Below are 196,596 nucleotides of genomic sequence, written 5' to 3'. Positions count from 1 at the left end.
TAGCGGAGGGGTTCCACACGTACCCATCCCGAACACGACCGTTAAGCCCTCCAGCGCCGATGGTACTTGGACCGCAGGGTCCTGGGAGAGTAGGACGTCGCCAAGCATAAGAACCACATGATTTGTGGTTTTTTTTGCCTGATTAACATAGACGCTAATAGCGCTCATTAGCTTAGTTAGTTGAGCGTTCGACTGTTTTAGTTATTACAGGTTCGAGTTTTTACGGCCCGTTGGTCAAGTGGTTAAGACACCTCCCTTTCACGGAGGTAACAGGGGTTCGAGTCCCCTACGGGTCACCAACTTAATATTTTTTAATGACGCGGGGTGGAGCAGCTCGGTAGCTCGTCGGGCTCATAACCCGAAGGCCGCAGGTTCAAATCCTGCCCCCGCAACCAATTATTAATTGAAGTTAATCTTACATATGGCTCGGTAGCTCAGTCGGTAGAGCAAAGGACTGAAAATCCTTGTGTCGGCGGTTCGATTCCGTTCCGAGCCACCATCTTTATTGTATGAATATGTTTCATTGGTGCGCCGTTGTAGCTCAACTGGTAGAGCAACTGACTTGTAATCAGTAGGTTGGGGGTTCAAGTCCTCTCGACGGCACCTTATTAATATTCCTTGGCATTTGTGTACGGGCCATTAGCTCAGCTGGTAGAGCACCTGACTCTTAATCAGGGTGTCGAAGGTTCAAGCCCTTCATGACCCATTATTTCAATCAGTTTTTTTATTGTTTCGAATGTAAAGACCCTTAACTAGGGTCTTTTTTTAATATATAAGAATTTGTATGTTTTCTGGGGGAGTGTCTACTCTAACCTTTATGATAATTAAAAGTCTATCTATTTTTGCAGAGAGTGTCGATGTTATAGTGACGAACAATGCTTCGAGATAAAGGTAGTGAAGGTGAGACTAGAATAGATGCAAAAACTACATCTAAATAGAAGGAAAAGTAGGGAACGGGGGAATTAGCTATCAAAAGTACAGTTAAAAATGGCGATAACGGTGAAAAGTGAGGATTCCAGTAATCTAGATGTACTCCATGCAACTAAACTTAGCTTTAGAGGAATTGGGTTGAATTTAGATGTATTTAATGTACCTATTTGTGAATGGTGAAGGCGATGACAAGAACTGCAAACGAGTTTGGATAGTTGTTAACAGTAGATATTCACTAGAGGGAAACACCAACACCTAAACGCTGGGCTTCCCTTAAATAGTAAGTAGCTATGGCTACATCAAAGGCGGCGAGTCCCATAGGATTAAAGAAGACCGTATCATTCCGATCAACATCAGCGAAGCTATTCCTACATACTATATCCGACAGGTTGAACGTTGCATCTTGTGTCAACCCATGTTCCCGGTGAAGCTGCTCGATATCTGTATTCTCTCGGCATACCTCATCCCAATCATCTACAAGAATAGCTCGAATGTCTTTGACGCTGTTGGATAAATAATCTCGAAGAGAAACGTTAAGCAGTAGCGTTCCAGTCGGAGGTGATTCGTCAATATAGCGTTGTGCAGACACCGTACAGGTGGTGAATATATCCGAATGACGGTAGACTTCTTGCCAATTGTCCGTTATTTTGGTTATAGGATGATATACAGGATCGATAGTTGTCAGGTCGATACCCTTGATGTCGTAAAGTGAGATCTGAGAAAGATTATTTTCGAGTTCACTTGCGCACATCGATGCATGGAGACGTCCAATAGGACCCCAGCCTACAATGCCCAATCTTATAAATTTGAGCTTATGAACAGAAGTATAATGCTTGAGAACGAGTCCGCTAACGGCTGCTGTTCGCAAACCGCTGAGCAGGCCACTTTCGATGAAAGCTAGCGGTTTTCCATTGCTGGGATCATTCAGGATCATAGTACTGTGAGCACGAGGTAGACCTTTTCGTATATTATCAGGATAGCTTGCAATCCATTTGATTCCGCACATCTCGGTCTTACCTCCAACGAAGGCGGGCATGGCAATAATTCGTTGTGATGGGTCACGAAATCGTAAGTAAGGCTTTAATGGTTGTTCATATTCTCCTCTATCTATTGTGGAAACAGTACTCTCGATAACCTCAATAAGCTTAGTCCAATCTATGCCGATGGTCTTAATATGATCGTCATTTAAATATTTCATGACTGATGATCCCGAGGATCGATATATCTTATTCCTAATTCGCGTTCCACCCAGGCATCGTCATAAATGGTATCCGTATAACGATCACCTCGGTCAGGTAGAATGGCAACACATATGGAACCTTCAGGAATCGATGCTACCATTCTCTGAATTGCAGCGATGACCCCTCCTGACGAGGCGCCAGCCATGATGGATTCATGATGAATAAGATTGCGACAACCTAGAACGCATTCCATGTCGGTCACATGAATGACGATGTCTGCGACATCTGGATGATAGAGGGCTGGGACGATGCCTGCGCCAAGTCCAGGGAATTGCCTCGAACCTTTCTTCCCTCCAAATATAACGCTACCTTTTGCATCAACAGCTACAATCTTCGTGTGTAAGTTATTTTTACGGATATATTCCATACAGCCCCGAATCGTACCGCATGAGCTAACCCCGCAGAATAGATAGTCTACTTTGCCTAGCATGTTCGCAATTTCTGGCATCGTCGTAAGTTCGTGCGCAAGATAGTTGTCCGGGTTCCCATATTGATTAGTCCAATAGCTATTCGGGATATGATGAAGAAGTTCGTTAACCCGCCGTATACGTGCTGGTAGAAACTCCCCTGTTAATTCATCCTTTTCAGTAACGAGATTAATTTCCCCACCGAAGCTACGAATGATCGCTTTGTGCGCTTGCGTTGTTCGAGGATCTACGACACAGATAAATCTCAGACCCAAATAACGACAAATAAGAGCAAGACTTATACCAAGGTTGCCTGAACTTGATTCGATAACTACAGAGTTCTCACGGAGATCGCCACGTCTTATCGCTTCACGAATCATATTCAGAGCCGATCTGTCTTTAATGCTTCCCCCCGGATTCATCATTTCAAGCTTGCCGAATACGTTGAAGGGTACTTGTTCGAACAACCTCCGAAGTGGGATTAATGGTGTACATCCAATGGTACTAAATAATCCTTCATCAATGTTCATCACAATACGTCCTCCTGATTGTGAATTCTTTTTAATTTAATTGTATTTCTGTGCTGGGAATCGTCGAAGAGGCCTTGAATCACTCGGATTTCCTGCAACAGTCCATTTTGGATCATGATTCGGATCTCGGGAATCTGCTGTAAAATTTCCTGCTGGATCGCTTCAAGCACGAACATATCCAAAGAACCTGAGTTGTTAATGATTTGTACGGTTAGTTCATTATTCGTCGAAGTGACCCGAATACATGCATCATGAACATGTCGATATACGGCAACTTCAATGTCATACAGACTGATCTTCTCTCCATGTTTAAGTTCATTGCCAATTCTGCGAGTGATACTTTGAAAGCTCTGTCTCATCTGTCCGTTAACCATCTCGGATTGGAAATCGCGCACAACATCATATGTGACGAATCGGAGTGCGGGAAATAGTTCTCTGACCGTAGAAGTGAGCACGAGCACGGATTCATTCTCTGCTAATACGTCTGTAACCTGCCCCACCCCTTGAGCAGTTAGACCTTCAGCGATAATTCCTTCAACGATGATATAACGATCGACGGTATGGTCGTAACGAGCAATAGTTCCAATCTCAATGGATCCGTAGGTATCTGTTATATCATTTGGATATAGCTCCATTCGGTCTGCTACTTGCTGTTGCCAGGTAGGAGATGCTACTTCACCAACAAGAATAATCTTGCGAATGCCATATGCTGTTGGATCATTAGATGACAATAGGATACGCTCAAGAATGGAAGGCATAGTGTATAGCACGTCGGGTCTAAAGACAGTAAGTCTCTCTAAATGTTGTTGAATTGGAAGCTGAAAAGATACTGTTTCGACTTCCAATCCAAGCTGAGCGAATAGTACTTTGGCAGTGGCTGCCGCATGTCCTGTGCCCATGTCGATTAATACTCTAGTGGCCGAATAACCGTTTAGAATAGTGTCCATAACGCGGGCTTTAATCCGAATATAATCATCTTCATCATGATTCGAATAATATATATTTTTTCTAAGCTTACTGCTGGTTCCTGAAGTTCGATAGCAATGATGGTTCATGTATTGTTCCAAAGGAGAGTCTGGAATGTAGTAATATTTCTCTAGTACAGTGGATGTCATAAGAGGAAGGTCTTCTAGACTGTGCGCAGTTGTATAACGGTTATGAGGGGATCCTAGAGACTTATACCACGGAAATCGATTGACAGTACGCTGAATATATTGTTCTAATTCCTGAGTAATAAGCATTATTTATCCTCCGCTAGTCTTGATGCTTTACCTTATGTAGATTAGCCTATGCAGGTTCGTATGAATGCAAATAAATATGGAGCGTATTCTTCACTTATGTAATCTGATATCCATAAGTTAGTAGTAAGGAATGTTTATTATGAAGGGGAGTCTCCTCATGAATGGAACAAGCAAATATGTGTCTAGTAAGCTGATTAAGACAAGAGTCCTGCTGCAAAACCCTGAATTGACTCCTTATATTCCTCAAACTATGGGATTAACGATCAGTAGGCTTTCTCAAATGCTGAAATGGTACCAAATGGTATATATCAAGCCCGTCTGTGGTTCGCGTGGTATTGGGGTCATCAGAATTGAACAGAGTGGATCTACGTATCGTTATCAAGATGGCATTCGAGAATCTTCCTTCCGTACATTTCAACAAATGTATATATCCATTCAACGTCGAATAGGGAACGAGCCCTATCTTGTACAACGAGGTATTAAGATGCTGAAGTATCGTAAGAGACCCTTTGATTTTCGAGTTATGATACAAAGGAATCAGAAGGGGAAGTGGAATTGTACAGGTATAGCTGTACGACTTGCTCATCCCAGGAGAGTGGTCACTAATGGAAGCCAAGGTGGAACAATCTATGCCGCAGATGAATTGCTGTCGAAAGTAACGGAACCAAAGAAGGCGAAACAACTGATCAATGAAATGACTAGTATTGGGTTGATGACTGCCAAACAATTCAATGATTCTTATCCCGCAATGAATGAGATTGGATTAGATATAGCCATTGACCATCATTTGAAAATCTGGATCCTAGAGGTGAATACGAAACCTGATCCGTGCCCGTTCACTAAGCTATCTGACTCAGCGATGATAGAGTCTATTGTTAGATACGCTAAAGCTTATGGCAGGGTGTATGATTTAAACTGCACGAAGGCTAGAAGGGCTATGTCTATTACTAAAAGATAAATATAAGAATGAGCAAAGTTTAGATAGAATGAGTTTCAAGCTGAAAGACAGCAACTTTGCATATGTTGCTGTTTTTCCACTTGTTAATTGATGATTGATTTTTGAGAGCGCATAATGCCATTGTTAATAAATACACTTACATATTAATTGTAATGTTAACGTAATGCGCGTTTATAAGAATAATAGCTTCTTTTTAGCACCTATATTTTCGACATTAGGGGAGGAGAACTGAAAAGTATGAGTAATCGATATAATCGGACAAAGCCAACAACATTAATCATGTGTACATGATCCCTCCATTATAAAAGTGGATGACATGTTCTACGTATTTGGTTCACATCTAGCAGCGGCTAAGACGAAGGATTTAATGAACTGGGAACTCGTTGATTCTGGAGTTAAGAATACGAATATAATGATTCCGAATGTGAAGGATGAGTTGAAAGAAGTATTAGCTTGGGCAGAGTCGGATACCCTATGGGCGACGGACGTTATCCAGCTAGCGGATGGTAAGTTTTATATGTACTACAATGCATGCAAAGGGGATTCTCCGAGATCAGCCATGGGGGTGGCAGTAGCTGATCAAGTGGAAGGACCATATAAAGATCAAGGAATCATTCTGAAATCCGGCATGTGGGGTGAACCTAGTGAGGATGGAACTATCTATCAGTTTTCGCCGAGAGGACTCCCACTTCTACAAGTGGCGAGGTGAATCGGCGACCTCCTGAATAATCCGACAAGATGTTCTTCCCTTCCTAAATCTTAAAAGGTATAATAGGAATAGAACGTATATTCGCATTACGCGACTGGAAGGGGGTGAAGTTTTGTCAGATTCAAATACAATGTACAGAACCCATCAAGTGTGGATTAAGCCAAGCCATCGCTTATTTTCGTACCTCGATCAAGCATGTGAAGATGCCAAGCACCTGTATAATACGACCAACTTTTACATCCGGCAGATCGTTACCGCCTTTGGGAAGAATGAGCCGCTTCAGCCGTTGCAACAGCAAGTTATGGACACACTGGCATCACATATTGACGTCATGAACGAACGACGAAGTGAAAAGAACCGTTCTCATCCGTTCAAGCTACCGTCGCAAGAAACTCCCTTTGTTCATTACAACTTCTTGGACGCTTTGTTCAAGGTGATGAATCAAATCGACTATCGGGCGCTCCCGACGCAGTGCAGTCAGGGAATCATGAAAGTAGTGTTCCACAATTGGAAAGCCTTCTTTGCCAGCATCAAGGACTACCGCCAACATCCTGAGAAGTACAACGGCAAGCCCCATATTCCGGGGTACGCTCGGAACAGAGTGAAGGAAGTCATATTTTCCAATCAAGATTGTGTGATCAAAGAACGGAAATTTCTCAAGTTTCCGAAGACCAAGATGCAACTGAATATAGGCAAGCTGGGCTGTACCGACGGACAACTGATGCAAGTACGTGTCGTCCCAAGACATGGACAATACGTGATCGAATTGATCTTTGCTTGTCCGCTCGAACAGAAGGAAGCGATACAAGAACACATGCTGGCGATTGATCTTGGCGTAGTCAATCTTGCAACCATCGTCACGACGACTGGAGCGAAACCGATCATCGTGAAGGGCAAGATTGTTAAATCGATCAATCAGTATTACAACAAGATGAAAGCGCACTATACCGGTATTCTTCGCCAGGGCAAGGAACCTCTCGAAGGAGCGTATACGTCCAAACGATTAGAACGGCTCCATCTGAAGCGCCACCGTAGGATTAAAGACTTGTTCCACAAAGCAAGTCATCGTATCGTCAAATTGGCAGTGGAGCAAAACATCGGTACGATCGTCATAGGGCATAACGATGGATGGAAGCAAGCGCCCGGGATAGGACGGAAAAACAATCAGTCCTTCACTCATATTCCCCACCAGATGCTCATCCGGATGATGAAGTATAAGGCAGCAGAACAGGGAATCGTCGTTATCTTGACCGAAGAAGCGTATACCTCGAAAGCCAGCTTCCTGGATCAAGACCCATTGCCGAGTTATGGTGAAGAGGGGACATGGATCTTCTCAGGCAAACGGATGTACCGCGGTCTGTATAAGAATACGAAGGGCTTGATTCATGCCGATGTTAACGGCGCAGCCAATATTATGCGAAAAGTATTCCCAAACGTATCCGCCAAAGGAGCGAATGGGATAGAGGGGTTGGATGGTAACCAGACCATCAACGTGTCAACTCCACTGGTGTTAAGCATCCTGAAATAAGTTGGATGATACATCAGAAACCCCCACTTCAGCCGAAGCGACAGCGTTGGTAAGTGGCGGAGTATTCATGAGGGTGTCTTTTCAAGTGAATGGGACTCGGCTGCGGAGAAGCAAGTTCTAACATTTAGCGCAATGTCCAAAACTGGAGTGACCGTCTGGGGAAGCCAGATGTTGGATTGAAGTGTAAAATGAAACCTGATGTATTGACTTCCGTATTAGTAGACATACTAATATGTTAGGAGGGGACTGCGAATGAAATGCCCAGTATGTCATGATGTAAGGATGAGAGAAGTAGATAAGAATGGTGTCCATATAGATGTTTGTCCAGATTGTAAAGGCGTCTGGTTGGACCGTGGAGAATTAGACAAACTCATGTCGGGTGTACGTGAAGTGCGCCAAGAATACAATGAATGGCACCGTGATGATAATAATGAAAGATATGAAGACCATAGAAGAGATGATAGTAGAAACTCTTCAGATGATAGAAATTATAAACACAAAAAGAAGAAAAACTCAGTTCTTGATATGTTAAGTGATTTATTCTAACATATACTCGTAGAACGACGAGACCCTCAATCCTTGCGATTGAGGGTCTTATTGTATAATGATCACTTTTTGGGTAGAATATGCGCTAGAATGTACGTAATAAAGCAAAAGGAATCACTTAAGCGCACACAAGAGTGACAGATCATGGTATAATGAATATATCAGTCCAGTGTAGATCATCGATTGAGGAATAAGAAAGGTTGATGATAGAATATGCAAGAATTTGAAGATTGGAATCAAAAAGTGAAAAAAACATTTAATGCCACCAGTAATGAAGCGGTGTTAACTGTTACCGAAGCAGGGAACCGTTTAGGTCTCACGAAGGATCAAATGAAAGTATATGTAGAGAAGAACAAACTAAATAAAGTTCCGATTATGAGAAGTACCCATAGATATCTATTGCTCAAAAGTGAAATTGAGCAAATATTAGAGAAGGCTTAACAAGCACACTCCTGAATAGTAGGACAGGCTAAGACACCGGCTGAGGTGTCTTTTGTCTTTTTTATCACAATGGAGAAACTTTTGATTGAGTTATAACGTCTTAGATATTAAGATGAAATGTAATTAAGGGAGGTTTACTTGTATGAAGAAGTTTATGTCAGTCATTGTCTCCAGTATTCTGGTAATATCAGTATTGTTTCAGACGCAAGTGCAAGCAGCTACTCCAATTGGTGTGTTTATTAATGGGGTTAAGCTAACTACGGATCAGGATCCTATTCTGGTATCCGGTCGTGCGCTATTACCTTTGCGGGCAATCTTTGAAGCACTTGACGCGAATGTAGATTGGAATCAGAAGACGAAGGTCGTAACAGCGACTAGAGATGGCAAGACGATTGTCTTAAAATTAGGTTCCAAGACGGCGACGATCAATAATACAACGGTAAATTTGGATGTACCTGCTCAGATTATAAAAGGAAGAGTATTGGTTCCAGTTCGTTTTGTTAGTGAAGCACTCGGTGAAGTGGTAGATTGGAATTCTTCAACAAAAAAAGTAACAATTACAACAACTACGAAGGTCAATCCTGTATCCTATATCAATGCGAAAGTTATCGGTCATTCGGGAGATGGTCGTGACTTGCAGGTAAGTTTTCCTAAGGCAACGATGGAATCTAGTGTGAGTGAATATCGTGTTTTTGTCATCAAATCGGGATTGTCATCAACTTTTAATGTTGCAACAGCCTTAGTGAATAGAAATTATACTTCGGTCCCAGTTCAAGGTAAAGATCTAACGGTAACGTTATCCTCCCAAGCTAAAGATGTGAGTGGAGAATTGATTAGAGTCAATCAATCTTACGTTGTGTATGTGTTGACTGTGGGTAAGGGATCCATTCCAAGTGTGCTTTCTAATGCATCCTCAACAGTGAATATTTCTAATAGTTCCTCGGTGGCAGCCGTAACTAATATGGTAGCTAGTGATGTGAGTAACTATGGCGATGGACGCGATATGTTGGTCAGTTTCAATAAAGTGGCCGATGAATCGAAATTAGGTTCATACCGCATATTTGTAGTTAAATCGAATAATGCTAGCAGCTTTAACGTTACTAAAGCTAATGCAGTATCAAGCTCTAACTATACGACAATCACTAAGAAAGGAACTAATATAAGTCAAGTTCTAGCATCCAATGCAAGAGATGTTGATGGTGTAACGATTAGGAATGGCGTTAGCTATCGAGTATTTGTCTTATCCGTTGGAACGGGGAGTTCTGTAGGGAATAATGCGTTGTCATCTTATTCATCAACGATTACTTTAGCTGTTAATACGGATGTAAATGCTGTTACGAATATTGGTGTAACAGACGTCAGCGATTATGGTGACGGCCGTGATTTACGGGTTACGTTTAATCGAGTAAATAATGAATCTAATATTAGTCATTATCGTATTATGGTTGTGAAGTCGGGCAATGCGGGTAACTTCAATCTATCATCAGCCAATGCGGTATCCAGCTCTAATTATACGTATGTTTCCAAAACGGGTAGCAGCATAAGCCAAGTTCTATCATCTAGTGCAAGAGATGTAGATGGTACAACAATTAGGAATGGTACGAATTATCGCGTATTCGTCTTGTCCGTAGGCACAGGCAATTATGCCAATACGAATGCGTTATCTTCTTATTCGAATGAATTGACATTGTGGAATAATAATAATAATGTTGGTCAAGTAACCAACATTAGTGCAACGGATGTAAGTGATTATGGAAATGGTAGTGACTTACGCGTGACATTTGATCGGGCCTATGATGAATCGAATATTAGCCATTATCGTATTATGGTTGTGAAATCGGGTAATGCGGGTAACTTTAATCTGTCATCAGCCAATGCGGTATCCAGCTCTAATTACACATATGTTTCAAAAATGGGATACAATATCAACCAAGTACTTCGATCCGATGCAAGAGACGTTAATGGTGACCTCATTAAAAGTGGTGTAAACTATCGCATATTCGTCTTGTCTGTAGGTAATGGAAGTTATGCAGGTACGAATGCACTAGCATCTTCTTCGTATAACGTTTCCCTCTCGGGTACTTCAGGGACAGTAGCAGCGGTGACTAGTGTTCGTGCAGTACGGGATGGTTCAAGTTGGACAGTCAACTTTAATAAGCCATCGAATGAAAATGGTATTCATCAGTACGAAGTGATGATTGTCCCGTCCTCTCAACCTTTTGATTTAGTTGCTGCGAACTATTATAGTAGCAGTGTCAGTAACGCCGTTTATAGAGAGATAAGTACGGGTGGGCTTCGCAACGTAACCATTAGTATAAATATGGATTCTACGGATGTTAATCATCTTTCTTTGTCAGGTTCAAGCTATAATGTATATATACTTTCCAAAGCAAATGGAGCCAGTATCAGTGAGTTAGTAGGTCCTAGGCTGATTACATTTCCATAACTAATATCATAAGAGTATCACACCAAACGAGCCTTGGATCATATTCCAAGGCTTGTTTTTTGATCTAGCGAAGTAACATCCATTTGAGATGATATATAACAAATGTAAACCATCTTAATATAGATCGTACGTGGAGCAGTTACAGAAAGTATCGCTAGCATCAAACAGACCTTTATGTCATAACACGTCGAGTGGTAATAGGCACCTCAACAATGAATGCTGCTCCTTGGCCGAGTTTGCTATCAACACGGATGATTCCGCCATGAGCCTCGACAATGGACTTTGTAATGGATAGTCCTAGACCTGCTCCACCATATTTACGGGTTCGGGATGAGTCACTACGATAGAAGCGCTCGAATACATGTGCAAGATGATCCTCATGAATACCGGGGCCGTTGTCTTTGATTGCAAGTTGCGCCTTGTTGCCTACAGTGACAAGAGTGATCATAATATTCCCGGTGTGCGGATCAGTATGCTGAACAGCATTTTGGAATAAATTCAAGATAACCTGTTTTATTTTGTCCGAATCGTATATCCCTTGAACTTCGTCTGTTAAATGGATGTTAATACTACGGTCGCCTGCGAGAATCTCCAGTTGTGGCTCCATTTCTTGAATGAGTTCATCCAAGGCTATCACTGTTAACTGTAGCTGAGGCGAGCGATCCATCTTAGCTAATAACAACAGATCCTCAACTAATTTATTCACTCGTCTGGACTCTCCATGCATGCTAGTCAAAGCACCCTTAAGCTGTTCAGGATTTGCTGCAGCACCACGGAGTAGCACTTCCAAGAAGCCGTGAATTGAAGTCAGAGGTGTTCTCAGTTCATGTGAAGCATCTGCAATGAAACGTCTCATTTGTTCGCGTGCCTCTTTCTCTGCTTCGAATGAAACCTCCAATCGTTCTAGCATTCCATTAAAAGAAATCGACAATCGTTCAACTTCCTCTTGACCTTGGTGAACGGGAAATCGCTCAGCCAAATTGCCCACATCGGTTAGTTCAACCGCTTTGACGATATTGGATAAAGGAACCAGCGTACGAAGAAGAACAGGCAAATAAAGGGCAGCTCCAGCCACTAAGGCAATGGCTGACAAGCTGATAAATATAAGTAACTGCTGTATCACCTGTTCTTGTAAGGGTGCGGTATTCGTACCCATTTGAAGAATGCCGTATGAATCATTGGGCGGTCCCATAGATCTGAATACAACTAATTGTTCAATACCGTTCTGATCTTGGACAATCTGGTAAGTAATGTCCTTATTAGGGTTGGATACCTTTAGGATGGATTCATATTGTTCTGTTGAAAGAATAGGTGAGATGTTGTTATTATTATTTCCGGAAACGTCAGTATAGACCCCAGTAGAACTTATCCAAGCCAGTGATATATCTGGCATGAAGAGGAAGGCATCCCCATCTGGACGATCAATGAGGCGGGCATTGTTAGGATTATTACGATTTGGGAAATCCCCAAAACCCACCTGCATAAAAAATTCGCGTGGCATCGACTGCATTTGTGCTTCCATCGTTTCTGCTTGTTTCCGATAGATGAAATTCTTCATCACAATAAACTGTAACAATCCCACCAGTAGCAGGAGGATGGCCATAATGAGTAAAGAACGGGTTAGAAGCTGAAACCGAAGAGATTGAGGAGCGAGTATACGTTTCAATCGGGCAACCCATACCCTTATCATGGTAGATCAATCCGGTATCCGGAACCTCTAAAGGTACGGATGAGCCGATGCTCCTTATCATTCAACTTTTCACGTAGAGAGCGAATATACACTTCAACAATGTTGTCCTCTCCTCCAAAGTCATAACTCCATACAGAGTCTAAAATTTTAGCTTTACTGAGTACGATGCCATGATTAATGACCATAAACTTTAGTAGCTCATATTCTGTGGGTGACAGCTCCAACACCCTTTGTTCATAAATAACTTCTTTTCTTCGATCATCAATTTGGAAAGGACCTAGAATAACTTCCCCTAATAAGCTCGGAAATTGATTGCGCAGGCGTGCTTGAATACGGGCTAATAACTCATCGAAGCTGAATGGCTTCACCATGTAATCATCCGCTCCAAGAGTGAGTCCCTTGACCCGATCATCTATTTCGTCTTTAGCTGTTAACATAATTATAGCTACAGTAAATCCAACTTGCTTAATCATTCGACAAGCTTCGAATCCGTCAATGCCAGGCATCATAACATCAAGAATAACAACATGGGGTTGGAAATCATGTGCCAAAGTGACAGCGCTCATCCCGTCTGGAGCTGTTCTCACTTCATAGCCTTCATTAACTAAACCAATTTCTAGGAATTGTAATATATGAGGTTCATCATCAACAAGCATGATTCGTATACCTTTAACTGTATTCATCCATTCACCTTCCCTGTGGCAGATCCATCTGCTCATCTTATTATCCACTTTCATGCTGAAATTACGCTGAATGGATACTGAAATCTAGCTTAATCATAGCATGAGGCTGCATCTTTCAGATAATGATCCATTGATTGTCATGATGATTTCAAGTGTGCCAGGTACATTGAAAGTAATGGTAACTTCATGTTTATGGACGAGTATCATAATGCAATATGTATTATTGCATTATGATACTTTTATCCCAATTAAAATCATATAATTACATTATAAATCGATGATGATCTATGACTTATCTCATAGATCAATGTATCGTTGTTAACCGAAGTACATGTTGCTATAATCTTCAATACATATGAAGCGGAATGTTATACAGAGATGTCGATATTTTCACAAAAGTGTTTTCTCTGAAACATTGCAATGCTATCCTACAGAATTAGTGAATAATAAGACTAAATCAGGAGGTTAGAGGATGTTCAAAAAGATACTAAGTTTATGTCTAGTTGCCACGTTGGTTATTCCTTTTGTAGGAGTTGGCAACAACGACGCAGATGCGTCTAACAAGGGGAATTCAAGCAATGATAATTCGAAGAAAGCCTTCACGAATGTCGAGTCCTATGAATGGGGGAGAGCAAAGGTAGTGGGGGGAGGTTTTATACCAGGAATTATTTATAATCAAAAGGAGAAGGACCTCGTATACGCTCGGACAGATATGGGTGGTGCTTATCGCTGGAACGCTACTACTAAATCCTGGACCCAATTAATGAACTTCGTAAGTTTTGATGAGTGGAATATGTTGGGTGTTGAGAGTATGGCGACGGATCCAGTGGATACGAATCGTCTATACATTGCTTCAGGTACATATACTAACGATTGGACCACTATGAACGGCGTTCTATTACGCTCGACAGATAAAGGCGATACTTTCGAAAGAACAGAGTTACCTTTTAAACTGGGTGGTAATATGCCTGGCCGTTCGATGGGTGAGCGACTTGCGATTGATCCGAACAATAATAAAATTATATATTTAGGTACACGTAGTGGAAATGGCCTATGGAAAAGTACGGACTACGGTAAAACATGGAATCAGGTTAGGAGCTTCCCTTCAGTCGGAAACGTGAAGGATTATTACAATGATGAGCTTGGCGTAGTCTGGGTTACATTTGACCCTACCACGGGGTCCCGTGGAAAGACGACACAAACCATTTATGTAGGTGTTGCAGATACGAACCAAAGTATTTATAGAAGTAGAGATGGTGGTCAGACGTGGGAAGCCGTTCCTGGTCAACCAAGGCAAGGATACTTACCGCACCACGGTGTATTATCTTCAAAAGGTCAGCTATTCGTTAGTTACACGGAAGAAGTAGGCCCGTATAACGGAGGAAAAGGATCCCTATGGAAATTCAACTCAATATCGGGTGTGTGGACGAATATTAGTCCTACAGGAAATACTGATAATGCGTATGGTGGATTAGCCGTTGATGCACGGAATCCGGAAACTATTATGGTTGCCACAATGAATAAATGGTGGCCGGACGAGATTATTTATCGCAGTACAGATGGCGGTACTACATGGAAGTCGCTTTGGACACTGGATTACTCGAAGGATCCAGTCCGCGATAATCAATATACCTTAGATTACTCTTTGGCACCCTGGCTTGATTGGGGGGAGAAGAAAAGTCTCCCTGAACAAAATCCGAAATTAGGATGGATGATCGGTGACCTTGAGATTGATCCTTTCAACTCCGATCGTGTTTTGTATGGAACGGGAGCGACATTATTTGGATCAAGTAATATGACAGCGCTAGATAAAGGACAGAAGGTTAACATTTCGGTGCAGGCAAATGGGATTGAAGAAACGGCCATTCTAGGCTTAATTAGTCCACCAACAGGAGCCTCTCTCCTTAGTTCTATGGGAGATATCGGCGGATTCCGCCATGCAGATTTAACCAAGGCACCGTCGATGATTACGAATCCAACTATTGGTACGAGTACGGATCTAGATTATGCAGAATACAATCCTAACATTGTTGTACGTGTTGGGAATGCAGATGGTAGAGCTGCGAGAATGGGTGTATCCACAGATAATGGGGTCACTTGGAGGCCAGCGAACAACGCATGGGCACCGCTAGAAGGAGATACAACTCAAGGAGGGCATGTGGCAGTTGGATCTGACGGTAGGACTATCGTATGGAGCCCATCTAGTTCCTCCAATACATTATCAAGACCTGTAAGCTATTCGACGGATCTGGGTGCAACATGGAAGACCTCAAGGGGAATCCCTGACAAGTCTAGAGTGTCTTCTGACCGTGTGGATCCTAATAAGTTTTACGGATTCTCCAATGGTACATTTTATATCAGCACAGATGGTGGAGTAACATTTAACGCATCTCGGGCTAAAGGTCTGCCAACAACGTTAACTAGTAATTTTAAAGCTATGCATGGTGTTGAAGGAGATATCTGGATCGGAGCAGCTGCAGATAACTCACATCCTGAGAATACCTTTGGTCTTTGGCATTCTACTGACTCTGGCAAGACGTTTACGAAATTGAGAAACGTTCAAGAGGCGGCCACTATCGGATTTGGTAAATCTGCACCAGGTAAGAAATATATGTCTCTGTATTCATATGCTAAGATTAACAATAAATATGGTGTGTATCGTTCGGATGATGTGGGCGTGACATGGATAAGAATTAATGACGATAAGAACCAGTTTGGTGCTGCTAACTCAACGATTACCGGAGATCAAAGAGTATATGGTCGTGTATATGTAGGGACGAATGGTCTCGGAGTTGTTATTGGGGAATTTCAGAGTCAGAAGGATACAAACGGCCCTGTAATAAATATTACGAGTAGTAACAAAGCGGTAAATAATAAAAACTATGTTCTTTCCGGTACCATTAATGAGCAAGTGAAGAACGCCATTATTACTATCAAATACAATGACAAGGCATTTATATTAAAGGTTAATAATGGAAAGTTTAATGAGAAGTTTACGCTTGTTAAAGATAGGAATACGTTTGTCATTGAAGCTACGGACCTTGAAGGAAATACAACAACGAAGACGTTTATCGTAGAGTATAATTCTAAACAGGATAGCAAGCCAGATAAGGACCATAGAAACAATAAAGATCATAAAGGCAATAAGGATCACGGTGGTCACAAAGATAAGCATAAATAATATATAAGGTAGACACTAAAGACCCCTATGAGCGCTAAAACGCCAACTAGGGGTCTTTAGTGTGAATTTAGGAAGGTGTTTGAGCCTTCACCTTCTTTATAATCTCGCTAATTTGTTGTTCGAGGGACAATACTTTTTGTTTATGTTCTATGACCTTCTGAGCATGTGTGTTTAAGGCTTCAAGGGATTTCAAAGTGGGGTTTACACTCCCAATCTTAATCGTTTGCTTGAAGGTTGTAGTTTCAGTAGTAAATTTCTTTTGAGAAGTGCTGGCTGCATTTTTGGCTGCTTTGATCTGTACTTTGAGCGGAGCGATACCGTCAAGCATTCCACGAAGTTTCTTTTTTGTTGCCGCAGTATTACTTTTGGCTTTTGTGAGTAGACTTTCTTTGTTTCGTATATCTGAGCGTGCTAACTGAACGGCTATCTTCATGTTTTCACTTTGGGATAGAAGAAGTTTGTAGAGGCCTTTATTACTTAGCTTCTTTGCCGCAGCCTTCTGTAAATTGAGGGACTCCTGCATACTAAATAGCGGTTTATATCGATCTCTTGTTTGTGTAAGTTGTGTTTGCAATGTAGCGAGTTTATTGGAATCAATAAGTTGTATTTGCTTCTTTAATAAGATTAATGCTTCTTCATTCGTGTAGTGGAGATCTTTGATCTTCTTGTCCCAATCCTGACCCTGCTGTTGTAGCTTTAGAACATTGGAATAACGATTGTTCATCATTGTGGCGGTTGTTGAATTAGTGGCTGCAGTCATTTTATCGAAATTGGTTTTTGCGGAAGGTGTTAATTCGAAAGGTGCAGCCAATACCGACGTGGGAAGAAGGGTAACCAAGATAAGGGTAAGGAATAATACGGCTAGTCTCTTAATCATATTCATCGTTATAACCTCCTGAAATAAATGGATAAACAAAAAGCACCTGCAAGAAGGGCGTGAATAGGCCATTCTTACAGGTGCTTCCTGTTTCCGAATTAAAAATACGAACTAATTCCCATAAATATACATGATATCTAATGAGGAGTCAACCCAACTTTTCAGCTTATTTCGAGAATTTGCTAGGCGTCAGTAGCTAGAATTTCTGAGAAATAAAGCGACATATGGGGTATAGGGTTACGATTATATAATTGTTTAATACTGGATTTTCATTTATAATGATAAACAATCAAACAGCCATTTGAATGTTGAGGTGCAGTGATGAATAATAAATGGAACAAAATGATCTATAAACTTGGAGCCCCAGTGTACGATAGGTTTTTTAACTCAGGACTTTTTTTGAATGCGAGAAGAAGGGTGTTTCAGGATCTATCCTTACGCAATGGACAGCAAGTTCTATTTGTTGGAGTGGGAACGGGAGCCGACTTGTGTTTTTTTACTGAGCACGACATTCAAATAACAGCGATTGATATATCATCTTCTATGCTTTCTCAAGTCAAGGGGAAAATAAATGATCAAATGCATGTCAACCTTTATGAAATGGATGCTCAGCAGTTACAATTCCCTGATCAATCATTTGATCTCGTCGTCGCCAATCTCATTCTTTCCGTTGTACCTGATGCGAACCAATGCATGAAAGAAATAATACGTGTGACCAAGGAACAAGGGAGTATTCTTATTTTTGATAAATTTGCACCTAGAGATAAGCGACTTTCCTTTGGGAAAAAATTAGTTCGTCCACTGATTTCTTTATTAGGAACTGATATTGGACGGAATTTTGAAACGATCATTGAACCATTCAACAAACACATAAATATTATGGAAGATTGCTCCGTATTATTTAATGGGATGTACCGAAAGATCAGCATGGAAAGAGTGAGATAATGAAGTGGGGGTTACTTCTTAAGCAACGTACATCATAAAATTAAGAAGCTATCCGTCTGTGGAAGAGCAGACATTCCCTCTCATATGAACAATATAGCGCCGCATGATCGAAGAATCTCCGATCATGCGGCGCTATATTTCATCTATACTAACGGTTATGAGCCACTATCTTGCCCCAATGTTTGTACCATTTGGAGTACCCGCTCCTTTTAAATCACTACCGCTAACGAGACTTAGGAAATTGCCAAGGTTCGGAGAACCATCTGCATTCCGCGTGACTGTAGGAGTTAGGCTGACAAAGTCTGCTGAGCTTGCGAGAAGCCCCTTGGCGTTTACACTCTTGTTGTTTTTCCACCATACATTGGTGTTCTGCACATCAGTCCCACTAGTCTTGTCGCTCGAAGAACCCGCGAAGGATAAGTTGTTGGTAAATAAATGGGTTCCAAGGTCAAAGGCAAAGTTGCTTTGGCCGTTACTCCAGGAACTGTTATTAGTCATTTGAATCGAACCAGGATTGCTATTGTAAGTGAATCCGTGTTTTTTGTTCTGGTATGCGATGCTGTTCTCTACAATATGATTAACCGCAATTTTCTCTCCGCCAAGCTTAAATCCGTTACCGTCACTATTTGACGTTGAAGTTCCGTTAGAAGTCTGCCCATTATGATGAGCAATACTATTTCGGATAGTGACAATCCCAATGGCGCCGGTCTCGGTCTTGGAGTATAAATCCCAACCATCGTCAACGTTATAAGCGGCGATACAACCGTCGAATACGTTACCTGGTCCTACAGTTAGTTTGGCTGCGAAACCATCTGCATCCTCCCCATTATCGGGATCGTAATTATTATGAGAATAAGAGTTGAGAACGAGGTTATTAGTTGGCCACTCACTGTATCCGGCTGTGGAAGCATACCGTCCGATTTGCACTCCTGTATCCCGATTATGATGTGTCTCTACATTCTCGATTCTATTGTTGTTACCACCAACGAATATACCATTGTCTCCAGCGCCCATTACCTCGAGCCCTTTAACCGTCCAATAATGTCCGAACAGCTGTAGTCCTCTATTCGTTGAAGCAAAGGCTTGTGAAGAGAAATCAAGAACGGGTACTTCGCTTCCGTAGGCAACAAGCTTTTTATTGGCATTGGAGGTCCCGTTGTTACCTCTTTCTATCGTAACCGTGGATGATAAGTTATATGTTCCTCCACGCATATATATCGTTTTTCCTGCTGCAATTTGGGCAATAGCAGAATTCAATGTGGTTGGACTTGAGATGGTGCCGGGGTTACTTGCTGAGCCATTGGGTGCAACATACAGATCACCCTCTGCCGGTTGAGGATTTGGATCAGGGTCTGGCTCAGGATTAGGATCTACGGGTGGAGTTATTCCTCCGTCTGTTACCATGACATTATCGAATTTTGCAACTGTCTTGGCAGATACGAATCCTATAGCACCAGAGGATAGGCTTGAGTCGGTTGCCGTCAATTGGAGTTGATCATTTACATACATATGAATAGTATCTCCTACCAATTCGAGCTTCACGTTATACCACACACCGGTAGATAACGTATATGCCTTGGAGATAAGGGTTGATGATGACCCCCCTACCTTTTTACGGATTTCGAGTTGACCGCCACTTTTATTATAAAGGGATGCTGCGTAATAATTGTTACCATCCTTATAACGTCCTGCTACATAGGTACGATTAGTGCCGTTGAAATTATCTATCTTAACATCTGCTTCTACAGTGAAGTCGCTCCAAGATTGGCTTCCTACTGATGTCCGTCCTTCACTTGTACTTGATTGAGAATAGACATAAGAGCCACTATCTTGTATAACTGACCAACTGCCAGTCGTTGGAGCCCAGTCATTAGCATCACCGTCGTTGAAGTTATCGCTAAAAGATGTAGCGGCGGCTATAGTACCTAACGTGAATAAAGGAATAGTAAGGGATAGGCAAAGAGTTAAAAGGGTCGTTTTCAGCCAAACTTTATAGTTTTTCTTGGGGGTATTCGGTTTCATAATGATCTCCTCCTTATTGTTCGGACTGATCTTCATTATGCTTAGAGCATGGTTGTGATTTCCCGATCTGAATGAAACTCATTCACCTCCTTGATGACATGTCATTCCACCAGTTGGCTTGTACGAGAACAAATCATGATGAGAGATGGATGTTAAGGTAATCTTAGTGAAATAAAGGAATTACAACAATAATCATTTTTACATATATTAAATTTTAATGTATTTAAAATCCAATAAATGAGTAAAAGGGGTCAAACTTAATCAAATGAACTTTTCAAAACTTCAAAAAGTGAACAGAGAAATTAGAATGATATATAATAGTAGATACGAAGATTGAAAACTGAGGTGGATAACAATATGTTAGAGAATATTGATGGGTACGTGATAGATCTAGATGGAACAGTATACAAAGGCAAACAGGCTATTGATGGAGCATTGGATACGATTGCTTATTTGAAATCTAAGGGCAAAAGAATAGTGTTCTTAAGTAATCGTGGCAATATATCGAGAAAGATGTGCCATGATAAATTGCTAGGAATGGGAATTAAGGTTCAAGAGGAAGAGATTCTGTTAACATCTACTGTGACAGCGAACTACTTAAGAAACCATGATGAAGGTTGTCAGGCATGGGTTCTAGGAGAACAAGGACTACGAGATGAATTGGAGTTGGCTGGAATTAAGCTAGCAGAGAAGCCGGAATCAGCAGATTGGCTAGTGATTACATTACATGAGACCGTTACGTATAAGGAATTGAATGAGGCCTTTCGAGCTGTACGTCATGGGGCGCGGATTATCGCGACGAATGCGGATAAGACATTTCCAGGTGATGAAGGAGATTCAATTGATGTAGCGGGAATGATCGGAGCGATAGAGGCTTCGACAGATCAGAAGGTAGAGGTTGTTATTGGCAAGCCTTCAACTCTAATGGCTGAAGCGGCACTTGAGGCGATTGGGCTACCCGCTGAACGCTGTATGATGATTGGAGATAGCCTAGTATCTGATATAGGGCTCGGCAAGAATGCCGGAATGATGACTGCACTCGTATTAACAGGTTCCGTGAATAGAGCAGAAGCAGAAGCCAGCAGTGTGACGCCGGATATGATCTGGAATTCACTAGGCGATGTGATAGATATTTTAGAAAATGAGTCTACTAGTCCAAATATATGAGGGGGTCACCTATAAATGACACAACAGCAGTTATCCGATTATTGTATACGAAACGAACGAGAGACTGAAATAGCCTTACTTGCAGATCGACTAGCTATCAAATTCGCAGAACGTGCATCCAAACATGATAAGGAAGGCTCATTTCCCTTTGATAATTTCACAGATTTACGTGATGCGGGGTATTTAAAACTAACGGTACCGAAGAAATATGGTGGGGAGGAACTCTCTCTCTATGAAATGTTGTTAGCGCAAGAAAGAATTGCTCGTGGGGATGGATCAACTGCTTTAGCTGTTGGTTGGCATATGGCGCTTATACTGAGCCTTCGCTATACGAATCGTTGGTCTGAACAACTGTTCGCACGTTTCAGTGGAGAAGTGGTTCAAGATGGTGCTGTTATTAATCATTTTGCTAGTGAACAGGCGACGGGAAGTCCTACTCGAGGAGGTAAGCCCCAGACTACAGCAGTGAAGGTAGCTGGGGGTTGGTCCATTAGTGGACGCAAAACGTTCAGTACGCTCAGCCCGATTGTTGAACACTTTACGATCACAGCAGGAATTGAAGGTAGCGATGAGGTAGGCGAGTTTTTTGTTAGGAAGGGACCCGGATTTAGCTTGGAAGAGACTTGGGATACACTAGGCATGCGTGCTACAGGAAGTCATGACGTTATTCTAGATCATGTATTCGTCCCTGATGAAGAAGTGATCAGCTTGTCCGTGAAAGAGAAGAAACGACAAATGAAGGAGGATGGCGAGGGATCGCTTCTGCATATTCCAGCCTGTTATATCGGTATTGCTTATGCAGCTCGTCATTTCGCAGTGAACTTTGCCAATAACTATAAGCCGAATAGTCTACCAGGACCGATTGCAGAGCTACCACGTATTCAGCAACAGATTGGGGAGATGGAGGCTGATCTCATTACGGCACGTACACTACTATATTCTGTAGCTGATCGTTGGGATCGAGACCCAGGGGGACGTGTAGCGCTTAAGCCAGATTTGGGTCTCGCTAAATATATCGTAACCAACCATGCGATTCGTATCGTAGATAAAGCGATGCGAATTGTTGGAGCAAGTAGCCTTTCAAGGAATCTACCACTGGAAAGAATGTATCGTGATGTTCGTGCTGGACTACATAACCCACCGATGGATGATATTGTCTTACAGGTCTTGGGTAAGCGAGCACTTCAAGAATAACCTTGAAAGGGGTTTCAATATGAAGAAGCTATGGCTTGTGTATATGTTACTTATCGGAGTCTTCATAGTCTATGTATTGAATTATAAGCAGCAGACTCAATCAGTTGATCCATGGGATTCAGTTGGTCTACGCGGTAATATAGAGGATACGTACGTTATGGTCACATTTCAGATTGGCATTGATTATTGGAAGAGTGTGCTTAAAGGCTTCGAAGATCGGGCAGAAGAGTTGAATGTTTCTGTCGAATATCGTGGTTCAACACAACATGACGCGAATGAACAAGTAACAGTACTGGAACAGGTCATTGCGAAGAAACCAGCGGGCATTGCTATCTCAGCTGTGAACTCCGAGTTGCTTACAGCTACGATCAACACAGCAGTTGAAAGTGGAATACCGGTTGTATTGTTTGATTCTGGAGCTCCGGGCAGTAAGGCATATTCCTTTCTGGGAACGAATAATTACAATGCAGGGATCGAAGCTGCACGTACGATGGCGGAAATGACTGGAGCTAGTGGAGAAGTCGCCATTGTTACAACGCCCGATCAGCATAACCATCAGGAACGAACAGATGGATTCTGTGATACGATCACAAATGATTATCCTAATATGAAGGTTGTTGCTGTGAAAGATGGCCGCGGTAACCAAATCTCATCGAGACAGGCAGTTGAGGAAATATTATTCCAATATCCGAATCTAACGGGTATCTTTGCTACAGAATCAAATGGTGGCATCGGTGTAGCTGAAGCGGTAGAAGCACATAAAGGAAGCGGAACTCCGCCCCGGATTATTAGCTTTGATACGGATAAGGGTACCCTTGACCTTGTAAAGGATGGCACGATCTCTGCGACGATGGCGCAAGGGACATGGAATATGGGGTACTGGTCATTGATGGAGCTATATCAGCTTCACCGCGATCTTACTGCTGATGCTTCCGTATATATGAATAATAAGCCTGTGCCTGTTCCTGATTCGATGGATACTGGGATTGATGTGGTGACAAAGGCTAATGTTGACAATTATTATGCCAAGTAAGTGCTGCTTCACAGGAGGAGAACAATGAGGGGTAGCCGCAGATTGACGATGGATAAGTTGAAACTGAATAATATACCCATACGATATAAGTTGATCATACATTTTCTATTGATTAGTATTCTGCCTGCCATCGGCTTAGGGCTTCTGATCGGTTGGACGGTTGATCGGATTGTAGAAAATCAGAGTAATGAGAATACAATGCAGTTGATTGGGAAAGTGAATATAGCTTTGGAGAATGATGTAGAGAATCTGCAAAAGATTACTTATCTCATTTCGTTTGACCCGGGTGTGCAGACCTTTTTGAAGGGCCAGATGGGTGGGACTTCTGTAGAGCGTAGCGCCACAGTGAATGGTGAATCTACCGAATATAATATCCGTAAGTTTCTGCAAGGTTTTACGACACTTAGCTCCGAAATTGCTGGAATTATGGTTGTAAACAGTGACGGAGAATTCATTAGTAATGAGATGTATACCCGTGCAGATACTCTTCTAACGGATGAAGATTGGTATAAGGAAGCCGTGGATAACAAAGGGATATTCAAAATTATCGGTCAACCCTATGGACGTGCTGTCATGTCTCATGTGGATTACAAGGAGAGTGAGGTCGTCTCGGCTGTCCGAGCGATTATTGATCCAGAGACTCATGTTGTCGAAGGTGTTGTTCTAGTGGATTTGAAGCTTCGAGTTATTGCCGAGACGGCTCGTGATGTTACGCTTGGGAAGACAGGATATCTAACGGTGGTCGATAGTAGCGGAGATATAATCTACGCACCTTTGCATCCATTTATGAAGAATATTCCAACAGAACTATTCACTGAGACTTCAGGAATCACCTCGGAAAAGGTTGACGGACGTCATTTGCAGCTGATATACAGGTCTTCCCCGTTTACGACTTGGACGACTGTGGGCGTATTTCCGATGGAGGAATCTGCTTATAGTGTTCGAGAGATTACCTTTAATGTTGTCGTTTTTGTGTTCGTAGTCTGTATGTTGGGTATGACAGCCTCATTTTATTTGGCAACTTCCATATCTCGTCCTATAGCGCAGTTGATGTCCTTTATGAATAAAGCGCAATCTGGCGATTTAACGATACGTTACTGGGGTAAACGTTCAGATGAGATCGGGATGCTGGGTAGAAGTTTTAATACGATGCTGGCTCAGATTAGTCGACTGCTGTCTTTGACAGAACTTCAGGAGCGGCAGAAACGTGAGGCGGAATTACGTAGTTTGCAGGCGCAGATCAAGCCGCATTTTCTATACAATACACTAGACACCATTCATTGGATGGCTCGTAACAAGGGTGCAGAAGATATCGCTGAAGTTGTCCAATCTTTATCTCGACTCTTCCGTCTGGGTCTGAGCAAAGGAAGTGACATTATTCCACTGGCTGATGAACTCGAGCATATTGTCAGCTACTTAAGAATTCAGCATGTTCGCTACAGTAGTAAGCTGACCTATAGCATTGATGTCGATAATGAGCTTGAGGAGCTACATGTATTGAAGCTACTGTTACAGCCGATCGTGGAAAATGCTATTTATCATGGTATTAAGGAACGTCGGGGTCCGGGACATATCGTAATTGAAGTAGCGGAACGAGAAGGCGACCTGTACTTGACGGTACGTGATAATGGAGCAGGTATGTCGCCGGAGCGGCTTACGATGCTTAGACACAGTCTTGATATTGGAGGTATAGACAATCAGTCTAATGAACTGGACAAACCTAAATCGAATAGTTCCAGTAGTGGATACGGGATTGTTAACGTTCAGGCGAGGATACGTCTTAACTATGGTAAAGAATATGGGATAAGTATCGAGAGTGAACTAGGATTGGGGACAACTGTTATTGTTCGCTATCCCATCGTCCGGGATGGTTACAATATATATAAGAATGGTTAGAGAGCTTGGTCATACGGAGGAGCAATGATATGAATAACTGGAAGGTCATGATTGCAGATGATGAGTCTATTATCCGTGAGGGGATTAAGCAATCTGTTGATTGGGAGGGGCTTGGGCTGCAGATTGTTGCAGAAGCCGAGGATGGTGAGGAGGCGTTGGAACAAGCGCTTCTACATTCCGTGCATATCGCACTAGTTGATCTTAATATGCCCATTATGCATGGAATTGAGATGATGAAGAGATTAAGAGAGCAGCTCCCCTGCTGCAAAATTGTAGTCATTACAGGCCATGATGAGTTCACGTATGCGCAGGAATCTATTCGATTGCAGGTGAATGACTATATTCTGAAGCCTGCCGATCCGAAGCAGTTGATGCAGGTCATGCGCAGACTTCGGGATGAACTAAATCAAGAGAAGCAGCAGAGCCAGCATCTGGTGCAGGCATCTAAGCAAATCTTGAAGAACTTTCCGCTGTTACGCGAACGTTTTTGCCAGGAATGGCTTGATGGCAACCTGAGTCAGCAGGAAATTAAGGAACAGCTCCAATTTTTGAAATTACCACAAGTTCGACCTGAGCTATTAGGCATTATCCGCTGGAGATGGGAAGTGCAGAACTCTGGGATGAAGGAGAATGAACGGCAGTTGTTTCTGTTTGCAATTGAGAATATCACGATGGAGTTGTTGAACGACTATTCCCATGTTATTTTCCGTGATTCAACGGGTCTTATCATTATTCTTCTGTGGGAGGGTGCCGCCGAGGCGATGTTAGCACGGGTAGAACAGGAAGTGCGCACTAATCTGAAAATTGCCGTAGAAGTCGGTATAGAATCTGTAAATGAAGACCTTACGGAGTTGTCCACGACTTATCGTAGATGTAGAATCACCTTATCCAAAGAAGTACCGCTAACCCCGGTCGTTCGAAGAGCTAAGCAATATATGCTGGAGAATTACAGCGAATACGGCTTGACGTTAGAATCTATGGCGGGCATGTTGCAAGCATCTCCGGTCTATCTTAGTAGGCTGTTCAAGCAGGAACTGGGTACTTCCTTTGGTGCTTACCTGACACAGATCCGAATTCGGAAAGCGGCACAGATGTTGAATTCTACGGATATGAGTGTGCATGAGGTAGCGGGGCGGACAGGCTACGAGACACAGCATTATTTCAGTACTGCCTTTAAGAAACAAACCGGAGTATCTCCCCTACAATTCCGTAAAGGTGTGATTCCGGAAGAAGATTCTTCATCTTAGAAGGGTCTTTTTTCTTTGCCTATTTATGAAAGCGTAAACATAGGTTCGTTTTTTATAAAAAGAGTAGTTTTATTGTAAATACGGGTCGATCTTCACCTTGCTATACTCAAACTGTCAGATGAAGCAGATATTTCGTAATGACAACAGAATATAACAATCGTTCAGGGGGAATGCAGGGATGAAGAAATATTCATGGATCATGTTGATGATGGCGTTCGTACTTATGATATCCGCTTGTGGTAATGGAAGTGGTTCAAGTGGCAGTTCTAAAGAAACTAACGGTAAGATCGGTATTTCCATGCCCACGAAATCTTCAGAGCGCTGGGTAAATGACGGAAATAACATGGTGAAAGAGTTCGAGAAGTTGGGATATGCAACAGATCTGCAATACGCTGAAGATGTCGTCGAGAATCAAATCTCACAAATTGAGAACATGATCACGAAAGGTGTAAACGCGATTGTTATCGCTTCAGTTGATGGTGAGTCACTGACTAATGTGCTGCAAAAGGCGCATGATGCCAACGTCAAGGTCATTGCGTATGATCGCTTAATCAAGAAAAGTGAATATGTAGATTATTACGCTACTTTCGATAACTTCAAAGTTGGCGTACTTGAAGGTTCATATATTGAAGAGAATCTTGGACTCAAAGAAGGTAAGGGACCTTTCAACATTGAGTTGTTCGGGGGCTCACCGGACGATAACAATGCTTACTTCTTCTTTGATGGAGCGATGTCCATTCTGCAGCCCTATATTGATTCCGGTAAGCTTGTTGTTCGTAGTAAACAGACGACGATGGCTCAGGTAGCTACACTCCGTTGGGATGGAGCAGCAGCTCAAGCGCGTATGGATAACTTGTTAAGTGCGAACTACGCTTCCGATAATTTAGATGCTGTACTGTCTCCTTATGACGGCATAAGTATTGGTGTACTCTCTTCACTTAAAGGGATTGGTTACGGTACAGGAGCTAAGAAGCTTCCGATAGTAACGGGTCAAGATGCTGAGCTAGCTTCCGTTAAATCAATTCTTGCTGGAGAACAGACACAAACGGTATTTAAAGATACACGTGAATTGGCTAAGAAAGCGGTTGAGATGACTGAAAGTGTTCTCAAAGGTACAGAGGCAGAAGTAAATGATACAACAACGTATGATAACGGTGTGAAGATTGTACCCTCCTACTTGCTTGATCCGATCTCTGTTGATGCAAGTAATATAGAAGAGGTTCTTGTAAATGGTGGCTACTATACGAAAGAGCAACTGGGCAACTAATCGACTTTTGGTAGATATACGAATGATATGTAAGTGGTGGTGGCAGCCTTCAGAGGCTGCTTCCCTCTACCCGTATGACAGTCACAAGGAAAGCTAGGTGAGAAGCATTGACGGATTACATTCTGGAGATGAAGGGAATAACCAAATCGTTTCCCGGTGTCAAAGCACTTGGAGATGTTAACTTGAAGGTAAAGGAAGGCGAAATTCACGCTTTATGTGGAGAGAATGGCGCTGGCAAGTCTACGCTGATGAAAGTACTCAGTGGTGTGTATCCTCATGGCACCTATGAGGGAGATATTTTATTCAAAGGACAGGTTTGCAAGTTCAAAGATACTAAGGATAGCGAGAATCTGGGGATTGTTATCATCCATCAGGAACTAGCGTTGATTCCGTATTTGTCGATTTCGGAGAACATCTTCCTAGGCAACGAACAGGCCAAGCATGGGGTAATCAACTGGAACGAAACGACGGTGAAGACGATAGGTCTGCTAGAAACCGTCGGCCTTAAGGAATCGCCATTTACTAAGGTAAACTCGATCGGTGTCGGTAAACAGCAATTGGTAGAGATCGCTAAGGCACTCTCCAAGGAAGTGAAGCTGCTCATCCTCGACGAACCCACTGCGGCGCTTAATGAGGATGATAGTGAGAATCTATTGGAGCTGATTCATCAGCTCAAGAAACAAGGGATCACCTCCATTATCATTTCGCATAAATTGAACGAAATCGAGAAGATAGCGGATTCTGTAACGATATTGCGTGATGGGTTGACGATTCAGACACTGGATATGAAGAAGGACCAAGTTACTGAAGATGTCATTATTAAGGGTATGGTCGGTCGAGATATGACGCATCGTTATCCAGAGCGTACGCCAGACATTGGGGAGACGATATTTGAAGTCCGTAGCTGGGAAGTATACCATTCGACACAATCGGGCCGTAAGATGCTTGATAACATTAATATGCATATCCGCAAGGGTGAAGTCGTCGGAATTGCGGGTCTGATGGGAGCGGGACGAACGGAGTTTGCTATGAGTGTATTCGGCAGATCTTACGGTAAACGTATTAGTGGTCAAGTATTCATCCACGGTAAGGAAGTTCATCTGACAGATATTAATAAGGCTATGGAGAATGGGTTGGCCTATGTTACTGAAGACCGGAAGCACTATGGACTCATCCTAATTGACGATATTAAACGTAACATTTCACTCAGTAATCTGAAGAAGATATCACGGCGTGGCGTCATTAACGAGAACGAAGAGGTACTTATTGCAGAAGAATACCGTAAGAAGTTGAACATCAAGACACCGAACATTCTGCAAAAGACAGGTAATCTTAGTGGGGGTAATCAGCAGAAGGTCGTACTCAGTAAATGGATTGATACAAAACCGGATATTCTTATTCTAGATGAACCTACCCGAGGAATTGACGTAGGTGCCAAATACGAAATTTACTCTATCATTAATCAATTGGCGTCTGAAGGTAAAGGCATACTGGTTATCTCCTCCGAGCTACCGGAAATTCTCGGGATGTGCGACAGGATCTACATTATGAATGAAGGTCGAATTAGCGGAGAAGTGGCACGCCAGGATGCGACACAAGAGACATTAATGAAGTACATGACACGAAGCAGGGGGTAATATCGCATGGAAGCCATTAGTAAACTTTTCAAGAAAAACATTCGCCAATACGGCATGATTATTGCACTTGTCTTTATATCTATTTTCTTTCAGATCATGACAGATGGTATATTGCTTAAGCCGCTTAACGTCACGAACTTGATTCTTCAGAACAGTTACATTCTAGTATTGGCCATAGGGATGGTATTGGTCATTATTACGGGACATATTGATCTTTCTGTCGGATCGGTAGCCGCTTTTATTGGTGCACTATCAGCTATTATGATGGTAAATATGCAGATGAACCCAGTTCTTGCAGTCATTCTATCTCTGTTGATGGGTGCACTTGTGGGTGCGTGGCAAGGTTTCTGGGTAGCTTATGTCAAAATACCAGCGTTCATCGTGACTTTGGCAGGGATGCTATTGTTCCGTGGGCTAACGATGATCGTACTGAACGGGCAGTCGATTGCCCCTTTTCCGAAGTCATTCCAAAAGATCAGCTCCGGATTCGTTCCCGATTTCTTTCATGGAAGTACAATCAATCTGCTTACTATCGTTGTTGGAGTTATTCTGTCGATTCTGGTTATATATCAGGAGTATAAGAATCGTAAAGTTCAGACAAGGTACGCTTTCGATCAAGCATCTGTGTGGTTATCCATTGCTAAGGTTGGAGTTCTTGTCATATTGATAAATTTATTCACCTACGTACTGGCTCAATATAATGGAATTCCAAATATTCTCGTAATCTTGTTAGTACTCATCATTATTTACTCCTTCGTCATGAATCGGATGACAATGGGTCGCCGAATTTATGCTTTGGGTGGTAATGAGAAGGCGGCAAACCTATCTGGTGTCAAAACCAAACGTGTAACATTCTGGGTATTCGTTAATATGGGTGTCATGGCTGCGTTATCTGGATTGTTATTTGCAGCACGTCTGAATTCGGCAACCCCCAAAGCGGGTGTGAACTTCGAACTCGACGCCATCGCTGCGTGCTTCATCGGTGGGGCTTCCGCTTCAGGAGGAATTGGTACTGTTGTCGGCGCCATCATCGGCGGCCTTGTTATGGGTGTCATGAATAATGGAATGTCTTTGGTTGGTCTTGGGGTGGACTGGCAGCAAGGAATTAAGGGTCTAGTGTTGTTGTTCGCTGTAGGATTCGATATTTATAATAAGTCGAAAACGTCATAATCGATCATGTATTCTATAGTTGAAATAAAGTAAACGGTAGTAAAGGCTCTTCCCAGTGATGATCATGGGAGGAGCCTTTCTTAGTATGGTGGCACATCTCGTCTAACGTTATAGGGCGAGGGTGATTAATATAATTTTTTTTAAGTAAATGCTCGAATTTCTAATGTTTTTGTCTTCATTTGCCGATAGTTAAAGTAACTAATAAGATTTTAAAAAGAGAACTGGAGGGAATTAACATTGTATATTAGATTCAAAAAAACCTTAATCATGTCATTAATCCTAATTATAAGCTTGGCTAGTGCGGGGACATCTTGGGCAGCTACAACGCCGAACTTGATTGGACTTGAAGTTTCCAAGAATGAAGTATTTCTTGAAATTGGTGGGAAAGAGACACTAACTACAACGGCTATTTACGATGATGGTACGAAGAAGAATGTCATCATCACGAACTGGGTTAGTAACGATGATACCGTTGCAACGATATCTAATGGTACGGTGACGGCTAAAAAGGAAGGTACTACCACCATAATTGGAAAGTACGGTGTGGAGGAAACTGACAGCATTGAAGTGACTGTCAGCAAAAAAGTGAAATCTCTAACGAAGAGCGTACAAAGTCTTGAGCTTCGTAAGGATGATAGTAAACAAATTGAACTAGAGGCGACTTATGTTGACTATGTTGGATCCGAGGTCGTTACGGATAAAGCGATTTGGTCCTCTAGTAATAATGATATTGCAACTGTTGTAAATGGTAACGTTAAGGCTCAAAGCGCAGGAATAGCTACGATCACAGCTTCCTTTGGAAACCAGACTGTTACATTAGAAGTAACGGTGGAGAACGTGAAACGACTAGACCTGGATGTAGAGCAGGTATCTTTGTTGCTCACAGATCCAAAGGATTCAAAGACCGTTACATTAACAGCTACGTATCCTGATGGGTCCCAAAGAGATGTGGCTGAAGATGCGAAATGGACAACAAGCAACAAGACCGTCGCAGATGTGATTAAAGGTAAGATTACTGCTTATGGAGCAGGAACGGCAACAATCACAGCTAGTTATGGCGCAGAGACAATAAGCCTTGAGGTTGAAGTTGACAAGACTCGTAAATTGGAAGTTGATACACAGAATGTATATCTGAGTCTTGTTACTGGGGGGATTGCTTCACAACAGCTTACTTTAACAGCTGTATATCCGGATAGTCCAGATCTTGATGTTACTAATCTAGCGACATGGACTACTAGCAATGCGTCCGTTGCTTATGTTAACAAAGGGAAAGTTTACGCTGAGGGTGTTGGGTCAGCGACGATTACTGGGAAATATGGGGATAAGAGTGTGACGGTACAGGTTGATGTTGACGTTCCACGTCATCTTGACCTTGAGGATAAAGTAGGAATGAGCGTTGGAGAGACTAAGACGCTAGAACTACATGCTGCTTACGCTGATATAACTGGTAAGACGGATGTAGCGGACAAGGCTGTATGGAGTTCGAGTGATGCGGCTGTCGTATTTGTATCCAACGGTAAGCTTACAGCGTATAAAAAAGGTGAAGCGACAGTTAGTGCCACTTATGGCGGAATCACAGTTACGACGAAGGTCAGCGTTGATATTCCTGTTTCAATATCGTTAGATGCTAAAACGATTGATATTAAGAAAGACAGTCCTTATCAAGCTAGCCTTATCGCTGTGTATGATACGAAGGATCCTCTTAAAAATATTGTTCTAACAAGTGAAGCAGAATGGAGCACGAGTGATGAGAAAATTGCTGAAGTAGATAGCGACGGACTGATTACTGGTGTTGCAACAGGAACGGCTACGATTACAGCACTGTATGAACAGACGAAGTACATCATGAAAGTAAACGTAGGCTTGGTCAAAGACCTTGAGGCAGATACTCATCTTATCGTATTGAGTGCTGGTGAGAGTAAGAATATCGAGCTTACGGCGAAGGATTCATCCGGTAATGATGAAGTATTTACAGGAGCAGATGTGACTTGGAAGTCAAGTAGTACTTCTGTAGCTGCTGTGAAAGATGGTAAAGTAACAGGTTATACAAAGGGTAAAGCTACAATTACAGCTGAATATGGTGGTCAGAAAGTGACTGTTTCAGTAGAAGTAGATATGGTTCAAAGTATCGAAGCGTCACATCAATCTGTATCATTAAAAACAGTTAGTGCTAGTTCTAAAGTACAACAAGTCAACATTATCGTGACATTCAGTGATGGTTCAACCAAGGATGTAACGGATTTGGCAGAATGGAAAACGGGCAATTATAAAATGGCGACAGTGAACAAAGGGAAAGTAACTGCCGTAGCATATGGCAAAACAAAGGTTACAGCTAAATATGCAGGTAAATCTATAAGTATTCCAGTGGAAGTCGACATGTTGAAGTATTTACAGACAGATAAAGTGAGTCTAAAAATGACAGTTGGACAGCAGGCTGATATCATTGCGACAGCAACCTTTACTGACGGAATCGATGTTAATGTATCTAAAGAAGCGTTATGGACTTCATCGAAGATTTTAGCGGTAACTGTTAAAGATGGCAAAATCAAAGCTAATGGAAAAGGTAAGGCAACGATCACCGTTAAATACGGCGGTAAGAGCACAAAGGTAGTTATCACTGTAGAATAGTTTTAAATAAACAGTAAAAGAGTGGGTCCTCTGTACAATACGGAGGACCCACTCTTTTTTTGAAATATAAGAAAGTATAAGTTCCCCTTGCTACACTATCTCTTATTCCACATTCTCCACTTCGAATACCGGTATGAACGTTAACTCATCCTGAATATAGATATCCACATACTTACGGAATATACCTATTACGGTAATGGAACCTCCATAAAAGTCATAATTTCCAGTAAGCTTTACGTAGCTATCGTCCATGATCGCATAGGCTTCACCATATCCAGGTTCGATAATCGTCGTACTGAATTTCACCTTTTCATGCATATATGAAACGAGCCCGTCCACTGATATATCAATGTAATCTTGCTGAACGCCAATGAAGGAATAGGTATCTCCAGAGCGTTGGTATATAGCTACTTGGCTAGCACCATCTACTGTATTTGGATTATCAACAAGAAGCTGTCCATTGCTATCCACTTCATAACCATCTGCATCGATCTGGAACAATGTAACCATTTCATTTGTCTGTATTTCAATGGCGGTAAATAACGCATTCCTTAAAGTGGATTCCCCTTGAATAAGAATGACTGGGAAATCCTTCGTACTGAGCGAGTCTTCGATGAAGATGTCCTGGATATTCCCCTCATGTTGGAAGTTGCTATTTGATAATACCTGAACAGTATCATCCTTATTCAATCTTGCGAAGTAAATGGTATGTTGTTCATCCAGCGCAAGTACATATGCTAAAGCGCCAAAACGTTTGCTTCCGCTACTTATAGAGGTGAATATGCGTGTTGGGTCGCTACTCTGTAGGATGCGGATCGGATCATGGATATTCCATGCTAGTTGTGCATCTTTTATCTCAAGAGCAGTATCTTTGTAGTCGGCAAGACCTTCGTATATGGCAATGGCTTTCTCAAATTCATTCTTGGATACGTTGCGTTTGGCCTCTTTCATCCATGTACTCATTTGTTTCGTAATGTATGGCTCCACGGAAGATTTAAAGTTAGCGGCTTGGACGAAGATGTTATAGCTCTTTGCATGAGTTGCAAATATAGCATAACTTTCATTTGCAAGATCATTCTCTAAGAATGTCCTCACTAAAGCGTCAGATTGATCCGTAATCCAGTCTGCTTGAATTTGATGGGCATCATAGAGCTTCAACATAGCTAATGATTCATCTAAAAGAGTCTGGTATTCACCACTTGCGGCTATTTGGGCCATTTTACGATGATCATAACCTTTGAATTTATCGTAAAGTTGCGTCTTCTTCTGATCTGAATCACCAAAGAACGCATCAGGGATGGTCAAGAGATTCCATTTGAAGGATTCATTACTATACTTCTTGGTATCAAGATTGTGCTCCAGTTGTTGATAGAAGACGGTCTTGAAATGTTGGAAATAGGCTGAGAAATCATTAGAAACGTCATATTTAGCAGAAAGTTGGCGATAATAGGGTTGATAAATGTTGCCTTCCTTCATATATATTCCCCGAAATGCTTCTAAGTCTTTATATACCGTCATCAGTATCTCGAAATCTTCATCATCGCTAGCACGTTTAGCATTCTTATCAATCTCGCTCAGTTTAGAATTAATTTCACTGATCGGGGCTAGCTCAACCAAACGCGAAGAAATATCTGCTTCCTTATACTTAATCGACTTGTTCTGGTGTGCTTTATGATACCAATCCTCCGCGGCGATGAGATCTTTAAGTGCGTACAGTCGATCTGCCTCGGTGACTGCAGATATCTTCTGCTGAATGTAATGAAATTTCATACCAATGAGAACCATCATACCTATACAACAACATATTAATAGTTTTTGCAGGGTTAACGCCCGTATCTTCGTCATAGTCTTATAGCCTCTTTAACTGTATTATTGGAAGTCAGGATCCCATTCATATAACTCACTTCGGATACTCGCCACCTCAGTCGCTAAATGGCCCCATGGGTGGTCAGGATATTGGCGAATCAACCGGTATAAGCGTAAGAACCGGTCTTTGGAAAGTCTACGAGCATAACGTTGAACGAATTCAGGGTAAGTCTCAACATATTTCTTCAATCGAACGGCTGCTCCAACGACATTCGTTAGAATTTCCAGGCCATGCTCCATTTTAAGTATATATGGCTCGTAGGCAAGAATATACCGGATTGAGCGGTTTTTGATCAGCTCTCTTTTTATTTTGGCAATTTCACCGATATAGGCGGCTAGATCGCTATCGAATTCATCTATCAGTAAAGGTTCAACCGCTAAATCCATATCTTTTCGAAGGATGAAAGATTGAAGTAATACAACTTGCTGTAGACGGATTTTATCGTTGTGAACGAGGGTACTGATCTCCCGTAACAGTTCATAAGTCAGTAGTTCATCATCTTTCAACGCGGCAACGGCTGTCTTACGATTGCTCTTCAAATCTTCAAGAATGTGAAGCTGCTCTCGTTCGAATAATTTGTCTAGTGCGAAAGGGACTTCACTAGGAAGCATCTTCCTCTGTATGACCCACAGCAGAGCGAGCAATAGAATAACAGCTCCAGCACATAGGATCATTTGTCCAAAGTTCTGACTGAAAAAGATGCCAATCAAACCAATGAGGAGCGCAATCAGTAGTTCATTTCGCATCGTCTTTTTCACATTGGATGCAGCCTTTTGAGTAACGGATATCAGTTTAGCTTTGCCACACACACTACATTGTTCTTCCCATAGTGCAGTGAAATGATGGCAATGGGTGCATATTCTCAACTTTTCATAGGCGTAACGCGTTTGTATATAGGGTCTTAAAGTAACAGGTCTCTTCTTAGTCATGATGCTCCCCCTTATGATTGATTAGGGAAAGTAGCCTTTGGTCGATTTCGTCGTAAGAAGGCGTGTAATTACGGTGTTTAAAGTAAATAACTGATTTAGTAGCAACATAAAGAATCAAAACACTTAAACAAACGTATACAATCATATTGGATTCCTTTCATATGTGGATCTGAGGCATTTAGCCTATATTGATTGAACTTTGGTGGGTTTAATTATATCATAATGTCATGGTAATGATAGGAAGTACTCTGTCAAGAAGCATGATATTATGGTAACAGATAACTTTTTTAGCGAAACTTAAGGGTTTCTTAACAGCTATTTAAGATTTATCACCTAGAGTTAAAATAGATGAGAAGTCAGTTCTCACAATGATCTCATAATAAAGGGGTATAACTATGTTTCGTAAAAAACAACTCTCACTCCGTATAATGATTGTCTTATCGTTATTACTGCTTCCGTATTCAGTTAGTATACAGGAAGCTTCAGCGGCCCAATCGTCTTCACAGATTGACGCTATGCTCGTTGTAGACGCAAGTAACTCGATGAAGAAGAGTGACCCAGATAAAATAGGTAATGAAGCTATGAAGATGTTTATTGATATGCTATCCGTTCAAGGAGATAAGGTTGGAATTATTTCGTATACGAATAAAATACAACGAGAGAAGGCATTGCTCGAGATTAAGTCAGCCGCTGATAAGGAAGATTTGAAGCAGTTCATTGACGAGTTAGATCGAGGTCCTTACACCGACGTCGCTGTAGGTATTAAGGAGGCCGTAAAAGTATTGCTGCAGGGGGCAGATCCCACTCATGAACCGATGATTGTACTACTGGCTGATGGTAATAACGATTTCGATAAGGCTAAGAGTCGAACGGAGCAACAGTCTGCACAGGAATTAGAACAAGCGATTGCTGATGCGAATAAGAATGGCATTCCAGTATATACGATTGGGCTTAACGCCGATGGCAAGCTGAACAAGGAAGCTTTAGCTGACATATCCAACAAAACCGGTGGTAAGCCATTCTCTACCAATACGGCTGATGATCTACCGCAAATATTAAGTGAAATATTTGCGAGTCATTTGAAATTAAAGATTGTCCCCGTACAGTCTATGACAGGGAATGGAAGCTTTCAAGATGTCATAATTAATGTGCCGAATAATAATGTATTAGAAGCTAATATTTCTATCATGTCAGCTCTACCGGTAGAGGTCAAAATAACGGATCCTACAGGAGCAAGCAAGACGATTCCAGCGAATGATATTTTATATTCTAAGTCCAAAAGCTACTCTTTATTGAAGTTACTAACCCCAATGAATGGCGATTGGAAGCTTCAAGTGAAAGGTGTGGCCAAGGATAAGATCGATATTAATCTAGTATTCAACTACGATGTTGAGCTTGGGATGGATCCTCTTGCAAGCACTACGTATAAGAAGGGTGATAAGATCGATATCATCTCTTATTTAACAAGTAATGGGCAAAAGTTACAAAATAGCACACTTTATCAGAATATGAATGCTAAGCTAGTTGTTAAGGACATCGATAGTGGAGATACGAAAGAGATTGAGATGTCTAATACAGGTGATGGCTTTGAGGGGACGTATCAGGTAGCGGATCAGCATGATTATGAAATGATGGTTATCGCAGAGGATAAGAGCCTTTATCGCGAAACGCCTGTTGTGAAGATTAGTGCCAAGCCTAGTGGAGCCACTCCAAATAAACCAGCAGCAACACCAACACCGGAAGCGGGCAAAGATGAGAAGCCATTTCCGATCCTAGCGGTCGTGGGTGGTGTCATAGCACTCGCTGCAATCCTTGCCGCAGCTTACTTTATTCTAGCTGCTGTGAAGAAGGCCAACCGTGGATTTGTTGGACAAATGGTTATTGAAATTCGTGATGAGAATACTGGAGAGAAGACGTATCCACAATATAAGAAATTGAATGGATTTAAAGGGAAAGTGAATCTGCATCAGTTGCTACAGCTTGCACCTGAACTGAAGGAAACGGATAAGATCATCTTCGAACCGAGTAAGAATGACTGGTTGTTGTTGAAGAATGGTTCAACCGTGAACATCGAGAAGTCAGGTCGTGTAATGGATGCTAGCAAAGGACTAGACATTAAAGACGGCGATCGAATCAGCCTTTCCTTACAGAGCGTAGATAAGACCATCATGATTGAGTATCTGGTGTAAATATAAGAATCAAAATGTTTAATAAAGCTACAAACAGGCTTCTAGTATGATCGCTACGATGCCGGATTGTCCTTACAATCGCTGTTGCCCTCAGATTTCCTGATTGTATACCGCCTACAGCGGAAGAAATCAGAGGGCAAAGGCGACCGCTAACGCTTTTTCAGGACAATTCCGTCATCTTCGCTACTTCTGCGTAGTCCATTGTTTTCCGCACGTATTAAGGATTTTGAGTTTAGATATAGGTGTTTGTATGGTATTAAATCAAGCCAATGCTTATGAAGTAACTGTACTTCGTAAAGCTTTTAGGGGGAAATTCAATGAAACCAGTAGTTAGAGAACATATTCAGCAATTGGATGTTTCGTTAGGTGGAGGGATTGTCAGCGATAAGATTCGGGTAGATACGATTGATAATCCCATCCTTATTATTGGCCTTGGGGGTACCGGTATTGATGCATTACTGCGCCTGAAATATCAAATTAATCGCAGATTCAAGTTGCCGGAAGATCCATCCTCGAAGCGGAAGCGCGATAAGCCAGACAATGTAGAGTTTCTAGCTTTTGAGACGAATGAACAGGATCGTGGTAAGAAGTATAAAGGAATCGGGCTTGATCCGATTAATGAGTTCGTGCTCCTCTCCAATGCGGAGATCGGTGGGTTGTTGCAGAATCGCAGTGTGCTTGAACCGTATATTACCGATTGGTTATCCCCTGAGATGAGTATTACGGATGGTATGAACGGCGCTGCAGGTGTTCGTCAAGCGGGTAGATTACTATTATTCACCAAGATCAATCAAGTCGTGCAAGCGATCGATAAGAAGATCAAGACACTATCTGTCGGCACGAATAAGAAGCTTATGGTGTTCATGCTTACGGGATTATCAGGGGGTACGGGAAGTGGATGCTTCTTGGATATCGCCTATATCGTACGAGGCATTATTGAACGCGATCATGGTTCAGCAGGGATTGATCGTGTGAATACACTCGGTTATTTGTTTACTCCAGATATCAACTTATCCAATAAGAGCTTGAGTGAACACACCCGTGAATATATTAAAAAGAATGGGTATGCCGCACTCAAAGAACTTGATTATTGGATGAATGTGGACAGTCGCGGTGAACGATTTCAGCAGCGTTACGGGAATATTCTGACGGTTAATTCGCCACTACCGCCGTTCAATCTATGTCATCTGATCTCAGCAACGAATACCGAAGGTAAGCTGCTTGAGAATGCTTATGACTACTGTATGAATGTGACGGCTGAGAACATTACGAACTTTATGGCAAGTGAAGAGAAAGCATCAGGTGAAGAATTCGCCATTCATGACTATATCAGTAATATTCGTACGAACATTGCCCAGATGAATAAAATGTACCCAGCGAACTATGAATATAATATTATTGGTGCATCATCCGCCGTGTTACCGATTGAAGAGATGACGACGTACTTGGCATTTCGGTTATTTGGCAAGATGGATAAGATGTTCGAGAAGGCACCAAGTCAGGACGATGTAGAGACATTCGCTCGTAAGCTGGGTATTGATCTGGAAACGATGATGAAGACTTTTGAATCTCGTGTGCCTGAGCCGCTTCCAGGGTTTGAGAACAGTGAGCGTCTGAGCTACAGCAATGTTGTGAAGAATCAGGTTATCAATATGGATACGGAGCTGGAACAGAATTTCTTGGCTCGTGCTCGAGAAGAGTATATTAAGGCTAAGAAGCAGTTGCCAGGAGAGATCGTAGGACAGTTCACCGATCAGATCCGTCGTATTTTCTTACATCCGGAACAAGGGCCATTCTATGTGTCACGGTTGATTTATACGGAGAAAGGCTTCAGTCTACTCAAAATGTTGCTTTCGTATATTGAGACACTACGTGAGAACCTACATCGCATTCCGAGGGATATTGAGGCAGCAAGCGAGCAAGCCAACGAGAGACTTGGGGATGCCAAGAGTGCATTCGTCTCCAGAGATAAGAAGAAGAATATTTATATCGAAGCTAAAATTAATGAATACTGGCTTAAAGCGGATATAGAGCGTACAGAGCAGATGATTGAGTTCTATGAAGATCTATACGAATTGTTGAATAGCGAGAATACTCGCATTTATAACGTATATACAGAAATATTGAACGCATTGAATGCTATTTTTGCTAAGAATGGGGAAATTCTGATTCATGGTGATGAGCACGCGGATCATAAGGGGAACAAGACGTATTATTGGAACCTTGTGAGTGTGCCAGACATTGCTAAGGTCATTGGTAAAATGATGGAGAGTAAAGATGTGGATGATCTTATTCGTGACTTCACGCTGGAGCTTCTAAATCGTTCAAATCAATGGATTAGAGAGCAAGAAGTGGATATCGTTAGCTCTATTTCGGATTTCTTAGGGGATAAATTTGGTGATTTGATTACACAATCGATGGAAGACTTCTTAGTTATGAAATTCGGTAATGATGAGTCTATTGAAAAGCTTGTTGAGCGCAATATTGCAAGTAAGCTGGATGAGGAAGCGGTGCCTGTATTCCATTTGAGTAATAGCTCAGGTAACTTGTATTTCCCTTCATGGGGATTTGTATCCGTTCCTGTTGGGGCTCCGAGCATTCTTAAAGGAATCCGTAATTATCAGAATAATTCCGTGGGGAGATCTCATTTCACGGTCAAAGAGAGTCAAGTGAAGAATCGGATTTTCTGGTTGAACACGAAGAACGGGGTACCCTTATTCGTATATACACCTCTCAAAGTGTATGAGGAAAGCTATGAACGAACGATTCTGGATAAAGAGGGCATTGGGCGCCACTTGGTGCAGACGGAAAGTGAGAACTGGACGTACCTCCCTTCGCCAATTCCAGAGAAGTCCTGGGGAGATACTTATATGAATACGCGTGTTCAGTCCTATAACGCTCGTGTGCGGGCTGAATTTGTGAAGGCACTCACGCTGAAGGTTATCGTGGAGAAGGACATCAATCAGAACACAAGCAATCGATTTGCTGTGGTGATGACGAAGCCGTTCGATTTGTCAGAATACCTTCGCGGATACGATATGCAGTTAGATTCAGCTAAACCGAATCTTGGGGAAGTGAAGCGTGTATTGAACGAGTTGAGACATCTGCTCGCACATGGTCTTGAGAAGGTATCTAGTAAAGATATCTTTGGTAGTATTTCTGAAGATATGGCGAATGAGAACTTGATTCGTTCACCTGAACTGATTCAACGTGTTCGGGAGGAATTAGCTAAGTATGACATGATTAGTGCAAAGGCTACTGAACTGGAACAATTGATGAGCCAACACCAGGACGACGAGAAATGGATCGATCAATTCATTGAAGCTCTATACACGAACACGATCACGAAGAAAGGTGCGCTCTATGTCTATGACCGTGACCCAGAGGAAGAAGCATGGGAGCCTTTTGCTAATCTGATGAAGAGTCAGAAGTATGTTGAATCGGAAGTGTTCGAACATTTCCGTAGATTGGATGAGAAGAGCAAGAGCACATTGCTACGTAAAGCAACTCGTCGTGGTACGGACCTGACCGCATCCGAAGATATCTCATTACTGATAACGAAATTAGATGAGCTGTATGAACTGTTTCTTAACGGCCGTGATCAATTGGAATATGAGAAGATTGAACTGGCGAATGGAGAAGAAATGTATCAATTCTACAAGCAGATGCTGTCTAAATTAAACGATATTCGTAGAAAGTTGAAATAATCATGAAGGAAATGCTAGAGAAATTCGCTACGGAGTATGCGATCGCCGAAGAGAAGATGAACGGAAAAGATGATGATCAGAGCAGTATTCATTATCCAGCGGTGTTTGTATTCATTGGGGATAAGGTGTCCGAGGCGATTGAACCGATCATGGAAATTCATGATAAGAAATGGGATAACAGCGCAGGTGTTATGTACATCCATATCGCATCCCAAGCCCGAGCCAGCTCGGGCTCGGAATCGAGCACAGGAGCTAACGTCGAGCACAAGACTATTCATCCTCGACTTCTACGGTACGAACTACCTGGTCCTGCAGAATCAACATCAAGTGGTACCACAAGCTTGCGTAAAGATTTGTATACAAGCTTCTACGAGAATGAGCAGCATTTAATTGAGCTGAATCGTACTCTGAGAAAGGTAAGCCATAACATATCGGATTTCGGTCGAATATATTCTTCATTCGATCGGATCCATCTTTCTTTCATTACGCGGGTCGATGACCCGCTTAATGTGTTCTTACCAGAATTATCACTCTTATCTAAATCCATCTTCAGTCAGTCTTTCAAGTCTGTGCAGATGGATTTATACGGGTTGATTAGTGAGAAGGAGGTTGAATCCTTCGGATATAGTCATTCTGTAGGTGTAGCTTTTCTTCGTGAGCTTGAGTATATGCAGCAGAGTGATTATACTTTCTCGGCGAATCTTCATGTAACAGAGGATGGCTTATCTATTCCTGTGACACATTCACCGGCTCCACTATTTGAGCTTGTGTATTTACTTTCTGACAAGAATGAACGAGGGATTTCATCATTCGATGATATGCAGGATAACTACGAGATTATTTGTCACGTCAATCTGTTGAAGAACCGTAAGCAGAAGGATGCGGAGCATCAATCGAGTAACCATAACTACAACAATATGTCTTTTAAAAGTAATATTAAATCGGATTCAGGTCGGGAAGGCTTCGTATCTGCGGGCTTCTCGAAAGTAAAACGCCCCAATGAGTCGATTGCATTAACGGTACTGTACCACTTTTATAATCAGATGGTTATCCGTATGAAGAATGGCGTACAGTGGAATAGCAAAGAGAAGCTAGCTTTCTTCGGTATCGATACACAGGCTATATCCAATCGGGTGAAATCAACGATGCCGGATGAGGATAAGCTGGATGAGATGACAGGCATTATGATGCATAAGATGAGTTATCATTCATTGAAACGGTTATCACTTCGGGAAGCAGAGCATGCGCTTTATGGTGAGGGATGCGAGACTTATTTCCGAGATAATTACGTTAAGGAAATTCAAGCACGCTTAGATCATATTCAGATAGGCGATGAGATATCTCAAGCGGTTAAGAAGCAAATGCTTGCTAACCCGCAGATTGGATTCTACCAAATAGCAGCGTGGAGCGATGAGTTAGGCCAATCAGGAAGTTTGCTAGAAGATATACGTGGCACGATTCGGGAAACGGCGAGGGAACTAGAATCAGCTAAATCCGAGCTTGAGCAATGTTACCAAAGTATTGTGGATGAACAATCCTTCTCGCGTCTGCCTATGATGGATAAGCATAATTTACGCAGTTTTATTCGATATTTGGTAGATACAGTGTATCGGAGAAAACGTCATATTTTGCAGCTTGAATCAGAACTGATGCTTCATCAGCGGGTTGAGGATGAATTGAGTCGAATACATCAGCATTATAAACGACAAGTGGAGCAGATGGATCGGTTAGAGGGAACTCTACGTGTAGCGGCATTGGATAGTATTCGGACAGCAGACGATTATATTGGACAGAATATTCTAGAATATTATGAAATAGTGACTGAAGACGTTGTGCGTGATATTGAGGCGAAGCGGGGTACGGCAGTCTTTTTCGAAGATCGTTATTTAGGTGATGTGACAGAGCTCTTAGAGGCTGGAATGGATCAATTGGTAGCGAAACTTATTCATATCTGTCGCAATAACATACTCACAGCAGAGCCATTTGCACAGACGTTTGAAGAAGAAATACTACATCGTGCAAATGTGACTATCGATTATAGTAATAAACAAGTATTATCTAAGGATGATTTGTTCAAGAAGTTGTATCACACATTGGAAGATCATGCGGCAATCAATGTACGATTGTTGGATTATACGCAGGAGCATCGTTACGAGGAGAAGTACTTCTTCGGGGATTCAAATAGTGAATTTATTCGCTATTCCCTCAGTGCTGATGAGACATCACGGATCTACAAATTGGGTTATGTTCATGAGAATCGGAGCAGCGGTGTGGAGAAGTTGAACTTAATGGGTGGTTTCCACATCGAAGATTTAATGTATTATCGCAATGGTAAAATGTACTATGAAGCCTATCTGAAGAATGGGTACGAGTTCCATGGTCTAGATCCTAGCGTGCTTCCAGAACTTCAATAAGTTAGAGAGCAAAAGATGACTTTTTGAAAATATAAGGGAGTATAGGTTTCACTTGATACTCTAATCCTTATATTTCCGCTGAAACGGGTTCCGTCCTTGAAAAAGGACGGCGAAGCCGTTTCTACTTGACTACCTCTATATGTGATGTGAATTCCCATTGTGGAAAGGGTGCTTGTAAAGATGCAACGAAAGATAAGTATGCTTATGCTATTATTTAGCCTGATCGGTGGCGCAGTTGGTTTTGTAGCCGGAGAAATTATATTGGGCAACTTAGAGGGAGAACTACCGAGGATTGTCGTTGTAGGTTTATATTGTGGGATACTAGCCTTCTTTATCGGTCTGTTCTGCCTTATTGCGGAGATGATTAATCCTCGCTTGAGTGGACCCTCTTGGAGACAACGGTATGTAGGTTCTTCATGGAAGTTGCTTGTGCCTGCTACGTTAATTATGCTATTCACATTGGGCCTACTACTTGAATTCGTATACGGACTGAATATAGGACGCGTGAAGCCAGTTAAAGATATCGTGCTCGTGATCGACAATTCGGGTAGTATGCTCGAGACGGATCCGAATGATGGACGCTACGAAGCTGCTAAGAGCCTGATTGGCATCATGGATAATGATAAGCGCGTAGCCGTAATTGAATTCACTCATGAAGCTAGACTGATTCAACCTTTTGTCTCGGTGAAAGACGCCGCGGTGAAACAAGAGGTGTATGCTAAGATAGATCAACTTACGGCCACCGATGGTGGAACAGAAATTGCTTTGGCACTCCAGGAAGCGATGGAACATATTAAGGATCAGACGGAAGCTAAACGAGGGACGATGGTTATTCTACTATCCGACGGATTCAGTGAGATGGATATGAATACGGCGTTAGCTGATTATGAACAGCAAGAGATTGTTATTAATACGGTCGGTATGAGTGTGAGCAATTCACAGGGCTCTGTATTGCTACAGCAGATTGCGAATCGAACGAATGGACAGTATACCGACGTAGATAATGTAGATGATCTTTCTTTCGTATTCCGACATATCTATGACAGAATCGGTGATCGCACACTGCTGACAGAGCGAACAGGTCCGACGCAAGATAGCAGTTATTATATGGCGTTACGCATTATTTCATTTATTCTGATAGGAACAGCGATAGGATTATCACTTGGCCTCATATTCGATAACCGCCATCTTGCCAAGAGTTTCGGCATTGGAGGTAGTGTTGGAGGATTGATCGCGGGGTTCGTGCTGGAATTAGGATTGTCAGGACAATCGCCGGAAGATAGTATGATCCGACTGTTGGCTTGTCTTATCTTGGCAGGTGTTATGGCACTCTTCACATGGATCGTGCCGATTAAGGAGAATGGCCTATTGCAAGAAGGTAGACAAAGACCAGGGCATGCAGGTGTCATCGCAGATGGTTCTAATAATCGGAACAAGAACAGTAGTAAGGGATTCTAGTCTTACGGAGGTGAGTAAGAGTTGCAATATTATCATGCGGACTCATCGACTCCAGTCATTCGTGAGTTGGTGCATCAAGTAGATGAAGATCATTGTACCCTACGTTGGATGTGGCCAGAGGGTATTCAAGCGGTCTACATACACCGAGCAGCATCAGATCAAGAGGTACTCGAGCAGCCAGCAATAAATAGCCTGAAGCTTTACACGCGAGATGAGTATAAAGCTAACAATGGGTATCATGAACGAACTCAGGGTATTGGTGGATGGGAGTATACGGTGTTTGCTTGTTGGCTACATAACGATGAGTCGGTTCTCATTCTCCAAGAGGATGGACAGAACCGCAAGGTAGTCAGCACGGGCAGAGCACGGATCATATACTCCATTAAGCAGAAACAACGTTTATTTCAAAAATATAAAACAATCCAAATGAGGGTAACAACAGAAGTCCCCATTTCCAAAGACGTTATATGCTACGTTAAGAAACAGGGAAGCTACCCATCTAACAAATCAGATGGTACCGTCTATCCATTCGTACAGCATTTCAACCCAGGTAGAAACGTCCTGCCAGAGATAGAGGTAGGCAAGAACGACTTCATCCGACTATTCTTTACCGACGGCCCCAAATACGGCCAACTGTACGAGCTAATGCCGGAGTAAGCTGATCGCCCCGGGGGGATCTGATTTTTTAACTTTTAAGAACGTATATAATTCCGAAGTAGTAGTAGCGTATCTCATCTCAAATGTGAGCCATCCCACCGTCTGCTCTCGTAGTTGCAGAAACTGCAGTTAATTAGTGGGTAAAGGCGTGATAGAGTGAAATAGCTGCAGAAGCTACATCTAAAAATGGGGAAACGGCGAAAAGTAGAGGTTTGAGAGTAATTAGATGTATGTTCTGCATTTAAAATAGCCAATGGATGGATAGGCAGGAATTTAGATGTGCTTTTTACAACTAAACAAGGAATACCGCCTTGGATAGCAAGCATAGGATCTCTTCCGCTTCCCCAGCCATTTACCGTAGGAACCTTTTTGTAAAAGGACGGCGTAGCCGTTTCTGTTTAGATATTGACGACGTAGGTTTTGAGAAAGAGTGTTTGCAGAGAATAATGGCTAGAGTAGGAACGATAGCGGATCACCCTACACCTAGATTATGCTTACGAGACGAGTTAACTGTCTAAGTGCTAGCTGAAGGTAATGGATGAACCTAGCGAAGGGGACAGAATTGTACTGTAGAAGCGTCAGCGTTCGCCTACAAGTTTTCCGTAGGAAAACTACTTCGAAAGCATATGCTTTGACATCAGATTTCTACCTCTGAAAGGGGTATATATTCAGGAAATCTGATGTCAACAGCGATCGGAAGAACAATCTGTCACCGTAGCGGTCACCCTAGGCTAATAGATAGAACTGTAATATTTAAGGAGGATACTATGGCCATTTTCGATATGTTCAAAAAGAAACCACAGGCAGCACCCAAGCCTTTATTCTATGATATTGTATGTCCGTTTTGTTTCGAGAAATTCACGCCTGCTGAGGTCGTGTTTCGAGCGGCCCACCATCGTGATGATGATGAGAACTACGCATTGGGTGAAGATGATGAGCTGAATAGATACCGTGAGCGTTTCGGACTAGATTCCGTTGATGATATAGAAGCCATTATCCATCCTCATGATATACCAGAAGAACATCAGATCTATTCAGACAATGTGCTCATCGGACTGAATGATCGCTATGGTGTACTTACCCGTAGAAGACTGTGCCCGAAATGTCATAATGAGTTGCCGGTTACTTCAGGTAAAGTGCCGAGCAATATTATTTCGATCGTTGGTGCATCTCAAGTAGGGAAGTCTGTGTATATGACATCTCTCATCCATACGCTACAAAATACGACAGCGGACAATTTCGATGCCGCTTGTATGCCGCTGAATGCGGAGATTAGTCGAAAGTTCCGCACATTATACGAAGAACCGCTATTTGAACGGGGAGATTTGCTAGCTTCGACACAGAAGGAGAAAATGCAAGAACCGTTTATTTTTCAATTTGTATTTAAAGATGAATCGAAACCTCCACTTACACTCGTGTTCTTTGATGTAGCGGGTGAAGGTATGGTGGATCAGGATTATCTAGGCCTTCATGGTCAGCATATTAAGAATTCATCAGGTATTCTATTCATGGTTGATCCACTGCAGATTCGCTCGATTCGTGAGAAGATTCGTATTAAATTTGGCGATTCCGAAGGTGGATGGGTGTCACAATATGATGAACCACGCGATGTTGTCTTGACAATGTTCGGTGATTTTATTGCTTATGAAGAGAAGGGCAAAACAGATATTCCGACAGCGGTAGTTCTGACAAAGAGTGATATGCTCCATTCGTTGAAGGATGAAGATGGCGAGTATATTAAGTCGAATAGTAATGTTTTTAACAATATGGTGCATCGTAATACGCTTAACTTGACGGAATTCGAGAACATCGACGGGGAAATTCGCCGCTTTATTGAGAAGGTGGATCGACCGTTCAAGGGAACGATGGATGTGTATTTCTCGAATACAGCTTATTTCGCGGTGTCAGCACTGGGCAGCAATCCGGTTAATCAGAAACTTCAAGGTGTCGCTAGTCCGATTCGGGTGGATGAACCGTTCATTTGGTTACTTTATCAATTAATGTACATTGAGGGGAGAGAGGAATAGTGGAGAACACAACTCCCCAACTTATTCAACAACAGCTATACACACGCGAACGGCGCGGGATTTTTCGATCAACGGAAGGGTTTGATACGATCGCAAGATCGAAGGGGCTAGATCACTCTTTTATCAAAAAAACGCTCCATCCCTTCTGTTTCTACGATGCCCCAGCTGAATTGTCCGCACGTGGGGAGAAGGATACGGCGATGTATCCCGAAGCGCTGCATCTCTATCATACGGATAACGATCAGACGATTATTGGACGTAGTGTATATCAATCGGCAGATTTCACGGGCCTTCGTAGTGCCTTTTTTACACATAATTATGTCATACCTAGCGAACGCTCAGAAGAGGTTGTTGCGAATTATGCTTCATGGCTTCATGCAGATTTCGTCGCTACTTATGACATTGAACAGGGTTTGGATCTACCAGAACTAAATTCGTTACCTGTGGGTGTTGAGGGCAATTCTAGTAGAACGGCTACGGCTACTTTCCTAGCAAGTCAGAATATGGATGAGAAGATGTTCAAGCAACTGTTATTTGCCGTGATGACGGCAGTGACGAGCAAGAAAAAGGTGTATATTTCTCTAGATGTACCTGCTGAACAGATATCAATAGTTGCTAAGAAACTAATTGAAGTGCTGTATGGTAGTTTGCCGTATGCTTTTCGCAAATTGCTTGGATTCTTGACGTATTCGAAAGAGCCTCAGAGTAAAAAAGGGATTCATGTCATGTTCGTAGAGAGAGGTAGTCTGCGCCCAGGGGATCGGAATATTGAGAAGGACTTTACCTTTGATCTAGTAGCCAAGCGGGTTACGAATGTAGATGTGGATCTCTCGAAACAGTCCTATTTCGATTTCGCATGGAGTAATCTGGATCGTCCAGAGCGTGCAGAGGACTTCTACCAGTTCGCTGAAGTGATGTTAGCGGATATGGATCATATACGGAAGACGTCTATTTCAAGCTACCATGAGCTGGCGGTATTTTTTCAGATAGAGGAAGGCAATGATGCCCTGTTTGAAGACAGTAAAAGCACGCTACTACGTGGTTTGTTGGATTACTTATCACTGCCAGGTGCGATGTTGAGCAAAGTACGGTTGAATGATATTTTTCTCGCTCGGTTTGACCAGGAATTCGATCTCATTAAGCAAGGACAGGTGCCGGATCTAGCGATCGTGGAAGCTTTCAAGGACTACTATCGTATTTGTGGTAAGAACAATGAGGGTAAAATCGTTAAATATCTTATGGTTGCTATTAGTCATGCTTCATCTAAGAAGCGTAAAGAGGTTGTTACTTCTTTTTATAAGGTGATCGAGAGTAGTCCTGAGCTTAGTAAAGCATTCTTCGATATGGTATTGAGTAGTGGCCTCTCTAAAGCATTGTTCGAACCGTATATTCTGGAGAAGTTCACTCTAGCGCCGAAAGCCAAGGACGTTATGCAATTGGTTGGGATATGGGGTAAGCATCATCCTATCGTGACTCGAGATGTGTATTTCGTTGAACAGGCGAAGTCGCAGTTGTTCGCGAAGCTCCGTAAGGAGTCAGAACCTGTAACTGCTGTGAATGCACTATTGGAGCAACAGCGTAAGCTTGAGAAGGATTGGGAGAAGCAAGGACAAGATACGGTAATAGCTGACTTTACATTAATGGACCAGCTCGCTTATGCGGCGAATCTATTTTTGTTAACAGAACTAGACTTGGATAGATTAGCGCAAGATCAGCTTTTGAAAATTAAATTTCTGAAAGAACGAAGTGAAGTGAAGACGTGGGCAGCTAAGTTCGACACTCGAATTCGCTCACAGGCAGCGGTGATGTTGGCTCTGTATGCTTGGTTTAATGAGGATCAACCGGATCAGAGTCTATTCGATGGTTTGAGCCCGATGGAGCTAGATCGTGTACAGCAGTTGGGTTGTCAGTGGTTGCAGGATCAGCTGGTGCCAGAGCAATTTGGTAGATTGGCGTTAGCTTTCTATCAAGGTGGACAAGCTGGTGTCAATTATTCGGGGCTACTGAATTTCATACGAAGACATGGTAAGGAGCAGGAAGTTGTCTATCAATTCATTCAATGGTCTGCATCTCAGCGAATGTTCGTGGGAGAGCGGGGGCTTATTCCGGCGTATGCTACAGCGATCGTTTCTTATTTTAAAAATATGGATCGAGACGCATTTAAGAAGAAAGATTTGGTGAAGAAATACTTGGCATCACCGAGTCCGAAACTTAAACCCGTCTATGCGAAAGTGGAGATAGAGTTATCTACGCCATTCGTTAAATTTCTGCGTCGTAATCGTAGACAATTGGCCATCCTTTCGATGTTTGTGGGAGTGCTGCTCATTGTTCTGATTGGCGGATTCTATGGGCTCAAAGCTACGGGTATCTTTGATAAGAAACCAGAGTTTGTCCAAACGCCAACACCACCAGCAACGGTGGACCCTGCGCTCGAGGTTACTCCGGATGTAGTCGTATATGCGGAACAAGCGGAAGCTGTAGATGGTGAAGCTGCAGAAGCACAGCTAGTCTTTCTGTTTAAAGATGCTGGTACTTGTGAAGCTTTTGATGCGAGTAGTATGACGCTGGAATTAGCAGATGGAACAGACCCCAAGACCCTGTCTGAGTTGAAACCTGATGTGAAGTGTGAAGCTGTGGTTGAGCCAGATGCTAATGCTGATGCTGAGAATAAGGATAAGACGAATACTAGCGATGTGCCTTCTGCAGGAACGGATACGGCTAGCAAGGATGCTAGTGGAAGTAAGGATTCTGAGAATATGAGTGGGGATTCCGGGGAAGCAAGCAAGGATTCTGGCATTGTAGGTAAGGATTCTGAGAATGCGGGTAAGCCTGAGGATGATACACTTGATGGTAAGACGACACCTGAAGATCAAGGCAAAGAACCTGGAACAGCAGGGAAAGGCGAGGGTGTTGCAGGAGCGGATGCTGGAGCTGGAACGGGGAATGCAACTGGAAATGCAGCAGGGGCAGGAACTGAACCGGGAGATGCAGGGGAACCTGGAGCAGGATTAGGCACTGAGGAGCAGAAGCCTAGCCCTCCTATAAACCTGGCGGATTACAAGAGCTCTGTTACTGTGAAACTACCTAAAATTACTACAGAAATGTTGGTTGGTAGCATCATTAAGGTCGGTACAGAGACTTTTGAATTGAGCGAGAAACCTAAGTTGTAGAGATGGGAGTGGGAATATGGAGAAGGCAACATTCGCTGGAGGATGCTTTTGGTGTATGGTGACACCTTTTGAGGAATTACCGGGGATTCATGGCATTGTATCGGGTTATGCCGGAGGAACAACGGAAAATCCGACTTATGAAGAGATCAAAACCGGAACGACAGGTCACTATGAAGCGGTACAGATTACATTTGACCCGACTATATTTCCATATGAAAAGTTGCTTGAACTATACTGGCCACAAATCGATCCGACGGATGCGAGTGGACAGTTTCAAGACAGAGGCCCACAGTATCGGACGGCGATCTTCTATCATAATGAAGCGCAACAAGCTGCCGCACTGATCTCTAAGGAGCAAGTAGCTGGAAGTGGTAGATTTACTGGACCAATCGTGACGGAGATTATTCCTGCTGTAACGTTCTATGAAGCAGAGGAGTATCATCAAGACTATCATCATAAGAATCCGAAGCATTATAAGGAAGACCGGGAGCAATCAGGGAGAGATCCTTTTATTGCGAAGCATTGGGGCAATTAGGGTTGTTAATTGGATAGGCACGTATAGGATGACAGATTACTCTAATGAGTAGTCTGTCTTTTTTTGTCTAATTTTAAAGAATGAAGTTGTATAGTTTGGAGGATAATGGAATGTCACTAGCGAATATATACCCTCAAGATCAATATGTTAAGAAGGATAGGGCAGAGAATGGAGATGATAGTGTAAACACCTTGTATCCTTTCAAAGACTATAAAGAATAAGGGGAAATTCAAACATGAAACACATTGAAATACTTGAAATTAAAAAGAAAAGTATCTTTAAGGCTACGATCTATCTTATGATTATTCCATTATCTATTATGGTTGTTTTAGGTATAATTGTGACCATAATTGGAATTCTTGCAAGCCAAACCGAATTACTCTTTCTGGGTGTTCCGTATATTATAATGCCAATTGTCTTGTTGTTCTTGTATGGATTATTAAGTATGTTAGTTGCTCTTGTGTATAACAAACTCGCAAAAAAATTCGGTGGTTTAGAACTTAAAATAATTGAAAAGAGCAATGAACGTGAATTCTTAAAGGATTCAAATAGTATAATCGATGAAACTGGTAATTTTTATCGTTAATCAATCGCCCAACTCTTTGTTCGCATCATCCGATTCATATATTTATCCCTTGGTTACCAATTAGGGGGAATATTTCAGTAGCTTATGGAAGAACCAGAAGACAGATTGCTCTAATGAGCGGTCTGTCTTTTTTTGAAATATAAGAAGGTATAAGTTTCACTTAATACTCTATCCTTATATATCTCGCAGAGACAGATACCGTCCTTAAAGGACGGCAAAACCGTTTCTTCTTGTCTGAATTTGTCGGTGTGTATTCTATATTTTGGGAGGAGTATGCAATGGTGAAAGCGAATGTATACTTATCAAGTCAATTTATTATGCTAGATTGTGCTGAGAATGGCGATGTGATTGTAAAGACTGAGAGATTGCTTGAAGTTGAAGGGGTATAGTATCAAGACTCAGCAGGCTTATATGGATCATGCTGAACGCTACTTACGAACGCTCTCGATTCCGTTAAGAGAAGCTGAATTTGAGCATACGCGTGCATATTTGTTGAAACTGTATAAAGAGTCACGGTCATCTTCTTATGTTAATCAAGCGGTAAGCGCTCTACGTTTCTGGCATGTTACAGTACTTGGTCGGAGTGATTTGAGACAATGGATTAGGCCAAAGCGACAAAAAAAGCTTCCCGTAGTTCTTTCTGCAGGTGAGGTGGCTAGGATACTAAAGTCCGTGCAACATGTTAAACACCGTACTATACTAGCATTGATCTATTCCTCTGGTATACGAATAGGTGAAGCTGTACGTTTAACCAAGCAGGATATCGACCCTGAGCGAAAAACAATTCATATACGCCAGGGAAAGGGAGGGAAGGATCGATTCACCGTCCTCTCCACTGCAGCGTATACCCTGTTACAGAATTATTTGGAGAAACAACCTATAGATAAGTACTTGTTCCCTGGGGGAAAAGGTCTCGATCATCACCTCACAGAGAGGTCTGTGCAACATGTGTTTGAGAGGGCTATACGTAAAGCAGGAATAACTAAGCCAGCCACAGTACACACGCTTCGGCACTCCTTTGCGACACACTTATTGGAGAACGGTACGGATCTTCGCTACAATCAAGAACTACTAGGGCACGAAAGCTCTAAGACCACCGAGATCTACACTCATGTCAGCATCAAAGATATCCGTCGTATTCAGAGCCCATTGGATCGGATGACTGACCTCGAGCAATAGCTTCGTCTATCACCCTCGAGAGGGGTTATAAACGAACTCGTCTATCCAGCCATATAGAGGGGGATAAACGAGTTCGTAGATTAGTAGTTATAGGAAATCAGCGCAAAACCATAAACACATAGGAAATTTTGGAGTTTCCCACTGTAAAACTGAAAGGGTTGATGCAAGATGTTCACGAATTTACAAACAGAGCGGTTAATACTTCGTCCTTTTAATATGGTTGATGCCCCACGAGTTCAAGAGTTGGCGGGAGATATAGAAGTGGCGAGAACCACCCTTAGTATACCTCACCCTTATCCTATTGAAGCGGCAGAACATTGGATTGCCAATCACAGTAAGAATATGGAAAGCGGAATTGCATTTCCGTTAGCAGTTGTACTAAAAGATAATAATATACTAATTGGAACAATGACGTTAAGAATGGATAAGCAACATAATAAAGGTGAATTAGCTTACTGGGTTGGCCGAGATTATTGGGCTAATGGATATGCGACAGAAGCTGCCGAGGCAATTATGAATTTTGGATTTATGGAATTAGAATTAAATAGAATTTGGGCGATGGCAATGTCAAGCAACCCTGCTTCATCAAGGGTTATGCAAAAAGTTGGAATGAAGCAGGAAGGAGTTTTAATACAGCATATTGTTAAGTCTGGAGTATATGAGGATCTTGATGTGTATGGGATTGTAAAGACTGATTATAAGAAATGATTATTTGGGAGTAATTCGAAGAAGGCGCTGACATCCTATAAACCAGCTAATCAAAGTCAACCCTATCATTAATAATATTTTCATAGGAATAAGATAGACATACTTAAACAAACCTACCCACTAGAGTAAGTTTTTATGGGATTTAATTTCCAATTATAGTTTTAACGACAGTTAAATGCCTGACCAGACTTCCACATGCCAAAAATAATGCGTAAAAGCTTGTGAGAAGTAGCAACAATTGCGACTTTTTCCGGTTTGCCTTCGGTACGTTTTTGCTGATAGAATTGAAAGAGAATCGAATTTCTTGGGCCATGAATTTGCTTTGAAATGGCGGCAACGGTAGCCTGATAAAGAGCAGTTCGTAGGTAAGAAGAGCCCCGTTTAGATATTCGATTCTTCTTGGATTTGAAGGTTCCCGATTCGTGAACAGCTGAGTCAAGCCCTGCAAAAGCTGTAAGTTGTTTAACGGTTGGGAACCTTTTTATATCTCCAATTTCAGCGATGAGCATGGCAGCTGTTAAGGGACCCACTCCTGGAATCGTTCGGAGTAGATGATAGGTTTCTATAGACTCAGCCATCGACTGCATGGTTACCAAGAGATCTTTCATACAGTCCTGATAGGTCTTAAGCAGTTGAATATAGTGCATAAGAACAATCTTCTGGGCCTGAATGGCATGGAGATCAGGAAGACTGTTGCTAGCAATGACAAGCAGTTGTGCTAGTTTAGATTCATTCCACGTCCGACCTCGGCGATTGGAGAGGAGTAACTCAATCACCTCCTCATGATCTGCCTCTAAGAGTTCTCGGGGAGTCGGATAGCGAGATAAAAGTTCAAGAGAAGTACGGTTAGAGACTTTGTGAAACGCCTTGTCATACCCTGGAAAGATAAGATCAAGAACGGCACGAAAATGAAGCTGTGTCTCGCCATAGAGGCCTGTCCAATGCTGGTATTGTCGACAAATGACACGAAGCTGTTGAACAGAATCGCTTAGTTCTACATGAGGTTCAGGAGACTGGAGGTAGAAGACATGAGCAATACGAATGGCATCGATCGGGTCGGTCTTGACCTTCCGTACCGCCTTTTGCTTCAGCTGATGAGTAAGTAATGGATTGAGAACAATGACAGAATATCCATGCGAAGAAAAGAAAGATACGAGAGGTTTGGAATAATTCCCGGTAGCTTCTAAAACAACATTGGGTTCGTGGCCTGTAGCTTCCTTCATCTTCAGCAAGATCGATAGGAGATGATTGAGATCGTCATGAGTATGAGAGAATGGAAAAGGTTTGTACATACAGTCATGGTAAGAAAGAAAAGCAACAGCAACACTCTTACCCTTAGCGACATCGATACTTAGAACAGGTATATTCATATAACCTCCTTAGTTTCACTGGGGCCAGCACTTTTGCCCTCCACAGGTTGGCACGGTGATACGGGCTCTAGGGCCCAACCAGCTGAATCGGGGTATGAACAAAAGGTGAGGGCGTAAAACACTTTATACGACGGGATCTAAGTCCCAACAAAACATGCGTTTTTCAGCCCAGTGTTTCCTCCAGTATAAAGAAAAAGTCCATCCCCGAGCCAGTCGGGTATGAACTGAGAATACCAACACCATATTCCCACTTCGTCGCCTCCGGCTCCTCGGTCTGCCCGAAGCAGAAGAAGCGGAATCAAGCAAGGAAGCCCATTCAGGCAGACACATCCTTTTCCCTAACCGCATTGCGGCCAGGGTTACCCGGAGTCTAAGATAATAGCTATCTAAGACTCCGGGTAACCCTTTAAGGGAAAAGGACGTCGGGAATACACAAACATTATCATAAATCAGCTCGAAAAAATTATGAATGTGGTGATCAGATGAAAAAGATATGGATAATAAGTTGTATCATTCTTATTGCTGTTGTTTATCTTATTTATGATTATCAACGTCCAGAGCCTATGCAACTGATCTATAATAGTACGATCTATTCAAGCGAATCCAAGTTTGAGAAACAGACAGTTGTCTCAATTAAAGGAAATCTTCATAAGAACCTATTTGGAAAAAATGTCTTAATTGGAGAAATGATTGTAGATGAAAATTTAAAATATGAAGTGAAGTTAAGAGAAGAGGAAAGGAAATACTTCGAATTACTTACTGCTAAAGGAAAAAACTATATAGAATTAAAATCGATTGGAACAATAATGACATCAGTCAAATTTGATAAAATATGGGTAAGTCTAGATGATATTAATGAAAGATATAACATTACGGAAGGATATATATCTGGACCTGCAAAGAATATGAAAGAAGCGAATGATATTGCTAGTAGAGTTGTGGAAGGAACTCCATAAGAGCAGATGTTTGTAATTCAAGGAAGTCGCTGACATCCGATAACATTACATTCCTACATCGTCGCTGGCGCTCCTTGGTCGCCAAGAGGGATAGCGGAGAAGTATATTCAGGCGACACATTGCTTTCCCTAAGATAAGAGCTATCTAAGGGAAAGCAACGTCAGGAATGCGCGAACGTTATAAGAAATCGGCGAGAACAACATTTCATACTTTAATAGAAAGGGCTGATTTAGTGTTTAAAGCCAACATCATCTCTGAAAACACTTTAAATTTTGTTTCACTACATGATTGTGTGATCGAAGAAGTTTCAATAGAAAATCAGAACTTAATTATGAGCTTTGAACATATAGACGTTTTATCAGATCATCCAATGAACAATACAGGGTTCAGTATGTATACAGGAAAGGCGAAAGTTAGATTTATTGACTATGAAATTATCGAATCTATTTTATATGATACATCTGGAGTAAAAGGAAAGAGGCAGATAATTGTAGAGGAAGATGCACACGAGATAAAACTACACATATCTGAATTATTATTATATTTTGAAGTACTCAAGAATGAAGAGTTACAGGTGACAGAATATTTTTTTATCCAGAGATTCGATGGGTCAACTTCTCTAAAGTACAATGCTGAATTTGGTTACTGTATTATTAAATATAAGAAATTAGTAATTGAATGGAATGAACTTATTGAAAAGGCTTGGTTTGAAGATAGATGATTTTGAATGTAATTCATTGAAGTCGCCGACATCTCATAACAATGCATTTCTGCTGCGTCGCTGATGCTCCTTGGTCGCTAAGAGGATTCTCGGAGAAGTGAATTCAGGCGACACATCCAACCGACTAAGTGGCAGAGCCACCCGGACTTATGGTCCTTAAGTCGTCTAGACGTCAGAAATGCGCAACGTTACCTGAAATAACTGCAGGATGTAAAAATATATAGTACTATTGAGCACTCCTAACAAACTCCGGAGGTGTTAAGGAATGGCATTACTATTCTGGTCATTGATAATATGTTCGGTTATAACCTCTTTGCTCGGAGTAATATTTAAACGTAGTAGTTTATTATACATCTCTGCTTGTTTAATAGTCCCTCTATCACTATATCTATCAGCCACACCGAGGTTTTCGATTTGGGGAATAGTTTTTCCACTATTTTATATTGGATCGGCTGTTTCAATCACGAAAGAGTTAAGATTGCTATCAGTGATAATGCTAATTCCAGTTTACTTCCTCATAGGCTGGTTGGGATACTTTGTAATAAATCAATAAACTATAAATAATATAAAGAAGAATAATTATGAATGACTAACACTTACTAAGGACATTAACATAATAAAGAGCGATAAGGCATTTGAAATAGATTTTTCGGGTTAAATCGAAGTAGGCATTAACATCAGGTAACACCCTTTTCTGCCGCCTCGCCTACGTCCTGACATAAGGGAAAACAGAGTTGAAATCAGCATAGAGGCATTTCGAAGAAGTTATAGAAATACATAAAGAAGATTAAATCAAATCCAAGTGACATCAAAGAGATGATAGAGAACAACGATATCAAAGAGATTAAAGATATCAAGAACTTGAAAAACATCAAATGTTATAAAGGATTTGAAAGCTAGATCGGAGAAGGCAGTTACTTCAGGTAACAATGTTTTTCAGCATCGTCGCTGACGCTCCATGGTCGCCAAGAAGAATTTCGGAGAAGTGCAATCACGCGACACATCCAACCAGCTAAGTGGCAGAGCCACCCGGTCAAGATTGATCGATTCGCTTGTTCATTCAGACAGCTTAAGCCGTTTGGTCGTCAGAAATACGCAACGTTATGCGAAATTACTGTAATATTTTCAAACCAAATCAAAAGAAATTTATCTTCCAAAAGAGGAGAACGAAAATTGATTTCTATACGGGAATACAATTCAAGTGACTTAGAATCTTTAACTGAATTAATGACTGATTTAGGTTATCCGACTGATATTAATAGTATGAAGATTAGAATGAAATCGATAGAAACAAATTCACTATACTATACATTTGTAGCAACTCAAGAAGATCAAGTAGTGGGGATGATAGGAGCACGCTTAGTGTATTATTACGAAGGAGATGGAGTACAACACAGGTTTCGGCATTAGTTACTAGGGGGAAGTATCAAGGCCAAGGAATTGGGAAGGAATTAATAAGATTTATTGAAAGTTGGTCAAAGGAGAAGGGATCAAACAGTCTCTTCCTAACAAGCGGTATTAAACCAGAGCGAATGGAAGCACACGAGTTTTACAATAAAATGGGATTTGATATTAATGGATATAGATTTGTAAAGAGATTTGAAGAATAATATTCGAAAGTATTTCGAAGAAGACAGTAACATCGCATAACAATGTTTTTCAGCATCGTCGCTGTCGCTCCTCGGTCGTCAGGAGGGTTTTCGAAGAAGTGAAATCAGGCGACACATCCAACCGGCTAAGTGGCAGAGCCACCCGGACCTACAGTCCTTAAGCCGCTTGGACATCAGAAATACGCAACGTTATGCGCAATTACTGCACTATTGTCGAAAGAGATTTCATCGATGAATGAGGTATAACTAGAGCAATTGATTTTTTAATGACTTTTCTAATCTATTGTGGAGCTGATGAAATGAGACGGTTAAGATATCAGGTGGCAAGTAGTCTGGATGGTTATATAGCAGGACCCCAAGATGAGTTTGATTGGATTCCACCAGAACCTTCATTTGATTTTGATGCGCTTCATGCGCAGTTCGACATAATCCTAATGGGCCGTCGAACTTACGAAATTTTACATGATGTAGGTGAAAACTTTCCAGGGAAACAAGTGATCGTGGCATCGCAATCACTTCGTCAAGAAGATCATCCTAACGTTGAGATTGTGAGCGAAGGGTTAGAAATTCGAGTACGCGAGCTTCTTTCACAACATGGACGAGATATCTGGCTCTTTGGAGGAGGAAATCTATTCTACCAACTTATTACTTGGAACCTAGTAGATACGTTTGAACCAGCTTTTATTCCGATTCTTTTGGGAGGTGGGATTCCATTGCTTGCTTCTCACGGGGTACGTCGAAACTTGGCATTTATTAGGCAGCAAGCCTATCCCAGCGGAATGGTACTCATGGAGTATGAGGTGAAAAAGACTGAGAATGGGAATAGTTGAGGCGACACAGATTTATTTGTGCGAAAGAGAGCAAAATATCCGATGCTTGGATGTAATTTGGTATAATTTTTTAGGTTAATCGAAGAGGGCAGTAACAGCGCATAACACCAAATTCACGCTACGGGCATTCGCCCTTGGTTGGAAGAAGATATGAAGCGAAGAAGTATTTCACCAACAAATTCCTTTTCCTAAGATAAGAGCTATCTAAGGGGGAAGGACGTCGTAAACACGGATACGTTATCGGAAATCAGCGTAAAAAATTAAATCAATTAAAAACTTACAGAACCAAGTAAGGATAATTCTATGGATAAGGAAAATAAATCTCTCTTTAATCGTGAATCTTAAAGAAAAGAATTAAATGGCTTCAAGAACTTCGGTTTTCTAGACCATAACGGCACGAAGCAGGTAATTATGGATAATGTATAATTATATAATTTGGTTCGTTATTGTTTCAACGTGCGAACTTAAGATTTTTTATATTAGTTCAATAATATTTTAGAAGACTTACAAAAGGGAGAACTACAATGAAGAAAATACTAAGTAGAACAGGTTCATCTATAGCATGTGTCATCCTGTTAATCGTGATAATTACTACTATTGTTTGTTGGAATGAACTTGGAACTTTGTTTAAGGCAGGGAATTATGATAATGAGGATAATATGGTGGAAACCATAATGGCCAAATCAGCGACTCCTGGATTGGCTATGGTATTATCAGAGCAGGGCGAGACAAAATATAAGTTTTACGGATATGCAGATGTTAATAATAAGATGGTAACTGAAGAATCATTGTTTGAATTGGGTTCGACTACAAAGGCGTTTACGGCTTTGGCCATAATTTTGTTAGCAGATGAGGGATATTTATCTTACTCAGATTATATTTCAGATTATATTCCTTGGTTTGAGCCAACCTTTAAGGGTGAGAAGGCTAATATTAGTATTAATCAGTTGTTAGCTCATACAAGTGGAATTCCACCGTGGAGTATTCGGTTAATTCCTGAAGGTACTACGGAGGATATGCTTGAAAAAACGATACATAATGTGTCAGAAATTCCATTAGATACGTATCCTGGGACAGCATACAATTATGCTACCGTTAATTATGATGTTTTAGCGATGATTATTGAAAAAGTTACAGGCAAACGTTATCAGGATTATGTAACTGAAAATATACTGGTTCCATTAAAAATGTCAGACAGTTATTTTTCAACAGGTCAGGAGAAGGAATCTGATAAACTTACCAAAGGATATCGTGTGTTTTTTGGAAGAAGCTTAGAATATGATGCCCCTAGATATTATGGTAATATCGCAGCAGGATATTTGGTAACAAATTTAAAGGATGTAGAACGTTGGATTAATGCCCAAATGGGGATAGGCGATATACCAGATAATCTATTGAATGCTATACAACAATCCCATCAAGTCGACATCAAAACGGCTGGATATGAAGATGAAAATCAATACTATTCATTCGGATGGAGTATTGATACGAAAAATGGAGTTGTTAGTCATAGTGGAGCTAATCCTAATTATTCCTCACAGGCAATTATTAATTTAGAAAAGCAGCAGGCCGTTTTTGTTCTGGCTAATATGAATTCAACTGCACCATCGCTAATTGCTAATAATATATATGAAAGTATGAATGGCAATCCTATGAAAAAGTTTAGTTATGATGACGTTTCTGTATTAATTGATTTGATATTTTCATTCTTAGTAATAGTAGCAGTTGTTAACATATGTCTTAAGGTAATTAAACTAGTTAGAGGAATAAATCTAAACATTAAAGATGAAAAGACAAGAGTCAGGAAGTTAATTGGAAGTAGTGGCAGACTTATCTTAAGCATTATGCTCATGGCATTGGTATTCATATGGCCTTATTTAATCAACAATAATTATTATATGATTTGGGTTTGGATGTCGTATTCAATATTTATTTTGATGGGTCTTGCTGCTATCAATTGCATTTTATCGATTATAATTAATATTAAAAAAATAGGAATAATTAGAAGCAGTTTATAAAAACAATTAGAGGCGTGAAGTGAAAAAATCACATACAATTGTTTGTCTAAGTTAGGTACTAGGATGAATGCGATAAGAAGGCACTGACATCCGATAACCTTATTGGTATATTGAGTTATATTCTAGTGTTAAAATAATTGATGCCGAAATTGATTTTCAAGAATTTGAAGCAGATGGAGATTATGACGGCATTTCTATATTAGACGAGAGTCTCAAGTACAGTCCTGGAATGAATGTTCTTGAAGCGGGATATATATTTTTTGGAAGTTGCTCACACGGAAGTGGAGATCCAGTATTTCTCAATTTAAAGATTGAAGACGAACAGGATCCACCTGCACCACCTACCGCATCGCGGCCGGTCACTACGTGACCTTAAGGTGGTGAGGCGTCGTGAACACGGAAACGTTATACGAAAGAACCGAAGATAGGATAAGATCATCTAATAATATACAAATACAAAACTGTAGATCTTTTCGAAAGAAGGTAAATATCTTTAATGAAAAATGGCAGAATAGTTAGCTTAATATGTTTAGTTATTTTCACTTTTTTTACTTCTGGTTGTACTAGAGCCGATGAAAATATCGGAACGAACAATTTAAGTGCAAGTTCAGGATTTGCAAGAGATTTCGAAGTAAAGACATCAGATAACCCAATTGATAAGGCATTTAATAAGGATTTTGAAACGGCCTCCTCTACTCCTGAGCTTAACTATTTAGCTAATGCATATCTAGATGCGTGGAAAACATAATGGGATAATACTCTTATAGAATTAATGAAACAATATCAATTTCAAGAAGACAAGAATTCAATAAAAGAATATAAAAGAAGTTATGAAGAATTTATTGAACAAGCGTCAGAACTTGAGTGGATAGATTGGTCGGATACTACAGTAGAGCCAGGTAAGGATCGTACATTGAGAACAGGGGCTATTAGCGCTTCATTAATGGAGGAAGCAGTATTATTTAAAAAACAGGCACTTTATTTGATTGACAAGTATTTCTCTGAAATTAGTGATTATGGTGAGTACACTTATCTATATAAAGGCAAAGGTGCAGAGTTTGATAAAGCTAAATGAAATTTGAAATGAAAAGACCTATCTTGAAAGTTACTCAATGAAGTCGGTTCCATCTGATAACAGCGTATTCACGCTGCGGCCCCTGACGGGTTCTTGGTCTGCCCGAGGATTTTCGAAGAAGGTGGAGTCAAGCAGATAACCCTGCACTGGCTAAGTCCGTCGGACCCAGGGCTAGGCCCCTTAAGCCAGTGAGGGTTCGTGAATACAACGACGTTAGTCGAAAGATTCGTAAAATTCATTATGAAGGAGGAAATACAAATCATGAGAAAGCTTAAATGGATGTCTATATATTCAATAATATCTATTGGTGTCATTCAATTGATCTCATTCGGGATTAGTTATTATTATAATTATTCTTTTATAGATACTTTATTTATGGTCGGAATATTCGTATTACTGAGTGGGATTTATTTTTCAATGCAGGGCGGATCCCTTTTTAGAAATAAATTCGTACCAGGCTATACCGATTTGGGTACACATATTGTTAGTGTTCTTGAAGCAGAGCGAGAAATTCAAGAAATAAGAACTCAAGGAACAATAGAATATGTAATTGAAAACAGAATGATGAGATTTAGAACCAAACCAGTATCAATGATTATCTCAGGGGTTATTACTATGTTTATCATTTATCTAATTTCATGATTAAAGTACATTAACGAATGTGACGGTATTTCAGGAGGGCGAATCCATCGTCTAACAACCCGTTCCCCCTCGGTCACTTAAGCTGCGTGAACGTTGGTAATGCCCAAACGTTAGTACGCCAAGAAGTTTGGCGCATCTTACAAGGTGAAAGTCCTTGTGGGGCAAGGTCTAACCAACTACCCCTATCGAGTGTTGCGCTGACAGAGGTAACTGCTAAGTGAAGTGTACACAGAGAACCATGTAGGCCATAAGGAGATGTACCTCCTGAAGCATATTCAGCCTCGTCAATGCAGTTTGGGAAACCAAACAAAGAACAGACGACAACGTGTTTAACGTCACGGAAGTCCAAGCAAAGGAACCGTAAAAAGAAGACTCGCAATGCGAATCTACTTAGAATGAAAGGTAAGGTTCTGGAGGGTCTGTCGGGGTCAAAGCACGTGGCATGCATGGAGAGATGAGCCAGGAACTTGGGAGGTCCCTAATCGCTCCTACTCCAATGAGTAGGTAGGCTGGACAATCGAAAAAGAGGAAAGCTGATGGCGATTAGGGAGTAGGATCCATTCATAGTACTCCGAGATCGGGAGAGCCAATCACATGGGGAAGGGATGGACAAGAATATGAAGCTTGTAAAGGAAACCTATGCCGGACATGTAGGACTGGAACACCATAGTCAAACCTCACTGCAAGGAATAGCAAGGAAAGCAAGAAGAAATCAGACAAACCGATTTGGAAACGTCTATGGATTTCTAATGCTGACGTACAAAAGCGAGTGTTCTTGAAGAGCCCGGTGCGGTAATTCAGCACGCCGGGATCTGTGCGGGGGACGTCAGGTAACTGGCGTTTCTACCGTGACTAAGAAATCAGCGCAAAAGCAAATAATCAAAAGCGATTTTTTCTTAGTAAATTAAACAAACAGGCAGGGTATCTATAAATAAAGGTAATCACAGAAATAAGTAAGTATGGAAGGTTTACGGATGGCACACCAATAAAGCTATGATGTGAAAAGAAAGGAAGAGGCTTATGATTACCATATATGATTGGTTTGGCTATCCATTGCCGAATAAGGAACGTTTCAGGTTGATAAGAGAAGCCGGATTCGATGGCGTTTTATTATGGTGGAGTGATGAATTTGGTCGTGATTGCTTCGGTAGGAACGATTACCGCAACGGGCCGCAAATGGCGCAGGAAGCTGGTCTGTTTATCGAAAATATCCACGCGCCCGTCCAATACGAAAATAACCTCTGGGATGACAATCTGGATGGTGAAGCCGCAGCGGATTGCTATTTACAATGTATTGCAGATTGCACTGAATATGAAATTCCGACAATGGTGATGCACCTCCCCCACGAAGATCACTCCTATAACGCCTTGGGACTGGATCGAATCAAGAGAATCACTGAAAAAGCTGAACGGCTTGGTGTCAATGTCGCACTAGAGAATGTAAAGAACCTTCCCAATCTGGCATATGTGATGGAACAAGTGGATTCCCTGCGTATCGGACTCTGTTATGACTGCGGGCACAACTACCACTTTTATCCAAACGAAGATTTATTGTCCATGTACGGTTCTAGGCTGATGGCACTGCATTTCCATGATAATAACGGCAGTCATGCCCAGCACGGGTTGCCCTTTGACGGTACGACGGATTGGTCTGCAACCATGAGGAAAATTGCGGAAACGGGTTATTCGGGCGCGACTGCAATAGAGGCCATGAGTTGGGAATACAAGGAATTACCTGCGGAAACATTTTTACATAAGGCGTTTGAGCGAGCAAAAAGGCTGGAAGCATTAAAACTCTATAATCCATGAAAACGAAAAAAATCTGCAACAATCTTTGATCATCACTCGAGTTTTTGAGTAATTGGAGGGGCATATTTCCGTGTTGTCACTCTTGTTGCGACTAACGGGAAACGATAGTTGAATTATGGATGCATTTCGAAGAAGGTGCTGACATCTTATAAACAATGCATTTCTGCTTCGTCGCTGTCGCTCCTCGATCGCTAAGAGGAATTCCGGAGAAGTGGAATCAGGCGACACATTCAACTGGCTAAGTCTGACGACCGGGACCTACGGTCCTTAAGCCGCTTGAACGTCGTGAACACGGAAACGTTATGTGCAATTACTTGCAAGACTTATAGGGAGGGTTATTTCAAGAAGATGATATCATTTCTTTTATCGATTTTATTGTATCCATCTCCAAAAGTTGTATTTACTAATGATGAGATAGAACAATATGAGGAATTGGCTAAATCGGTTCATGAAGGGAATTTAATAGATTATCAATTACAATATTCAAAGTTCCGCTTTCTACAGTACTTATTAATAAAAGGGAATTTTGTGTTTCATGGTTCTAATAATCATAATATAAGATGCTTTGAACCTCGTGAACAAACGCTATACAATAATGAGAAAACAAACGCTGTATTTGCAACAACGGATCCGATATGGTCGATTTTCTATGCGGTTTTTAATCGTAGCAGGTCGATAGGGAGCTTCCGCAATGGATGTATTGTTAACCGGCATAATAAGTATCATTTTTATTCAATAAACGAATCTACAATACTGAATAAACCTTGGACAGAAGGTATGTTATATATACTGCCTAAAGATAAATTTTATAGATCAGGTCAAGGGAAAACACATTTTGATGAATGGATCTGTCATGAAGCAGTAAGTTCGATAAGTAAGATGAGCGTATCATTGGAGGATTTTTATTATAAGGATAAAGTGGCAATTCATAAAGACAAAGAATCATTGTTAAGAACTTGGATGTTTTATAAAGTAAGAACATTGTTGGCAAATTCGAAGACGGCAAGTAAAAGTACATAACATTACAATTCTGCGTCGTCGCTGGCGCTCCTTGGTCGCTAACGAAGCAGTTTATTCAAGCGACACATTCAACCGGCTAAGTCTGACGACCCGGTGCTACGCACCTTAAGCCGCTTGAACGTCAGAAATGTGGGTACGTTATATGAAATATGGCACGTTTGTAAATTAGGATTCATTATGAGGTGCTGAATGAAAACCATCGGCCTAGTAAGACATTTTAGGGTCATACATTCAAGACCGCAGAAGACTTGGATGACTTCAATAGAGTTTGATGATTGGGTCTATGCTTATGATAAGCAGGATATTCAATATGGATTGTTGTTAATTGATAATCTGGAATGGGATGTATGTATTTCAAGTGATTTATTACGTGCAGTGAAAACTGCAGAAGCATTATATGGTAATGAAATAATCTATACAGACCAATTGAGGGAAATTAGAATTAATTCAGTATTTATAAAGAAAGTAAAATTACCTTATGTTATTTGGTTGATTTTAGGAAGAGTCGCATGGTGGTTCTCTCACGCCTCTCAAATAGAGGGTAGGCAAGAAACTATAAAAAGAATTATGAAGTATGTAGATTATATAGTAGAACATGAAGCCAGCAATTTATTAATCGTTAGTCACGGGGCTTTAATGTGGTATTTAAGAAAAGAATTAAGAAATAGAGGATTCAAGGGAGAAAAATTTATAAAACCTAGAAACGGAAAGCTATATATATTTAATAGAGATTGACTGTTAATTCAAAGGAGCGCCATACTCCATATAACATTGCATTACCACAGCGGTCGCTACTCTCCATTGGTCACCAAGAGGAAGTATCGTAGAAGTTGATTCAGGTGACACATCCAAGCTGCTAAGTCTATCGACCCGTTTCCTTCGGTCACTTAAGCCGCTTGAACGTCAGGAATGCCAAACGTTATCGGAAATCAATGCAAAAAAACCTTATTCAACTAGCTGGTAGATTAGTTTAAGAAAAGTGAGAGTAAATACCCGACTTTATTGGGCAGGAAATGTCGGGCAAAAAAATTCCCTTTTTGTTAGTCTAGAAGTCGGAAGGAGTTACAAACTGTGGATTGGCAAAAGAGAATGAATAACGCGTTGGATTATATTGAAGATCACCTTGATGGCGAGATAGATTATAAAAAGATAGCACAAGCAGCTCTTTTTTCTGAATATCACTTTTCAAGGATGTTTTCAGCTATCACTGGAATTTCAATCTCAGAATACGTACGACGCAGGCGATTAACACTTGCTGCATTTGAACTGCAAAAGAGTGATATTCGTATTCTTGATCTAGCTTTAAAATATGGATATGATTCCGCCGATTCATTTTCACGTACTTTTCAAAAGACGCTTGGATTAAAACCGTCAGAAGCTCGTAATAAAGGAAAGCAACTAATAGCCTATCCAAGAATTACCTTCCAAATTTCTATTAAAGGGGACATTGAAGTGGAGTACAGAATCGAGAATATTGATTTCGAGTTAAGAATTGTAGGGAAAGGTAACCTAGTGAAGACAAGTAGAGCATATAAAACAATACCAACACTTTGGAACACTGCCCAAAAAGATGGATTTATTCAAAATCTAATTGATATGTCTTGGGAGAATCCAAAATGTACGCTTGAAAGTTTATTGGGTGTTTGTGGTAAAGAAGCTGCAATAACAGATGAAAAATTTACTTACTTTATGGGTGTGCGTTATGACGGAGAAGTTCCAAATGATATGGAGTGCATAACCATTACTCACAACACTTGGGCTGTCATTCCAAATATAGTCGAAGCCTGGAAATGCCTGTATTCAGAGTGGCTTCCTACATCTGGATACGAGCTTGCTGATTTCCCTTGTATCGAATGTTATTACCCACCAAAACATAAACCTAAACACGAACTTTGGGTTCCAGTTGTGTCTAAATAATCAAGTTTGTGAACGAATATTCTTAAGCGAGCGGAGACGATAGTTGAATCGGAGAAGGCCCCAACATCACATAACACTTTGGATTGATTGCGCAGTTGCCCGAAAAAAGGACCTTCAATAGCACTGGATGAAGGCCTTCAAAATCGTGATCATATGAGCAGAAAGGTTACTCGGCAATTGCGCAAATCCATGTTGAACGATGCCGCAAATATTCGCTAGCCTATGGGTTTTGTTATTTACTACCTTCTCTTAATGTAGCACAATATAAGAGAATTCACTTTCGAATTTCTAAGGTCAGCGTGTTCATTTACGGATATATAATTACCTCCCCCCTCCCCAGATCAGGCATCGTAGTGAAAAGGTTGCTATTAATCGCGCTTACCCACCGCCCGGAGTCAACGTTAATATCTGACACCAAGTTCCTCCACAGGATGGACAAAGCGAAATGTCCACACCGGTTAATTAGAAGATAAGTTCCTTCGCCGTCAACTTTACTTTGGGTTTAATCGGCGTACGAGTCAGGTATAAACACTTTAGTAGTTTGGTTTTTCGATTAGCGTTGCTGAGAAAACCATAATGCCTAATCTTCTGAAACCCACAAGGTAGCACATGCATCATGAATCTTCGCATAAATTCCATGTCATCCAGAGTCATAGGCTTCACTTTGCCATCAGCTTTGTAGTCTCGGAAATGGAAGGTTAAGGTCTGGTCGTCCATCGCCATCAGCCGATTGTTGTAAATCGCCGTCTTGTGCGTATATCGACTTAAATATCTGACGACGTGGAAAGAACTCTTGAAAGGCTTTTTGCAATAGACGACCCAATCGGGTTCATAGAGCGCATGAAAGTGCATCCAGAAGCTGAAAGTCCACCACCCGGCACAATGCAGTGAACATGGGGATGAAAAGACAAATTTTGTCCCCATATATGCAACACCATAGTTACTCTGATTTGCGCACCTAGAAACTTAGGATCCAAGGCCAGCTTGGAAAGCGTTTGGGAAGCAGCTTTAAAAAGAATACTGTTCATCAGCTTGGGGTTTGCTAGAAATAAGGGATTCAATATGTGAGGAACCGTGAAAACGGTGTGAAAATAAGGAACAGGTAGGAGTTCAGAAGTTCGATCAAGAACCCAGTGCTCTTTTTTTAAATTGCCATATTTGGGACAATTGCGATTACGACAGGAATTGTAGGACACCTTCAAATCCTCGCAGGAATTGCATTGGTCTACATGTCCGCCTAAAGCCGCGGTTCTGCAGGACTGAATAGCATGAGTTGCCTTGATGCCTTCGAGATGAACTGGATGGAAATCAAGAAAAGGCTTGGTAAAATGCGTAAATATCTGTTGCAGTTCAATCATCGTGATCACCTCCAAGAGGCAGATCCAGAGGGCTTTTTAACCCGAGGACTTGAGCATGGGTCAGATGTAGATACAAGGAAGTCGTTTGAATATCTACATGTCCAAGAAGTTCCTTGATTTGCAGAATACTCGCACCGCCATTTAATAGATGAGTTGCAAAGCAGTGACGCAAGGTGTGTACCGATACATTTTTAGTTATCCCAGACGCATACAGAAAAGACCTCTAGCGCATCCTCTGTAAACAGTTGCAACGCTATACATATACAAATGTAGCGAAAAAACTTTAGCCAAGCCCACAACTAGTCCGCATAGCTGCTTTTAACCTCTTGAAACCCGCCATCGTGCGGTGTTATATCGAAGGCATCATCTCCTTTACCGTTTAGCCCTTCACGTTTTAATGGAATAATTGAATAAAGTCACAGTATAACTTCTTCAGTTATCACCAATGATGCTTCTCACCTCAGCAAGTATCATTAGTGATTTTGATGTATACAAACTGTACTATTCCACAAATTCGTACTTTTCAGTAAAAACCCGTATTTGATTTCGACCAGCTCTTTTGGCAGCATAAAGTGCTTCATCAGCTTTTTGAAGAAGTTGATAGACTGTTTCCTCCATAGCTCCTGTCGTTACGGATACTCCAAAACTGCAGGTAACGGATAGAAATCGTTCATTTTCAACTAGAGGCTTCTGTTCAATGCAAGATCTAAGGTGATTAGCGAAGTTTTCCCCTTCCGCTAGTGTATAACCAGTTAAAGCGAGTACAAATTCTTCACCACCATATCTAGCAAATAGCATATTTACTCCCAGCTCATCCTTACATATTTGAGCCATATGTACTAGCATTTGATCTCCGGTTTGATGCCCGTAAGTGTCGTTCACTTTTTTAAAAAAATCAATATCAAATAGAATAATCATAAAAGATGACAATTCAGCTTTTGCCTTCATTAAGCTTTGCTCACTTTGCTGGAAAAAGGCACGACGATTGTATATTTGCGTAAGCTCATCATAATAGGCTTGATGCTCTAACTTTTGTTGTAATATATGTAGCTCTGTTATATCCGTAAATATAATTAGTAAGCCAAACCTATTATTTGATTGTTGAAGCCTAGAAATACGTAGTTGATAAATATAATTAGCTTGATGAATCGTAACATTCAATTTATCTGATATCGTATCTAATTGAACAGGAAATGATTGATCCGTTAGCATATACCAAAATTGATCAAATGGCTGCCCTATCGTTGATCGATCCAGATCACTAAACATATTTTTACAAGCTTGATTATATTCGATTAATTGATAGGTACCATTAAGCACAATAACACCATCATTCATATTATTAAAGATCGTTTCCTTCGCAATTGGCATAAGTGATAACATTTGAGAGGAAGTAATAGACCAGAGGTACAAAACAGAAGAAAACCAAATAACCATTGGTACAGGATCGATACCATCGGGTGTCACTCCTATGAATAATAAAAAGGCAGTCACTACTGGAAGCACCTGACCGCAGATGAGGGCAAATAATTGAGGCCGATATACACTATCTGTTTCCTTCCAGCGTGAAAGCAGCAATAAGAACGCAGCTAACATACAGCCAAAAATGTAAATATTATGTACAATGAACCATACCCCATATTCAATCGCACTATATGGAGCCCCAAGCACCGAATGGATATCATATATTCTATAGAATATATGATGGGATTCATTTGTTACATTGATGAGTAAAGTAAGACAAGGCATTATAAGTAACGCGATTATTCTTTTTCTCGTTAAATTATAATCCAAATATTGCATGACAAACAATAATCCTAACGGAGGGAAAAATGGCAACCCTGCATACTGTACAATATTCCAAAATCTAAGTTGTTCTAACGAAGTCGATGTTAAGCTAAAGGCATAACCAAAGCAATAAATCATTGAAGTAAATGTATTCCACATGAACAATTTAGCGACACTTGAATAATGATGTCTCCTCCAATAAGTATAGAAAAGTATAGACAAATTCAGAACACCTGAAGTACATACTAATGTTATATATGCCGCTATATTCGAATTCAATAGTTATACCCTCTTTCATATATGTGAATATATATTAACATGGTTAACTTAAATTGTTAACATTCCTTGAATCATGGACAGGATTCGGTCTACATCACTAGAGTGACTATTCAAAAGGCTCGGGTTTGCAAGGTGTTTGCAAGAGCATTCCTATACATATAGAAGCCAAAATTATCTAGCCAAGGGTGCTTGCAGAATGCGGAAACACGGCATGGTGGCATATTTCGAGAGTTAAAAGCAGCTATGAGGATTATGAAAGAATAGAAAGTCAGATAAAATCAGATGAAGAACATGTAATGAAAGTACAAAAACGTTTTGATCAAATTGGTAAAGACCGATTGAAACAGGTACTTAAGGAAGACATTAAACAAGAATTTGTAAAAACTACAGTACCAAGAGAAAGAACGATATTAGATTAATTTATCTGTTGGTTTCGCTACGAAGTCGGTAACATCCGATAACACTTTGGATTGGTTGCGCAGTTGCCCGGAAAAAGGATCTTCATATGCACTATATGAAGGCCTTCAAAATCGTGATCATATGAGCAGAAAGGTTACTCGGCAATTGCGCAAATCCATGTTGAACGATGCCGCAAATATTCGCTAGCCTATGGGTTTTGTTATTTACTTCCTTCTCTTAATGTAGCACAATATAAGAGAATTCACTTTCGAATTTCTAAGGTCAGCGTGTTCATTTACGGATAAATACATACCTTCCCCCTCCCCAGATCAGGCATCGTAGTGAAAAGGTTGCTATTCATCGCGCTTACCCACCGCCCGGAGTCAACGTCAATATCTGACACCAAGTTCCTTCGCCGTCAACTTTACTTTGGGTTTAATCGGCGTACGAGTCAGGTATAAACACTTTAGTAGTTTGGTTTTTCGATTAGCGTTGCTGAGAAAACCATAATGCCTAATCTTCTGAAACCCACAAGGTAGCACATGCATCATGAATCTTCGCATAAATTCCATGTCATCCAGAGTCATAGGCTTCACTTTGCCATCATCTTTGTAATCTCGGAAATGGAAGGTTAAGGTCTGGTCGTCCATCGCCATCAGCCGATTGTTGTAAATCGCCGTCTTGTGCGTATTTCGACTTAAATATTTGACGACGTGAAAACGGTGTGAAAATAAGGAACAGGTAGGAGTTCAGAAGTTCGATCAAGAACCCAGTGCTCTTTTTTAAAATTGCTACATTTGGGACAATTGCGATTACGACAGGAATTGTAGGACACCTTCAAATCCTCGCAGGAATTGCATTGGTCTACATGTCCGCCTAAAGCCGCGGTTCTGCAGGACTGAATAGCATGAGTTGCCTTGATGCCTTCGAGATGAACTGGATGGGAATCAAGAAAAGGTTTGTAAAATGCGTAAATATCTGTTGCAGTTCAATCATCGTGATCACCTCTAAGAGGCAGATCCAGAGGGCTTTTTAACCCGAGGACTTGAGCATGGGTCAGATGTAGATACAAGGAAGTCGTTTGAATATCTACATGTCCAAGAAGTTCCTTGATTTGCAGAATACTCGCACCGCCATTTAATAGATGAGTTGCAAAGCAGTGACGCAAGGTGTGTACCGATACATTTTTAGTATCCCAGACGCATGGAGTGAATCTTTAAAAATAGATTGGATTGTCCGAACGGAAATGGGCTTCGTATCTGGGACACCCGGAAAGAGCCAATGGTTAGGCCGATAGGCCTTCCAGTATTGCCGAAGTAGCAGGAGATTGTGGTCGGATAAAATGGAATAACGATCTTTGCCCCTTTAGATTGGCGAACTAGAAGGCGCATATTGGTACTATGGATGTCTGTTATTTGTAGGTGAGCGACTTCGCTCACACGAAGTCCTGCTGAGTAAACCGTTGTAAGAATAGCCTTGTGCTTGAGATTGCGAGTTGCTTCGAGGATTTGGCATACTTCCTGAAAGCTCAGTATCGTGGGGAGAAAGGACTTCTTCTTGACTCTCGGAATATGTAGCATGTTCCATTCGTGAAAAAGGACGGACTGGTAATAAAACTTAATGGCACCATAGGCGGAATTCACGTAAGAGGAACTCAGTTTCCTTATTGCGATCGCATGATGAAGAAAAGCTCGAACCTCATCGTATCCGTTTTAGTTCAACATCACACTTTTGCCTCGTTGCTGGCGCTCCTTGGTTGCCAAAATGGATATCAGAGAAGACTACAACACCAAGAGGGCATTTATGAGGCGGAAGTCTCTCAACGATCCTATCAGAAGCGACGTGAATCCTTTACACCTGTGGGGAAATGGACAATTGAACTAGCCAAGCAAGTCGAGGAAAGGCTAAGACAGACGTGGTCCCAATACGCTTGGCGTTTTTTATGTACTCTCAATTAAATCTTAAAGTTGTTCGATTTCCCAATGCGAATTATTTCGAACCCCTCATTCTTGCGATACCACGTTCGGACTTGTTTAAGAAAGCCAATGTATGCTCCTTAAACACGGATTGAGGCAAGTTATGAATCGCTTCGATTGCTTGAGCGAGTGGTAATTTTTTTCGGAACAAAAGTGTATTGATTCGTTTTATGGTTGTGATATCATCCTTAGTCATGCCGTTTCGTTTCAATCCAACAAGGTTAATGCCATATATGTTGGCACGATAACCACTGGCGATCGAGTAGGGTACAATGTCTAGATTGATAAAAGATGCAGCTCCAATCATTGAAAATCCACCAAGCTTACAGAACTGGTGAATAATAGCGGAACCACCGATGGTAACATTATCTTCAATTTCAACATGACCTGCAATTTGTACATTACCTGAAATGGTAGATTGGTTACCTATTACTACATCATGCCCGATGTGGACAATGCTCATAATCCAATTGTCGTCTCCAATTCGTGTCATACTGCCACCTTTTACTGTTCCTTTGCCAATTGTTGTGTATTCTCTTACGATGTTGTTGTTCCCGATGGTAAGATACGTCTCTTGCCCTTTGTGGGTTCGATCTATCGGCATAGAACCAATGACGGCCCCTTGGAAAATATGGTTTTTTTCGCCGATTGTTGTGTGGGAGCCAATTAGAACATGACTTTCAATTTTGCATCCGCCCCCGATTCTGACGTTTTCCTCAATGATACTAAATGGACCGATAGTGACATTTTCTCCGATTATAGCTGTTGGATGAATGATGGCAGTAGAATGAATCATATTTATTCCTCCTCATTTAAAAGTGTGTTTTTGTAATGTCTTCTAATTTCTTATTGAATTCCTTCAGTATTTTCGGAAGTCTCGCAAGCGTTGCATACTCCTTCAGTTGTTCTTTATGAGGACGTGCAAAAGTGCCAGATACAAATGATTTTTCCGGCAAGTCCTTGGCTACGCCTGTTTTTGCCAAAACGACGGAATGATCGCCAATGGAGACATTGTTCGAGATAGTGCATCCGCCTGCCAAAAGGACGTGGTTTCCAATTGTTGATGAACCTGCAATCGCACATGTGGACACTACGATGCAGTGTTCGCCGATTTGTACGTTGTGCCCGATTAGGACCATATTGCCAATTTTCGTTCCCTTTTTGATTATGGTAGAATCGATCGTACCGCGATCGATTGTTGTATTGGGACCAATTTCAACGTCATCCCAAATGACGACGTTCCCTATATGAGGAAATTTCACATGTTTTTCTCCATCCCATTCATAACCGAATCCATCGGAACCGATGACGGAACAAGATTGGATGATGACGTTGTCACCAATTAACGTGTCCTTTAAAATGGTTACATTGGGGTGGATTAAACAATTTTTACCGATAGTAACATTTTCGCCAATAAACGAATTTGAACCGATGATGCTGTTATCGCCAATAGAAACGCCTTCTTTCACGACGGCGCCATCATCTATCTGCGTACAGCTACCGACTTTCAATGACAAATCAATCGTACTTGACGAGATTTTACCATTGCCTTTCCTTTCGTCTTGAAATGTCATTATCAAATGAATGAAAGCAAGTCTGGGATTCTTAACTTTGATGACTGGAATGCTATATTCACGAGTGTCTTCGGGGACAATCAATGCGGAAGCTTTGCAAGTAGCCAGTTGACCCATATTCTTTTCTGTTACGTAGGCAATTTGACCATCCTTGGCGTTCAACAAAGAGGCGATACTATGTATGACCACGTCTTCATCACCAACTAAAAATCCATTCAATTTCTGAGCGATTTCTTTTAAGTTGTATTCCATGTTTAATCTCCCTTTAGTTATGATTAATAAATATTGTTCAAAATCTCCTGTGCCAAAAGATTATTTAGGTGATGGGAAGTTCGTTCGCCTTCAATTTTCGCTAAAAAAGGTGGAAGCAAAGCCAAGTCCCCCATAACGTCTAAAAGCTTATGACGTGCGAATTCATCTGGGTAACGTAAACTAGGTGTGATCTTTCCTCTACCAATTAGCACGGCGTTTTCCAGAGATGCACCTTTAATCAGTCCTTTGCTTTTGAGGTAGTCAATCTCTTTTTCGTAACCAAATGTACGTGCGGCTGCAATATTGTTTAGAAAATCATGAGTGCCAACATTAAAAATAGCTTCCTGATCCGTAAGGAATGAAAGGTTGTGTTCGTTTTTGAAACCGATTGAATAGGATATCCCATCAAAGGGAGATGCTTCTAGAAACGACAACCCTACTTCAACTCTAATGGTCTTTTTCAAGCGAAGAAATTTTTTTTCAACTTGTTGTTCTGAAAGGCCAACTTCACTTATTTTCGATGTAATAACGAAAGCGCTTCCATCAAAAACCGGTATTTCTTCACCGTTGACGTCAATGATGACATTGTCGACGTCCATACCTCGAAGGGCAGACATTACATGTTCGACCATAGAAACTGAATAGTCATTATGATTTTTAAGCTGAGTGCAACGTTCAGTGTTTGAAACGTTCTCAACCGTGGCTTTAATTACTTCAAAAGGTGTTACATCTGTTCTCCTGAATACGATGCCACTGTTCGGTGGTGCGGGATGAAAAGTCATACATGTTGTAATCCCTCTGTGGAGCGTGATGCCCTCCAGTTCAAAATCACTTGCAATTGTTCGTTGATTTACCATATAAACACCCTTTCATTCATTTTTTATATTATAAACTAGTTTCGTATTTTTTTGTAAAAAAAGTACTCTAAGGAAATTCCTTTCAAAGAATGGCATGGTTTTTGTATTTAATTTTTCCAGTTTTTATATACAACATGATATGCAAGGAATCATTTGATGCTGTTCTCTCAATAGGTACCTTATTTATGATTGAAGATAGAGAATCGGCATTTAAAGAGATTATTCGAGTCACACGAAAAGAAGGTTATATAGGCATAGGGGATTATGTGTACTCAAAATCCTATACCAATTGAATTGGAACAGTATGAATTTTTTGGAAGATACAAGAAATGGCTTCGGAGTGTTAAATGGAACTCCAATTTGTTTCAACAACACGGGCTGACAATAGAAGAAAACTATTATTTTGAGATATCCCTAGTAGGCTTAATGTTAGCAGCCTTTTGAACTAACGGGTTACGATAGTTTAACAGTATAAGGAGAGTTCATAGATAACTCGAAGAAGGCGCTGACATCACATAACACTTTGGATTGGTTGCGCAGTTGCCCGAAAAAGGGACCTTCATAAGCACGGCATGAAGGTCCTCAAAATGGTGAGCATATGAGCAGGAAGGCTACGCGGCAATTGCGCAAATCCATGTTGAACGATGCCGCGAATATTTGCTAGCCTATGGGTTTTGTTATTTACTTCCTTCTCTTAATGTAGCACAATAATAAGAGATTGCACTTTTAAACTTCTAAGGTCAACCCGTTCATTCACGGATGAATACATACCTTCCCCCTCCCCAGATCAGGCATCGTAGAAAAAAGCATGCTATTCATCGCGCTTATCCACACCGGTTAATTTGAAAATGAGTTCCTTCGCCATCAGCCGATTGTTGTAAATCGCCATTTTGTGTGTATATCGACTTAAATATTTGACGACGTGAAAGGAATTCTTGAAAGGTTTTTTAGAATAGACGACCCAATCCGGTTCATAGAGTGCATCTACGAGCGCGAGAAAAGAGGATTCTTCTGCGTAGGGCAGAGTAGTAGATTCAAGTGACAACTTCCTACGGAAGTTCGTGAATACCTGAACATTAGCTGAAATTGATGAAAACTATTACAAAAAAATCCAAGGAGTTGTGCATATGGATATAGAAATTAAAAATAGATTAATAGAAAGCTATAATGCTAATGCAGAATTAAGAGATAAGTTTGAGATTCAAAGTTGGAAGCTCAATGAATTAAACCGATTTATCTCCTATTTTAGTAACATAGTTGGTTTAAAACTCCTTGATATTGGTGCGGGTTCCGGTCAACATAGCCAGTATTTAAAGTCAAATGGTTTCGATGTGCTTAGTATTGATATGAGTCCAGAAATGATCAAATTATGTCTCAACAGAGGGTTAAAGGCTCAAGTGATGGATTTTTACTCGTTGAAGTTAGAAGAGGCTTCATTTGATGCAATTTGGTCAATGAACGCATTACTTCATGTGCCTAAGAGTAGGTTGGATATTGTTTTAAATAATATTAAGACTGTATTGAAGCCAGGTGGATTTTTTTACTTAGGTCTATATGGTGGTTATGATAGCGAAGGGATTTGGGAGGAAGATCCATATAAACCTAACCGTTTTTTCTCATTTTACAAAAATGAAGATATAGAAGTGAAAGTTAAAGACTATTTTGATGTAATGAATTTTGAAGTGGTTCCAATGGTTGGTATGAACACAGACTTTCAATCATTCGTTTTGAGAAAGAGATAAATTCTAATAGTTAATTCAAAAAAGTCATCAACATCAGCTAACAATGTGTTTACGTTTCAGGGGACAAGCCCCCTAGATCCCGGAAGTTAAAACGAGGAAGTAATTGCTGGGATACATCCACACCACCTAACCACATCCCGGCCGCTCATTCCGTTCGCTTAAGTTGGTGGGACGTCGTGAACACGGAAACGTTATGGCCGGACTTCAATAAGGAATTATTAGTTTCAGCGATTATGGAATATCAAGAAAGAAAGAATAGAAGGTAATGACATCTGATAAACACAGTGTTCCTACTGCGGGCATGCACCCTTGAACGGTAATCAGGCGACATATTCAACCAGCTAAGTTTGACAACCAGGTGCTGTGCACCTTAATCCGCTAGAACGTCAGGAATGCGCAACGTTATATGAAAGATCGGAAGTGTCCTAAAAAAGTCAAATGAAGGAGGGGGAAGTATGGCGTTAATAGGAATTATAAGACATGGGGTAACAGATTGGAATGATGAATATAGAGCGCAGGGACAAGCTGATATCCCATTAAATGATGAGGGTAGAAGACAAGCTGAATTACTATCTAAGAGAATGAAGAACGAGGACTGGGATTATATTTATTCAAGTGACTTATCAAGAGCACTTGAAACAGCTGAAATCGTAGGAAGGATTAAGAATATTGAAGTGAAAATTGATCAAAGATTAAGAGAAATGAACTGCGGTCTTATTGAGGGTACAACTGAAAATGATAGAGTTAGCAAGTGGGGGTACGGATGGACCAAACTTGATCTTGGTATAGAATCGAATGATGAGATAATCACAAGAGGAATGAAATGCCTCATAGAAATTTCTGAAAGACATTTCGACAAAAAAGTATTGATAGTGAGTCATGGAGCACTAATTGGACTGACCTTGAAGAAACTTATTCCCCACATCGATACAGAAGAACACCTCTATAATACATCTATAACAATTTTAAATAAAAAACAAAGTAGATGGGATTGTGAACTATATAACTGTATTAATCACTTAAGCCGTTAGAACGTCAGGAATGTGCAATATTAGATGAAACCTGCGTAAGAAATTGTTAAAGAACAAGATTTAAACAGTACATATATTTGTGTTTTGGTAACTTGACCACTTCGAGAAATTCTGGGGGGAAGAATGTGAAACAACAATTGATTACTGATTTAGATGAGTTTCTTACATTTATTAAATCGTTAGACAACCTACAGGATGGAATTTGGTTTTCGCCCCTAAGTGAAGGGAAATGGAGGATTCATGATATTGTTACACATATCATGAAATGGGACGACTATTTTAATAATGTTACCTTTCCGATCCTAGCCCAGAGCGAACTTTCTGAATTAAGGGAGCATCATGATTATTTAGGATACAATGAACAATCCATTCAATATGGAAAAGGAAGAACCAAAAAGGAAATCATTGAAGAAACAATACAAAATCGACACATCATGAGTTCTAATCTAAATAAGTTAGAAGATAATAACTTTTCTGCTATTTACCCGGGAGACCGGGGATTCACTTTAACATCTTATATTACAGAATTTTTTACATCACATGACAAATACCATATGAAACAAATTCAAGATTTTATAGTAACACAATAATTCGAAAAAACTTTAAAGGAATAATCGTAAGGAGCGAACTATATGATCGATATTTCTAAAGTTGCAATAACTGAACCACTGAAGATCATTATTGGAGCCTCGTCACAATCATATCCGGGATGGGTTCAGACACAAGAAAATGAGTTAAATTTACTTATTAGAGATGACTGGAAGAGAAACTTCGGTATCAGGACAATAGATATTATTTTATGTGAGCACGTTTGGGAACATTTAACCTATGATGAAGGAATAGAAGCTGCAAGGATTTGTTTTGAATTTTTGAATTCTGGAGGATATGTTCGTTGTGCTGTACCCGATGCATTTTTTCGTAATGAATGGTACCAGAATATAGTTAAGGTTGGAGGACCTGGACCATTAGAACATCCTGCTGCTAGTCATAAGATTGTACATAATTATAATACTTTACGGAGAATGTTCGAAGAAGCGGGGTTTGAAGTTAAATTATTGGAGTATTGTGATGAAGAAGGGGAGTTTCATTATAATGATTGGAACCCTGAAGGCGGATACATATATAGGTCATTTCGATTTGATCATAGAAATAAAGGAGAAGAATTGGGTTTCGTTTCTCTAATCATAGATGCAGTTAAGATTGTTTTGTAGGTAAATACCAGAAGACGGATGACATCATACAATAATACATTTTTGCTTCGTCGCGGGTGCTCCTTGTCCGCCAAAGGAATTAATGGAGGTCAAGAATGATTGTATCTTTTTTTTACCTATCGCATGAGAGATTTTCAATGGTATAGTATTGTTAAAATATAGAAAAAGGTGGCGATGACAATGAAAAGTACATATAACATTTTTGTTGGGCATGTATTTGAAGGGGATAACGCATCAATAGCCCTATAAACTGCGTGTTTCACCCTCAATAGTGAGAGGGGTATCATGTTGAAAACTAATCCATTTTTAGAAATTGAAAATCCAAAGCCATTAGGTGCAGGTTCTTATGAAATGGCATTACCTTTAGTAAATGCATTAAAGATAACTGCTGGAATGCGTGTATTAGAGGTGGGTGCTGGAACTGGTCAAGTAGCAGCGACATTGGCCAAATTTTGGGGAGTGTCGGTAATCACTTTGGAACCTTGGGAAAGCTTAAAAGATATACAAGAATATTCATCAGAACAAGGAGTAGAAAATCAGGTTCTTCCACTTAATATTAATGCGAAATGCATGCCATTTGCAGACGAATCATTTGATGCTGTTCTCTCAATAGGTTCCTTTTTTATGATTGAAGAAAGAGAATTGGCATTGAAAGAGATTATTCGAGTCACACGAAAAAAAGGGTATATAGGCATAGCGGAACCTATGTGTACTCAAAATCCTATACCAATTGAATTGGAACAGTATGAAATTTTCGAAAGTTACAAGAAGTGGCTTCGTAGTGTTAAATGGAACTCCAATTTGTTTCAACAACACGGACTGACAATAGAAGAAAACTATTACTTTGAGGATAGTTACCAGTGGATGATTGATAACTTTCGTTATTATGATGGAGAAAAGGACTTTATACTACAAGATGAAGGACGTTGGTTGTCTTTAGGATTGGTAGTAGGTAGGAAATAATAAGATATCCCAAGTAGGCTGCTAGCATAATGTTAGCAGCCTATGAACTAACGGGTTACGATAATTATAGTTTATTCGAGCCAGGCTCTTGGCTGCATAAACCAGTGAAAACGGTAATCGATCTTTTAGAAGAATAGAAATGGAAAAGTAGTTTGTGTTGATTTATTAGAGTCCGCTATAGATAAATTACATGATTATAGTCAAAAGTCTGGGGTCGAACAATTTATTGTGACAAGGCTATCAGACATGGAACAATTCAATATCGAACAATTGGAATATGACATTGACAGGAATGGAAAATCCGTAAAATTAACAACTGATTGTATAACTTTTGTAGCCAAAAATATTATATAAGCTAAAGGAAGATACCAATGACATATACTATGTACCATTACTTTGAGACTAATGTTGGACCGTTCAGAAATCTCTCAAAGCTTTTGATGGATGATGCAATAGAAATATCCAAACAAATAAGAGAAGTGGGAGAAATATTTGCAAGTCAAAGAGCGGATGACTATTTAATTGTGAGGAGAGATCTTGAACACCTTGCACGGGAAGCATTCATTAGTAAGGGGGGAAAGCCCATAAATAAATTTCCTCATTATATGACTTTAGGATCCTGTGATTGGCTTGCTACATGGTATAAAGACCCCGGGGAAATAACAATTGATTGGAATGATTTTTCTCAAGAAGTAATTAGTTTTACATATGGGGACTTGTTTCCCACAATGAGGTATCAAGATGAGAAGTCTTATCGTAAACAAGTGTATACAAAGAATGAAATAGTAGAAATAATCAAAGAGTTCGGTATGCCTCAAGTATGGAATAAGAATGGTGACAAGGGACCAGAAAGATATATTGAAGTGCAAATATGGGATGAAGAGGTGATAAAGAGGTTTTGTAAGTTGGACTGAGAGTCGAAGGCATCTTATAACAATGCATTTATGCCCTGTCGCTGCTTCTGAATTAACGGTAATAAACAATGAAAATGTTGTATTCATATTGCATGGAGAACATATGATTTGTAATATTCGATAAATAAAGGGGTGTGCAAATGGACTCTTCAGACAATTGAACAGCTATCAGAAGAAGATATTTCATGGTCTCCGAACTTGGAGAGTAACAGTATTGCGAATCTTGTTGCACATATTCGAGGTTGTGCTCACTCACGAATCGAAACGATCCTTTTTAATATTCCTGATACAAGGGGCAGGGATAAGGAATTTGAACGTGGGCTTATAATGACCAGAGATCAAGCTTATAACATGACAAAGGAAACATTCGATATAATCATTCAATATCTATAGCACCTCAACTCAAATCCGAAATTGTTATTATCTCAACCTTTTATCAATCGTCCACCTCTTTCATATAGTCAAGTAAATAATGAGACAACTGCTCTTAACCTAATGATAGCGATGGTTAGAGAAATTCATTATCACACAGGGCAAATAATATATGCAGCAAAAATAAGGAAGGGACAGATTGAATGGCAGTACGATTAATATTAACGTGCTTGATTATTCTAAGGTTGAAGTCCGTCGTGAGGCTTTTGAACGTTACAGGAAATCAGCGAACATCATAGAAACCCTCTAAAGACAAACATATATTCATAGATGCTTTTCAGCTAATAAAAATACTCCTGATTCATCGCAGCCACTCTTCGGTCGCAATGAGAGGGATCGACTAAGGAGCGATTGAATTGTTGCATATGATTAGTTTAATCATCCCGATTGGTGTGTTATTGCCGAATCTATTATTCTTCGGAATACCACCTAGAAATTCACCTGCTAATATTGAGGTTAAAGAAAGTCTGATTTTAAAGATAGCTGAAGGGCTTGGGAGAGTTGGGGTATTGGTATTACCCATATTTTCCTCAATACACAATGATCAAAGTTATGAAGTTTTATCATTCATTGGAATGATCATTTTTCTACTGTTATATTATATTGGATGGATACGATATTTTGTAAGGGATAGGGAATATAGATTACTTTTCTCACCAATGATTGGAATTCCAGTACCTTTAGCTATTACTCCGATCCTATATTTTCTTAGTGCTTCGATAGTTTTACATTCACCTTTATTATTTCTTAGTAGTTTGATATTTGCCATTGGACATATTCCGAATAGCCTAATCACATACCATCACATTAATAATGACAATATTTAAAGGATAAAGGAGGTCCATATGTATGAAGTCTAATACCTCGGACCGCATTAAAATGCCGTCAGGATTTTGGGCAGGATTAAATCAATTAGGGATTTCCGCCCACGACGTAGCTCGTAAAGCACTACTGCCGCTCACGATTATTACTGAACCAGTAATCACCACCGCCCAATATTTCGCGATATGGCAGGCTTATTCTGATCTCATGGGTGACACTGCCCAAGGAATGATCAAGCTTGCGACCGCTTTTGAAACATCGAAGTATCCACCGACCGTCTTAGCGACTTACCACGCTCGTGACTACCGCGACGCTCTAAACCGAATGGCTCGGTACAAACAACAGTGCCCCCCCGAAAGCTTACGTATCACGGAGGAGGGCGAGCACTGTACAATCGAACTAGAATGGCAGTGTACCGAACAATCGGGTCCTTCGATACTAGTTGGGATTACGCTGGCTTTTCTATTGGAGCTTGGGCGCCGGGGGACAGGTCAACCTTTGGTGGCGCAGTCCGTCGAATTTACTCACTCAATGGGCGATGTACAGGTCCTTGAAGCTTACTTCGGCTGCCGTATCCAGATGGGCGCAACATGTAACCGATTGACGCTACATCGAAGGGATCTAGACCGCCCCTTTGTCTCGTACAATGAAGAGTTGCTGGAGATCCTGACTCCCGTTCTGGACCGATCATTGGATGACCAGCAGCCTAGCCGCTCAATTACCGAGATGACCAAATGGATCATGAAACGTAGTCTCACGGGAGGACGTCCCGACATTCAGGCTGTCGCGAAGGAGTTGGGTATGAGCGATCGTACCCTGCAGCGCCGGCTTACTGACGATAACACGAGCTTCAGACATCTGTTGACACAAGCTAGACATGAGCAGGCCCGTAAGTACTTGGCAGATCCCACACTCGATATTAAAGAAGTGGCTTTCTTAATTGGATATGAAGACCAGAACTCGTTCTACCGCGCCTTCCGCCTGTGGGAAGGTGATACTCCTTCCAATTGGCGTGCTGAACATTTAGATACAATCTCGATGTACTGATTTTTTTCATTTGGCGTGTTAAACAAGAACCTTGGCACAGTATGCTAGTTACTGAACAATCCAGATAAGGTAATATAATCACTAGTTCAAGCACAAGACTGTTCTTGAGATGACCAATAATCAGCTTGCGTGAAGAACAAACGAATGAAAGAGGCGATTATTAAACTTATGGATATGGGATTGAACAATAAAACAGCTTTAGTGACAGGATCAACGAAAGGTATCGGTAAAGCAATTGCCATTGAACTTGCCAAAGAAGGTGTCAATGTACTGATTAATGGACGGAATTATGAAGAGGTAGAACGAACTGTAGAACAAATGAAGTTAGATTTCCCGGCTACCTCTCCTCAGAATGCTACAGCCGATATTGTGGATATAGAGCAAAGAGAAGCTTTATTTGCTAAGTATCCCAATATTGATATTTTAGTTAACAACATGGGCATTTATGAAATTATGCAATATGAGGACGTTGACGATGAAGTATGGGAAAAATACTTCCGTACCAATGTTCTTGCTGCAAATGGATTATGTAAATTTTATTTACCTAAAATGTTGAAAAATGATTATGGTCGCATTATTTTTATTGCGAGTGAAGAAGCAATGATGCCTTCAGGACAAATGCCTCAGTATGCAATGACAAAATCAATGCTATTATCATTGTCAAAAAGCTTATCTAAGTTAACAATGGGAACAGAAGTGACAGTCAATACGATCATGCCAGGACCAACACTCTCAGAAAATGTGCATCAAATCATTGACAGTATATACCCTAATGAGGATATGACTTTCTCAGAAAAAGAGAAAACATTTATGACAACAAACCTACCTCAATCTGAAATACAGCGATTTATCAAGCCAAGCGAAATAGGTAGACTAGCTACATTTATATGTAGTCCTTATGCATCCGCATTTAAAGGTTCTCCAATCCGTATGGATGGGGGAATGGTACCAACTATTTATTAAATATCACGCCTGTCGGTTTTGAAATAGGTTTATAAACGTGGTAGACTTTTCCATAAGATTGTCTCTTTCTAATCGTTTTGTGTGGTGCATACGATTTTACAGAAAGGGCGATCTTTTATTAATTTGGCTCTGTTAAAGAATAATGTTGATATTTGATACTTTTACGAAATCTTGCTCTCTTATATAAGAACAAACATTCGGGGGGATGTAATGGTGAGCAAAGCGTTTAATAATTTATTAAAGCATATCCACAAGCTATCTCATACGGAAAAAGAACGAGTGTTTCAATGGGTTAAACGCTATGTTGAACCTACATCCTCTGTTGGCGGTCGCTCTTAATCAATGAAATGAGAGAAACTCGCTTTAAAGAAGGCGTTGCATGTCCTCATTGTACCTCCGAACAGGTTGTTGGTTTCGGGAAAAATAAAGGTCGTCAGCGTTATCGTTGAAATTGATGAAACCTATTTTCTATACTCTGAAAAAGGAAAACGTGGTGGAAAACCCAAACATAGAGGTATTAGCCACGAACAGGTATGTGTTCTTGTAGCCAGAGACCGAACAAAAGTAACGGTTTCTAAAGTTGGCTGTATGGGGCGTGTTGTAAAAACAAAAGTGGATAAGTTGATTGGCTCAAAACTAACTTCTCAAAATGTTTTTATTCGTAGATAGCCATAGTAATGAAACTATTAAACTAATTAAGGAGGGGATTATTATAAAAAAATATATTCCGATTGTGTTGCTTTGTTTCACTTTAATATTATCGGCTTGTACCCAACGTGCAGAAGACACACAAGAATATTCAGGAATTATTGTTGATGGTAAAGTTATGAGCTATGAGTATACCGTAACCAAAGAGGAAAAATCATTCTCTTGGAAGGTAGGTTACAAAGGAGATATAACCACTATCGAAGAAAGTATCGACAATAAAGATGAATTACAAAATTTTATGATGGCTGTAAGCGATAGTAAATTGATACTTTCAAAACTAATCATATCGTTATCATACTTTATAATTGTTGCAGTAATTTCGTTTTTCCTTTATAAGAAGAACAGAAAAATACTTAAAGATGGTGCAATTGTAGTTGTATTAGCAAGTATTATTGCATTATATATTGCTATTGATGCATCTTTTGATTTAAGTATTGCACTACAAGATATTAAACTTCACTATCTAAGGCTAACTAATTGAGATAATGGGGAAATCCCATAAAATAGAGTTTCCTTTAAATTATTTTCCCTATTATCAACATTTAATTTTAACAGAGCCTTTAATTTAATAGCACCATATTTTAATATGAAGGATGATTTATTTTTTGAAGATTGGATAAAGATCGGAAAAGATAATCCATAAAGGAAGTGACCATATTGAGTTACATACAACAATTAAGAGGATTAGTAGGTACGCGTCCTATCATTATGGCAGGAGCATGCGTCATTCTTTTAGATGGTGAAGGTCGATTATTATTACAACTAAGAACGGATAATGGTTTATGGGGATTACCCGGGGGTTCAATGGAACCTGGGGAAGAAATGAAAGAAGTTGCAAGCCGAGAACTTTTTGAAGAGACAGGTTTAGAAGCTGCAAGATTAGAGTTATTTGATATATTTTCAGGACCAGACCTTTATTATCAGTATCCACATGGAGATGAAGTATATAACGTCGTTGCAGCTTATATATGTAAAGAATACAGTGGAACTATTCAAGGCGATGGAGATGAAGTACGAGATATACAGTTCTTTCATTTAAATGACATACCTAATGAAATAAGTCCACCTGACCTACCTGTAATTACAAGATATTTAAAGGGCGTAAGGTCATAAGGGGAAAGGGGAAATTACTGAATCCTCGGCTCGATAAATATGGTGTGAAGGAATGATCATTTGGATATACTAATTGATTACGCTGGTATTGTGTCAGTGGTTCTTAGTAATATAATATACCCAGCACTACTTATTCTAGGTCTTATATTATGTGTTAAGAAATCCTTTCGGAGTGGGATGGTTTTCTTTCTTTTATTACTAGTTAAATTCGGTCTTCAAATAATATTTGGCATCTTTATAAGACAAAGGATGGAAGATTTTGATCCTTCTGCGGGACTAAGTTTTGGAGATTACTTTGCAGCGTATACACAAATTACAAATTTAGTACTTAACATTATCAATGTTACAGCGTTCCTGATATTACTTCATTATCTATATAAAAAAAGTGCTAAAAGCTAAGCAGAATTTCTGCTAACTCCCAGCACTTTTCGTTCCCTCTCAATAGTCATTCGAATGATCAGTCATTTCAGGTTTCATCCTAAAAAAGTGCAATGATTCTATCAAGTATGCCAGTAATATCAAGAAATACGATGAAAATGACTAAAGGAATAACGAACCTCATAATAAAAAACCAAATATTAAATGCAGAAGCGCCCAACCGAGAATGCTGTAATAGCTCCTCACGCAAAGTGCTTTTCTTAATTTTAAGGGGTACGAAAATAGAGATTAAAAACACGCCTAGTGGCATTAAAATATTACTAACTAAATAATCGGCTGAATCAAACAGGTTCTTCGTGAAGATTAAAATATCAGCAAAAACACTATAGGATAATGCAGAGGGAATGCCTACGACGAGAATTAGAATACCAATAATAAAGGCAACCTTTTGTCGGTTCTCCGGTTTTCCTTTCACAACAGATGCGACAATGATTTCTAACATAGAAAAAGCCGAAGTTAATGTAGCAAACAGAAATAATGCTAAAAAACCGAATAAAAAAACTTCTCCCAAAACAATTTGATCAAACACAGCAGGCAATACAACAAACAACAACCCAGGTCCTTCATCGGGTTCTAAGCCTAGTGAAAATACTGCTGGGAAGATGGCTAGTCCTGCTAGTAAAGCAATTAATAAATTCATTGTAACGATTGAAATAGCCGGTTGAATTAAGCTTTCTTTTTTTGAAAGATATGAACTATAAGTAACCATGACGGACACCCCGACACTTAAGGAGAAAAAGGCTTGACCCATCGCGAACAGAACACTTTGAGATGTGATATTGGAGAAGTCAGGTGATAGAAAGAACTTCACACCTTCCATAGCGTTGTCGAGTGTAAGTGAGCGAATGATGAGAACGATAAACAGTACAAATAAAGCGGGCATCAAAATTTTACTTACTTTTTCAATGCCGTTCTGAATGCCTTTGGCTACAACTAAGACGGTCATGGTCAAAAATACAAATTGAGCTCCAACAACCAAGATAGGATTTCCAATCGTCATATTAAAGACAGATCCATAATCGGCACCCGGACTAATAATTTCTCCAAACAAACCTTTAACAAAATATATAACGATCCAACCACCAATAACACTATAAAAAGACAATAGAAGAAAACAGGTAAATACCCCTAACTTTCCAATCCAATGCCACTGACTATTCGGAGCTAAACTACGATAAGCACTAATGGCTTCCTTTTGCGTGCTTCTCCCAATAATAAACTCTGCTAATAACAATGGAAAACCCATAAATAAAGAAAATAAAATAAATAGAAGAAAGAATGCCCCTCCCCCACTGATACCCGTAACGTAAGGAAGCTTCCATATGGCACCTACTCCTATTGCCGAACCTGCTGCTGATAAAATAAAACCAATCTTCGATGACCATTGCTCTTTTTCTTGCATACTAATCAACCCTATCTTCTGTATTTAAAACGAAGTGAAAGACAAAAACAGCCACGTCTCTATCTTTAACGATAGGGACGTGGCTGTTCACGCGGTACCACCCTAATAGGAAACAAATCTTGTTTCCTACTTGTTAAATAATGATTTAATCCGATTTGTACTCTTTTCTAAGAATGTAATTAACCGAAATCTTTGTAACGAAATTATAGTATGATAGCACCATGAGGTCAAGTCTGATATTCTCCTAAAGGGGTGGCTTAAGTGGATATGAAGATCGAGGAATGGATTATAGAAGTGGATATGTTAAGTATGCAAAAGGCTATGGAATCAGGCTCTATAAGCTCGGAAGATATCGTGCGTGAATATCTAGACAGAATACATAAGTATGACACAGACATTCACTCGATATTAGAAATCAATCCGGATGCGATTCAAATTGCTAGGGAGTTAGATCAAGAACGTAAGGAAATAGGAAGTCGCGGGAAGTTACATGGTATTCCTATTATATTGAAAGACAATATCGATACAGGAGATAAGCTGCATACCAGTGCTGGTTCAGTGGCTTTAGCTGGATCATTTGCAGCGGCGGATTCATTCGTAGCGTCGAAGCTGCGTTTGGCAGGTGCGGTTATCCTTGGAAAAGCGAATATGTCCGAATGGTCGAATTTCATGTCCAGTACGATGCCAGCGGGGTACAGCTCACGAGGAGGACTCGTGCTCAATCCATATGGACCAGGCGAGATATTCATTAGTGGCTCTAGTTCTGGATCTGCGGCAGCCGTAGCGTCGAATTTGGCAGCGGCAGCGATTGGTACGGAAACAGCGGGATCTATTGTGGGTCCAGCATGTCAAAGTTTCCTGGTAGGTATCAAACCGACGGTGGGACTCGTTAGCCGAGCTGGCGTTATTCCTATTTCCGTGAGCCAAGACACGCCGGGGCCTATAGCTAGGACTGTTACGGATGCGGCTATTATTTTAGGTGCATTAACTGGCATGGACGACAAAGATAAGGCTACACTTTTGAGTAAGGAACGTTCCTTTAGTGATTACACCCCATTCCTAGATGCTGACTTTTTACAACAAGCAAGAATCGGCATTCCGAGACATTATTATAAGCACTTAGACGAAGAAAGACTGACCATTATGGAAGCAGCGATCTCAACATTGAAAAATGCAGGCGCCACGATAGTAGATGATGTCAGTCTTCACGTAGAACATAATAATTGGAATAATGACGTTATCTGCTATGAATTTAAACAAGGTCTCAATCAATATTTATCGCAATTGTCCGATTCCGTACCGATTCATTCTTTGCAACAATTAATTGCATATAATGAGAACCATGCAGAAGTTGCTTTGAAATATGGGCAAGACACGCTGATAAGATCAGAAGCTATAACATTGACTGAACCAGAATATCGTCAGAAGAAACAAGAATATGATGCGCTAGCACTTAGTCAGGGAATAGATTATGTGTTAGAACAGCATAGTTTAGACGTATTAATGTTACCAGGAGATGTGGATGGGATGTATATAGCCGCACGATTGGGCTACCCTCTGATTACTGTTCCAGCAGGATATTCGTCAACAGGGGTTATTGATTCAGATGGTGACTCGACAAAAGGACCTTTTGGCGTTGTCTTCTCAGGCACAGCATTTAGTGAACCTACGTTAATACGAATAGCATATGGCTTCGAGCAAGCGACGAATCATCGTTTCCCACCTGAACTTGTTTAGATTTAATTAAGTATAAAATGGACGAATACAACGATATTGGAGCAGGTCGCAAAGCTTAGCGAGATGGAACTTAAGGAACTACATGGCATTGGTCCCAACGCAATGAAACAGCTTCGTCTTGCGTTAGAGGATAAGGCCTAACGTTCTCTAATAAATAAACAGAAAGGAGATAATTATGGGAATCCAAATTATTAATCTTGCGGATCAGATGGAATACTATGAAACGGTATGTCAGTGGCTTTGGAAGCAATGGGCTAGTGACAAACCGATTGAATATGTGAGATACGGCGTATTACATAATTCTCAGATAGATCGTGTGCCAATGACATTTGTAGCCTTAGAAGGAGAAGAAGCTGTAGGGACAGTATCCTTTTGGATGAATGATCTATCTTGTAGACAGGATCTTTATCCTTGGTTGGCATGCTTGTATGTCGCTGAAGAGCAGAGAGGTAAGGGCATAGCGAGAGAACTGCAGAATCGTGTAATAGAAGAAGCGAAGGAATTAGGATATAACCATTTGTACTTAATTACGACGCATGACAATTACTATGAAAGATTCGGATGGAATTTCATAGAGAGAGCATCGAAGCCCAATGGCGATTTCACCAAAATATATAGTAAAGATTTAAACTTATCGTAATGTTATTTCCCGATAGTAATACATTAAGAGGGTTGGTGTATTGAGATGAAGTCAATACCAAATAAATTTATTGCCTCTATTATAAGTGGATTCATATTTGTACTTGTATTTACTTATGTGGATTACACGCCTATTGAATTACAGAATTCAAATACGCATTATTACTCCTTCATTAGTTTGTTGCTTAATGGATTATTAGTTATCATTCCGTTGTTTATCGTATTGGGGATTCTAGTTAGTTCGATTATCGACAGGATCATAATAATGACAGGCTATTTTTTTAAGGGGAATCGTTATTTATCGAATGTGTTGATGTATTTATTAATGGGGTTATCCGTTGGCGTTATAATAACGATCAGTTTTACATCCATACTTAATGGGAAGTTTCTATTGCTTGCTATAGGGTCAACAGTACTTGGCTCATTGTTGTTCTACAATGCTTTAATCTTGACGGATCACTTATTATCAAAAGTATGGAAGAAACTATATGAGATAGTAGAACAATGATGACTCCAATAACACATAACAATACACTCCTGGGTAACTAATTCGGTTACTGGATTTCAGTGAACGTTTTACGGTTTTTCCTGATTGTGTTACTGTATAACTGACAAAAGGAGTGATCGTATGGAAACCATCTTTATCATTGAGGATGATGCTAAGCTTGCAGGTCTGCTGAGTGCTTACCTCTCCAAATATGAATATCATACAGTTATCGTTGATGACTTCAATAACGTGCTGGAGGCCTTTAAGGAAAGTGCTGCCGACCTCGTGTTGCTGGATATCAATCTGCCCAAATATGACGGCTTTTACTGGTGCCGTCAGATTCGCCAATCTTCGCTTTGTCCGATTCTGTTCATCTCCGCCAGAGATAGCGGGATGGATCAGGTGATGGCGCTGGAGAACGGGGGGGATGATTATATTACGAAACCTTTTCACTATGAGGTCGTATTGGCCAAAATTCGCAGCCATTTGCGAAGGGCATATGGTTCATACGCACAAATCCAGGAGGAGCGTACACTGCATTCGGGTGCTCTAACCCTATTTCCTGAACGTTATATAATCCAATATGCCGGAGAATCAATGGAGCTGACACAGAAGGAGGCCATCCTGATGGAAGCGCTACTGCTAAAGGAGGGGCGTGTTGTCACCCGGGAGAAACTGCTAGATCTCATGTGGGAAGACCAGCATTTCATTGATGATAATACACTGAACGTCTATATTACGCGTGTCCGCAAAAAGCTCAAGGATCTTGGCGTAGGAGATGTTGTAGAAACGGTAAGGGGTGCTGGCTATCGTCTGAGTGTCTCTAGTGAAGCGCCATGAGATTGTTCTGGAAGGACCAACTTCCGCTGCTGCTCTTCTATACGCTTCAAATGATCCTTGTTCCTATTCTATATTGGATCTCAGGTGAGAATAGACCCCCCACGATCATGTGGTATGGTGTACTTCTGAGTGGCGTTATTCTTCTTTTATACCTCGGTTATCGTTATGTTCAACATCGTAAATTATATACGCTATTAAGTTTTCCTCGCAACATATCTGTGGATCATTTGACACCTCTAGGGGATGTTACACTTCCCGAAGCGGTTAATGAATTACTCCAGAATATTGATCGGCAGTATCAGGAGAAGCTGAATGTGCATGTTCGGCAAATGGACCAGCATATGGTGTTCATCAACCGCTGGGTACATCAAATGAAGACGCCGATCTCCGTCTTACAGCTCACACTGCAAGATCTGGAAGATGAAACCGCCAGTAGTGTTCAGGAAGAGCTGGACAAGCTGCGCAAAGGACTGGAAATGGTTATCTATACATCCCGTCTGGACCGATTCGAGGATGACTTCCATGTAGAATCATTATTCCTCCGCAAGACAGTCAGCGAAGCGGTATCCGAGAACCGCAGATTATTTATCCGCCGAGGCGTATCCGTGAATATTCAGGTTGATGCCGGATTACGTGTCTACAGCGATGCCAAATGGCTGATGTTCATGTTGACGCAAATCTTAACTAATGCTGTAAACTACACGGATGGCTCCGGCAAAGCGGTGACGATCTCTGCACAACGCCTCGGTGACGATACTATTCTGGAGATTTCAGATCAGGGTATCGGCATCTCTCCCGAAGACCTTAAGCGAGTCTTCAACCCCTATTTCACCGGCGAACGTGGACGGCAATATCATGAGTCCACCGGAATGGGACTTTATCTGGTTAAAGAAATTTGCACCAGACTAGGATATGCCGTCGAGTTAGAATCTCAGCATGAAGCAGGAACTACGGTTCGGATTATTGTTAACGGCAATGCCCATAGGCAGTAAACCGAACATAACCTTAAGTGATTTGTAAGATAACCTTAAGGTAAATACATAGCAGTGAAATGCCTTATCCTATACATTAGAAACAGGACAAAGACATCTTGAAATTAAAGAGATGACTCATGGGTGACTCATGTTTTCCTTAGGAAAGGAATGTATTTCAATGAACGTATTAGAAGTCAAAGCACTGAATAAAGTATATCCGGGTAAAGTGCATACCCAAGCCCTTACTGATATTCATCTCAGCGTCGAAAGTGGTGAATTTGTCGGCATTATGGGACCGTCGGGCAGCGGTAAAACAACGCTACTCAACATGGTATCAACTATCGACCACCCCTCTTCTGGAGAGGTGAATATCAATGGTAGTAATCCTTATAAGATGAATAAGAAAGAACTCGCTCATTTCCGCCGCAGACAACTCGGATTCGTCTTTCAGGATTTTAATCTGCTGGAGACATTAACCGTAGCTGAGAATATTGTGCTCCCACTCACCCTAGACAACCGTAAGTTGAGCGAGATGGAATCCCTGCTACAGATGGTTGCTGGACAACTTAACATTACGGATATCCTGAAGAAACGAACCTATGAAATATCCGGTGGACAACGGCAGCGGACCGCTATTGCGCGGGCGATCATTACTTCACCTGCGATGATTCTAGCTGATGAGCCGACCGGTTCCTTGGACTCTAATTCCTCACGGATCGTCATGGAATCGTTGGAGAACATCAACCGCACGCAAGGCACCACACTCATGCTCGTTACCCATGATCCACAGGCAGCGAGTTACTGCAACCGGATCATCTTCATCAAGGACGGCAAGTTGGCCGCCGAAATTCACCGTGGCGATAACCGCCAGGCCTTTTTCCAGAAGATTATCGACACACTTTCGTTTTGGGGAGGGAATAGTCATGAGCTTTCCTCAATTCGCGTTTAATAATGTACGGCGTAACGCCCGGGCTTATATTGCTTATTTTCTGAGCAGCGCTTTTATGGTCATGGTCTTTTTCGCTTATTCCGTATTCATTTATCATCCCGAGATTGCAAATAATGATATGGGACCCATGGCGGCCTTGAGTATGCAAGTCGCAGCCTACATTGTGTATGTGTTCGCCTTCTTCTTCGTGCTGTATTCCATCGGATCGTTCTTGAAATCACGAAATCAGGAGTTTGGGATTCTATCCATTCTGGGTGCTCGACCGAACCAGATTAACAAGCTCATTTTCTTTGAAAATATGCTAATCGGCATGGCGGCCATCCTAACAGGAATCGCAGGTGGCATGCTTCTCTCCAAATTGTTCCTGCTCTTCAGCACCAAGACGATCGGAATTGAGGATCTGCCCTTCTACTGGCCAACCAAAGCGATGCTGGTCACTTCCCTTTCATTCGTCTCCTTGTTTCTGGTCATCTCCATCTTTACTTTGTTGTTTATCCGCAAGAACAAAGTGCTGGATCTGCTGCAAGGAAACATAAAACCGAAAAAACAGCCGAAGGCATCCATCTTTCTTTCACTGCTTGGTGGAGTATTACTGGCTATCGGATTTTATGCTCTGCGGATGGAATTAAGCCCCGTTACTATTGTTCTGGCAGCCGTTACGGGAATTGCCGGAACCTATTTTTTCTACTCACAACTGTCCGTTTTATTCATACGTCTGCTTCAGCGAAGCCGGAGATCCACATGGCGCGGGACACGGCTGCTCTGGATATCGGAAATGAGCTACAAACTGCGGGACAACTCGCGGATGTTATTCCTGATTACCGTAGTGACTGCTTTGGCCAGTATGGGGGCAGCTGTTGTGTTGTCCATTAACCAGGCCGGAAAAGAACTGTACACCGGGGAACCCTTTTCCATCACACAATCGTATTTCCGGACCACATCGACCGAACCTGACCGAAGAAAAATTCACCAAGAACTAAGAGCAGCAGGTGTAGAGTATACGGAGACGAGAATCGATAGGTTATCTTCCTCAGTCCTTAATGAGGAAGGCAGCAAGAACATCCTGCTTCTGATCGGAATTTCTCAGTATAATGAACTTGTGTCTTTAATCGACCTTCCGGCCTTAACAAAACTCGGTTCAAATGAATCGGTTCTCTTGGCTTCACCAGAAGTTGAAAAGGATGATTATATTGTTAACCGTATGGTTACTTTGGTTGAACAGCCCGCCGTATCTCTTTATGTCAAGGAGAGTGTAACAACAGAATCTATTGAGTTCATAAGTTCAATAATTCCTGTGCTGATTGTGCCAGAAAAGTGGATGGAGACGGTAAGAGTAGCCCAATCAGCTGAAGCGGGGAAGGAAATCAGACCTTATATCGATTATTACTATAAGGTTCCTGCATGGGATATAGGTTCACTGCCTACCCTAAGCAGTCAGGAAAATATCGTAGGCACCAGGCTGAGCAAATGGAATGTCAATATGGAGGGGAAAAGTGAAGAAGTGTTCCATCTAACTTCACGCGCCGCTAGTTATTGGCTTCTCAAACAAAGTACAGCCATGCTAAGCTTCGTTAGTATTTTTATCGCTTTGATTTTTTCGGTTGCATCGGCTAGTTTTTTGTACTTCAAGCTGCATAGTGAGTTGGCTGCGGACATTCGTATGTACCGTGCATTATCCAAGATAGGGCTAAGCACACGTGAAATGTCAGCATCAGCGACCAAACAAATTGCCATACTCTTCTATATTCCAATTGTTGTAGCCGCCGTTCAGAGTCTAGTTGTCATCACCCCTATCCTCTCGGAGATGGGAATCATGAATGTGCTCCAACCGGTACTGATCACATTTGCTGCGTATCTAATTCTGCAAAGCGTCTTTTTCATCATTGTGAAATCACGATATATACGCAGTCTTAAGAAAATGATGGTTTGAAGAACACTTACCGTAACTTTTCCTTCTATATTAAACGACTAGATCATGTTTGGGAAAATTAAACAAAAAATGAGTGGAGGTTTTAATTTTGAAGAGTAATTTATTAAAGAAGGGATTAATCGTTAGTTTGAGTTTTATACTATTGGTTATTTCAGCAGGTTTTAGCCTAGACAAAAAAGTTTCCGCAAATCCAGATAACCAGGTAGATACGAAACGAACTTTAAAGGTGATGTATCAAAATAAACATTATTTTGATGAGGATTTGTTCAAACAGAAATTTCCCAATACAGAAATCAAGGAAGTTATATGGGATGGGAAATCAGATTTAAACGATTTTATTGCCAAGCAGTCACCTGACGTTATCATGTTGAACACCCTTGAATATAAGCAGTTGTCCAAGGAGAATCAGTTAACAGAATTGGGGCAATTAATTAAGCGTGACAATTATGATACTGCATCAATATACCCTGGATTGTTGGATGCAATGAAAGTGGATGGAAAGCTTAACGGATTAAGTCCAATCTTCGAAACACAATCGATTTTCTACAATGTCGACTTGTTTAAAAAACATAATGTTCCATTGCCGCAAGACGGAATGACTTGGGAAGAAATATTGAAATTAGCTGCCAAGTTTCCAACCAAAGGAAGTAAGGACACTCGTATTTGGGGACTTCAATATCATCTTGATAAATACTCCTATTTAATAAATGATATAGCAGATTCTCAGGGATTAACTCGATATAATCCCAATACACTAAAGGTAACTATTAATACAGCTGATTGGAAAAAGGTGTATAGTATGGCTACCGCCGCAATAAAATCGAATACCATAGAAGGATCGAATGTAGGTGGCTTAGGCTTTAGCGAGGATCCTTTCATTATGGGACGAACGGCTATGAAGGTAACTACCTCTAGTATTGATTATTTAAGGACTGTAACTGCAGATAAAGCGCATGTAGCGAATTATAAACCTTTTACCGTTAAGATTGCAGCGGGTCCTGCAGATCCTAAGGATCGAAAAATGACACGAAGTATCATTCTTTTTTCAATCATGGCGATTCCAGCTAGTTCAGCTAATAAAGATCTTGCTTGGGATTTCCTCAAATTTTATAACGGAGTGGATTACGCTAAATCCAGATCTGAACTACCTTTAAATTATTCCCTAACTCGTATGGATTATAGTAAAGAGTACAAAGGTCTTAGTTTGGAGGCTTTCTATAAATTAAAACCAAACTTGGAATCATCGCGATATCTCACTCCCAAAGGGATTCCATTTGATCATTCGCAGTATCAAAAAGTTGTACAGAGTGAAGTTAAACAAGTAATAAGCAACAAAAAGACATTAGACAAAGCGCTAGTTTCCATTCAAACACAAGTTCAAAAGAGCCTTGATGATGCTGTGAAAAAGCAAAAAGAAAAGAAATAACTCAGGAGCCTTAGCTTGCTGATAACGCACTTATACGCATATAAGGACCCATCCTAGATAGCTTCTATCTGAGAATGGGTCCTTTGTTGTCGACGATTCTCCCGTTTACTACAGACATATCCGCTGAGAAAGCTAATAATGAAATCATTCGTTTGTCGATATGGCCGCCTCGATAATCTCTTTCGCCTTCGCGTCCGACTTCATCTGCTACTATTTTATAATAGTAACTAAATGGATCTGTATTCGTTATATGTTATAAGTGGTGAAAAGAAAAAGATATCAAATCATTTGATGGGAGGGTAACGATGATAATCATGATTAATGGGGCATTTGGTGCAGGGAAAACTACCACTGCCCAGCTAATTCAAACACATATTCCAAATAGTATGATCTTTGATCCTGAAGAGATTGGCTATATGCTAAGGAAGCTTATCCCTGAAGAGGTTAGATTACACGATGAAAGAACAGATGATTTTCAGGATATAGAATTATGGAGAACTCTATATTAAAGGGATTCCACAACATGGATAAGGAGATTTATCACTTCTGTCTAGTGGCTTCAGAAGAAACGATCTACCAAAGAATAGCTTCTCGAGGGGATGAAGAAGGGGGATGGACCTACCAACAAACAAAAAAATGTATAACTACTCTAACAAGTGAAATGTATAAAGAACATATTATTACAGATCGACTAAGTACAGAAGAAATAATAAATAAAATATTGTTAAGGATTGGACTGATGAAGTGAAGAGAACAACGTTAGTCTGGCAAAAAATTTACTTGCAGCAGATTATGATGTCGTCATAGACTATGTTACTTTTCCCAAGGAAGTAGAATGGTTCTCGAATGAAATGGGAGACTGTGATATTAACATTGTTTATGTTGTATTGATGGTCGATGTTGAAACGCTTATACATAGAGATCAATTAAGACCTATTGAAAATCAGATGGGAGAAAGAAGCATTATTTTATTGCAAGAATTTAAAGAAGCTTTAATTAATCCAGAACATGTATTAGAAACAAACCGATATGCTACAGAGCAACTTGAAGAAATCATACAGGAAATTAAGAATAATCATAAGTATTTGGTGAGTTAACAGGATGGGCTAAAGAAGTTAAAGTGATCTAACTTCCATATCATTGAAATCAATTATTAATCTTTTTAAGGACAAGAAGTCAGTGCCTATGATCCCATCAAAGCCATAGGGATGCTTTGTCATTCCAAGCTAGTTTTGGATCGGAAATAACCGACATTTCTTCGATATTTCTTTTATTGTTTCGTGAGGTGGCTACAATTGCTTCAATAACTACCCAACGTGCAGGGTATTGTTCACGAACTTCAGACCATTTCATAATTCATTCCTCCTTGGTAAGGATTATAATTTAATCGTACATGTAAGTGAAAATACAAGCAATTTGAAAACATCTCACATAAATCTGACTTACTGTATAACACCGATTTGCTCTATAGATGTATGGAATTAGTAGATGAAGAAGAAACAGATATATCAGAAATATTGTATTAATAAAGAGGAGAGATAACTTTGAAAAGGCTTACTGCATTATTCCTTTTTGCTATTCTGTTAGTCGGATGTTCACCTAGTGACAACATGAATACGAATGAGCTCGATAAAGAAAGTGAAATAAAGATAAGCTTTTTAAATTTTGACAATGAAGAATACTCAATTATGAAAGCAACGGGTGCAAAGAATAACATGATTTTTCAGATTGATCTTGGTGATAGAGCAGTTAAAAGTATTCATTACTGGGTAGATCATTATGTGGATGGGATTCTTAAAGATCCAGTATTAAATGTAGAATCATCAGTACGAGCAGATGAGAAGGATTATAAGATTTATTTGTCTACTTTAGATATAGATACAAAGAATGCAGAAGTATGGACAATGGCATTAAGGCATAATAGGAATATCACTAGCGGGCAAACTGTTCTGGATAAAATTGATTATGACAACACACTGACTCATCCGTTAGATCCCATATCAGCGCAAATAAATCAAGTAGTCGAATTGGGTATGATCATTAGGAATAATGGAAATGGTATGGTCTCAAGTGATGACGTAAAACAAACAATTAAAGAAAATAAAGAAGTGTATGTATTAAACTGTCGGATTGACTTAGAATAATTATCCAAAGTATTTGTCCATGGGGAATCAGCGTAAAACGGAATATTTACAAATCAGACAGGATGAGCAATAATAAGATCAACGAAATGTTTCATTAATAATCATCTAGATTCTCCTTAATCAAACGAAATGTTTCGTAAAAAGTATATAAGGAATGTTGTTTGACTTAAGGAGGACGAAACTATGGTGAAACAGAAGACGAACGGCTGGACGTATGTAGGGGATAAGGGGTCTTTTATACTGGAAAACCCGGATCGAAATAGCTATTTATATTTTCCCCTTGTTAATGAAGCGGGTATGATGTCGACGATTACGCCTTCTCTGCACGGACAGGTAACGAGTGGGCAGAACACGTTCTTAATGGCTCCATTATCGGTAGAAGATTTACATAATTCCAAAGCTTCTCGAAACTTCTGGGTGCATATCAAGGGTAAAGGGGTCTGGTCAGCTGCGGGTAATTCTCCCCAACAGAAAGCGGAGCGCTTCTCAGAAGGTGAGGAACGAACGACACTTGAAGCTGGTTTTCTATGGCAAAAGGTTACCCGGGAGAATACTGCTGTGGGCATCAAAGCAGAAGTAACAAACTTCGTACCTGTTACGGAGGACAAAGTCGAGTTGATGCGGGTCACATTAACCAATATTAGTGAAGAGCCGCTATATCTTACACCTACAGCTGTTATACCGTTATATGCGCGCTCTGCTGATGATCTTCGCGATCACCGTCATGTGACATCGTTGCTACATCGTATTTATACAACCGATCACGGCATTGAAGTGCAACCGGCACTCTCTTTTGATGAGAGAGGCCATCGGATTAATACAACAACGTACGGTGTATTAGGTGCTGATGACAGGGGTAATATGCCTGCAGGATATTTTCCTATAACAGAAACATTTATCGGTGAAGGTGGTAGCTTGGAGTGGCCTGAAGCGGTCGTTCTGAATACCTCGCCTGAAGCGGTTGCGGGAGAGTCGTTCGAAGGATATGAATCCGTTGGCGCACTGAGGTTTGTAGATGAAATTCTCCAATCGGGAGAATCCAAGAGCTACGTGATCGCTCTCGTCATCAAAGAAGGGCGGATCGACACGGATTGTTATGCGTCGACATACCTGTCGGAGGACCATTTTGATTATCTACTAGATCAGAATGAAGCGTACTGGCGGAGTAAGTTGGATATATTGGCTTTCGGTTCAGCTGATCCAGAATTTGACCAGTGGATGTCTTGGGTTACGATACAACCGATATTAAGACGTATGTACGGAAATTCCTTTCTCCCTTATCATGACTACGGCCGAGGAGGTCGTGGCTGGCGTGATCTGTGGCAAGATTGCTTGGCGTTAATGGTGATGGAACCTCAAGAAGTTCGGCAGTTGTTGTTCAATAACTATGCCGGCGTGCGGATCGACGGGAGCAATGCGACGATTATTGGTTCGAAGCAAGGCGAATTCATCGCTGATCGCAATAATATTCCGCGATTGTGGATGGATCATGGCGCCTGGCCATTTCTAACTACAATCTTGTATATCCATCAAAGCGGAGACTTGGAGTTTCTGCTTCAGGAGCAAGTGTACTTTAAAGATAGTTTCGTAAGACGTTGTAAGGAAAGAGACAGTTCCTGGGATCCGATAACGGGAAGCCTTCTCCGAACGGAAGGAGGAGCAACGTATAAAGGGAGTATTTTAGAGCATATTATTTTGCAAAATATCGTACCGTTCTTCAACGTCGGTGCACACAATAACTGCCGACTGGAAGGCGCAGATTGGAACGATGGGCTGGACATGGGAGCAAGTAAAGGCGAAAGCGTAGCATTCACAGCCTTTTATGCAAGCAATTTGATGGAAATTGCTCAGCTACTCCTAACGCTTAAAGAACGGAATATTGTGTCGACTCTCGAGGTAGCTGAGGAAATGCTCATACTATTCGACACCTTGAAGAACCCACTGAACTATGAAGTTCCATTGGAAAAGCTTGCACTTCTCGATGATTACGACAAGCGCATAAGCACAACGGTTAGTGGCAGGAAATTCGCCATAGATATTGAGCTCATTGCACGCGATTTGATGCGAAAGGCACGGTGGATGATCGGTCATTTGCACAAGAATGAATGGATTAGCAGTACAGAGGGCTACGAATGGTTTAACGGTTATTATAATAATGATGGCGAGCAGGTCGAAGGCGATCACCCGAATGGCGTACGAATGACTCTGACCGGACAGGTATTCGCCATTATGGGCGGCATCGCAACAGATGAACAGATCACCAAGATCACTGCCGCAGTAGATCATTATCTAAAGGACGCCAACATCGGGTACAGACTAAACTCTAATTTTGGTGGAATTCAGCAGAATCTAGGTCGTGCTTTTGGATTTGCGTTTGGGCACAAAGAGAATGGTGCCATGTTTAGCCATATGACGGTGATGTATGCGAACGCTCTCTACAAACGCGGGTTTGTCGATGCGGGCCGGACCGTGCTGGATTCGATCTACAGTCTAAGCAGTGATTTCGATGCTAGTCGGATGTATCCGGGCATACCAGAATATATCAATGAGAAGGGCAGAGGAATGTATCCTTATTTAACAGGCTCTGCTAGCTGGTTGCTCTTGACCTTACTAAGCGAAGTATATGGCGTGAGAGGCGAGTTCGGAGATCTCCGACTTGAGCCAAAGCTTATGAAGGATCAGTTTAGTTCAGTGGATGAGGCATCGGTTAAGACGTCTTTTGCGGATAAAATGCTGAATATTGTTTATATGAATCCTGATCTTTTGGACTATGGCGATTATGTAATTGGAACGTTAGCTATCGATGGAGAATCTATTCCGATTCGCCCTATTGATGGCGGATGCTTGATTCCAAGAGATAGAATTGTGGCGTTGTCTGATCAGGGTATTCATACGATTGATGTAGTATTGGCCTCGAAGTCCAAGCTTTCTTGAGTAGGCCATCATCTGCACTAGTGAAAGGGTGAGTCCCATCGGATACATTATTGAGAATGATGGCAATCATACGTTTTGTACAGTAGAAAGACTACAACATCGGCAGGGTAGCGGCGGTGTGGGGGACGGCTCATGTTGTATCGCCCGAAGTATTCGCTACCATCGACTTGGAGCCTGGAGAATCTCAAACTTGGCAGCGAACATTTGATTTTTTCATACGCTAAGCTGGAAAATAATGATTGCCAAAAGGGGAGATATTCGATATCTCCTTTTTTTCAACATAATAGAAGTATAAGTTTTTGTTTTTGGGAGACCTATAGATCTATTCCACCTTTTCGTTAATCAACAGATGTACAAAGTACATCTAAATCCGACCAATTTCCTCTAACACTAATTTTAGCTGCATAGAGTACATCTAGATTACTCAAATTCCCACTTTACATCGTTATCGCCACTTTTAACTGTAGATTTGCATCTATTCTCCGCTTCCATACTTTTCACGCTATTTTAAGTGCATTTTTTGCAGCTATTCCGCTGGGTGGAGGTAGCGCACAGCAGAATAGCCTATGTAGATAGATCCACGGGAATGGAATAAGAGCCTAAACGACACTTAAATTAGTAGACTAGGCTGGCTAGCGAGAAATTAGATACCTATTTAACAACTAAAGTGGGGAAAAGAGCAATAGTGGCGGATTTAGAGGACAAATTTGCAACCAACTGTATGACCCCTCGCTAGCACAATGGAAATATACGATAAAGAGAAACTCCATAACCAAGGTCGCCGTCGGCGTCTTTCTTGCGAAACTTTCGTAAATGTGAAGGGTTACGATAACATTAACTTGGCTCATGAATCAGGTATGATATTAAGCTTCCAATTAAATTATGGTATAATATTGTCGTTATAAACATGGACTGCCTCCTATGAGGACAACAAAATATGAGGGGGTTAGCACATGAAAATCACTATAAAGACAATCGCCGAAAAAGCAGGAGTATCTATTTCTACTGTTTCGAAAATTTTAAATAATTACGAAGATGTCAGTGAACAGACGAAAGAGCGCGTCATGAAAATCATACATGAAACAGGTTATATAATGAAGCAATCGACAAATACACTCTCGCCTTCGTCTAGTAGAACGAATTTGATTGGTGTGTTGCTTGCAGGCAAGCTGAATGTCGAATTGAATGATCACTTTTTCATCGATATTATCAACTCATTTAAGAAAAGAATGGGATTTCTTGGTTATGACTTACTTCTCTTTTCTAATGAAGAATTCCATAATACAGGCAAGGATTACCTAGAGCGCTGTAGATATTATCAAGTCGATGGTTGTTTAATCATCTCTGGAGATGATCTTGAACCAAGTATTTCGGAACTTGATCAAAGCGATATTCCCTGCATAGGTGTTGATATTAAATTATCCGGGCAATTGTCCGGTTATATCATGTCGGATAACAGTAAGATTTCACAAAAAGTTGTTGAGCATTTCTACCTACAAGGTTATAGAGAAATTGCATATATTGGTGGAGGTAAGGGTGGATACGTTTCCCAGATTCGTAAAGAGTCATTCGTGAATGCTCTTTCCAACTATGGATTAGCAAAGGTCGATGATTGGATCGTGAACAGCGCAGACTTTTTTGAAAATAGTGGCTACAAAGCCATGAAGAAGATAATTCATTCTGGTCAGATGCCTAGAGCCGTGTTTGCTGCTTCAGATCAATTGGCTTTCGGTGCGATTAAGGTACTTAAGGAAAACAATTATCGGGTGCCCGAAGATGTTGCTGTAATCGGTTGTGATGACATCGAGGCCTGTAAATACATGGATCCTCCGCTTACGACAACCAAGCAGGATAAAGAAAAGATCGGCCGACTTGCGGCAATGATGCTTTACGATCTGATCCATAACCAATTGTCGTCGTCTTCTGTTCTAGTGGATCCTGAACTTGTCGTGAGGCAAAGCTGTGGAGGGATAAGCAAATGGTAGAAGCACCAGTTATAAGCGAATCGGGTTTGTTGTATACTCCTAATCTAACAGTTCATGAAGCTATGGAGCTCGATGATATCGAAGGCCTGATTATTCCAGGAGGACCGATTCGCAACCAACAGAATGAATTAACGGAACTGATTATGAAACTTGATCAAGAAAAGAAGATGTTAGCTGCAATTTGTAACGGGCCACAATATCTGGGCAGATCCGGTGTTTTACATACAAGAAAATTCACAACTTCTTGCTCAAACGAAAGAATTGATAAATTAGGTGTAGAAGATCCATTCCCACGCGAGAATTATATGGATAAGCGGGTTGTTAGGGATGATCATGTAATTACAGCTAAAGGACGAGCGTTTGTTGATTTTTCTTTTGAAATATTCGATTATCTAGATCTTTATCAAGGCGAATTTCAAGAGAGAGAGCAACTGTATAAAGATATAATGGACAAACGAACTTGATCCTGTAGTGAGATGTTCGTTTTGGTGTAGTGGCGGGGTACATAGATAAAATTCAATATAAATGCGATGAGTCCCAATATTGCGACAAGGACAAATGCTGCTGGCCATTCAAAGTACTGTCCCACCAAATTTCCGAGGGGAACGCCCAACACATTTGAGATCGCAAAACCGCAGTCATAACGATCGGTGCCCCGATGGCATAAGCGATTGCGAAACCTGAAACGAGGCTACCGGCTAAGGCTAGTTGGAAATGTTAAAGCGCGTTCTTTCGTTGGATGCATGATGTTTCTCCTAGTCATTATGTGTAGCTAATAAGGTCTATTTCTTGGAAATCACTCACTTCTTTGAGCCAACGTGTAGCAACATAGTTCTGATGCACAGGGTGATCGTTGTAAGTATCATAAGCTTCCTGATTTTCAAAAGTCATAGAGAATGCGTAGTCATATTCATTCTTAGAACTAACTTGACGGAACACTTCGAATTGCTGTACACCAGGAATTGCGGATAGTTCTTGCGTACTTAATGTAAGAAAATCTTCCGCAGCAGGTGTATCTTTCCCTCCGTGTAAACTAAAAGTAACCATATGCTTAATACGACTCATTTTATCATTCTCCTTTTTCTTTGATATATATCATTATAGCGTACTTTTGTTGAAAAAATGAAGTAGTGGGAAAAGCTCCGAAGATACAAATGTGATATGACATAGTTAAAATAGGAGGAAATTGAATATGAGAGGAGAATATAATAACTGCAATCCGATATTGTCTATCAAGAAAGTTGTGATTATATTTGTCTATTAATCTTATCAAGTATTTCTGTGTTCCTTTAATCTCATTGTTTATTATTGTGTCCTCTGTATTGCTCGACAAGCCAAAGAATATAACCTTCATGGTTATCGCGGCTATGATGTTAATCCTTAGTTTAACTTTGGACCATAAGTATCCTAGGCTTAAACTCATCCAGTTTATCTTCTTAGGAGCATTCCACTATTTCAGTCAATTAAATTGGTGCCTATCATTGTATTACATTACGATTATCAACTTAGTTGGACATAAGATACGAATTCGGGATACAGCCCCAATTGGACTATTATTGATCATTCAATACTCTATCATACGCCTCACCTATGTCCCCATTTCGCTCTACAATGTGATAGTTTTTGGTTTTGACGCCGTCTCTTCCATAGTTATAATTCTCTTATTCCATATCACCTTACGTATTGAATCTGAGAGGAAGGAATTGTCTAAGAGACATGAGTATCTCACCAACTATGACCCTTTAACGGGTTTTTATAATTATTTTGGATACATCACAAAGGTTCAGCATACCATCGATTCGAACAGAGAGTTCCTCTTTGTGTTATTTGATATTAACAATTTTAAGTCTCTGAAAGCCGAGGGAAGTTCTACTGCGAATGATATCTTAGTCAGCTTCTCACTTTCCCTGAAGGAACATTTCCCGAATCATTTGGCAGCATGTCGATATGCGGGAGATCGGTTTTCACTCTTACTGCCATTCATAGAGGAAATTGACGAACTGCAAATATTCGAGAAATTAGGCCCTCAGGTAACGTTCAGTATTACTCATTCTTCTAAGGAAAGAAACACCATCGAGGAATTGATCCAAGTAGGTGAGGAGCGTATCTTTCAAATGAGAAGAGATTATTGGGTTAAACGGCAGGAAGAACAATTGCGTTCAGACAAAATGAAGATTGTCGGAGAATTAGCAGCAGGTATGGCGCATGAAATACGTAATCCATTAACAGCAATTAAAGGATTTATCCAATTATCAAGAACAACGGGATATAATATTCAGCCTTGGTACGAAGTTATTATGGGGGAAATCACAAGGGTTAGTGAACTGACTGCAGAATTCCTGCAATTCTCGAAACCACATGCGAGTAATATGAGGATTGAAATGATGGTCAATTGTATGGAAAGAGTGTATTCATTGTGTGAATCCGAGGCCGCTTCGTGTGGGCACATCATTGAAATGGACGCAATGGATCAGAGTATTATGGTGTTGATGGATCGCGATAAGATCATACAGGTATTAATCAATCTGATCCGTAATGCCTTTCAGGCCATGGAAGGAGCTGGCCATGTACACTTTATACTTAGCAAAGAAAGAGAAATGAGTATAATCCAGATTCGTGATAACGGAATTGGAATTCCAGCAAGTGAACTTCACAAGATATTTGATGCCTTTTATACAACGAAAGAAGAAGGAACTGGTCTCGGACTCTCGCTATGTCAGAAGATCATCGAAGATCACAATGGGCAGATTACAGTAGAAAGTGAAGTTGGCTCTGGTACGACGTTTACGATTAAACTGCCAATATCTGATGGTCATGAATAGAGCATACGGAAAATATGACATGGGGATCATTGCGGGGACCTAGTGAGATTCCTATTGAAAGGAATGCTACTCCAATAGAATCCGATCCTGAGGACAGGCCTGGTCAGGCTAGTAACATCAATGAGTCTATACCGAAGTCTACCTCTATGAATTGGATGGGAATTGTAATCACGGTAGGGTTAGCGGGTGGTGTCCTGCTCGTACTATGGCGTCTGCGAAGCGTGCGGAAGTAAAGATGCTTAAATGTAATTGACGTCCAGAAGTTAAACGATTAGAATGCAGTTAAAGAATCTGTATAGGTTCCATAGGCTATTTGCAACAGGAGTGAATTCCAGTAATGACCACGATTTATGATATTGCTAAGAAGGCGGGCTGTTCGCCGACGACAGTCTCGAAAGTATTCAATAACTACACAGATGTAAGCGCACAGACGCGTCAGACTATTTTGCAAGTAGCTAAGGAACTTGGTTATTTGCCGAATGCTCATGCACGTACATTGACAACTAAGAAATCTTGGACCATTGGTGTGTTGTTTGTTGAATCCTCTGGGATCGGAATGCAGCATCCTTTCTTTAGTGCAGTCATCGAGAGTTTTAAGCAAGTGGCGGTATCCAAGGGGTATGCACTGATGTTTATATCCAAAGATGTGGGTGGGAAGCAAAGCGGGTATTTGGAGAACTGTAAGATCAGAGGTGTGGACGGAGTTGTTGTCATTTTATCGGATTATGATGATCCTTATTTCCAGGAACTTCTTGATAGTGATATCCCGTGCATTATCTTAGATCATGAAACCACGCAAGCTCATACCGTGTATTCAGATAACCATGAAGGAAGTCTGTTGGCGGTGCAGTATTTACATTCACTGGGACATCGCAGAATAGCTCATATTTCAGGTGGGATGAATACATTTGCTGGTTCTAATCGAGTGCAAGGATATGAAATGGCGATGGCTAGTCTGAATCTTGAGAAGAGAGATTCTTATATTGCCCAAAGCGCGTACTATTCCATTGATAGCGGTTACGCTGCGATGATGGAGCTCTTAGACTTGCAAGAGCGACCTACTGCTGTGTTTGCAGCTGGCGACCATTTAGCACTAGGCGCAATGAGAGCTGCTAAGGAGCGAGGACTCCATATTCCAGAAGATTTGTCTATCGTAGGGTTTGATAATATTGAATTATCTCAGTATATTACTCCCGCTCTAACAACGATTGCACAAGATACAGCGCTTATGGGACATGAGGCTGCAGAAATGCTGATTCGTTCGATAGACGATCCTTCACTTGTTCTAGAATCGGTGGTGTTACCTGTCAAATTGGTCATTAGGGATTCATGTGGCTATGTTACTGACGCAACGTAAGAATCAACAAAGAAACCTATGAAATTCTTTTTTTTAAGATTTTTCGAAACCGGTGTCGTAACATATACAATAAGGAGTTGTCGACCAATATTATTTCTAAATAGGAGTGAATGACCATGTCCAAATACTATTACGAGAACAATACATTTGTTATAGAACAATTTGACCAAGCGAAGCCATTCTCAAGTTTCCTACCTGGAATAGCAGGATTAAAGGGGATTCCGATGTGGACATTTTATGTTAATCGGGGCCAAGGGGTATGTAGTTTTGGAATTCGAGATAAGAATTCGGCTATTATGGAATTCTCCCCAGCAAGTATCACTTACAAGAACGTTGCAGCTAATGGGTTTCGAACTTTTATGAAGATACAAGGACAGGATCGTGTCTATGAACCGTTTCAAACTGCTCGTCCGGATGCACATGCTTCACGTGTAATGAGGATTTCTCCGAACGGACTCACGATCGAGGAAACTCATGCAGCACATGGACTGAAGACGGTGGTGAATTACTTCAATTTACCGAATGATGATTATGCTGCTTTGGTTCGTCAGGTTGAAATCATTAACACTAGTAAGGAGCCAATTCAATTAGAACTGTTAGATGGGATGCCTGAGATTCTTCCGTACGGAGTAGAAAACGGAGGATTTAAAGAGGTCGGTAACCTTCTGCGCAGTTGGATGGAAGTTTATAATCTAGAGAATGGCATCCCGTTCTATCACGTACGTTCCAGTACAGCAGATGAGGCGCGCGTCAGTGAAGTGACGAGTGGACATTTCTACTTATCCTTTACAGGAGAAGGTGAGCGGATCTCCCCGATTGTAGACTTTGAAGTCGTATTTGGTGGCAATACATCACTAATGTACCCAGATAACTTTGCTGCTGCTTCGCTCGCTGAGCTTGTGCAACAGCCACAATATCCGGTCAATAAAGTGCCATGTGGCTTCAGTGGGGTAGCACAGACTATCGCTCCAGGCGAAAGTCTAACCGTGAACACAATCATTGGCCACGTGAATAATATTGATAGAATTAACGCCAAAGCAGACGTCCTATGTTCAGTAGACTATATTTCTCGTAAGAAGGAAGAAGCGAGTATCTTAGTTGAAGAATTGACGGCAGATATTGCAACACATACGTCCTCTGAACTATTTGATGCCTACGCAAAGCAGTCGTATATGGATAATTTCCTCCGTGGAGGGTATCCGTTTATTTTTGACAATGAGGGCGAGGGGTTCGTTGTACATCTGTACTCTCGTAAGCATGGCGACTTGGAGCGGGATTATAATTTCTTCTCATTGGCTCCCGAATATTACTCACAAGGGAATGGGAATTTCCGCGACATGAATCAGAACCGCCGTAATGATGTATTTTTCAATCCTAAAGTCGGTACGTTTAATATTAAAATGTTCTTCAGTCTGATGCAGGCAGACGGTTATAACCCGCTTAGTGTGCAGGGATGTAGCTTCAAAGTTATTCCAGAGAATAAAAGTAAGCTTACGGATTGGATTAATGATGCTGTGGCAGATCAACATGAGGAACTGATAGCATTATGTAGTGGGAAGTTTACACCAGGAGCTATTATTAATTTTCTAGCAGATCATGACGTGCAGCTTCATGTAAGCGAAGAACGTTTGCTCAGCGGGGTATTGGCTCTTTCACAGCAGAATTTCGAAGCCGGTTTCGGTGAAGGATTCTGGTCCGATCATTGGACTTACAATATGGACTTGGTAGACGGTTATCTAGATATTTTCCCAGACAAGAAAGAAGATCTTCTCTTTGCAGATGGTACCTATGCCTTTTACGATAGTGCTGCTTATGTTCAACCGCGGTCTAAGAAATATGTTGTGATCCATGACCAAGTTAGGCAGTATGATGCGCTAATCGAGGACGAGGAGAAGTTAGAGCATCTTGGACGGACAATGAGCGATACGAACTGGTTACAAACAGAGAACGGCACGGGCGAGATTTATCAGACAAATCTTGTCAGCAAAATCGTATCGTTAGCTTTAAACAAGTTTGCTACATTAGATCCGTATGGTATGGGTGTGGAGATGGAAGCGAACAAGCCAGGTTGGAATGACGCGATGAATGGACTTCCAGGGTTATTTGGGTCAGGTATGAGTGAGACTTTTGAATTGAAGCGTATGATGATCTTCTTGTTGGAAAGTACGAAGGAATTTGGTGAGAAGTCGATCCAACTACCCGAAGAAATAGCTGATCTGTTCAATGCTGTTCGACAAGCTGTTGCACATTATCAGGATGGGAAGCTAGATTCATTTGGCTATTGGGATGTAGTAGCTTCTGCTCGTGAAGCATATCGGGAGCGCATTCGCTTTGGAATTACGGGGGTGGAGCGTGAGATTTCCTTGAAAGTGATAGAAGAAGGGTTCTCCGCATTTGTAGTTAAATTAGATGAAGGAATTGCGAGAGCGATAGAACTAGGAGATGGAATCACGCCTACGTATTTCCGTTTTGAAGCTACAGAGTTTGAAAGATTGGTTGATGAGAACGGAGAAGCAGATTTGAGTAAAGGCGGGCTTCCAAGAGCAAGCGTGAAGAGTTTCCAGGTGTATGCGTTGCCCCATTTCCTCGAGGGTCCAACACGCTGGATGAAGACGTTGAACGATCCACAACAAGTTAAGGATATTTATGACCAGATTAAGAAGACCGGGATGTATGATCAGAAGACGCAAATGTATCAAACATCCGTTAATTTAGATGCAGAAGGTCATGAAATTGGACGTATGCGTGCATTTACATCGGGTTGGTTAGAGCGAGAATCTAATTTCCTTCACATGACTTATAAATACTTGTTAGGGCTATTGAAGTCAGGTCTGTATGATCAGTATTTCGGGGAATTGAAGACATCCCTCGTTCCTTTCTTAGATCCGGCTGTATATGGACGTAGTACATTGGAGAACTCTTCATTTATTGCGACTGGAGGCAACCCAGATCCTAAAGTACATGGGAGAGGTTTTGTTGCTAGATTGAGTGGGTCTACAGCAGAATTCCTCAGCATGTGGAGAATGATGATGGCTGGTAAGAACGTATTTACGGTGAGTGAGGGACAATTAACAATTACCCTTACGCCGGCATTACCAGGCTGGTTATTCGATGAGACAGGGAAGATATCTTATACATTCCTTGGAAGTACACAAGTGACTTATTACAACTCTCGCCGAGCGGACACATTCGGTACGAATGCTGCGAAGATAAGTAGGATGAAGCTGGTTAAATGTGACGGTAGCGTAGTCGAATATGATGGGGCTGTTATACAGGGAGCGGAAGCACTTGCCGTGCGTAACGGTGAAGTAGCAACGATAGACGTCTTCATGGATTAGTATAATAACAATAGGGATATAGAATCTTTTCTGCTGGGGAGAAAAGGTTTCTATATCCCTATTTATAATTGGAAGCATATCCGAAAAGTGAGACCCTAAATATGAAATATGAAACCTTATTTCTGTAGGGAAAAGCATGTACGATATTAAAGATGAATGATTTTATAACAACATGTGTAAGCGCTATCAAACAAAAAGATAGAAAAAGAAGGGAAGTCGAATAAGTATGAATAAGCGATTTATCTCAATGGTATTAGTACTTATAATGCTAGCAAGTAGTTTGCCAATGGTTAGCGCAGCATCCTCTACGAATGAAAAGGGATCCCATTGGGGAGAACAGTCGCTGCAAAAGTGGATTTCGAAGGGAATGCTTGGAGGTTATCCAGATGGAAGCGTGCAGCCTGATCGTCAAGTAACACGAGCAGAATTTGCCAAGCTGGTCAATGCTATATTTCGGTTGGAAGTGAAAGGAACGAATCCCTTCAAGGATGTTTCGGCTGATGATTGGTATAACAATGACATCGTAGCTATTAAGGAGGCAGGGGGTATTTCGGGCCTTCCAGACGGTACGTTTAAGCCTAATGCACCGATCACAAGACAAGAGGCTGCGACAATAATATCAGAGTTGTTCAAGCTCCCATTAGCAGGAGGGAATCAGCTGTCTGATTTCGCGGATTATGATCAAGTGCAAGTATATGCGAAGGAACCATTGGAGCAGCTGTTGACTGATGGGTACATGAAGGGGTATCCGGATCAAACGATACGCCCACAACAGCCGATTACAAGGGCTGAGGCGGTTGTTCTGCTGGACAGACTTGCGATAGAGGTTATGAATGTGGCAGGAAGCTATGACAATCTGAACATAGCTGGAAATGCGGTCGTAAATGCGGCGGACGTTAACATGAAACAGGCCGTTATTGATCGTGATTTGTTTCTGACGCAGGGAATTGGCGAAGGAGATATTTATGTAACAGATACGGAAGTCAAGGGAACGGTGTATATCAATGGAGGTGGCGTTAATAGTATCCATTTTATAAATACAAAGCTGAACAGGCTTGTTGTGAATAAAGCAAAAGGAAAAGTACGCGTCGTACTGTCAGGGAAATCCAATATACAGCAGATTGTGGTGGAATCTGGATCCGACCTGGAGATTGACGATGAGACGACTGTTGCCATACTGGACGTTAATGAGGGAGTAGCGGGAACGAACCTTAAGGTGAAGGGAACCGTGCTGCAAATTAATAATGATGGCTTGAATACGGTCTTAAATGATAAAAGTCTAGCCAAGGGGAGCCAGAGCTCAGTTCAGAAAGGAAAGGGGACGAATGAACAGTCTTCCTCTTCAGGGCAAAGTAGCGGGGGAAGTTCGAATCCAACACCAAATCCAGAGCCGCCGGTCACTCCAGATCCACCTAAGGAAGGCTGGAAGCTAGTATGGAACGACGAATTTGACGGTAGTGGTGATAATCTTGATTTTAACGGCGTCAATTTGGATAAATGGGCTTATCAGAATGGAACAGGTCTAGAGTACGGCCTAGACGGTTGGGGGAATAACGAAGAGCAATACTACCGTTCTGAGAACATTTCGGTAGCAGATGGTATATTGACGATTACAGCTAAGGATGATGGCTATGGTGGTAAAAAGTATACATCAGGGAAGTTATATACGCAGCCTACCTTCAGTAAAAAATATGGTAAATTCGAAGCGCGTATGAAGTTACCAGTGGGCGATGGCATATGGCCTGCTTTCTGGATGATGCCACAAAATGATGAGTACGGTACATGGGCTGCATCAGGAGAACTTGATATTATGGAGGCACGCGGACGCTTGCCGAAAGAAGTTGGTGGAACGATCCATTATGGTAGAAACTGGCCAAACAATAAAATGATCGGAGATAATTACCAATTCGGCGAGGAAACGGATATGACAGATTATCACACCTACGGTGTGGAGTGGGAGCCTGGCGAAATACGCTGGTATGTGGACGGTGAACTGTATCAAACGCTGAATAATTGGGACAGCTGGGGAGCGGACCAGCCGGCTAAGTATGCTTTTCCTGCTCCGTTTGATCAACCATTCTTTATGATATTGAATTTAGCGGTAGGCGGTAATTATGATGGCGGACGTGTTCCAGATCCATCGCAAGTACCTGGGGAAATGGAAGTTGACTATGTTCGGGTCTATGAACTTACAGGTAGACCATATAAGACACCAGTAGAGCCGGTCATCGACTCGGAACCCTATCCTGATCAATATAAAACACCCATTGCAGGGAACTTCGTTCATGACATGAGCTACAATCAGCCATTTACAACGATTGCTGAGCCAGATCAAGCATTAGATACGAAGTTTTGGAATTTGGTACATGTTAGCACGTTCCAAGGGAATGGTTCGGTTTCAGTAGACTCTATTAATGACATAAGATTTGCCAAAGCGGATATTTCGGCAGGAGGCAACGCCACACATGCTGTTCAGCTGATTCAGAACGTAACGCTAGGTAAAGGCAGATGGTATAAGCTGACGTTCGATGCTAAGTCGAATGCGAATCGGAATATAACAGTCAAATTCGGCGGTGGTGAGAATCGTGGATGGACGACTTATACGGATAGCTTGGAAGCAAGGCTATCGGACTCTATACAAGCCTATGAAATGACTTTCCAAATGGGAGCAGAGACAGATACGCTCGCAAGAATGGAATTCAATCTTGGATTGAGTACGAATCCCGTCTGGCTTGGTAATGTGAAGGTAGAAGAGATAGCACCTCCTGATCTATATCATGAGAACGCTCCTAAAGAGCCATTAAACGGAAATCATGTGTATAATGGCACCTTCGATATCGGTCGGATGGACCGCATGACGTATTGGAATTTGGACGTGACCAATGGGAGTGCTACCGGTTCAGTGGATACGCTCTCTCGAGAACTGAAGGTATCCATAGGCGAAGGCGGGGTTGATGCGCAGACAGTTAAGCTGACGCAGAAAGGTATGAACCTCATTGAGGGTAACGATTACCAAGTGATGTTCAAAGCCAGAGCAACGGCTGCTAGATCAATACATTTGGGATTATATAATGGGGACGGAGCGGTCTATGTTAGTCCGACGACGATAGATCTTACCCCTGAGATGAAGGAGTATACATTTCTCTTTACGATGGAGCAGCCTACTGATGTGAACAGCTTGCTCGAATTTTGGTTAGGCGGTCGACAGGGTGATGTGTATTTAGACGACATTACGATGATGCGTTTAACGAATCATAATATGGATGAAATGGCACTCGCGGATCAATTCCCAGTGAAGAATGGTGACTTCTCGAATGGTATAACAAGCTGGAGTGAGCATGTGCAAGGTCGTTATGATGGCTGGGGATCGAGCGCAGACTTTAAGGTGCAGGATGAAGAGCTGAAGATAGCCGTTGCCAGCGAAGGTGTGAATCCATGGGATGTTATGCTTATGCAAACAGATTTCGATTTATTCAAAGGAAATACCTATACGGTATCACTGGATGTATATTCATCAAAGAATCGAGATATGGAAATTGTTATAGATGCTAACAACAATCGCTTATTATCGGAAATGGTACAGCTAACAGGGTCGATGCAGAGGTTTAGCTATGAACTGCAGATTCAGAACGATATTACGCCATCATTTAAGTTACTGCTTGGCAAGCTTGAGGGTGCAGGCGTAATAGGTGCACATGATATTTATGTTGATAATATTCGTGTTGAGCTGAAGGATGCTCGTACGAGAGCCTTTCCATTGCAGAACGGTTACTTTGACGCCGGTTTCCAGGATTGGAGCACACATGTACAGGGTATTTATGATGGTAGTTCAAGCGCAGTGTTTACGGTGGATGATGGAGCTATGAAAGCAGCTATTGCTAATACTGGTGCCAACGCTTGGGATGTCATTGTAGAACAACAATCGCTTGCGCTTGCGAAGGGCAAAACGTACATCGTATCATTTACAGCTAGAGCAAGCACTCCGCGTACGATTGAAGCTATCGTCGAGAACAGCAGCTATATCCGTTATTTGAATGAACAGGTGCAGCTAGATGATGTGACGCAAACGTACAGCTACGAGTTTACGATGGATAAAGACGAAGTAGCTGGATTCAAGCTACTGATGGGGAAACAAGACAATACGCCTACTGATGCGCATGATGTATTCATTGATAACGTTCGCTTGGAGCTTAAAGGAGCTAAGGAAGCGATCGGAGAGAAGGCGCGCAGCACGCATGACATAAGGTGACTCTGCCACCGGTATTGTATATCCGATGCTTCTGACAATGCGATTGGAAAGAACATCGATGTTACATTTGTCGAGAGGTAAACGAGGTATACGGCAAATAAGGAACCTCCATCATATAGTCCATCGCTGTATGGAATAGAGATCTATAGCTATGTCTGATTTGATGTATTCTCTCTATTAGGAATGATACTAAAGAACCTGACGGTGAACTTTCCGTCAGGTTCTTGGTTGCGCTAACCCAAATCCGAAAAATGAGACCCTAAATACGAAATATGAAGCCTTATGTCGGCGACGAAATACTCGTACTATAGAAGTAGAAGAAGAAGCAGTATATAGAAGTGTAAGTGCTTTCTATAGAGACAGAGAAAATGAAACAGCATGGAGGTAAGGAATGATGGAAATGGAACCTACAATGAATAAAGAACGTCCTTCACAGCAAATCCAGCCAACGAAGCCATCATCTACACGTAAATGGTTGAAGAGATTTTACACCCAAAGGCATCTTCAGACGATGGCCCTACTTGGGGTGATATGGATAATTATATTTAACTATGTTCCAATGTACGGTCTCATTATTGCTTTTAAAGAATTTGACATCATACGGACGATATCCGAGGCACCTTGGGTGGGGTTAGAGCATTTTAGAGAGTTTCTAGATGATGATAACTTAGTTAATGTGATTAAGAATACATTGGGAATGAGTTTCTTCAAGCTATTAATTGGGTTCCCTTTACCTATTATATTCGCCCTCTTCTTGAATGAACTACGGTCTGTCAAGTTCAAGAAATTCGTGCAGACGATATCCTATTTGCCTCACTTTCTCTCATGGGTTGTATTGGGGGGAATCCTCGCAACATGGTTGTCTGATATAGGGATTATTAATAACATATTAATCGCGCTACATGTCATTAAAGAGCCGATCACTTATCTGGCTGAACCTAGCTATTTCTGGACGATCATTATTACTTCAGATATATGGAAGGAGCTAGGCTGGTCAGCGATTATCTATCTAGCTGCTATATCAAGTGTATCTCCTGAAATGTATGAAGCAGCAACGATTGATGGTGCGGGACGTTTTCAGAAAATGTGGTATATTACACTACCATCGATTAAAGGTACGATAAGTATTCTATTCATTCTAGCCGTTAGTGGTGTGCTTAATTCTAATTTCGATCAGGTTCTAGTCTTACGGAACTCACTGAATGATAGTGCAAGTAACGTGATTGATTACTATGTATATAAAACGGGATTACTCTCAGGTAGGTATTCGTATTCTGCTGCTATTGGATTGATTAAGGCAGTCATTGCCATGATTTTACTACTTGTTGCGAATAAAATAACTAAAAAACTCAACGACACATCGTTGTTTTAGATAAGGAGGCTCATTCACTATGTTTACTCTTCAACGCAGAACGAAAGGTGAGGCCCTTTTCGATCTAATCAACACGGTCGGTATGCTCCTTATCTGTTTCGTCACCTTATATCCTATATGGTATGTATTGGTCAACGCCTTTAACGATGGGACAGATGCTATGCGTGGTGGTATCTACTGGTGGCCAAGAATATTCAGTTTTGAGAACTTCGAGGCGGTATTCGCCAGTCCGGGAATTATGACTGCGATGGGTGTTACGGTAGCTAAGACGCTGATCGGAACAGTAGCACATGTATTCTTTACAGCGATGGTTGCCTATGCATTCTCGCGAAAAGGACTCATCGGAGGCAAGCTATATATTCTGATCGGTACTGTGACCCTATTCTTTGGGGGTGGATTGATCCCGACATTCTTATGGATAAGAGATCTTCATTTACTGGATAATTTCCTTGTATATATCATTCCTGTCTTATTCAGCTTCTTCGATCTTATCATCTTCATGACGTTCTTCCGGGAAATTCCCGAAGGGTTGGAAGAAGCTGCAAGAATGGACGGTGCGAACGATTGGTCCATCTTTCTGAGAGTAGTTCTTCCGGTATCGATGCCTGTTCTTGCGACCATTGCCTTATTCCATGGTGTATTTCAGTGGAATGATTATTTCACGGGAATAATTTATATCAACAATGTAGACCTGCAGCCTATTCAGACGTATTTGTACCGAGTCGTTGCGCAATCAAGTTCTAGTCAAATGATGTCAGCGGTACAAGGAAGTGCTGGAACCAAGACAGTGACATCACAATCAATCAAATTGGCGACGATGGTTGTCACGACACTACCGATTGTGTTCGTATATCCTTTCTTACAGAAGTATTTTGTAAAGGGTATGATGATTGGTTCAATCAAAGGATAGTCTATCACTTCTAGGTAGTTCCTCTTACCGCCTACGGGCGGTAAAGAGTTGTAATATACACAGTGAGATACTATTAACGAAAAGGGGTAAGATAATGAAAATCAAGTATTGGAAGCGTAGCTTATTATCGCTAGTAGCATTGGTTGTAGTCGTGTCTACAGCGGCTTGTTCCTCAGGGAATAGCAACGTTAGTAGCAACAATGGCAACAAAGCTGCCAACAACAAGGCGGAGGAAACACCGGTTGTTGAACAATTGTCAGCAGACACACCAGGTTGGCCACAAGATACTTCTCCGATTACATTCGATTGGTACCTGAATTTCTCTTGGTTTGCCAATAAGTGGGGAGTGGATCCGACGTCACAATATATTACGAAAAAGACGGGTGTCGATATTAACTTTGTCATTCCTGCAGGTAATGAGAATGAGAAGTTGAATACACTCATCGCGTCCGGCGATCTTCCTGATTTCATTACGTTAGCTAATAATGAGGATTCCATCCAAAAGATGATTGATGGTGGACTGGTACTTCCACTAAATGAACTAGCTGATGAATATGATCCATACTTCTTTACGGCATCTGATGCAGCTAAGTTATCATGGTATACAAAGCCTGATGGTAATGTGTATGCTTATCCAAACGCTTCGTCTTCTCCGAAGGATTATGCTGAATACGGAGATACTTATATTTCTAACCAAACGTTCCTCGTGCGTAAAGATATGTACGAAGCCATCGGTAGTCCAGATATGCGTACTCAAGAAGGATTCTTGAAAGCGTTACAATTGGCTAAAGAGAAATTCCCTTCTGTGAATGGCCAACCACTCATTCCACTAGGATTACATGAATTCGGAGAGAATGGTAACTATTCTCTAGAAGGTTATATTCAGAACTTGCTAGCTATCCCGAAAGCGAAGGACGGTAAACTCTATGATCGCGGTACGGATCCTGAATATGTGAGTTGGCTGAAAACAATACGTCAAGTCAACCAAGATGGATTACTTGCTAAAGATGTTTTCATTGATAAACGTCCACAGATGGAAGAGAAACTAGCACAAGGTCGTTATTTTGCAATGATATACCAGTGGAAGGATATGGAGGCGCAATTAAATTCGCTCTATAATACGGATCCAAATTCAGTGTACATTGCTGTTGATGGCCCAGCTAACTCTAACCTAGATGCGCCGACGCTCGACGGCCCTGGTATTTCCGGTTGGACAGTAACGTTGATTTCCAAAAATGTGAAAGACAAAGCACGTGCTATTCGTTTCCTAAGCTATTTGAACAGTGAAGAAGGAAATAAGGACTTATTCCTAGGTGAAAAGGGCTTCAGTTATGATACAATTGATGGGGTTGATCAGTTCTTACCTGATCAATTAGCATTATTAAATAAAGATCGGTCTGCATTTGATAAAGAGAATGGGTCATCCTTCACATTCTGGATGCTAATGAATACGAACATCACAGATCAATGGGCACCGAAAGCTGTAGAACCTTTCAAATCTATCCAAGATTGGACGAGAGGGAAGACGGTAAGTGCATCCGAATTCGAACTACTGAATCCGACAGGGAATTCTCCAGAGGGTATCATTAATTCAAAGCTTGGCGAGCTATTTGGTAAGACGCTACCTAAGCTGCTTATGGCACCATCGGATGCTGAATTCGATAAGATTTGGAATGAGTATCAAGAGAAGCGTAAGAAAGACGGCTTGGATGAAGTGACTGTATTCCAACAAGCAAAATATGAAGAGAACTTGAGTAAACTTCAAGAGTTCCTTAAATAAATGAATAGGTAGTTGAGCCCCGATCTCCATGAAACCATGGGGTCGGGGCTGTTTCGACGAGAATGGGGGGTGGTGAAGATGATGAAGTGGGCACAGAAATATCTACAATCATGGTTATATTGGTGGGATCGTAGATCGTTACAGAGTCGCCTCATATCGACTTATATCCTTATCATTTTGGTGCCCAGTCTCATTGTTTCTGTGTCTTCCTTCAATGCGGTTAATGAAACATATATTAAAGATACCATTAGTAAGAATGGTAATTTGCTTGAAATGGAGAAGTTACACATTCTGAATCAGATCGAGTCGATGGAGCGTTCAGCACAACTTGCGGAATCAGATGAAGCTGTTAAGAATTATTTAACGAATAAGAGTGAAGCATCGGTAGAAGAACTTGTTGATTTCAATATGAATGCCTATGTTAATTTGACACGAATCCAGTTTAACAATCCTAATATTGAGCACTTGCGTTTATTCTCGGCTAGTAAGAATGTACACGAAATCTGGCCCATTATTTTTCGCGAAGATAGAATTCGGCAAGAACCATGGTATCCACAGACGTTTGGACTAGGGGATCAACAGATGTGGTATTTCCAAGACCATGATGTAGATTTCACCAAAAGAGATTCCGATGTCATAGCAGAGAAGAAACCTAAAATATCCTTACTTCGAGAGATCGAGAAACCTAAGGGTGTACATTCAGCTATTATTCAAGTGGATATGCTACTATCTAAATTCTCACCTAGGATATTCTCGGAAATGCAGGAAGACCAATCGCAACTGTTTCTAATTGACGGCGATATGGGAATATTTACAAGACAGGAGCATTTGCTCCTCGATGACAATAAGAAGATGAATCAGGCTATTCACGATCGTTTCAACTCTCTTCGAAAAGGTGAAGTATGGGATATGCAGTATTATGAGAATGGGAAGTCATTCCTGTTCATTCAAGTTCCTATTGAGCGTTTAGGAGCCAACTTGCTGAATGTTGTCTCGATGGAGGAAGTTCTGAAGGATATATCTGTGATCCGGAACAAAACGATAGGAACAAATATTTTATTTGTAGTGTTATTTACGGTAATAGCGTATGTGTTAAACACGATCATTCTCAAGGATTTAGTGAGACTCACTGAAGCGACGAAGAAAGCTCGTCGGGGTGAACTTTATACAGGGGTTACGATTCGCGGGGGTGGGGAGATTGGTGAACTAGCTCACCATTTCAATAAATTGATGCACAAGATCAATGAACTTGTTGCCGTAGCTGTGCGTAAGCAGGCACTGACCAAAGAGGCAGAGCTACGAACGCTGCACAATCAAATTGATTCTCACTTTCTATACAATACGTTAGAGAATATTAAAATGCTGGCGGAAATAGAGAATCAGCGTACGATATCTGATGCGTTAACGTCACTGGGTGGGATGATGCGTTATAATTTCAAATGGTCAGGCGAGTATGTCAAATTAAAGGATGAGATTAGACATATTGAGAACTACATTGATGTTATGAATATTCGTTTTGATGAACCCATTTCGTTAATGATGGACATTGCACCTCAATATATGGAGCTAGAAGTTCTGAAGATGTCACTTCAGCCGATCGTGGAGAACTCTGTTAAACATGGTTGGTCTGATACGAGTGGTGAAGCGGCTGATAAAAGAATAGATATCGTAGTGGAGACGGTAGAGAATAATATTTGTATCTCCATTACGGACAATGGGGATGGCATGGGAAGCGATCAGCTCTTAGAATTAAATTCAAGAATTCGAGAAGAGCAATTCAATACTCAGCATGCGTTATCAAGAGACAGGCAGGGGGATGTAAAGGCCGTAGTAGGGATTGGACTACATAATGTCCATCAAAGGATTCAACTGTTCTATGGTATGGAATATGGATTGGAGATATCAAGTGGCGAAGGTATATATACGAAGGTACTAATCACATTACCCAGAGTATTATTGACAGGAGGAAGTACCAATGAAGCGGACTCTGCTGATCGTAGATGATGAGAAGATTATTCGATATGGGTTGAAGACGATGATTGAACGAGAGTATCCAGATACGTACGATATTGTTATGGCGGGCAATGGCCAGAGTGCATTGGATACTTATCGTAGTACAGCTGTTGATATTATCATTACCGATATACGCATGCCTGTGATGGATGGCATTCGTCTTTTAGAGGAGTTATCTAAGGAGGCGCAAGGTAACGGGCCAGTCATTGTCATATTAAGTGGGTATGATGATTTCAAATATGCGAAGACCGCGATTAAATATAAGGTGAAGGATTACTTGCTGAAGCCGATTCGCAGGGAAGAATTATTCGATCTACTGACACGGATCGAGAAGGAATTAACAGAGCAGGAAATGATCAATCAGCAACGAGCCAAGGAAGGTCAATTGTTCCAAAAGGGGATTCGTTCCAGTCGAATTCAGCAATTATTGGTTCATCCGGGCAGCTTATCGGAGGAGAATCTAGAGAAATATAGTCATGAGATTCAATTCGCCAATTTCGGAACGCCACTTACAGTAGCTGTTGCAAACTTTCAATATGAAGATGGATCTAGGATGGTACCAGGTGAAATACACCATTTAGTGGAGCGATTGTCTGGATCATTAGTGGGGAGACTCGAAGTTATAACTTCGGATTCTGAAGGGAAGTCAGTATTGATTGGGAGTCCGAAGAGTCTGTTTCATGAGCTATCCAAACAGGCTGAAGCTAAAGGATGGCATGGTTTGCGTATAGGTATTAGCAGTACAGAGGGTCATCACTTAGTGGATATCAGAACGTTATATGAGGAAGCTATTCAGGCGCTACAATATACCTTCATGTATCCGCAATCCTATTTCATTGAATACGAGACGATAGAGGGAAAGCGGAGTTCCTTTCCGCTACCCCATGAAGATATTCGTAAATTAGCTAATATGTTAGGTACAGACCGTGAGAAAGAAATGTTGGCTCTATTAGCTTCTATATTTCAGACGGAACATTTACAACATATGGACATTTCGTATTTGGAACGCGTCAGTAGACTGATGAATGAGCAGGTATTAGATGAGGTATTTCTTGTATACGGAGAATCTTCTATAGAAGTACTTAAGCTGTACAAGAAGGTAGGGAATATGTCCAACTTTCACAGCTTTCATGATTATTATCGTAAGTTGGAGCATCTACTTATTAGTGTCAATGATTATGTTACGCAGGTTCGATCTGCTTATACCGAGAATGGTGATATGAAAGAGGCGGTCGCTTTTATAGAAGAGTACTATTCCCGCCCGTTGAACATGGCAAGCGTAAGCAATCATGTGTCTCTGAGTTACTCCTATTTCAGTGAGGCATTTAAAGCACATACCGGTGAGAATTTTGTTCTATATTTGAAAAAGGTGCGGATTAGGAAAGCGAAGGAACTGTTGCTGAAAAGTTCGGTGAAGCTATCTGTCATAGGAGAATCAGTAGGCTTTGAGAATAGCAAGCAATTCTCCCGTGTGTTTAAAGAGCTAGAGGGAGTAACACCTCAGGAGTACCGAATTAAAGTTCAAGCAGATGTGAAATTAAAGGATGTTAATAATTAAGTTCGTGAAACAAATAGAAAAGTATAAGTTTCTTTGAGGACCTTTAGAGGCCTACGGGAACGAAGTAAGTGCACAGATGACAGTTAAAATTCGGGATATAGCTGAAAAGTTGGCTTTTTGATTAATTAGATGCTGTTTGAGCACCTAAAGTGGGGAAAGAGGAATAGTGATGGATTTAGAGGACAAATTTGTAACTAACTTAGATGTACTCCACCTTTTCGTTAATCAACAGATGTACAAAGAACATCTAAATCTGATCAATTTCCTCTAACACTAATTTTAGCTGCACAGAGTACATCTAGATTACTCAAATTCCTAATTTACATCGTTATCGTCACTTTTAACTGTAGATTTGCATCTATTTCCCGCTTCCGTACCTTTCACGCTATTTTAAGTGCACTTATATTAGACAAGAAAAAACATATAAAGGTGGTTTTATAAAATGAATATGAATGAATTTATTGATTTTTGTAGGAAAGGTAAACCGATTTCAGGTGAGGACAAAGAATTACATGGCCTATTAACCCAAAATAGTTATGAAGCCATAAGGATAACAACGGCATTAAATACGTCCCATCATTCTAGAGAAGAAATAGTCGATATTTTTAGTGAACTAACAGGTAACAAAGTTGATCCTTCCTTTATGTGTTTTCCGCCATTTCATACAGACTTTGGTAAGAATATTACCTTTGGAAAAAATGTGTTTTTGAACACAGGATGTTCATTCCAGGATAGGGGTGGAATTAGTATAGGGGACGGTTCAATGATTGGCATGAATGTCGTGATTGCTACACTTAATCATGGGTTAGATTTAGAGACAAGAAACACAACGTTTCCCTCTCCAGTTATCATTGGTAAGAATGTATGGATTGGGTCAAGCGCAACAATACTACCTGGTGTGACGATCGGGAACAACGCTGTTGTTGCAGCAGGAGCAGTTGTCACGAAGGACGTTCCTGAGAATACTGTTGTTGCAGGCGTTCCAGCTAAATTTATGAAGAAGATATAATGAATGAATAAAGATCCACTCCAAAACTTTGGAGTGGATCCTTTTCGTTACGATTCGTTGGCTTGTATGACTAATTAAACAGCGATGCCCCTTCAGATCATTGAAACAACGGCGCTCAAAAATGATGATCCCATCGGTGTAAATCTTGAAAATAAACAAAGCCGAGATAGACTTTCTATCTCGGCTTTGTTGTCATATATATTCTATTTGATGAAGGTGGAAAAGTAGCGGCAACTCTGTCAGAATTGTATCTGGTGATATTCACGCCTAATACAGGCTATTATTCATCATCTTTGGAAGAATCATAAACAATCCTTACTCCAAGGGAACTATAGGTTTCTTCTTTATAATGACCTTGTGAGCAAGATTTAACTATGCACAAGGTAGTATCTTCGATGGATAGTAATTCATTACACTCAGGACATCTATGTTCAAAGAGGCTCTTAAATAGTTTAAACATGATAACCTCCTAATTCACATGAATTTACTTGGTATTTATTATACCGTTACGATTACCTATTGTACAGAGGGTAATTAGATTATTATTGCCTAACTCAATGTACTTCACTCTATCATTGGGTTAGAGAGATAAGGGTGTGCCTAGTTGGATATTATTTTTTCAATGATTATGATCATTCTTGGTTTTATCGGATCCTTCTTTTCTGGAATGTTGGGCATCGGAGGAGCCATTATTAATTACCCATTGTTACTCTTTGTTCCTTCAAGCCTTGGTGTGGCTAACTTTACGGCACAAGAAGTGGCAAGCATAAGTATTTTTCAAGTCTTTTTTGCGTCATTAGCTGGTATTCTTGCTTATAGAAGAAAGAGTAAGAAAAGTAAGAACACCTCGTTGATTCATAAGGGATTAGTGCTCAATATGGGGATTAGTATTTTGCTGGGAAGTCTTATCGGTGGGTATGTTTCTCAATTTCTAGTTGGTGACACCATTAACATTATTTATGGCGTACTTGCGATTATTGCTGTTGTACTCATGGTCATTCCCAATAAAGGAACACAACAAGATGATTCTGTCGAAATATTATATAATAGAACCATTGCAATTGGAGCCGCCTTTTCAACCGGAATTGCATCAGGAATTGTTGGCGCAGGTGGGGCCTTCATTCTTATTCCGGTGATGTTAACGGTTTTGAAAATTCCAATAAGAACAACAATTGCATCATCCCTTGCCATCGTATTTATTTCAGCGATGGGTGGGGTCATCGGAAAAGTAACAGGCGGACCCATTCCATTGCTGCCTATCCTCTTTACCGTAATAGGGAGTTTATTAGGTGCTCCGCTTGGATCGCGTATTGGTGCGAGAATGAATGTGACATATTTAAGGTACATTTTAATCATTTTAATTTCATTAACTGCCATTAAAATATGGATGTCTATCATATAAACTAGGGAAGGGGGGCTTGTACTATGAATGATAACCGGGAAGATGAACAACTTACTGACATTCACCGAACGTATCATGAGGCCGAACTAGTACTCGAAGGATATACGGAAGTGAGGAATGGTGTGGGTCAGGCATACGCCGTACCTGTATTAACGGTAGGTTCACAGCGGATTCAGGCTGCCGAAGTATCGCGGAGTATCAAGCCAGATGGTTCACTAGTACCTGTTCCCCATGGTTATGTAGCTGTAGACACACTCAGACAAGCAGGAGTCGGTCCCATGGGAAGAACTATTCATGGAGCCCTATTGGACAGGCCTTATCATCTAACGGCATCAGAGATTATTGCTCGTGGAAGTGAGAGAATGCAGGGAGCATGGAGCAGTATTGTCTTTCCAGATTTGGTATGGCCATATGGAGGGGCTCTCCCCATCTATGAGCATCTACAATTTTTGGCCAAATGGGGTTTGAACGGCGGCGTTAGAGGTGGAGCATTACATCATGCAGAACAATTACGTTTGTTTATGAATGATATGGTGAAGAATGATCCGGAAACCCGAATTCTTGTAATAGGTAAGAAGACTTTACTGGACAAGCTGAAAGAGAGTTGGCGTACATTAGACGCTATGTGGCTTATGGTGGGTGGCAAGGATAAGATCATTCAAGAGATACTTTTGAGCGGAGTAATTATTTCTACGCCAAGTGTAGCTAAGCAACAGCAGGTAGAGAGGATGTCTTTTGATATCATTCTCATGCTTGAACCGGATGACCTAACGAAGAGCAGCACGACTCAAATATATAAGCAATTGAAGAAGATGAAGTCACGGCTCAAGTTGGCTATTTACTCCGAAGCGGATTATATAGCACAATCTTATGTCTCTACTGCCCATATGAATTTGTTAAAGATCAATGATTATACCGTAGCTCAATACGTCATATATAACCCTAACCAGCCTAGAAAAGAATTGCCACGACCCTACAGAAGGATGGAAAGACCATCAATGATTCAGGAGGAATCGGTCCCTCTTCATATGACAGAGATGGAATTGGTGGAAGAGCGTACTGAGAGGGGTATGGCGATTCCACGGAGGGAGGCGAGACTTGAGCTCGAACCTAAGCAGCTTCCAATTCAAGCTCCTATCTCATCGAAAGAGCTTACTTCACTTCGAGGTGTCCTCAGCAAGAATGAACATCGTTTCACCAAGAGGGCAAAACAGTTAGAGGATCAAGTGGGTACAGAGGTTGTATTTGTACCGTTTATGAACTATTGGCCTACTTATGATAGTATGACAGGATCGCAATCGAGATGGTATTTCTATTGGAGAAGCGAAGTGCGAGAGCAGCGTTACCCCGATAGTAGTCTGTCTTATATTTTTCTTTATGTGTATGAGTTGATTAATGGTATTGGTTGGAAGGATCCAATGGATGGCTATCAACTTATGGTGGATGTATGGTTGGCTTATCGAGAACGCCATCCGAAGCTTACAACCTATATGCTAGAATGGATTACGGACTTTACTCTGGTACATCAGATTCCCATTCCCCATCAGGATGTGTTTCAATCTGTGCCGAATGAGCTGTCTGGTGACGTACTGGAATTAGAGTTGATGCATAGATTCAATACTGAACCGTTAGACATTCCGTTCTCTCTGTTAGTACGCTTGGCGGATGTTGATGTGCGTAAGAGTAAGTTTTACATCGGTGGCGGGGATATACCCCTGAATGAATATGCCCCTAAAGTATTAGCACTTGTTGATGCTTATTTAGCGAAACAACAGGGGTTACGTCTCATTGAAATATTCTATCCGGGGTCACCTGTGGGTAAGGAAAGACCACTCTTCCTTAGTGCAACGTATGATGAGTCACTCTATGGTAGATCGACCGTTGTAAGTGTGAACAAGCTCAGTCAGCATGCCCCCCTCAGGGAGTACATCACCCATTTGATTCGGCTGACGGAGAATAAGCTTCGAGAACATATGAATTTCAAAGGAAGGCTTCGGGGCATTGAGCTGGAAGCGGAGATTGAAACGTTGGTCTCTCGCTACATGGATCGTATGCTGAAGGTAACAACTAGCTCAGAAGTACTTGGTCCCGTCGTCGTGATTGATGAGGAGAAGCTCGCGCGGATTCAGCGTGATTCGGAGTTCGTTCGGGATATATTGACGGTGAATATAGATGAAGGGGACGAGCAACCAGAAGAGCAAGCGAGACTAAAGGTTGCTCAGAATCTCGATAACGAAGTAGAGCATGTTCCTGAACAACAAGAGGCAGAATCCACGCGGCTTGCTACAGAGAGTGTAGAAGAAGTTGACCATAACTGTAAGCCTATCGCCCCCCTCGTGACATGGGACGTCACTGGATTACCAGAAGAGTGGATGCAACTTGCGGACGCACTGAGTGTAACTCAGTTGGAGGCACTCTATATACTGAAACAAGGACAAGGTCTTTCAGGACTAATGGATATCGCCAATGAAGTAGGAACGATGCCAGAATTACTACTAGATGACATTAATGAACTTGCGATGGATACGATAGGTGACTTAATGATCGATGGTGATGAATTGATGGAAGACTATGTGCCTATGTTGACTACTCTAGTCAGAGAAGAGTGAAGAGGTGAATAACATGAGTGAATTGAAAATTCCCAAAAGAATGACAACTGCGCTTGTAAATTCATTAACCGCAGGTGTAGTACCAAGAATTGGACTGGAGCATATCGCTGTCGGGCGCAAATATGAAATTGAAGCGATTCTACGTGATATGGATAATGTCTCCGAAGGGGGAGCCACGTTCAAGCTTATTACTGGACGATATGGAAGCGGGAAGAGCTTTCTGTTACAAATGATCCGAAATTATGCTATGGATCGAGAGTTTGTTGTGGCAGACGCTGATCTATCGCCTGAGCGACGCTTGGTTGGAACGAAGGGACAAGGGTTAGCGACGTATCGTGAACTGATGACCAATCTTTCCACACGTACTCGTCCAGATGGTGGAGCGCTTGAAGTGATTTTGCAGAAATGGATTTCTTCGATTCAGCAGACAGCCATGAAGGAGTTGGGTCTTCGACCGAATGATCTTGCGCTGAATCAGGAAGTGGAGCTACGGATATTCGCTATCACAACAGAGATGCAGAATATGGTCCATGGTTTCGACTTCGCCAAGGTATTAGCAGCCTATTGGAACAGTTATAAGTTAGCAGACGATGAAGGTAAACAGGCTGCACTTCGCTGGCTACGTGGGGAATACCCGACGAAGACCGAGGCCCGTAGATCGATAGATGTCGGAGTTATTATCGATGATAGTAACTGGTACGACTATATGAAGCTGTGGTCGGAGTTCGTAGCCCGTATCGGTTACAAAGGCTTATTACTGTTCATTGACGAAGGGGTTAACTTGTACAAAATAACGAACAGTATTTCCCGCCAGAGCAACTATGAGAAGCTGCTCATGATGTTCAATGATACGATGCAAGGTAAAGCAGAGCATCTAGGTATATTTTTGGGTGGAACGCCTCAATTTGTAGAGGATCCACGGCGAGGATTATTTAGTTATGAAGCACTTAGATCACGGTTGGTAGAAGGACGGTATGGAGCAGAGGGCTTGAAGAATTACACGGGACCGATGCTCCGTTTGAACATGTTATCCCATGAAGAAATCCTGATTCTATTGCAGAAGCTGAGTAATATTCATGCGATGCACTATAGTTATGAGTCGTCATTGAACGATCTACAACTAGTACAATTTATGGAGCTTGCGGTCGGTCGATTGGGAGCGGATGAACTACTCACGACACGTGAAATTGTACGGGATTTCATGGATTTACTTAATACGCTCCATCAGAATCCAGAGAAGACATATGAGGATCTACTTGGTGAAAGACATGTGGCACCCGCCGCGGCTGATCCGGATGAAGTGAATGACTTCCTCGCGGAGTTCGAATTATGAGCGATAATCCATTCTATAGACTAGCCCCGTTTATTCAGGAATTCATATATCGCAAAAGATGGGATGAATTACGTGAAGCACAAGTAGAAGCTTGCCGTGTTCTTTTCGATACACCGCATCATCTACTTATTGCTTCGGGGACGGCCTCTGGTAAGACGGAAGCCGTCTTTTTCCCAGCGTTGACAGAGTTACATGAAAGGCCATCTAAATCCGTAGGGATTCTGTATATTAGCCCACTTAAGGCGTTGATCAATGATCAATTTGAACGATTAAATGAGCTGCTTCAAGAGGCTGAAATACCAGTATGGCATTGGCATGGGGATGTCCCCCAGGCAGAGAAGACGAAGCTTATGAAGAAGCCTTCCGGTGTACTTCAGATTACGCCTGAATCTCTCGAAGGGCTTCTCATGAACAGACCGAACGCAATTCCAGCCTTATTCCATGATCTGAGATACATCATTATTGATGAAGTACATGCATTCATGGGATCAGATCGTGGCATTCAAGTGTTATGCCAGCTTGCTAGAATCGAGCGAATGGCCTACTGTACGCCACGAAGAATTGGTTTGTCGGCAACGCTCAGTGACTATGATTCAGCAACGGAATGGATTAGCGCGGGCACAGACAAGCGGACGGAGATCGTATCTCCACAGGGGGGACGGAAGCTGAAGTTGAGTGTGGAGCATTTCTCGTTTCCTGATGCGCGGAATGAAGAAGAGGCTAAGATGTTGGAATATGCGAAACAAGCATATCATGACTATATTTACGATCATACACATCATAAGAAAGCGCTAGTATTCACCAATAGCCGTTCAGATGCGGAGTTAATGACGCTAGAGCTTCGGCGTATCGCAGCAAAACGCCATGAACCCGATGTATTCTACGTGCATCATGGAAGTATATCCGCGATGCTGCGTGAAGAAGCAGAGGCCGCACTTCGTACAGGCTATGGACCTGCCGTTGCGGCAGCAACATTAACACTTGAGTTAGGCATCGATCTCGGAGAATTGGAACGAGTAGTTCAACTCGGAGCACCTTATAGCAGTTCGAGTTTCGTCCAAAGGTTGGGGCGATCAGGACGCCGGGGTAGCGCAGCTTCGGAAATGCTGTTTGTATGCCCAGAAGAAGAGGATGAAGAAGCACAACTTCCAGCTCGAATGCCATGGATGTTGCTACGGGCTATAGCGGTGATTGAGCTATACGTTCGAGAGAGATGGGTCGAGCCCTTACATGTTCGTCAAATGCCCATGGGTCTGCTCTATCATCAAACGATGAGTACGCTCAAGAGTTTAGGCGAAGCAGAGCCGGCGGAACTCGCAAGAGCAGTGCTTACATTACCTTCTTTTAAACAGATTCAACCAGATGACTATAAGATACTCCTGAACTATTTACTGCAGACGGACCACATCCAACGGACAGAAGTAGGGACTCTAATTATTGGGTTAATGGGTGAGCGGATCGTGAACAATTTCCGTTTCTATGCTGTGTTCAAAGACGATGAGGAACATGTCGTATATAATGGTACGGAAGAAATAGGCTCCATAACGACAGTTCCACCACCGGGTTATTGTTTCACCCTAGCAGGTAAACTCTGGAAAGTAGAAGAAGTAGACACGAAGCATCAAGCCGTCTATGTGAAATCATCACGTGGAAAGGTGGACACGCTTTGGTTGGGGGCTGGAGGCGATGTGCACACCCGTGTTGTGCAGAAGATGCGTGAGATATTGGAAGATGGTTCCATCTACTCCTATTTAGCGCCTAATGCAGTGAATCGGCTCGAACGAGCTCGCCGTCTTGTAAGAGAAAGTGGAATGTTACGTAGTTCTGTCATTCCAGCAGGGGGCGATTCCTTCTTCATTATGCCTTGGGTTGGAAGTAAGCAATTCCGTACCTTGGAACGGTTAATTAAGATCAACCTGAAGGATAAGCTGAATCTACGGTCTATCGTTCCTATGGAGCCGTATTATATGGTAGTAGCGGGTAAAACCAACGCGGACACTCTTCTAGAACATATCATAGCGGAATCCGGCAGCTGCGAGGATCCCATATCTCTCCTATCCCCAGATGAAGCGCCGTATTTAGGGAAATACGATGAGTTCATTCCACCTGAGCTAGTGCGAAGAGCTTTTGCCACAGACGGGTTGGATGTTAAAGGATTGGTTAAGGCGTTGAGCTAGTCAGAAATATTCTAATTTAGGCAGTGGATGTAATGAACGATACTCTAATGGAGATATGCCGAAGTGCATTCGGAATACCCGGTGAAAATAAGAGTAGCTGGCGAAGCCGCAAGTCTCGGCAATATGCTCCAGTGTCAATTCGCTGTACCTAATTTGTTCTACAGCAGATTTGAGGCGGATTTCAATTGCATATTGAATCATTGTTTTTCCATAATGTTCCTTGAATAGCCTTACTGCTCGAGATAGACTGAGACCCGCATAGCTGGCAGCTTCTTCGAGTTTGAAGGTAATCGTGGCATGCTCTTCAATGAATCGCTTGAGCTTCAGTGTCGCTGAACCTTTTCGATCCGTCTGAATATTCTCGGTAATGGCTCTATCAATATATAGACAAAGGCTGCGTAACAGCACATCCTTCAGTTCTTCATCTTCCTCGAGCGAACCGCGTCGTTTCTCTAGCAGAAGGTTGCGCCATAAGCTAATCAGCTGAGCATCGGTGCCAATTCGGTTAGTCACTGGACGGTCCTGCCGTTTCCACCAGGCATCAATCCAGGAACCTTGGCAGAACAAATAGTAATCTCCGCTAGATAAGCGTCCCTTAGTAGGTGGATCTTTCACGGTTAGTTGGTAATCATCACCTGGCTGAAGCAGAAGCAGATCACCGCCGACCAGGGTATATATTTTACCGCCTGAAATCACTTCGCAAGAGCCTTCTGTTTGCAAGCGGAAAAGGTAGTTCTGTAATCCACCCTTCAGATTGTGGTTAAATGATTTATAGTGATATGAGTAATCACAGAGAAGCAGAGATGTGTCCACAGGGTTAATCCTCCTAATTGATGTTGAGCAAATAGTTCATGTTTTGCCGATATTGTATATGTTCATTTTAGCCTGAATTGCCCTAGAATGATATAAGAGCGAATTAGCATAAATTTAATCAGATTGAGGTGCTTGTTATTATGAACAAGATTAATATAGGGTTGCAACTGTACACTCTCCGTGATGAAACAGCAGTAGATTTCGAAGGCACTCTTCGTAAAGTGGCGGCACTTGGTTATCAAGGTGTTGAATTTGCTGGTTATGGAGATATTCCTGCCGAAGAATTGAAATCGCTGCTTGATGAGTTGGGTCTGAAAGGATTCAGTAGTCATGTTTCACTTCAAGCTATGCGTAATGATTTGCACAAAGAGATCAATTACTTGCAAACTATCGGTGCAGAGTTTATGATATGTCCTTATCTAATGCCTGAAGATCGTCCTCAGAGCAGTGAAGAGTGGAGCAAGTTATTCTCTGAGTTGCAAGAAATAGGTGCTGAGGTAAATAAGCATGGATTGACGTTTGGTTATCACAATCATGATTTTGAATTTCATGACCAAGTTGGAGATCATAACGCATTTGATGCTATGTTCAATGAAACAACACCAGCAGCGGTTCAAGTGGAGATGGACGTGTGTTGGGTACAATTCGCAGGTAAAAATTCGATTGAGTATATTAACAAATATGCAGGTCGTCTACCACTTCTTCATCTAAAAGATTTCAGCATAGACGAGCAGGGACAGATGAAGACGCTAGAATTAGGACAAGGCTCAGTGAATCTGCCAGCTGTTATTGAAGCTTCTGCGAAAGCGGGAGTGAAATGGCTGATCGTCGAGCAGGACGTATGTCAGAACCCACCGCTTGAAAGTATAACGAATAGCTACAACTGGCTCAAACAGAATTATTTAAACTAACTCACATAATAGGTTGTTCAAAAAGTCATCTTTTGATCACGAAGCTTACCGAGAAGTGTATTCGACATCGAATATTGAATTCAGCTGGTCCTAGCGTATGCCTTCGAAGTATGTTTCCTTCGAAAACATTTTAGGTGCTCACGTAGCTACTGCAACCGTAGCCTTCCGAGGTCGTTTTCTACGAAAACGTGTAGCTCCGCTCCTTACGTCCCTAGCTTCATTCAATCTTCTTGGTGCTGAAAATCTGACTTTTTGAACTCGAACTATAATACATTCACTCAGAGGAGATTACTAACATGACAAAAATTAAAGTTGCCGTATTCGGCTGTGGCGCTATTGCCGAACGTAGACATATTCCAGAGTACGCTGCTAACGAACACGTAGAACTAGTTGCTTTTGCAGATCCTATCATCGAACGTGCGAACAAAATGGCTGAAACTTATGGTGGTAAAGGATATGCTAGCTTCGAGGAATTACTGGCTAATGAAGAAGTAGACGCGGTTAGCGTATGTACACCGAACTACCTCCATGCTTCAATGGCTGTTGCGGCTGCTAATGCAGGCAAGCATGTCTTGGTTGAGAAACCAATGGCTTGTACAACTGAAGAGGGAGAGCAAATGATTGAAGCTGCTCGTAAGAACGGCGTGTATCTGATGGTAGGACACAATCAGCGTTTGATGCCTCCTCACGTGAAGGCCAAAGAAATTCTAGACTCCGGTAAGCTAGGTAAAGTGCTTAATTTCCGTACAGCATTTGGTCACCCTGGTCCAGAAGCCTGGAGTGTAGACGGTGCAAGCAGCTGGTTCTTCCGCAAAGAAGAAGCAATCATGGGTGCTATGGGCGATCTCGGCGTACACAAATCAGACTTTATCCGTTATTTATTGAATGATGAAGTAGCTGAAGTAGCTGGTTTTATCGGTACATTGCACAAAGAAGGTACAGAAGTAGACGATAACGCAACTTGCCTTCTCCGTATGAGAAGCGGTGCAATCGGAACATTGGTTGCAAGCTGGACGCAATACAAAGGTGGAGACAACAGTACTGTGCTATGGTGTGAGCATGGAGTGATGAAGATTGGTACCGTAGACGGCGACGAAGTGATCGTGGAACTTACCAACGGTACAGTTGAAACTTACAAAGTTGGTGCTATGTCAACGAATGAGAAGCAAGTGCCAAGTGGCGTCATCGATGCTTTTGTAGAATCCATTGTAACGAACACGCCTCCTACGATCTCTGGAGAAGAAGGTCTGAAATCCTTGCAAGTCATTCTGGCTGCTTTCGAATCCCAGGCGACAGGTCAATTTATTAAGCTATAATAAATAACCAATTATTTGGATAAAAGATAAGAAAAATAACCTACCATAACCCGATTTGGGTGAGGTAGGTTATTTTTCTGCGTTTTTGGGAATGTGAGATCTTCGTAAGTATTCTAACGGAAGCAGAGAACCTTATTTTGTCGGAAACGTCACTTATGAAATTCTAAGGGAACTGAGCGACCTTATTTATCCTTTATCTCTTGAATTGGACCATTTATCTGCATATAGAGGCCTGTAGTTCCGTTAAACTTTTATATTAGTGTTTTTTTATGGAATAGTGTCGCCTGGTTCCGTTAGAAAAAGGTGAACCTGGAATACGCCTACTACGGTAATCAGAATATTAAGGTTCTCAAGTAATGTTGACTAGGAAAGCAGGGTGACTCTTAAATTAATTAATAGCTACCAACAGAGCAATCAGTTGTTGTATATTATAGTTATATTGTTCCAAAAGTAGATCGATGTTCTGATGAAATGCTTAAATTTCTGAGAATTGACTGGTTCGACTCAAAATAGCAGGTCAAGGGAGTGATCCTTGATCTGCTATTTTGAGCTTCTAGTTCATGCAATAATCATTGACAAAATAAACCCTAACCAAGATAATGTTAGTGTCCTAACAATATAAGGAGGCTACTATGGATCAGAATGATACGATTGGGTTCGAGATTAGAATACTATCCAATATAATAAAACGATTTGTTGATCAGTCAGCCACTAAAAAGTATGTAGATGAGCTTACGGGGACACATGGCTGGGTGATTGGCTACTTATATGAACATCGTGAAGAAGATATATTTCAGCGCGATTTAGAGAACGAGTTCTCTATTCGACGATCGACGGCTACGGGTATACTGCAGCTTATGGAGAAGAATAAACTCATTGTGAGGACTTCAGTTGACTATGATGCAAGACTCAAGAAATTAACACTCACACCTAGAGCTATCGAGATTCGCGAGATCATTGAAGAAGACATTAAACGAATCGAAGCGCAACTCTCGAGAGGCCTAACAAAGGAGGAAATCAGTAGCTTTTTAACCATTGTGAAGAAGATTAAAAATAATATTGAATAGAAGCTATCATTTATATGGAGGCAAGCTACATGATTAGAAAACTAGCAGGCAGTATAAGGCAGTACAAAAAGGCTTCCATTCTCACACCTGTTTATATGGTACTAGAAGTGGTAATGGAAGTTATTATTCCGCTGTTGATGGCCTTTTTAATTGATTTTGGAATCGACGAAGGTAATATGAGCGTGATATGGAAATTGGGCATAGCCTTAGTTCTTTCTGCTATTATATCTTTGATATTCGGTGTATTATCGGGTAAATATGCTGCTATAGCATCGGCGGGTTATGCCAGTAATCTGCGTCAGGATATGTACCATAATATACAAAGATTTTCATTTTTTAATATGGATAAATTCTCGACTTCAAGTATGGTTACGAGACTTACAACGGATGTAACGAACGTGCAGAATGCCTATCAAGTCATTATTCGGATTGCGGTACGTTCTCCGGTTATGCTCGTATTTTCATTGATTATGGCATTTGGAATTAACGCAAGAATTTCACTTATCTTCCTTGTATTAATTCCATTTCTGGCTCTAGGGTTATGGTTGATTATTAGAAATGCTCATCCGATCTTTGAACGGGTATTTCGCACTTACGATAAGCTGAACAATGCAGTCCAAGAAAATCTGAGCGGGATTCGGGTTGTTAAATCTTATGTACGTGAAGATCATGAGAAGGACAAGTTCAACAAGGTATCCAATAGCATCTTTAAAGATTTCTCGAAGGCCGAGAAGCTATTAGCATTTAACAGTCCGTTAATGCAGGTATCTGTCTACTCCTGTATTCTTCTAATCTCATGGTTCGGTGCGAGAATGATCGTATCTAATACAATGACCACGGGCGAATTGGTAAGCTTAATCGCTTATGCTATGCAAATACTGATGAGCCTTATGATGCTATCCATGGTATTCGTTATGATTACGATCTCACGAGCTTCAGCAGAAAGAATTGTTGAACTTTTGGATGAGAAAAGCGACCTACACAATGTAGATCATCCCGTGAATGAAGTGAGAAACGGCGAGATTTCTTTTAACAATGTGAACTTTAGTTATACGAAGGACCCTAATAAGTTAAGTCTGGAAAATATCAATATCGAGATTAAATCAGGTGAAACGGTCGGTATTATTGGAGGGACAGGGAGCTCCAAAACAAGCCTAGTACAGTTGATTCCTCGCCTGTACGATACGACGGAGGGCTCTGTTATGGTAGGCGGTGTAGATGTTCGGGACTATGACATTGAAACGCTACGTAACGATGTTGCCATGGTGTTGCAGAACAATATTTTATTCTCCGGTACGATCAAAGAGAATCTACGCTGGGGCTGTGAAGAAGCAACGGATGAGGAACTTGTTACTGTATGTCAATTGGCTCAGGCCGATGACTTTATCCGCGCTTTCCCTGAGGGATATGACACTTACATTGAACAAGGGGGTTCTAACGTATCGGGTGGGCAGAAGCAGCGTCTATGTATCGCAAGGGCTCTTCTGAAGAAACCGAAGATTCTAATTCTTGATGATTCAACAAGTGCGGTTGATACAAAGACAGATACACTGATCAAGCAAGCGTTCCGGAATGATATCCCGAATACGACGAAGCTCATTATCGCGCAGCGGGTTTCCTCTATTCAAGATGCGGATAAGATCATTGTGATGGATGGCGGTAGAATGAATGCTGTCGGAACCCATGAAGAACTTTTGCGAAGTAATGCTATTTATCAAGAGATGTACTACTTACAAGTGAAAGGGGGGGATAGCGTTGAAACCGCCTAAGACCCAAAGTAATCGCGTAGCAATTAAACGTCTATTATCTTATGTAACGGGTCAATACAAGATACCGTTTACCTTCGTCCTCATCTGCATACTTGTAAGTTCTCTTGCTGGTGTAGCAGGATCAATGTTTCTTAGAGTGGTGATTGATGATTATATTGCTCCTCTCCTGCTTGAGGCGAATCCTCTCTTTGCGGGGCTCTTGCAAGCGATACTTATCATGGGGGCAATCTATCTAGCTGGTGTCATAGCGACATTCATATACAATAGATTGATGGTCGTCATTGCACAAGGTGTACTCAAGAAGATTCGTGATGAGATGTTCTCACATATGCAAAGTCTGCCTATCAAGTATTTCGATACTCATTCTCATGGTAACGTCATGAGCCATTATACGAATGATACCGATACGCTCAGACAAATGATCTCACAGAGTATTCCGCAGGTGATATCCTCTGTCGTAACGATTATTGCTGTATTTTTCGCTATGCTTTCGACGAGTGTTTATTTGACTCTGGTTGTCATAGTAATGGTGTTCGTTATGATGTTTGTGGTCAAGAAGATTGGTGGGAATAGTGCTAAGTACTTTATGAAGCAACAACAATCGATGGGACATTTAAACGGATATATTGAAGAAATGATGAATGGTCAAAAGGTTGTCAAGGTGTTCTGTCACGAGGAAAAGGCAAAACAAGAATTCGATGTGCTCAACGATGAATTATGTAACAATGCGACAGAAGCGAACAAGTTCGCTAACATATTGATGCCGATTATGGGTAACCTAGGGCATTTGCAATATGTACTGCTGGCCATCGTTGGTGGTGCATTAGCTATTAGTGGTGTCGGTGGATTGACGATTGGGGCCATCGCATCCTTTTTACAATTAAGTAGAAGCTTCAGTATGCCGATCAGTCAAGTTTCGCAGCAGGTCAACTCTATTGTTATGGCACTTGCCGGAGCGGAGAGAATCTTTCAACTCATGGATGAGGAATCGGAAGGGGATGAAGGTTACGTTACGCTGGTTAATGCCAAATATGAGGGGAATACGTTAATTGAAGTAGCAGAACATACGGGGATTTGGGCGTGGAAGAATCCGCATGAAGATGGAACGGCCACCTTTACCCAATTGATGGGTGATGTGCGATTCCATGATGTGAATTTCGGATATACAGCGGCCACACCGGTACTGTCTCATATTTCACTATATGCCGAACCTGGACAGAAGGTTGCTTTTGTCGGTTCTACGGGTGCTGGCAAAACGACGATCACCAATTTGATCAATCGCTTCTATGATATTGCTGATGGCAAAATTAGCTATGATGGTATTAACATTAACCACATTAAGAAAGATGATCTTCGCCGCTCGCTAGGTGTTGTACTACAGGATACGCACTTGTTCAGTGGAACGGTCATGGACAATATACGTTATAGTAAGTTAGATGCTACAGATGAGGAAGTGTACACAGCCGCGCGTCTTGCTAATGCGGATGAGTTCATATCGAAGCTACCGGATGGCTACAATACGGAGCTTGCTGGTGATGGAGGACGGTTATCCCAAGGGCAGAGACAGCTTCTAGCGATTGCGAGAGCAGCGATTGCCGATCCACCTGTCATGATTCTTGATGAAGCGACCTCAAGTATTGATACGCGTACCGAGGCGATTGTTCAAAGAGGGATGGATAGACTGATGCAAGGCCGAACCGTATTTGTTATCGCGCATAGACTGTCCACTGTGCGAAATTCCGATGCCATTATGGTACTTGAACATGGGCAAATCATCGAGCGAGGTAACCATGAGAAATTAATTAGTGAAAAAGGTAAGTATTATCAGCTCTATACGGGCGCTTTTGAACTAGAATGAAGTTGAATTGCAATTTGGTTATGATGCGTCGTTCTTCATCCATTGGCAAGAAGAGAACTATCCGAAGAAGAAGATGGATGTCATATATGTAATAGTAAATGATAAAATAAAAAAGCAGCTTGTTCCTCATTGATAGAGGAATGGGCTGCTTTTTTTAAAATATATATACCCATCGATCGAAAAGTGCATAGATTGGCATCGTACCAGGATGTGAAGCATTTTACACAGGTGTTTCGTAAATGCTTCAACGTCACACCGACAGAATATAGACATGAACAACGCACGGAGGTGCGAACAGATGATGAGTCTCTTTAATTTTCAAGTAGCATCACGGGGAACGTTTAGGTAACAATTGAGCATATATATCAGATAACTTCATGAGTGACATGACATAATCATAATCGGTACGATAGACTTCCACATCATTAACAGGTTCAAAGGTCTTTAATGAATAGGCAGTTCCATCCTCAAAACCAGCACCTGGAACGAACATGACATCGTTATTGAAGAATGAACCTGTTGGGGAGTAGTAGCGCATCCCAAAAATATTATGATCCGTATTCAAAAGATCGCGTCCGAATGCGGTGAAATGTTCCTCTTCAAGCGATATTCCCATAAGATTGGCCACTGTTGGCACAATATCGAGCTGTCCGCCTGTAAGCTCAACAACGAGACCCTCCTTTTGATTGGGAACATGAATTAGGAGGGGAATGTTAAAGCGACTGATCCGATTATCATAAGGAATACCCAGTTTTGCTGTAATCTCCGCCCCATCTGTCTCCTTCGGATTAATGCCAAAGTGATCACCATAGGCGACAAGAACAGTATTATCCCACAGTCCATTCTCCTTCAATTGCTCGATAAGTTTACCTAGCGCTTCATCCGTATAGTTCACAGCGGTTAAGTAATTGCCCAACTGTGTTCCTTCCATATCACCAGGGAGTTGTAGCTTCCGTTGATCTTTAGGAATGACAAAGGGCGCATGACTGGACGTTGTGACGAATTGCGCATAGAAAGGCTTATTAGCAGCCAAGATCTCCTTGATCTTCTCCATACCGACACGGTACATCTCCTCATCTGAAGCGCCGAAATCATTGAAATGATCATTGGTATAGAAAGGTTTATCATAATAACGGTCGAAACCAAGAGCAGGATACAACAAGTTACGACTCCAAAATGTCACATCATTGATATGGAACGTTGCTGTTTTATATTGTAATTGACTTAGTAATCTTGGAAGGCTTGGTAGCTCTCTGTTCCCAAACCCAGAAGACATCGCGACGTTTCCAGTTGGATAGATGGACGTATTAGACATAAATTCGGCATCCGATGTGTTCCCTTGTCCGATTTGCTGATAGAAATAGGGGAAGTAATAGCTTTCCTTTGCCAACTTATTCAGGACAGGAGTAACTTCCTGTTGATCCAGATTCAAATGGATGGGGAAGTTCTGAAAGGACTCCAATTGTACAACGATGATATTCATTCCCTTAGCGGAACCGAAATGTGCAGGTGCTTTAGAGTCATCTTCCCGATAAGGGTAGGTTGACTGTAAAGCCTTCACTTCTGCTATTGTCTTCTGAAGATCCCCATTATTAATCAATACATCCTCTTGCTTATTCTTCAGGGCCGCAGCTACTTGGTAATTTAGAAATCCGAGGTTCTCAGCCTGGACAAGTTCATTATCGATCCCAAGGGAACGGTTAATAATAAGACTTGAACAACTGATGCTTATTACCAAGGTCAGCGTAGTAGCGATTCTCCACTTCAATTTCCCTCTTTTACGATGAAGAGTGGAACTAAATATAGGGCCTATGCTATGCACATACCTGCTCCGATGAGGACGAATGAAGCTAACGAGCGCTAAGATTAGGGCGATGACAAGATCAGTAAAGAATAGGAAATAAGTAGCTTTTATCAAAGATTGGATGCTAGAACGTATTTGACCCACTTGTCCCAATTCTTTGAGCGTCGTGTACGTAGGGACTGAACCGAAATGAGCCTGGTACAATGTAGCTGCAAAGAGCATGATAGAGAATAGGACATTAATACTCCAATAGGTGAGACGTTTTTCTTTTATTGGGAGGAAGAGTTCCAGTAAGCTCATGAACACGAGAACGGAGAACGTATCTGCTAACAGTCCTGCTCCGGTCAGTTCTCCGAAGTAGAAATAACGAAGAAGGCATAATTTAGCTATTAATAGTAGGGAGATGCTAATCATGAGTGGTAATTTGTGTAATTTTGAGTTCAAAGACATGTTCTTTCACTTCTTTTCATTTAATATTAGGACGGATTGTTAAACTGATTTTAATAGACCACGCCAAGTTGAAAAATCATGTTTAGTGTAACTTAAAGAACGGAAAAATACAAAGTTAGTAGCGAATATCACAGCCTTTGAAGTATCGACTAGGATACACTGAATAGTAGCCAAAGACACATTGTAAAATATGTTAGTGGTTAGTTTTCTATTCATCTAAGGAGAGAGTGCTATGGGAATTGGAAAGTTTGGCGAGCGGGTACGCTTGGGTATCGGTACAAAGATTAGTCTACTAATCATATGTATGATTCTGGTGTTATCTATTTCTATCACTGTTGTAGTTAAAAGACAGGTTAGTACTACGATGAATGAATTGTTCCAAGAACGGGTTGAAATTGATTCACAACTGGGGTATAACCTCCTCGACAAGGAGTATCCGGGGGCATGGTCGGTGGAAGACGACAACCTTTTAAAAGGAACGACGAAGATTAACGACAACAATGAGTTCGCGGAAGTGTTGGGAAAGATTACGGGAGGAGCAGTTACCCTTATTCAAGGGGATACACGGGTTACGACCAATATATTTGAAGGGGACAATCGAGTGGTGGGAACGAAGGTTGATCCGAAGGTGGCGGATCTTGTTCTCACGAAAGGGCAAAATTACATAGGTGAAGCGAATATTGTTGAGAAGCCATACAAAACGATGTATCAGCCACTTAAGAACGAAAAAGACGAAGTTGTAGGCATGTGGTTCGTAGGCTCCCCGATTCACACTATTGACCAAAAAGTAAATGAGATTCTGCTCATGGCCTACATGCTTATGGGAATAATTGGGATACTAGCGGTATTAATTAGCATTATATTCATTCGGAGGATTATCCGCCCAATGATTATCATCAATAAGCAACTTCACGAGATTGCTGAAGGAGAAGGAGATTTGACGCAGGAGCTCAACGTTTCATCGCGAGATGAAGTTGGCGACTTAGCGCAAACCTACAACAAGATGATCGGTAATCTTCGCAGCATGATTAGTCAGATTGGTATTACGGCGCAACAAGTGGCCGCTTCTTCGGAAGAGTTGACAGCTAGCTCTGAGCAAACGAGCAAGGCGGCTGAAGAGAACTCAAGCTCTCTCCAGAGCTTGGTACTGAGCTCGGATAAGCAGCTCATGAATGTTGCAGAAGGAGCCATCGCTTTCACAGAAATGTCAAAAGGTATTCAACAGATCGCAGTCAATGCGCAAAGGGTATCCGTCTCAGCGGGTAATGCTTTCGACAACGCAGCTGAAGGCTCACAGTTAGCGGAACAGATGCAACGACAGATGCAGGCCATCCAGAGTACGGTAGAAGGATTGTCATCCTCCGTAAGGGGGCTTGGAGATCGTACTGCAGCTATCGATCAGATTGTAGAAGTTATCACGGGAATTGCCAATCAAACGAACCTGTTATCGTTAAATGCAGCGATTGAGGCGGCAAGGGCGGGTGAGAATGGCAGAGGCTTCGCGGTCGTAGCTGGCGAGGTTCGGAAGTTGGCGGAGCAGTCAGCAAATTCAGCACAAGATATTGCTGATCTGATTGCGTTGATTCAGACCGAAACGGTAGATGTCGTGAAGACGATGGATGAAACAACAAACCAAGTTGCAGAAGGTGCGTCGATGGCGCTTGTAACGAGCGAGTCGTTTAGGGTTATTCATCAATCGGTTAATGAAGTTGCGGAGCAAATCGAGGAGACATCGGCCGCAACCGAGCAGTTGTCAGCCGGATCGGAGCAAGCTGCAAGTTCGATGCAGGCGGTGAAGGGAACGATGATTGCTACGACAAGCAGCTTGAATCAAATATCGGAGCTCACCGAGGGCCAACTCGCAATGATGGAGGAGATCGACTCTTCCGCACATGGGCTCTCGCAAATGGCCGAGGAACTTCACCAACTAGTAGGTCGCTTCAAAGTATAGGAAAAGTGGTAGATTTAGAGGACAAATTTGCAACTAATGCTGACTAGCAGGAAAAGAAAAACAGGCCGGGCAAAATGGCCTGTTTTCTCATGAAATGCACTCAAACGATAGTTCGATAGCTTGATAGTTTAGCCGTTCATGACGCTGCCGCCATTGGCTCCAAGAACCTGTCCAGTGTAAATGCTACCATCGTCTGAAGTAAGGAATAGAATGGATCTAGCGATTTCTTGCGGGAATGCTAGTCTATTTAATAATTGGCGTGAATCGTTCCTATCATGGGTATCTTCAAGAGAAGATCGAACGTCGGTGAAAGTACCACCAGGTGCGACAGCATTAACTAATACGTATGGGGCTAGTTCTCTTGCAAGTGATTTAGTAAATGCTGTAATGCCGCCTTTGGCCGCTGCGTAATGTGCCAGTTCAGCACCTCCCTGACCGGCGAGATCGGACGTAACATTAATGATTCGTCCAGACTTCTGCTCCGACATTATGCGAGCTGCTTCACGAGAAGTGTAGAATGTACCATACATATGTATTTTGATCATTCGATCCCATTGCTCGTCTGTCATCTCTTTGACTGTTACCGTTTGAGCAATTCCAGCATTATTAACTAAAATATCCAATCTTCCGAATATGTTGTCGATCGCTGCGAACAAATCCTTTACTTGAACGGGATCGCTAACATCCGCATGAAATATTTCTGCTTGAACTCCATAAGTTTCTGCTTGATGTTTAACATCCAACGCTTCTTTGTCGTCACCGAAATAGTTAATCATGACATGGATACCTGCCTTAGCGAATTCCAAGACAACGGCTTTCCCGATCCCTCTACTTCCACCTGTAACTAAAGCACATTTGACGGTTGATTCAATAGCCATTGTGTAATTTCTCCTTTATGATGAAAATGATGAAGTTAATATACCAAATAATAGAATAAAAAACTATAGTGTTTTGTGTTTTAATGTTGAATGGCATTAGTGAATGCTCGTATCCTGAATGAGTTGAATGACTTGATCAATTGTATTCGTATGATCGTATTGAGCCATAGTTTCAATGATTTGAGCCTGTTTAGAGACAAGTACATGAAGTGAGATCATAAATGATTCATTGGTTAACTCTTCTTCTAATAGAAGCTCAGCATATCCAGCTTTTTTAAAAGATTGAGCATTTAAAATTTGGTCACCACGACTCGCCGCCTTCGATAATGGGATTAAGAGCATCGGTTTGCGAAGTGCCAGAAATTCAAAGATCGAATTAGAACCTGCTCTTGTTATGACAATATCTGCGGAGGCAATGACATCTGGAAGCTCATTATGGATATACTCAAATTGTTGATATCCATCTATACGAATAGAAGCGTCTACTTGGTTCTTTCCACAAATATGCACCACTTGGAACTGATCAAGGAGAAAGGTTAGATTGTTACGAATCGTCTCATTGATCTTTCTCGCTCCTAAGCTACCGCCCATAATGAGAACGACTGGCTTGCTGTTGGTGAACTGAAGGAATTGTAATCCACGGGTAGCATCGCCAGCTCGCAGCTCATCACGAATAATAGCCCCGACATAAGTGGCTTTGTCACTCTTGATATGATCTATCGTCTCAGGGAAAGTTACGCATACCTTCGTAGCTAAAGGAAGTGCGATTCGATTAGCGAGCCCGGGAGTAAGGTCGGATTCATGAATAACAATCGGAACCTTGTTTAATTTAGCGCCGATCACGACAGGGACAGATACAAATCCACCCTTGGAGAACACGACGTCAGGCTTGATTTTTCGTATTAATTGGGTCGCTTCAAACACACCTTTGACGATGCGGAAAGGATCTTTGAAATTCTCCACACTCATATAACGTCGAAGTTTACCTGTTGAAATACTATGATACTCGACATGATCGATGTTCTTGATCAGCTCAGACTCAATACCCTTTATCGAGCCTATATATGAAACATCCCATCCTTGTTCCACAAAACGTGGAATAAGCGCTACATTAACGGTGACATGACCTGCTGATCCACCACCTGTAAATAAAATACGTTTGGACATATGTTCAACCTCGCATTGTTCTGGTTACTTATGTTGCGTAAACCAGTTAATATAACGCCTATTCTATAAAGGATCTACCTGAACCATCGCTTGTTTTCCACTGAGTTGAATCCCGGTATGCTTGCTGCCCACTTCTGTAAGGTCCTTAAGTAGTAGCTCTAGCAACTCTTTTGCTTTGGGACCTTCTTTACCTTGTATACGTACGACGAGTACGACTGCTTTTCCTGATTTCAAAAGCTTATGAGCCTGATTCTTCTTCGTATCGTAATCATGGTCTTCGATTTGGGGAGTAAGACGAATTTCCTTTACCTTGGTATTGGGATCTAGTTTGCGGTCTTTTTGTTTAGATTGCTGTACTTCCTGTTTAGCAGCTCCGGCTCCCATTAACCGACAGGGTGGGGGGCTACTCAAGAGAGAAGTGCAGATTAGATCGACTTTGAGCTTTTTGGCCATTGCTAGAGCATCGACAGTAGAGACAATGCCTAAGTCCTCGCCATGAATTCCGGTTAACTGAACTTCGGAGGCTTTAATCTTTTCGTTCTTGATCATATATGAACACCTGGACTTTCGCATGGGATAATGATCCAATGTTATCGTGTGGGAGGAGAAATATCAACTGTTCTACGCTAGAAATAGGTTGTTATACAACGCTATAAGGTGTGCAACAAAAAAAGAGATAAAAATTACTTTTACTCAGCCTTGCGTTTAATCAATCCACATGTTACAATGATCTCAGTTAGGAAATATTGATCGCTTTCACGTATTGAAAAGCGGCTTCAAGTTATATTGGAACTCTTTTCAATGTGTGAAACTTTTTTATATGTAAGTGTAAAAAAAGATCAGCATTAAATTAAACTTTTTGGAGGAATTACAAATGCAAACAGGTACAGTAAAATGGTTTAACGCAGACAAAGGTTTCGGTTTCATCGAAGTTGAAGGCGGAAGCGACGTTTTCGTTCACTTCTCAGCTATCACTGGCGACGGGTTCAAGACTTTGGACGAAGGACAACGTGTTCAGTTCAACGTAGTTGAAGGAAACCGCGGACCACAAGCAGAAAACGTAGTTAAGCTTTAATACAAACAAGACTGCCCTTAACGTCTGTTAAGGGCAGTTTTTTTAATACTATCAGACATATGACGTTAAGGTATGATCTATCTTGCGGATGCCACTTTTTTTTGGGTTCGGTATCCGTCTTTACTTGTTTGGTTTTTTAAAGTCTAATGAGGAGGTTGAGTATGAACTATCGCAAAAAATCGTTAGAGGAAATTCCAGAGGAAAATACTTCAATTTGGGCCTGTACAGATGAGAATTGTAAGGGATGGATGCGTGATAATTTCGCATTCGAACATGAACCGACTTGTCGGTTGTGCAACTCCCCTATGGTTCGAGATGACAAGATGCTTCCTATACTTAACAATTCCAATGGTGACTTGAAGGCAATCAAGAAGGGCGTTCAAATCGAATAAGGTAATACGAACGAGCAACAGGCCGTAATCCATATGGATTACGGTCTGTTTTGTGCTTATGATATAAAGAGATATCTTCTGAAGTTATTGCTTTTTATTCCTAAGGGATCTAAGTAAGGCGATGATTGAAAGAACTAAGGCGGCAATAGATATAACTAGTGTCATGATATCCGTGGTCGAGGTGGAACTCGTTGAACTGGAAGTGTCCGATGTGTTAGTAGTAGGTTCTTGATCTGCTTCCGATGGAGTGGTAGGTGCTGCTGTACTGTGATCATGTTCATTTGCTGCGCTGTTATTAGTTTCCTCGGATGATGTAGCAGATGTAATTAAGGTGATGGCATGAGGTAAATCGGAGCCTTCCTCGCCCGTCCATTCTACAATACTTCCATCTGAATAGTATTGATAAGCGTCCCATGCTATCGATGCATCCTCTTTCGGATTCACGGCTACGAAGTCAAATGTTTGAAATTCTCCGGCTGAGATCCCTTCCCCTGTAGCGGTCCAAGTAATGGAACTAACTTTGCCTGAAGCGTCTTTCTCGGTACTAGTCTGCCAATCGGGTGTGGGCTGATATTGTTTGAACTCTACTTCAGCTGGAATCTTCAGCGATACTTTCGTAGTTGCAATATCCTTTTCAACGGGTACTTTAATGGTATAAGTTTCCCAAGCACCAGGGGTGGATGTCGTTGGTTTCACGGTGACATGAGCACTTGCGATACCAGCGAATAGCATTGAGCTTGCAACAACTGAGATGAATAAGATAGATAATTTAGATTTTTTAAACAAGATAAATTCCTTCTTTCGTGATTAGATTGTGGTTGAACTATTTAGTACCTACTCTGATGGTGAAGTCTGTATCCCAAGTGTCCAGCGATGCTGATAGGATATGGACTTGAATATTCCATCGCCCAGCCATGCTGATTAGATCTTTTGCCATAAATGTAGAATTGGGTTCGTGGGGAACGATGATCTCATACTTACCCATGTCCATATCTAGTGAGGTGAGCGTAAGTTTCACTTGTTGAATATTGTGGATACCTTGACCTTTAGCATCCCGAACATATATTTCAAACTGATTATTGCCGACAATATTAGGGCTAATGCGGAGTGAAATCACTTCTCCGTTGTCTAAAGTATTCGATACATGAACAGGACCTGGTGTAGATGTAGCTGTAGGTAAATTGGTTAAAATAGCTGCAAGTACAAGTGTGATGACACCCATGCTTAATTCGATCCATACACTACGTCCAATGGGCTTGTTCCTTCTTCCACGAAGGAAATTGATTGCTGCAAGTACTAGCATAATGAGTACAAGACCACATTTGAGCAACAGTACTTGACCATATAACGTATTAAATAACGAATGTAGTGTAGGTACATACTTTAGGCTGGCATAGATCCCACTCAGTATGACGATGGCGACAAGTCCGAATCCCCAACAGGAGAACGTGCGAATAACACGGAAAATGGTCCCTTTGCGTTCCTCGGTAGAAGTGGGAAGTGAAGCCTCGCCCGGAAGAACAATAGCTAGCGCAAGTAATGAACCGATCCATACGCATATGGCGGCTAAATGAAGGAAGTTCATTGTTATAGACAGAGCCTTCAACTCAGAAGCAGCTGGATGACCTATGAATGATTTGGATAAGAGAATACCCAGTGCGAGAGACAGAGCTAAGGAATAACCAATGATTCTCAAGCGACTTCCCTCAGATGTCCGATGGGCAGCATAGATTACCCCTCCTAGAACAACTGCTAATCCCAATTGGATCAACCATATGAGACCGAAGTTCGTCTGGAACATTTGAGTGAACCATGGAGTTATCCATAATTCAGTCCACTGAATACGTGCATCAATCGTCGCTTGTAGTGGCAGACTTAGCAGAATGCTCACAAGTATACCGCCATAGGTTATCCATAATAACGTACGGCTACGCTGGGGCAATGGGAGTGCTCCTTTGGGATTCGCAGGATACATAAAGCGATAGAAGCAGAGAATGCCCATGAAGAAGGACATGCTTAAGTAAAGTAGCCACCGAATTGTAATCAAGTCTAATCCAGGAAAGGTGCTTGTGGATTTCGCAGAAGGGATATTAATAGAACTATTATCGCCTCCAACTTGAAAAGGAATACTACCTTCAATGCGATGACCATCCCCTGAAATCACATTCCACGTAATGAGATACACATCATCTGGCAGATTAGGTCTGACATTACCTTCAAGAATATTCATTTGGCTATCTGGAATGTAGCTATCCTCAAGATCAACCCGTTCTCCAGCTGAATTCATGACTTGAATGTCGTGAAATGCAGGTTGGATAGATTCATTGAACTGAAGCGTAATCTTTGAGGGTGACTGACGGACGACTTCGTTCGCAGCGGGTGTTGATTTCTGAAGATACGCATGCGCATAGGTGAAGGTTGGATATAGCAACAAGCATAGAAAGGATAGGACTATTCCAAGTCCAAGTACTTTGTGGAGAATTCTCAATGTGCGTTCACCTTTGACTGTATAGTATTTTACTCATCCTATCATGGGGGTGTTTAAATTGTAATGACTCCAATGGGCTATATGTAATTTGGAAAAGTCATTGTAGCTCTTATGGATGAATGATATCATTAGCGGCGGATATAAAAATAATAATTAGAATAACTATGTCCAATTGAACTTAGGAGTAGAGAAATTTGGCATCTTTAAAAAGCAATGACACCTATTCTCTGTATAATTTAGCATGGCCAATTATGTTGGAAATGTCTCTGCAATTTATGATTGGGACAGTTGATACAATTATGGTGAGCAAAATATCAGATGAAGCTGTTGCGGCAGTAGGGATTTGCAATCAGTTTTTTGCAGCTTTGTTCGTATTGTTCGCGATGATTAGTAGTGGATCAGGTATATTAGTTGCTCAGAAGCTTGGATCGGGCAATGAGTTAGAAGCTCGCAAGGCGGCGTCTTTGGCTTTTTCATTTAATGTCATGATTGGAATTGTAGTCAGTCTAGTTATACATTTCAATACAGATGCAATACTCGCTCTACTGCAGGTACCTATGGAAATTAGACCTTTGGCACAGCAATATCTTTATATCGTAGGAAGTGGTGCACTTATGATGGCACTCCTTCAAACTTGTAGTACGATTATTCGGAATACAGGTAATACAAAAGCAACGATGATGATTGCTGTAGGGATGAATTTAATACATATATTATTTAATTATGTATTTATATTTGGTGCATTTGGATTTCCTGAATTGGGTATGGTGGGAGTGGGTATCTCAACCGTTCTAAGTAGGTCTATTGCTGTGATTATGCTGTTTATAATTTTATTGAATAGCTTTAGTTCGCGCCTTACGTTCGGTGAGTTTGTGAAATGGAATAAGAAGATTGTGAAAGAGATAGCGAAGATAGGTATACCTCTTTCCTTAAGTGGGGGCTCTTATTCGATTACTCAGCTAGTCATTGCCTCATTAATAGGGACGATGGGTGCTATGGAATTAGCAACACGCTCATATCTGACAACTGTGGAGTCATTTGCCTTTCTATTTGGGATGGCTATAGCGATGGCTGTTCAGATTCGTACTGCGCATCTGTATGGTTCAGGGAAACGTGAAGAAGCCTACTCAGATGCGTGGAAGGCTGTCAAATGGGGAATCTTGCTTGTGGTAGTGAATACGTTAATTCTCGTCATATGTGGTAAATATATATTGGGCTGGTTCACGTCGGACGAGTCGATCATAGCAACCGGTGTATTTCTATTGATCGTTAATATTGTTCTTCAACCGGGTAAGATGATTAATATGACGATGGGTAATGCTCTGAATGCAGTGGGACAAACCCGTTATGTTATGACAATAAGCGTCATTTCAATGTGGATTGTATCTGTTGGATTAGCTTATTTATTAGGAATTGTGTTAGAGATGGGACTATTTGGTGTATATATCGCAATGATTGCAGATGAATATTTACGTGGGATTCTGGTCGCTTTAAGGTGGAGGAAGAGGAAGGGACATATGAGGGATATTTCTGTTCAGTCTCCTGAGGGAATAGCATTTTAAGGGCTGAGTAGCTACGCTTAGGTAGGAACATGGCGCATAGGGGAGGATATGTATGGCTCAGTCGGGTCAGCTCCTCTGCTCAAGCCTTAGCCTGATTTTCAAGGGGATAATCATTTTCAGTAAGTTTTCAATAATGTTCATAGTTCTTTATACTTAATGAAGGACTTCATCTGCAAGTTCAAAGACAAGTCAGGAGTGATTTAGTTAATGAACCATGCTATGTTGGAACGTCGTAGTGAGATACTGAAGAGGAATATCCACCAAATGATCATCCAAGATAACCAATCTGGAATTAGTGATCAGCAAAGTATGATTATGCAACATATGATTAAGGAGCTTCATCAAACGGTCTATGAGATGAATGCAGCTGATAAAGACTGAAATGATATCACTTCTAGGATAGACTGTAGTATATGTGAAATGGAGTGAAGTGAATAACCCGTTGCACGGATATTTCCGTACAGCGGGTTATTTATGTTGTCAAAGAGGAATATTAGTTGGGAAAATGAGCAACTTTACATACCCTTGGGGGGTATGGTAAGGTAGTGTAAGGAATAGTATATGTTCTATATATGAATAGGGGGAGAACACCCATGGCGGATCATAAATTAGACGGTTCAGTTGAAGAGTTAAGCTCATCTGATTCTGGTACGGTTGCTAACCAGTGTCATACAGACACTCATTCAAGGAAGAGTCATCACTCGGAACAGACGAAGAAGCAACTAGTGACTCGCTTGAATCGCATTGAAGGTCAGATTCGTGGAGTTAAAGGAATGATCGAGAAAGATACGTATTGTGATGATGTTCTGAACCAGATTGCAGCGATTCAATCGGCTATGAATGGCGTGGGCAAGCTATTATTGGAAGGACATATGAAGAGTTGTGTTGTGGAACGTATTGAAGCGGGAGAGCATGATGTCATTGATGAACTATTGATTACAGTCAATAAATTAATGAGATAAGCAAAAGATGCAGCAATCTGGCAAGGTCATCGCCTTGGTTGGAGATAGTATTAATGATAACGATACAAGGAGCGGTGCTTATGAATGCCACGATATCTCAGTTGTTAAATCATCGGTCGATCCGACGATTTACAGATCAGCCAGTTACTGAGGAGCAATTGAAACTCATCGTTTCTAGCGCACAAATGGCCTCTACTTCAAGTAATGTGCAAGCTTATAGTGTTATTGCAATAACAGAGCCGGAATTGAAGAGAAGGCTCGCTACACTTGCAGGAAATCAATCCTATGTGGAGCAATGTCCTGTATTCCTAGTTTGGTGTGCAGATTTATATCGCCTGCAGCAAGTGACGGCACCGCAATTAGTTGATCAACCATCCTATGAAGATTCTATGGAGAACCTCATTGTAGCCACAACAGATGTGGCCCTAGCGGCTCAGAATGCAGCGGTGGCTGCAGAGTCGATGGGGCTTGGAATTGTATATATTGGTGGTGTACGCAATCATATTGCAGAGGTCTCTGATCTACTTGGCCTACCAGAATTGGTATATCCTGTATTCGGCATGTGTGTTGGATATCCGGATCAAGATACCGGCCTACGACCTCGCTTACCTATGGATGCCGTGCTCCACAGAAATAGATATTCCAAAGAACAGATCGTAGAGCAGGTGAAGGCCTATGATGAAACCACGAAGCAATATATGTTAGAAAGAACAGCTGGGAAGAACGATACTCCGTGGTCACAAATGATGGCTAATCGCTTGGCGCAGCCAAGTCGATTGCATATGAAGGAATTTCTGTTGAGTAAAGGGTTTATGAAAAAGTAAGCTATGACACACACAGACGCTTTGCCGTCCTTGCAAGAGGGATGGCAAAGCGTCTTTATTATTAGCTAGAAACTCTTTAGATCCCATAAAATCTCTTAGTATTGGAGTAGATCACGCTACGGGCTGATTCTACGCTAATATGATGGATTTGACTCCAAGCTTCAATGACATCAGACACCATCCGTGGATGGGTCATTTGTCCAGAGAAGGGTCCTTCAAAAGGCCAGGGTCCATCGGTTTCCGCCATGACCTGCTCTTTCGGATAGAGGCGGGCTAATTCTTGTATTTCAGCTTCATAAAGAATATCTGGCGTGAAGGATATATAATAACCGTTATTCGCCATACGCTCTATAGTATCCGCGGAACCTTTGAACCAGTGAAAATGCGCTTGGGTTACGCCATACTTTTCAAGTAAGTTACATGCTATATTTGCATCGTCATATACGGCATGTAGTATAATGGGCTTATCGTATATGGCGGCGAAAGAAATAAATTGTTCCAGCAGGGCGATGTAAGGTGTTTGGTCAAAAGGTTGTCCAGTTTCCTGCGCTTCTAGCTGTGAATAATAGGGAAGACCAACTTCCCCTACAGCGATCATGTCATGATGATGATCCTTCATCCATGACAACAGTTCGGCAACCTCTTCTGATGTCGGCAGGGGTTGCTCAGGATGGAATCCAAAGGCAGGATGAACGAGAGTAGGATGTAATTTAGCAATCTCCAGATTGCGGATGCTGGATTGGAGATTCATGGATACAGCGATAACCCCAGTCACACCATCATTGGACAACTCTGCAAGGTGCAATGCTTGCTCCTCACTATAGGAATCAAGGTGAATATGGGCATCAATGATTGGAATGTAAGTTGGAATGTTCATGATAAATGACCTCCTAAGAGAAATATTGAAATGGAGTCGGTCTGTATTTATGACAAATATGATAGATCAAGCGATTGATTGGCTTTTAAACTTTACAGGATTAGAGGGGATTGCCATTATCCTTCTAACGCTCATACTAGCGATCATTCAGAACTTTCTAGGTATCTTTCCATTTGCTACATTGATTGTGCTTCACATATCGATACTAGGAGTTAAGGCGGGATTGATGGCTAGCTGGCTAGTAGGCTCTGTGGCTGCGATCGTTGTTTTTATTATCTGCAAATATTTCTTTCATGATTGGTTTAACCAAAGATGGGGCAAGCGGCTAAAGAGATACGAGAAATGGCAGTATGGCTTTGATAAATATGGAGCATGGGCGATTATATTTCTTCGTACTTTACCCGTCATGCCCAACAACATCATCGCTTTTATGTCTGCTTTATCACCCATCAAGGTGTCTACGTATACCTGGTCCTCTATTGTAGGAGTACTCTCGCATATATGGTTATTCGGTATCATTAGTTCCTCGCTCGTTTTCCCCGACATGGACTTGCGAAAGTTGATCATATCATATGTCATTTTTTGTAGTGCCCTTATTATGGCTTTTGTAGTTACTCATTATAGAAGCTTAAGCAAAATACGTGGACAGAGATAGGGATGCGAATAGTTCGTAAATCCTATCTTTTTTGCTCTTCTTTCATCAACTGCGACAATTCCCGTTTCAGCTTTAGAAAGGTAGGATCATCAGTAAGCTCTTCTCGTCGTGGTCGAGGGAGCGGTACATCTACAACTTGCAATACAGATCCAGGTCGATTGGAGAATACATAAATACGGTCGGATAGTAGCAAGGCCTCCTCGATATTGTGAGTGATGAATAAGACAGAGCGCTGATTCTCTTCCCAAATATTAAGGAGCCAACGTTGCATATCACTTCGGGTCAAGGCATCCAAGGCACTGAAGGGTTCATCTAGGCATATTAGTTCTTCTGGGCTGAGAAGTGCTCGCAGGAATGCAACTCGTTGTTGCATGCCACCAGATAGTGTATGGGGATATGCCTGTTCGAATCCGGACAGCCCCACCTTAGCAATCCACTCCCGAGCTTCCTTACGAGCGTCTTTCTTGGAAGTGCCCTTTATTTCTTGTGCAAGAATGACATTATCTTCAATGGTCCGCCAAGGAAATAGAGCAGGTTGTTGCGGCATGAAGCTAATGTGGCCTCGTTCTCCTGTGACATCGCGTCCTTTCATCCATACTTCGCCAGAATCGGGTTGTACTAATCCTCCAATAGTATGGAACAGCGTACTTTTTCCACATCCTGAAGGTCCGACGATAGAGACAAATTCTCCATGTTCCACGGTAAGGGAAACACCATTCAGCACAGATAGTTCTTGACCTTGTTTGCTGAAGCTTTTGTGTATATTAGTAACTTGTAATGCTTGTGATGCTGAATGGACATTAATGAGAAACACATCCTTCATAAGTTAGTAATGTTAGGCTTATTTGTGTTCTTGACGTGGCTTCCAGCGGACTAACCACTTCTCTAGCAGACCTATAATGGCGAACATCAGGAAGCTAAGAACAATAATTATGGAGATTGCGATAAACATGCGATCCGTACGATAACTAGCTTTCTGTAGCATCATATAATAACCGATTCCTTTATCGGATCCGATCCATTCTGCAATGACTGCACCCATCACACTATACGTCGCTGCGATCTTAATTCCTGAGAAAAGAACAGGGAGTGAATGGGGAAGCTCTAATTTTAAGAAGATTTGTCTCTTGCTTGCTCCAATCATACGCATATAGCTAAGCATGGTTGGATCCGTTTGTCTCAGTCCACCCATCATCGCAATAGCTATCGGGAAGAAGCAGACCAGCGTAATGACGATAATTTTGGGAAGCAGACCGAACCCGAACCAGATCATCAGTAGTGGAGCAAGAGCGATGGTCGGTACATTTTGACTGAGAATGAGTAAAGGATATAAGGCCGACTTTAGAAAAGGAATCATATGCAATACAATGGCGACAAACAGACCTACCGAGGATCCAATGAGGAACCCAACACCAGTTAACCTTGCTGTTGCTAAAGTATGTTCCCACAATCCAGCTGATTGAGAGAAAGTCTCACGAACAATATCAGTTGGAGAGGGAAGAATCCATTTCTCAATTTCAAAGAAAGTTGTACATAGCTGCCATATCAGCAATAACAAGAAGACCGCCACGAAGGGCGGCCAGATTTTGTTCCACCACAATCTCATGGACGATATTTCTCCGTTAACTTATCCATGCTGATCCCGTTTGGATTGTGTGCGATCTTAATCTGAGAAATGACACTTGGACTCCCTGCCGCTACAAGGGCCTCGTGCATATTCTTCACAATGTCTAACAACTCGCTAAGCTCACCTTCCATTGTCGTCTCTAGAGGGTGAACTTCATGTTTCACTCCGGATTGTTGGATGACCTCAATTGCACGATCTACATAAGGAATGGAATCTTCATTTCCAGGTGTCTTGGGAATAACTTGAATGCTCAATAATGTGTTTGCCATAATATAAGTTCAATCCTTTCGAATACGGTTCTCGGTAATCTTCGTGCTGAAAAGCTGACTTTTTGAACTCGCACTTATAGGTTACTCAGGTAAAAACTCATTCGTATATGCCTGTTTAATTTCAATCTGTTTATCCAGAAGATTATGACTTAGCATCCAATCGGTATAGCCCTGCCATACTTCGACTTTTTGTTCACCCCAACGAGGGGCATCGTCTGTGTAACGTGGACTAAGCCACTTCTGACTTGCGAGAACAAGATCCTTATCTAACTCAGGAACTGCGTTACTAAGTATATTAGCAGCCTCTTCTGGTTTATCAATGGTTAGCTGATAGCCTTTCGTTGTTGCTCTGAGGAAAGCTTTGACTAATTCAGGATCATCCTTGATCTGCTTCTCATTCGTTACAATGACAGGCGTGTAATAGTCTAGTTCCGCAGCATAATCTTTAACATATAACATGTCGATTGGATCATTGCGGAGCTCTGCTTCAATACCTGTCCATGCATAGAAGATCCATGCGAAATCGATATCACGCTTAACCGCCGTGAAGAAATCGGCATCACCCATATTGATCATCTTAACCTTCTTAACATCCGCCTTTTCGTTCTCCATGATGGAGCCCATGATAGCCTCTTCTACAGGCGAACCCCAACCTCCATAACTTTTACCTTCAAAGTCCATGGGTGATTTAATGTTTCGATCTACGGGTGCGGCGAAACCGGACGTATTATGTTGAATGACTGCGGCAATAGAGACGAGCGGGACGTCCTGTGTTCTAGCTAGTGTCACACTTTCTTGATAGCTTATTCCAAAAGGTACGGCCCCTGAAGCGACCATCGTATCGGCTCCGCCTGCACCTGGTTGGACTATCTCAACATTAAGACCTTCTTCTTCATAATATCCTTGATCTTTCGCTACATATAGACCTGTATGATTAGTATTAGGAGTCCAGTCTAAGACAATTTTGACGTCTTGTAGTTTCTTACTAGTCTGTGCATTTTGTTCATTCTTATTTCCTCCACAACCCGCTATTACGAGTATTAGTAAGAATGTAAATAGTAACGACATTGCTCTTTTCTTGCTCATTCTGCTCTCTCCTCTATTGGACTGGTTGTTCCATGTCCTATTCGTATACAAAAAAGCGCCCCGTAATCGGGACGCATGTAGGCGCAAGATAGATATGGATATAATCATATCAGATACGTTCCTACGCTGGCATTATCCAGATCAGGTATAAGGGTCAGTGTCTAGTGGGACACAATCTCAGCCGGCCAATTCCAGCACCCCTGTACTTATGAAGTTAAGGCATTCTACGTCATTATAATCGACTATGCTGGGGGTGTCCAGCTAGGAATTGTTCAAATCTTGATTCGTATTTTAATAGGTGGGTACAATAAATCATATGGTTTAAGTACATTCAACAAGAGGAAGGGGAATACCATTCATGATGGACAACAAGATAATAGAGCAGGATATAACGAAGATCTTAGACAACAATAGGATTTGTTCTCTGGCAACTATTGAAGGCAATAAGCCAAAGCAGAGATATATGATGTTGTATAATGAAGGATTGAGCATTCATTTGGTAAGCGATCGGAGAACGCATAAGGTAGAGGAGTTGAAGAATAATCCAAACGTATCTTTGCTGATAGGGTATGAAATCGGAGGGACTAAAGAGGTAGTTGAGATGGAAGGAACCTGTTCGATTAGCACAGATGATAGTTTGAAGCGAAAATGTTGGAATGATGATTTAAAGGAATGGTTTGACGGACCAAGTGACCCTAATTATGTCATTCTTGATATCCAACTCGCAAATATTCTGTATACGGATAAGGATGGAAAGCAAAGAAAGTGGATTGCCTGAAGTAGTAAAAGACCCCCACATCCGGGCTGCGGATTGTGGAGGTCTCTTCATATATATTATAGATCGACTTGGATATGACTCAATCCATTGACGGTGTAATCCTTACCGTAAACATTCACACTAGCAGGAACTTCCGTCTCATTCGTAACGGTCACATCATGCTCGCTAACGGTTACTTTTAGGAGCGAATGACGGAACATGACTTTGAACGAGAATGACTTCCAATGTCCAGGGTTGAATGGGTTTAAGTGTAGAACACCATTCCGTACACGCAATCCTCCAAATCCATGAACAACAGACATCCAAGTACCAGCCATGCTCGTCGTATGACAACCATCTTCGGTATCATTGTTATAATTGTCGAGATCTAAGCGAGAGGTGCGAAGATACATCTCGTAAGCTTTCTCTTTATATCCCAGTTCGCAAGCAAGAATCGAATGCACACAAGGAGATAAGGAAGACTCATGCACGGTAAGAGGCTCGTAGAAATCGAAGTTACGTTTAACTGTATCTAAATCGAATTGGTCTCTTAGAGTGAATATTCCTTGCAATACGTCAGCTTGCTTAATGTAAACAGAACGTAGGATACGATCCCAAGACCATTGCTGATTCAATGGCAAGTTAGACGGATCTAATTCGCTAACTGGTGTAAGGTCTTTATCCAAGAATCCATCCTGCTGTAAGAAAACTTGGCGTTCTTCATCATATGGATAGTACATTTTAGCAATAATATCGTTCCACTTGGTTGTTTCATCTTCAGTTAATTGTAACTTAGTTATAACTTCTTCATAAACGGTCGGATCATTCTTGTGCAGGTCATTCAGCACTTCCGACGTGTATTTCAACGTCCATACTGCGATACTATTCGTATACCAGTTATTATTGACATTGTTCTCGTATTCATTAGGTCCAGTAACACCTAACATCATATATTGGTCTTTGGCAGGAACATAATTGACACGTTCTTCCCAGAATCGCGAAATTTCAGCAAGAACTTCAAGACCATATTGGCCAAGATAAGCAGTATCCCCTGTATAATTGACATAGTTGTAAATAGCATAAGCTATAGCGCCATTACGGTGGATTTCTTCAAAAGTAATTTCCCATTCGTTATGGCACTCTTCTCCATTCATAGTTACCATAGGATATAAGGCACCTTTGCTGAAGCCGAGTTTCTTGGCATTTTCTTTCGCTTTTTCTAAGTGCTTGTAACGATAGACCAACAGATTCCGAGCAATGGATTCGTCAGCTGTACTTAGATAGAAGGGGAGACAGTAAGCTTCGGTATCCCAATAAGTACTTCCGCCGTATTTCTCACCTGTGAACCCTTTAGGCCCGATATTGAGTCGATCATCTTCTCCGTTATAAGTCTGATTAAGTTGGAAAATATTGAATCGAATCGCCTGTTGTGCTGCAACATCACCCTCAATAACGATGTCACTCTCACTCCATTTTTCAGCCCAAGCAGTAATATGCTCTTCAAGTAGAACTTGGAATCCCGCCCCCATGGCAGATTGAAGAACGTTCCGCGCTACGCTAAGTAATTGATCCTGATCATGATCGCGGGAAGTGACATTCGCTACATATTTATATAGGACAATCTGTTCTTTCTCCTGGACATCCAGTTTAAAAGAATGAGCAACATATTTTTCTTTATCGATTGTTTCCGGTGTGATCGTAACAGGAGTACCATTCTTGAGTACTGTATATGCCATGACAGAGGTAACGTGGAAATCAAGCTTCTTTGTTTTGATCGTTAGTGTTGCATCTGCTGTTGTCACTTCTTTGGACACTTCTAACCAGAACTTCTCATCGTAGTTAGAGTCTTTGTTAGACACGTCACCATCAAGATACGGTGTTAAAGAAATAGAACCACTGAAATTCAAAGGTGTCACGGCATATCGGATGGCTCCGATCTCTCGACGAGCAATGCTGGTGAATCGAATCGCCGCAATCTGCACTTCTTTACCATCTGGAAGTTCAGCGATGAAGCTTCTTGAGAGTGTGCCTTCCTTCATATTGAGTTCGCGTACGAAATCCTTCACTTTGCATACAGCTAGGTCAAGGGCTACTCCATCTATGAGGACATCAATACCAATCCAATTCGTACAATTTAATACCTTTGCAAAGTATTCAGGATAGCCATTCTTCCACCATCCAACACGTGTTTTATCAGGATAGTATACGCCGGCCATATAGCTGCCTTGAAGGGAGGAGCCACTATATTTCTCTTCGAAATTAGCTCGTTGTCCCATGTAACCGTTCCCAATACTGAATATACTTTCTGATATTTCATGATTCTGTGGGTCGAAACCTTCTTCAATAATGCTCCATGGGTCTAATTGTAAATATTGCTTCATGCGAATCGTCTCCTTCAAAATATGATGGTAAATAGAAATATTTATAATCGTTGTAATTTCTCAACAGACATTTCTTCGAGAGAAGATACGACATATTCTGCTTGGGTGAGTGAGCCTACTGAGCCAATACCTATGCTACGCATTCCAGCACGTGAAGCCGCTTCAATACCTGCTTCGGCATCCTCAAATACAACACAATGCTCTGGGGCAATTTGTACGGCCTTTGCACCGAGTATGAATACTTCTGGATCAGGTTTAGCATTCGATGTGTGAGTGCCATCAATAATGGCATCGAAGTAAGGAACTAAATTAGCATTGTTCAATATCGTCATAGCATTTTTGCTCGCAGAACCTAAGGCAATTTTAATTCCATGTTGTTTCAATTCTTGAAGAAAGGCGAGAGATCCCGGTAAAATTTCCGAGTCATCCATCTTTGAAATATAGTCAACATACCAGTTGTTTTTCTTGTCAGCGAGTGTTAGCTTGGTCTCTTCATCGAGTTGAAGATTGCCTATTGCAAGTAAGATATCTAGCGAAGCCATACGGCTAACACCTTTTAGTCTTTCATTATCTTCCTCAGTAAATATAAAGCCCAACTCATCAGCGAGCCGTTTCCAAGCTAAAAAGTGGTATTTAGCTGTGTCAACAAGTACGCCGTCGAGGTCAAATAAACAGGCTTGAATGGGATGATTATTAGATTTCATAAGGTATTTCCCTCCATTGTGCAAACGTTTGTATTTATATTTAAAAATATAATGAAGCAAGAGTGTGCTTCACTATATTATGGTATCCGTGACGAACCAGTATTTAACAACTTCATAAGAACATTATAGCAGAAATCATGTTTTTGCATAGGTATGTTAATTATTTAATTCAGTGACAGATAACATAGAAGATTCTCGAACGACAAGGCGATGAGATATAATATGTCTTTTTTGAAAATCCTTCTCCCCGTCCTGTTGAATCGATTGAATCAAGGCTTGAGAAGCGGTGTAACCTAAATTATAAATACCGATATCGACGCTACTTATGGGTGGTGTAGAGAGTTCAGATATGGCAATATTATTAAAGCTGACGATGCTTAAATCATCAGGAACTTTGTATCCAAGTTCATGTAAGCCACGCAGTACACCGAAGGATACAAGGTCGTCAACCACAACTAAGGCTGTAGGCCGTTGCGGTAAATTCATGAAGAACGACATTGCTCGATAGCCACTTTCTTGCAGAAATTCCCCTTCAACAATCCAATCTTTCCGCATCTCAAGTCCGGCTTCTTCGAGAGCCCTTTGGTACCCCTTAAGTCGGTCCATGGATACGACATGATGGGGGGGGCCACTAACGAAACCGATTCGTTTATGACCGAAGGAAATCAAATGCTTGGTAGCATCATAGGCTGCCTGAATATTATCATTATCAACGGATAGTAGATCCGGATATTTATCGCTACGACCAATTAAGACAAAGGGATGATGATTACTGTGTAGAAATTCGACAACAGGATCATCTTTACGTGAATATAGCAAAATAGCTCCGTCGACTCTTTTCCCATTGATGAGTCGAGAAACAACTTCGATTTCTTCTTGCTCGCTTCCTCCCGAACTAAGTACAACATCGTATCCCGACCGATTCGCTTGTGTGACAATCCCCCGAACTAATTCCATGAAGAATGAATTGAGGAACAGTTCTTCAGCAGACTTCGGTAGAATAACACAAATACTATTCGTTGTTTTGGAAACAAGGCTTTGAGCCATAATATTGGGGTAATACCCCATTTCGTCAAGAATAATTTTTACTTTTCGAGAAGTTTCAAGGCTTATTCTAGGATGATTGGATAGTACTCGTGACACCGTGGAGGGAGATACGCCAGCCTTCCGCGCGACATCTTTAATTGTTACAGACATAATAACCTCCGATGATACCGTTTGCATGAATCATTAAATCATACAAACGAAATATTCTCTTTTACAATTGATATCTTAATCTAATGTCTTCGGCTTGTAAATAACAAACCTATCATAAACATATTGACTAATATGAATCCTCCGTTATTATATACCCATAAAGCGCATGAATGCGCAAATGAAGGGGGATGACATATTGACGAATGCGACATTAACTAGATACTACAAACGATTTACTTTTGGATTTATGGGGATATCTGTATTCAGTATGCTGTTAATGGGATGCAATGATGCAGATAATGTTACATTAACACAAATAGAACCGAATAACACAAACACCACCGTACCTGCTACCGAGGCACAACGAAATGAGATAGCTATTTCACAGAGGAAGGATCTGATTGATGAACAACCTTCAACAGTCTACTATGAAATTTTTGTGCGTTCTTTCTATGATTCGGATGGTGATGGTATAGGGGATTTACGGGGGGTTATCGAGAAGCTTGATTATCTGAATGATGGGGATCCCTCTACAACTGACGATTTGGGTGTAGGTGGGATTTGGCTCATGCCGATTCAACCTTCTCCAAGCTATCACGGATATGATGTAACCGATTATAGAACTGTGAATCCTGACTATGGAACAATAGAAGATCTGACAATATTGATTGATGAAGCTCATAAACGTGGCATTAAAGTTATTATGGATCTGGTTGTAAACCATACGAGTAAAGAACATCCGTGGTTTAAGGATTCAGTAGAAGGGGAGCAGAGTTCATATCGGGATTGGTATGTGTGGGCTGAGGATCAGAATAGAGATCGAAGTGGTATTAGTGCTGCATCAGGTGACAATCCTTGGTATGAGGCGAATGGGAATCATTATATGGGGATATTCTGGGATGGGATGCCTGATCTGAACTTCGACAATGTTTCTATACGAACAGAAATGAAGGAGATTGGTCAGTACTGGCTGAAGCTAGGAATGGATGGCTTTCGACTGGATGCAGCCAAGCATATTTTCGAAGATTTAGTGTCGGATAAAGACAAGGAAACAGAAGCCAAGAATATTGCTTGGTGGCAGGAGTTCCGAAGTAGTATGAATGAGATTAATCCGGAAGCCTATATTGTCGGTGAAGTATGGGAGAATTCAGTGGCTTCAGTGGCACCTTATTTGGATAAGGCATTTGATTCTGGCTTTAATTTCAGTCTAGCAGAATCTATTATGAATAGTGTCAAAAGTGAACGTGATAATAGCTTAGCATTTACACTAGAACGGACGCATAAACTGTTTAACACGAAATCGGAAGGGAAATTTGTTGATGCTATATTCTTAACGAATCATGATCAGAACCGGGTGATGAGTCAGCTTGACGGCAATGTAGATCATGCGAGAATGGTGGCCTCGATTTTGTTAACATTACCAGGGAATCCCTTTATATATTATGGTGAAGAGATCGGTATGTTAGGTGCGAAGCCAGATGAGCAAATTCGTGAACCTATGATCTGGTATGAAGGTGGAGTGCAAGGCAATGGACAGACGACCTGGGAAGAGCTGATCTATAATACTGGTGATAATTCAGCCAGTGTTGAATTACAAACGAAGGATGAGAATTCATTACTGGCCCATTATCGTAAATTGGTAACATGGAGAAATGAAATCGGAGAACTTCATAATGGGGATATCCATTATTATGATACGGGTAATAAGCAAATATTATCCTATATTCGGAGAACTCAATCTAACCAAGTGCTAATTATGCATAATGTATCAGGTAAAGAGCAGCAAATAAATATAGCTTGGGATCAAGCAGATTATTTATTTACTGAAATCATAAAAAAAGACAGTAATGGCACGGGTCTTGACAGCGATATACTGGTAATAGCTCCTTATTCTACGGTGATAATCAAGTAATGCCTAAAGATATAGAGTAATCATGCGATATATACAGATATAGAGTTATAACAATACCTATATGGACGTTTTCGGCTGAAATAGGTATATGCAAACGTTTTTACAAAACAAATTCTATTGTGTATGATGAACCTATAAATAAAGCGCTTACCTCAAATGAATGAGACGAACAATCACACATTTAGGGATTTGAGCGCTTCATTTTTACTCGTTTGTGAAATCGTTTGCACACCATGATAAACATACATAAGTTAAAAGCAGAAGTTAAAAGAATAACCAATTAGAGAGGGGATTAAATTTGTATGAAAATGAATAAATTATTGACGTTATTAGCAACTGTTACTTTGGCTTTCTCTATTACTGCTTGTGGGCCCAACAATGCAGCGCCGAATAACGCGGAGCCTGCACCAGCACCAACCAATACAGTGACGGACACACCTGCACCAGAAGAAGTGGTTGTTGAAGAGGGACTTCAAGCAGAGGATGGCGCTACGTTGATTGTATGGGAGAGCAGAGAAGAAAGAGCCTTTACAGATGAAATTGCCAAGAGATTTACAGAGAAATATGGTGTCCCTGTTAAAGTCGAAGAAGTGGCAGCAGTAGATCAAGTTACGAAGTTGACTCAAGATGGTCCTTCTGGATTAGCAGGAGATGTTGTTATGTTCCCGCATGATAACTTGGGAAGAGCAGCAGAAGCGGGTCTATTGTTAACTAATGAGTTATTAGCTGAAGATACAATAGCTAACAATACACCAGCATCAATTCAAGGTGTAACTTTCGATGGTGAATTGTATGGTTACCCAAGAGCAGCTGAGACATATGCTCTCTTCTATAACAAAGAATTATTGCCAGAAGCTCCGAAATCATTCGATGAAGTGATCGAGTTCAGTAAAACATTCACCGATAAATCAAAGAACAGATTCGGGATTATGTGGGAAACGGGCAATTTGTACTTCAACTATCCGTTTATTGCTAGCGGAGGCGGATACGTATATGGAGATAATGGTACGAATAAAGATGACATTGGAGTCAATTCGGAAGGTGCAATTGTAGGATTGCAGACATATGTAAAATTAAAAGAAGCACTCCCTATTAAGAGTGGGGATATATCGCCAGATATCAAACGTAGTTTATTCAACGAAGGTGATGTAGCAATGGATATTACGGGCCCTTGGGAACTTGCAGGTTATAAAGAAGCGCTAGGAGATAAGCTTGGAATTGCACCGATTCCAACGATTGATGGTAAACCTGCCATCTCATTTTCTGGAATTAAAGCATTCTATATAAACTCTTTCACTGAGTATCCCAATGCTGCGCAATTGTTCGCTCAATTCGCATCGAATGAAGAAGCACAACTTCTTCTAAACGAATTAGTTGGTTCTATACCGACTAACAATGCAGCGTTGGCATCTGATCAAATCCAGAGTGATCCGTTTGTTGCAGGCTTCGCTCAACAAGTTATCAACTCTCAGCCAATGCCTACTATTCCTGAAATGGGGAATGTATGGAGTCCTGTAAATGCTGCTCTTCCAGAAATTTGGGATAATGACAAAGATCCAAAAGAAGCAATGGATAAGGCAGCTCAACAAATTAAAGACTTAAATGGTGGTACAACGGAGTAATAGTAAAATGGACTAATAGTAGGATACTAAATTGAAGATACCCGTCACATCATGTGGCGGGTAAATCCTCATTTTTCTAGGGAGAGGAGAGGGCTTGTGGACAGATATCGCAACAAAGCCACAATACTGTCGCTTATAAGCATGGGGCTGGGACAAATATATAACCGTCAGTTTATAAAAGGTTTTATATTTCTGCTAATTGAGGCCTATGCGATTATTTATTTCAATAGTAATTTGGCTAGAGCTTTGTGGGGCGTTGTATCACTTGGAGATACGCCAAGAATGAAGGTCGATGGGAAGTGGGTTGCAGGAGACCATTCGATCTTTATTCTAATCCAAAGTTTAATAACGATATTAATTTTAATTATTTTTATTATTATTTATGTCATGAATGTCAGAGATGCGCGTAAAACAGCGGAGCTAAGAGAACAGGGGAAAGAAGCGAACAGTTTCAAGCAATCCATTCGGTATGTTTTGGATTATAAATTCGCTCAAGCCTTTTTGACTTTACCGGCAATGGGTATTTTATTTTTTACAGTTATGCCTATCATCTTTATGATTATGCTAGCATTTACGAATTACTCTGCTCCGAACCATATTCCGCCAGCTAAGCTCGTCGATTGGGTTGGATTTGATACATTTAGAGATTTAGTTTCACTCAAAACGTGGAGCCACACATTCTATGGAGTCCTGACTTGGACCCTTATTTGGGCAGTACTATCAACGGTAACTACTTATTTTGGCGGTCTACTAGTAGCTCTACTTATTAACCAAAAAGGTATTAAATTCAAAGGATTGTGGAGAACGATTCTAATTATTCCTTATGCCATTCCGCAGCTCATCTCGCTACTTGTTATGAGGAATATGTTCAATGGTCAATTCGGTCCTGTTAATCAGTACCTCCAATATTTTGGCTTAAGTGGACTTCCATGGTTAACAGATCCGTTCTGGGCGAAGGTGACGGTTATCGTGGTTAATATGTGGGTTGGGATTCCAGTCTCGATGATATTGATTATGGGTGTCTTAACGACAATTCCACGCGATATGTATGAAGCGGCCGAAGTGGATGGAGCAACGAACTATCAGAAATTCCGAATCGTTACGATGCCGATGATACTTTTCTCAACAGCACCAATACTCATTACGCAATTTGCTGGAAATATCAATAACTTTAATGCGATTTTCCTACTAACAAGTGGAAATCCAGTCGTGGGCGATTACCAATATGCTGGAGCGACCGACCTACTCGTGACTTGGTTGTACAAGTTAACGTTAGATCAGAATAAATATAATATGGCTTCTGCTGTAGGGATCATTATTTTCCTAATCATCGCCTCGTTCTCCATTTATAATTACCGCCGAACGAAGTCATTCAAAGAGGAGGATATGATCCAATGAGTGGACGGAAAGCAAAGAATAGTTTGCGTTTGGTGCTAAGTTATATTGTTCTTGTTATGTTAGCGATCACTGCCGTATATCCTGCATTGTGGGTCGTTCTCGGTTCGTTTCGACCGGGGAAATCACTGTACAGTAAGACGTTGATTCCTAGTAGCTTTACTTTGGATCATTATAGAGAATTATTCACATCGAAAAGTTACTTGTTTGGTAATTGGTACATGAATACATTGAAGATATCGATTCTTTCGATGTTAATCGGTATTTTTCTCACACTGCTAACTAGCTATGCTGTATCACGTTTTCGTTTCCGTGGACGGAAGACGGCACTCTCTACCGTTTTGGTTCTGGGGATGTTCCCAGGATTTATGAGCATGATCGCTATTTATTTGCTTCTTAAAGAATTCAACATGCTTGATACACATCTCGCCTTAATTGTTGTGTATGCAGCGGGTGCCCCTCTAGGAGGAACCTTTATTGCCAAAGGATTCTTGGATACGATCCCACGCTCATTGGATGAAGCGGCGAGGATAGATGGAGCGAGTAATTTCAGAATTTTCACACGAATCATTCTGCCACTTTCTAGACCAATGCTCACTTATATGGGGCTAACGCAATTCGTTGGTCCATGGGTCGACTTTATCTTTGCGAAGATGATATTGCGATCTAAGGAGAAATGGACAGTAGCTGTCGGACTATATGAAATGGTGAGCTCCAACACGAATACCAACTTTACCCTGTTCGCAGCAGGAGCAGTACTGATTGCCGTTCCGATTACGATTCTATTTATGTTCCTGCAAAGGCTTCTTGTGGAAGGTTTAACATCTGGAGCGAGTAAGGGATAACGGTAGTTAGGCAAGTGATGAATGTTGAAACATAGTTGATTAGAACTTTAACAAGGTACAGTTCTCGTGAGGATAGAGGCTGTACCTTTTTGAAATGATGAAAGGAGGCTGCCGACTTTGAAATGGATACATAGAATACATCCAAGAACAATCGGGATGAAATTATTCATGTTATTGTTTACTGGTATTGTCGTATTATCTGCGTCCATCACTTCTATAAGTGCCGTAGTCCAAGAGACAAGTGCATCGACGGAGGAGGTTGCTTCAATGTCCAATGAGCAATATATTGTAAGCGAGAAGTTAGTAGGTTTATCGAAGCGGCTTGAAGAAATGTCTGAGAAGTTCAATCAAACATTAGTTAAATTTATAACTTAAGATGAATTCGTAAATTCTGAATGAACGCGATGTTAATAGCTAAAGAGGGTATTCCATGGCCGGATGATAGGCTGGTGGAATACCCCTTTTATTATTTTCAAGTGTCTATTTACGCACAGCTTTTAATATCAAACATTCGTAAGGAAGCAATTCTATGTTCAGTGAACCATTATTGACACTATGCGATTGAGCTGAGCGGATATCCTCGAATTGGGACTCCTCTAAAGCGATTTTAGTGGATTGATGTTGGCTACTATTATTCATAATAATGACGAATTTCTCATTCTCATCCTCACGTGCATAAGCAATGATTGCACTATCTGCAGCAGAAGATAGGAATGTAAATGAACCTGTACGAAGTGCACGATGATTCAAACGAATCGTTATCAATTGTTGGTAGAATTTGAATAGATCCTGATCCTGTTTAGCAGGATCCCACTCCATGCATTTCCGACATTCAGGATCATGCCCACCGGTTAGACCTATTTCATCACCGTAGTAAATACAAGGTGTGCCTGTAAAGGTGAATAAGAATGTGACAGCGAGCTTCATTGTGCGCTTATCACCCTTACAGAGTGTTATTAGACGCGCTGTATCATGGCTATCAAGCAAGTTAAAAGCGACCTCATTTGCTTGACGAGGATGATGAGCTAGCTGTTTGCCGATGGCATGTGAGAATCCTTCTGCATCCGTGGAACCTTCTACGAAGAAATCAAGGATCGCATTGGTGGAAGGATAATTCATGACCGCATCAAATTGATCACCTTGTAGCCAATTTGAGGAATCATGCCATATTTCACCTAGTATATAAGCATCGGGTTTCGCTTTCTTAACGGCTTGGCGGAATTCTCTCCAGAATTGATGATCTACCTCATTGGCGACATCAAGCCGCCAACCGTCAATACCAACCTCTGTAATCCAATATTCTGCCACATGGAGTAGATAGGCTTTGACTTCAGGATTCTCGGTATTAAGCTTAGGCATCAAAGGCTCGAAGGCAAAGGTATCGTATGTTGGAATGCCATTCTCTACTGTGATCGGGAATTTGGACACATGGAACCAATCACGGTAGCGGGACTGTTCCCCATTCTTCTGAACATCGACAAATGGTGCGAATGTTCTGCCAGAATGATTAAATACAGCATCCATGACGACACGTATTCCACGTTCATGACAGATAGATACTAGCTTCTTCAGCAAGTCAATATCACCGAATTGAGGATCAAGCTGTAAATAATCTTCGGTATCGTATTTATGGTTCGTAGTTGCTATAAATAATGGTGTGAAATAGAGTGCATTGATTCCTAAGTTGCTCAGATAATCAATGTGATCAATAACGCCTTGTAAATCTCCACCGAAGAAATTATCAGGTCTTGGTGTTCCGCCCCATGGGAGTGTTCCTACAGGGTTGATGCTAGGATCGCCATTTGCAAATCTTTCCGGAAATATCTGATAGAACACCGCATCCTTGACCCACTCAGGTGTTGTAAATACATCGATTAAATTGATATATGGAAATTCAAAGAGACGATTCGGATCCGCAGGAGGCTCATCCAAGAAAGTGTACTCCGTCATCCATAATTTCTGATCGCCTTCTTGCAATAAGAATCCATATTTTAAGCGGCGGTACGGCGGTATAACTTCACACTCCCAATAATCAAACATTTCGTCAGACGACAAAATGGTCATAGGGATGTAGACCATTGTCTGATCCCATGCATATTTGTCACCGGCCATAGCATGAACAGCATCAACGTCATTTCGTTTGGTGCGAATTCTAATATGTATGGTGCGCTCATCGTAAGCGTAGCACCAGTTTTGTTTCGGACGATGGTAAATAGCTTCTAATAACATGATAATCTCCTCTCATAACTACCAAAAAAGGGCACAACACAAGACTAAAATATAGCCGAGGTTGTACCCAATTATTAAGGTAGCATTGCCTATTAATTTTATTGTAATACATGGAGCATTAGCAATCAGATAATTCGAATATACCATAAAGCTGTTGGACTGTATATTGCTATCCATAGGAAAAGATTGAAACTATATTAACCTTCTTAAATTATGTCAACAATATGACTGACAAAACGAAGTTATCCTTTTGTTGTTCTAAAGCAATGTACGACCTACCATAGACATATACTGAATTGAATGGGTGAGCTAGGCTGATTCGGTAAAAGAAAATGATTATATATTTAGGAGGAACCGAATATGGGAGAAGTTAAGGACAAAGCTTCAACTGGGAGCATTCGAGTCGGAGTTCAAAAGTTCGGTCGATTCCTGAGCGGGATGGTTATGCCGAATATTGGCGCGTTCATTGCTTGGGGACTCATTACAGCGATGTTTATACCTACGGGATGGTTTCCAAATGCATACTTAGCAAACCTGGTTGATCCAAGTATTAAATATTTACTTCCGCTGCTGATCGGTTATACGGGCGGTACGATGATACACAAACAACGCGGTGGAGTCATCGGCGCCTTGATGACGCTAGGGGTTATCGTCGGAACAGACATTCCAATGTTCTTGGGAGCGATGATTTGTGGTCCACTGGCTGCATGGATACTGAAGCGATTTGATAACGCGGTTGAAGGGAAAATTAAGTCAGGCTTCGAAATGCTTGTTAACAATTTCTCGCTCGGTATTATCGGTGGAGCTCTGACCTTGGCTTCTTTCTCCGGCGTTGGTCCTATTATTGAGGTGTTGACCAAAGGGCTGACCGCTGGTGTGGAAGTTTTGGTTAACCAAAACTTAATCCCTTTGGTGAATATCCTTATTGAACCGGCCAAAATTTTGTTCCTAAACAATGCGATTAACCATGGTGTGCTCAGTCCGATTGCGTTAGATGAAGCTGCCAGAACCGGGAGATCCATTTTATTCATGTTGGAATCTAATCCAGGTCCGGGCCTTGGTATTCTGCTCGCTTATATGATTGTGGGGCGGGGTTCCGTGAGACAATCGGCTCCTGGAGCGGCGATTATCCACTTCTTCGGTGGTATTCATGAAATCTACTTTCCGTATATCTTAATGAACCCTCGTCTGATTCTAGCTGCAATAGCAGGTGGGGTCACAGGGACCTTTACGTTCATGCTATTTGGGGCCGGTCTTGTCTCACCACCATCTCCTGGCAGTATCATCGCTTACATTATCATGGCGCCTAAAGGTGGTATTCTGCAGGCGCTAAGCGGTGTCGTGACAGCAACGATTGCCTCGTTTGTTGTCGCTGCTCTACTGCTCAGAACGTCTAAAAAGGATGGTTCAGATACTGATGATCTAGAACAGGCAACTTCGAAATTGAAAGATATGAAGGCCGCTGGGGCACCTGCAGCAGCAAGAGAAGCTGTTAAAGATACGGGGCTTCAGGAAGTGGTCGAATCTACCGAAGCTGACAACGAAGTGCTTAAACCGGTAGAGGATGTTCATAAGATCGTCTTTTCTTGCGACGCAGGTATGGGTTCAAGCGCAATGGGCGCTTCGATCTTGCGCAAAAAGATGAAAGCTGCGGGTTCGGAAATTACAGTCATCAACACAGCAATAAGTGAAATTCCGGATGATGCAGATATCGTTATCACACATAAGTCATTGACCGATCGGGCTAAAGTCAAGGCACCGAAGGCGGAGCATATCTCCATTGACAACTTTCTGAAAAGCCCTGAGTATGAAAAACTCGTGGAACGATTCAGCTGATAGTCAATCTCACCACAATAGGCTCTAGCGCTGGCGACTTATCGCCAGCGTTTGAGTCATTATGCTGTTATAAGGAGGTTGCGAATGAATGTTTCCAGTAGAACTCGTCAAATACTAGAACTATTACTTCGGAGCGACCGTGATCTTACAACATCAGAAATTGCGGCTGACATTCATGTCAGTTCAAGAACTGTACATCGCGAATTAGTAGCGGTTGAGGATGTATTGCGTTCGAGTGGGATTATGTTAGTGAGGAAATCAGGCATTGGCATCCGTCTGCAAGGTGAGACGGCGAGACTAGAGGAGCTACAGCGCACTGTCTCTACCTCGGAACATACCGACTTCTCCCCTGATGAAAGACAAATATATATACTGATTTTTCTTTTGGAGAACAATGAGCCAGTCAAGCTGTTTACGTTGGCTCACGAGTTGAAAGTGACTGTCCCTACTGTGGTTAGTGATCTTGATGAACTTGCCAGTTGGGTTAAGAAATTTGGTGTAACTCTGATTCGAAGAAGAGGATATGGTGTCGAACTATCAGCTAAGGAAGAGCCGCTACGGGAGACGATACGGCAGCTAATTAAGCTGAGACTTGACGACGCAGAGTTAATTAGCTTCCATGATGAGCGATCGAATCATTCACTTGACAGGGAATTATTGATGATTGCAGGAAAAAAAGAGATGGCGGATGTTGAGGGCATCTTATGGAATTGGGAGGGGCACTGGGCCGAACGCTTAAGCGAGAATACGTATACTGATTTGTTGATTCGGCTGTCCATTGCACTGCAGCGGATTCGCGCAGGTAAGACCGTTGATGCTCAATATGAAACGAAGCGGATAGAGAACCGCGTACCGCAGGACGAAACCGAGATACGCGTGCTGACGGAAATGCTGTCCAAACATATGGGTGCATCACTACCACCTGCTGAGATGTCCTATATATTAGGACTCTTGGAACGTGCACAGCGTGAAGGTATGATGCTTCTGCCTGGGGATGATTTGGCACTAGCGGAAACGGTACGTTCTCTTATCCGACATATACAGCAGGTGATGGGAGTAGACTTCAGTGAAGATCGTTCTCTTCGGGAAGGGTTATTTGATCATATGAAAGTAGCTATTCAGAGGTTGCATGATGGCCTGAATATACGCAATCCACTTCTGGATCAGATAATAAGGGATTATGCCAGATTGTTTGGGATCGTACGCGAATCAACGAATAGCGTACTTCCCGAACTGGATGTGCCAAATGAGGAAATAGGATTCCTTGTCATGCACTTCGGGGCGTCGCTTGAGCGACTCAAACAGCTGCAGCGAGAAGTACGCGCCATATTGGTATGTACTAGCGGCATAGGTTCTTCCAAGCTACTGCAGATTCGACTTCAGAAGGAGCTTCCACAGATATACATTGTTGATCGGGTGTCATGGTATGAGGCATCCAGAATTCCGGAGAAGACGTATGATCTGATTATCTCTACGATTGATTTACCGCTTGATTCTGGGCAATATATGAAGGTTAGCCCACTCCTCACGTCTGGGGAATCAGAACGATTGCGATCCTTTATAAGGGAACAGACGCTGGATAGTATTGGTGCTAGCGTATCCATTGGTAAGGAAAAGATGACTTCGCAGCCCGCATTCGTTCATCTGCAAAGTTTGAATAATACGTTAAATGAAATCGTGCGATTGACCGAACAATTCAAAGTCATTCAGATCCAAGAGGGAAGTTATGAACTGCGCGAGATACTAGAAGAGGCATGCCGATATGTGGAGGAGGAGGGCTTTATTATAAGCGCTTCTACTGTCACGAAACAATTGCTTGAACGTGAGCAAAGTGGAAGCCAAATGATTCCCGGCACTGCCCTTGCTCTGTTTCATACTCGGAGCCCTGAAGTGAAACAGTCATCTTTGTCGCTTTTTCGATTGGTTGGTTCGCTTCAGGTTGCGACGGTACCACCTTCGCAACTAAACCAGTTCTTGTTGATGCTTGCACCTCAGACGATGTCGCGAGAAAGCCTAGAAGTACTCAGCGAGATTAGCGCAATGCTACTTGATAGTGACATGATTGCACTGCTAGAAGCAGGTGAGGAAACAACGATTCGTAACTATTTGACAGGCCACTTAAAAATATTTTTCAATACAAAAATAGAAAGAGAGTGAAGATAAATGAATATACTTTCCCCGAATAAAGTGAAATTGAACGCAGTTGTTAACGATAAATACGAGGCGATTCGTATAGCTGGTGAACTGTTAGTGCAGGCTGGACACGTAGAGCTAAATTATATTGACAGTATGATTGAACGTGAAGACTCTCTTTCCACATATATGGGTGGTGGCCTTGCTATCCCGCACGGTACAAGCCAATCCAAGGGGTTCGTTAAATCCACAGGACTTTCTATTGTGCAGCTTCCTGAAGGTGTGGACTTCGGTGAGGGCGACATTGCGCATTTGGTCATCGGGATTGCGGCCATTGGGGATGATCACCTAGATATTCTGACCAACGTTGCAATGATTTGCTCAGATGATGAAAGTATTGAGCGGATTCTGAAAGCTTCAACTCCAGAAGAAATGATCGAAATTTTTGAAAAAGGAATGGAAGAAGAATGAAAGCCGTACATTTCGGAGCAGGTAACATTGGACGTGGTTTTATCGGATTACTACTTTCACAATCTGGTTATGAGGTCATTTTCTCTGATGTGAATCAGACGATCGTTGAAGAATTACAAAAGCGAGGTGAATATACAGTGACGCTGGCTGATGACGACAAAGAGCAACTGCATGTCGAAGGGGTAACCGCGATTGATGGGACGAATCTGGATGCAGTCGTTACGGCTGTTGCGGAAGCAGACTTGGTCACAACGGCCGTTGGTGTCAATATTCTAAAGCACATCGCTGCTGGGATTGCTCTTGGTATTGAGAAACGGATTGCCAATGGAGCAGGGAAATTGCATATCATTGCCTGTGAAAATACCATTGGTGGTAGCACTCAACTGAAGGAACATGTATATAGTCATCTAGATGAAGCATCTAAGTTGAAAGCTGCCGAATTTGTAGCGTTTCCAGATGCTGCTGTAGACCGAATCGTACCAATTCAGCATAATGCTGATCCGCTTGCGGTCATAGTTGAGCCATTCTATGAGTGGGTGGTCGATTCTTCTGCTATGTTTGAAGGCTATAAGCCAATTAAAGGTATCCACTACGTCGATAATCTTACTCCATTTATTGAACGCAAGTTGTTTACGGTCAATACAGGTCACTGTGCTGCGGCTTACATCGGCAACCTGAAAGGGTATGAGACGATCCAGCAAGCCATGGCTGATGACAGTGTTGTTGATGAAATAAAGGAAACATTGAGCGAGACAGGAGCTGTTCTTGTAGCTCAATATGGCTTTGACAAAGTAGAACATGGCAAATACATTGAAACCATTATTGGGCGTTTCCGTAATCCTCATCTAACCGATGAAGTGACACGGGTGGGCCGTTCACCGATCCGCAAGCTGTCACCGAATGACCGGCTTGTTAAGCCAGCTCTGCAAGCGCACGAAATGGGGATAGAGCCGAAACAGCTAGCTATGGTAATGGCTGCGGCTCTCCGCTTCGTTAATGAGGAAGACCCAGAATCGCTTATCCTTCAACAATCGATTAAGGATCAAGGTATCGGTCCAACAATCACAGAATACACATCCATTCCAGAAGGACATCCTGTGTATCGTCTCGTGATCGACAGTTACGATCAAATTTCTGCCCCGCGGGCATAACCAATGGATGGAGAGGAGTCAACATCATGACAAATATACTGACGGGTGTCGCTGCTTCCCCGGGAATTTCCATAGCTAAGGCATTCCGATATGCCAATACAGAACATATTCCGCAGAAGCAGACAATTACCAATGTTGAATCGGAAGCTGAACGTTTTCGCCAAGCTGTAAAGGAATCAATAAGCGAGATTGACGAAATCCGTAAGCTCACAGAACAAAGGTTGGGTGCACAAAAAGCTGAAATTTTTGAAGCCCATATGTTCTTGTTGGAAGACCCTGATCTTATTGATGCATCACTGGACAAAATGGCTGAAGATCAATTAAATGCCGAATATGCATTGTATGAAGTGACTACTGGAGTCGTTAAAATGCTCCGAGAAATGGATAATGCTCTACTCCGCGAGCGAGCGATCGACGTGAAGGATGTATCGGGAAGGGTAATGAGTCATCTGATCGGTAAGCCGTACGCTACGCTATCCGGTATTTCTGAGGAAACAATCATCATTACAGAAGACTTAACACCTTCGGATACGGCACAGCTTGATCTAAATTATGTGCGGGGCTTTGTAACGGAAGTGGGAAGCCGCACTTCGCATTCTGCCATTATGGCGCGTTCACTGGAAGTTCCGGCTGTTGTCGGTGTGGGTATAGCGGCAGCCTCCATTGCCAATGGTACAATGATTATTATCGATGCGACGGAAGGCAATGTTATTGTAGATCCCTCTGAGGAAGAGTTATTAGAATATCGTGAAAAGAAGCAACGTTATGAAGAACGCAGAGTACAGTTGAAACTTTTAGCTGAGCAGCCTTCTGTATCCAAGGATGGACAGCATCTTGAGCTAGCGGCTAACATCGGTAGCATTGAAGATTTGGCGAAGGTACTTGAGAATGGTGCCGATGGCGTTGGTCTATTCCGTACAGAATTTATATATATGGGACGAAGTTCGTTTCCGACTGAAGAAGAACAGTATCAAATATATAAGCATGTTCTTGAAAAAATGAATGGCAAACGTGTTGTCATCCGAACACTAGATATCGGCGGCGACAAAGAGCTTCCTTATCTGGAGTTGCCCAAGGAAAGCAATCCGTTTCTCGGTCTTCGCGCTTTGCGGTTATGTTTGGAGCGTCAGGATCTATTCCGTACCCAATTGCGTGCCCTGCTACGGGCCAGTACGGCAGGTAAGCTGAACATCATGTTCCCTATGATTGCAGTACTGAGCGAACTGCGTGAGGCGAAGCATATTCTGGAAGAGGAGCGAGTCAAGCTTCAACAGGAAGGAATTGCTGTATCCGACAATATTGAGGTGGGCATGATGATTGAGATTCCAGCTGCTGCGCTGAATGCTGATCATTTCGCCAAAGAAGTCGACTTCTTCAGTATTGGAACGAATGATCTAATCCAATACACGATGGCGGCGGATCGGATGAATAAATCCGTAGCTTATCTTTATCAGCCTTATCATCCTTCGATCCTGCGACTTGTAAATATGGTCATCAAAGCGGCCGAGAGAGCTGGCAAATGGACCGGTATGTGCGGTGAGATGGCGGGCGAACTAACGGCGATTCCGCTATTGCTCGGCATGGGACTGAATGAATTCAGTATGAGTGCTGGTTCTGTTCTGTCTGCACGTGAGTTGATCGGTCAATTGTCCAAGAGTGAGTGGGCGGATCTCGCAGAAGAAGCACTAGTTATGGGAACGCAGGAAGAAGTTAAACAATTCGTAGAACAAAGGAGACATTTATAATGCTATCACAAACGTATACTATCATTCATCCATCTGGGTTCCATGCTCGTCCAACTAAAATGTTCGTTCAAGCTGCGACTCAGTTTCCATGCAAGGTAAGCTTGATCAAAGGCATAAAGAAGGTCAACGGAAAGAGCTCACTTAGTATGTTGGCGTTGGGTTTGGCAAAAGGTGATGATGTAACACTAGAAGTCGATGGTGAGCGCGAGGAAGAAGCGCTTCAGGAACTCGGTGGCCTGCTGACGAAGATTTACGAGGAATAAGGTGAATAGATTTATTGCAATATATCGTGTTATGAAAAGCAACGATTAACCCGAGAATAATGAAGAAATGCACCCCTTAGAATAGATAGTGGAGAAACCCTCAGGTTTAGCCGATAAAATTCTATGGAGTGCATTTCTATATGAGATTTTTTCGCATGAAATTATCCTTCTTTTTCGAACTTTAGTATGCCTTTTGGAAGAAATACGTCTTCTTGTTGTGCCGTCTTGATAACTCTAATAATTCCACGTGCTACTCCTAAGGTATAACCTAATACGATTCCTAATCCTACACCAATGAATAATACTGTTGGAGAAGATAATGTAGTGATATGTATCAAATTCTGCGAAATAAGATATCCTCCACCCATCCCTCCTAAAATGATAGCACCGAACACGAGAGTTCTTATCAATGGAGAACGGCTAAGTGCATTTTGTTTGCGATTCAATTGAATAACCTCCTCAACGAATAGTAGTAATCTTGTATCGAGTGCATTTAAGATGATGTCAGCCACATCTTTAAAAGAAAGATTTCTCTTCTCCAGAAGAAATAAGAATTCATCACCATAACGATCTCTCCACTTTTTCGGATATAGCTTCAACAGAAAATTCACGCTAATCCCAACCTTTTGAATCCTAGTGTTGAAACGGTCTGTAGTTCGTGTAATCTCTCTTTTAAGAACTCTCTACCTAACTCCGTAATACAATAGGGCTGAGTTCTATCACTGGTAGGAACGGCCTCAATTAAGCCCATCTTTTCCATTCTGCTAATGGCTCCATATAAAGTGCCTGGTCCAATACTGACATTATAGGAGGTCTTGATATCTTCCATGATGGCGTAACCATGCATATTGTTCTCCGCTACACTAATCAGAATGAATAGGGTAGGTTCTGAAAAGCGACCTAAAGATTTGACACTCACATTAACCATCTCCTGTTATTACGTTTGGCGGTATATCGTACAACGTAATAATAACTCATGTATATAATAACGTCAACTATATTATTCAATCATTTTAACAAACCGCCCAACGAATGACGTTGGACGGTTTGTTTTAAATTATTAAGAAAGTATAAGTTATTTGGAGGACGGTCTACTCTAACCTTTATGATATTTAAAAGTCTATCTATTTTTGCAGAGAGTGGCGATGTTAGAGTGACGATGTTAGAGTGACGAACAATGCTTCGTGATGAAGGTAGTGAAGGTGAGACAAGAATAGATGCATAAACTACATTTAATTAGAAGGGAAAGTAGGAAATGAAGGAATTAGTTGTAAAAACTACAGTTAAAAATGGCGATAACGGTGAAAAGTGAGGATTCCAGTAATCTAGATGTACTCCATGCAACTAAAGTTAGCTTCAGAGGAATTGGCTTGAATTTAGATGTATTTAATGTACCTAATAGTGAATGGTGAAGGCGATTATTGGTGTTGTAGCTCCTACCTGTTAGAGATACAATGTACCACTGGCATAGGAAATGTAAACATCCTCACTATATGAAATCTTTAACTAAGGGCGCCGATCGGCGTTTTTCTTGATAGCGTTATTTTATTCAACAGGTTCGCTTAACTGGGTTAAATTTTTGTATTCTTTCACCATAAATACACGCCAACGCACGATCATTCCAAAAGCTAAGATGAAGAATATGGCGCCGGTCTGTGGAATGGTAACGTATTGTTCAATAATTTGGTGCAGGAACATACGAATCGTGAGCATTCCAAGTAAGATGAAAGTGAAGCTTCGAGATTGATCAGAGTAGATCTGACCATCCATGATTTTGAAACGAGTGCTGCGGATAAGTGGGTAGGAGAACACAAACCAACCGATCACAAAAGATATAGCAGCCCATAGCAGGGGAATATGCGTAAAAGGTGCAACGAACATGAGAAATCCCGTAGACATCCCAAGGGGTGGTATAATAATCTTTCTCATTGTGATAGGTGAACTGCTTGCTTTGGATCGAATGAATATAGCGAGTAGCGCAATAACAGCAGCTCCCAGAGTTGTTCCAAGCTGAAGAAGTGAGGGACTAATATTGAACAATTTGAGAACCCCTCCAATTAATTTATAAGTATGTTTATTATATCATAAGGATAACTATTTTCAATTTGAAATGAATAGGAAGCTTGACAACTATAACTGTTATGCATACAATTACAGATGATAGGGAGCGATGAAATGAATAGTGAGTTTAATATTGCCGTCCATTGTTTAACCCTTCTTAGCTTAAGGAAAGATCAGATGGCTAATAGTGATGTCATTGCTAAGAGTGTATGTACTCATCCAGCACGTGTTCGCAAAGTACTTGGTTTGCTTCGGAAGCAAGGGTATGTAACGACGAAGGAAGGTGTTGGCGGTGGGTATCTGTTGAACATTGACAGTGCTGAGGTAACCCTTGGAGATCTGTATCGTCTACTTGCTCGTGGTTCACTGCAACCGAGTTGGTGTTCTGGAGGAGGGGAATCACCCTGCGTAGTATCTGAACACATTCAGGATATTATGGATCGAATTTATAGTGGTGGAGAATCGGCGCTAGAGCGTCATTACGATAAGATCACATTATTAGATGTAACGCGAGATATTCAATCGGTGACTAAATGATGAAATTCATAGTTATGACTTAGATAAGTCCTGCAAATCCGCAGGGCTATTTTTGTACATGAAATAATTCATATTGAATACATAGGAATAATGGCACTATTTTTAGATCATCATCGTCATCATTTTAATAGAATAGGACGGTGGATCAAATGAAGGAAATCCCAGAAGCCTATGTAAAAGTGAATCAGACCGGTATCGTACTTTGTATTATATTAACAGCTGTGCTTAATCCTATTTAGGTCGCAGATTAATTTCACTAAACATTAACTTCAGTACATAAATATTTCACCACCTGATCCATCCATATTCCATGAAACATCTTAAATTCCGCTGAAACGGGTATCGTCTTTGAAAAAAGACGGCATAGCCGTTTCTACTTGGTAGGTGAAAGAAAATTAGGTGTTCTGAGAACGCTTGGCGAAGGGACCGTCCCTACAAGCGCTGTGGTCTCCAAATAGCAGGTCAAGGATAATCCCACGAAGAACAATAGGTGGGACAGAACTATGCTTGAGTCTGTTGAGTTTCCTGCGTGTAATAGAGCTTGAATAGAATATCCTGATTGTAGTTACCGAATCCTGTACCGAACAGTGTGACACCGCCGATATGTTGAGCATCGTCAAGCACAGCAATGCGGAAGGACCATTGCTTATTTTCGATAGATAACTGATCTAGCTTCACATTGGAAATGAGGTGACCATCCATGAAGGTACCTTCATGTGTTACTCTAAGGCGCTTTAGAAGGCCATATTGGTTAACAACACTTGGCCACCATGTAGGTGTATGCTTACCGGGCTTATCTCCGTAATCTCCAGGGCTTGTCCAGCTACCAAGGAGAGTATCATTTAAATAAAAAGATAGGTCAGAAGGCCAATTATCATTCGTAAAGGGAGCCTCAGAGGATACTTCCAATGAAATTTCAAGCTCTTCTGGTTTTTGACTTGCGAGTAGGAAATTAGGTGCTTTATACTCGATGAAGCCCTGTCCGAACCATAATATTTTGGCGTGTACCCGTTCCGGATCTAAGAAATAGCGAGGCTCGTCAAATTCGCCTATGATATGATCTACAGTGGCTAGACCGCATGTAGGTGCAACATTGAAATCGGTATAGTGCCCTACAGACACAACTGTTTGATGGAATTCACGAACTTGATCTAGTGGTAAAGGCATCATAATTTCTAATTTGTCAGTAGCCAGTGAGCATATCTTCTGCACACCACCCTTACCAGGGACCATACGAGTCGAGATCAACTTAGCCTTTTCCAATTTTTTAACGTGCATAGTCATAATAGCACTACTAAGTCCTAGTGCTTCTGCTAACTCACGAATGTTCATATGTTGTTTGGCTAACAATTGAATCATATTTAATCTGACCTTACTTGCTAAAGCTTCATAGACAGGCAGAGAGTTCTCCGATATATCCAATTCCATCATAACTTCCAACCTCCATTCATTTATATATAATTGATTAACATATATATAAATATTATACACTGACAAATCGAAACTTAACAATTACATGTTTTATAACTTTTGGATATTGTTTCCTGAATTGTGGAGGTTAATAAAAAAGGATTGACACATGAGTCTATCCTCATTACAATATGATCATACCATACTAAACAGGTAGGAATAATAAAATATCGTTTCTTACCGTACAGACGGAGGAAATCACTTTCAAGGCTGCAATCACGGTTCAATGTGACCGGAATGACAGCATGTATAGGTGATATTCCTCTGTCTATTTTGTGTTCCTATTTGTAGAAGGTAGAGAAGAATAATGGGAGTGATAATGATGAAGAAAACGTTGAAACCAGGGATGGTAATGGGACTACTACTACTACTACTACTGATGACTGTGGTGATAGCTGCATGTGGTAATAATACGACGAAGACAGATAATGCTGCAGCTCCAACTACTACGAATACACTGAAGACAGAAGAGGTAGAAAAATTGAAGGATGTAGAACTCCTGAACGTATCCTATGATCCAACACGTGAGTTATACGAAAGTTACAATAAAGCATTCGCCACCTATTGGGAGAAGGAACAGGGACAGAAGGTAACTATTAAGCAGTCACATGGCGGTTCAGGGAAACAAAGTAGAGCGGTTATTGATGGATTAGAAGCAGATGTGGTCACTTTAGCATTGGGATATGACATTGACGCTCTTCAAAAAGATGGTGTAATTAACGAAGGCTGGGAAAGTAAGTTCGAGCTGAATAGTTCACCTTATACTTCAACGATTGTGTTCTTAGTGAAAAAGGGAAATCCTAAAGATATTAAGGAATGGTCGGATTTAATCAAGGATGGTGTGGAAGTAATAACGCCTAACCCTAAGACTTCAGGTGGAGCACGCTGGAATTACCTTGCCGCATGGGGGTACGCTTTGCGTGAGAATGGAAATGATGAGGTCAAAGCGCAACAATTCGTCAAAAATCTATTCAAGAATGTTCCTGTATTAGATACTGGTGCACGCGGATCAACAACGACATTTGTAGAACGTGGTATAGGTGATGTATTGCTTGCATGGGAGAACGAAGCTATTCTGTCAGTAAAAGAACTAGGTCCTGATAAGTTTGATATTGTGTATCCTTCCGTAAGTATTCTGGCTGAACCTCCAGTTGCTGTGGTCGATAAAGTGGTTGATAAACGGGGAACTCGAGAAGTGGCAGAGGCCTACTTGCAATATTTGTACACAGAGGAAGGGCAGATAATCGCCGCTGAGAACTATTACCGTCCTACACTCGATAGTGTGAAAGAGAAATATAAAGATAACTTTCCTAATGTTGAATTATTCACTTTAAAAGATGTGTTCGGAACATGGGAAGAAACCCAGGAGAAGCATTTCAATGACGGAGGCGTATTTGATCAAATATACGTGCCTGGTAAATAGCTTGAAGCTGAACAACCTCATAAAGTCGAAGGTAAGGAAAGGAACATAGAAATGAGTCATGTTAAAAGGTCTCAGCGTAAAGTCATTCCCGGATTTGGACTGACTATGGGGTTTAGCGTTTTTTATCTTAGTATGGTGGTGCTTATCCCTTTAGCCGCGCTACTCTTTAACTCTACGGGGCTCACTTGGGATAAATTCTGGCAGGTAGCGACTGATCCCCGTGTATTAGCATCTTATCGAATTAGTTTCACGACTGCGGCAGTAGCTGCACTACTGGATGCTATACTTGGCTTGCTTCTAGCATGGGTGTTGGTACGATACGAATTTCCTGGTAAATCCGTGTTCGATGCCCTCATTGATCTTCCCTTTGCATTGCCTACAGCAGTAGCAGGTGTATCTCTAACCGCTCTATATTCGCAGAATGGATGGATAGGTTCGTACTTAGAGCCTTTAGGGTTAAAAGTAGCGTTTACTCCCGTAGGGATCACTCTAGCACTGATGTTTATTGGTATTCCTTTCGTGGTTCGTACCGTGCAGCCCGTGCTTGAGGATATGGAAAAAGATGCTGAAGAAGCAGCGGCAACATTGGGTGCGGGACGTTTACGTACATTCTGCACAGTATTATTGCCCCATTTGTTACCGCCGCTACTGACTGGCTTTGCTTTAGTTTTTGCACGGGGGATAGGGGAATATGGTTCGGTCGTATTTATCTCTGGAAATATGCCTATGAGAACGGAAATTGCCCCGCTTCTGATCATGTCAAAGCTCGAGCAGTATGATTATGCTGGTGCTACCGCGGTCGCTATACTTTTATTGCTTATTTCATTCTTATTGCTATTGATGATTAATACATTACAACGTTGGGTGCGGCGGACCTCCCGCTGAATAAGAGAGAAATAGTCACTAATTTGATAAAAGGAGGGTGGGATCATGGTGGGAATTGCACCCGTAATCGCTACACCTACTGTAAAAGGGATCACCTCTCCGGCAACAACCGAAGCGGGTTGGGTTAAATGGCTTCTGATCATTTCGGCAGGATTGGTATTAATATGGTTAATTGTATTGCCACTTGTTATGGTACTAACAGAAGCTTTGAAAAAGGGATGGTCGGTCTATGCAGCCGCACTTACGGACCCAGATGCGATGTCTGCTTTAAGGCTCACATTGGTTGTTGCATTGATTACTGTACCATTGAATACCGTGTTTGGCGTTGTTGCTGCATGGGCAGTAACGAAGTTTAAATTTCGAGGCAAGGGGCTTTTAATAACGTTGATTGATCTTCCATTTGCTGTTTCACCTGTTATAGGGGGATTGATCTACGTCTTGGTATTTGGCGCGCATGGCTGGTTCGGACCGTGGCTTAGCGCTCATGATATCAAAGTTATATTTGCTGTACCTGGCATTGTCTTGGCGACACTATTCGTAACTTTTCCCTTTGTGGCTAGAGAACTAATTCCACTTATGGAGGATCAAGGACAACAGGAAGAAGAGGCTGCTGTTACATTGGGTGCAGGAGGATGGACGATCTTTTTCAAAGTGACGTTGCCTAATATTAAATGGGGGCTGCTCTATGGAATTATACTGTGTAATGCTAGAGCGATGGGAGAATTCGGTGCCGTCTCGGTTGTTTCGGGACATATTCGCGGAGAGACGAATACGTTGCCGCTACATGTTGAAATTCTGTACAATGAATATCAATTCTCTGCCTCATTTGCAGTCGCATCATTATTGCTTCTATTAGCTATGGTGACGTTACTATTGAAGGGATGGTTTTCCCGGAAGAATGTCTATTGACAACACTTTACAGCCCATGATAAAGTTAATTCACACTAAACAGGTTGGATAAGAATGATATTAAATTCAAATGAATATAAGTAATAATTATGTATTTTCACTACCCTGGGGAGGAGGCAACACGATGGCAAAACCACTTCAAATCGATGAGGTATGGCTGGGACGTATTACGGAACTGCTGAATGATATGGAATTCGGATCACTCCAGATCGTAGTGCATGAAGGACAGATCGTACAGATGGAACGAACGGAACGAAAGCGCTTTGAGAATAAGCCCTCAGGGGTTGTCAGAACTAGTACTGTTCATCGTCAAGGTTCTCGGCACCCTAGAAAATCTAGTTCTAGCTAAAGGATACTTGAAGATAAGGTTCTAAACAACCTCCTTAAGATAATAGCCCCGTTGTCGAAGGCGAAAGCTTCCTAGTTATAGAAGCGTTCGAACGGCAACGGGGCTATTTAAGATTGTTCAAGATAATGGGATTCGTAGGATCAGTTATTCACCCTTCGATCGTGATTCAACTTCAATGACAAGATCACGACCAGCGTAGGGTCTGTCCCTGCGGGTGCGTGTTGTGGTAAGGCTAAAACCTGCCACATAGAGGATCCCCTGTGCAGCAACAATATAAAGTGCTGAATTCAATCCAAACAGGTGAAATAAGGTAGCTGCAGAGATCAATATATACAGAATGGTATGGACAATAACATTTGTCTTTCGTCGAGTATACATGAACACGAGGTAAAGGGAAGCTGTTGCTACAAGGCAAGAGATAAAGCGGGCCCATGCATTAACGATATCCCAGGGCGAGGAGTCCCAGCTTGATAATTTGGAGAGAGTATCTGAAAGCTGTAAGCTCCACAATAGAATAGCAACCACGGTCATAAAAGGAAGAGCGGGCTTCAATAATATCCAGAAGCTAAAGCCCCAGCTCGGACGTTCCCATTTACGTAAGAGAGTGCTTTGTTCCTCAATCCGTCGATTGACCTCGCGCACCCAAGTTTTATAAAGCATTGATAAACGAGACTGATCTCGCTCTCTTATGTAAGCATCCATCTGTTCTTGGAGATTGCTTGTAAGTAGTGGTGCTGCCTTACATTCTTCCAGTAGAAATATCAGATGACTTATTTCCTCATGGCTAGGATTCTCACGCTCCATCATTTCTCCAAGAGGACCGGTTACACGGCTATACAACAACAAAGATTGTTGTAGTCGTTCTAATTGTTCTTTGCCTGCCATTCTTAAATGTAGAGCTGTACGTATATACATCCATATAAATAGAATAATAGCTATACCAGCAGCTATCATGGCTTCAATTGAATTTGAGAAAGTATTAATGATTTCCTTAACCGTAAGGGACAACTTGATTCCCCCTTCATTATTCTATATTCACTATTACACAAGAACATTGATATTACAAGGCGATGAAGGCTCTAGTTGAGAGTTTATATTCTCTATAACCTAAGTCTATTCTACGAGCCGATCATGACTTCTATACAATATATATAACCTATTTATGGGCATTTGTGAATATGGAGAGCTGATGTAAAGAGGTGTAACCTCGCTCCCAAAGTGGTAAGATAATAGGATGAATCTTAAGATAGGTGTTCGAAAGAGAACCTTTTGAACAACCACTTAAAATAGATGGCTCGTAGTATGGCCTGATTAATAGTAGGAAGAAGGAATATATGATGAATTCAAAAGTGGTGTTGTTCGGAGCCAATGGGACAATAGGACAGCTTATTATGAAAGAAGCGCTTGATCGCGGATATGAAGTTACTGCTGTGGTACGAGATCGTACGCTGCTGACAGAGTTATATGAGAATCTACATGTAGTAGAAGGAAACGTGATGGATTGTGATGATGTTACAGCTATTTGTGAAGGACATCAGGCTGTCATCAGCGCATTTGGTCCTGTACGTGGAGAGGAAGATGGATTAGTGAAAGTGGCTCATTCACTACTTGAGGGTGTGCGTCGTTCGGGTGTATCCAGACTTCTTGTAGTAGGTGAAGCAGGAAGCCTCAAGGTTGCATCGGGTATCCAGTGGATGAATACGGAAGAATATCCTGTAGAATCGAAACCGTTAGCCATTGCCCATGAGCAGGCTTATGAAATATATAGTAATTCTGACGTGGACTGGACGTATTGTAGCCCTCCGGCTCATATGACTTATGGACGCCGCGTCGGTCAATTTAGAATTGGTATGGACATGCTTATTCTGGATGAAGGCGATAGAAGTTCTATCTCCGCAGCAGATTATGCTGTAGCGTTGATTGATGAGCTAGAAGATCCTTATTTCGTGCGTGCTCGATTTACAGTGGCATACTAAGGAGTCACGATAATGATAGGTTTAATTCATGCAACATAGTTAATGGAATAAAGGTGGCTACGAAATGATACTTGAATCAGCTGTGTTGCATATAAAGCCAGGGTTAGCAGGAGACTTCGAATATAATTTTCGACAAGCCTCTAAGATTATCTCACGTATGAAGGGATACATCCATCATGAATTGCAGAAATGTATGGAGCAAGACAATAAGTACATTCTGTTAGTACGCTGGGAAACCCTAGAAGACCATACGGTTGGATTTAGAGAATCTGCGGAGTATCAGGATTGGAAAAGCCTATTACATCATTTCTATGATCCGTTCCCAGTAGTGGAGCATTATATCGATATTGATTTAGACAAGTAGAAACGGCTATGCCGTCCTTTTTTCAAGAAGGTTATTGCTTTCTTATATTTTTAGAAAATAGCTTCTTTAGACTTAGAAAAGTCTAAAGAAGCTATTATTTATGTGATGTCATGTTTGGGGATTAGTCTATCCAAGCCACCCATGTATGGGCGCAGTGCCTTGGGAATATAAATAGAGCCATCCTCTAGTTGATGATTCTCCAACAGTGGAATTAGAATACGCGGTGATGCAACGGCTGTATTGTTTAGCGTGTGGCAAAATTGTAGCTTCCCATCGGCATCTCGGTATCTTATATTTGAACGACGAGCCTGGAAATCTAATACATTGGAAGATGAATGCGTCTCCCCGTAGGCTTGACGGCTGGGCATCCATGTCTCGATATCATATTGCTTATACGTTTTTTGCGACATATCTCCTGTGCATACCGACATCACCCGATAAGGAAGCTCTAATAATTGAAGAATTTCCTCTGCATGACCTGTAATTTCCTGCAATATTCGCTCCGATACTTCAGCATTATTTTCACAGAGCACGACTTGCTCCACTTTGGCGAACTGATGCACTCGGTATAGACCTCGAACATCTCGCCCTGCTGATCCAATCTCTTTGCGGAAGCAGGCCGACATACCAGCAAGTTTGATCGGTTCTGTCACATCAATGATCTCATCGCTATAATACGATACTAACGATACTTCAGAAGTTCCTACTAACCACTTATCTTCGCCTGAGATCTCAAACGTCTGATCCTGTCCCGTTGGGAAGAAACCTGTCTTTGTAAGTGCTTCGGGCCGAACCATCACTGGAACGTCCATCGCTGTGAATCCATATGACGTAAGTAGGTCCAATGCCAAACGCTGAACGGCTAAATGTAAATATAGACCTGCGCCCTTGAGGAAATAATTCCGGCTCCCAGCAGTCTTCACACCCCGTGGAATATCAATAAGATCATGGAGTTCTCCTAATTGAACGTGATCTTGTGTCTGAAAGGAGAATGATGGTGGAGTTCCGACTTGTCTTATCTCCATATTGTCGCTATCATCTCTGCCGACGGGTGTGTCAGGAGAGACGATGTTAGGTACTAACGTCATCCGTTCTTCACATTGTTGAGCGGCATGAGTTAATTCAGATTCAATTACACTCAACTGCTTATTGATCTCTTTTACTTGTTCTTTAAGAGGTTCAGAATCTGGCTGCCTTCCTTGTTGCATAGCTGTAGCGACAGCTTGAGTCAGTCGGTTACGATGAGCTCTTAGATCTTCAGTCTGCTTCAATAGATCGCGTCTCTTCTGATCCCAGTACAGTAAATCGGTGACCGAAAGTTCGATTCTTTTCTGTTCGGCTGTTCGTTGGACCAAGTCCGGATTGTCCCGGATAAATCGGATGTCTAACATGTCTCACGAGCTCCTTTGTTAGTAAAATGCACAAAAACGCCCTCATCCTTTGGGACGAGGAGCGTCTGCTCGCGGTGCCACCCAACTTGATCGAATCTGTCTATGACAGTATTCGATCCTCTTTTGGTTCCGCGGTAACGGTCGGATGCCGGTTAACTTAGGGAGAGGAAATACGTTCTCCGGTCGCTAACGCCTCACAGTTGGATGCTGATCATAGGCGCAATATCACTGTTCAATTCTTTGTGGATTAGTATAGCCTATCCGAGGAATAAGTACAATATGCATTCTGCCATGCATGCCATATGCGAAGTTCCTTTTGTCTAAAATTGGGTAACCAAATCGATTTCCATACGTTAGTGTAAGAGAGGAGGGATTTATTATGAAGAAAAAGACCAAAGTGATGACAAAGGCGATCATCGCGGGTTCAGTTATACTAACCTGTTCTCTATTATTAATGGCTTCAGGCTGTTCACCAGAAAGTGATGAGACGGCTGCGATAAACGTAGGTAAGAGTTTAAAAATGATGCAATACCAGGTTAAAGTTGTGGATATCGAAACGGAGACAGAAGATATGTTGGAGGCAATAGAGGCAAAATTGAAGGTAGAAGAAGCATTCAAGCCATTATTGACAGAAAGGGGATACGAAGGTTTCGTAGCCAACAGACAAAGCGCAATAGCTTCACAGTATGCAAGTAGGAATATGGTTAATATGCAAGTGAAACAAATTCAATTCGAAAATATGAAACAAGATAATATGGAAAAGGATACATTCTCCTTTAGCTATAGCATAGATATTGAAATAAGCCCCTCAGAACTAACTTCGTCCCGTGGCCATAGTGTAATCACCAAAACAGGACATATGACAGTCGTGAAAGAGGATAACCAATGGAAAGTATTAAAAGACCTAGACAAGGGGTTCTTCGAGGATGAATTAATGATAGATGAATGAAAATATAATGGTGTGTGTAATCACGTAAGTATTCTAACGGAAGCAGAAGACCTTATTGGGCTGAAAACAGTACTTTTGAATTTCTAAGGGAACTGAGTGACCTTATATGGCCATTTCCTCTGGATGTAGGTCGTTTATTTGCATATAGAGGCGTGTATTTCCGTTAGAATTTCATAGAGGCGTTGTTTCACGAAATAGTGTCTGTGGGTGCCGTTAGAAATCCAATTATAAAAGAAGAGGATGGGTATGGAGCATAAGCCCCTTCCCACCCTCGCTAGTTACTATAATCATACTTATTACAGATCGTCAAACCCGTTATCGTCGCCCACTTTACCGTAGTTACGAGATTTAGCTTCGAAGAAATCCGTCTTCGTTGAATTCAGAGCGTCATCAGAGAAAGGCTTAATCCAAGGCATACAGTTCACATCAACACCTTCATAAGCTTTGTCCATCCCCATTAAAGTAAGACGCTTATTCGCTGTATATTTGATGTAATCCTCCAATTCATTCAAGTCAATTCCACGAATATTGCTAAGAGTATAATGTGCCCAATTGATCTCCAATTGAACAGCTTCGTCAATCGTTTTGTATACATAAGCGATGTTCTCTTTCGTGTTAAGCTCTGGGAAATCAAGAAGAAGTTGCTTGAACACCTCAGCAAAGAAATAGCAATGCTGATTCTCATCACGTTGAATATAAGAGATCATTTGGCTAGTACCCATCATCTTCTGATCGCGAGCCAAGTTATAGAAGAAAGCAAACGTACTATAGAAGAAGATACCTTCCAAAATCAAATCCGCAACCATAGCGTGGAAGAACGTTTGTGGAGACTGCTCATCCCGGAAGGTTTGATAAATATTTGAAATAAAACGATTGCGTTCTAGAAGAACCGGATCATGCTTCCAATACTCAAAAATCTCCTTCTGCTCTTGATCAGAAACAATCGAAGAAAGAACATACGAATAAGATTGGTTATGGACAACTTCTTGTTGAGCAATAATAGCTGAGATCGCTTCTAATGAGGAATCAGTAAAATATCTTTTTACATCCCCGACAAACATCGTCTGCATAGAATCCAATACAGCAAGTAATGAAATATTAATCTTGAATACGCGTTGCTCTTCAGGATCCAATCCTGCAAACTGCTGTGCATCCTTAGACATCGGAATTTCATCGGCAATCCAGTGATTTAACAATAGGACCTTATATAATTTATACATATGAGGCATACGAATATCGTTCCAGTTCAGAATACCCGAGCATTCACCTTGAATAATTTTTGTAGATTGGTTTGGTGCTTCCGTGTTGAAAATTTGTTGCAATTTCATTTCTATTACTCCTTTTATTAAAAGTACTTTTAATCTTCCGTATTTGCGTAGCAAACAGGTGCAGAGAAAGTTACTTCTGCATTTTCTTGGGGTTATGCCCTTCCGCATTTGCGGAGCAAACAGGACATGTAGCTCGCGAAGCCAGAGCTACTCACTCGCATTTGTTTTAGGTTATGCCCTTCCGCATTTGCGGAGCAAACAGGACATGTAGCTCGCGAAGCCAGAGCTACTCACTCGCATTTGTTTTGGGTTATGCCCTTCCGCATTTGCGGAGCAAACAGGACATGTAGCTCGCGAAGCCAGAGCTACTTCACTTCACTCGTAGTGGAGCGGGTCCCCACCGCATTCGCGAAGCGAACAGGGAGGACGATAAGCGCTCCTAGCACGAAACGTTCCTCACAGATAAGCACCCCATCCTCTCACTCCGCCAAAGAGTTTCGGGTGTCCAGAGGGCAGAGCCCTTGGGGCCCTCCCTTGGAAGGGAGGGTGGGGTGGGATCGAAGGTTATGACGAGCAGCTCTCACATTCATCAATCGTCAACGCCCGGCTACGTACATAGTAAGTTGTTTTCATGCCGGAACTCCAAGCATGAAGATGCAGCGATAGGAAATCGGTCGCTTTAATGTCAGGACGAACGTACAGATTGAAGCTTTGGCCTTGATCCACATGACGTTGGCGGGCAGCCGCCATATTGATGGACCAATGTTGGTCTAGATTAAACGCTGTTTTATAGAACCAGATCGTCTTATCAGATAGATCCGGTGCTGGGTTAGCAATCTTATACGTTGTTTTCTCTTCATAAGATAGCAATTCATACAATGGATCGATGCTGGCTGTGGAGCCGGCGATAATGGAAGTGGAACCATTAGGTGCAATAGCGAACATCCAAGCGTTCCGTACACCATTCTGTTGCACCTCTTGTTGCAGTTCCTGCCACTGTGAAGTCGTTACGTACTTACCTTCACGTTGGCCATCTGTGTAGCCACGTTGTGTAAAGTACTGACCACTTTCCCAATCAGAGCCCTTAAACTTCGGATACTGACCTTTTTCCTTGGAAAGTTCCATACTTGAACGAACGAGCAGGTAGTTGATTTTCTCATAAAGATTATCATTATAAGTGACAGCCTCATCGGATTCCCAACGAATACCTTCGAGAGCTAATAGATGATGAAGTCCGAAAGTTCCTAAGCCGATGGCGCGATATTGACTATTCGTATATTGAGCTTGAAGCACTTCAATATTGTTAATATCGATGACATTATCAAGCATCCGTACTTGAATAGGAACGAGTCGATCTAGCACACCCGCTGGAACAGCGCGAGCCAAGTGAATGGAGTTCAAGTTACACACGACGAAATCACCAGGGATTTTCGAGATAATAATTCTCGTTTGTCCGTCTTTGGTAACGAGTTCTTCCTTTTCCACAACGGTTGCTGATTGGTTCTGCATAATTTCCGTACACAGGTTAGAGGAATAGACCATACCATGTGCACTATTCGGGTTAGCCCGGTTGACTGTATCACGGTAGAACATATATGGCGTACCTGTCTCAAGCTGCGACTTCATGACACGCTTCATAATATCGATCGCTGGAACGGTAATACGAGACAACACAGGATGATCAACGGCTTCGGCATATTTATCACTGAAGGAACCTTGACCAAGCGTTTCGTCATAGAAATCTTCAAGTCCAAGTGGACGACCGTTGCTATCTTTCCAGCCCATAACCTTTTTGACTTCATGAGGACAGAATAGATTCCACATCCCACGATTCTCTACAGCACTCATGAATAGGTCAGGAATACAAATGCCGTGGAATACGTCATGTGCTCTCATACGCTCGTCACCATTATTTAATTTGAGATCAAGGAACGCGAGAATATCTTTATGGAACACATCGATATAGACTGCAATGGCACCTTTACGTGTACCTAATTGGTCTACGCTAACGGCGGTATTGTTGAGCTGACGGATCCAAGGGATGACACCTGAACTCGTATTTTTATGTCCACGAATATCTGAACCACGGGCACGTACTTTGCCGAGATAGACACCGATTCCACCGCCCATTTTACTAAGACGAGCCGTATCGGTGTTAGAATCGAAGATGCCTTCCAAAGAGTCATCAACGGTGTCGATGAAGCAACTGGAGAGTTGTCCAGCAACTTTCTTGCCAGCATTAGACAACGTCGGGGTAGCTGCGGTCATATATAAATTACTCATCGCCCAATAGGACTCCTTCACAAGCTCCATGCGTCTCT

At 41.4% G+C, this 196,596-nt stretch carries 164 protein-coding genes, 5 tRNA genes, 1 rRNA gene, 9 pseudogenes and 1 riboswitch (1 of these 180 cut by a window edge); of the genes and pseudogenes, 129 read left to right on the top strand and 50 right to left on the bottom strand.

Annotated features, from left to right (window positions below; translation table 11 throughout):
- The 7 genes from rrf to AC1TO9_RS14105 all read left to right on the top strand — a co-directional run.
- A 5S ribosomal RNA gene (gene rrf, locus AC1TO9_RS14135) occupies nucleotides 1–106 on the top strand; the annotation flags it as partial.
- A 118-nt stretch (nucleotides 107–224) separates the two neighbouring features.
- Nucleotides 225–299: transfer RNA gene (locus AC1TO9_RS14130), tRNA-Glu, on the top strand.
- 19 nt (nucleotides 300–318) lie between these two features.
- Nucleotides 319–395: transfer RNA gene (locus AC1TO9_RS14125), tRNA-Met, on the top strand.
- 28 nt (nucleotides 396–423) lie between these two features.
- A tRNA-Phe gene (locus AC1TO9_RS14120) sits at nucleotides 424–499 on the top strand.
- 31 nt (nucleotides 500–530) lie between these two features.
- Nucleotides 531–603 (top strand) — tRNA-Thr (locus tag AC1TO9_RS14115).
- Between the two features lie 30 nt (nucleotides 604–633).
- Nucleotides 634–706, top strand: a tRNA-Lys gene (locus AC1TO9_RS14110).
- A 281-nt stretch (nucleotides 707–987) separates the two neighbouring features.
- On the top strand, nucleotides 988–1,110 hold the full coding sequence (locus AC1TO9_RS14105) for a hypothetical protein (RefSeq protein ID WP_482059484.1): 123 nt from the start codon (nucleotides 988–990) through the stop codon (nucleotides 1,108–1,110).
- Nucleotides 1,111–1,165: 55 nt separating this feature from the next.
- Here the strand turns inward: AC1TO9_RS14105 and AC1TO9_RS14100 are convergent, their stop codons facing one another.
- From AC1TO9_RS14100 to AC1TO9_RS14090, 3 genes are read right to left on the bottom strand one after another with little or no spacing between them, the layout of a single operon-like run.
- A complete protein-coding gene (locus AC1TO9_RS14100; protein ID WP_482059483.1) occupies nucleotides 1,166–2,128 on the bottom strand; it encodes a 2,3-diaminopropionate biosynthesis protein SbnB in 963 nt (320 codons plus the stop codon).
- Nucleotides 2,125–3,108, bottom strand: coding sequence for a 2,3-diaminopropionate biosynthesis protein SbnA (sbnA, locus tag AC1TO9_RS14095; RefSeq protein WP_482059497.1), 984 nt, complete (start codon nucleotides 3,106–3,108; stop codon nucleotides 2,125–2,127). Before sbnA ends, AC1TO9_RS14100 begins: the two co-directional genes overlap by 4 nt.
- Nucleotides 3,108–4,349: a phenylacetate--CoA ligase family protein gene (locus AC1TO9_RS14090; RefSeq protein WP_482059482.1), complete on the bottom strand. Its 1,242-nt coding sequence runs from the start codon at nucleotides 4,347–4,349 to the stop codon at nucleotides 3,108–3,110. Before AC1TO9_RS14090 ends, sbnA begins: the two co-directional genes overlap by 1 nt.
- Nucleotides 4,350–4,506: 157 nt before the next feature.
- Here AC1TO9_RS14090 and AC1TO9_RS14085 point away from each other — a divergent pair, with 157 nt between their 5' ends.
- From AC1TO9_RS14085 to AC1TO9_RS14055, 7 genes and pseudogenes are all read left to right on the top strand, one after another.
- Nucleotides 4,507–5,307, top strand: a complete 801-nt coding sequence (locus AC1TO9_RS14085) for a YheC/YheD family protein (RefSeq protein WP_482059481.1) — start codon at nucleotides 4,507–4,509, stop codon at nucleotides 5,305–5,307.
- Between the two features lie 283 nt (nucleotides 5,308–5,590).
- A pseudogene (locus tag AC1TO9_RS14080) lies at nucleotides 5,591–5,971 on the top strand (family 43 glycosylhydrolase); the annotation flags it as partial.
- A 175-nt stretch (nucleotides 5,972–6,146) separates the two neighbouring features.
- Entirely contained in the window at nucleotides 6,147–7,544 is a 1,398-nt protein-coding gene (locus AC1TO9_RS14075; protein ID WP_482059496.1) for an RNA-guided endonuclease InsQ/TnpB family protein, read from the top strand.
- 12 nt (nucleotides 7,545–7,556) lie between these two features.
- Entirely contained in the window at nucleotides 7,557–7,724 is a 168-nt protein-coding gene (locus AC1TO9_RS14070; RefSeq protein ID WP_482059495.1) for a lipocalin-like domain-containing protein, read from the top strand.
- 72 nt (nucleotides 7,725–7,796) lie between these two features.
- On the top strand, nucleotides 7,797–8,090 hold the full coding sequence (locus AC1TO9_RS14065; RefSeq protein WP_482057808.1) for a TFIIB-type zinc ribbon-containing protein: 294 nt from the start codon (nucleotides 7,797–7,799) through the stop codon (nucleotides 8,088–8,090).
- Between the two features lie 213 nt (nucleotides 8,091–8,303).
- The gene (locus tag AC1TO9_RS14060) at nucleotides 8,304–8,531 is read left to right on the top strand and encodes a DNA-binding protein (protein WP_482057809.1); all 228 of its coding nucleotides are present in this window, start codon (nucleotides 8,304–8,306) and stop codon (nucleotides 8,529–8,531) included.
- 142 nt (nucleotides 8,532–8,673) lie between these two features.
- Nucleotides 8,674–10,977, top strand: a complete 2,304-nt coding sequence (locus tag AC1TO9_RS14055; RefSeq protein ID WP_482059480.1) for a stalk domain-containing protein — start codon at nucleotides 8,674–8,676, stop codon at nucleotides 10,975–10,977.
- A 172-nt stretch (nucleotides 10,978–11,149) separates the two neighbouring features.
- On the opposite strand, the gene AC1TO9_RS14050 is transcribed toward AC1TO9_RS14055, so the two are convergent.
- Both AC1TO9_RS14050 and AC1TO9_RS14045 read right to left on the bottom strand, forming a co-directional pair.
- Nucleotides 11,150–12,667: a sensor histidine kinase gene (locus tag AC1TO9_RS14050; RefSeq protein ID WP_482059479.1), complete on the bottom strand. Its 1,518-nt coding sequence runs from the start codon at nucleotides 12,665–12,667 to the stop codon at nucleotides 11,150–11,152.
- Complete coding sequence (locus AC1TO9_RS14045) at nucleotides 12,664–13,350, bottom strand: response regulator transcription factor (RefSeq protein WP_482059478.1); 687 nt, start codon at nucleotides 13,348–13,350, stop codon at nucleotides 12,664–12,666. Before AC1TO9_RS14045 ends, AC1TO9_RS14050 begins: the two co-directional genes overlap by 4 nt.
- A gap of 472 nt (nucleotides 13,351–13,822) precedes the next feature.
- On the opposite strand from AC1TO9_RS14045, the gene AC1TO9_RS14040 reads away from it, so the two are divergent.
- Complete coding sequence (locus tag AC1TO9_RS14040; RefSeq protein ID WP_482059477.1) at nucleotides 13,823–16,531, top strand: WD40/YVTN/BNR-like repeat-containing protein; 2,709 nt, start codon at nucleotides 13,823–13,825, stop codon at nucleotides 16,529–16,531.
- A gap of 67 nt (nucleotides 16,532–16,598) precedes the next feature.
- Here AC1TO9_RS14040 and AC1TO9_RS14035 read toward each other — a convergent pair whose 3' ends face one another.
- Nucleotides 16,599–17,414: a hypothetical protein gene (locus AC1TO9_RS14035; RefSeq protein WP_482057814.1), complete on the bottom strand. Its 816-nt coding sequence runs from the start codon at nucleotides 17,412–17,414 to the stop codon at nucleotides 16,599–16,601.
- Nucleotides 17,415–17,729: 315 nt separating this feature from the next.
- Between AC1TO9_RS14035 and AC1TO9_RS14030 the strand changes: the two genes are divergently transcribed.
- Entirely contained in the window at nucleotides 17,730–18,353 is a 624-nt protein-coding gene (locus tag AC1TO9_RS14030; protein ID WP_482057815.1) for a class I SAM-dependent methyltransferase, read from the top strand.
- A gap of 165 nt (nucleotides 18,354–18,518) precedes the next feature.
- Here AC1TO9_RS14030 and AC1TO9_RS14025 read toward each other — a convergent pair.
- Both AC1TO9_RS14025 and AC1TO9_RS14020 read right to left on the bottom strand, forming a co-directional pair.
- Nucleotides 18,519–19,682 (bottom strand): annotated as a pseudogene (locus tag AC1TO9_RS14025) (right-handed parallel beta-helix repeat-containing protein); the annotation flags it as partial.
- A 78-nt stretch (nucleotides 19,683–19,760) separates the two neighbouring features.
- Nucleotides 19,761–20,375: pseudogene (locus AC1TO9_RS14020) on the bottom strand (3-keto-alpha-glucoside-1,2-lyase-like domain-containing protein); the annotation flags it as partial.
- 357 nt (nucleotides 20,376–20,732) lie between these two features.
- Between AC1TO9_RS14020 and AC1TO9_RS14015 the strand changes: the two are divergent.
- From AC1TO9_RS14015 to AC1TO9_RS13975, 9 genes are all read left to right on the top strand, one after another.
- Complete coding sequence (locus tag AC1TO9_RS14015) at nucleotides 20,733–21,542, top strand: HAD-IIA family hydrolase (RefSeq protein ID WP_482057816.1); 810 nt, start codon at nucleotides 20,733–20,735, stop codon at nucleotides 21,540–21,542.
- 15 nt (nucleotides 21,543–21,557) lie between these two features.
- Nucleotides 21,558–22,736 (top strand): acyl-CoA dehydrogenase family protein, encoded by a 1,179-nt coding sequence (locus AC1TO9_RS14010; protein WP_482059476.1) that lies wholly within the window; start codon nucleotides 21,558–21,560, stop codon nucleotides 22,734–22,736.
- Nucleotides 22,737–22,755: 19 nt separating this feature from the next.
- Nucleotides 22,756–23,769, top strand: coding sequence for a substrate-binding domain-containing protein (locus tag AC1TO9_RS14005; RefSeq protein ID WP_482057818.1), 1,014 nt, complete (start codon nucleotides 22,756–22,758; stop codon nucleotides 23,767–23,769).
- 24 nt (nucleotides 23,770–23,793) lie between these two features.
- Nucleotides 23,794–25,665, top strand: coding sequence for a cache domain-containing sensor histidine kinase (locus AC1TO9_RS14000; protein ID WP_482059475.1), 1,872 nt, complete (start codon nucleotides 23,794–23,796; stop codon nucleotides 25,663–25,665).
- Nucleotides 25,666–25,694: 29 nt separating this feature from the next.
- Complete coding sequence (locus AC1TO9_RS13995; RefSeq protein ID WP_482059474.1) at nucleotides 25,695–26,912, top strand: response regulator transcription factor; 1,218 nt, start codon at nucleotides 25,695–25,697, stop codon at nucleotides 26,910–26,912.
- Nucleotides 26,913–27,090: 178 nt separating this feature from the next.
- A complete protein-coding gene (gene chvE / locus AC1TO9_RS13990; protein ID WP_482059473.1) occupies nucleotides 27,091–28,179 on the top strand; it encodes a multiple monosaccharide ABC transporter substrate-binding protein in 1,089 nt (362 codons plus the stop codon).
- 107 nt (nucleotides 28,180–28,286) lie between these two features.
- Entirely contained in the window at nucleotides 28,287–29,816 is a 1,530-nt protein-coding gene (gene mmsA / locus AC1TO9_RS13985) for a multiple monosaccharide ABC transporter ATP-binding protein (protein WP_482059472.1), read from the top strand.
- A 6-nt stretch (nucleotides 29,817–29,822) separates the two neighbouring features.
- Entirely contained in the window at nucleotides 29,823–30,986 is a 1,164-nt protein-coding gene (mmsB, locus tag AC1TO9_RS13980) for a multiple monosaccharide ABC transporter permease (protein ID WP_482059471.1), read from the top strand.
- Between the two features lie 237 nt (nucleotides 30,987–31,223).
- Nucleotides 31,224–33,614 carry an Ig-like domain-containing protein gene (locus AC1TO9_RS13975; RefSeq protein ID WP_482059470.1) on the top strand — a complete coding sequence of 797 codons (2,391 nt, stop codon included), beginning with the start codon at nucleotides 31,224–31,226 and terminating at the stop codon, nucleotides 33,612–33,614.
- A gap of 102 nt (nucleotides 33,615–33,716) precedes the next feature.
- On the opposite strand, the gene AC1TO9_RS13970 is transcribed toward AC1TO9_RS13975, so the two are convergent.
- Both AC1TO9_RS13970 and AC1TO9_RS13965 read right to left on the bottom strand, forming a co-directional pair.
- On the bottom strand, nucleotides 33,717–35,459 hold the full coding sequence (locus tag AC1TO9_RS13970) for a hypothetical protein (RefSeq protein ID WP_482059469.1): 1,743 nt from the start codon (nucleotides 35,457–35,459) through the stop codon (nucleotides 33,717–33,719).
- A 24-nt stretch (nucleotides 35,460–35,483) separates the two neighbouring features.
- Nucleotides 35,484–36,410: a hypothetical protein gene (locus AC1TO9_RS13965; RefSeq protein WP_482059468.1), complete on the bottom strand. Its 927-nt coding sequence runs from the start codon at nucleotides 36,408–36,410 to the stop codon at nucleotides 35,484–35,486.
- A gap of 395 nt (nucleotides 36,411–36,805) precedes the next feature.
- Here AC1TO9_RS13965 and AC1TO9_RS13960 point away from each other — a divergent pair, with 395 nt between their 5' ends.
- The 11 genes from AC1TO9_RS13960 to AC1TO9_RS13910 all read left to right on the top strand — a co-directional run bounded on the left by AC1TO9_RS13960 (nucleotide 36,806) and on the right by AC1TO9_RS13910 (nucleotide 55,040).
- Complete coding sequence (locus AC1TO9_RS13960; RefSeq protein ID WP_482059467.1) at nucleotides 36,806–38,599, top strand: vWA domain-containing protein; 1,794 nt, start codon at nucleotides 36,806–36,808, stop codon at nucleotides 38,597–38,599.
- A 317-nt stretch (nucleotides 38,600–38,916) separates the two neighbouring features.
- Nucleotides 38,917–42,306 (top strand): tubulin-like doman-containing protein, encoded by a 3,390-nt coding sequence (locus tag AC1TO9_RS13955; RefSeq protein ID WP_482059466.1) that lies wholly within the window; start codon nucleotides 38,917–38,919, stop codon nucleotides 42,304–42,306.
- A gap of 2 nt (nucleotides 42,307–42,308) precedes the next feature.
- Nucleotides 42,309–44,720, top strand: a complete 2,412-nt coding sequence (locus tag AC1TO9_RS13950; RefSeq protein ID WP_482059465.1) for a transcription initiation factor TFIID — start codon at nucleotides 42,309–42,311, stop codon at nucleotides 44,718–44,720.
- Nucleotides 44,721–44,900: 180 nt separating this feature from the next.
- Complete coding sequence (locus AC1TO9_RS13945) at nucleotides 44,901–46,178, top strand: vWA domain-containing protein (protein ID WP_482059464.1); 1,278 nt, start codon at nucleotides 44,901–44,903, stop codon at nucleotides 46,176–46,178.
- Between the two features lie 21 nt (nucleotides 46,179–46,199).
- The gene (locus AC1TO9_RS13940) at nucleotides 46,200–46,835 is read left to right on the top strand and encodes a beta-mannanase (protein WP_482059463.1); all 636 of its coding nucleotides are present in this window, start codon (nucleotides 46,200–46,202) and stop codon (nucleotides 46,833–46,835) included.
- Between the two features lie 767 nt (nucleotides 46,836–47,602).
- Nucleotides 47,603–48,862, top strand: coding sequence for a TRAFAC clade GTPase domain-containing protein (locus tag AC1TO9_RS13935; RefSeq protein ID WP_482057832.1), 1,260 nt, complete (start codon nucleotides 47,603–47,605; stop codon nucleotides 48,860–48,862).
- Nucleotides 48,862–52,032: a GAP1-N2 domain-containing protein gene (locus AC1TO9_RS13930; protein WP_482059462.1), complete on the top strand. Its 3,171-nt coding sequence runs from the start codon at nucleotides 48,862–48,864 to the stop codon at nucleotides 52,030–52,032. Before AC1TO9_RS13935 ends, AC1TO9_RS13930 begins: the two co-directional genes overlap by 1 nt.
- A 16-nt stretch (nucleotides 52,033–52,048) precedes the next feature.
- Nucleotides 52,049–52,567, top strand: a complete 519-nt coding sequence (msrA, locus tag AC1TO9_RS13925; RefSeq protein WP_482059461.1) for a peptide-methionine (S)-S-oxide reductase MsrA — start codon at nucleotides 52,049–52,051, stop codon at nucleotides 52,565–52,567.
- A gap of 235 nt (nucleotides 52,568–52,802) precedes the next feature.
- Nucleotides 52,803–53,153: a hypothetical protein gene (locus tag AC1TO9_RS13920; protein ID WP_482059460.1), complete on the top strand. Its 351-nt coding sequence runs from the start codon at nucleotides 52,803–52,805 to the stop codon at nucleotides 53,151–53,153.
- A gap of 411 nt (nucleotides 53,154–53,564) precedes the next feature.
- On the top strand, nucleotides 53,565–54,332 hold the full coding sequence (locus AC1TO9_RS13915) for a tyrosine-type recombinase/integrase (RefSeq protein WP_482059459.1): 768 nt from the start codon (nucleotides 53,565–53,567) through the stop codon (nucleotides 54,330–54,332).
- Between the two features lie 168 nt (nucleotides 54,333–54,500).
- On the top strand, nucleotides 54,501–55,040 hold the full coding sequence (locus AC1TO9_RS13910) for a GNAT family N-acetyltransferase (protein WP_482059458.1): 540 nt from the start codon (nucleotides 54,501–54,503) through the stop codon (nucleotides 55,038–55,040).
- A 161-nt stretch (nucleotides 55,041–55,201) separates the two neighbouring features.
- Here the strand turns inward: AC1TO9_RS13910 and AC1TO9_RS13905 are convergent, their stop codons facing one another.
- Nucleotides 55,202–56,410 carry an IS110 family RNA-guided transposase gene (locus tag AC1TO9_RS13905; RefSeq protein WP_482059457.1) on the bottom strand — a complete coding sequence of 403 codons (1,209 nt, stop codon included), beginning with the start codon at nucleotides 56,408–56,410 and terminating at the stop codon, nucleotides 55,202–55,204.
- A gap of 482 nt (nucleotides 56,411–56,892) precedes the next feature.
- Here AC1TO9_RS13905 and AC1TO9_RS13900 point away from each other — a divergent pair, with 482 nt between their 5' ends.
- The 13 genes from AC1TO9_RS13900 (at nucleotide 56,893) to AC1TO9_RS13840 (ending at nucleotide 69,008) form a co-directional block, all read left to right on the top strand.
- On the top strand, nucleotides 56,893–57,366 hold the full coding sequence (locus AC1TO9_RS13900; RefSeq protein ID WP_482059456.1) for a hypothetical protein: 474 nt from the start codon (nucleotides 56,893–56,895) through the stop codon (nucleotides 57,364–57,366).
- Nucleotides 57,367–57,532: 166 nt separating this feature from the next.
- A complete protein-coding gene (locus tag AC1TO9_RS13895) occupies nucleotides 57,533–58,087 on the top strand; it encodes a hypothetical protein (RefSeq protein WP_482059455.1) in 555 nt (184 codons plus the stop codon).
- Between the two features lie 1,173 nt (nucleotides 58,088–59,260).
- Nucleotides 59,261–59,497, top strand: coding sequence for a GNAT family N-acetyltransferase (locus AC1TO9_RS13890; RefSeq protein ID WP_482059454.1), 237 nt, complete (start codon nucleotides 59,261–59,263; stop codon nucleotides 59,495–59,497).
- Entirely contained in the window at nucleotides 59,389–59,697 is a 309-nt protein-coding gene (locus tag AC1TO9_RS13885; protein ID WP_482059494.1) for a GNAT family N-acetyltransferase, read from the top strand. The genes AC1TO9_RS13890 and AC1TO9_RS13885 overlap by 109 nt, the downstream gene beginning before the upstream one ends.
- A gap of 299 nt (nucleotides 59,698–59,996) precedes the next feature.
- Complete coding sequence (locus tag AC1TO9_RS13880) at nucleotides 59,997–60,527, top strand: dihydrofolate reductase family protein (protein ID WP_482059453.1); 531 nt, start codon at nucleotides 59,997–59,999, stop codon at nucleotides 60,525–60,527.
- A 524-nt stretch (nucleotides 60,528–61,051) separates the two neighbouring features.
- A complete protein-coding gene (locus AC1TO9_RS13875; RefSeq protein WP_482059452.1) occupies nucleotides 61,052–62,545 on the top strand; it encodes a serine hydrolase domain-containing protein in 1,494 nt (497 codons plus the stop codon).
- 496 nt (nucleotides 62,546–63,041) lie between these two features.
- On the top strand, nucleotides 63,042–63,293 hold the full coding sequence (locus tag AC1TO9_RS13870; RefSeq protein WP_482059451.1) for a hypothetical protein: 252 nt from the start codon (nucleotides 63,042–63,044) through the stop codon (nucleotides 63,291–63,293).
- 24 nt (nucleotides 63,294–63,317) lie between these two features.
- The gene (locus AC1TO9_RS13865; RefSeq protein WP_482059450.1) at nucleotides 63,318–63,620 is read left to right on the top strand and encodes a hypothetical protein; all 303 of its coding nucleotides are present in this window, start codon (nucleotides 63,318–63,320) and stop codon (nucleotides 63,618–63,620) included.
- A 261-nt stretch (nucleotides 63,621–63,881) separates the two neighbouring features.
- The gene (locus tag AC1TO9_RS13860) at nucleotides 63,882–64,262 is read left to right on the top strand and encodes a hypothetical protein (RefSeq protein ID WP_482058030.1); all 381 of its coding nucleotides are present in this window, start codon (nucleotides 63,882–63,884) and stop codon (nucleotides 64,260–64,262) included.
- Nucleotides 64,263–65,282: 1,020 nt separating this feature from the next.
- Nucleotides 65,283–66,071, top strand: coding sequence for a sugar phosphate isomerase/epimerase family protein (locus AC1TO9_RS13855; RefSeq protein WP_482059449.1), 789 nt, complete (start codon nucleotides 65,283–65,285; stop codon nucleotides 66,069–66,071).
- A 348-nt stretch (nucleotides 66,072–66,419) separates the two neighbouring features.
- Nucleotides 66,420–67,091 (top strand): hypothetical protein, encoded by a 672-nt coding sequence (locus AC1TO9_RS13850; RefSeq protein WP_482059448.1) that lies wholly within the window; start codon nucleotides 66,420–66,422, stop codon nucleotides 67,089–67,091.
- Between the two features lie 189 nt (nucleotides 67,092–67,280).
- Nucleotides 67,281–67,826 carry a histidine phosphatase family protein gene (locus AC1TO9_RS13845; RefSeq protein WP_482058069.1) on the top strand — a complete coding sequence of 182 codons (546 nt, stop codon included), beginning with the start codon at nucleotides 67,281–67,283 and terminating at the stop codon, nucleotides 67,824–67,826.
- A 336-nt stretch (nucleotides 67,827–68,162) separates the two neighbouring features.
- The gene (locus AC1TO9_RS13840; protein ID WP_482059447.1) at nucleotides 68,163–69,008 is read left to right on the top strand and encodes an AraC family transcriptional regulator; all 846 of its coding nucleotides are present in this window, start codon (nucleotides 68,163–68,165) and stop codon (nucleotides 69,006–69,008) included.
- A 378-nt stretch (nucleotides 69,009–69,386) separates the two neighbouring features.
- On the opposite strand, the pseudogene AC1TO9_RS13835 reads toward AC1TO9_RS13840, so the two are convergent.
- The 3 genes and pseudogenes from AC1TO9_RS13835 to AC1TO9_RS13825 all read right to left on the bottom strand — a co-directional run bounded on the left by AC1TO9_RS13835 (nucleotide 69,387) and on the right by AC1TO9_RS13825 (nucleotide 72,433).
- Nucleotides 69,387–70,366 (bottom strand): annotated as a pseudogene (locus tag AC1TO9_RS13835) (IS91 family transposase).
- Nucleotides 70,359–70,580, bottom strand: a complete 222-nt coding sequence (locus AC1TO9_RS13830) for a tyrosine-type recombinase/integrase (RefSeq protein WP_482058052.1) — start codon at nucleotides 70,578–70,580, stop codon at nucleotides 70,359–70,361. Before AC1TO9_RS13830 ends, AC1TO9_RS13835 begins: the two are co-directional and overlap by 8 nt.
- 287 nt (nucleotides 70,581–70,867) lie before the next feature.
- Nucleotides 70,868–72,433: a histidine kinase N-terminal 7TM domain-containing diguanylate cyclase gene (locus AC1TO9_RS13825; protein WP_482059446.1), complete on the bottom strand. Its 1,566-nt coding sequence runs from the start codon at nucleotides 72,431–72,433 to the stop codon at nucleotides 70,868–70,870.
- A gap of 185 nt (nucleotides 72,434–72,618) precedes the next feature.
- Between AC1TO9_RS13825 and AC1TO9_RS13820 the strand changes: the two genes are divergently transcribed.
- Complete coding sequence (locus AC1TO9_RS13820) at nucleotides 72,619–72,852, top strand: hypothetical protein (protein ID WP_482059445.1); 234 nt, start codon at nucleotides 72,619–72,621, stop codon at nucleotides 72,850–72,852.
- A gap of 384 nt (nucleotides 72,853–73,236) precedes the next feature.
- Here the strand turns inward: AC1TO9_RS13820 and AC1TO9_RS13815 are convergent.
- The 3 genes and pseudogenes from AC1TO9_RS13815 to AC1TO9_RS13805 form a co-directional block, all read right to left on the bottom strand.
- A pseudogene (locus tag AC1TO9_RS13815) lies at nucleotides 73,237–73,828 on the bottom strand (transposase zinc-binding domain-containing protein); the annotation flags it as partial.
- Nucleotides 73,821–74,009 (bottom strand): annotated as a pseudogene (locus AC1TO9_RS13810) (tyrosine-type recombinase/integrase); the annotation flags it as partial. The pseudogenes AC1TO9_RS13810 and AC1TO9_RS13815, both read right to left, overlap by 8 nt.
- 10 nt (nucleotides 74,010–74,019) lie before the next feature.
- Nucleotides 74,020–74,412 carry a tyrosine-type recombinase/integrase gene (locus tag AC1TO9_RS13805; RefSeq protein WP_482059444.1) on the bottom strand — a complete coding sequence of 131 codons (393 nt, stop codon included), beginning with the start codon at nucleotides 74,410–74,412 and terminating at the stop codon, nucleotides 74,020–74,022.
- A 96-nt stretch (nucleotides 74,413–74,508) separates the two neighbouring features.
- Here AC1TO9_RS13805 and AC1TO9_RS13800 point away from each other — a divergent pair, with 96 nt between their 5' ends.
- Entirely contained in the window at nucleotides 74,509–74,790 is a 282-nt protein-coding gene (locus AC1TO9_RS13800; RefSeq protein ID WP_482059443.1) for a hypothetical protein, read from the top strand.
- A gap of 31 nt (nucleotides 74,791–74,821) precedes the next feature.
- Here AC1TO9_RS13800 and lpxA read toward each other — a convergent pair whose 3' ends face one another.
- The 3 genes from lpxA to lpxC are packed head-to-tail and all read right to left on the bottom strand — an operon-like array spanning nucleotide 74,822 to nucleotide 77,491.
- Complete coding sequence (gene lpxA / locus AC1TO9_RS13795) at nucleotides 74,822–75,604, bottom strand: acyl-ACP--UDP-N-acetylglucosamine O-acyltransferase (protein WP_482057612.1); 783 nt, start codon at nucleotides 75,602–75,604, stop codon at nucleotides 74,822–74,824.
- Between the two features lie 16 nt (nucleotides 75,605–75,620).
- On the bottom strand, nucleotides 75,621–76,634 hold the full coding sequence (lpxD, locus tag AC1TO9_RS13790) for a UDP-3-O-(3-hydroxymyristoyl)glucosamine N-acyltransferase (RefSeq protein WP_482059442.1): 1,014 nt from the start codon (nucleotides 76,632–76,634) through the stop codon (nucleotides 75,621–75,623).
- Nucleotides 76,635–76,657: 23 nt separating this feature from the next.
- Nucleotides 76,658–77,491, bottom strand: coding sequence for a UDP-3-O-acyl-N-acetylglucosamine deacetylase (lpxC, locus tag AC1TO9_RS13785; RefSeq protein WP_482059441.1), 834 nt, complete (start codon nucleotides 77,489–77,491; stop codon nucleotides 76,658–76,660).
- Nucleotides 77,492–77,580: 89 nt separating this feature from the next.
- On the opposite strand from lpxC, the gene AC1TO9_RS13780 reads away from it, so the two are divergent.
- Nucleotides 77,581–77,784: a methyltransferase domain-containing protein gene (locus AC1TO9_RS13780; protein WP_482059440.1), complete on the top strand. Its 204-nt coding sequence runs from the start codon at nucleotides 77,581–77,583 to the stop codon at nucleotides 77,782–77,784.
- Between the two features lie 560 nt (nucleotides 77,785–78,344).
- Here the strand turns inward: AC1TO9_RS13780 and AC1TO9_RS13775 are convergent.
- Nucleotides 78,345–78,515, bottom strand: a pseudogene (locus AC1TO9_RS13775) (transposase); the annotation flags it as partial.
- Between the two features lie 103 nt (nucleotides 78,516–78,618).
- On the opposite strand from AC1TO9_RS13775, the gene AC1TO9_RS13770 reads away from it, so the two are divergent.
- From AC1TO9_RS13770 to AC1TO9_RS13710, 13 genes and pseudogenes are all read left to right on the top strand, one after another.
- Nucleotides 78,619–79,233 carry a class I SAM-dependent methyltransferase gene (locus AC1TO9_RS13770; protein ID WP_482059439.1) on the top strand — a complete coding sequence of 205 codons (615 nt, stop codon included), beginning with the start codon at nucleotides 78,619–78,621 and terminating at the stop codon, nucleotides 79,231–79,233.
- Between the two features lie 455 nt (nucleotides 79,234–79,688).
- Nucleotides 79,689–80,264 carry a histidine phosphatase family protein gene (locus tag AC1TO9_RS13765; protein ID WP_482059438.1) on the top strand — a complete coding sequence of 192 codons (576 nt, stop codon included), beginning with the start codon at nucleotides 79,689–79,691 and terminating at the stop codon, nucleotides 80,262–80,264.
- Between the two features lie 125 nt (nucleotides 80,265–80,389).
- Complete coding sequence (locus AC1TO9_RS13760; protein ID WP_482059437.1) at nucleotides 80,390–80,854, top strand: hypothetical protein; 465 nt, start codon at nucleotides 80,390–80,392, stop codon at nucleotides 80,852–80,854.
- Nucleotides 80,855–80,896: 42 nt separating this feature from the next.
- Nucleotides 80,897–81,475 carry a class I SAM-dependent methyltransferase gene (locus AC1TO9_RS13755; RefSeq protein WP_482059436.1) on the top strand — a complete coding sequence of 193 codons (579 nt, stop codon included), beginning with the start codon at nucleotides 80,897–80,899 and terminating at the stop codon, nucleotides 81,473–81,475.
- A gap of 285 nt (nucleotides 81,476–81,760) precedes the next feature.
- Nucleotides 81,761–82,438, top strand: a complete 678-nt coding sequence (locus AC1TO9_RS13750) for a class I SAM-dependent methyltransferase (RefSeq protein ID WP_482059435.1) — start codon at nucleotides 81,761–81,763, stop codon at nucleotides 82,436–82,438.
- Nucleotides 82,439–82,809: 371 nt separating this feature from the next.
- A complete protein-coding gene (locus AC1TO9_RS13745) occupies nucleotides 82,810–83,352 on the top strand; it encodes a hypothetical protein (RefSeq protein ID WP_482057617.1) in 543 nt (180 codons plus the stop codon).
- Nucleotides 83,353–83,484: 132 nt separating this feature from the next.
- Nucleotides 83,485–83,745, top strand: coding sequence for a DUF1572 family protein (locus AC1TO9_RS13740; RefSeq protein WP_482057618.1), 261 nt, complete (start codon nucleotides 83,485–83,487; stop codon nucleotides 83,743–83,745).
- 404 nt (nucleotides 83,746–84,149) lie between these two features.
- Nucleotides 84,150–84,611, top strand: coding sequence for a hypothetical protein (locus tag AC1TO9_RS13735; RefSeq protein ID WP_482057619.1), 462 nt, complete (start codon nucleotides 84,150–84,152; stop codon nucleotides 84,609–84,611).
- 22 nt (nucleotides 84,612–84,633) lie between these two features.
- Nucleotides 84,634–85,653: an AraC family transcriptional regulator gene (locus AC1TO9_RS13730; RefSeq protein ID WP_482057620.1), complete on the top strand. Its 1,020-nt coding sequence runs from the start codon at nucleotides 84,634–84,636 to the stop codon at nucleotides 85,651–85,653.
- Nucleotides 85,654–85,821: 168 nt separating this feature from the next.
- Nucleotides 85,822–86,616 (top strand): SDR family NAD(P)-dependent oxidoreductase, encoded by a 795-nt coding sequence (locus tag AC1TO9_RS13725; RefSeq protein WP_482059493.1) that lies wholly within the window; start codon nucleotides 85,822–85,824, stop codon nucleotides 86,614–86,616.
- A 213-nt stretch (nucleotides 86,617–86,829) separates the two neighbouring features.
- Nucleotides 86,830–87,276: pseudogene (locus AC1TO9_RS13720) on the top strand (transposase-like zinc-binding domain-containing protein); the annotation flags it as partial.
- Nucleotides 87,266–87,805 (top strand): hypothetical protein, encoded by a 540-nt coding sequence (locus tag AC1TO9_RS13715; RefSeq protein WP_482057621.1) that lies wholly within the window; start codon nucleotides 87,266–87,268, stop codon nucleotides 87,803–87,805. The pseudogene AC1TO9_RS13720 and the gene AC1TO9_RS13715, both read left to right, overlap by 11 nt.
- Before the next feature lie 176 nt (nucleotides 87,806–87,981).
- Nucleotides 87,982–88,437, top strand: coding sequence for an NUDIX hydrolase (locus tag AC1TO9_RS13710; RefSeq protein WP_482057622.1), 456 nt, complete (start codon nucleotides 87,982–87,984; stop codon nucleotides 88,435–88,437).
- 478 nt (nucleotides 88,438–88,915) lie between these two features.
- Here the strand turns inward: AC1TO9_RS13710 and AC1TO9_RS13705 are convergent, their stop codons facing one another.
- Nucleotides 88,916–90,277, bottom strand: coding sequence for a sodium-dependent transporter (locus tag AC1TO9_RS13705; protein WP_482057623.1), 1,362 nt, complete (start codon nucleotides 90,275–90,277; stop codon nucleotides 88,916–88,918).
- Nucleotides 90,278–90,544: 267 nt separating this feature from the next.
- Here AC1TO9_RS13705 and AC1TO9_RS13700 point away from each other — a divergent pair, with 267 nt between their 5' ends.
- The 11 genes from AC1TO9_RS13700 to AC1TO9_RS13650 all read left to right on the top strand — a co-directional run bounded on the left by AC1TO9_RS13700 (nucleotide 90,545) and on the right by AC1TO9_RS13650 (nucleotide 100,356).
- A complete protein-coding gene (locus AC1TO9_RS13700) occupies nucleotides 90,545–92,014 on the top strand; it encodes an amidase family protein (RefSeq protein ID WP_482059492.1) in 1,470 nt (489 codons plus the stop codon).
- 175 nt (nucleotides 92,015–92,189) lie between these two features.
- Nucleotides 92,190–92,654, top strand: coding sequence for a GNAT family N-acetyltransferase (locus AC1TO9_RS13695; protein ID WP_482057624.1), 465 nt, complete (start codon nucleotides 92,190–92,192; stop codon nucleotides 92,652–92,654).
- Nucleotides 92,655–92,699: 45 nt separating this feature from the next.
- A complete protein-coding gene (locus AC1TO9_RS13690; RefSeq protein ID WP_482059434.1) occupies nucleotides 92,700–93,161 on the top strand; it encodes a hypothetical protein in 462 nt (153 codons plus the stop codon).
- Between the two features lie 120 nt (nucleotides 93,162–93,281).
- Nucleotides 93,282–93,980, top strand: a complete 699-nt coding sequence (locus AC1TO9_RS13685; protein WP_482057626.1) for a response regulator transcription factor — start codon at nucleotides 93,282–93,284, stop codon at nucleotides 93,978–93,980.
- Complete coding sequence (locus AC1TO9_RS13680) at nucleotides 93,977–94,972, top strand: sensor histidine kinase (RefSeq protein WP_482057627.1); 996 nt, start codon at nucleotides 93,977–93,979, stop codon at nucleotides 94,970–94,972. The genes AC1TO9_RS13685 and AC1TO9_RS13680 overlap by 4 nt, the downstream gene beginning before the upstream one ends.
- A gap of 160 nt (nucleotides 94,973–95,132) precedes the next feature.
- A complete protein-coding gene (locus AC1TO9_RS13675) occupies nucleotides 95,133–95,903 on the top strand; it encodes an ABC transporter ATP-binding protein (protein WP_482057628.1) in 771 nt (256 codons plus the stop codon).
- Entirely contained in the window at nucleotides 95,878–97,833 is a 1,956-nt protein-coding gene (locus tag AC1TO9_RS13670; RefSeq protein WP_482059433.1) for an ABC transporter permease, read from the top strand. Before AC1TO9_RS13675 ends, AC1TO9_RS13670 begins: the two co-directional genes overlap by 26 nt.
- Nucleotides 97,834–97,921: 88 nt before the next feature.
- Nucleotides 97,922–99,259 (top strand): ABC transporter substrate-binding protein, encoded by a 1,338-nt coding sequence (locus tag AC1TO9_RS13665; RefSeq protein ID WP_482057630.1) that lies wholly within the window; start codon nucleotides 97,922–97,924, stop codon nucleotides 99,257–99,259.
- A gap of 305 nt (nucleotides 99,260–99,564) precedes the next feature.
- Nucleotides 99,565–99,768: a hypothetical protein gene (locus tag AC1TO9_RS13660; protein ID WP_482059432.1), complete on the top strand. Its 204-nt coding sequence runs from the start codon at nucleotides 99,565–99,567 to the stop codon at nucleotides 99,766–99,768.
- Nucleotides 99,750–100,007: a hypothetical protein gene (locus tag AC1TO9_RS13655; RefSeq protein ID WP_482059431.1), complete on the top strand. Its 258-nt coding sequence runs from the start codon at nucleotides 99,750–99,752 to the stop codon at nucleotides 100,005–100,007. The genes AC1TO9_RS13660 and AC1TO9_RS13655 overlap by 19 nt, the downstream gene beginning before the upstream one ends.
- Nucleotides 100,008–100,110: 103 nt before the next feature.
- Nucleotides 100,111–100,356 (top strand): hypothetical protein, encoded by a 246-nt coding sequence (locus AC1TO9_RS13650; protein ID WP_482059430.1) that lies wholly within the window; start codon nucleotides 100,111–100,113, stop codon nucleotides 100,354–100,356.
- Between the two features lie 97 nt (nucleotides 100,357–100,453).
- Here the strand turns inward: AC1TO9_RS13650 and AC1TO9_RS13645 are convergent, their stop codons facing one another.
- Nucleotides 100,454–100,612: a hypothetical protein gene (locus AC1TO9_RS13645; protein WP_482059429.1), complete on the bottom strand. Its 159-nt coding sequence runs from the start codon at nucleotides 100,610–100,612 to the stop codon at nucleotides 100,454–100,456.
- A 191-nt stretch (nucleotides 100,613–100,803) separates the two neighbouring features.
- On the opposite strand from AC1TO9_RS13645, the gene AC1TO9_RS13640 reads away from it, so the two are divergent.
- The 4 genes from AC1TO9_RS13640 (at nucleotide 100,804) to AC1TO9_RS13625 (ending at nucleotide 106,786) form a co-directional block, all read left to right on the top strand.
- Nucleotides 100,804–101,403 (top strand): hypothetical protein, encoded by a 600-nt coding sequence (locus AC1TO9_RS13640; protein WP_482059428.1) that lies wholly within the window; start codon nucleotides 100,804–100,806, stop codon nucleotides 101,401–101,403.
- A gap of 183 nt (nucleotides 101,404–101,586) precedes the next feature.
- Nucleotides 101,587–104,337, top strand: a complete 2,751-nt coding sequence (locus tag AC1TO9_RS13635) for a GH36-type glycosyl hydrolase domain-containing protein (RefSeq protein WP_482059427.1) — start codon at nucleotides 101,587–101,589, stop codon at nucleotides 104,335–104,337.
- Between the two features lie 959 nt (nucleotides 104,338–105,296).
- On the top strand, nucleotides 105,297–106,322 hold the full coding sequence (locus AC1TO9_RS13630; protein ID WP_482059491.1) for a LacI family DNA-binding transcriptional regulator: 1,026 nt from the start codon (nucleotides 105,297–105,299) through the stop codon (nucleotides 106,320–106,322).
- Complete coding sequence (locus AC1TO9_RS13625; protein WP_482059426.1) at nucleotides 106,316–106,786, top strand: DJ-1/PfpI family protein; 471 nt, start codon at nucleotides 106,316–106,318, stop codon at nucleotides 106,784–106,786. The genes AC1TO9_RS13630 and AC1TO9_RS13625 overlap by 7 nt, the downstream gene beginning before the upstream one ends.
- Here AC1TO9_RS13625 and AC1TO9_RS13620 read toward each other — a convergent pair.
- Nucleotides 106,738–106,950: pseudogene (locus AC1TO9_RS13620) on the bottom strand (MFS transporter); the annotation flags it as partial. The gene AC1TO9_RS13625 and the pseudogene AC1TO9_RS13620 sit on opposite strands and share 49 nt — an antisense overlap.
- 134 nt (nucleotides 106,951–107,084) lie before the next feature.
- Nucleotides 107,085–107,387 carry a Dabb family protein gene (locus tag AC1TO9_RS13615; RefSeq protein WP_482057638.1) on the bottom strand — a complete coding sequence of 101 codons (303 nt, stop codon included), beginning with the start codon at nucleotides 107,385–107,387 and terminating at the stop codon, nucleotides 107,085–107,087.
- A gap of 638 nt (nucleotides 107,388–108,025) precedes the next feature.
- Between AC1TO9_RS13615 and AC1TO9_RS13610 the strand changes: the two genes are divergently transcribed.
- The 11 genes from AC1TO9_RS13610 (at nucleotide 108,026) to AC1TO9_RS13560 (ending at nucleotide 126,730) form a co-directional block, all read left to right on the top strand.
- Nucleotides 108,026–109,144: an ATP-binding protein gene (locus AC1TO9_RS13610; RefSeq protein WP_482057639.1), complete on the top strand. Its 1,119-nt coding sequence runs from the start codon at nucleotides 108,026–108,028 to the stop codon at nucleotides 109,142–109,144.
- A 14-nt stretch (nucleotides 109,145–109,158) separates the two neighbouring features.
- Nucleotides 109,159–109,377 (top strand): hypothetical protein, encoded by a 219-nt coding sequence (locus tag AC1TO9_RS13605; protein WP_482059425.1) that lies wholly within the window; start codon nucleotides 109,159–109,161, stop codon nucleotides 109,375–109,377.
- 104 nt (nucleotides 109,378–109,481) lie between these two features.
- Nucleotides 109,482–110,501, top strand: a complete 1,020-nt coding sequence (locus tag AC1TO9_RS13600) for a LacI family DNA-binding transcriptional regulator (protein ID WP_482059424.1) — start codon at nucleotides 109,482–109,484, stop codon at nucleotides 110,499–110,501.
- Between the two features lie 116 nt (nucleotides 110,502–110,617).
- Entirely contained in the window at nucleotides 110,618–113,839 is a 3,222-nt protein-coding gene (locus AC1TO9_RS13595) for a cellobiose phosphorylase (protein ID WP_482059423.1), read from the top strand.
- Between the two features lie 226 nt (nucleotides 113,840–114,065).
- Nucleotides 114,066–118,088: a carbohydrate binding domain-containing protein gene (locus AC1TO9_RS13590; protein ID WP_482059422.1), complete on the top strand. Its 4,023-nt coding sequence runs from the start codon at nucleotides 114,066–114,068 to the stop codon at nucleotides 118,086–118,088.
- 412 nt (nucleotides 118,089–118,500) lie between these two features.
- Nucleotides 118,501–119,460: an ABC transporter permease gene (locus AC1TO9_RS13585; protein ID WP_482057672.1), complete on the top strand. Its 960-nt coding sequence runs from the start codon at nucleotides 118,501–118,503 to the stop codon at nucleotides 119,458–119,460.
- A 19-nt stretch (nucleotides 119,461–119,479) separates the two neighbouring features.
- Complete coding sequence (locus AC1TO9_RS13580) at nucleotides 119,480–120,370, top strand: carbohydrate ABC transporter permease (protein WP_482057644.1); 891 nt, start codon at nucleotides 119,480–119,482, stop codon at nucleotides 120,368–120,370.
- A gap of 94 nt (nucleotides 120,371–120,464) precedes the next feature.
- The gene (locus tag AC1TO9_RS13575; protein WP_482059421.1) at nucleotides 120,465–122,150 is read left to right on the top strand and encodes an extracellular solute-binding protein; all 1,686 of its coding nucleotides are present in this window, start codon (nucleotides 120,465–120,467) and stop codon (nucleotides 122,148–122,150) included.
- Nucleotides 122,151–122,228: 78 nt separating this feature from the next.
- A complete protein-coding gene (locus AC1TO9_RS13570) occupies nucleotides 122,229–124,154 on the top strand; it encodes a sensor histidine kinase (RefSeq protein ID WP_482059420.1) in 1,926 nt (641 codons plus the stop codon).
- Complete coding sequence (locus AC1TO9_RS13565) at nucleotides 124,126–125,721, top strand: response regulator (protein WP_482059419.1); 1,596 nt, start codon at nucleotides 124,126–124,128, stop codon at nucleotides 125,719–125,721. Before AC1TO9_RS13570 ends, AC1TO9_RS13565 begins: the two co-directional genes overlap by 29 nt.
- 442 nt (nucleotides 125,722–126,163) lie before the next feature.
- On the top strand, nucleotides 126,164–126,730 hold the full coding sequence (locus AC1TO9_RS13560) for a DapH/DapD/GlmU-related protein (protein ID WP_482059418.1): 567 nt from the start codon (nucleotides 126,164–126,166) through the stop codon (nucleotides 126,728–126,730).
- Between the two features lie 280 nt (nucleotides 126,731–127,010).
- Here AC1TO9_RS13560 and AC1TO9_RS13555 read toward each other — a convergent pair whose 3' ends face one another.
- Entirely contained in the window at nucleotides 127,011–127,190 is a 180-nt protein-coding gene (locus AC1TO9_RS13555; RefSeq protein WP_482057649.1) for a hypothetical protein, read from the bottom strand.
- A 162-nt stretch (nucleotides 127,191–127,352) separates the two neighbouring features.
- On the opposite strand from AC1TO9_RS13555, the gene AC1TO9_RS13550 reads away from it, so the two are divergent.
- The 4 genes from AC1TO9_RS13550 to AC1TO9_RS13535 are packed head-to-tail and all read left to right on the top strand — an operon-like array spanning nucleotide 127,353 to nucleotide 134,251.
- Nucleotides 127,353–128,132, top strand: a complete 780-nt coding sequence (locus AC1TO9_RS13550) for a sulfite exporter TauE/SafE family protein (protein WP_482059417.1) — start codon at nucleotides 127,353–127,355, stop codon at nucleotides 128,130–128,132.
- Between the two features lie 23 nt (nucleotides 128,133–128,155).
- Complete coding sequence (locus tag AC1TO9_RS13545) at nucleotides 128,156–130,741, top strand: TerB N-terminal domain-containing protein (protein WP_482059416.1); 2,586 nt, start codon at nucleotides 128,156–128,158, stop codon at nucleotides 130,739–130,741.
- Nucleotides 130,742–130,754: 13 nt separating this feature from the next.
- A complete protein-coding gene (locus tag AC1TO9_RS13540) occupies nucleotides 130,755–132,074 on the top strand; it encodes an ATP-binding protein (protein ID WP_482057652.1) in 1,320 nt (439 codons plus the stop codon).
- On the top strand, nucleotides 132,071–134,251 hold the full coding sequence (locus tag AC1TO9_RS13535; protein WP_482059415.1) for a DEAD/DEAH box helicase: 2,181 nt from the start codon (nucleotides 132,071–132,073) through the stop codon (nucleotides 134,249–134,251). The genes AC1TO9_RS13540 and AC1TO9_RS13535 overlap by 4 nt, the downstream gene beginning before the upstream one ends.
- Here AC1TO9_RS13535 and AC1TO9_RS13530 read toward each other — a convergent pair whose 3' ends face one another.
- Nucleotides 134,252–135,064, bottom strand: a complete 813-nt coding sequence (locus tag AC1TO9_RS13530) for an AraC family transcriptional regulator (RefSeq protein ID WP_482057654.1) — start codon at nucleotides 135,062–135,064, stop codon at nucleotides 134,252–134,254. It abuts the gene before it with no gap.
- 140 nt (nucleotides 135,065–135,204) lie between these two features.
- Here AC1TO9_RS13530 and AC1TO9_RS13525 point away from each other — a divergent pair, with 140 nt between their 5' ends.
- The 5 genes from AC1TO9_RS13525 to AC1TO9_RS13505 all read left to right on the top strand — a co-directional run bounded on the left by AC1TO9_RS13525 (nucleotide 135,205) and on the right by AC1TO9_RS13505 (nucleotide 141,985).
- Nucleotides 135,205–135,975: a sugar phosphate isomerase/epimerase family protein gene (locus AC1TO9_RS13525; RefSeq protein WP_482057655.1), complete on the top strand. Its 771-nt coding sequence runs from the start codon at nucleotides 135,205–135,207 to the stop codon at nucleotides 135,973–135,975.
- A 296-nt stretch (nucleotides 135,976–136,271) separates the two neighbouring features.
- On the top strand, nucleotides 136,272–137,291 hold the full coding sequence (locus AC1TO9_RS13520) for a Gfo/Idh/MocA family protein (RefSeq protein ID WP_482057656.1): 1,020 nt from the start codon (nucleotides 136,272–136,274) through the stop codon (nucleotides 137,289–137,291).
- A 632-nt stretch (nucleotides 137,292–137,923) separates the two neighbouring features.
- Nucleotides 137,924–138,358, top strand: coding sequence for a MarR family winged helix-turn-helix transcriptional regulator (locus tag AC1TO9_RS13515; protein WP_482057657.1), 435 nt, complete (start codon nucleotides 137,924–137,926; stop codon nucleotides 138,356–138,358).
- Between the two features lie 29 nt (nucleotides 138,359–138,387).
- Nucleotides 138,388–140,127: an ABC transporter ATP-binding protein gene (locus AC1TO9_RS13510; RefSeq protein ID WP_482059414.1), complete on the top strand. Its 1,740-nt coding sequence runs from the start codon at nucleotides 138,388–138,390 to the stop codon at nucleotides 140,125–140,127.
- On the top strand, nucleotides 140,114–141,985 hold the full coding sequence (locus tag AC1TO9_RS13505; protein ID WP_482059413.1) for an ABC transporter ATP-binding protein: 1,872 nt from the start codon (nucleotides 140,114–140,116) through the stop codon (nucleotides 141,983–141,985). Before AC1TO9_RS13510 ends, AC1TO9_RS13505 begins: the two co-directional genes overlap by 14 nt.
- Before the next feature lie 328 nt (nucleotides 141,986–142,313).
- Here the strand turns inward: AC1TO9_RS13505 and AC1TO9_RS13500 are convergent, their stop codons facing one another.
- Nucleotides 142,314–144,239 carry an LTA synthase family protein gene (locus AC1TO9_RS13500; protein ID WP_482059412.1) on the bottom strand — a complete coding sequence of 642 codons (1,926 nt, stop codon included), beginning with the start codon at nucleotides 144,237–144,239 and terminating at the stop codon, nucleotides 142,314–142,316.
- A 232-nt stretch (nucleotides 144,240–144,471) separates the two neighbouring features.
- Here AC1TO9_RS13500 and AC1TO9_RS13495 point away from each other — a divergent pair, with 232 nt between their 5' ends.
- Nucleotides 144,472–146,190, top strand: coding sequence for a methyl-accepting chemotaxis protein (locus AC1TO9_RS13495; protein WP_482059411.1), 1,719 nt, complete (start codon nucleotides 144,472–144,474; stop codon nucleotides 146,188–146,190).
- Nucleotides 146,191–146,318: 128 nt separating this feature from the next.
- Here the strand turns inward: AC1TO9_RS13495 and AC1TO9_RS13490 are convergent, their stop codons facing one another.
- From AC1TO9_RS13490 to infC, 3 genes are all read right to left on the bottom strand, one after another.
- Complete coding sequence (locus AC1TO9_RS13490; RefSeq protein WP_482055969.1) at nucleotides 146,319–147,068, bottom strand: SDR family NAD(P)-dependent oxidoreductase; 750 nt, start codon at nucleotides 147,066–147,068, stop codon at nucleotides 146,319–146,321.
- Between the two features lie 96 nt (nucleotides 147,069–147,164).
- Nucleotides 147,165–148,235, bottom strand: a complete 1,071-nt coding sequence (locus AC1TO9_RS13485; RefSeq protein ID WP_482055970.1) for an undecaprenyldiphospho-muramoylpentapeptide beta-N-acetylglucosaminyltransferase — start codon at nucleotides 148,233–148,235, stop codon at nucleotides 147,165–147,167.
- 63 nt (nucleotides 148,236–148,298) lie between these two features.
- A complete protein-coding gene (infC, locus tag AC1TO9_RS13480) occupies nucleotides 148,299–148,784 on the bottom strand; it encodes a translation initiation factor IF-3 (RefSeq protein ID WP_482055971.1) in 486 nt (161 codons plus the stop codon).
- A gap of 325 nt (nucleotides 148,785–149,109) precedes the next feature.
- Here infC and AC1TO9_RS13475 point away from each other — a divergent pair, with 325 nt between their 5' ends.
- Complete coding sequence (locus AC1TO9_RS13475; protein ID WP_036651712.1) at nucleotides 149,110–149,310, top strand: cold-shock protein; 201 nt, start codon at nucleotides 149,110–149,112, stop codon at nucleotides 149,308–149,310.
- Between the two features lie 161 nt (nucleotides 149,311–149,471).
- Entirely contained in the window at nucleotides 149,472–149,702 is a 231-nt protein-coding gene (locus tag AC1TO9_RS13470; protein ID WP_482055972.1) for a cold-shock protein, read from the top strand.
- A gap of 84 nt (nucleotides 149,703–149,786) precedes the next feature.
- On the opposite strand, the gene AC1TO9_RS13465 is transcribed toward AC1TO9_RS13470, so the two are convergent.
- Together AC1TO9_RS13465 and AC1TO9_RS13460 are read right to left on the bottom strand one after the other, a co-directional pair.
- Nucleotides 149,787–150,488, bottom strand: coding sequence for a YcnI family copper-binding membrane protein (locus AC1TO9_RS13465; RefSeq protein ID WP_482059410.1), 702 nt, complete (start codon nucleotides 150,486–150,488; stop codon nucleotides 149,787–149,789).
- 37 nt (nucleotides 150,489–150,525) lie between these two features.
- Complete coding sequence (locus tag AC1TO9_RS13460) at nucleotides 150,526–152,190, bottom strand: copper resistance protein CopC (RefSeq protein ID WP_482059409.1); 1,665 nt, start codon at nucleotides 152,188–152,190, stop codon at nucleotides 150,526–150,528.
- Nucleotides 152,191–152,384: 194 nt separating this feature from the next.
- Between AC1TO9_RS13460 and AC1TO9_RS13455 the strand changes: the two genes are divergently transcribed.
- The 4 genes from AC1TO9_RS13455 to nfsA all read left to right on the top strand — a co-directional run bounded on the left by AC1TO9_RS13455 (nucleotide 152,385) and on the right by nfsA (nucleotide 155,538).
- Nucleotides 152,385–153,752 (top strand): MATE family efflux transporter, encoded by a 1,368-nt coding sequence (locus tag AC1TO9_RS13455; protein ID WP_482055975.1) that lies wholly within the window; start codon nucleotides 152,385–152,387, stop codon nucleotides 153,750–153,752.
- A 207-nt stretch (nucleotides 153,753–153,959) separates the two neighbouring features.
- Nucleotides 153,960–154,133 carry a hypothetical protein gene (locus AC1TO9_RS13450; RefSeq protein WP_482055976.1) on the top strand — a complete coding sequence of 58 codons (174 nt, stop codon included), beginning with the start codon at nucleotides 153,960–153,962 and terminating at the stop codon, nucleotides 154,131–154,133.
- A gap of 212 nt (nucleotides 154,134–154,345) precedes the next feature.
- Nucleotides 154,346–154,714 (top strand): metal-sensitive transcriptional regulator, encoded by a 369-nt coding sequence (locus AC1TO9_RS13445; protein WP_482055977.1) that lies wholly within the window; start codon nucleotides 154,346–154,348, stop codon nucleotides 154,712–154,714.
- Between the two features lie 80 nt (nucleotides 154,715–154,794).
- Nucleotides 154,795–155,538, top strand: coding sequence for an oxygen-insensitive NADPH nitroreductase (nfsA, locus tag AC1TO9_RS13440; RefSeq protein WP_482059490.1), 744 nt, complete (start codon nucleotides 154,795–154,797; stop codon nucleotides 155,536–155,538).
- 76 nt (nucleotides 155,539–155,614) lie between these two features.
- Here nfsA and AC1TO9_RS13435 read toward each other — a convergent pair whose 3' ends face one another.
- The gene (locus AC1TO9_RS13435; protein WP_482055978.1) at nucleotides 155,615–156,415 is read right to left on the bottom strand and encodes a TatD family hydrolase; all 801 of its coding nucleotides are present in this window, start codon (nucleotides 156,413–156,415) and stop codon (nucleotides 155,615–155,617) included.
- On the opposite strand from AC1TO9_RS13435, the gene AC1TO9_RS13430 reads away from it, so the two are divergent.
- On the top strand, nucleotides 156,408–157,070 hold the full coding sequence (locus tag AC1TO9_RS13430) for a TVP38/TMEM64 family protein (protein ID WP_482059408.1): 663 nt from the start codon (nucleotides 156,408–156,410) through the stop codon (nucleotides 157,068–157,070). The two genes, AC1TO9_RS13435 and AC1TO9_RS13430, sit on opposite strands and share 8 nt — an antisense overlap.
- 22 nt (nucleotides 157,071–157,092) lie before the next feature.
- Here the strand turns inward: AC1TO9_RS13430 and AC1TO9_RS13425 are convergent, their stop codons facing one another.
- The 4 genes from AC1TO9_RS13425 to AC1TO9_RS13410 form a co-directional block, all read right to left on the bottom strand.
- Nucleotides 157,093–157,893, bottom strand: a complete 801-nt coding sequence (locus AC1TO9_RS13425; RefSeq protein ID WP_482059407.1) for an ABC transporter ATP-binding protein — start codon at nucleotides 157,891–157,893, stop codon at nucleotides 157,093–157,095.
- A gap of 18 nt (nucleotides 157,894–157,911) precedes the next feature.
- On the bottom strand, nucleotides 157,912–158,676 hold the full coding sequence (locus AC1TO9_RS13420) for an ABC transporter permease (RefSeq protein ID WP_482059406.1): 765 nt from the start codon (nucleotides 158,674–158,676) through the stop codon (nucleotides 157,912–157,914).
- The gene (locus AC1TO9_RS13415; RefSeq protein WP_068528832.1) at nucleotides 158,673–158,966 is read right to left on the bottom strand and encodes a thiamine-binding protein; all 294 of its coding nucleotides are present in this window, start codon (nucleotides 158,964–158,966) and stop codon (nucleotides 158,673–158,675) included. The genes AC1TO9_RS13420 and AC1TO9_RS13415 overlap by 4 nt, the downstream gene beginning before the upstream one ends.
- An 81-nt stretch (nucleotides 158,967–159,047) precedes the next feature.
- Nucleotides 159,048–160,052, bottom strand: a complete 1,005-nt coding sequence (locus AC1TO9_RS13410; RefSeq protein ID WP_482055983.1) for an ABC transporter substrate-binding protein — start codon at nucleotides 160,050–160,052, stop codon at nucleotides 159,048–159,050.
- Between the two features lie 100 nt (nucleotides 160,053–160,152).
- A riboswitch (TPP riboswitch) is annotated at nucleotides 160,153–160,264 on the bottom strand.
- A gap of 146 nt (nucleotides 160,265–160,410) precedes the next feature.
- Here AC1TO9_RS13410 and AC1TO9_RS13405 point away from each other — a divergent pair.
- Nucleotides 160,411–160,830, top strand: a complete 420-nt coding sequence (locus AC1TO9_RS13405; protein WP_482059405.1) for a pyridoxamine 5'-phosphate oxidase family protein — start codon at nucleotides 160,411–160,413, stop codon at nucleotides 160,828–160,830.
- Nucleotides 160,831–160,886: 56 nt separating this feature from the next.
- On the opposite strand, the gene AC1TO9_RS13400 is transcribed toward AC1TO9_RS13405, so the two are convergent.
- The 3 genes from AC1TO9_RS13400 to AC1TO9_RS13390 form a co-directional block, all read right to left on the bottom strand.
- Nucleotides 160,887–163,190, bottom strand: a complete 2,304-nt coding sequence (locus tag AC1TO9_RS13400) for a glycoside hydrolase family 65 protein (protein WP_482059404.1) — start codon at nucleotides 163,188–163,190, stop codon at nucleotides 160,887–160,889.
- Between the two features lie 41 nt (nucleotides 163,191–163,231).
- Nucleotides 163,232–163,894 (bottom strand): beta-phosphoglucomutase, encoded by a 663-nt coding sequence (gene pgmB / locus AC1TO9_RS13395; RefSeq protein WP_482059403.1) that lies wholly within the window; start codon nucleotides 163,892–163,894, stop codon nucleotides 163,232–163,234.
- A 156-nt stretch (nucleotides 163,895–164,050) separates the two neighbouring features.
- Nucleotides 164,051–165,091 (bottom strand): LacI family DNA-binding transcriptional regulator, encoded by a 1,041-nt coding sequence (locus AC1TO9_RS13390; protein ID WP_482059402.1) that lies wholly within the window; start codon nucleotides 165,089–165,091, stop codon nucleotides 164,051–164,053.
- Nucleotides 165,092–165,287: 196 nt separating this feature from the next.
- On the opposite strand from AC1TO9_RS13390, the gene AC1TO9_RS13385 reads away from it, so the two are divergent.
- The 5 genes from AC1TO9_RS13385 to AC1TO9_RS13365 all read left to right on the top strand — a co-directional run bounded on the left by AC1TO9_RS13385 (nucleotide 165,288) and on the right by AC1TO9_RS13365 (nucleotide 171,240).
- Nucleotides 165,288–167,003, top strand: a complete 1,716-nt coding sequence (locus tag AC1TO9_RS13385) for an alpha-amylase family glycosyl hydrolase (RefSeq protein WP_482059401.1) — start codon at nucleotides 165,288–165,290, stop codon at nucleotides 167,001–167,003.
- Nucleotides 167,004–167,305: 302 nt separating this feature from the next.
- Nucleotides 167,306–168,625, top strand: coding sequence for a sugar ABC transporter substrate-binding protein (locus AC1TO9_RS13380; protein WP_482059400.1), 1,320 nt, complete (start codon nucleotides 167,306–167,308; stop codon nucleotides 168,623–168,625).
- A gap of 96 nt (nucleotides 168,626–168,721) precedes the next feature.
- Entirely contained in the window at nucleotides 168,722–170,023 is a 1,302-nt protein-coding gene (locus AC1TO9_RS13375; protein WP_482059399.1) for a carbohydrate ABC transporter permease, read from the top strand.
- Complete coding sequence (locus AC1TO9_RS13370) at nucleotides 170,020–170,865, top strand: sugar ABC transporter permease (protein ID WP_482055991.1); 846 nt, start codon at nucleotides 170,020–170,022, stop codon at nucleotides 170,863–170,865. The genes AC1TO9_RS13375 and AC1TO9_RS13370 overlap by 4 nt, the downstream gene beginning before the upstream one ends.
- 117 nt (nucleotides 170,866–170,982) lie before the next feature.
- Nucleotides 170,983–171,240 (top strand): hypothetical protein, encoded by a 258-nt coding sequence (locus AC1TO9_RS13365; RefSeq protein WP_482059398.1) that lies wholly within the window; start codon nucleotides 170,983–170,985, stop codon nucleotides 171,238–171,240.
- A 105-nt stretch (nucleotides 171,241–171,345) separates the two neighbouring features.
- Here AC1TO9_RS13365 and AC1TO9_RS13360 read toward each other — a convergent pair whose 3' ends face one another.
- Nucleotides 171,346–173,094: an alpha-glycosidase gene (locus tag AC1TO9_RS13360; protein WP_482059397.1), complete on the bottom strand. Its 1,749-nt coding sequence runs from the start codon at nucleotides 173,092–173,094 to the stop codon at nucleotides 171,346–171,348.
- Between the two features lie 360 nt (nucleotides 173,095–173,454).
- Between AC1TO9_RS13360 and AC1TO9_RS13355 the strand changes: the two genes are divergently transcribed.
- The 6 genes from AC1TO9_RS13355 to AC1TO9_RS13330 all read left to right on the top strand — a co-directional run bounded on the left by AC1TO9_RS13355 (nucleotide 173,455) and on the right by AC1TO9_RS13330 (nucleotide 180,693).
- Nucleotides 173,455–174,930 (top strand): PTS mannitol transporter subunit IIBC, encoded by a 1,476-nt coding sequence (locus AC1TO9_RS13355; RefSeq protein ID WP_482059396.1) that lies wholly within the window; start codon nucleotides 173,455–173,457, stop codon nucleotides 174,928–174,930.
- An 84-nt stretch (nucleotides 174,931–175,014) separates the two neighbouring features.
- Nucleotides 175,015–177,087, top strand: coding sequence for a BglG family transcription antiterminator (locus AC1TO9_RS13350; protein ID WP_482059395.1), 2,073 nt, complete (start codon nucleotides 175,015–175,017; stop codon nucleotides 177,085–177,087).
- 6 nt (nucleotides 177,088–177,093) lie between these two features.
- Entirely contained in the window at nucleotides 177,094–177,534 is a 441-nt protein-coding gene (locus AC1TO9_RS13345; RefSeq protein WP_482055996.1) for a PTS mannitol transporter subunit IIA, read from the top strand.
- On the top strand, nucleotides 177,531–178,685 hold the full coding sequence (locus AC1TO9_RS13340) for a mannitol-1-phosphate 5-dehydrogenase (protein WP_482059394.1): 1,155 nt from the start codon (nucleotides 177,531–177,533) through the stop codon (nucleotides 178,683–178,685). Before AC1TO9_RS13345 ends, AC1TO9_RS13340 begins: the two co-directional genes overlap by 4 nt.
- Before the next feature lie 26 nt (nucleotides 178,686–178,711).
- Nucleotides 178,712–180,430: a phosphoenolpyruvate--protein phosphotransferase gene (ptsP, locus tag AC1TO9_RS13335; RefSeq protein WP_482059393.1), complete on the top strand. Its 1,719-nt coding sequence runs from the start codon at nucleotides 178,712–178,714 to the stop codon at nucleotides 180,428–180,430.
- Complete coding sequence (locus AC1TO9_RS13330) at nucleotides 180,430–180,693, top strand: HPr family phosphocarrier protein (protein ID WP_482055999.1); 264 nt, start codon at nucleotides 180,430–180,432, stop codon at nucleotides 180,691–180,693. Before ptsP ends, AC1TO9_RS13330 begins: the two co-directional genes overlap by 1 nt.
- 161 nt (nucleotides 180,694–180,854) lie before the next feature.
- Here the strand turns inward: AC1TO9_RS13330 and AC1TO9_RS13325 are convergent, their stop codons facing one another.
- Entirely contained in the window at nucleotides 180,855–181,304 is a 450-nt protein-coding gene (locus AC1TO9_RS13325) for a hypothetical protein (protein ID WP_482056000.1), read from the bottom strand.
- Nucleotides 181,301–181,612, bottom strand: a complete 312-nt coding sequence (locus AC1TO9_RS13320; protein WP_482056001.1) for a PadR family transcriptional regulator — start codon at nucleotides 181,610–181,612, stop codon at nucleotides 181,301–181,303. Before AC1TO9_RS13320 ends, AC1TO9_RS13325 begins: the two co-directional genes overlap by 4 nt.
- Nucleotides 181,613–181,982: 370 nt before the next feature.
- Here AC1TO9_RS13320 and AC1TO9_RS13315 point away from each other — a divergent pair, with 370 nt between their 5' ends.
- Nucleotides 181,983–182,105, top strand: coding sequence for a hypothetical protein (locus AC1TO9_RS13315; RefSeq protein WP_482056002.1), 123 nt, complete (start codon nucleotides 181,983–181,985; stop codon nucleotides 182,103–182,105).
- A 133-nt stretch (nucleotides 182,106–182,238) separates the two neighbouring features.
- On the opposite strand, the gene AC1TO9_RS13310 is transcribed toward AC1TO9_RS13315, so the two are convergent.
- Nucleotides 182,239–182,733 carry a CcdC family protein gene (locus tag AC1TO9_RS13310; protein ID WP_482059392.1) on the bottom strand — a complete coding sequence of 165 codons (495 nt, stop codon included), beginning with the start codon at nucleotides 182,731–182,733 and terminating at the stop codon, nucleotides 182,239–182,241.
- Between the two features lie 135 nt (nucleotides 182,734–182,868).
- Between AC1TO9_RS13310 and AC1TO9_RS13305 the strand changes: the two genes are divergently transcribed.
- On the top strand, nucleotides 182,869–183,291 hold the full coding sequence (locus AC1TO9_RS13305; protein WP_482056004.1) for an Rrf2 family transcriptional regulator: 423 nt from the start codon (nucleotides 182,869–182,871) through the stop codon (nucleotides 183,289–183,291).
- Nucleotides 183,292–183,792: 501 nt separating this feature from the next.
- Here the strand turns inward: AC1TO9_RS13305 and AC1TO9_RS13300 are convergent.
- On the bottom strand, nucleotides 183,793–184,719 hold the full coding sequence (locus tag AC1TO9_RS13300) for an ArsR/SmtB family transcription factor (protein ID WP_482059489.1): 927 nt from the start codon (nucleotides 184,717–184,719) through the stop codon (nucleotides 183,793–183,795).
- A gap of 364 nt (nucleotides 184,720–185,083) precedes the next feature.
- On the opposite strand from AC1TO9_RS13300, the gene AC1TO9_RS13295 reads away from it, so the two are divergent.
- The 4 genes from AC1TO9_RS13295 (at nucleotide 185,084) to AC1TO9_RS13280 (ending at nucleotide 188,327) form a co-directional block, all read left to right on the top strand.
- Complete coding sequence (locus AC1TO9_RS13295; protein WP_482059488.1) at nucleotides 185,084–186,184, top strand: sulfate ABC transporter substrate-binding protein; 1,101 nt, start codon at nucleotides 185,084–185,086, stop codon at nucleotides 186,182–186,184.
- Nucleotides 186,185–186,235: 51 nt separating this feature from the next.
- A complete protein-coding gene (gene cysT / locus AC1TO9_RS13290) occupies nucleotides 186,236–187,069 on the top strand; it encodes a sulfate ABC transporter permease subunit CysT (protein WP_482059391.1) in 834 nt (277 codons plus the stop codon).
- A gap of 45 nt (nucleotides 187,070–187,114) precedes the next feature.
- Entirely contained in the window at nucleotides 187,115–187,978 is an 864-nt protein-coding gene (gene cysW, locus AC1TO9_RS13285) for a sulfate ABC transporter permease subunit CysW (protein WP_482056006.1), read from the top strand.
- Nucleotides 187,979–188,102: 124 nt separating this feature from the next.
- On the top strand, nucleotides 188,103–188,327 hold the full coding sequence (locus AC1TO9_RS13280; RefSeq protein ID WP_482056007.1) for a YezD family protein: 225 nt from the start codon (nucleotides 188,103–188,105) through the stop codon (nucleotides 188,325–188,327).
- Between the two features lie 144 nt (nucleotides 188,328–188,471).
- Here the strand turns inward: AC1TO9_RS13280 and AC1TO9_RS13275 are convergent, their stop codons facing one another.
- Entirely contained in the window at nucleotides 188,472–189,335 is an 864-nt protein-coding gene (locus AC1TO9_RS13275) for a hypothetical protein (protein WP_482056008.1), read from the bottom strand.
- 326 nt (nucleotides 189,336–189,661) lie between these two features.
- Between AC1TO9_RS13275 and AC1TO9_RS13270 the strand changes: the two genes are divergently transcribed.
- Both AC1TO9_RS13270 and AC1TO9_RS13265 read left to right on the top strand, forming a co-directional pair.
- The gene (locus tag AC1TO9_RS13270; RefSeq protein ID WP_482059390.1) at nucleotides 189,662–190,303 is read left to right on the top strand and encodes an NAD(P)-dependent oxidoreductase; all 642 of its coding nucleotides are present in this window, start codon (nucleotides 189,662–189,664) and stop codon (nucleotides 190,301–190,303) included.
- Nucleotides 190,304–190,367: 64 nt separating this feature from the next.
- Nucleotides 190,368–190,667: an antibiotic biosynthesis monooxygenase family protein gene (locus AC1TO9_RS13265; protein ID WP_482059389.1), complete on the top strand. Its 300-nt coding sequence runs from the start codon at nucleotides 190,368–190,370 to the stop codon at nucleotides 190,665–190,667.
- 98 nt (nucleotides 190,668–190,765) lie between these two features.
- Here the strand turns inward: AC1TO9_RS13265 and serS are convergent, their stop codons facing one another.
- Complete coding sequence (gene serS / locus AC1TO9_RS13260; RefSeq protein ID WP_482059388.1) at nucleotides 190,766–192,058, bottom strand: serine--tRNA ligase; 1,293 nt, start codon at nucleotides 192,056–192,058, stop codon at nucleotides 190,766–190,768.
- Between the two features lie 379 nt (nucleotides 192,059–192,437).
- Between serS and AC1TO9_RS13255 the strand changes: the two genes are divergently transcribed.
- A complete protein-coding gene (locus AC1TO9_RS13255; protein WP_482059387.1) occupies nucleotides 192,438–193,007 on the top strand; it encodes a hypothetical protein in 570 nt (189 codons plus the stop codon).
- Nucleotides 193,008–193,303: 296 nt separating this feature from the next.
- On the opposite strand, the gene AC1TO9_RS13250 is transcribed toward AC1TO9_RS13255, so the two are convergent.
- Entirely contained in the window at nucleotides 193,304–194,335 is a 1,032-nt protein-coding gene (locus AC1TO9_RS13250) for a ribonucleotide-diphosphate reductase subunit beta (protein ID WP_482056013.1), read from the bottom strand.
- A 504-nt stretch (nucleotides 194,336–194,839) separates the two neighbouring features.
- A protein-coding gene (locus AC1TO9_RS13245; protein WP_482056014.1) for a ribonucleoside-diphosphate reductase subunit alpha crosses the window boundary here: on the bottom strand, nucleotides 194,840–196,596 show its 3' portion. 577 nt of this gene lie beyond the right edge of the window; only the last 1,757 of its 2,334 coding nucleotides appear in the window; the start codon falls outside the window, past its right edge — the gene reads right to left on this strand; its stop codon occupies nucleotides 194,840–194,842.

Source organism: Paenibacillus sp. Y916, from assembly GCF_056786435.1.
Note: the sequence above shows the minus strand (reverse complement) of the source record. Positions and strands in the feature narration are given on the sequence as shown.

Bases quoted from the DNA above. Each gene is read 5' to 3' on its own strand.
- pgmB (WP_482059403.1), bottom strand. From the start codon at position 163,894: ATGAAATCTAATAATCATCCCATTCAAGCCTGTTTATTTGACCTCGAC.
- AC1TO9_RS13655 (WP_482059431.1), top strand. From the start codon at position 99,750: ATGGAGAACTCTATATTAAAGGGATTCCACAACATGGATAAGGAGATT.
- AC1TO9_RS13870 (WP_482059451.1), top strand. From the start codon at position 63,042: ATGAAAAATGGCAGAATAGTTAGCTTAATATGTTTAGTTATTTTCACT.
- AC1TO9_RS13850 (WP_482059448.1), top strand. From the start codon at position 66,420: ATGATATCATTTCTTTTATCGATTTTATTGTATCCATCTCCAAAAGTT.
- AC1TO9_RS13430 (WP_482059408.1), top strand. From the start codon at position 156,408: ATGTTCATGATAAATGACCTCCTAAGAGAAATATTGAAATGGAGTCGG.
- AC1TO9_RS13635 (WP_482059427.1), top strand. From the start codon at position 101,587: ATGGTGAAACAGAAGACGAACGGCTGGACGTATGTAGGGGATAAGGGG.
- AC1TO9_RS13420 (WP_482059406.1), bottom strand. From the start codon at position 158,676: ATGAGATTGTGGTGGAACAAAATCTGGCCGCCCTTCGTGGCGGTCTTC.
- lpxA (WP_482057612.1), bottom strand. From the start codon at position 75,604: ATGATTCATTCTACTGCCATCATTCATCCAACAGCTATAATCGGAGAA.
- AC1TO9_RS14075 (WP_482059496.1), top strand. From the start codon at position 6,147: ATGTACAGAACCCATCAAGTGTGGATTAAGCCAAGCCATCGCTTATTT.
- AC1TO9_RS13905 (WP_482059457.1), bottom strand. From the start codon at position 56,410: ATGAATATACCTGTTCTAAGTATCGATGTCGCTAAGGGTAAGAGTGTT.
- AC1TO9_RS13645 (WP_482059429.1), bottom strand. From the start codon at position 100,612: ATGAAATGGTCTGAAGTTCGTGAACAATACCCTGCACGTTGGGTAGTT.
- AC1TO9_RS13705 (WP_482057623.1), bottom strand. From the start codon at position 90,277: ATGCAAGAAAAAGAGCAATGGTCATCGAAGATTGGTTTTATTTTATCA.
- AC1TO9_RS13340 (WP_482059394.1), top strand. From the start codon at position 177,531: ATGAAAGCCGTACATTTCGGAGCAGGTAACATTGGACGTGGTTTTATC.
- AC1TO9_RS13255 (WP_482059387.1), top strand. From the start codon at position 192,438: ATGAAGAAAAAGACCAAAGTGATGACAAAGGCGATCATCGCGGGTTCA.
- AC1TO9_RS13500 (WP_482059412.1), bottom strand. From the start codon at position 144,239: ATGTCTTTGAACTCAAAATTACACAAATTACCACTCATGATTAGCATC.
- mmsB (WP_482059471.1), top strand. From the start codon at position 29,823: ATGGAAGCCATTAGTAAACTTTTCAAGAAAAACATTCGCCAATACGGC.
- AC1TO9_RS14060 (WP_482057809.1), top strand. From the start codon at position 8,304: ATGCAAGAATTTGAAGATTGGAATCAAAAAGTGAAAAAAACATTTAAT.
- AC1TO9_RS13845 (WP_482058069.1), top strand. From the start codon at position 67,281: ATGAAAACCATCGGCCTAGTAAGACATTTTAGGGTCATACATTCAAGA.
- lpxC (WP_482059441.1), bottom strand. From the start codon at position 77,491: ATGGTAAATCAACGAACAATTGCAAGTGATTTTGAACTGGAGGGCATC.
- AC1TO9_RS13355 (WP_482059396.1), top strand. From the start codon at position 173,455: ATGGGAGAAGTTAAGGACAAAGCTTCAACTGGGAGCATTCGAGTCGGA.
- AC1TO9_RS13875 (WP_482059452.1), top strand. From the start codon at position 61,052: ATGAAGAAAATACTAAGTAGAACAGGTTCATCTATAGCATGTGTCATC.
- AC1TO9_RS14065 (WP_482057808.1), top strand. From the start codon at position 7,797: ATGAAATGCCCAGTATGTCATGATGTAAGGATGAGAGAAGTAGATAAG.
- AC1TO9_RS14090 (WP_482059482.1), bottom strand. From the start codon at position 4,349: ATGCTTATTACTCAGGAATTAGAACAATATATTCAGCGTACTGTCAAT.
- AC1TO9_RS13390 (WP_482059402.1), bottom strand. From the start codon at position 165,091: ATGTCTGTAACAATTAAAGATGTCGCGCGGAAGGCTGGCGTATCTCCC.
- AC1TO9_RS13750 (WP_482059435.1), top strand. From the start codon at position 81,761: ATGTTGAAAACTAATCCATTTTTAGAAATTGAAAATCCAAAGCCATTA.
- AC1TO9_RS13550 (WP_482059417.1), top strand. From the start codon at position 127,353: ATGATTATGATCATTCTTGGTTTTATCGGATCCTTCTTTTCTGGAATG.
- AC1TO9_RS13380 (WP_482059400.1), top strand. From the start codon at position 167,306: ATGAAAATGAATAAATTATTGACGTTATTAGCAACTGTTACTTTGGCT.
- AC1TO9_RS13450 (WP_482055976.1), top strand. From the start codon at position 153,960: ATGAACCATGCTATGTTGGAACGTCGTAGTGAGATACTGAAGAGGAAT.
- AC1TO9_RS13770 (WP_482059439.1), top strand. From the start codon at position 78,619: ATGGATATAGAAATTAAAAATAGATTAATAGAAAGCTATAATGCTAAT.
- AC1TO9_RS13715 (WP_482057621.1), top strand. From the start codon at position 87,266: ATGTTTTTATTCGTAGATAGCCATAGTAATGAAACTATTAAACTAATT.
- AC1TO9_RS13525 (WP_482057655.1), top strand. From the start codon at position 135,205: ATGAACAAGATTAATATAGGGTTGCAACTGTACACTCTCCGTGATGAA.
- AC1TO9_RS13945 (WP_482059464.1), top strand. From the start codon at position 44,901: ATGCAACGAAAGATAAGTATGCTTATGCTATTATTTAGCCTGATCGGT.
- AC1TO9_RS13595 (WP_482059423.1), top strand. From the start codon at position 110,618: ATGTCCAAATACTATTACGAGAACAATACATTTGTTATAGAACAATTT.
- sbnA (WP_482059497.1), bottom strand. From the start codon at position 3,108: ATGAACATTGATGAAGGATTATTTAGTACCATTGGATGTACACCATTA.
- AC1TO9_RS13660 (WP_482059432.1), top strand. From the start codon at position 99,565: ATGATAATCATGATTAATGGGGCATTTGGTGCAGGGAAAACTACCACT.
- AC1TO9_RS13470 (WP_482055972.1), top strand. From the start codon at position 149,472: ATGAACTATCGCAAAAAATCGTTAGAGGAAATTCCAGAGGAAAATACT.
- AC1TO9_RS13575 (WP_482059421.1), top strand. From the start codon at position 120,465: ATGAAAATCAAGTATTGGAAGCGTAGCTTATTATCGCTAGTAGCATTG.
- serS (WP_482059388.1), bottom strand. From the start codon at position 192,058: ATGTTAGACATCCGATTTATCCGGGACAATCCGGACTTGGTCCAACGA.
- ptsP (WP_482059393.1), top strand. From the start codon at position 178,712: ATGACAAATATACTGACGGGTGTCGCTGCTTCCCCGGGAATTTCCATA.
- AC1TO9_RS13865 (WP_482059450.1), top strand. From the start codon at position 63,318: ATGAAACAATATCAATTTCAAGAAGACAAGAATTCAATAAAAGAATAT.
- AC1TO9_RS14005 (WP_482057818.1), top strand. From the start codon at position 22,756: ATGAAGAAGCTATGGCTTGTGTATATGTTACTTATCGGAGTCTTCATA.
- AC1TO9_RS14050 (WP_482059479.1), bottom strand. From the start codon at position 12,667: ATGATAAGGGTATGGGTTGCCCGATTGAAACGTATACTCGCTCCTCAA.
- AC1TO9_RS13960 (WP_482059467.1), top strand. From the start codon at position 36,806: ATGTTTCGTAAAAAACAACTCTCACTCCGTATAATGATTGTCTTATCG.
- AC1TO9_RS13445 (WP_482055977.1), top strand. From the start codon at position 154,346: ATGGCGGATCATAAATTAGACGGTTCAGTTGAAGAGTTAAGCTCATCT.
- AC1TO9_RS13600 (WP_482059424.1), top strand. From the start codon at position 109,482: ATGACCACGATTTATGATATTGCTAAGAAGGCGGGCTGTTCGCCGACG.
- AC1TO9_RS13305 (WP_482056004.1), top strand. From the start codon at position 182,869: ATGAATAGTGAGTTTAATATTGCCGTCCATTGTTTAACCCTTCTTAGC.
- AC1TO9_RS13540 (WP_482057652.1), top strand. From the start codon at position 130,755: ATGAGTGAATTGAAAATTCCCAAAAGAATGACAACTGCGCTTGTAAAT.
- AC1TO9_RS13695 (WP_482057624.1), top strand. From the start codon at position 92,190: ATGGGAATCCAAATTATTAATCTTGCGGATCAGATGGAATACTATGAA.
- chvE (WP_482059473.1), top strand. From the start codon at position 27,091: ATGAAGAAATATTCATGGATCATGTTGATGATGGCGTTCGTACTTATG.
- AC1TO9_RS13745 (WP_482057617.1), top strand. From the start codon at position 82,810: ATGACATATACTATGTACCATTACTTTGAGACTAATGTTGGACCGTTC.
- AC1TO9_RS13800 (WP_482059443.1), top strand. From the start codon at position 74,509: ATGATGAAGAAAAGCTCGAACCTCATCGTATCCGTTTTAGTTCAACAT.
- AC1TO9_RS13545 (WP_482059416.1), top strand. From the start codon at position 128,156: ATGAATGATAACCGGGAAGATGAACAACTTACTGACATTCACCGAACG.
- AC1TO9_RS13880 (WP_482059453.1), top strand. From the start codon at position 59,997: ATGAGACGGTTAAGATATCAGGTGGCAAGTAGTCTGGATGGTTATATA.
- AC1TO9_RS13350 (WP_482059395.1), top strand. From the start codon at position 175,015: ATGAATGTTTCCAGTAGAACTCGTCAAATACTAGAACTATTACTTCGG.
- AC1TO9_RS13735 (WP_482057619.1), top strand. From the start codon at position 84,150: ATGATTAGTTTAATCATCCCGATTGGTGTGTTATTGCCGAATCTATTA.
- AC1TO9_RS13590 (WP_482059422.1), top strand. From the start codon at position 114,066: ATGAATAAGCGATTTATCTCAATGGTATTAGTACTTATAATGCTAGCA.
- AC1TO9_RS14100 (WP_482059483.1), bottom strand. From the start codon at position 2,128: ATGAAATATTTAAATGACGATCATATTAAGACCATCGGCATAGATTGG.
- AC1TO9_RS13300 (WP_482059489.1), bottom strand. From the start codon at position 184,719: ATGGAATTGGATATATCGGAGAACTCTCTGCCTGTCTATGAAGCTTTA.
- AC1TO9_RS13515 (WP_482057657.1), top strand. From the start codon at position 137,924: ATGGATCAGAATGATACGATTGGGTTCGAGATTAGAATACTATCCAAT.
- AC1TO9_RS13345 (WP_482055996.1), top strand. From the start codon at position 177,094: ATGAATATACTTTCCCCGAATAAAGTGAAATTGAACGCAGTTGTTAAC.
- AC1TO9_RS13680 (WP_482057627.1), top strand. From the start codon at position 93,977: ATGAGATTGTTCTGGAAGGACCAACTTCCGCTGCTGCTCTTCTATACG.
- AC1TO9_RS13605 (WP_482059425.1), top strand. From the start codon at position 109,159: ATGACATGGGGATCATTGCGGGGACCTAGTGAGATTCCTATTGAAAGG.
- AC1TO9_RS13265 (WP_482059389.1), top strand. From the start codon at position 190,368: ATGATACTTGAATCAGCTGTGTTGCATATAAAGCCAGGGTTAGCAGGA.
- AC1TO9_RS13765 (WP_482059438.1), top strand. From the start codon at position 79,689: ATGGCGTTAATAGGAATTATAAGACATGGGGTAACAGATTGGAATGAT.
- AC1TO9_RS13415 (WP_068528832.1), bottom strand. From the start codon at position 158,966: ATGGCAAACACATTATTGAGCATTCAAGTTATTCCCAAGACACCTGGA.
- AC1TO9_RS13670 (WP_482059433.1), top strand. From the start codon at position 95,878: ATGAGCTTTCCTCAATTCGCGTTTAATAATGTACGGCGTAACGCCCGG.
- AC1TO9_RS13855 (WP_482059449.1), top strand. From the start codon at position 65,283: ATGATTACCATATATGATTGGTTTGGCTATCCATTGCCGAATAAGGAA.
- lpxD (WP_482059442.1), bottom strand. From the start codon at position 76,634: ATGGAATACAACTTAAAAGAAATCGCTCAGAAATTGAATGGATTTTTA.
- AC1TO9_RS13955 (WP_482059466.1), top strand. From the start codon at position 38,917: ATGAAACCAGTAGTTAGAGAACATATTCAGCAATTGGATGTTTCGTTA.
- AC1TO9_RS13935 (WP_482057832.1), top strand. From the start codon at position 47,603: ATGGCCATTTTCGATATGTTCAAAAAGAAACCACAGGCAGCACCCAAG.
- AC1TO9_RS13625 (WP_482059426.1), top strand. From the start codon at position 106,316: ATGGTAGAAGCACCAGTTATAAGCGAATCGGGTTTGTTGTATACTCCT.
- AC1TO9_RS13805 (WP_482059444.1), bottom strand. From the start codon at position 74,412: ATGCTACATATTCCGAGAGTCAAGAAGAAGTCCTTTCTCCCCACGATA.
- AC1TO9_RS13495 (WP_482059411.1), top strand. From the start codon at position 144,472: ATGGGAATTGGAAAGTTTGGCGAGCGGGTACGCTTGGGTATCGGTACA.
- AC1TO9_RS14085 (WP_482059481.1), top strand. From the start codon at position 4,507: ATGAATGGAACAAGCAAATATGTGTCTAGTAAGCTGATTAAGACAAGA.
- AC1TO9_RS14055 (WP_482059480.1), top strand. From the start codon at position 8,674: ATGAAGAAGTTTATGTCAGTCATTGTCTCCAGTATTCTGGTAATATCA.
- AC1TO9_RS13535 (WP_482059415.1), top strand. From the start codon at position 132,071: ATGAGCGATAATCCATTCTATAGACTAGCCCCGTTTATTCAGGAATTC.
- AC1TO9_RS13920 (WP_482059460.1), top strand. From the start codon at position 52,803: ATGAAACACATTGAAATACTTGAAATTAAAAAGAAAAGTATCTTTAAG.
- AC1TO9_RS13405 (WP_482059405.1), top strand. From the start codon at position 160,411: ATGATGGACAACAAGATAATAGAGCAGGATATAACGAAGATCTTAGAC.
- AC1TO9_RS13615 (WP_482057638.1), bottom strand. From the start codon at position 107,387: ATGAGTCGTATTAAGCATATGGTTACTTTTAGTTTACACGGAGGGAAA.
- AC1TO9_RS13690 (WP_482059434.1), top strand. From the start codon at position 92,700: ATGAAGTCAATACCAAATAAATTTATTGCCTCTATTATAAGTGGATTC.
- AC1TO9_RS13585 (WP_482057672.1), top strand. From the start codon at position 118,501: ATGAATAAAGAACGTCCTTCACAGCAAATCCAGCCAACGAAGCCATCA.
- AC1TO9_RS13915 (WP_482059459.1), top strand. From the start codon at position 53,565: ATGGATCATGCTGAACGCTACTTACGAACGCTCTCGATTCCGTTAAGA.
- AC1TO9_RS13685 (WP_482057626.1), top strand. From the start codon at position 93,282: ATGGAAACCATCTTTATCATTGAGGATGATGCTAAGCTTGCAGGTCTG.
- AC1TO9_RS13400 (WP_482059404.1), bottom strand. From the start codon at position 163,190: ATGAAGCAATATTTACAATTAGACCCATGGAGCATTATTGAAGAAGGT.
- AC1TO9_RS13410 (WP_482055983.1), bottom strand. From the start codon at position 160,052: ATGAGCAAGAAAAGAGCAATGTCGTTACTATTTACATTCTTACTAATA.
- AC1TO9_RS14035 (WP_482057814.1), bottom strand. From the start codon at position 17,414: ATGAATATGATTAAGAGACTAGCCGTATTATTCCTTACCCTTATCTTG.
- AC1TO9_RS13700 (WP_482059492.1), top strand. From the start codon at position 90,545: ATGAAGATCGAGGAATGGATTATAGAAGTGGATATGTTAAGTATGCAA.
- AC1TO9_RS13425 (WP_482059407.1), bottom strand. From the start codon at position 157,893: ATGAAGGATGTGTTTCTCATTAATGTCCATTCAGCATCACAAGCATTA.
- AC1TO9_RS13560 (WP_482059418.1), top strand. From the start codon at position 126,164: ATGAATATGAATGAATTTATTGATTTTTGTAGGAAAGGTAAACCGATT.
- AC1TO9_RS13895 (WP_482059455.1), top strand. From the start codon at position 57,533: ATGCGCGAACGTTATAAGAAATCGGCGAGAACAACATTTCATACTTTA.
- AC1TO9_RS13490 (WP_482055969.1), bottom strand. From the start codon at position 147,068: ATGGCTATTGAATCAACCGTCAAATGTGCTTTAGTTACAGGTGGAAGT.
- AC1TO9_RS13650 (WP_482059430.1), top strand. From the start codon at position 100,111: ATGGGAGACTGTGATATTAACATTGTTTATGTTGTATTGATGGTCGAT.
- AC1TO9_RS13485 (WP_482055970.1), bottom strand. From the start codon at position 148,235: ATGTCCAAACGTATTTTATTTACAGGTGGTGGATCAGCAGGTCATGTC.
- AC1TO9_RS13860 (WP_482058030.1), top strand. From the start codon at position 63,882: ATGAGAAAGCTTAAATGGATGTCTATATATTCAATAATATCTATTGGT.
- AC1TO9_RS13475 (WP_036651712.1), top strand. From the start codon at position 149,110: ATGCAAACAGGTACAGTAAAATGGTTTAACGCAGACAAAGGTTTCGGT.
- infC (WP_482055971.1), bottom strand. From the start codon at position 148,784: ATGATCAAGAACGAAAAGATTAAAGCCTCCGAAGTTCAGTTAACCGGA.
- AC1TO9_RS13280 (WP_482056007.1), top strand. From the start codon at position 188,103: ATGGCAAAACCACTTCAAATCGATGAGGTATGGCTGGGACGTATTACG.
- AC1TO9_RS13570 (WP_482059420.1), top strand. From the start codon at position 122,229: ATGATGAAGTGGGCACAGAAATATCTACAATCATGGTTATATTGGTGG.
- AC1TO9_RS14030 (WP_482057815.1), top strand. From the start codon at position 17,730: ATGAATAATAAATGGAACAAAATGATCTATAAACTTGGAGCCCCAGTG.
- cysW (WP_482056006.1), top strand. From the start codon at position 187,115: ATGGTGGGAATTGCACCCGTAATCGCTACACCTACTGTAAAAGGGATC.
- AC1TO9_RS13565 (WP_482059419.1), top strand. From the start codon at position 124,126: ATGAAGCGGACTCTGCTGATCGTAGATGATGAGAAGATTATTCGATAT.
- AC1TO9_RS13330 (WP_482055999.1), top strand. From the start codon at position 180,430: ATGCTATCACAAACGTATACTATCATTCATCCATCTGGGTTCCATGCT.
- AC1TO9_RS13900 (WP_482059456.1), top strand. From the start codon at position 56,893: ATGAAAAAGATATGGATAATAAGTTGTATCATTCTTATTGCTGTTGTT.
- AC1TO9_RS13370 (WP_482055991.1), top strand. From the start codon at position 170,020: ATGAGTGGACGGAAAGCAAAGAATAGTTTGCGTTTGGTGCTAAGTTAT.
- AC1TO9_RS13725 (WP_482059493.1), top strand. From the start codon at position 85,822: ATGGATATGGGATTGAACAATAAAACAGCTTTAGTGACAGGATCAACG.
- AC1TO9_RS13755 (WP_482059436.1), top strand. From the start codon at position 80,897: ATGATCGATATTTCTAAAGTTGCAATAACTGAACCACTGAAGATCATT.
- AC1TO9_RS13970 (WP_482059469.1), bottom strand. From the start codon at position 35,459: ATGACGAAGATACGGGCGTTAACCCTGCAAAAACTATTAATATGTTGT.
- AC1TO9_RS14010 (WP_482059476.1), top strand. From the start codon at position 21,558: ATGACACAACAGCAGTTATCCGATTATTGTATACGAAACGAACGAGAG.
- AC1TO9_RS13555 (WP_482057649.1), bottom strand. From the start codon at position 127,190: ATGTTTAAACTATTTAAGAGCCTCTTTGAACATAGATGTCCTGAGTGT.
- AC1TO9_RS13315 (WP_482056002.1), top strand. From the start codon at position 181,983: ATGGCGATAACGGTGAAAAGTGAGGATTCCAGTAATCTAGATGTACTC.
- AC1TO9_RS14000 (WP_482059475.1), top strand. From the start codon at position 23,794: ATGAGGGGTAGCCGCAGATTGACGATGGATAAGTTGAAACTGAATAAT.
- AC1TO9_RS13510 (WP_482059414.1), top strand. From the start codon at position 138,388: ATGATTAGAAAACTAGCAGGCAGTATAAGGCAGTACAAAAAGGCTTCC.
- AC1TO9_RS13435 (WP_482055978.1), bottom strand. From the start codon at position 156,415: ATGAACATTCCAACTTACATTCCAATCATTGATGCCCATATTCACCTT.
- AC1TO9_RS13270 (WP_482059390.1), top strand. From the start codon at position 189,662: ATGATGAATTCAAAAGTGGTGTTGTTCGGAGCCAATGGGACAATAGGA.
- AC1TO9_RS13295 (WP_482059488.1), top strand. From the start codon at position 185,084: ATGAAGAAAACGTTGAAACCAGGGATGGTAATGGGACTACTACTACTA.
- AC1TO9_RS13780 (WP_482059440.1), top strand. From the start codon at position 77,581: ATGGCATGGTTTTTGTATTTAATTTTTCCAGTTTTTATATACAACATG.
- AC1TO9_RS14105 (WP_482059484.1), top strand. From the start codon at position 988: ATGGCGATAACGGTGAAAAGTGAGGATTCCAGTAATCTAGATGTACTC.
- nfsA (WP_482059490.1), top strand. From the start codon at position 154,795: ATGAATGCCACGATATCTCAGTTGTTAAATCATCGGTCGATCCGACGA.
- AC1TO9_RS13520 (WP_482057656.1), top strand. From the start codon at position 136,272: ATGACAAAAATTAAAGTTGCCGTATTCGGCTGTGGCGCTATTGCCGAA.
- AC1TO9_RS13360 (WP_482059397.1), bottom strand. From the start codon at position 173,094: ATGTTATTAGAAGCTATTTACCATCGTCCGAAACAAAACTGGTGCTAC.
- cysT (WP_482059391.1), top strand. From the start codon at position 186,236: ATGAGTCATGTTAAAAGGTCTCAGCGTAAAGTCATTCCCGGATTTGGA.
- AC1TO9_RS13995 (WP_482059474.1), top strand. From the start codon at position 25,695: ATGAATAACTGGAAGGTCATGATTGCAGATGATGAGTCTATTATCCGT.
- AC1TO9_RS13730 (WP_482057620.1), top strand. From the start codon at position 84,634: ATGAAGTCTAATACCTCGGACCGCATTAAAATGCCGTCAGGATTTTGG.
- AC1TO9_RS13580 (WP_482057644.1), top strand. From the start codon at position 119,480: ATGTTTACTCTTCAACGCAGAACGAAAGGTGAGGCCCTTTTCGATCTA.
- msrA (WP_482059461.1), top strand. From the start codon at position 52,049: ATGGAGAAGGCAACATTCGCTGGAGGATGCTTTTGGTGTATGGTGACA.
- AC1TO9_RS14040 (WP_482059477.1), top strand. From the start codon at position 13,823: ATGTTCAAAAAGATACTAAGTTTATGTCTAGTTGCCACGTTGGTTATT.
- AC1TO9_RS13250 (WP_482056013.1), bottom strand. From the start codon at position 194,335: ATGAAATTGCAACAAATTTTCAACACGGAAGCACCAAACCAATCTACA.
- AC1TO9_RS13910 (WP_482059458.1), top strand. From the start codon at position 54,501: ATGTTCACGAATTTACAAACAGAGCGGTTAATACTTCGTCCTTTTAAT.
- AC1TO9_RS13965 (WP_482059468.1), bottom strand. From the start codon at position 36,410: ATGACTAAGAAGAGACCTGTTACTTTAAGACCCTATATACAAACGCGT.
- AC1TO9_RS13950 (WP_482059465.1), top strand. From the start codon at position 42,309: ATGAAGGAAATGCTAGAGAAATTCGCTACGGAGTATGCGATCGCCGAA.
- AC1TO9_RS14015 (WP_482057816.1), top strand. From the start codon at position 20,733: ATGTTAGAGAATATTGATGGGTACGTGATAGATCTAGATGGAACAGTA.
- AC1TO9_RS13675 (WP_482057628.1), top strand. From the start codon at position 95,133: ATGAACGTATTAGAAGTCAAAGCACTGAATAAAGTATATCCGGGTAAA.
- AC1TO9_RS14045 (WP_482059478.1), bottom strand. From the start codon at position 13,350: ATGAATACAGTTAAAGGTATACGAATCATGCTTGTTGATGATGAACCT.